Genomic DNA, 227,448 nt, shown 5'->3' with positions numbered 1-227,448 from the left:
GTCCGGCACGATCTCCTCGACCGGCGTCGGATCCGGCTTTCCGCCCGCCCCGGGGCGGTCCGGGGCCGCGTTGGCCTGGTACGCGAAGAAAGCGACCACGGCGAGAGCCAGAACGGTGAGCGCGGCCACGGTGGGCCCTGGCCGGGAGCGTGAGTGACTGCGCGCCACAGTGGTGCTGCCGCCTTTCGCAGGATCCGGTGAAACCTGTGGTGACGCTATCAGCAGCATGGCCGGGCGCGAGAGACCGTACGCTTGCTGACGTGCTGCTGCTTGCCATGGATACCGCCACCCCCGCCGTCACCGTCGCGCTGTACGGGGAGGGCCGGGTGCTCGCCTCCTGGGAACAGATCGACGCCCGACGCCACGGTGAGCTGCTCATGCCCGCCGTGGACCGCGTCCTGTCCACCGCGGGGCGGAAGATCAGCGAGGTCACCGGCCTGGTGGTCGGCAACGGCCCCGGCCCCTACACCGGGCTGCGGGTCGGTCTGGTGACGGCCGCCGCGCTCGGGGCGGCCCGCTCCGTACCAGTCCACGGGCTGTGCACGCTGGACGGTATCGCGCACGCCGCCGTGGCCGCGGGGCTCACCGGCCCGTTCGTGGTGGCCACCGACGCCCGGCGCAAAGAGGTGTACTGGGCGCGGTACGACGCCACCGGCACCCGCGTCGACGGGCCCGCCGTCGACCGCGCCGGAGAACTGCCCGCCGAGGTCACCGTGCTGCCCGCCGTGGGAGCCGGAGCCGTGCTGTACGCCGACGCCTTCGCGGACGTGCGCCGCGAGCTGCCGCAGCACGCCTCGGCCGGCGCTCTGGCCGCGCTCGCCGCCCAGCGGCTGGCCGCCGGCGAGGAGCCGGCGCCGCCGCGTCCGCTGTATCTGCGCCGTCCCGACGCCCAGGTGCCCGCCGGGTACAAGGTCGTCACCCCATGACCGGGAGCGCCGTCACCCTGCGCGCGATGCGCTGGTGGGACATCGAACCGGTGCTGGCCCTGGAACGCGAGGTGTTCCCCGAGGACGCCTGGACCCCGGGGATGTTCTGGTCCGAGCTGGCGCTGACCGCCGGCCCGCGGCGCAGCAGACACTACGTCCTGGCCGAGGACCCGGCGGGCGGCAGCCCGGCCGGGTACGCCGGTCTCGCCGTGGCCGGGGACCAGGCCGATGTGCAGTCCATCGCGGTGGCCCCCAACCGCCAGGGCACCGGGCTCGGCGCCCGGCTGCTCACCGACCTGCTGTCCGCCGCCGGCGCGGCCGGCTGCGGCGAGGTGTTCCTGGAGGTGCGGGTGGACAACGCGCGGGCGCAGCGGCTGTACACCCGGTTCGGCTTCGAGCCGCTGGGCATCCGGCGCGGCTACTACCAGCCGGGCAACCACGACGCGCTGGTGATGCGCCGGTCGGCGCCCGGCGACCACCCTGACGAGAGCTGAGATAGAGAGAGATGGCTGACGAACCGCTCGTGCTGGGCATCGAGACCTCCTGCGACGAGACCGGCGTGGGGATCGTGCGCGGCACCACGCTGCTCGCCGACGCGGTGGCCTCCAGCGTCGATGACCACGCCCGGTTCGGGGGCGTGGTGCCGGAGATCGCCAGCCGGGCGCACCTGGAGGCGATGGTCCCCACCGTCGAGCGGGCCCTGAAGGAGGCCGGGATCGCGGCGAGCGACCTGGACGGCATCGCCGTGACGGCCGGACCCGGCCTGGCCGGGGCGCTGCTGGTGGGGGTCTCGGCGGCGAAGGCGTACGCGTACGCGCTGGGCAAGCCGCTGTACGGCGTCAACCACCTGGCCTCGCACATCTGCGTGGACCAGCTGGAGCACGGTCCGCTGCCCGAGCCGACGATGGCGCTGCTGGTGTCGGGCGGCCACTCCTCACTGCTGCTGGCGCCCGACATCACCTGTGACGTCCGGCCGCTGGGCGCGACGATCGACGACGCGGCGGGGGAGGCCTTCGACAAGGTGGCGCGGGTGCTGGGGCTCGGCTTCCCCGGCGGCCCGGTGATCGACCGGTACGCGCGGGACGGCGACCCGGAGGCGATCCGGTTCCCGCGCGGGCTGACCGGCCCCAGGGACGCGCCGCTGGACTTCTCCTTCTCCGGCCTGAAGACCGCGGTGGCCCGCTGGGTCGAGGCCAGGCGGCGGGCCGGGGAACCGGTGCCGGTGGCGGATGTGGCGGCCTCCTTCCAGGAGGCGGTCACCGATGTGCTGACCCGCAAGGCTGTCCGGGCCTGCAAGGAACAGGGCGTGGACCATCTGATGATCGGCGGCGGGGTGGCGGCCAACTCGCGGCTGCGGGCGCTGGCGCAGGAGCGCTGCGACGCCGCCGGGATCACGCTGCGGGTGCCCCGGCCGAAGCTGTGCACGGACAACGGCGCCATGGTGGCGGCGCTCGGCGCGGAGATGGTGGCCCGTAACCGCCCCGCCTCCGGGCTGGATCTGCCCGCGGACTCCTCGCTGCCCGTCACGGAGACCCACATCCCCGGGCACGCGCACGCCCACCCCCACTCGCACGCCGACGCGCACACGCATGTGCACGAGCTGAGCGCCGCCAACCTGTACGGGGGCCAGGGGTGACCGCGACCACCACTCTCATGTGGGAGGCGCGGGCCGCCGAGGGCCGGGGCGCCGAACTGCTGGCCTGGGTACGGCAGCAGGCGCTCGATCCCGCCCCCGCCCGCCGCGAGACGTTCACGGCCGCCGCCGACCGGGTGCTCGTCATCACCTGGTGGGAGGGCACCGGCCCCGCCGAACTCCCCGACCCGCCGGCCGGTCTGCTGCACCGGCCGGTGCACCGCTGGCGCTTCCAGCAGGTCCCCGAGTGAGCCGCCCCGCCCGGCCCGTGGTCAGCGCGGTGGAGACCTTCCCGCTGGAGTCTGCGCTGCCGGACGGCGGTTACGGCACCGCCAAGGCGCCGGGCGACCGCCGGGTGGCGACGCTGGTCAAGGTCACCACCTCGGACGGGGTCCACGGCTGGGGGGAGTCCTTCGGGCCGCCGCGCCGGGTCGCGCCGTTCCTCGCCGAGTTCGGCGCCGCGCTGCTCGGACAGCCGGTTGCCGTCCGGGAGAACCGGCTGCTGGACACCTTGTCCACCGGCTACCACCACACCACCGGCGGCCCGCACGTCGCGGCGCTCAGCGGCCTGGACATCGCCCTGTGGGACGCCCAGGCCCGTACGTTCGGCGTACCGGTCGGCGACCTGCTCGGTGGGCGGCTGCGGGAGAGCGTGGCCGCGTACGCGTCGAGCGGCTACGTAACCCCCGGCCGTGACCTGGGCGAACTGCGCGCCGTACTGGCCCGGAACGCCGCCGAGGGGTTCCGCGCCGTCAAGATCAAGATCGGTCTCTCCCCGGCCGAGGACCGGGCCCGCACCCAGGTGGCCCGGGAAGTCTTCGGCGACACCGGGCTGGTGATGGTCGACTACAACACCAACGCCACCGCCGCCTCCGCCCGCCGCTCCATCGAGCGGCTGCACGACCTGGACCCGTACTGGGTCGAGGAGCCGGTGCCGCCGCACGACCACGCCGGCTACCGCGAACTGCGCGCCGCCGCCACGGCCCGCGCCCTCCCGCCGCTGGCCGGCGGCGAGGCGCTCTACACCCGCTACGGCTTCCGCGAGCCCATCGCCGGGCGGCAGCTGGACATCGTGCAGCCGGACGTCGCCAAGTGCGGTGGGTTCACCGAGGCCCAGGCGATCCGCGCCATGGCCGCCGCCTGGAACCTCCGGTTGTCCCCGCACTGCTGGGGCACGGGCGTGGCGCAGGCCGCCACCCTCCAGTTGCTGTCGGCGGTGCCCGACGTCCCGTACGGCGCGGGCACCGGTGAACCCCTGATCTTCGAGTTCGACCGGGGGCACAATCCGCTGCGCGAGGGCGTGCTGACCGACCCGATCCGGCCGGCCGCCGGGGGCCGGGCCGAGATCCCGTCCGGCCCGGGGCTCGGGGTGAGCGTGGACGAGGCGTGGGTGCGGGCGCACCGGCTGGAGGAGCACAGCGTGGCGGTGCGGCGGTGAGCGAGCCGGTGGTGCACACGGTCATCGACTCCCCGGTCGGGCCGCTGACGGCGGTGGCCGAGGAGACGGGGGCCCTGACCGGGCTGTACTTCCCCGGCCACCTGCGGATGCCGCCCCTCGCCGCCCTGGGGCCGCGCGTGGCGGGCGGCTTCGAGGCGGTCCGTGAGCAGCTCGGGGCGTACTTCGCCGGCCGGCTCACCCGCTTCGAACTGCCGCTGGCGCCGCGCGGCAACGACTTCCAGCGCCGGGTGTGGCGGCTGCTGGTGGAGATCCCGTACGGCGAGCGGCGTACCTACGGGCAGCTGGCGCGGGAACTGGGCGAGGTGTCGCTGTCGCAGGCGGTCGGTTCGGCCAACGCCCGCAACCCCATCTCGGTGATCGTCCCCTGCCACCGGGTGGTGGGCGCGGACGGCGCTCTGACCGGGTACGCGGGCGGGCTGGAGCGCAAACGCTTCCTGCTGGAGCTGGAGGAGCCGCCCGAGGAGCGGGCGGGCCGGCTGTTCTGAGCCGGCGGAGGGGCACCCCGGCCGTGTCACCATAGGTGGGTCGTTGGTACCCGTTCCGTGACTGCGCCGAGGTGGATGCCGTGTCCGAGCCGGTGGCCCTTCCCCTGACCCCGTCCGGGCTGCGCCCTCAGCCGCAGCGCCGCAACGCGCGCTCCAACCGGGCGCGCATTCTGGCCACGGCCCGTCAGGAGCTGGGGCGCAACCCCGATGTGACGCTGGAGGAACTGGCGAAGGCCGCCGGGGTCGTACGGCGCACCCTGTTCGGGCACTTCCCGGGGCGCGCGGCGCTGCTGGAGGCGCTGGCCGAGGAGGCGGCCGAGGCCATTCGCGGCGCGGTGGCGGCCGGGGCCGAGCGGGTGGCGGGGCCGCCCGAGCAGGCGCTGGCGCACCATGTGTTCGGCATGTGGCCCATCGGGGACCGCTACCGGCTGCTGCTGGCGCTGGCCCGCCGGGACCTGGGCGCCGAGCGGGTGGCCGTGATCCTCGCGCCGGCCAGGGACGCGGTGTGCTCCGTCCTGGAGCGCGGGCGGCGCGAGGGCGTCTTCCACTCCCCGCTGCCGCCGGCGGCGCTGAGCGCCGCGCTCGAGGCGATGACGCTGGCCCTGCTGGAGGCGGTCAACACCGGGGAACTGGTGGACGACGGGACCCAGGTCGCGGTGGCCACGCTGATCTCGGCCGGGGTGCCGCAGCCGCGGGCGTCCGCGGTGGTCGCCGAGGTGGCCCCGGTGGCGCGCCCCGCTGCCGGCTGACGCCCCGGCCCCCCGCGCCCCGAGCAGGCCCGCGGGGCCGGAACCCGGCGTTCACTCCCGGCGGGGCGGCCGTACGACGCACAGGGCCCAGATCACGAACGCGTACAGCGCGATCAGCACCACGGACCACAAGGGGTAGTAGGGGATCGTCAAGAAGGCCGCGAGCATCAGCAGGCCGGCGATCACCACCCCGGCGACCCGGGCCCACAGCGCCGCCCGGAACAGGCCGAGACCGACCAGGACGGCGACGATCCCCAGGATGAGGTTGATCCAGCCCCACCGCGTCAGGCTCATCTGGAACGCGTAGTCCGGGGTGGACACGAAGATCTGGTTCTTCGCCAGCGCCATGGAACCCCGGAGGATGTCCATGATTCCGGCGATGACCAGCATGATGGCGGCGAACAGCACCAGTCCGTCGGCCCACAGTGAGCGCGCTTCGGCGGGGCCGGGCGAGCGGCCCCCGGGGCCGCCCCCGGCCGGCCCGGTGGAATGCGGTGATGGCTCCATGCTCCGAAGGTCTCTCCCGGCACCCGCCCCCGACCACCGCAAGGGGGCCGTCCGGGTGACGGCGCCGGGCGGCAGCCTCACGCCCCGGACAGCACCAGCACGATGAAGAGCACGCAGACGCCGATGTTGATCAGCCAGCTGTGCTGGTTCATCCAGTCCCGCACGGCCGGCATGGCGGTCTCCGCCCGGCGGCGGAAGAGCGAGCGCAGCAGCAGCGGAAGCGCGGCGATCAGCACCGTCAGCACGATGAACGGCAGGGCGGCGGCGAACCCGGAATGCCGTTGCTCCAGATGAACGCCCACGGTCAGCAGGACGATCAGGTCGGACGGCATCAGCGCGATGACCAGCAGGCCCACGGTGAACGCCCGCCTGGCGTCGGCCGACATGAGCGTGCCGAGCCACTTGGGCGGCTCGGCGGTCTCCCGGCCGCGCCAGTTCTTCAGCGCCAGCAGGGCCAGCAGCCCCACCAGCACGTACTTGATGATGTTGCCGACCGAGCCCTTGTCGGACTCGCTTCCCAAGTGCACGGCGTTGCCCAGCAGATGGGCCACCAGGAGCATCACCAGGACGCCGGCCGTCACGGCCAGGGCAACGCCGCACAGGAAGGCCAGCGAGACCCGTGTCGCGCGGGGAACGGTGACGAAGATGATCGCCGAGATGATCTGGGGGCCGGCCATCATGGTGATGGCCAGCGGGAGGATGGGAAGGTCCATGGCGCCCGCGGGGTGTCGTCTGCTGCGTCCGTCCCGGAACCCGCTCCGGGACGGACCCGGAGAACATGGGTAACCCGCCCGGGTACCGGTCAATCTCCGCCGTTCGGGCGGTGCCGCGCGGCCCGCGCGCCCACGATCCGGGCGCGGCGGCCGACGGCCGCTCATGAGCTGTGCCCCCGGCAGGATTCGAACCTGCGACACCGGCTTTAGGAGAGCCGTGCTCTATCCCCTGAGCTACGGAGGCGGGACGGCTGGTCGCCACCGCGGTCAGTGTAGCGGGTGGGCGGGGACGGCTTGGCGGCGGCGGATCTATGCTTCGTCGGATCCGTACCCGCGAGAGTGGAGTAGCGATGACCACGATCGTCAGTGTCGACGTGACAGATGTCCGGTTCCCGACCTCGGCGACCATGGACGGTTCGGACGCCATGAACAAGGACGGGGACTACTCCGCCGCGTACGTCGTCATCAGGACCGATGACCCGGAGCTGTCCGGGTTCGGCTTCACGTTCACCATCGGGCGCGGCAACGACATCTGCGTGCTCGCGGCGCGATTGCGCGGGCGGCCGCTGGTCGGCCGGAGCGTCGAGGAGGTGGTGGCAGACCTCGGCGGCACGTACCGCGAGCTGAAGTCCGACTCCCAACTGCGCTGGCTCGGGCCCGACAAGGGTGTGGAGCACCTGGCGCTGGCCGCCGTGATGAACGCCGTGTGGGACCTCGCCGGGCGGGTCGCCGGCAAGCCGCTGTGGCGGCTGCTCACCGACATGACCCCCGCCGAACTCGTCGACGTCGCCGACCTGAGCTATCTGTCGGATGTCCTGACCCGGGACGAGGCGATCGGCCTGCTCGCCGAACTCGCCCCCACCCGCGAGCGGCGGGTGGCCGAACTGTCCGGCACCGGCTACCCCTGCTACACCACCAGCGCCGGCTGGCTCGGCTACTCCGACGACAAGCTGCGCCGGCTGTGCCAGGAGGCGGTGGACTCCGGGTACCGGCACATCAAGCTCAAGGTGGGCGGCAGCCTGGCGGAGGACGTCCGGCGGCTGCGCATCGCCCGGGAGGTCATCGGGTACGAGGACGCCCAGCTGATGATCGACGCCAACCAGGTGTGGGACGTGCCGCAGGCCATCGAGTGGGTCGGCGCGCTGGCCGAGTTCAAGCCGCTGTGGATCGAGGAGCCCACCAGCCCGGACGACATCCTCGGCCACGCCGCGATCCGCCGCGCCGTCGCGCCGATCGGGGTGGCGACCGGGGAGCACGGCATGAACCGGGTGCTGTTCAAGCAGATGTTCCAGGCGGAGGCGATCGACTTCTGCCAGCTGGACGCGGCCCGGCTCGCCAGTGTCAACGAGATCATCGCGGTGTATCTGATGGCGAAGAAGTTCGGCGTTCCGGTCTGTCCGCACGCGGGCGGCGTCGGGCTGTGCGAGCTGGTCCAGCATCTGTCGGTCTTCGACTATGTGGCGGTGTCCGGATCGCTGGAGGGCCGGGTCACCGAGTACGTCGACCACCTGCACGAGCACTTCACCGACCCGTGCGTGGTGCGCGAGGGGGCGTACGTCCTGCCGTCCGCCCCGGGGTACAGCGCGCGGATGCACGAGGAGAGCGTGGCCGCGTACACCTACCCGACCGGCGCGTACTGGGCCGCCGCCACCGCCTGACCCGCGGCGCGGTGGGCGGGCCGCCCGTGCCGCGCGGTGGGGCATCGGGGAGGATGGCACCGCCCGCGCCGCCGGGACCGAGACATCCACCAGGGAAACGGACGACGATGACCATCATCGACAAGGTCGCATGGCTGCGTCTTGAGGACGGGAAGGTCCTGGGCGCGCGCTCCCGGGGCAAGGACACCTGCTATCTCCCCGGCGGCAAGCGCGAGCCGGGCGAGAGCGACACCGAGACCCTGGTGCGCGAGATCGCCGAGGAGCTGACCGTCTCCATCGACCCGGCCGGCGCGGTGCACGCGGGGACCTTCGAGGCACCGGCGCACGGCAAGGACTCCGGCACCACGGTGCGCATGACCTGCTACACCGCCGAGTACGAGGGGACGCTCGCGCCCAGCAGCGAGATCGAGGAGCTGGTCTGGCTGGGGTACGCGGATCGCGAGCGGGTCTCCGCCGTCACGGGGCTGGTCTTCGACGAGCTGCACCGTTCGGGGCTGCTGCGCTGAGCGTGCCGAGCCCCCACGCGTGACGGGGTCCCGGCGGTTTCCCGCCGGGACCCCGGTCCTCGTCGTCGGTGTGTGCCCGGTGCCGCGATCGGTGGGCGCTGTTACGCGGCGGCGTCGAATCCGGAGTCGCTGGCCATCTTCTTCAGCTCCAGCAGGGCGTGCTTCTCTATCTGCCGGATGCGCTCACGGGTGAGGCCGTGCTGCTTGCCGACCTCCGTCAGCGTCCGTTCACGGCCGTCCTCGATGCCGTAGCGGGCACGGATGATGGCCGCGGTCCGCTGGTCGAGGCGTCCGATCAGGTCCTCCAGGCCCTCGCGGCGCAGCATCACCAGCACGGACTGCTCGGGCGATGCCGCCGAGGTGTCCTCCAGCAGGTCGCCGAACTGGGTCTCGCCCTCGTCGTCCACCGACATGTTCAGCGAGACCGGGTCGCGCGCCCAGTCCAGGACGTCCTGGACCCGCTCGGGTGTGGAGCCAAGCTCGGCCGCCACCTCCGAGGGCTCCGGCTCCCGGCCCTGCTCGCGGTTGAACTCCCGCTGCACGCGCCGGATCCGGCCCAGCTCCTCCACCAGGTGGACGGGCAGCCGGATGGTGCGCGACTGGTCGGCGATCGAGCGGGTGATGGCCTGCCGGATCCACCAGGTCGCGTACGTCGAGAACTTGAAGCCCTTGCTGTAGTCGAACTTCTCCACCGCCCGCACCAGGCCGGCGTTGCCCTCCTGGATCAGGTCGAGCAGCGGCAGGCCGCTGCGCGGGTAGCGCCGTGCGACGGCGACCACCAGGCGGAGGTTGGAGCGGATGAAGACGTCCTTGGCACGTTCGCCGGCTGCCACGATCGCCTCGAGCTCGTCGTGGGTGATGTCGGCGGCGGGCCCCTGGGTCACCGGCGGTTCCTCGCCGTTCAGCAGACGCTCCGCGAACAGCCCCGCCTCGATCGCGAGGGACAGCTCGACCTCTTTCGCCGCGTCCAGCAGCGGGGTGCGGGCGATCTCATCGAGATACATCCCCACGAGATCGCGCTCGGTGGCATCGCCGCCTGCACTGGACCGGACACTGCCCGTCGACTCGGCACCCTCCACGGTGTCCTTACGTCGGGCGACGGCACGGGTTGCCATACGTGCTCCCTTGCGAGTGATCGAATGCTGTTCGATTGACGCACTGGTCAACCCGGACGCCTGGGATGCCCCCTCGCCTCCCGCGTCCGTAACGAATCAACGACGGGAATCCGGACAGAATTCCCAAGCAGCGCATCTTTTTCTGCCGATGCAGTATCCTGCCCGCCCACGACGGGTCTGTGATCTTGTCCGGTATCCCATGTCGCACCTCACCCGTGCTCACCCCCACGTCGGTGAAGACGAACGGCGCCCTCCGATGGTTGCGCGGGTGCCCGCCACCCGGATGCGTCATTCGGCGCGCGGCCCCCCTTTTCGCGGCCGAAGGTGGATTCCCAACCGGCCTCCACCTCCGACCGGACCGCCACCGCCGCCGCCCGCACCCCGGGCGGCCGCCCGGCGGGGAAGGGCGAGAAGCGAGATGCCCCACATACCCAGCCGCCCCCGGCGAGCCTTCATCGCCGTCGGCGGATCCCTTGCCCTGGTCATGGGTTCAACACCGGGCACGGCCTCCGTACTCCCCGCCCACCTGCTGCGCGCCGCCGCCGCGGTGGAGGGCTCCTGCGCGCCCGCCGAGCACGAGGGGCTCAGCGTCGGCATGCCCACCTCACCCGGCTACAGCGCCACCACCGGCGTCGTCACCGCCCTCACCGTCTTCATCGACTTCCCCGGCTCCGAGGCGCGCGGGACGACGGAGGAGCGGTTCGCCGAGTTCTTCCCGGCCACCAGCGAGTACTTCGCCACCAGCTCCTACGGGCGGCTCGACTACCGGGCCGAGCCCGTCCACCGCTGGCTGCGGATGTCCCAGCCCTTCGAGGCGTACGGCATCGACCGCGGCGCCGGCTGGCACCCGGACGATCCGCAGGGCTACAACCGGCTGCTGCGGGAGATCGCCGCCGCACTCGACGGCGAGGGCCTGGACCTGTCCGCGTACGACCTGGTCAACGTGCTGGCCACCGCGAACGCCGGCCCGCCCGCCACCGAGAAGGTGCTCTCCGTGTCCTTCCCCGGCCGCCCGCTGGCCCAGACCTCCTCCGGAACGCTCTCCAACGTCAGCTTCATCTGGAGCCGCCAGCCGGGCGAGAGCCCCTACCGGGTCCTGGTGCACGAGAACGGCCACGCCTTCGGCCTGCCCGACCTGTACTGGACCGGCCAGGACAGCGCCCCGCTGCTGGCCGGCCACTGGGACGTGATGGAACAGGACTGGGGGCCCACCAACGACTTCCTGGCCTGGCACAAGTGGAAGCTGGGCTGGCTGCTGCCCCACGAGGTGGTGTGCGTCCCGGGCGGCGCCGGGGTCAGCGACCATCTGCTGCGGCCGGTCTCCGATCCCGCCACCGGGCTGAAGCTGCTCGCCCTGCGCACCGGGGACAGCGAGGCGATCGCCGTCGAGGTGCGCGCCCGCGGCGAACTCGACCGCGTCGTGTGCCGCCCCGGTGTCCTCATATCCCGGGTGGACGCCGCCGTCCCCACCGGCCAGGGCCCCGTCCGGGTGGAGGACGCCACCCCCGGCTCGCCCGGCTGCCAGGCGCTGCCCGACCCGCAGGTCACCGCGGAGCTGACCGATGCCCCCTTCGTCCCCGGCGAAACCTTCACCGACGAGGATGCCCGGCTCCGTGTCGAGGTCCTCGCCGCCCACCCCGACGGCTCCCACCAGGTACGCGTCACCCGCTGGTGACCTGGGGGCGTCACCCGGGGTAAGTTCGGCGAAAAGGCGAGCAGCCACCACGGCGACCAGGGGCGGGGCGGGACAGGGACATGGGGCGCAAGGGGCGGGGCGCGGACGGCGGCGGGGATCCGCGCGCCGACATCGGACGGTGGATCGCGCACCGCCGCAACACCGAACTGGTGCTGATCCTGTTCGCCGTCCTCATCTGCGCCGCCGGGCACGCCACCGCCGGACTGGCCCTGTACGACGCGGTACCGAGCGGCCTGCCCGCGTACGCCGCGGGTCTGGGCGGCGCCGCGCTCGCCGCCCATCTGGCGGTACGCCGCTTCGCCCGGCACGCCGACCCGCTGATCCTGCCGGTCACCGTCATGCTCTCCGGGCTCGGGCTGATCCTCATGGACCGCCTGGACCACTCCTACGCCCTGCGGTACGGCTCCGAGCCCGTCGCCGCCAACCAGGCCACCTGGACCGTCATCGGCATCGGCCTGCTCGTGGCCACCCTCCTCGTGCTGCGCCACCACCGGCTGCTGGCCCGCTACACCTACGTCGGCATGGCGATCTCGCTGCTGCTGCTGATGGCCCCGGCGTTCTTCGGCGCCGACATGTACGGCGCCAAGCGGTGGATCAACCTCGGCCCGCTCTCCCTGCAGCCGGGCGAGTTCGTCAAGGTCATGATCGTGGTGTTCTTCGCCAGCTATCTGATGGCCAACCGCGACGCGCTGGCCCTGGTCGGCCGCCGCTTCCTCGGGCTGGCCCTGCCGCGCGGCCGCAACGCCGGCCCGGTGCTGCTGGTGTGGGGCGTCTCGCTGGTGGTGCTGTTCTACGAGCGTGACCTGGGCACCTCGCTGATCTTCTTCGGCGTGTTCATCGTGATGCTGTACATCGCCACCGAGCGCACCAGCTGGGTGGTGCTGGGCGGGCTGATGGCGGTGGGCGGCACGGTCCTGGTGGCCGCGACCCAGCCGCACGTCAAGGGCCGCGTCCAGGCGTGGCTGGACCCGATGGCGATCTATCTGCCGCCCGAGCAGCGCCCGCCGGGCCTGATCTCGGACCAGTCGGCGCAGGCGCTGTTCAGCTTCGGCACCGGCGGCCTCACCGGGACGGGCCTGGGGCAGGGGCACCCGGATCTGATCGGGTTCGCGGGGCGCTCCGACTTCATCCTGTCCACGGTCGGCGAGGAGCTGGGCCTGGCCGGGGTCACCGCGGTGATCTTCCTGTACGTGCTGCTGATCGAGCGGGCGCTGCGGACCGCGCTGTCGGTGACCGACCCCTTCGGGAAGCTGCTGGCGGCCGGTCTGGGCACGGTCATCGCTCTCCAGGTCTTCGTGGTGGCGGGCGGCGTCACCGGGCTGATCCCGCTGACCGGCAAGGCCCTGCCGTTCCTGGCACAGGGCGGCTCCTCGACGGTGGCGAACTTCCTGCTGGTCGCGCTGCTGATCAGAATCAGCGACAGCGCCGGGAAGGCGTCCACCGAGCCGGAGGGCAACGCGACCATCCTCACCCCCGTGATCCGGGTCGACGACGACCCCGCTTCTCCCGCACGTCCCGCATCACCTGGCACAGCACCGAAGGAGCCCCGCGAACGATGACCACCACGACGAGCAGTGCCTCCCTGACCGACGACGCCGGCGCGCTGGCCGGTGAGCTGACCCAGTTGCGCCGCACGCTGCACGCCGTCCCCGAGGTCGGCCTCGACCTGCCCCGTACCCAGGAGGCGGTGCTCACGGCGCTGGAGGGCCTGCCGCTGGAGATCACCACCGGGCAGGGGCTCAGCTCGGTGACCGGCGTGCTGCGCGGCGCGCTGCCCGGGCCCACCGTGCTGCTGCGCGGTGACATGGACGCGCTGCCGCTGGCCGAGCGCAGCGGCCTGGACTTCGCCGCCCCGGTGGAGCGGATGCACGCCTGCGGCCACGATCTGCACACCACCATGCTGGCGGGCGCCGCCCAGTTGCTGAGCACGCGGCGGGACCGGCTGGCCGGCAATGTGATCTTCATGTTCCAGCCGGGCGAGGAGGGCTACGACGGCGCCGGGCAGATGCTGGCCGAGGGCGTCCTGGACGCGGCGGGGACCGGGCAGCCCCCGGTGGCCGCGTACGCGCTGCACGTGATGTCGCACAGCTGGCCGGCCGGGGTGTTCACGGCGCGCGGCGGGCCGCAGATGGCTTCCTCGAACGTCCTGTCGGTGACGGTACGGGGCGCGGGCGCGCACGGCAGTTCCCCGCACCGGGGGAAGGACCCGATCCCGCCGGCCGCCGAGATGGTGGGCGCGCTGCAGACCTGGATCACCCGGACCTTCGACGTGTTCGACCCGGTGGTGCTGACCGTGGGCACGTTCCACGCCGGTACGGCCACCAACATCATCCCGGACACCGCCGAGTTCCAGGCGACGATCCGCTGCTTCTCGCCGGAGAACCTGGAGCGGCTGCGGGCCGGCACGGTGGCGGTGTGCCAGGGGATCGCGGCGGCGTACGGGGTGGAGGTGGACGCCGTCTTCTCCGAGCAGTACCCGGTGACGGTGAACGACCGTGCGGAGACCGACTTCGCGGCGCACGCGGTACGGGAGCTGCTGGGGGAGGAGCGGTTCGCGCCGATGGACAACCCGAGCCTGGGGGCCGAGGACTTCTCACGGGTGATCGACGCGGTGCCCGGGGCGATGATCTTCCTGGGGGCGACCCCGCTGGGCGCCGACCCGGAGACGGCGCCCAGCAACCACTCGCCGCTGGCGGTGTTCGACGAGTCCGTCCTGCCGGACGGCGCGGCGCTGTACGCCGATCTGGCGCTGCGGCGGCTCTCTGCGGCGGCGATCTGAGAAATCTGCCCCATATGTAGCGTTATGCCGTATGGGGTGGCATGCTGGAACTGGAGCCAAGGACCACCTCGATGAAGTGGAGAAGGTGCACAGCATCGAGGGCCCGGGAGTAAAACACCGGGTGGGGGCCCTTGGCTTCAGTGATGCCCGGCGCCCTCGCCGGGCATCGGCGCGTTCCGGGGCCGCCGGACCACACGGACGCGCCCGTACCGCTCGGGTACGGGCGCGGGACGCCGGGTACGTGCCGGGGGCGCTCAGGTGTGCGGGACGACCGCCACCGGGCTGTGCGCGTGATGCAGCAGACCGTGCACCACCGGGCCCACCCGGCTGCGGCCCCGCCCCACGACCACCAGCGCCGCGTCGGCCGCCGCCGCCAGCAGTACCGGTGAGGCGCTCCCCGCCACCGCCGTCTCGACCACCACCACCTGTGGATGGGCCGCCCGCAAGCGCGCCACGGCCGCCCCCACCGCCGTGTCGTGCTCCTCGCCCGCGTGCACGACCCGCAGCGGAACCCGGCGCCCGGCCGCCGCGGTGAACGCGAACTCCAGCAGCGCCTCGTCCGGCTGATCCAGATGCTTCAGCCCCACCACCACCTCGGCATCACCGCCGGGGTCGCCGTCCGCCGTCCCGCCGGACGAGCGCACCACGACCACCGGGCACGCGGTGTTCCCCACGATGTGGCCGCTCACCGAGCCCAGCAGGAACCCGGCCAGCGGACTGAGCCCGCGCGAGCCGAGCACCAGCAGCTCCGAGTCGTGCGAGACGTCCAGCAGCGCCGTCCGCGGCCCGTCCGCCAGCGCCTCCAGGGACACGTTCAGCCTCGGGTGCCGCTCCAGCAGCGTCTCCTGCGCCTCGCGCAGCAGCCGCTGCGCCCGCCGCTGCTCGTCGCTCGCCCGGTCCACCACCGGCTCCAGGGGCGAGGCCAGGCCCCAGCCGTGCACCAGCCGCAGCCGCAGCCCGCGCCGTACCGCCTCTTCGGCGGCCCAGTGGGCGGCGGCCGAACCCTCCGCCGAGCCGTCCACCCCGGCCGTAACGGGAAGGAGGGTCATCACACACCTCCAGAGGGTGTTTTATGCACACATCACCTGATGTGGCCCATTATCCCTCGCAGGGGGACGACCATGCCCGCGGCGCTGTGACCCACGGCACAGCGGGAGCTGAAATAACCGGGGAGGGCTTCCCCGTTTTGACTTCCGTATGTCCAAGCGGGGAGCCAGTCCCCACTTACCCGATCACCCCGGCACCAGAAGGCGGCGACCATGACGAGCCAGTGCGCCACGGCGGCACGGACCCGGCCGCCCCGGCTGCGCGCGGACGCCGTGCGCAACCGGGAGCGGATCCTGGCCGCCGCGCGGGACGCCTTCGTCGCCGACGGCAAGGACGCCCCCCTGGACGACATCGCCCGGCAGGCCGGCGTCGGCAACGCCACCCTCTACCGGCACTTCCCCGACCGGGAATCGCTCCTCTACCACGTGGTGCTCTACGTCAACGACCGGATCACCGAGCGCGCACAGCGCGCCCTGGAGGAGGAGAGCGACCCCTTCGAGGCCCTGCGCCGGACCGTCCTCGGCTCCACCGACGAGCGCATCGGCGCGCTCTGTCCCGTCATCGGCGTCAGCATCGACCCCGAAGACCAGCAACTGACCGCCAGCCGTGACCGCCTGCTCGACGTCTGCGGCCGGCTCGTGGAACGGGCCCAGGAGGCGGGCCAGCTGCGCCACGACGTGGGCGCGGGAGACCTGCTGATCGCCATCAGCCGGCTCACCCGCCCTCTGCCCGGCACCCGCTGCTCCGGTGGTGAGGTCCTGGCCCGCCGCCATCTCCAGATCTTCCTGGACGGACTGCGCGCCCCGGCGCGCTCCGAACTCCCGGGAACCGCAGCCCAGGTGGAAGACCTCGAAGACGAGTTCATCTGATCCACCCCGTCACGACACCGCCGGACCCGGTGCGCCCAGCCGAGTCCTCTTTGCCCAGGTTTTACCGAGAATCACAACGTGAGGTAACTGCCCCATGCCACCGGAAGCATCCGTGAGCCCGGCCCCCGGCGCGCTCGATCCGCGCCGCTGGCGCATCCTGACCTTCATCGCCATAGCGCAGCTGATGGTCGTCCTGGACGCCACCATCGTCAACATCGCCCTGCCCTCCGCACAGGAGGACCTCGGCCTGTCCGACGGCAACCGTCAGTGGGTCATCACCGCCTACGCCCTCGCCTTCGGCGGGCTGCTGCTCTTCGGCGGACGCATCGCCGACCTGTGGGGCCGGCGCAACGCCTTCATCACCGGACTGGTCGGCTTCGCCCTGGCCTCCGCCCTCGGCGGCGCGGCACAGAACTCCGGCCTGCTGTTCGCCTCCCGCGCCCTCCAGGGCGTCTTCGCCGCCCTGCTGGCCCCGGCCGCGCTCTCCCTGCTCACGGTGATGTTCACCGAGGCCAAGGAACGCGCCAAGGCGTTCGGCATCTTCGGCGCCATCGCGGGCGCCGGCGGCGCCGTCGGCCTGCTGCTGGGCGGGGTGCTCACCGAGTACCTCGACTGGCGCTGGACCTTCTACGTCAACATCCCCTTCGCCATCGTCGCCATCGTCGGCGCGATCGCGCTGATCAAGGAGCCCGAGGGCTCCCGCAACCGCTCCCCGCTCGACCTGCCCGGTGTCCTTCTGGCCACCGGCGGCCTGGTCGCCCTGGTGTACGGCTTCAGCCGCGCCGAGGAAGCGGGCTGGGGCGACGGCGTCACCATCGGCATGTTCGTGGCCGCCGTCGTGCTGCTGACCTCGTTCGTGGCGGTCGAGGCACGGGTCGCGCACCCGCTGCTGCCGCTGCGCGTGGTGCTCGACCGCAACCGCGGCGGCGCGTACGCGGCCACCGGCATCGCGGTGATCGGGATGTTCGGCCTGTTCCTGTTCCTCACCTTCTACATGCAGCTGATCAAGGGCTACTCGCCGGTGGTCACCGGCGTCGCCTTCCTGCCGATGGTGGCGGGCATGATCACCGGCTCGACGCAGATCGCCACCCGGCTGATGCTGCGGGTGCCGCCGCGCCACCTGATGGTGCCCGGCTACCTCGTCGCCGCCGTCGGCATGCTGCTGCTGACCCAGATCGGGATGGACACCTCCTACCCGCTGCTGATCCTGCCCGCGATGGTGCTGATCGGCCTGGGCCTGGGCACCGCGATGATGCCGGCCATGCAACTGGCCACCGGCGGGGTGCAGCCGGCCGACGCCGGGATCGCCTCCGCCATGGTCAACACCTCGCAGCAGGTCGGCGGTGCCATCGGCACGGCGCTGCTCAACACCATCGCCGCCTCCGCCACCACCTCCTACCTCGCGGCGCGCACCCAGGTGGGCATGAGCGAGCAGGCCCAGGGGCTGCTGGCGCTGGAGGGCCAGGTGCACGGGTTCAGCCGGGGCATCTGGTGGGCGTTCGGCATCCTGCTGCTGTCCGCGACCATCGCCGGTGTGCTCATCAACGGCAAGGGCGCCTCGGCGGCGCGGGGCCAGGACGCTCCCGCCGGTGAGGGCAGGGAGGGTGAGCCGGTTCCGGTGCTGGCGCACTGACCGGCGGACACCACCGCCCGTTCGTACGGACCCCCGTGGCCACGATGGCCACGGGGGTCCGTTCGTTTCCGGATCTGTTTACTTTCCGGCAGTACGGACGTAATCTGACGCCGAAACCACATGTTCGGGCGTAGAACGGACGCAAACACAGATGTACGCACCGGAGAGGCAGCAGGCCATCCTCCACCTCGCCCGCGAACGCGGCCGGGTCGAGGTCCTCGCGCTCGCCGACGAGTTCCAGGTCACCGCCGAAACCATCCGCCGCGACCTCAACGCCCTCGGCCGCGCCGGACTCCTGCGCCGCGTGCACGGCGGCGCCATCCCCGTCGGCCGCCTCGACTTCGAACCCGACCTCAGCGAACGCGAGAGCACCGCCGTCGGCGAGAAGGAACGCATCGCCGCCGCGGCCCTGGACCACCTGCCCCAGGACGGCAGCATCATCCTCGACGCCGGCACCACCACCGCCGCCCTCGCCGCCGCCCTCCCCCCGGACGCCGCCCTCACCGTCGTCACCCACGGCCTGCCGCTCGCCACCCGCCTCGCCGACCACCCCGGCATCGAACTCCACATCGTCGGCGGCCGCGTCCGGCACCGCACTCGCGCCGCCGTCGACGCCTGGGCGCTGCGCGCCTATGGCGAGATCACCGCCGACGTCCTCTTCCTCGCCACCAACGGCTTCGGCACCGACTCCGGACTCACCACCGTCGACCTCGCCGAAGCCGCCGTCAAACGCGCCCAGATCTCCGCCGCCCGCCGCGTCGTCCTCCTCGCCGACTCCCGCAAGTACGGCGAAGACCACTTCGCCCGGTTCGGCACCCTGGAACAGGTCGACCTGCTCATCACCGACACCGGCCTCAGCGACGACGCCGCACGCGCCATCGAGGACAAGGGAACGGAGGTCGTCCGCGCATGATCCTCACCATCACCCCCAACCCCAGCCTGGACCGCACCTACGAGATCCCCGCCCTGGAACGCGGCGCCGTACTGCGCGCCGGCACCGACCGCGTCGACCCCGGCGGCAAAGGCGTCAACGTCTCCCGCGCCGTCGCCGCCGCGGGCGTCCCCACCACCGCCGTCCTGCCACTCGGCGGCGCCGAGGGCGCGCTCCTCGCCGACCTGCTGACCGGACTCGGGGTCGACGTCATCGGCGTCCCCGTGGCCGGCTCCACCCGCGTCAACGTCTCCATCGCCGAACCCGACGGAACCCTCACCAAACTCAACGCCGCCGGCCCCCGGCTGACCGCCGCCGAGACCGAGACCCTGCTGGAAACCGCCCGCCGGCACGCCGGCCGGGCACGCTGGACCGTGTGCTGCGGCAGCCTCCCCGGCGGGGTCGGCAGCCACTGGTACGCCGACCTCGTCGCCCGCACCCACCGGGCGGGCGCCCGCATCGCCCTCGACACCTCGGGACCCGCATTGCTGGCCGCGCTGCGCGAACGCCCCGACGTGATCAAGCCCAACGCCGAGGAACTCGCCGAAGCCGTCGGCCGCCCCCTGAGCACCGTCGGCGACGCCGTCAAGGCCGCCGGCGAACTGCGTGCCGCCGGCGCCCGCGCCGTCCTCGCCAGCCTCGGCGCCACCGGACAACTGCTCGTCGACGACAGCGGCACCCACTTCGGCAGCGCCCACGTCACCGCCGTCCGCAGCGACGTCGGCGCCGGGGACGCCTCACTCGCCGGCTTCCTCACCGCCGGCGGCACCGGCCCCGCCGCACTGGCCGCCGCACTGGCCCACGGCGCCGCCGCCGTACAACTCCCGGGCTCTGTCATGCCCACCCCCGACGACCTGCGACCGGAGACGGTGACCGTCACCACCGACGTACCGCTGGACCGCCCCCTCGATGGAGCCACGAGATGAACACTCCCCTGATCACCGCTGATTTGGTGGACCTCGACCTGACCGCCGGCACCAAGGACGAAGCGGCCCGGGCCCTGGCCCGCCGCATGGTCGCCGCCGGACGCGTCACCGACCTGGACGGCTTCCTCGCCGACGTCGCCGCCCGCGAGGCCCAGATGCCCACCGGGCTCGAGGGCGGCATCGGCATACCCCACTGCCGCAGCGCACACGTCACCCGGCCCACGCTCGCCTTCGGACGCAGCGCGCGGGGCATCGACTTCGGCGCGGCCGACGGCCCCGCGACCCTCGTGTTCCTCATCGCCGCCCCGGCCGGCGCCGACCAGGACCACCTCAGCATCCTGTCCGCGCTGGCCCGCGACCTGATGCGGGCGGAGTTCACCGACGCGCTGCGCGCCGAGACCTCGGCGGCGCGGGCGGCGGCCCTGATCAGGGGAGAGGACCCGCAGGCCGAGGGCGCCGACGCCGAGGACGACACCACGGACGAGGCGCCGGGGGAGCCGCGCGAGACCGGCGTGACGGCGGACGACGCGGCGGACAGCGGCGCGGACAGGGACGGGGCGGAACCGTTCCGGATCGTCGCCGTCACCTCCTGCCCCACCGGCATCGCCCACACCTACATGGCCGCCGAGTCACTCGAACGGGCCGCCCAGGCCGAAGGCGTACGGATTCACGTCGAGACCCAGGGCTCCGCCGGCTTCGAACGCCTGGACCCCGCTGTCATCGCCGCCGCCGACGCCGTGATCTTCGCCCACGACGTGGAGGTACGGGAACGGGACCGGTTCGCCGGCAAACCCACCGTCGACGCCGGGGTCAAGGCAGGCATCAACCGCCCCGCCGAACTCATCGCCGATGCCAGGCGGCGCGCCACCGAGACCCCCGCCGGCGCCCCCACCACGGCTCCCATGGACCGGACCGGCGAATCCGCCGACAACGGCGACGGCTTCGGCACCCGGCTGCGCACGTGGCTGATGACCGGCGTCAGCTACATGGTGCCGTTCGTCGCCGCCGGCGGTCTGATGATCGCCCTCGGCTTCGCGCTCGGCGGCTACGAGATCAGCGACGCCCCCTCCGTCGCCGACCACTTCGTCTGGACCGAGGCCCACAGCTGGGCGGCCCTGCTCTTCCAGATCGGCGGCGCCGCCTTCGGCTTCCTCATCCCCGTACTCGCCGGCTACATCGCCTACGGCATGGCCGACCGGCCAGGACTGGTCCCCGGCTTCGTCGGCGGCGCGATCGCCATCACCATCGACGCCGGATTCCTCGGCGGCCTGGCCGCCGGCCTCGTCGCGGGCGCGGTGGTGAGAGCCATCCAGCGGGTCAACGTACCGGCCCCGTTGCGCGGCATCATGCCCGTGGTCGTCATCCCGCTCATCTCGTCGGCGATCGTCGGCTTCCTGATGTACATCGTCATCGGCAAGCCCATCGCCTCCGCCCAGTCCGGCCTCACCGACTGGCTGGAAGGACTCAGCGGAAGCAACGCCGTCCTGCTGGGCGTGCTGCTCGGCCTGATGATGTGCTTCGACCTCGGCGGCCCGGTCAACAAGGTGGCCTACGCCTTCGCCACCGGCGGCATCGCCGTCGCCGACCCCAGCGACACCAGCCTGAAGATCATGGCCACCGTGATGGCGGCCGGCATGGTCCCGCCGCTGGCCATGGCGCTGGCCACCACCGTGCGCGGCAAGCTCTTCACCAAGACGGAGAAGGAGAACGGCAAGGCCGCCTGGGTGCTGGGCGCCTCGTTCATCTCCGAGGGAGCCATCCCGTTCGCCGCCGCCGACCCGCTGCGGGTCATCCCGTCCGCGATGGCGGGCGGCGCGGTCACCGGCGCGCTCACCATGGCCTTCGACAACACGCTGCGGGCGCCGCACGGCGGGGTGTTCGTCGTCCCGCTGATCGGCAGCCCGTTCCTGTACCTGATCGCGATCGCGGCGGGCACCGCCGTCAGCACCGCCCTGGTCATCCTCCTCAAGAGCCGCCGCGGCACGAAGCCCGCGGCGGCGCCGGAAGCGGCCGGTACGACGGCGCCCGCGGCAGCCGCCGCGGCCCCGGTCTCGGCGTGAGCGACCCGGAGCCGGTCAGCGGCGGATGATCCGCCGCACCAGCTCCGGGACCCACTCGACGTACTCGACCTCCGCCCCGTCCGCGTGCCGCGCGTACAGGAAACGCCCGGTCGGCGAGGGGGCGACGGGCGTGGTGATGGTCGCCCCTGCTCCGGCGAGGGCGGCCATCACCTCATCCAGGTCATCGACGACCACCGTGGCCGAGGCGTGCGCGTACTTCGCCCGCTCGCCCGGCGGACCGGCGATCACCAGCAGGTCGCCGATGGCGGCCAGCTCGACGGACTCGAAGCCGACCCGCAGATCGGGGGCGGCGCCGGTCAGCCGCTCCAGCAGCGGGAGGGCCCGATCGAGGCTGTCGGACCACAGCCGGGCGTACGTCTTCAGAATGGCCATGCGGGTGCTCCCTGACGGGTGAGGTTTCCGAACGTTCCTCGGTAACCGTAGGGAAGTAAGCTCTGACCTGGAAGAACGCACTTTTCCGTGAGAAGGTCACCCGATGGAAACCGCCTCCGGCACGGCCGAGAGCCCCGACCCGGTCCCCGCCCTGGCACGGGAGATCTTCACCGGCGTGGCCGGCAAGTGGGCGCTGCTCATCCTGGAGACGCTCGCCGACCGGACGCTGCGGTTCAGCGAACTCAAGCGTCAGGTTCCCGGCATCAGCCACAAGATGCTCGCCCAGACGCTGCGCGCGCTGGAACGCGACGCGGTGGTGCACCGCACCGTCCACCCCACCGTCCCGCCCAGTGTCGAGTACCGGCTCACCGAGGCGGGGCGCGAACTGCGCGGGACGGTGTTCGGCCTGTGTGCCTGGACCCGCCGCCACTACGCGGAGATCGAGGCCGCGCGCCGCCGCTCCGGGTGAGGCGGTGCGTCAGGCGGCGCCGTTGGCCTCCGCCGCGGCCCGCACCGTGTGCTGGAGCAGCAGCGCGGTGGTCACCGGGCCGACCCCGCCGGGCACCGGGGTGAGCGCCGCGGCCCGCCCGTCGACGGAAGCGGCGTCGATGTCGCCGGTGAGCCCGCCGTCCGGGGTGGGGTTGGTGCCGACATCGACCAGGATCGCGCCGGGGCGGATGTGGTCGGCGGTGATCAGCCCGGGACAGCCGGCCGCCGCCACGACGATGTCGGCGGCGCCGGTGAGCGCGGCCAGGTCCTGGGTACGGGAGTGGGCGACGGTGACCGTCGCGTCCCGGTCCAGGAGCAGCAGGGCAGCCGGCTTGCCGACGACGGTGGAACGGCCGACGACGGCGACACGACGGCCCGCCACCTCGATCCCGTGGGCGTCGAGCACGGCGACGACCGCCTCGGCGGTGGCCGGGGCGAAGGCGGGCAGCCCGGCCGCGAGCCGGCCCAGGGAGAGCGGGTTGGCGCCGTCCACGTCCTTGGCGACCGCGATCTCGGCGGCCAGCTCCTGGGCGCTGGCCCCGGGCGGGAGCGGGGTCTGCAGGATGATGCCGTGGGTGGCGTGGTCGGCGCTGAGCCCGGCCAGCCGGGCGCCGATGTCGGCGGGCGTGGCCCGCGGGCCGAGGTCGGCGATGTCGCAGTGGATGCCGCACTTCTCGGCGGCCCGGGCGATGGACCGGACGTACCAGGCGCTGGACTCGTCGGCGGTCGCCGTGACGACGGCGAGGCGGGGCGGCGTACCGGACGCGGCGAGGCGGGCCGCCTCCGCCGCCGTACGTTCCCGCAGGCGGGCGGCGTACTCGCGGCCGGACAACAGGTCGGTCACGGGGCGATCTCCAGGCGTACGGCGTCGGTGAGCCGGGCGGCGCGGTCGGCGATGTCGTCGACGGTGGCGATGACCGCGGTCAGTTCGGCGCGCAGGGCTTCGTCCTTGATCCCGCCGAGGTTGATCTCGACATTGATCCGGGCGGTGGTGGCGGCGGCCCGGGCCGCCTCGGTGGCGGCGGCGATGTCGGTGATGACGTTGCGGTTGCCGATGGGCAGCAACTCGGTGGCGAGTTCGACGACGGCCCGGGCCAGCCCGACCACCTCGGCCGGCGGCCGGGCGGCACCGGCGAGAGCATGGGCGACGGCCTCGGCCCGCTCGCCCTTGGGCAGCCGGTACGCGTCGATGACGGCGGTGAACGCGGCGGCGTCCTCCTCCCCGACCCGAAGGGCGGCGGAGCGCACCGTATCCGTCCGCGCGATGATCCGCTCGACGGCGTCGCGGTGTTCGGCGTACTTCTCTCCGGTGGTGTAGCGGGCCACCATGCCGAGCAGGGCGGCCCCCTGTGCGGCATGCAAGGCGGCGGCGGCACCCCCGCCGGGCGCGGGCACCCGGTCGGCGAGCTGGGACAGATACTCGGAGATCGTCTGATCACGCACGCTGTGTCCTGAAGTTGAACGCGGAAGCCACATCGGCCAAAGAACCCACCCGAACCCTACGGCGAACCCCGCTCGTGCGTGGTGTCGATGGAGGTACGCAGGCGCGTCGGGCGCTCGGGTCGCGCCGGCCGACTCGCTCCTGCTGGTCCTTCGCGCAGCCACTGGCCGGTAAGAGGCCGGGGTTCGTCCCCGCGCCTGCGGCTCCGTCAGTTCCCGTACAACTCGCGGTAAGCGGGGTAGCGGCCGCCCGGGGTGTCGGTTCCCGTGGCCGCGCGGACGCCCTTGACGATGGCGCGGGTGAGGACGTCGGCGCCGGTGCTGAGGAGTTCGGAGAGGATCAGCGCGCCCTCGATGGGGGTCTCGGGGTCGGGTGGGGTGCCGTCGGGGTGGGTGAGGGGGCGGGTGGCCGTGGCGAGGGTGAAGACGGTGTCGCCGTCGGTCATGAGGTGGACGGGGCGGATGGCCCGGGCCAGTCCGTCGTGCGCGGTGCCGGCGAGTTTCTGGGCCTGGGCGGGGGACAGGCGGGCGTCGGTGGCGATCACGGCGAGGGTGGTGTTCAGCGGGGGCCGGGCGGTGGTGGGGGAGTGGCCGGTGTTGGTGCGGTGGGCCTCGGCGAGCAGGCGGCGGGCCCGCGCGTGCTGGGCCGGGGCCGGCAGCGACTGGCCGGGGTCATCGCCGTAGAACGCGCCGGTGTCGGGGTCGATGGGCGAGCCGGCCGCGTTGACCGCGGCCAGCGCGGCGACGGTGATGCCGTTCGGCAGCACGGCGCTGGCCGTCCCGATCCCTCCCTTGAGCTTGAACCACGCCTCCGGGGGCCCTCCCCCTCCCCCTCCCCCTCCCGCCGCCCCGTTCCCGCTCCGGTGGTGGCTCCGGTGCCCGCGCCGACCGTGCCCATGGCGACGGGCACGCCGGGGCCGGCCTCCTGGGATGCCGCGTGCTCGACGGCGGCGCGGCCCAGGGCCGCGTCCGGTCGGGCGCGCCAGTCGCCGCCCCGGCCCAGGTCGAACAGCACCGCCGCCGGGACGATCGGCACGACCTGACCGGCCTGCGGGCCGATCCGGAAACCCCGGCCGTGCTCCTCCAGCCAGCCGACCACTCCGGACGCGGCGTCCAGTCCGAAGGCGCTGCCGCCCGTCAGCACGACGGCGTCCACCCGTTCCACGAGATTCCGGGGGTCCAGGACATCGGTCTCCCGGGTGCCGGGGCCGCCACCCCGGACATCCACCGCGCCCACCGCGCCGCCCTCCGGGGCCAGCACCACCGTCACACCCGTCAGCCAGCCGTCCCCGACTCGCTGGGCATGACCCACCCGGATGCCGGGTACGTCTGTCAGAGCGTCAGCGGGCCCCGTAGGCCACCTCGGATTACTCATATGAGCAGCATTACCACGCTCCGCAGTGAGCGGGCCAGGCGTACAGCGGTCGTTTAGCCGACGTCAATCGCCTCCCGTCAGGCTGCCGTCATGATGGTGGATCAACATGGCCCGGTCGACGTGCTCAACCACACCCAGCTCCTCGATCAGGGTGAGCGGGCGGCTGTGGCGCTGGCGAAGCTCGGCGTGCGCCCCGGGGACCGGGTCGCCGTCCTGCTCCCCATGTCCCTGGAGTCGGTGGTGGTGACCCTTGCCTGTATCAGACTCGAGGCCCTGCGTCTGACGCTCCCGGTCGGGGACCATCTGGGCTTCATCCGCCATCGCATCCGCACCTCGGGCGCCAGGGTGGTGATAACCGCCGGGAGCTGCTCCGTCGACGGCACCGTCCGGGACGTCAAGTCCGGACTGGACCGCGCCTTATGGGCCTGCCCCGACGTCCACTCCGTCCTGGTGGTGCAGCAACTGGCCAGGCCCGTGCCCTGGACCCCGGGGCGGGATGTGTGGTGGCACGAGGCGCTCGACGCCGGACCGGTCCCGGGCGGACCGTACGCTGGAGTCATGAGCAGCACCCCCGAAAAGCCCGTCGCCCCGTCGACGTCCCGGCCGGTGCCGGCGGCCGCGCCGGCGGCGCTGATCTTCGACGACCCGCTGGAGCGCCGATCCGCCGATGACACCGATCAGGGCTGGGGCGACCGTCCCGCCGAGGACGGCACGCCGGGCGATCTGATCCGGTTCCTGAACGAGAAGCCCCCGCACCACCTGTGAGGCCGTGCGCCCCGGAAGGGGCGTGGGTCAGTCGTCGAGGCGGGCGGTGTCCAGGGCTTCGGTGAGACGGTTCAGCCGCTCCCGCAGCTCGGTCACCTCCGTCAGCGACAGGCCGGTGGCCGTGGCGATCCGCTGCGGGACCCGCAGCGCGGGTTCCCGCAGGGCGGTGCCCTGCTCGGTGAGGCGCACGGTCACCGAGCGCTCGTCCTGCGCGCTGCGCTCGCGGTGTACCAGGCCGGCCGCGTCCAGCCGCTTGAGCAGCGGGGACAGGGTGCCCGATTCCAGGCGCAGCAGTTCGCCGATCCGTTTCACGGGCAGTTCGCCGTGCTCCCACAGCACGAGCATCACCAGATACTGCGGGTAGGTCAGCCCCAGGTCCTTGAGCACCACCCGGTAGACGCTTCCGAACGCGCGCGATGCCGCGTGCAGGGAGAAGCAGATCTGGTGGTGCAGCCGCAGGAAGTCCTCCCCCGGTGGTGGCGGCGGTGGGCCGGGTGAGGGGGTGGTGGGCTCGGTGCTCATGGTGACCACGATACCGGGGGTTCCTTGTCCGCGTTTTAGTTGTGCACAACTTAGTTGTGTGCTTAGGTTGGGAGGTCAGGAGAGCCGGCCATCGGCGAAGTGGATGAGGGAGACCGTCATGGAACCGCTGTACACCGCGATCGCGACCGCCAACGGACGTGAGGGGCGGGCCGTCAGCTCCGACGGTCAGCTCGACCTCACCCTCGCCCCGCCGCCCGCGCTCGGCGGCAGTGGCAAGGGCACCAACCCCGAGCAGCTTTTCGCGGCCGGTTACGCCGCCTGCTTCGCCAGCGCGCTGGGCGCGGTGGGGCGCCAGGAGAAGATCGACACCAGCGAGGTGTCCGTCACCGCCGAGGTCGGTATCGGCAAGGACGGGGTGGGCTTCGGCCTCGCGGTGACGCTGCGCGTCGAACTGCCGGACGCGCTCGCGGGTGAGACCGGGGAGAAGCTGGTGGCCCAGGCGCACCAGGTGTGCCCGTACTCCCGGGCCACCCGGGGCAACATCGACGTGCGGCTCGTCGTCGAGTAGGAGGAGGCGGCCGGGGAGGCCGCCCGCCGTCAGCGGCTGCCGGAACCGCTGCCCGATGCCGGGTCGGTATCCGCGCCGGTGTCCTCCCCGCTCGCGCCGTTCGGGGCGCCGCGCTGGCCGACCAGTGCCGGCGCCCCTTCCGTACCCGCTTCCGTGCCCGCCGCCGCACGCTGGGCGATCAGCTCGTCGCGGATCTCGATGAGGATCTCCAGCTCGGTCTTGGCGACCGGCTCCTCGTGCGGCCCCGCCTTCGCGGCCCGGCGGGCGTTGAAGCGGTTCATCGGCATGATCATCAGGAAGTAGACGACGGCGGCCGTCATCAGGAAGGTCAGCGAGGCGGTCAGCACCGAGCCCCAGCGGATGGCCGCTCCACCCGCCGCGTCGCAGTCCCCCGTCAGGCACAGCTCGTACTTGTCGAGATCCTGCGTCCCGAAGGCGCCGATCAGCGGGTTGATGACGCCCTCGACCACCGACGTCACAATTCCGGTGAACGCGGCGCCGACGACGACCGCCACCGCCAGTTCGATGACATTCCCGCGCATCAGGAATTCTTTGAATCCGCTCAGGATTCCCTTGGTCTCGCTCACTGCACTGTCCTTCTGGAATGTGATCCGCGTCGGACCCCGCACGGTGCACCACAATGGCATTCCGTGTCCAATCGGTTCGAACTACCATCGGGATACCGCCAGTTGTGCTCCGGATGCCGCGCCCGCCAGCTCGGCCGCCGTGGCGGGGGAGACCGAGAGAATCAGCAGCGCGCCACGCTCACCGGGAAAACCCGCCTCACCTGCCGTCTGCTCGGCCGGAACACCGGTGACCTCCGCCCGGTGGGCGACCACTCGGGCCGGGTCCGCCGAACCGGGATCGGCGGCCAGGACATCCACCTCGTCGCCGGGCGCCAGCAGCCGGACCACCTGCGCGTCGGCGATCCGGACCGCCGCCGAGACCCGCTCGGCGGCCGGTGGCGCCTTCGTCGCGGCCGGCGGGCCCTCGCGGGCGTCGGCGACCGTCACCGTCACCGGTTCCCTCCCCGGGGCCGGCGCGTCGCCGGGCAGAGCCATCGCCAGCACGGCAGCCGCCACCGCGAGGCCCGCCGCCCAGCCACGGGCCCGGCCCCGTACCAGCTGCCGCGGCCCGAACCGCCGAACGCGCGGACGCAGCGGTGCGAAGGCCGGCACCACGGAACGGGCCGAGCCGGAGCCGGAGCCGTGGCTGGAGTCGGATCCGGAGAGGGAGACCGGAGAAGGCGGAGCAGCAGAAGTGGAGGGGGCGGGGGAATCGCGTGGGGGTGTTGTGGTCGCTGTCATGCGGCCACTGTGTCCTGCGGCGCGAGACCTCGCCGCAGGCTGGGGAAAACGCCGGGGCTGTGGATAACTCCGTCACCCACACGGGTGGGTCAGGGCAGCTCTATGCCCGGCTCCTGCCCCAGCAGGGCCGTCGCGCACCCGCAATCGCGCTCACCCGTGACGGGCAGCGCGGCCACCGCGTCGAAGAGCACCTCGCGCAGCCGCCCGATGTTCTGGCCGAAGACCTCCAGCACCTCGGCGTGCGAGACGCCCTCGCCGCTCTCCGCCCCCGCGTCCAGATCCGTGACCAGGGTCAGCGAGGTGTAGCAGAGCTCCAGCTCCCGGGCGAGCACCGCCTCCGGGTGGCCGGTCATGCCCACCACGGACCAGCCCTGCGCGGCGTGCCAGCGCGATTCGGCGCGGGTGGAGAAGCGCGGGCCCTCGATCACGCACAGCGTGCCGCTGTCCACCGGCTCCCAGCCCCGCCCGCGGGCGGCGGCCAGCGCCACCCGGCGCCCGGTGGCGCAGTACGGGTCGGAGAACGTCAGGTGCACCACGTTCGGCACCTGGCCGTCCTCGCGCTGCTCGCCGTCGTAGTACGTCTGCGCGCGGCCCTTGGTGCGGTCCACCAGCTGGTCGGGCACCAGCAGCGTGCCGGGCCCGTACTCGGGGCGCAGCCCGCCCACCGCGCACGGGCCGAGTACCTGGCGCACCCCGAGGGAGCGCAGCGCCCACAGGTTCGCCCGGTAGTTGATCCGGTGCGGCGGCAGTCCGTGCTTGCGGCCGTGCCGCGGGAGGAACGCCACCCGGCGGCCGGCGATCTCGCCGAGGAAGAGGGAGTCGCTGGGCGCCCCGTACGGCGTCTCGACCGTGACTTCGGTCACATCGTCCAGGAAGGAGTAGAAACCCGACCCGCCGATGACGCCGATCTCCGCCTCGGCCGCGCTCATGCGGCGGAGGTCGAGCCGGCCGAGGTCGAGGACGACGAGGCCGAGGACGACGAGGACGCGGCGGGCGCCGGGGTGCCGCCGCCCGTCGAGGACCCGGAGGACCCCGCGGAGGGCGCGTCGGAGCCCGACTTCTTCTCGGTCTTGGCGCCGCTGTCCGCCTTCTGGGCCGAGGAGGCCGCCGGGCTGCTGCTCGACGAGCTGTTACGGCTGTCGTTGCGGTAGAAGCCGGAACCCTTGAAGACGATGCCGACCGCCGAGAACACCTTCTTCAGCCGCCCCTGGCAGCTGGGGCACTCGGTGAGCGCGTCATCGGTGAACTTCTGCACCACTTCGAGGCCCTCTTGGCACGCGGTGCACTGATACTGATACGTCGGCACGTGATCCTCCTGGCACTCTTCTCCACCGAGTGCTAACGACGGTCCATCGTGCAACATTCCGGGTACGGAAGTCCACTGCCGACCCCCACCGGTCCCACAACCGCGCTCCTCAGTGCCCGGCGCCGCGCCGTACTCCCGTGCTGCCGCGCCCGCCCAGCCAGCCCACCAGCCGCCCGCCCCGGCTCACCGCGAGCAGCCGCCGTTCCACCTCGTCCCGCACCGGCTCCGTCGCCACCACCAGCAGTTCGTCCCCCTCCCGCAGCACCGCCGACGGGGCCGGTACGAAGCCCGTGCCGCCCCGTACCACCAGCATCACCGCCGCTCCGGCGGGCAGCCGCAGCTCCGCGATCTCCACTCCGGCCATCCGGGACCGCCGCGGCACCGCGCACGTCAGCAGATGCCCGAAGCCACCGAGACGCTCCAGCGGCGTCGACTCGATGTCCAGTTCCACCCCTGCCCCCGCCTCGCCGCCCAGCCGCAGCCGGCGCGCCAGCGCGGGCAGCGTCGGCCCCTGCGCCAGGGTGAAGACCACCACCAGCACGAACACGATGTGGAAGATCCGGTCGCTGTCCGGCACCCCCGCCACCACCGGGATGATCGCCAGCACGATGGGGACGGCACCGCGCAGCCCCGCCCACGACAGCAGCGCCTGTTCCCGCCACCGCTGCCCGAAGGGCGTCGTGCACACCGCCACCGACACCGGCCGCGCCACCAGCGTCAGCACCGCCCCGACCAGCACCGCCGGCCAGAAGTCCCGCAGCAGGTCGGACGGCTCCACCAGCAGCCCCAGCAGCACGAACAGGCCGATCTGCGCCAGCCATGCCAGGGCGTCCGCGAACCCGCGCGTCACCGGCCGGTGCGGCAGCCGCGCGTTGCCCAGCACAAGCCCCGCGACATAGGTGGCCAGGAAGCCGCTGCCGCCCGCCAGCGCGCCCGCCGCGTACGCCAGCACCGTCAGCGCCACCACCGCGATCGGATACAGGCCGGAGGCCGGCAGCGCCACCCGCCGCAGTGCCAGCTCACCCAGCCGCCCCACGGCCAGGCCCACGCCGAGGCCGATCGCCAGCTGAAGCGCCATCAGGGGCACCAGGACGTACCAGGCGTGCCCGCCGCCCGCCCAGCCCCCGCTCCACAGGCCGCCCCCGCCCCCGCCCAGGTCGGAGAAGGCCACCACCAGCAGCACCACCGGCGCGTCGTTGAACCCCGACTCCGCCTCCAGCAGGCCGCTCAGCCGGCGCGGCAGCGGCACCCGGCGCAGGACGGAGAAGACCGCGGCGGCGTCCGTCGAGGACACCACGGCTCCCATCACCAGCGCGGACCGCCACTCCAGGCCCACCAGGTAGTGCGCGCCGACGGCCGTGATGCCCACGCTCAGCGCGACCCCGGCGGTGGCCAGTACGGCGGCGGCCGGGACCGCGGGGCGGATGTCGCGCCAGCGGGTGGACAGGCCGCCCTCCGCCAGGATCACCACCAGCGCCGCGTACCCGAGCACCTGGGTGGTCTCCGGGTCGTGGAAGTCCAGGCCGAGGCCGTCCTGCCCCAGGACGACGCCGATGGCCAGATACAGCAGCAGGGACGGCAGTCCGCTGCGCGAGGTGAGCCGGACGGCGGCGACGGCGACCAGCAGGACCAGGGCGCACAGCAGCAGGAACTCGTTGAGGCGGTCGACCGTCAGCGTCGCGTCCTCTCGTCCTCGTCGCCCCCCGGCCCGGTGCCCGCCCCCGCTCTCGCAGCCGTCGGCGGTTTCCTGGGTCCGCGCGGTTCCCGTGCCTGCCGGGACCCCCGTGACGCCTTGGCCATTTTGCTGATTCGCGCGGATTTCACCCTGCTATGACGCGCGCCCTCGCGGCGGGTGACTCCCCGTAGGCTCACCCCAGTGGCCGTATGTCTATGGTTGCTTCCATCCGCTCACCAGGCCTGTGAAGGACACAGATGCCCGCCAACAAGCCCTCGCGACGCCTCCGTGTGTTCGTGATCGCTGTCGTACTGATCGTCCTCTCCGGATTGGGGTACGGCGCTTTCTGGACCGTGAGCACCGTGCGGGCGTCCTACCCGCAGGTGTCGGGGGAGATAGAAATCGACGGGCTGAACGGCCCGGTCACCGTGCAGCGGGACGGCAACGGCATCCCGCGCCTGTACGCCGACACCGCCGAGGACCTCTTCCGCGCCCAGGGCTATGTGCATGCCCAGGACCGGTTCTGGGAGATGGACGTCCGCCGGCACATGACCTCCGGCCGGCTCTCGGAGATGTTCGGCGAGGGCCAGGTGGAGACGGACGCCTTCCTGCGCACCCTGGGGTGGCGGCAGATCGCGCAGCAGGAGTACGACGAGGAGCTGGCGCCGGAGACCAAGGCGTACCTGGAGGCGTACGCGGAGGGCGTGAACTCGTACCTGGGCACGCGCAGCGGCGCCGAGCTCTCGGTGGAGTACGCGGCGCTCGGTTTCCTCAACGACTACGCGCCCGAACCGTGGGACCCGGTCGATTCGGTGGCCTGGCTGAAGGCCATGGCGTGGGATCTGCGCGGCAACATGGAGGACGAGGTCGACCGCTCGCTGCTCGCCGGGCGGCTGAGCCCCGAGCAGATCGAGGAGCTGTACCCCGGCTACCCGTACGACCGCAACAACCCGATCGTCGAGGCGATCGGCGACCAGGGCGACGGCTCGGGGACCGCCGGCGACGGTACGGCCGATGGTTCGGCCGACGGGTCCTCCGCCGATGACGCGGTGGGCGGAGTGGGGACGCAGCTGGGCGCGCTCGCCGCGACTCTGGACGAGATCCCGGCGCTGCTGGGCCCGGCGGGTCCCGGCATCGGCTCCAACTCGTGGGTGGTGTCCGGTGAGTACACGACGACCGGGCTGCCGCTGCTGGCGAACGACCCGCACCTGGGCCCCTCGCTGCCCTCGGTCTGGTACCAGATGGGCCTGTACTGCAACGAGGTGACGGCCGAGTGCCCGTTCGAGGTGTCCGGGTTCTCCTTCTCCGGGATGCCGGGCGTGGTCATCGGCCACAACGAGGACATCGCCTGGGGCTTCACCAACCTCGGCGCGGACGTGACCGATCTGCGGCTGGAAAAGCTCAACGACGGCAACTATCTGCGCGACGGTGAGCAGAAGCCGTACGAGACCCGCACCGAGCTGATCAAGGTGGCGGGCGGTGAGGACCGCGAGATCACCGTGCGGTCCACCGAGAACGGCCCGATCGTCTCCGACCGGCACGACGACTTCGCCGAGACCGGCCAGACCGCGCCGGTGGACGCCGGCGCCCCGGACCGCGGCAACGGCTACGCCGTCTCGCTGAGCTGGACCGCGCTGGAGCCGGCCAACACCATGGACGCCGTCTTCGGCCTCAACACCGCCACCGACTTCGACGCCTTCCGGGCCGCCGCCGCCGACTTCGCCGTCCCGGCCCAGAACATGATCTACGCCGACACCTCCGGCAACATCGGCTACCAGGCGCCCGGCCGGATCCCGGTGCGCGGCGAGGGCGACGGCCGCTACCCGGCGCCCGGCTGGGACCCGGCGTACGACTGGACCGGCTACGTGCCCTTCGAGGAACTGCCCTGGGAGCTGAACCCGGAGCGCGGCTACATCGTCACCGCCAACCAGGCGGTCATCGACCCGGCGTCCTACGAGCACTTCCTCACCGAGGACTGGAGCTACGGCACGCGCAGCCAGCGGATCGAGGATCTGCTGGTGTCGAAGATCGAGGACGGCGGCAAGATCTCGATGGGCGACATGCAGTCCATCCAGATCGACAACAGCAACGAGATGGCCCGCGTCCTGGTGCCCTACCTGCTGGACATCGAGATCTCCGACCCCTACGTCCGCGAGGCGCAGGAGCTGCTGGAGGGCTGGGACTACAGCCAGGACTCCGACTCGGCCGCCGCCGCGTACTACAACGCGGTGTGGGCCAACACGCTCCAGCTCGCCTTCGGCCACAAGCTCCCCAAGGAGCTGCGGGTGGAGGGCCAGTGCCTGCGGGTGCGCCCGGCGGACGACTCGGCGCCGCTGGAGGACGCCAACGGCCAGGCGCTGTTCGACACGGAGTGCGGCGAGCGCTCCCCGGACTCGGCGTGGCCGGACGGCGGGGACCGCTGGTTCGAGGTGGTGCGCGTCCTGATCGAGGAGCCGGACAGCGACTGGTGGACGACCCCGGCCACCCGCACCGAGCCGGCCGCCACCGACCGCGACGAGCTGCTGGCGCGGGCGATGCGCGATGCCCGCTGGGAGCTGACCGCGAAGCTGGGCAAGGACATCGACACCTGGAGCTGGGGCCGGCTGCACCAGCTGACCCTCACCAATCAGACCCTCGGTGAGGAGGGCCCGGGCCCGCTGCGCTGGATGCTCAACCGCGGCCCGTGGAACCTGTCGGGCGGCGCGGACGCCGTCAACGCCACCGCGTGGAACGCGGCGGGCGGCTACGAGACGACGTGGGTGCCCTCCATGCGGATGATCGTGTCGCTCGCCGACTTCGACGAGTCGCTGTGGATCAACCTGTCGGGCGCCTCGGGGCACGCGTACCACGAGCACTACACCGACCAGACGGGGATGTGGGCGCGGGGCGAGTTCCTGCCCTGGCCCTCCAGCGCCGAGGCGGTCGCGGAACGCACCCGGGACACCCTCACGCTGACCCCGGGCGGCGCCCGCGAGGACACGGGCGAGGACGCCGGGGACGAGTAACGGCGCCAGCGGACGGGGCGGGGCCGGTACGTCGTACGTACCGGCCCCGCCCCGCCGTCGTGTCGGCCCGCTCCACCCCGCTCAGCGAGGGAAGCGGTGCACTCCCTCGGGGGTGACCGCCACCCGTACCGGGCGGTCGTGCGGCTCCACCGGCAGCCGTCCGACCACCTCGTGCCCGTACAGCAGCACCACCGGCGCCGGATCCGCCCCGGCTGCCGCCAGCCGGGCCAGCACCCGGTCGTAGCTGCCGCCGCCGCGCCCCATCCGCACCCCGTGCGCGTCCACCGCGAGCCCCGGCAGCAGCACCACGTCCGCGTCCAGCACCGCCTCGCGGCCCAGCCGCTCCCCGCCCGGCTCCCGCAGCCGCATCCGGCCGCCGCGCTCCGTCTCCACCAGCGCGCCGGGCCCCTCGTACACGCCCCAGTCCAGGTCGTCGTCCGCCAGCAGCACCGGCAGCAGCACCCGCACGCCGCGCTCGCGCAGCGCGTCCAGCAGCGCCCCGGTGCCCGGCTCGTGGCCCACCGACACATACGCGGCGACCGTGCGCGCCGTGGCCAGCTCCGGCAGGCCCAGGGCGCGGTCGGCCAGCGCCACGGCGGCCTGCGCGACCTCCTCGTCGCTCAGCGCGGCCCGTACCGCCAGCAGATCGCGGCGCACCGCCCGTTTGCCGTCGGCCGTGGCCCCTGCGACATGATCCATTTCGTCATCCTCGCGTAAAGGGTCCAAGCACACTAGCTGGATAAAGTGACGGGCATGACATCACCTCGCCCCCGGATCAGCAAGGCTGTCATCGCTGCCGCCGGGCTCGGGACCCGGTTCCTCCCCGCCACCAAGGCCACCCCCAAGGAAATGCTGCCGGTGGTCGACCAGCCGGCCATCCAGTACGTGGTGGAGGAAGCCACCAGCGCGGGCCTCACCGACGTGCTGATGATCACCGGGCGCAACAAACGTCCCCTGGAAGACCACTTCGACCGCAACTACGAGCTGGAGGACGCGCTGCGCCGCAAGGGCGACCTCGACCGGCTCTCCCGGGTCCAGGAGTCCACCGCCCTGGCCACCATGCACTACGTCCGCCAGGGCGACCCCAAGGGCCTGGGGCACGCCGTACTGTGCGCCGCCCCGCACGTCGGCGACCAGCCCTTCGCCGTCCTGCTGGGCGACGACCTCATCGACCCGCGCGACCCGCTGCTCACCCGGATGACCGCCGTCCAGGAGGAGCGCGGCGGCTCCGTCATCGCGCTGATGGAGGTCGACCCCTCCCAGATCCACCTCTACGGCTGCGCCGCCGTCGAATCCACCGGGCAGGACGGCGTGCACCGCGTCACCGACCTGGTGGAAAAGCCCGACCGGGCCGACGCCCCCAGCAACCTCGCCGTCATCGGCCGCTACGTCCTGGACCCCGGCGTCTTCGAGGTGCTGCGCGAGACCCCGCCGGGCCGCGGCGGCGAGATCCAGCTGACCGACGCCCTCCAGACGATGGCCACCTCCGACGTGAGCGGCGGCCCGGTGTACGGGGTGGTCTTCAAGGGCCGCCGCTACGACACGGGCGACCGCGCCGACTATCTGCGCACCATCGTCCGGCTGGCGTGCGAACGTGAGGACCTCGGGCCCGAGTTCCGGGCCTGGCTGAAGACCTATGTCAACGAGGAGATGCGGGCACTTGAGTGACCTGTGGTCGGTCGATGACCACCTTGCCGACATCCTGCGCGCGATCCGCCCGCTGGACCCGATCGCCCTCCCGCTGCTGGAGGCCGACGGCTGCGTCCTGACCGAGGACGTGACCGTACCCACCGCGCTCCCGCCCTTCGACAACAGCTCCATGGACGGGTACGCGGTGCGCTGCGCCGATGTGGCCGCCGCGACGACGGAGCGACCGGTGGCGCTCACCGTGACCGGCGACATCGCGGCCGGCAGCGGCGAACCGCCCACGCTCCGGCCCGGGCAGGCGCTGCGCATCATGACCGGCGCGCCGCTGCCGCCCGGCGCCGAGGCCGTGGTGCCGGTGGAGTGGACGGACGGCGGCCTCGGCGGCGGCCCCGTCCGCGCGATGCCCGCCGGGCAGGTACGCGGTGGGGAGAGAGTTCGCGTGCACCGCCCCGCCGAGCGCGGCGCGCACATCAGGGAGCGCGGCTCGGACGCCGCCGCCGGGGCGCTGGCGCTGCCCGCCGGCACCGTGCTCGGGCCGCCGCAACTGGGCCTGCTGGCCGCGGTCGGCCGGGCCTCCGTGGAAGTACGGCCGCGCCCGCGCGTCGTGGTGCTGTCCACGGGGAGCGAACTCGTCCCGCCCGGCACCGCCCTGCGCCCCGGGCAGATCCACGACTCCAACAGCTTCACGCTGACCGCCGCGGCACGGGCCGCCGGGGCCGCCGCGTACCGGGCCGCCACCGTCGCGGACGACCCCGAGCGGCTGCGCGCCGCCCTGGAGGACCAGCTCTCGCGCGCCGACCTCGTCATCACCAGCGGCGGGGTGAGCGTGGGCGCCTACGACGTGGTGAAGGAAGCGCTGCGCGGCAGCGTGGAGTTCCGGCGCCTCGCGATGCAGCCGGGCAAACCGCAGGGCTTCGGCCTGGTGGGCAAGCAGCGCATCCCGCTGCTGGCGCTGCCGGGCAACCCGGTCAGCTCGTACGTGTCCTTCGAGCTGTTCGTGCGCCCCGCGCTGCGCGCCCTGGCCGGACACCCGCAGGTCGAGCGGGCCCGGGTGCGGGCCCGCCTGGAGTGCGACGAGCCGCTGGTCTCCCCGGCGGGGCGCCGCCAGTACCTGCGCGGCAGCTACACGCCGCCCGCACCCGGCGAACGCCTGGGCACCGTCCGGCCGGTGGGCGGCGCGTCCTCGCACCTGCTGGCGGCGCTGGCCCGCGCGGACGCGCTGATCGAGATCCCGGAGGCGGCCACCGGCGCCGCCTCGGGGGCGGAGCTGACGGTGGTGCCGCTGGGCGGTGGGGCGCAGGAGTACGGTAGCTCCTCATGAGCAGCCCTCACCTGACCCATCTGGACGCCTCGGGCGCGGCCCGGATGGTGGACGTCTCGGCCAAGGACATCACCGCACGGACGGCGCGGGCCGTCGGACGGGTACGGGTGGCGCCCGCCGTGGTGGAGCTGCTGCGCGGCGCGGGGGTGCCCAAGGGCGACGCGCTGGCGGTGGCCCGCGTCGCGGGCATCATGGGCGCCAAGCGCACCCCGGAACTCATCCCGCTGTGCCACCCGCTGGCCCTGTCGGGGGTCAAAGTGGAGCTGACGGTGGCCGACGACGCGGTGGAGATCGCGGCGACAGTGCGCACCACGGACCGTACGGGGGTGGAGATGGAGGCGCTGACGGCGGTGTCGGTGGCGGCGCTGACCGTGGTGGACATGGTCAAGGCCGTGGACCCGGGCGCCGTCATCGACGGGGTACGGGTCGAGGAGAAGACCGGCGGTAAGTCCGGGCGCTGGAGCCGCGCCGAATGAGCGGCGGGCAGGGGGAACCGGGGTACCGGGCGCTGGCGGTGACCGCGTCCAACCGGGCCTCGGCCGGGATCTACCCGGACCGGGGCGGGCCGCTGCTGGTGGCGGCGCTGCGCGAGTGGGGTTTCACGACCGAGGGCCCGCAGGTGGTGCCGGACGGCGAGCCGGTGGCGGCGGCGCTGCGGGCGGCGGTGGCAGCCGGGTACGACGTGGTGCTGACCACGGGCGGCACCGGGCTGACGCCGGGGGACCGTACCCCCGAGGCCACCCGTTCGGTGATCGACTTCGAGGTGCCGGGCATCGCGGAGGCGATCCGGGCGGCGGGGCTGGCGAAGGTGCCCACGGCGGCGCTGTCGCGCGGTGTCGCCGGGGTGGCGGGCCGGACGCTGATCGTCAATCTGCCGGGCTCGACCGGCGGGGTACGGGACGGTCTTGCGGTGCTGGCGCCGCTGGCCCGGCACGCGGTGGACCAGCTGCGCGGCGGCGATCACCAGCCGTGAGCATTCCCTGGCCCGTGGAACTGCGGGACGGCGAGGTGGGGCTGCGGCCCATCCGCCAGCGTGATCAGCGGAGCTGGCGCGAGGTCAACCAGCGCAACCGGGAGTGGCTGCGGCCGTGGGAGGCGACGATCCCGCCCCCGCCGCCGGGGCATCTGCCCGGGCACCGGCCGACGTACCGGCAGATGGTCCGGCACCTGCGGGCCGAGGCGCACGCGGGGCGGATGCTCCCCTTCGTGGTGCTGTACCAGGGGCGGCTGGCCGGGCAGTTGACGGTGGCGGGAATCACCTGGGGGTCGATGTGCTCGGCGCACCTCGGGTACTGGATCGACCAGGACGTGGCCGGGCGCGGGGTGATGCCGGCGGCGGTGGCGATGGCCACGGATCACTGTTTCCGGTCGGTGGGGCTGCACCGGGTGGAGATCTGCATCCGGCCGGAGAACATGCCCTCGCGGCGGGTGGTGGAGAAGCTGGGATTCCGCGAGGAGGGGATGCGGCCGCGCTATCTCCACATCGACGGAGCGTGGCGGGACCATCTGATTTTCGCGTTGACGGCGGACGAGGTGCCGGAAGGGCTGGTCGAGCGCTGGCACCGGCGGGGCAGTCATCGACAGACCAACAATTAGAACGCGTATTCGGATAAGCCTTAACTCATCCATAAAATCCGAAGAAATGCCCGGTATGAGCCCCAGATCGTGCGACACACCGCGCTATTTGGCAGATGGACTCATGCAAACCCCTCTACCGTGTGAGCGTGAGCAGCAGTGGCCTCATCTTCGCAATGATCGTCGGGGCCTGGGCCGCGTACCTCGTGCCCATGTGGCTCCGCAGACAGGACGAGCTGAACGAGGCCCGTCCCACGGAACGCTTCAGCACCGCGATCCGGCTGCTGTCCGGCCGCGCGGCACTGGAGCGGCGCGCCGCCCGGCGTGCTGCGGAGGGGGACGCGACGCCAGGGGACCGCGACGCCGACCTGCGCGCGTACGCCGAACCGGTGACCGCGCTCGCCGCTCCGGAGCCCGCTCCGGCCCTGGAGCAGGTGCCCGAACCGGAGGCCGAACCCGAACCGGAACCCGTGACCGCCGCCCGGGCGAAGGTGTTGGCGCGCCGGCGGCGTACCACGATGGTGTTGTTCGTGGCCTTCGCCGGGAGCGGCATCTTCGCGCTGAGCGCCGGGGGCGGCTCCCTGTGGATCCCGGCGATCCCCGGGATGCTGCTGAGCGTGTACATCATCAACGTGCGGGCGCAGGAGCGCCGCCGGTACGCGGTCGCCATGGACCGCCGCCGCGCCGAGGACGCCGCCAGGCGGCTGCGCGAACGCACCCAGGCGAGCGCGGTTGCCCGCCCCGAGCAGCCCTCGCGGGCCGTGGTGGAGCAGACCGACCACGCCGAATGGGTGGACCAGCAGCGCCGCAGGGGCCCGGCCCCCGACGACGAGCCGACCGGCTGGGAGCCGGCCCCGGTACCGCTGCCCACGTATGTCAGCGCCCCGGTCGCCCCGCGCACCACGCGGGGCGTCGACCTGGATGCCCCCGGCACCTGGAGCGCAGCCCGCTCGACGCCCGCCCAGCAGCCCCCGCAGCAGGGCCAGCAGCCCCCCGTCCCCGGGGCCGCGGGCGGGCAGCCGGGGCCGCAGCGCACCCCGCTGTTCGACCAGTTCGAGGAGGACGACCACCCCCGGGCGGCCGGCGAATGACCACGGATTTCGGGCCGCCCGGGGACGGGTGCTAGAGTTTCTCTCGTTGCAAGGGCCTGTAGCGCAGCCTGGTAGCGCATCTCGTTCGCAACGAGGGGGTCAGGGGTTCAAATCCCCTCAGGTCCACAACAAGGGCCGTTCCCAAGACCAGGTGGAACGGACAGGCGAAAGCCCCCGTCGAGTCAATCGACGGGGGCTTTCGCGTTGCCGTGCGGCAGTGACGTCGGCGGGACGGTCCGCACCCGGAATCCACGTCCGGTTCACCGGGCCCACCGAACCTCTCGCCCGGCAGCGCAGCTGCCCGCTCGCGTCGGTTCCGGCGCGGGCAAACTGTGAGGTGAAGGCCACGGACTTGGGGAGACACCCCTTTCGATCCTCAACTCCGCCCCTGAACTGGTGTGTCAGTCGGCGGGGAGTTGGTAGGCGAGGACGTAGGCGTCGGCGGCCATGACGGTGTCGCAGACCTCTACGGGCCGTGCCGCGGTGTCGAAGGCGGTGCGGATGAGGTGGATGACGGGCACACCCGGGGCGAGTTCCAGGGCCCTGACCTCGTGCGGGCTGGGCATCCGGGCCCGGATCTCCTCGTCGAAGTGATCAAGCGTGTGTCCCGATTCCTCAAGCCGGGCGTAGACGCCGCCGGGGCCCGGGTTGGGTTCGGCGATCGGGGTGCCCTGGGCGATGTCGAGGGGAAGGTAGGAGGTGGTGACCTCCACGGGCCGCCCGTCCAGAAGGTAGCGCCGTCGCCGGGCGAGGACCCGGCGTGGCCCGTCCAGCCTGGCGGAGACATCGGGTGAGGGCCGTTCTTCCCTGAGCTCCAGGCTGTCCATCTCGGGCCGGCTGCCCGCTGCCTCCGCTTCGACGGTGAAGGCGGACTTGCCCGCGTCCCGGTGCCGGCGCGCGAACCGGTCGGAGGCGAGACGCCGTACGGGAGGGCGGGGCCGGACGAAGACACCCTTGCCGTGCTCGGCGCGGACGAGACCTTCGCCCTGCAGGACGCCGAGGGCGTTGCGGACGGTCATCCGGGATACGCCGTAGTGCTCGACGAGTTCGGCTTCGGAGGGCAGCTTGGCTCCCTCGGTGAATCGCCCTGTGGTGATCGCGTCGCGGATCTGGTCGGCGATCTGGCGGAACACCGCCCGGTCGCTGGTGGGGTCCAGGGTGCCCAGCGCGCCGGAGGGGAGGGTGGCCATTGCGGATGTACTCCTTTAGATATCTAGACAAGTTACTGCGTGTGGTTGCTACGGTGAGCGTAGTCACCTGAAGGGGAGTCCGTCACTGTGCCGATCGACCGCCCGCACTCCGTGAGCGTCGCCGGGGTCGTCATCGATGACGCCGGGCGTGCGCTGCTGATCCAGCGCCGGGACAACGGCCATTGGGAGCCGCCGGGCGGTGTGGTGGAGGCGGGGGAGACGATCCCGGACGCCTTGCAGCGCGAAGTGCTGGAGGAGACCGGGGTCAAGATCGCTCTCCCTGCTTCCCTGACCGGCGTCTACAAGAACATGACGCGCCTGATCGTCTCGCTCGTCTTCCGCTGCGAGGCGGCCGACGGCAGCCCGGCCACCGGCCCCGAGACCCGCGCGTGGCGCTGGGCCGCCCGGGACGAGGTCGACGAACTGGCCAGTGAGGCGTATGCGATCCGCGTTCTCGACGCCATGGACACCATGAACCCGCCGGCCGTGCGCGCCCATGACGGCGTGAGGCTCATCTAGCTCACCTGTCCGACACATGGCCGCTCAACCAGCACGAACTGCTCGACCGGTACGAGATCTCGGCCGCCACGAACCATGTGGTCCGCGCCTGCCACGAGATCGCTCGCGAGCACAGCCACTGCGGCTTCTGCAATCCCCGCACCGACCCCGGAGCCGACTCACACATCGACCTCATCGAAGCCGCCCGCCGCGACATCCTGACCAAGCTTCAAGTGCTCGTCACCGCAGCCGAACGCGTCGCCTGCGACATCGAAGTGGACCGCAAATGGCCCGAGGGAGTTACAAGTTTGTCAACGAGTTCAAGGCCGTGAACGGCGCGTGAGCGCGCCGCCTTGTCGGCGAAACCTACGCCCTCGCCGCCAGCGGCGGGCCCGCCCAGTGGTGCGCCGAGAGCTGCGGGCAAGGGCGAGAAATGATCTTCCGCGTATGCGGCGGTTGCGTCATGATGTCCCCATGGGGGCATCCACCGTGCGTGCAGCATTCCGTCTGACGTTCACCGACTATTACCAAGACCCTGAGGACAGCGATGTCCTTCGGCGAGCAGTCACTATCCAAGCCGACCGGATCACGTTCGATGAGGGGCGCCTCAACCTCTGGCTCGTAGGCACCCATGTCGGAGAGTTCCCGCTGGAAATCATCGAGTCTGTCTGTCTTCGGGGGGAGTCCGATAGTAGGCGAGAACCGTTGGAAGAACTCCGTGCTCGCTACCCGCATATGGGCCAGCCTTGGTCATCAGATGATGACGCTCGTCTACTTGCGCTGTACCAGCACGGAGAGCGTGACTTCGACACACTTGGAAAGCGATTCGGCCGGAAGCCCAGTGCTATCCGATCGCGACTGGCCAAACTCGGCCTAGAAAGCCTCACCTGATAGGTTCAAGGAATCGGCCTCTGTGACTGTTGTGACAGGAGGGGTTGTCCTGCACTCGGAGGGCTGAGCTGGGGTCCACAAATTTCACATGCGGGATGATCTTTTAACTGCCGACCAGGAAAATTAACCTGGTTGTTTGCTGTGCGGCGGCTAAATGCAGCGATCTCTGTAATGTGCAACCACCGCATGCGTCGCCCGTCGGTCGCCTCATCAGGTGGGATGCCTCACCGGCCTCTCCGTTTGCGGATCGCAATGCGGGTCAGGGATGGAATCCTCCCAGTTTCACAACGAACGCCGTTGGCGGGAAGGTGAATCAGGAAAACAGAATAGCGGCCGAGCGATTGAGGGGGCGGCATTTTGGCGTTCCTGGGACTCTGCGATGTGCTGCCTGAACGCCACCGGGCTATTTGGGTTGTCTCGCCCGGTAGGCTGGCGCTCGCCCGGCAGCGGGGAGTGGTCCGGATGTTCCGTCGTGCGCGTCCCTCGGCCCGACCATCCCACGCTCGCTGAGCCGGATGCCTGCGTAGTCCAGGAACGGCAGTTCTGGTTGATGAACACACGCTCGGCGAGGTCCAGGCGGAGGCCGTGGTCGGTGCAGAAGGGCGATCAGGTCGTCGCCCCAGCGGGCAACGGCCTGCCGAGGATCTGCTCGAAGGGCTGTGTCTTGCCTGCGTCGTCTTCGAATGGCAGGACGTTCAGCCGGGAGGTCAGTTTGTGCCGCCCGCTCATCCTGGGCAGCTACAACCGATCGTTGTGGCTCTCCGCATGGCGGTTGTCCGATCACGCTTGGGCAGCGGCTCTCCGCGATAGCTGCTCCGCAGTACGGCGCCGGAGGGGCGGTGTCGGGTGGTGGGGAGGACGGGGTGGCTGGGTGTTTCGTGGCTGGCAGGATGCGGGGCACGGGGATCGGGTCGGCGGTTCGGGCAGGTGGTTGGGGTGGCGGGCATGGTGGATCAGGGGACGGAACGGCGGAGTGGGGGGCCGGGGATCGGGCCGCGGGTGGGGGCTGGGCTCGTTTTTGGTTCGTCGGCGGCGGTGTTGGTGGTCGAGTTGGTCGCGTTGCGGTTGTTGGCGCCGCATGTGGGGCTGACCATGGAGATGAACACCATGGTGATCGGTATCGCCCTGGCGGCGATCGCCCTGGGGTCGTGGGCCGGTGGGCGGGCCGCGGATGTGGTGGCGCCGCGGCGGGTGTTGGGGCCGTTGCTCGGGGCGTCCGGGGTTGCCGTCGCGGTCACGCCGGCGCTGGTGCGGTTGGCCGGGAACGCGGATGGGGCGCTGGCGCTCTTGGTGGGTGGGGCCTGTCTGTTCCTGCCCGCCGCGCTGCTCACGGCGGTGACGCCCATGGTGACCAAGCTGCTCCTGACCGATCTGGAGGTCACCGGCACCGTGGTGGGCCGGCTGTCGGGGGTCGGGACGGCCGGGGGAATCGCAGGGACCGTGCTGACCGGGTTCGTGCTGATCTCCGTCGTTCCGGTCAGTGTCATCCTGCTCGTTCTCGGCGTGGTGCTGGTGGTCGCCGGGGTGCTCGTCGATGTGTCGGTGCGGGACTGGCGGCGCGGGCGGCGGGTGCTGGTGACCGGTGCGGCGGTCGGCGGCACCATGGCGGCGGGCGTCACCGGGAGCGTGGCCGTTCCGAGCGGCTGTGACGCGGAGACCCGGTACCACTGCGCGGTGGTCCTGCCGGATCCCGGGCGGGAGAGCGGACGGACGCTGGTGCTCGACGGGCTGCGGCACTCGTACGTCGATCTCGATGACCCCACGCATCTGGAGTTCCCCTACACGCGGGCGATCGCCTCGCTCATCGACACCGCGTTCCCGCAGGGCGAGGCGCTGGACGCCTACCACCTGGGAGCCGGCGGGCTCTCCGTGCCGGTCTATCTGGAGGAGGTGCGGCCCGGTTCGGACAGCGTGGTCTCCGAGATCGACCCGGGTGTGGTCGAAGTGGACCGCCGCTGGCTGGGCGTCGAGACGGGGGAGCGGCTGGACGTGCGGGTGGAGGACGGGCGGCTGGGGCTGCGGCGGATCGAGGACGGGTCGCGGGATCTGGTGGTCGGCGACGCGTTCGGGGGCGTCAGCGTGCCGTGGCATCTGACCACGAGGGAGGCGGTCGCGGACATCGAGCGGGTGCTGCGGCCCGGCGGTGTCTACACCGTCAACATGATCGATTACCGGGAGACGGCGTTCGTCCGTGCGGCGGTCAGGACGTTGCAGGCGGAGTTCGAGCACGTGGCGGTGGCGGCGGGACCGGGCGCGTTCGACGGGGCCGGTGGCGGCAACTTCGTGGCGGCGGCCTCCGGCAGCGCCCTGGACACCGCGGCGTGGGGCGAGCGGATCGCCGAGCGCGGCAGTGGCTGGCGGGTCGTGGAGGGCGATGAGCTGCGCGCGTGGGTCGGCGACGCCCGGGTACTCACCGACGACTTCGCGCCCGTGGACCAGCTGCTCACCCCGCACCCGCCCTCACGGCGGTGACTGGGTGAGCACGAACCAGGCGCCGTACAGCCCGGAGCCCAGCGCGGCGGCCGACAGCGTGGCCACGGTGGCCGGGCGGGGGAGCCGGGCCAGCCAGGCCGCCAGCGGCAGGAGCAGCGGGAAGGCCGGCATCAGCAGCCGGGGGCGGGAGGAGAAGTAGCCCTCGCTGACCAGGGCACTCGCGGCGATCAGCAGGGTGTAGACGAGGAGGGGGAGGGGCTGGCCCTGGCGGACGCACTGGATCAGCAGCACGAGTCCGCAGACCAGGACGGCGAGCACCAGCAGCCCGTGGGCGGGGTCGGCGCGCAGTCGTTCGGTGAGGAAGCGCAGGAATCCGGTGCCGCCGTCGAAGCCGTTGCCCCAGTCCTTCTGGACGTCGAAGTAGCCGGTCGGGCTGCCCATGCGGGCGCCCACGAACGCCACGTAGCCCAGCCAGCCGAGCGGGGCCAGCGCCATCGCGGCCAGCACCCGCGGGCGTGGCCGGCGGGCGCGCCACAGTTCCAGCGCCCCGCCGGTCAGGACGGCGGCGGCCACCGCCAGGCCCGAGGGGCGGGTGAGCCCGGCGGCCACGGCCAGGGCGCCGGCCGTGTACCAGCGGCCGGTGAGGACCGCGTACAGCGTCCAGGCGGCCAGCGCGGTGAACAGCGTCTCGGTGTAGGCCATCGACTGCACGAACGCGGGCGGCAGGGCGGCCCACAGGACGACCAGCACGAGGCCCACGGCGCGCCGCCCGGTCACCTGGACGGCGACGGCGTGGATGCCCCAGGCGGCGGCGAGCCCCGCCGTCCACCCGATGATCAGCCCGGCGTCGTGCGTGGGGACGGGCAGCACCGTGGTGAGGGCGCGTTCGAGGGCGGGGAAGAGCGGGAAGAACGCCAGGTCGTGTTCGGCCCGGCCGCCGATGTACTCGGTGTGGCCGTAGCCGTCCACGGCGATCCGGGCGTACCACAGGGAGTCCCAGCGCTGGGCGAGGACGGTGTGCACGTTCTCGCCCTCGGCGGCCGTCCAGATCGTCAGGACCAGCAGCCCGACGGCGCGCACGGCGGCGTAGACGAGCAGGGCCGGTCCGGCCGCACGCAGCGCGCCGCGGGCCCCGGTGGGCGCGGGGCGCATGGCCGGTGCGGCGGTGCGTTCGGTGGTCATCAGCCGGCGGGGCCGGTGCGGCGCAGCAGCAGCCGCCAGGGCAGCAGCGCCGCCTCCAGCTGGACGGCCGCCGACATCTTGGAGGCCCCGTGGCGGCGTTCCTCGAAGCGGATGGGGATCTCCAGGGCGCGGCAGCCGGCCCGCAGGGCGGCGTGCTTCAACTCGATCTGGAAGCTGTAGCCGGCGCTGCGGGCGTGGTCCAGGCGCAGCGAGGTCAGCGCGGTGGAGCGCCACAGCACGAAGCCGGCGGTGAGGTCGCGCAGCCCGGTGCGCAGCACGGCCCCGGCGTAGCGGTTGGCCCAGCGGGAGAGCAGCCTGCGGTGGACGGGCCAGGCGCCGGTGAGCTGCCCGCCGGGTACGTAGCGGCTGCCGATGACGAGGTCGGCGCCGGTGGCCTGGGCGCTGCCGAGCAGCTGGGGGATGTGGTGCGGCGGGTGGCTGCCGTCGGCGTCCATCTGGAGTACGTAGTGGGTGCCACGGGCGACGGCGGCGGCCATTCCGGCGGCGTACGCCCGGCCCAGCCCGTCCTTGCCCGCGCGGTGCAGCACCTGGATCCGGCCGGGGTGGCGCCGGGTCAGCTCGTCGGCGACCCGGCCGGTGCCGTCGGGGCTGGCGTCGTCGACGATGAGCAGCCGCAGCCCGGGCAGGGCCAGGGCGAGGAGCTCCGCAGCGATGCCGGGGAGCCCTTCGGCCTCGTTGTAGGTGGGCATCACGACGGTGAGGTCGGCGTCCCGGCCGTCCGCTGCTGCCATGCGCTCACTCCCCTGGATCTCCGAGGGCCGACACCGGTCATGGTCTCGCCCCGAAGGCGGGGATGGCTGCTCTTGTGCGGCGATCGGGTGATATGCCCGGTTGGGAGCTAGCGGGCGGCGAAGAAGGCCCGGATGTCCCCGGCCAGGACATCGGGGGCCTCCTGGGAGAGGAAGTGCCCGCCGCGGTCGAGTTCGCGCCAGTGGACCACGTGGTGGTCGCGCTCGGCCCAGCGGCGGATCGTCACATCGTGGGCCGAGACCAGGACACCGGTGGGAACGGTGCCGCGTGCCGGGGCCTCGCCGGACCAGTCGGCGGCGGAGATCTCCTCGTAGTAGATCTGGGCCGCCGAGCCCGCCGTGCCGGTCAGCCAGTACAGGGAGACGTCGGTGAGGATCCGGTCGCGGTCCACGGGCAGGTGGGACAGTTCGTCGAACTTCTCGGTGATCCAGGCGAGCTGGCCCACCGGCGAGTCGTGCAGCGCGTACGCCACGGTCTGCGGGCGCTTGGAGTTGCACTGGAGGTAGCCGTCGTTGAAGTTCTGCATGTGTTCCCAGCGGCGCTGCTCGGCCTCGGTGAGGCCCTCGAACTCGCCCTCCTCGCCGGCCGGGAAGGTCAGCAGTGCGTTGAGGTGGATGCCGATGACCCGGGCGGGAGCCTGCCGGCCGATGGCGGGGGCCACCCAGGCGCCGGTGTCGTACCCGTGGACGCCGAACCGCTCGTACCCCAGGCGGGACATGAGTTCCAGCAGGACGGCGGCCATCTTGGCCGCGTTCATGCCGGGTCCGGCCAGCGGGGTGGAGAAGCCGAAGCCGGGCAGCGAAGGGATGACCAGGTGGAAGCCGGAGAGCGGGCCGATGACGTCCAGGAAGTCGGTGACGTTCCCCGGCCAGCCGTGCAGGAGCAGCAGCGGGGTGGCGCCGGGGTCGGCCGAGGGGAGGTGCAGGAAGTGCAGCCGCTGTCCGTCGACGGTGGTGCGGAACTGCGGGTGCGCGTTCAGCTCCGCCTCCCGGGCGCGCCAGTCGAAGCCGGTGCGCCAGTGCTCGGCCAGCTCCTTCAGACGGTCCAGGGGGACGCCGCGTTCGCTGCCGACGCCGGGCAGTTCGTCCGGCCAGCGGGTGTGCGCCAGCCGGGCGGACAGATCGTCCAGCTGGGCCTGCGGAATGTCGATACGGAAGGGGTCGATCGAGGTCATGAACGGAACGCTAGGGGTACTTCAGGACACTTTCTGGCCGTAAGTCGGGTGAAGAAAGCGCTTCCTACCTGTTGACCCCGTGGAGTGCGCTCGCTTTGACTGTGCCCGGCCAAAGCATGTGAGGGAGTGGTGGAGATGAGATCCCTGTCCGGGTGGATCAGAGCGGGAGCCGGAGGTCTGGCGATCGCGTTGCTGGCCGCCGGCGCGGGCACGGCGGTGGCCGCACCCGCCCCGGAGGCGAACAACGCACAGACGTGGGAGGCCGTCACCTTCGGCCAGTCCACCGACCTCAACTTCGCGACCAACGTGCTGCCGGAGAAGATCGGCACCAACTACGCGGAACCCGAGCACCCCGGCACCATCGACGGGAAGATCGTCATGGAGAGCCGCGGCGGCAAACTCGCCCCCGGTCACGACGGGCTGACCTTCTACCAGACCGGCCTCGACCCCCGGACCGACAACTTCGTGCTCACCGCCGACATGACGGTGGAGCAGTTCGGGCCCGAGACCGGCGCGGCGCCCAACTCGCAGGACAGCGCGGGCATCATGGTCCGCGACGTCAACGGCGCACCCCGCCAGGACCCGATGGTCGCCGGCTTCGAGGAAGTGCCCGCCGCCTCCAACATCTTCGGCGCCGGAATGCTGCGCCAGGGCATCAGCGGCCTGGTCCGCACCGGGGTCACCGAGCCCTGGGGGAACCGGGGCAGCGCCCTGAAGGCCACCCCCTTCACCACCGACTCCCGGTACACGCTGCCGCTCGGCACCCCGGTCAGTCTGCGTCTGGAGCGCACCGACACCGAGTTCGTGATGTCGGCGACCTTCACCCACGCCGGGGAGCCCGCCACCTTCGAGCAGCGGGTGACCGGCGCCGACTGGGTCCAGGACATCGACCCCGACCGCATGTACGTCGGCTTCTACGCCGCCCGCAACGCCAAGGTGACCTTCGAGAACGCCCACCTCGAACTGAGCGGGGCACAGACCCAGCCGCGCCCGCCCACCGAGCCGGTGCCCGTCCAGCCCGCCCTCACCCTGCACTCGGCGCCGGAGACCAGCACCGCCCAGTACACGCTGCGGGCCCGTACGAACACGGCCGGCACGGTCACCGTCACCGACGAGCGCGGCAAGCGGGTGGCCCACAAGCGGCTGGCGGCCGGGGAGTTCTTCTCCCATCCGGTCCGGCTGAAGGACGAGAGCACCGGCTACACCTTCACCTTGGTGACCGGTGAGGGCGAGACCGTCACCCGCACGCTCACCGTCACCCGCACCGCGTACGGGGAGCGCGGCGACGGCGCCGTCATCCACGCCTCGCCCACCGGTACGGCCACCGCGGCCGGTACCGCCGCCCGCCCGGTGGACCTGCAGACCGCGCTGCGCCATGTGGCCCCCGGCGGGCAGGTGCTGCTGCACGGCGGAACGTACGAGCCGGCCGGCACGCTGAACCTGTCCGCCTCCTACAGCGGGCTGCCGAACAAGCCGAAGACGCTCAAGCCGTACCGCGACCAGCAGGTGATCATCGACGGACGCGGCGCGCTGCCGGTGGTGCTGCGGCTGGACGCCGACAACTGGCGGGTCGAGGGCTTCCGCATCACCCGGGCGGCCAGCAACGCGCTGCGGATGAGCGGCAGTCACAACGTCATCAGCGCGATGACGTTCAACTACAACGGGGACACCGGCTTCCAGATCACCGGCAGCGGTGAGGACCCGGCGTACTGGCCCCGGCACAACCTGATCACCGGCTGCGAGTCGCACGACAACCGCGACGCGAGCGACATCAACGCCGACGGGTTCGCGGCCAAGCTCGGCGTGGGCGAGGGCAACGTCTTCCGCGGGAACATCGCGCACCACAACATCGACGACGGCTGGGACCTGTACAACCGCACCAACGAGGGCGCCAACCTGCCCATCACCCTGGAGAACAACGTCTCCTACGCCAACGGCCGGCTCTCCAACGGCTACAACGAGGACAGCAACACCGGAAACGGCTTCAAGCTCGGCGGCGAGGGCCTGCCCGTGGACCACGTGGTGCGCGGCAACATCGCCTATGACAACAACATGGACGGCTTCTCGGACAACTTCAACCCCGGGCGGCTGACCCTCACCAACAACACCGCCTTCGACAACAAGCGGTTCAACTACCTGATCCGGTTCAGCCCTTACTTCTCCCCGGAGGAGCAGGGTGTCTACCGCGACAATCTCTCCTTGCGGACCCCGGGCGGCCGGGGCGGCGACGAGCCGGAGACGGACTTCATCGCCGGCGACGTCGATCGCACCAATGTGCTCTTCGACGGGGAGCGGGCCACGAACGCGGACGGTACGACGGTCGCGACGGCCGCCGACTTCCGCTCGCTCGAACTGCCCGAGCGGTACGCGCGCGGCCGGGACGGCACCCCTGAACACGGTGACTTCCTGCGCCCGGCGCAGCGTTCCCCGCTGAACAAGGCCGGTACGCACCGTTCGGTGATCGGCGCGCTGGACGGCTCGCGGCGCTGAGCACGGCCACGGCGTCCCCCCGGGTCTCTTTGACCCGGGGGGACGCCGTAGGCAACGCTGGTCACTGTGGCAACTTCCTTAACATTAACTCCCGTTGGTGAACAGTGGCCCGAGCGCACGCCGGGGCCGGAACACATCTACCCGCTCCACGGTCCCGACTTCGCGCGCGACCCCTTCTCGTACTACGACAACCTGCGCCGCCACGTCGGTGCGGTGGTGCCGGTATCGCTGGAGGAGACCCACCGCATCCGCGGCTATCTCGTCATCGATCACGCGGCCCAACTGGAGATCCTCCGGGACCAGCAGCAGATCTGGACCCGTGACCCGCGCTGGTACCGCGATCTCGCCGAAGGCGTCCTGCCCGCCGACCACCCGCTGATCGCCCAGCTCGCCTACCGCCGCAGCCGGCTGTGCTCCGAGGGCGCCGAGCACGACACGCTGTCGGGCCCGGGAAACAAGGCGCTGGCCCGGATGGACACGCTGCGCGTCGGCGATCTCGTCGAGGAACTCGCCGACCAGCTCATCGACTCCTTCTTCCAGGACGGGGACCCGGAGGCGGAAACCGTCGAGGTCGACATCCTGCGGCAGTTCGCGCTGCCGCTGCCCCTGCTGGTGCTGACGCGGCTCGCCGGGATGGACGAGCGCGAGGCGCTGGCCTCGGGCACCGCCCTCCACGCGATGCTCTCCGGCTCGGCCGGACCCCAGCACACCAGGGAGGAACTGGCCTCCCTGATGGCCGGCCTCGTGGAGCACAAGCGCAAGGAGCCGGGCCCCGACCTCGTCTCCTGGATGCTGCACCACAACCAGGACGACGCGCTCACCCCCGCCGAGCTGAGCGAGGACGTCTGGCTCCAGATCGCCGTCGGGCGCGGCGCGAGCACCGCCTGGATCTGCAACACGCTGCTGGAACTGATGACGAACGAGCGGCTCAACGAGGATGTCGCGGCGGCCCGCTGCTCGATGGACCAGGCGATGAACCACGTCATGTGGACCGACGCGCCGATCCAGAACCTCATCGGCCGCTGGGCCACCCGGCCGACCTGGCTCGGGGGATTCCGGATCAACGCCGGCGACATGGCGATCGTCAGTCTGGGGGCCGCCGCCGCCGACCCTGCGATGCGCTCGGTCGGCCTGGACACCTCCCGCACCAACAACGCCCATCTGGCCTGGGGCTCGGGAACCCACGGCTGCCCGGCCCCGGCCCGCGAACTGGGCGCGCTCATCGTGCGCACCGGCCTGGAGCGGTTGTGGGACCGTCTGCCGGACATGGAACTCGCCGTGCCCCGGGAAGCCCTGGAATGGTCGCAGCCGCACGTCGCCCGGACACCTCTCGCGCTGCCGGTGCGGTTCCCCCGGCCCTCCGCCGACCTGCCGAACGGCGCGTCGGAGGAGTGGACACTGACATCGGGTCCTTCGGAGACCGCGCCGGCTGCCCGGCCGGAGCAGCAGCACAGCCCCTTCACCACCCCTCCGCCCCGGACGGCCTCCCCGACGGGTAAGGACGGGTCCGCCGCCCAGCGGGGCAAGTTGCCCCTGTGGCGCTCCCCGGCGGCGTGGTGGCCCAAGCGGTGACCTTCCGTGAGGAGGACGCCCCCGTGGGGGGCGGTCATTCCGTGTCCGGCGTCCGGCGCTCCGGCGGCGCGCTGACGACCGTGGCGACCCCCAGGGCCGCGAGGTCCTGGGGGCGCAGCCGCAGTGTGTCCGACAGCTGCGGCACCTGCTCGGGCGGCAGTTTGAGGATGGCGGCGGCCAGTTCGGGCGCGATCACCGAGCAGTAGCTGTCCGGGGTGGCCCAGGTGTTGCCGGCCGCCGCCAGGGCCATCGCCCCGCCCGATCCGCCCTCGCCGATCAGCAGCGAGGTGATGGGCACCGGGGCGGTGGCCACTGTCGTGAACGTCTCCGCGATGGCCGGGCCGGCCCCGGCCCGCTCCGCGCGCGCGTCGTTGGCGGCACCCGGGGTGTCGATGAGGGTGAGCACCGGCAGCCCCAGCCGCCCGGCCAGCCGGATCACCCGGCTCGCGGTGCGGAACCCGGCGGGCGTGGTGGCCGTACCGCGCTGGGCGACGTACACGATGCCGCGCCCTGCGCGCAGGCCGATCCCGCAGCGCAGTCCGGGGTCCTGGCCGCCGGCCCGGTCGCCGCTGAGCGGCAGCGGTCCTGGCCCCGGCTCGAAGTACGCGCCCAGGTAGGCGTCGGCGCGCGGGCGGCGCGGGTCGCGGGCCGCCTGCACCGCCGCCCAGCCGGTCTGCGGCAGCGGGGTGTCGGTGAGCGGGGCGGGAGGCGGCGGGGCGCCCGGGTGCGGGCGGGTCAGTGCCGTGACGTAGCCGGTGAGGGTGGTGCGCAGCCGCTCGGGCGGGACGATGGCGTCGATCTGCCCGGTGGCGAGCTGGCTCTCGGCGGTGTAGGCGGCCGGGTCTGCGTCCGGGGGCCGTACCCGCGACCCGGCGAAGCCGACCTGGGCGCCGGGCAGGGCGATCACCACATCCGCGGCGCCGCCCAGCACGGCCCAGCCGCCGCCGGTGGTCGGGTCGCACAGCACGGCCAGTTGCGGCAGCCCCGCGTCGCGCAGCGCCGCCGAATGCCGGGCCACCCGCTGCAACTGGGTCAGCGCCCGCATGCCCTCCTGCATCCGGCTGCCGCCGGTGGCGATCAGCGACACCAGCGGCACCCGCCGCTCCAGGGCGGTCCGGTACGCCGTCTCCAGGCGGTCGCCGGTGCGTTCGCCCAGCGAGCCGCCGAGATAGCCGAAGACGAAGGAGATCAGCACCACCGGGACGCCGCCGAGTTCGGCCGTGCCGACCAGTACCGACTCGTCCTCGCCGGTGCGTTGGGCGGCGCGGGCCCGGGTCGCGTCGTAGCCGGGCCAGCCGATCGGGCCGTCCGCCGGCTGGGTGCGGGGGGCGACGGTCAGGGGGGTGAAGGTGCCGGGGTCGGTCAGGTGGCGGACGAGGTCACGCATGCGGGGCTCGCTTCATGCTCGTGCCCATGGCGTCGCAGGGCGGGGTGGTCGGGCACAGCGCCTCGGGGGGAAGCGCGGCGCCGGGCATGATCCGTACCCACCCCACCACGGCGGGCACCACCGCGACCAGCACCCGCTGCGCGCACGCCGTCGGCCGCCGGAAGCCACGGCTCACGGCCACGGCTCACGGCCGGGCGAGGACGGCGCGCAGCCGCCGGGCCAGGGCGGCGTTCTCCTCGGCGGAGGGCTCCAGGACACCGTTCTCGGCCATCAGGGACGCGAACTGCTGCCGGTGGTGGGGGACACCGGGCGGCAACCCCGCGATGTGCCAGTGCAGATGGGCGTTGCCCTGCTGACTGCCCAGGGACAGCAGATAGGTGCGCTCGGGCGCCAGGACCTCCTCCACCGCAAGCGCCGCCCGCCGTACGAGCGTCATCATCCGCAGATAGCCGGCCTCGTCCATGTCCCGCACCACGTGTTCGAGGTGGGCCTTGGGGGCGACCAGGAGTTTGCCCGGGAGGGTGGGCCAGCGGTCGAGGAAGACGATGTGGGCGTCGTCCTCGTGGACCCTCTCGTGCGCGTAACCAGGCTCTCCGGCGAGGAAGGAGCAGATGAAGCAGGGGCCGTTCCTGGCCCGTTCGGCATAGCTGCTCGCGTCCCAGGTCATGGCGGGGCCCTTCCTCACGGGGAACGGGCGCGGCCGGGCACCGTGGCCAGGCCGCGCCCGTGGTGTCCCTAGAGAGTAGGGACGTTCCGCAGATCGTCCAGCACGCCGTGGGTGGCGTGGGCGAGTTCGGCGGGGGTGGTGGGGCCGCCGGTGTAGCCGATGACGGGCATCGCGGCGGCGAGGGCCGCGTCCACACCGGCCGGGCTGTCCTCGATCACCAGGCAGTCGGCCGGCGCGGCGCCCATCGTGCGGGCCGCGTGCAGGAACAGGTCGGGGGCGGGCTTGCCGTGCGCCACGTCGTCCGCGCTGAAGATCCGCCCGGCGAAGCGCGGCCACAGCCCGGAGTGGGTGAGCGAGTGCCGGATCCGCCGGTGGTTGCCGCTGGAGGCGACGCAGTACGGCAGGCCGCGCGCGTCCAGGGCGTCCAGCAGTTCCACCACGCCCGGCATGGTGTGCGGCTGGGCGGCGAACGCCTCGCTGACCCGGGCGTGGTACGTCACCAGCCAGTCGGGACCTACGGGGGTGGTGGCGTGGGCGCGGATCTGCTCGTACAGGTACGCCTCGGGCCGGCCCAGGAACCGTTCGCGCACCTCGTCGGGGGTGAGCGGCCAGCCGGCCTCGGTGGCCATCTGCGCGACCACGGCGGGGCCGATGGTCTCGGTGTCGACCAGCACCCCGTCGCAGTCGAAGATCACCAGCCGTACAGAGTCGCCGATCACGCGCGGGCCGCCTCGATGGAGGCGAGCGCGGCGGTGACGACGGCCTGCGGGGTCATGCCCTTGGCCTCCAGCGCGTCGCCCGCCGGGGCGGACAGGCCGAAGTCGTCGATGGTGACCGTGGTGCCGGCCTCGCCGAGCAGGTCGTGCCAGCCGAACGGCGATGCCGCCTCGACGACGACGCGGGCGCGGACCGCCGGGGGCAGCACCCGGTCGCGGTACTCCCGCTCCTGGGCCAGGAACCACTCCTTGGCGGGCACCGAGACCACCCGGGCCGAGACGCCTTGTCCGGCGAGGGTCTCGCGGGCGGTCAGGGCCAGCGCCACCTCGCTGCCGCTGGCCAGCAGCAGCACGTCGGTGCCGTCCGCGACGACGTAGGCGCCGCGCGCCACCCCCTCGCGCACGGCCGGGGCCGGGGTGGGCAGGACCGGCAGGCCCTGGCGGGCGAGCACCAGGCCGACGGGGCCGCGGTGGCCGAGTGCGGCGAGCCAGGCGGCGGCGGTCTCGGTGGCGTCGGCGGGGCGTACCACCGTCAGGCCCGGCATGGCGCGCAGCGCGGCGAGGTGCTCGACGGGCTGGTGGGTGGGGCCGTCCGCGCCGAGGGCGACGGAGTCGTGGGACCAGACGTGGATCACGGGCAGCCGCATCAGGGCGGCCAGCCGCAGCGAGGGGCGCTGGTAGTCGCTGAAGACCAGGAAGGTGCCGGCGAACGGGGCGTCGTAGCCGACGATGGCGATGCCGTTGAGGGCGGCGGCCATGGCGTGTTCGCGCACGCCCCAGTGGATGTTGCGGCCGGAGAGGTCCTCGGGGAGGAAGGAACCGCCGCCCTTGATGGTGGTGCGGTTGGAGTCGCCGAGGTCGGCGGAGCCGCCCCACAGCGCGGGGTGCGCGGCGCACAGCGCCTGGATGACGGTGCCGGAGGCGTCGCGGGGCGCGATCGGCGTACCGGGGGTGAACTCCGGGAGCGCCTCGGCGAGGTCGGCGGTGGCGGGGGCGGTGATGGCGTGGGCGCGGGCGGCGGCCCGCTCGGGGTGCGCGGTCGCCCAGGTGGTGAGGGCCGTGTCCCAGGCGCGGTGCAGTGCGGCGCCGCGGGTCAGGGCGGTACGGGTGTGGGCGAGGACCTCGGCGGGCACGGTGAACGGCTCGGCGGCGACCCCCAGGCGTTCCTTGGTGGCGGCGACCTCGGCGGCGCCGAGCGGGGCGCCGTGCGCGGCGGGGGTGTTGATCGCGTGCGGGGCGGGCCAGGCGATCTGGGACTTCAGGACGATCAGGGCGGGGCGGCCGCGTTCGGCGCGGGAGGCGGTGAGGGCGGCGTCCAGCGCGTCGGTGTCGATGTCGCCGTCCGTGCCGAGGCCGACCTCGCGAACGGCCCAGCCCTGGGCGGCGAACCGGGCGCCGGTGTCCTCGCGGGTGGCGAGGTCGGTGCCGCCCTCGATCTGGATGCTGTTGTCGTCCCAGATGACGACGAGGTTGTCCAGCTCGTGCCGGCCGGCGAGTGCCCCGGCCTCGTAGGAGATGCCCTCCTGGAGGTCGCCGTCGGAGGCGAGGACCCATACGGTGCGGTCGGGGAGGCCGGCCTCGGCGGCGCCCGCCAGGCGCAGCGCGTCGCGCTTGAGGGCCATGGCCATGCCGACGGCGGTGGCGACGCCCTGGCCCAGCGGTCCGGTGGTCATCTCGACCCCTGCGGTGTGGCCGAGTTCGGGGTGTCCGGGGGTGAGCGAGTCCAGCTGACGGAACCGCCGCAGGTCCTCCAGCTCCAGGCCGTAGCCGGTCAGGTGGAGCTGGGTGTACTGCAGGATGCTGGCGTGGCCGCAGGACAGGATGAACCGGTCGCGGCCCTCCCAGGCGGGGTCGGCCGGGTCGTGCCGCACGTGCCGCTGGTAGAGCAGGTGCGCGACCGGGGCCAGGGCCATCGCCGTACCGGGGTGGCCGGAGCCCGCCGCCTCGACGGCGTCCATGGCCAGGGCGCGGGCGACCGCGACCGCCTGGCGGTCGGCGGGGCCGAGTATGGATCCGGTTCCGGTCACGGCAGGGCTCCTCTGTGAGCTACGAGATCATGTCGTCATGATGACTTGAAACAACGTAACGCATCGCTGTTCAGCGATGCTAGAGGGTGTTTTGTCCCTTTTATGCGGAGTAAGTTGCGGGGGATCTGACCGATTCCGGAAGCTTCCGCCGCGCAGTACGGTTACATCGAATTGACCTATTGACGTCCTCTGGGTTTCTAGTCATCATGACGTCTCGACGACACGTTCTCAGTGAGGAGGCGGCGGTGGCCGAGCGCAAATACGCCCAGGTGCGCGACCATCTGCTGAACCGGGTCAGCGATCTCCCGGTCGGCGGACAACTGCCCCCCGAGGCGGCACTCTGCGAGGAGTACGCCGTGAGCCGCATCACACTGCGCCGGGCCGTCGACGATCTGGTCAACGACGGTTACCTGATCCGTCAGCACGGCAAGGGCACCTTCGTCTCCCGGCCCCGCTACGCCCTCAAGCACCGTGAGCGGTTCGTCAGCGAGGTCACCGGCTTCTTCACGCAGATGACCCGGCAGGGCCACGCCGTCACCTCCGAGGTGCTGGCCCAGAAGCGGACGCGGGCCGGCAGCCGGCTGGCGGCAGCCCTGGACATCTCGCCGGCCGCCCCGGTCGTACGGCTGGAGCGGCTGCGCCGGGTGAACGGCGTCACGCACCATCTCGCCGAGTCGTTCGTGGCGGAGGAGCGGTTCCCCGACGTGCTGGGGGCGGACTTCACCGCCACCTCCCTGTACGCCCATCTGCGGGCGCATCACGACGTGGTGCTCACGCGGAACGAGATCGTCGTCGGCCTGCACACCTGTGACGGGCGCGAGGCCCAGCTGCTGGACGTCGCGGACGGCTCACCCCTGCTGCTGGCGACCTCCACGGTCTTCGACCTGGAGCGGCGGCCCGTGGTGCACGGGACGTCCAAATTCCTGCCGGAGAGCGCCGAGCTGTCCTTCGACATCCTCGCCGACGCCGACTAGCACCACGAGCACGAGAGATCACGGAGAAAGTGCCATGCTCAGCGAACTGCTGACCGAGGAGAAGATACGTTTCTCCGCCGACCGCCTCAGCTGGCGGGAAGCGGTGACCCAGGTCGCCGAACCCCTGCTGACCGCCGGTGACATCACCGCCGAGTACGTCGACGCCATGATCGCCTCCATCGAGGCGGGCGGCACCTACATCGACCTCGGCTTCGGCATCGCCCTGGCCCACACCCGCCCCGAGAAGGGCGCGGTGCGCACCTCGATCTCGATGCTGCGTCTCGAGGAGCCGGCCCCGCTGCTCGACCGGCCCGAGCACGCCGTCGATCTCTACTTCTGCTTCGCGGCGGTCGACGCCACCGCGCACACCCAGGCCATGTCCTCCCTGGCCCGCATTCTGTCGGACACCGAGACCCGGGAGGCGCTGCGCGCCGCCCGCTCGGCCGCCGACGTCCACCGGCTCATCACCGCATTCGAGGAGAAGAAATGAAGTTCCTGGCGATGTGCAGCTCGGGCCTCGGCTCCAGCTTCATGGTCCACATGAACATCGACGAGGTCCTGGGCGAACTCGGCGTCAGTGGCGTCGAGGTCGACCACACCGACATCGGCTCGGCGGGCCCCGAGAGCGCGGATGTCTTCTTCGTCGCCAAGGACCTGGCGGACACCGCCGCCGGCCTCGGGGACGTGGTGGTGCTCGAAAGCATCATCGACAAGGAGGAACTGCGCGAGGCGGTCAAGGCGGCCGCCGTGCGCAAGGGCCTGCTGTAACCCTTCCCCGGCTCCACCCGTCCCCCCGCTCGCTCCCCGATCCACAGCAAGGAACGTCTGTCCACTGCTGACGTCACCTGCATCGCGACCGAACCGCTCGTCGTGCCGTAGAAAGGCGCCACCCGTGAACGGCTTCCTCAACACCCTCGTGGACATATTCCGCGAACCATCCGTGATCATCGGCCTGATCGCCCTGCTCGGTCTGGTCCTCCAGCGCAAGTCCGCCTCGGACACCCTCAAGGGAACGATCAAGGCGTTCGTCGGCTTCCTCGTGCTGGCCGCGGGCGCGGGGGTCGTCTCCGGCGCCCTCACCCCGTTCGGCGACATGTTCCAGCACGCCTTCGACGTGCAGGGCGTGGTGCCGAACAACGAGGCCATCGTCGGTACCGTCCTCACCGACTTCGGCACCCAGGCCGCGCTGATCTTCTTCTTCGGCATGGTGGTGAACGTGCTGCTGGCGCGCTTCACCCGGCTCAAGTACATCTACATGTCCGGCCACGTGGCGCTGTACCTGGCCGCGATGACCGCCGTGATCCTGATGGCCAACGGCTTCGAGTCGTGGGAGGCCGTGCTGTGGGGTTCCCTCGCCCAGGGCATCGTCACCACCGTCTCGCCCGCCCTGGTGCAGCCGTTCATGCGCAAGGTCACCAAGCAGGAGAACGTGGCGCTGGGCCACACCGGGAACGTCGGCATCGCCACCTCCGGCTGGGTCGCCAAGCTGACCAAGGGTGACGCCGCCAAGTCCACCGAGGACCTGAAGATCCCCTCCGGTCTGGGCTTCCTGCGCGACACCACGGTCGTCATCGCGCTGTCCATGGGTGTCATCTACCTGCTGGTGACGCTGATCGCCGGGCCCGGCTACGTGGAGAGCGAGCTGAGCGGCGGCCAGTGGTTCGTGATCTGGGCGATCATGCAGGCCGGTATGTTCGCGGCCGGTGTCACGATCATCCTGGCCGGTGTGCGGGTCGTGCTGGCCGAGATCATCCCCGCCTTCAAGGGCATCTCGCAGAAGCTGGTCCCCAACGCCAAGCCCGCCCTGGACGTGCCGATCGTCTTCACCTTCGCGCCCAACGCGGTGCTGATCGGCTTCCTGGCCAGCTTCGCGGCCGGCCTGATCGGCATGGGCGTGCTGGCGGCCGTCGGCGGCACGATCATCATCCCGGGCATCGTGGCGCACTTCATGACCGGTGGCGCCTCCGGCGTCATCGGCAACGCGGTCGGCGGCCGGCGCGGCGCCGTCCTGGGCTCGATCGCCAACGGTCTGCTGATCACCTTCCTGCCGCTGCTGATCCTGCCCCGCCTGGGCGATGTCGGCCTGGCGAACTCCACCTTCTCGGACGCCGACTTCGGTGTCGCCGGGTTCCTGGTGGGCAACGCCGCCAACTGGGGTCACGTCGCGGTGATCGTGCTGGTGCTCGGCTCGCTGGTGGGTGTGCTGGTGGGCAGCGCGCTGGTGGACCGGCGGGAGAAGCGGAACAACCAGAGCGAAGACGCCGGGAACGACGCGGCCCCGGAGCAGGAGACGCAGCCCGTCTCCTGACCCGGCCGGCCCTCGAAGAACGGCCCGGGCCCGTACGGTACGCACCGTACGGGCCCGGGCCGTCGGGCTTGTGGGCGCCGGTCAGGCGTTGCCGGCCACCGCGTCGGAGAGCAGGGGGACCACCAGGTCCAGGGCGTAGGGCAGGGAGAGCACCGTGTTGGTGGCGAACGCCAGGGAGATCTCCGGGTCGTCCAGGACCAGTCCGCGGCCGTCGGCGACCGAGGGGATCGCCTGGTAAAGCGGGTCCTCGCTGATCTCGGTGGGCGGCACGCCGATCGGGGTGACGACGGTGACATCGGCGTCCAGCAGGTCCAGCCGTTCCTTGGAGACCGGGATGGAGAAGTCCTCGCCGGCCAGCTCGTTGACGGCGGGGCTGTTGGTGAAGCCGAGCGCCTCCACGAAGTCCACCCGGCCGCTGCCTTGGACGTAGGCGCCGTATCCGCCGGAGGTGACCGCGGAGACCACGATCGTCCTGCCCTCGAACTCGGGGTGGTCGGCGGCGGCCTGCGCGAAGGCGTCCTCGGTGTCGGCGATCAGCCGCTCGCCGGCCTCGGCGCGGCCCAGCGCGGTGGCGATCATGGAGACCTGCTCGCGCCAGGAGATCTTGTACTGCTGGCCCCCGTCGGGGACGCCCACGGTGGGGGCGATCCGCTCCAGCATGTCGTACCGCTCCTGGGTCCCGCTGGAGTTGAGGTCCAGGATCAGGTCCGGGTCGAGCTCGGCGATGCGCTCCAGCTCGGGCTCCATGGTGCCGATCAGCTCGGGGGCCTCGTCGTACAGGCCCTCGGCCCAGGGGCCGACGCCTTCTCCGCCGAAGGCCAGCCAGTCGCTGGCGCCGACCGGCTGGACGCCGAGCGCCAGGGCGGTCTCGGCGTCGCCCCAGCCGAGGGCGACGACCCGCTGCGGCTCCTCCTCGATGGTGACGTCACCGAAGGCGGTGGCGACGGTGACCGGAAAGGCTCCGCCGTCCGAGGAGGCGTTCTCCTCCTGGCCGGCGGTCCGGTCCGCGGTGCCGGCGTCGGAGCCGCAGGCGGTGAGGGGGAGGACGAGGGCGGCGACGGCGAGCAGGGCCAGCCGCACACGGGGCAGATGTCTCATGCCGTTAGGTTAGCCTACCCTTACTTTGCTGAGTGATGCCGCCCCATCGGTACGATCAGCGGCGTCCCGGAGACCGGGTCGTCCACCAGCGTGCAGCGCAGCCCGAACACGTCCGACACCACCTGCTCGGTGACCACCTCGGCCGGCGGCCCCTCCGCCACGATCCGCCCGTCCCGCATCGCCACCAGGTGATCGGCGTACCGGCAGGCCAGGTTCAGATCGTGCAGCACCACCACCACAGTGGTGCCGGCCGAGGTGTTGAGGTCCGTCAGCAGATCGAGTACCTCCACCTGGTGGGTGATGTCCAGGTACGTGGTCGGTTCGTCCAGCAGCAGCAGATCGGTGCCCTGGGCCAGCGCCATCGCGATCCACACCCGCTGCCGCTGGCCGCCGGAGAGTTCGTCCACCGCCCGGTCCGCCAGCTCCGCCACATCCGTGGCCTCCAGCGCCTCGGCGACCGCCCGCTCGTCCTCCTCGCTCCAGCGCCGGAACCAGCTCTGGTGCGGATAGCGGCCCCGGCCCACCAGATCGGTGACGGTGATGCCCTCGGGCGCCACCGGGGTCTGCGGCAGGATGCCGAGCGTGGTGGCCACCTCGCGGGTGGGGCGGGAGTGGATGGACGCGCCGTCCAGCAGCACCGAACCGGAGGCCGGGGTCAGCAGCCGGGCCAGACCGCGCAGCAAGGTGGACTTCCCGCAGGCGTTCGGCCCCACGATCATGGTGATCCGGCCCGGCGGTATGTCCAGGGACAGGCCCTTGACCACCTCGTGGCGGTCATAGGTGAGCCGCAGCTCCTCGGTGCGCAGTGTGTGCTGAACGGTCATGGGCGGAGGTTCTCCCTTGGACGGGCCCGCGGTACGGGCGCGAATGCCGGCGCCGGTCAGCCGCCGCGGCCGACGCGATTGGCGGTGGCCAGCAGCCACAGCAGATACGGGGCGCCGACCACGCTGGTGACCACGCCGACCGGGATCTGGTGCGGGCCGAGCAGATGCTGGCCGATGTAGTCGGAGAGCAGCACCACCAGCACCCCGGTGAGGGCGGCCGGCAGCAGTGCCGCGTCCTGGCGGCGCAGCAGGCCACGGGCGATGGGCGCGGAGACGAAGGCGACGAAGCCCACCGGTCCCGCGGCGGCGGTGGCGACCCCGGCCAGTGCCACGGCGCACAGCAGCAGGGCGACGCGGGAGGGTTCGGTGCGGGCGCCCAGGCCCCGGGCGGTGTCGTCGCCCAGCTGGAGCGCGGGCAGGGCGCGGGCGGCGAGCGCGGTCAGCGGGATCAGCAGGGCCAGGGCCAGCAGCAGGGGGCGGGCCTGGTCCCAGGACCGGCCGTTGAGGGAGCCGGCGAGCCAGACGAAGGCCTGCTGGGCGACCATCGTCTCCGAACGCGTCATCACGTAGGAGACGGTGCTGGTGAGGGCGGAGGCCACCCCGACGCCGATCAGCACCAGCCGGTAGCCGGTGACGCCGCGCCGCCAGGCGAGCGCGTAGATCAGTACGGCGGCGGTCAGCGCCCCGCCGAGCGCGGCCAGCGAGACGGCCGGGCCGCTCAGGCCCAGGATCACGAGGGAGATCACGGCCGCTGCGCTCGCCCCGGCGCTGATGCCGATCACATCGGGGCTGGCCAGCGGATTGCGCAGCAGGGACTGGAAGATGGCCCCGGCCACCGCGAACGCGGCGCCCACCCCGACGGCGGTGGCGGCGCGCGGCAGCCGCAGCTCCATGATGATGAACGCGTCGCCCCGGCTGCCGCCCCCGGTGAGGGTGGCCAGCACGTCGGGCAGCGGGATCGACTTGTCCCCGGTCGCCAGCGAGAGCAGGAAGACGGCGATCGCCCCGGCCAGCAGTCCGGCGCAGACGACGAGGGTGCGCCGGCGCCGGGTCCGCCGGGCGTGGCGGATGGCGCCGATGGCGCGGGTGTCCGTTGTCGTTCGGGCGTCCGTCGTCACAGCGCGCCCGTCTTCCTGCGGCGGACCAGGGCGATGAACGGGGGGACGCCGATCACGGCCGTGACGATGCCGACCTGGAGTTCGCCGGGGCGGGCGACGAGGCGGCCCACCACGTCGGCGGTCAGCAGCAGCGTGGGGGCCAGCAGCGCCGAGTAGGGCAGGATCCAGCGGTAGTCGGGGCCGGTGAAGGCGCGGGCGATGTGCGGGATGACCAGGCCGACGAAGGCGATGGGCCCGGCGATGGCGGTGGCCGTGCCGCACAGCAGCACCACGGCGCAGGCCGCCAGGGCGCGCACCGCGCCCACCCGCTGGCCCAGTGACCGGGCGGTGTCGTCGCCCATGCTGAGGGTGTTGAGCCAGCGTCCGCTGACCAGCGCGCACAGCGCGCCGGCCACGATGAACGGCGCGGCCTGGGTGAGCAGTCCGTCCTCGGTCCTGGTCAGCGCGCCGACCTGCCAGAAGCGGTACTGGTCGAAGGCGTCGTTGCTGGTGAGGATGATGGCGCTGGTGACCGAGCCGAGCGCGGCGGTGGTGGCGGCGCCGGCCAGGGCCAGCTTGATGGGGGTGGCGCCCTCGCGGCCCAGGGAGCTGACCCCGTAGACGAGTGCGAAGGCGCACAGCGCCCCGGCGAAGCCGAACCACACATAGCCGCTGAGGGTGACGATGCCCAGCGTGTTGATGGCGAGGACGACGAAGAGCGCGGCGCCGGCGTTGACGCCGAGGATGCCGGGGTCGGCCAGCGGATTGCGGGCCACGGCCTGCATCACGGCTCCCGCCAGGCCCAGCGCGACCCCCGCCAGCACACCGATGACGGTGCGCGGGACGCGGACCTCATGGATGATCAGCTGCTGGGTGTCGGAGGGGTCGTAGGCGGTGAGTGCCTGCCACACGGTGTGCGCCGGAATGTGCGCGGTGCCCAGGGCGAGGGAGGCGATGACCGCGAGCAGCAGGGCCGCGGCCGCCGGGATGAGCCCGGCGGCGAGCAAAGGGCGGGAGCGCGAGGACGGCGTGGCCGTCGTGCTGCGTATGCCCATGTGTCTGATCGCGTCTGTCTGTGCGCCGGTCTCCCAGTAAGGGAAGGCTACCCTAACATGTGCGTCAGTAGGTGACCTTCAGCTCCGAGAGGTCCTCGGGCCAGGACTCCGGATCCCACAGACCCGAGCGGCGCAGCGCGTTGGAGCAGTGCAGAAAGACCTCGTCGGTCTCCACGATCAGAGCCAGCGCCGGGCGGCGGCCCTTCAGCGCCATCCGGTCGAAGAACTCGCCGTCCCGTACCAGCGTGGCCCGGCCGTTGATCCGCAGCGTCTCGGCGGCCCCCGGGATCATGAAGATGAGCCCCACCTGCGGGTTGCTCAGGACATTGCGCCAGCTGTCGACCCGGCGGTTGCCGAGCCGGTCGGGTATCGCGATCGTGGAGTCGTCCAGCACCTGCACGAACCCGGGCGGATCGCCCCGCGGCGAGACATCGCAACTGCCGTCCGCGGCCGAGGTGGACAGGACGCAGAACGGGGAGGTGGCCAGCCACTTCCGCTCGAACGCCCCGAGTTCCTTCTTCACCTTGTCGATCACGACAGGGTGCGGGGTGCCGACGATCTCGGGCAGTTCATCGGCGGAGGTGACCGCGTGCTCGTACATCATCCGGCCGATGCTCTCACCCGGCTCCCGGCGGGTGCGCAGGCGGGTGGCGCCGGCTCAGCGCTCCCGGCGCCCGTAGCGCTGCTCGAACTTCTGCACCTGTCCCTCGGAGTCCAGCACCCGGGCCTTGCCCGTGTAGAAGGGATGGCTCTCCGAGGAGATCTCCACATCGATCACCGGATACGTCTCCCCGTCGTCCCACTCGATGGTGCGGTCGCTGGTGGCCGTCGACCGGGTGAGAAAGGCGTACCCGGCGGAACGGTCCCGGAAGACCACCTGCCGGTAAGGGGGATGGATGTCCGATTGCACGGTTCCTCCCGGACTGGGGCGGATGCCTCCCTTCATGCTCGGCGCGCCCGGACGCCCCCGCAACCGGAGCGGGACGGTGCCGCCTACGCCGCGTCGGCGGCACCGGTCCGGGACCCCTCGCCCGCCGCGGTGGAGCGCTCGTACTCCGCGCGGGCCGTCTCCAGCAACTGCCGCCAGGAGGTGACGGTCGGCCGCCGGCGCAGCAGCGCCCGCCGCTCCCGCTCGGTCATCCCGCCCCACACTCCGAACTCGATCCTGTGGTCCAAGCCGTAGGCCAGGCACTCGGTCTTCACCGGGCAGCCGGTGCACACCGCCTTGGCGCGGTTCTGCTCCGCGCCCTGCACGAACAGTTCGTCCGGGTCGGTCTTGCGACAGATCCCGTTCTTGCTCCAGTCGGTTTCCCAACTCATCCCGGTGCCGTCCTCCCACGGTCCCATGACCATTCTCAGCTGAGGACGTTACGGAATGCGACGGCATGGCAACACCCCCAGTCGGTCCCATCTGGCATGGCCCGATGGGACTATGCCAACGGCCAGGTCACTCTCAGGAGTGATCCCAGAGGCAACTGGGACGGAGTGGACAGCTCGGAGATAGGGTGACGGTTGCCCCGCACACCTCAGGGAATCCCGTGTCTGCCTCCGCACCCTCGCCGTTCGCCGCGTTGCGGTGCCCGCTGTGCGGGCAGCCGCTCGCCCACCGCGACACCAGCCTGCGCTGCCCGGGGGGCCACACCTTCGACATCGCCCGGCAGGGGTACGCGAGCCTGCTGACCGGCGGCAAGGTGCCCGCCGGTGCCGATACCCAGGCCATGGTCGCCGCCCGGGACGCCTTCCTGGCCGCCGGCCACTACCGTCCGCTGGCCGAGGCCCTCGCCACGGAGGCGGCCGGGGCACAGGTTCCCCCCGACGGGACCGTTCTGGACGCCGGAACCGGGACCGGCTACTACCTCGCCGCCGTCCTCGACGCGCTCCCCTCAGCGCAAGGAATCGGCCTGGATCTGTCCAAATATGCCCTGCGCCGCGCCACCCGCGCCCACCCACGGCTGGCCGCCGCCGTCTGGGACGTGTGGCGCCCACTGCCGCTGCCCGACCACCACGTCGATCTGCTGATCAACGTCTTCGCCCCGCGCAACGGCCCCGAGTTCCACCGCGTGCTGCGCCCCGGCGGCACCCTGCTGGTGATCACCCCCACCGCCCGCCATCTGTCCGGACTGCCCCGCGAGCGCCTGGGCCTGCTCGCCATCGACCCCGACAAGGAGGCGCGGCTGCGCCGCACCCTGGAGGGCCATTTCGAGCCCGCGGGCAGTCGCGTCGTGGAGTACCGGGCCGAACTGCCACCCGCCGACCTGGCCCGGCTGATCGCCATGGGCCCCTCCGCCCACCACCTGGACACCGACGCCACCCGCGCCTGGCTCGCCGAACACCCGGGCCCGGTGCCGGTCGTGGTCTCCGTCACCCTCTCCCGTTACGCCCCCCGCAAGGACTGATCCATCAGGCCGGGCCCGACGATCAGCCCCCGGTGGTTGGCCCATGCCTCGGCCGCCTCCGCCACGGCCTTGAGCCACGATTCCTCCGGCCGCCACTTGGCGAACGACCAGTACATGCGCGTGGTGGCAGCGGCGAAGGCGTCGATCGCCTCCGGGGCCGCGTCTTCCCACACCTTGCAACCGGCCGCCCACGACTCGGCGGACTCAGGACTGTGCCCGGATGACACGAGCTGCACGACGAGCATGCCCGGGTCGATGAATGCCGCCCCGCGCGTGGGCCATGACCAGTCCACCGCCCACGCGTCGCGTTCCCCAATGAGCAAGTTGCTCGGATTGATGTCCGTGTGCAGCAGGGCATCGCCTCGGAAGAGCGCAGCCTCTGTCTCATCGGCGGTGTAGCTGTCCCAACGCTCCTCGGTCCAGTCATGGGCCACTTCGGGAAGCCTGAGTTCGCCCATACGGTTGAGCAGTTCGATGATGACCGGGAGATCCGGGGAACCCGGCTTGAAGTTCGCTCGCCTGCCGTCCACGAAGTCGAACCCCGAAACGATCCACTCATCGTCCTCCGTCTGCCATCGCAGATCTGGCGAGATGGGCCGCACGAACGAATTGATCACCCGTTCCCGGATCATGGAGTCCTTGCGCCCCCCGGCCGGCTCCGGATCGCCTTGACGAAGAACGGACCGTTCTCACACTCGACCACAACCGTGACATCCGAGCTGTACCCGCGCGAGACGGGAGACCGGAGGCCCGTCAGCTCACCTGTGTACGGGAGAATCAGCGCTTCGAACTCAAGGTCGGAAAGCTCGCGTTTCATGTGTTCGTCAGTTCCTCGGGTCACAGCCGCTGAGCGGTCCCGGGCTGCACTCCTCATTGGGCGTACACCTGGGGCGGCACGCTGTATCGGGCTGGCAGGGCTGTTTGGGGTGGCAGTTGTTCTTGGGAGCGCAATCTTGCTTGGGTTCGCAGTTGCCCCAGTCCGCTCGGCGGGCCCTTGCCGCACCGACAGCGCTGCGAATGGACGCATTCGCCTCGGCCAGGGCGGCGCTGCTGAGGATAGCGTCCAATGGGACCTCCTGGACATTGCCGACGTTCAACCAGCCAGAGAAGACACAGGGGGAGACCTCCCCGTTCGGGCCGATGGAAGCTCTGCCGGTACCGCACTGGCCACAGAGGTTCGCCAGGTCGGATCTCCCCTCCCTCGCACCCCGCCCGAAGGGACGAACGTGATCGGCGCCGATCCTGGTCACCCCCAGGGACTCAAGATCTCGCCGGGCCGCGTCGATGATGTGGCCGCTGTCGCCGACAATGCCGGCACGCAGCTCGATGCCGAGCCCGAGGGCCTTCTCGATGTTCGCCCGGGTCCGGGCGTGGCTGCGTCGGCCGGTCATCGCGCTGTGCTGCTCGGCCCGGTCCGAGTAGTAGGAGGTCGCCACCGATACCCCGTGGCGTTGGAACAGTTCCCACCACTCGTCCGTGACGCGCACGAGATTGCTGTAGATCTCGGTCCGTAGGCCGAGGTCCAGCGCGTGACGGACCAGTTCCTCCGCGTCGGGGTGCATGGTCGGTTCCCCACCGATGAACTGGACGCTGGTCACCCCACTGGCAGCCGCTTGCTCGTGCCCGCTGGGAAACGGTTGAGGCGTGATCATGTCCTGGCTCCGGTGTCGGCCGGCCCCGTGGTGTCCGTCTCACTTCCTGCCTTTCGCAGCGGGAACGGAATGATCCCGCCCCTCTGAAGGTTGCCCTCCCGTACCGAGCCGCAGGAACAGGGAGGACGCCGCCGTGTCGGACGCCATCAGGGGAAGCAGCTTCGGGACGGCTCCCGTACCGCTGTCGGTGCTGGACCTGGCCACCGTGGGCAGCGGACGGACGGCGACCGAGGCGCTGGCCACCTCGGTGGAGCTGGCCAAGCTCACCGAGCGGCGCGGCTACCACCGGTTCTGGGTGGCCGAGCACCACTCGATGCCCGGTGTCGCCAGCTCGGCGCCCGCCGTGATCCTCGCCCACCTCGCCGCCCACACCGACCGCATCCGGCTCGGCTCGGGCGGCGTGATGCTGCCCAACCACGCCCCCCTGGTGATCGCCGAGCAGTTCGGCACGCTGGAGGCGATGGCCCCCGGCCGCGTCGACCTGGGTCTGGGCCGCGCCCCCGGCACCGACCAGGCCACCGCCGCCGCCCTGCGCCGGGGCCGCGCCGACGGCGCCGACGAGTTCCCCGAGCAGCTGGCCGAACTCGTCCGCTTCCTCGACGACGACTTCCCGCAGGGGCACCCCTATGCCCGCATCCACGCCGTCCCCGGCCCCATCCAGGGCCGGGTGCAGGGCGGGGTCCAGTCGGACCGCCGGCCCTCGGTGTGGCTGCTGGGATCCTCCGGGTTCAGCGCACAGCTGGCCGGCCGTCTCGGACTGCCCTTCGCGTTCGCCCACCACTTCTCCTCGGCCCACACCCTGCCCGCCCTGGAGCTGTACCGGCACACCTTCCGCCCCTCCGAGGTGCTCTCCGAGCCGTACGCCCTGATCGGCGTCAACGCCCTGGCCGCCGAGGACCGGCACGAGGCGTACCGGCAGGTCCTCACCGGCGCGCTGTCGATGGTGCGGCTGCGCACCGGCCGGCCGGGCCTGGTGCCCAGCCCCGAGGAGGCCGAGAGCTACCCGTTCAGCGCGATGGAGCAGGACGTGGTGGACGAGTGGCTGAGCAACGTCATCCACGGAACACCGGACGCCGTGCGTGAGGGCCTGGACGCGCTGGCCAAGCGCACCGGGGCCGATGAACTCATGCTCACCTCCATGGGCCACGGCGCCGAGGCCCGGCTGCGGAGCTACGAGCTGATCGCGGACGTCTACCAGCAGGGCTGATCCGGCCCGCCCTCAGTGGGCGGTGTCGGTGTGCCAGAGCAACTCCCCCTCCGCCGAACGGATCTCGACGTCGCCGGTGGTGCGGGCCGTGAGGACCGCCCCCGGGTGACCGGCGGTCGGGGTCGCCCAGATCGCCTCGCCCTCCTCGGAGAGCAGGGCGAGTTCACCGCTGGGCCGAAACTGCGCCAGCACCGCGCCGCTGTCGGTCGTGGAGCGCCAGCGTTCGTGCTCCCCCTCGTCGTGGACGGTGAGGTCACCGCTCTCCTGGAAGCGCAGCCGGGCCTTGCCCGAGCTGATCACCTCCCCGCGCCGCAGCGTGAGCGGCGCGGTGTACCGCTGGTCCTCCAGCGGCCCGCCGCCCACCGGAATCACCCCCTCCGCCAGCCACTTCAGGGCGGAGAGCGAGGGCACGAAGGTGTACAGCGCGCCCTCGGTGCGCACGAACTTCTTGAAGTCCAGCCGGTGGTGCCCCGACTCGCCGACCGGGAAGGACCCGGTGCCCTCGCCGCCGATCACCGGATCCCGGCCGACCGGGCTCTCCCGCTCGGGGAAGTCACCGGCCTCCACCCAGGTGCGCTGGATGAACTCGAACTGGGCGATCAGATCCGACTGGTAGCTGATGAACAGCAGCCCGCGCGCGGCGTCCCGGCCTCCTGCCTCGGCGGTCGGGCCGAACGGGATGCCCCGGCGCATCACCCGGCGGCCATCCAGGATGCCCTCCTGGGCCAGCGCCTCCTTGTCGTCCTCGGTGGCCTTGAGCCCGTCCCTGGGGTTGGTCTTGCGCAGGTGCGAGAACAGTGGGGTGACCCGCCCGTCCAGATCGTCCCCGAACGACACGTCGTTGGTCGGGGACGCGCAGGGCGGGAGCGGGGTGTCCCGGTCGGGTGAGTGCGGCAGCGGGGTGCCCGAGGGCCAGCGGCCCATCATCCGGGCCGCCATCCACTCCTTGGTGGCGCAGGGCGGCGCCGCGCCCACCGCGCGCAGGGCCCGTACATGCTCCTCGGCCTGCTCCCACCAGCCCTCGACATCCTGGGCGAGGCGCCGCACCACCTGGAAGGTGCCGTCCCGCATCCAGCCCGGCAGCCAGGTCACCACCCGGTGGTCCGGGGCGCGGCCGATGAGGAATTCTCCCGCGGCGATCAGCCGGGTGCCCGGCTTGCCCTTCTGATGGACCGGGTCCTGGGGATCGGGGGCGTCGAAACCCCGCACCCCGGGCTGGCTGATGCCGTCCCGGAAGCCGAAGTGCTCCTGTCCGCGCCGCGCGCCCGGCAGGGTGGCGGCGCGCTGCTCGAAGACGAGGAACACCTTGTGCCGTTCGCAGGCGGCCCGTTCCTCCTCCACGGCGGCGCGCAGCTCGCCCGGCCGGTCCGCGGCGAGGGTGAGCACCGCGTGCACCGGCTCCTGGTGGCCGGCGCCGAACAGCCAGTGCGCCGGGTCGCTCTCTCCCGTGTCGCCCAGCAGTTCCTTGCGCCGTGCACAGCCCTGCGCCAGCGCCTCCTGGGTGCTGCCGGCCGGCACGTCGGTGAGCGGATCGCCGCCGATCAGCTCGGCCAGCCCCGGGTAGGTGAGGGACACGCCCCGCCACACCGCCGCGGCGTGTAGCGGGTCGGCCCCCTCGGCGGTGCGCCGGGCCCGGCTGAAGGACTCGTTGAACGCCGTCACCTCGGCCGTCGTGGAGATCCGGTGGCGCAGCCGCCCGAGCCATTCCCTCGCCTGCCGCCGGTCGCCGAAGCGCAGCATCAGGAGCCGGACGTGGTCCTTCTTGAATCCGGCCAGGATGTCGCCCTGGATCTCGGTGCTCTCGCGCAGTGGCAGTTCGCTGTCGTCCGGGCTGTCGTCCCGTGCGGTGACCCGGCCGATGTCAGATTGGATGTTCGCCATCACACGCCCCCCGTGTGTCCATACCAGCCACCTCACGTGGTGACTGTGTGTCTCCCTTGACATGAAGGACGTTACCGAACGTGAGGGCAGTTGGGGTGATTCCCTCCCAGAATCACCCCAACGAGTGGCTACGCTATAGCTGATTGACGGCTGCGTACTCCTCCGCCAGCTCCGCGTCGACCTGATCCCCGCCCTGCGTACGCCAGGTCCGCACCGCCTCGTCCCACTTCTTCATCGAGTCGTGCCCCTGCACCACCGAGATCACCGTGTCCTCGAAGAGTTTGCGCATCCTGGTGTAGGGCCGCAGCGCGTCGCGCACCACGAGCCCACTGGTCAGCGGCGCGATCCCGGTCTCCACGTCCTGTGTCTGGAAGGCGTGCACCCGGCGCACCGCGTCCGGGTTGCCCGGGTAGAAGTGCACCGGCGGCGGCGCGGTGATGTACCTCACCGGCACTGTGCTCGGGTTCTCCGTCTTCGCCAGCTCCGTCAGCTCCAGATCGCCGTCCACCCGCTCGAAGTGCTCGCCCTCCACTCCGTAGTAGGTGCGCTCGTACTCCGTGGTCCCGAACGGCGCCGCCAGGTAGTTCATGATCCGCAGCAGCAGGGTGATCCGCTCCGGCGGCCCGGGCTTGAGCAGCGTGTACCCGTACGTCCCGCCGCTGAAGTGCGAGGTCGCCCCGGTGCCCAGGCCCGTCGGCGGGCGCAGCAGATCCACCGTGAAGGCGTCCCCGACCGCGATGTTCGCCGCCTGGTACCCGGGCAGGTTGTCCAGCTGGGCGCGCACCGTCCCGTTGAAGAACAGCGACTTCATCGTCTCGGTCGGCATCGTCGCCGTGCCCGGGTAGTACACCTTCTCCGTCACGTGCAGCCGCCGCGCGAACTCCACCGCCGCCCGGTACTCCTCGGTCAGCTCCGCCTTGACGAACGCGCCGTCCCGCATCCCGTACAGGTTCGGCGCCCCGTGCCACGACGACAGCAGCGGCACCCCGAACAGCCAGCCGCCCGAGGCCACCCCCAAGCCGTACTTCTTGCCGCCGGTGCCCCGCCTGAGGGTGTCGGTGAACTCCTCCGCCGTCCAGTCGTTGTACGCGCCCTCCGCGAGCCGCGTCATCTCCTCGCGGTTCGACAGGATCGCGGAGCCGGTGCGCGGCCGGGTGATGGGCACCCCCATGATCCGGCCACCCATCAGCCCCATGTCCCGCCAGGCGTAGGTCGGGAGGTTGGCCAGGTTCGGGTAGTCCCGCACGGCGGGGCCGCTCAGGTGCTCGCTCAGATCGGCCGCCACGTTCGCCGCGTAGTCGGCCACCCGCGGGATCCAGTTGCGCACCATCACCAGGTCGGGCATGTCCCCGCTGGCCATCATCGTGGCGAGCTTCGCGCTGAGGTTGCCGCTGGGCACCAGCTGGAGCTTCAGATCGACTCCGAGCGCCTCGTTGAGGGCGGCCCAGTAGCGGTTGGCGCCGGGTCCGCGCGGCGGCGCCTCGTACGTCTCCACCATCGCGGTCACCGTCTGGCCGTCGCCCGGCCGTTCGGGCACCGAGGACACCAGGCGGTCGGGGTAGCGCAGGAAGCCGGCGTCCACCCCGCGCGGGTCGGGCGGCAGATCGGGCCGCGGCCCCTCCACCGGTACGTACTCGGGCCACGGCACCGGTTCGGTGCCGGCGTTGCGGGCGCTGCGCACCTGCGAGGTGGCGCAGCCCACCAGCGCGGGCCCGGCGGCCAGCGCCGCCGAGGCGCCGAGCGAGCCGCGCAGAAAACGTCGCCGGGAGGGAGCGCCGGCACGGGGGTTCACGGTCATGTCCGCTCCTTCGCTCAGCTCTTGATGGCGCCGGTCAGCACGCCCTTGGTGAAGTACTTCTGGATGAAGGGGTAGATGATCAGGATCGGGATCACCGCGACGACGACCGTGGCCATCTGGTACGTCTGCGGCGCCGCGACCGCGCCGGAGTCGGAGAGCGCGTCGGTGGTGTTGCCGCCCAGGTTGGCGCCCTTGGTGACCACCGTCTGGAGCACCGCCTGGAGTGGCCACTTCGAGGAGTCGTTGAGGTAGAGGATCGCGGAGAAGAAGCTGTTCCAGTAGCCGACCGCGTAGAAGAGGCCGATCACCGCGATGACCGCCTTGGACAGCGGCAGCACGATCCGCAGCAGCACGGTGAGTTCGCCGGCCCCGTCGATGCGGGCGGCGTCGTACAGCTCCTGCGGCAGTCCCTGGAAGAAGCCGCGCATGATGACCAGGTTGAAGACGTTGATGGCCACCGGCAGGATCAGCGCCCAGTACGAGTCGAGCAGCCCCAGGCCCTTCACGACCAGGTAGCCGGGGAGCATCCCGGGCGGGAAGAGAAAGGTGAACAGCACCATCAGCAGCAGCGGTTTGCGCAGGCTGAAGTGCTCGCGGGAGAGCACGTAGGCCAGGGTGATGGTCCCGAACAGGCTGACCGCCGTGCCGACCACCGTGATGCCCACGCTCACCGCGAGCGAGCGGGTGATGGTGCCGCCGGAGAGGATGTCCTGGTAGGCCTGGAGCGTCGGTTCGGTGGGGAAGAGGACCCAGCCGCCGTTCTCCGTCACCTCGGCCGGTGAGGCGAGCGAGGTGGAGAACACCACCAGGATCGGCACGAGGATCAGCGCGCAGATGATGACGAGGGAGACCGCCTTGCCCACCTGGGTGAGCGGGTGCGGCTTCTCCATCCAGGAGGGGCGGCGTTCCCTGGGGCCCGCCACGCGGTCCGCGAGCGTGTGCCGGCTGTCTCGGTTCACTTGTATACCCCCTGCTCGCCCAGCCGGTGTGCGATCTTGTTGGCGCTGAAGACGAGCACCGCGCCGACGACGCCCTTGAAGAGACCGGCCGCCGCCGAGTAGCCCCAGTCGGCGCCGAGTACGCCCTGGTAGTAGACGAAGGTGTCCAGCACCTCGCCGGCCTCGGGGCCCACCGCGTCGCGTTGCAGCAGGATCTGTTCGAAGCCGACGGTGAGGATGTCGCCGAGCCGCATGATGAGCAGCAGGATGACGATGGGCCGGATCGCGGGCAGCGTGACGTGCCAGAAGCGGCGGCGCGGGCCCGCCCCGTCGAGGGCGGCCGACTCGTACAGGTCCTGGTTCACCTGGCTGAGCGCGGCCAGGAAGATGATCGTGCCCCAGCCGCAGTCCTTCCAGATGATCTGGACGACCATCAGCGGCTTGAACGCGTCGGGGTTGGCGAGCACATCGGTCACGAAGGCGACGTTGCCGCCGAACATCCCCGTCGGACCGAGCAGTTGCTGGAACAGCGCGACCACGATGACCCAGGACAGGAAGTGCGGCAGGTAGACGACCGACTGGATCAGCTTGCGGACGCCGCCGCGCGCCAGGCTGTGCAGCAGCAGCGCCAGGGCGAGCGGCAGCGGGAAGAAGAACACCAGTTGGAGCACGGCGATGGCCAGGGTGTTCCAGGCGGCCTGCCAGAAGGCGGCGTCCTCGAACATCCGCTGGAAGTTGTCCAGGCCGACCCAGGGGCTCTCCCACAGGCCCTGGAAGGGCACGAAGTCCTTGAAGGCGATGACATTGCCGAACAGCGCGGCGTAGTGGAAGACCAGGAAGTACGCGATGCCGGGGAGCGCGAGCAGTAACAGGGTGCGCTGGCCGCGCAGTTCCCTGCCCCATCGGGTGAGGCGGTCCGTCCGCGCGGGGGAGGCGGGCGGCGGGTCGGGCGGGTCGGCGGACGGGGCGGGGGAACCGCCGGCCCGCTCGATGGTGCTCGTCATCGAACACTCCCTCAGCTCGGTGCATCTACCCAACGGAACCAACGGATTCAAACGGTTCACGGAAGGTAGAGCGATTGCTGAGGGAGGTCAACAGTTCGGACAGAACTGCCTGTTGAGAGGCATAGCAAACGTGTTGCTGCGCTGGCCGGCCGCAGAGGCCCGCGGCCGGTCAGATGTCAGGAACGCACAGAACCGAACGGGCTCAGCCCGGCAGGCCCTCGAAGACCGCCGTCACCGGGGCGTGGTCCGACCAGCGCTCCCCGTGCGTCGCCGCCCGCTCCACGTACGCCTTGACGCACCGCCCGGCCAGGCCCCCGGTGGCCGCCAGCAGATCGATCCGCCAGCCCGCGTCGTTGTCGAACGCCCGGCCCCGGTAGGACCACCAGGAGTAGGGGCCCTCCTGCTCGGGGTGCAGCGCGCGCACCACATCGGTGTAGCCGCCCTCGGCCGCGAACACCCGGGTCAGCCAGGCGCGTTCCTCCGGGAGGAAGCCGGAGTTCTTCCGGTTGGCGCGCCAGTTCTTCAGGTCGGCCTCCTGGTGGGCGATGTTCCAGTCGCCGCACACCAGCACCTCGCGCCCCTGCGCGGCGGCACGCTCGCGCAGCCCGACCAGATACGGCAGGAAGGCCGCCATGAAGCGCTCCTTCTCCGCCTGCCGCTCGGTGCCCACCTCGCCGGAGGGCAGGTAGAGGCTGGCGACGGTCAGGCCCGGCAGGTCGGCCTCCAGATAGCGCCCCGAGTCCTGGAACTCCGCGACCCCGAACCCGGTGCGCACGGCGTCCGGCTCGCGCCGGGTGAGCAGGGCCACGCCCGCCCGGCCCTTGGCGGCGGCCGGTGCCCAGTACGCGTGCCAGCCGGCCGGCTCCCGTACCTCCTGGGGCAGCTGCTTCTCCTCGGCGCGCACCTCCTGGAGGCACACCACGTCCGCCTCGGTGGCGGCCAGCCACTCCCGGTAGCCCTTGGTGGCGGCGGCCCGCAGGCCGTTGACGTTGACCGTGGTGACGGTGTGCACAGTGAGTGCCCTCCCGGATGTTGCCCTGATGCGCGGGGTGCCGCGGATTCCGCGCGCGACCCTACGCCACCGACTCAGCCCCGGGACAACCCGGCCAGATGGTGATCAATCGCCGCAGGTGCCCGTACCGTCACGACCCTCCGGGTTTGTACGATGACCTGCATGAAGCTCGTCACCGCCCGCTTTGATCACCCCGACGCCCGGAAGCTCAACGACCGGGTGCAGGCGGAGTACGCGGAACGCTACGAGGACGAGGGTGACCTCACCCCGCTCGCCCCCGAGATGTTCGACCCGCCCGCCGGCCTGTACGTCCTGGCGTACGACGACGGCGGGGTCCCCATCGGCACCGGCGGCTGGCGCTCCCACGACGAGACCTCGCTCGGCGAGGGGTACGCGCTGGGCGACGCGGAGATCAAGCGGATGTACATCGTCCCCGAGGCCCGCGGGCACGGCTTCTCCCGGCTGATCCTGGCCCATCTGGAGGAGACCGCCCGCGCCGCCGGCCGGCGGCGGATGGTGCTGGAGACCGGCACCAAGCAGCCCGAGGCGATCCAGCTGTACGAGTCCAGCGGCTACGCCCTGGTGCCGGAGGGCGGCAAGTTCGGCTACTACCGCTTCCACACCAGCAGCCGCTGCTACACCAAGCCGCTCGCCTGACCGGGCGGCCCGGCCGGGCGAGCGGCTGATCGCAAGGGTGGATCAGCGCGCCATCGCCGGGGCCGGGGAGACGGGCGGAGCCTCCGCCACCGGGCCGCCCCGCCGGCGGCGGTGGTGCACCACGGCCACCGCGGCCAGCCCGGCCACCGTCCAGGTCATGAGCACCGCCAGTGGGTACGCCGCCCCCGCGCCGTCGAAGAACGCGACGTCGCGCAGCAGGGTCGCCCCCGAGCCGGTGGGCAGCAGCTGACCCAGCGTCCCGACCGGGCTCGGCAGCATCTCCGGCGCCGAGGTGGCACCCGACCACGGGTTGCCCAGCATCATCAGCAGCACCGCGCCGGCCCCGATGCCGCGCGGCCCCAGCAGCGCCGCCAGCCCGGCCACCGTCGCCCCGCCCGCCAGCGCCATCAGCCCCAGCGAGGCGGCCACCGTCCACCAGTTCCCGGCCATCGCGCCCAGCCAGCTGTGGCCGATCAGTGCGCCGGCCACCCCCACCAGGGCCGCCGTGCCGATCAGCGCCGCGATCGCGTACCGGCCGCGCAGCCGCAGCAGGGTGACCAGCGCGCCCAGGGCGATGCCCGCCATCGCCATCGGCAGCACGCTCACCCCGAAAACGGCGCCGCGCGGATCGCCGGCCGGGGTCGGTACGACATCGGTCACGGTGAGCTCGGTGCCCTCGGGCAGCCCCTGGGCGGCGACCTGCTCCAGCAGCTGGGCGACGGAAGGGCTCGCGGCGGACGCGGTCAGCAGTTCGGCGCCCCGCGGGCCGAGCACCAGCGCGCCGTAGACGTCGCGGTTCCCGATCGCGGCGGTGGCGGCCTCCGCATCCGGATAGGTGTGCACCTCGAACGCGCCGCCGCGCGCGTCGAGCCCGGCCACCACGGGGGCCGTCGCCTCGGCGGGGCCGGCCACGCCCAGCGGCAGGTCGTGAGGGGCGGTCCTGGCCACCGGCCAGGCGAAGGCCCACAGGATGAAGGTGATGGCGAGCGGCAGCGCCACCAGGACGGTGATCAGCTTCCGGGTCTGGGATGGCATGGCGGTGCTCCGGGATCAAAGAGAATGAGCATTCGTTTTACGACCGGGGCGCGACGCTTGTCAAGAAGGAACGTTCGTTTTAGGCTCGCCGGCGTGGCCCGTGTCTCGCAGGAACATCTCGATGCCCGCCGCCGGCAGATCGTGGAGGGCGCCGCGCGCTGCTTCGCGCGCGACGGCTTCCACGCCACGTCCATGCAGGACGTGCTCAAGGAGACCGGCCTGTCCGCCGGAGCGGTCTACCGCTACTTCCCCTCCAAGGACGCCATCATCGTCGCCCTCGCCCTGGAGGTTCTGGAACGGGTCGGCGGCTCCTTCTCCCGCGCCGCGGCCGCCGAGCCGCCCGTCCAGCCCGGGGACGTGCTGGCCGACACCCTGGAGGAGGTGCTCCAGACCCTCGACGTACCCCCCTCGCTGATCATCCAGGTGTGGGCGGAGACCCTGCGCAACCCCGAACTCGCCGCCGTCCTGCACCGGGGCATCAACGCGGTGATCGCCTCCTGGACCGCCATCGCCCAGAACTACCAGCGCCAGGGGCTCATGCGCGACGACGTCCCCGCCGAGCACGTCGCCCGTACCGTCGCCGCCTGTGTGCAGGGGTTCTTGATCCAGCGCGCGCTGCTCGCGCCCGATCTGCGGCCGGACGTACTGCGCGACGGTCTTCGGGGCCTGACCTCATTGACCCTAGACTGAGGCATTCGGAGGCGTTCCGATGGCGGAAGGTTCGTGGTGGGCACAACGGCGGGGCCGGCGGGCGGGCGTGACGGCGACCCGTCACCCGAACTGCTGACGGAAGCCGCCGCCGCCTTCGGGCTGCTGGCCTCCACCGCCCGGCTGCACATCGTGTGGGCGCTCGCCGAGGGCGAGAGCGATGTCAGCGGTCTCGCCGAACGCGTCGGCGGCACCCTGCCGGCCGTCAGCCAGCACCTCGCCAAGCTCAAACTCGCCGGTCTGGTCAGATCCCGGCGCGAGGGCCGCCGCGTCGTCTACCTCGTGGACGACCCCGATGTGGTCACCGTCGTACGGCTGATGGTCGGCCAGCTCGCCGACCGCACCGCGGGCCGCTCCGCGGTGCCCCCGGCGCCCCGGCGCGCGCATGGCCTGGGGATCTGAGGCGTCCGCGCGCCCCGCCGCGCCCCCGCAGCTCACCGCCGCCCGCCCGGACACCACCGATCCGGCCGTACTGAGCCGGCTGACCACCCTGGAAGTGCTGCGCGCGCTGGAGACCTCACCGCGCGGCCTGGACGAGCCCCGGGCCCAGCGGCTCCTGGAACGCTACGGCGAGAACACGCCTCCCACCGCCCACCCGCCCGGCCGGCTCCGCCGCTTCGCCCGCAGCCTGCGCGACCCGTTCAGCGCCGTCCTGCTCGTCCTGGGCGTGGTGTCCGCGGCCGTCTCCGCCTGGGCCACCGCCGCCGTCATCACCGTGCTGGTGGTCATCAGCTGCGTCCTGCGCTCCGCCGGCGAACACCGGGCCGAACGCGCCGCCGCCGGGCTGCGCGAACTGGTCGCCGCCACCGCGACCGTACGGCGCCGCCCCGCCCCCGGCGCGGAGCCGCGGGTGCGCGAGCTGCCGGTCGACCAGCTGGTGCCGGGCGATGTGGTGCTGCTGGGGCCCGGGGACGTGGTGCCCGCCGATGTCCGGCTGCTGCGCGCCACCGGGCTGACCGTGCACCAGCCCGCGCTCACCGGCGAGTCCGCCCCCGTCACCAGGAACGCGCGGGACACCCCCGACGCCCCGCCCTCCGGGGACCTCCCCGGGCAGCGGCACCTGTGCCTGCAGGGCGGCAGCGTGGCCACCGGCAGCGGTACGGGGGTGGTGGTCGCCACCGGCGCGGGCACGTTCTGGGCCCGGCAGTCCCGCCCGGTCCCGCGCCGGACCACCGGCGGCACCGTCTTCCACCAGGCTCTGGGCGGCGTCTCGTGGACCCTGATCCGGCTGATGCTGTGCGCCGCCGCGCTGGTGCTGGCCGCGCACACCGTGCTGCGCGGCCCGGCCCTGGACACCGTGCCGCTCGCGGTGGCCGTCGCCGTGGCCCTCACCCCCGAGATGCTGCCGGTGGTGGTGAACGTGTCGCTGGCCAGGGGCGCGGTGCGGCTCGCCCGGGAGCACGCGGTGATGGTCCGCCGGCTGCCCGCCCTGCACGACCTGGGCGCCATGGAGGTGCTGTGCACCGACAAGACCGGCACCCTCACCCGGGACCGGCCCGTGCTGCACAGCGCGCTCGACCCCTGGGGCCGGCCCGACCCCGAGGTGCTGGGCTGGGCGGCCGTCAACGCCCACTGGACGCTGCACCTGGCGGAGTTGCCCGCCCCCGACCCGCTGGACGAGGCCATCCTGCGGGCGGGCGGCCCCGGTGACCCCGACCCCGGCGATCCGTGCGGCCGGCTGACCGGCCTCGCCGCGCTGCCGTTCGACCCGGTACGCCGCCGGGCCACCGCCGTCGTCCGCGAGCCCGACCACCCCGGTACGCACACGGTGGTGGTGAAGGGCGCCGTGGAGGAGGTGCTGCCCTGCTGCACGCGCCTGCGTACGGAAGCGGGTGGGGAGCGCGCGCTGGACGAGGCGCGCCGGCTGGAGGTGCTGGCGCTCGCCGAGCGGCAGGCATCCGCCGGGCTGCGGCTGCTGGCCGTCGCCATGGCCCGCCGCCCCGGCCGGACCGTACCCGCCGGCCTCACCCCCGACTCCGCCGAACGCGAGCTGACCCTGCTGGGCTTCGTCGCCCTGCGCGACGAACTCGCGCCCGGAGCCGCCGAGGCGCTGTCCGCCCTCGCCCGCCAGGGGATAGCCGTCAAGGTGCTCACCGGCGACCACCCGGCCACCGCCGCCCGCGCCTGCCGTGACCTGGGCCTGGACCCGGGGCCGCCCGGCACGGTGGTCACCGGGGCGCACACCGAGACCCTCGACGACGCCGAGCTGGCCGAGCTGGCCGCCACCCGTACCGTTTTCGCCCGCTGCACGCCCGCCCACAAGGCCCGGGTCGTGGAGGTGCTGCGCGCGGCGGGGCGCCCCACCGGGTTCCTGGGCGACGGCGTCAACGACCTGCCCGCGCTGCACGCCGCCGATGTCGGCATCTGCCCGCTGGGCGCCGCCGACGTCACCCGGGCCGGGGCGGACGTGGTGCTGGCCGGCAAGGACCTCACCGCGATCGGTCGCGCGGTGACCTGCGGCCGGGACACCACCCGCAACATCACCACCTATCTGCGGGTGGTGCTCTCCTCCAATCTCGGCAACGTCATCGCGATGATGGTCGCCGGACTGCTGCTGCCCTTCCTGCCGATGCTGCCGCTCCAGGTACTGGTCCAGAACCTGTGCTTCGACGCCGCCCAGCTCGCGTTCGCCTTCGACCGGGCCGAGCCCCGGGCCGGGGCCCGCGATGGCCCCACCGTCCTGCGCCCGCGCGCCTTCACCGCGTTCGTGCTGCGCTTCGGCGCCCTCAACGCCGCCGCCGACCTGGGGACCTTCGCCGCGCTCGGCTGGCTGCTGAGTCTGCCCTCGGCGGCCGGCCTGGACACGCACGCGGTCTTCCACGCCGGCTGGTTCACCGAGAACCTGCTCACCCAGGCGCTGGTGATCTGGCTGCTGCGGCCGGGCTCCGCGCGCCGGATGCCGCCGCCCCTCGTGGCGGCGGTGGCGGGGCTCACCGCGATCGGGCTGCTGCTGCCGCTGTCGCCGCTCGCGCCCGCCCTGGGGCTGACCGCCACCCTGCCCGGCGCGTACTATCCGCTGCTGGGGGTGGTGCTCGTGGTGTACGCCGGAGCGCTGGGCTTCATCAGGGCGCGTTACCGGGGCGCCATTTCCATACTTTAGAGTTTGCGCAATCGGGGAACTGGTGTCCGTCCCAGGGCGTCGGATCGAACGACTCATGACGCGCGGAAATTCGTAACGGGGGAGCAGCGTGGCCGGCTCACATCGCTCGAAGAACGCGCCGACGCGACGCAAGCGCGGCACGGACGGCTCGGCGGGCGGGGGCAAGCGCGGCAAACGCGTGCTGCTGTGGACCGCGGGGGTCCTGGCCTTCCTCATCCTGGCCGGCGCCGGCGGCGTGTACTGGATATATCAGAAGCTCAACGGCAACATCACCTCCGCGACCATCGACGACAAGCTCGGCGAGGACCGCCCCGAGGACCTCAGCCCCGGCGCCAAGACCATCCTGGTGGCCGGCTCGGACACCCGTGAGGGCATGGACGAGTACGGCGCGGTCGAGGGGATGCGCTCGGACACCCTGATGATTCTGCACATCGCGGAGAACCGGGAGTGGGCCACCGTGGTGTCCATCCCGCGCGACTCCTGGGTGGAGATCCCCTCCTGCGACATGGGCGACGGGGTGATGACCGAGCCGCACCACGCCAAGATCAACGAGTCGTACGCGCTCGGCGGCATCAACGGCGACGCGGGCGGCGCGGCGGCCTGCACCATCCGCACCCTGGAGCAGAACACCGGGCTGCGCATCGAGAACTTCGTCTCCCTCGACTTCCTCGGCTTCAAGGACATGGTGGACGCCCTGGGCGGCGTGGACATGTGCCTGGACGAGCCGATCGACGACGTGAAGGCGCACGTCACCCTGGAGGCCGGCTGCCAGACGCTGAACGGCGAGGACGCGCTCGGCTTCGTCCGGGTCCGCTACAGCGTCGGCGACGGCAGCGACATCGGCCGCATCGAGCGCCAGCAGGACTTCATGAACGCGCTGGCCGAGAAGGCGCAGTCCAAGCTCACCAGCCCCACCTCGCTGTACGGGTTCATGGACGCGGTCACCAAGTCGCTGACCACCGACCCCGAGCTGGCCAGCCTGGACGCGCTGTACAACCTGGCCACTGAGCTCCAGGGCGTGCCGGCCGACAAGCTGACCTTCATCACGGTCCCCAACTACCCGCGTGAGCTGGACGTCCCCACCGACAAGGCCAATGTGGTGTGGGACTACCCGGCCACCGAGATGCTGTTCACCTCGCTCGCCAAGGACGAGGAGATCACCAAGGAGCAGCTGGAGCAGGCCGCCGAGTCCGCGCCGTCCCCGTCCGAGGTACGGGTGCGGGTGCTGAACGGCACCGGCACCACGGGACAGGCCGCCGAGGTCGCCGACCGGCTGCGGAACCTGGGCTTCCAGGTGGTCTCCACCGGCAACGCCGACCCGGCCGAGACCACCACCATCAGCTACCCGGAGGGCCTGGAGGGCCACGCGGACGTCCTGGGCTCGCGGGTGCCGGGGGCCGAGACCCGGCAGACCACCGACGATCTGCCCGGCGTGCTCACCCTGACCATCGGCGCCGACTTCGACGGCGTCCGGGGCTGACGGGGCCGGGGCGACGACGGTGAACCGCCGCAGGGCGAAGAAGCTGAGTGCCGCGCTGGTGGGCGCGGCCCGCTTCGGCACCGCCGCGGACGCGGCCCGGCCGCTGCGGCGCACGGTTCAAAAGCGCCAGCGGGTCTGACCGTAGACGCCCTTGCGGAAGCCGAAGGCGGTGGCCGGGCGCACCTCGAACGCCGCCGCCCGCGGCCCCTCCCCGGCCTCCGTCCCGGAGGCGCCCCCGCCCGGCAGCACCAGGAACCCGTCCCGCACGGTGAGGTGCCAGTCCGGACCGTACTTGGCGAGGAAGGCGTCCGCGACGGCCTGGAGCAGGGCATCGCCGGTGATCCGTTCGGCCCGTCCCTCGACCACCAGATCGGTGCCCCCGGTCAGGGAGTTGCACCCGGTGGTCAGCACGCAGGCGGGGTTGGCGGCGAGGTTGCGGCCCTTGCGCTCCTGCTCCCCGGTGGTGAAGTACAGCGCCCCGGCGTGGGTGACGGCCAGCACCGGGGTGACGTGCGGGGCGTGGTCCGGCCGTACGGTCGAGAGCCAGTAGAGCTCGGCGCGCTCCAGCATGGTCCAGGCCTCGGCCCAGGGCATGGCGCGCGCCCCCGGGCTGCTGTAGCGGACATCGAGCGAGGTCAGCGGCTCTTTGCGGGTGCTGGTCATGGTTCCACGGTGGACCGGGCCCGGCCGCCGCGCCACCGCGCGGCGGGAGCGCGCGCCCGCACACCGCTCGTGCCCCCCACCCGGAGGTGGAGGGCACGGCGCACGGAAGGGCCGCTGCGGTCAGGTGCCGCCCTGATCGTCCCGGTACCCCTGGTCCTGGTCGGAGCTGTTCTGCTGCCTGCCACGCTCGGGGTTCTGGTCCTGGTTCTGGTTCCGGTCCTGCTCATCCTTGTCCTTGTTCATGGCGTCCTTGGCACGCTGCTGAAGCTCGTGCGCCTTGTCCTTGAACTGGTCTCCGATGCCCATGAGGGCTCCTTCGCGCAATCGGCAGAAAGAAATGTCCGTTACATCCCTTTCGTTCACCGTCCCACGAACGGCCTCATCACGCATCCGGAGCAGCGGTACGGGGCGGCAGCACGGGGCGCCGCCGGTCCGGAACCTCCCGGTAGTCCGGCGGCGACACCGGCGGATGCCGCTCCAGCAGGTCCAGCGCCGTGCGCACCGCCGTGTCCAGCACCCCGTACCGGCCCTCCGCCCAGTCCAGCGGGGTCCGCCCGGAGGGAATGTCCGGCGCCACGCCCCAGTTCTCCACCCCCCAGCCGTAGCCCTCGAACCACGCCGCGTTCATCGGCACCGTGATCATCGTCCCGTCCCCGAGCCGGTGCCGCCCCGTGATGCCGACCACCCCGCCCCAGGTGCGGCTGCCGACCACCGGGCCCACCCCCTGCAACCGGAACACCGCCGTGATCATGTCCCCGTCGGAGGAGGTCGCCTCGTCCGCCAGCGCCACCACCGGACCGCGCGGCGCGTCCGAGGCGTACGAGACGGGCTGCGCGTTGCGGGTCAGGTCCCAGCCCACGATGGTGCGGGTCAGCTTCTCCACCACCAGCTCGCTGATGTGGCCGCCCGCGTTGCCCCGGACGTCCACGATCAGCGCCGGATACGCGAACTCGCGCCGCAGATCCCGGTTGAACTGCGCCCACCCCGAACCCCCCATGTCGGGGATGTGCACATAGCCGCACTTCCCGCCGGACAGCTGCCGCACCACCGCACGGCGCCGCGCCACCCAGTCCTGGTACCGCAGCGGCTGGTCGTGGATCAGCGGCACCACCGCCACCCGGCGGGTGCCCGCGCCGCCCTCCTCCGCGAACGTCAGCTCCACCGACGTGCCGCCGGTCGCCGCCAGCAGCGGATACGGGCCCGCCACCGGATCCACCGGGCGTCCGTCCACGTGCGTGAGCGCCGCGCCCTCGCGCACCCCGGTGCCCGCCAGCGGCGAACGCGCCTTGGGATCGGAGGACTCGCCCGGCAGGATCCGCGCCAGCAGCCACGCGCTGGCCTCCTTGGACCGGGTGAAATCCGCCCCCAGCAGCCCCTGCGCCCGCTGGTAGTGCCGCGGCCCCTCACTGCGCCGCGCCCCGGTCACATAGGCGTGCGAGGTGCCCAGTTCGCCCATCACCTCGCGCAGCAGATCGGCGAACTCGTCCGGCGTCGCCACCCGCTCCACCAGTGGCCGGTACTGCTCCAGCACCGCGTCCCAGTCGATGCCGCACATGTCCGGCTCCCAGAAGTAGGCCCGGACGATCCGGCCCGCCTCCGCGTACGCCTGCCGCCACTCCGCCGCCGGGTCCGCCTCGTGCACGATCCGGCGCAGATCCAGGAGCACCGTCGAGTCACCGTCGCCCAGCTCGGTGGCCGGCACCGCGCGCAGCTCGTCGTCCTCGCACACCACCATCCGCGTGCCGTCCGCGCTCAGCGCGAACCAGTCCACGTCCTCGGTCAGCTCGGTGCGCTTGGCCCGCACCGGATCGAAGTGCTCCAGTGTGGGCTTGCCCGAGGTGTCGTCCGGATTCAGGAACGTCTGGCCCAGCGCGCCCGAGATCGGCCAGCGCAGCCACACGAGGCCGCCGCCGCTGACCGGGCACAGCGCCGAGTACTTCGAGGCGGACACCGGGAAGGGCACCACCCGGCTGGCGAGGCCCTCCGCCTCCACCCGCACCGAGCCGTCGGCGCCGGTCGCGCTGCTCGTCTCGTCCGGGTCCAGGCCGCCGGCCGCCGGGCGCCCCTCGGGGGTGATCGCGAACGGGGAACGGGTCGCCGAGGACAGCGGGACCAGATAGGGGCGCGACCCCAGCGGGAAGGACAGATCGCCGCTGTGCACGTCGTACACCGGGTCGAAGCCGCGCCAGGACAGGAAGGCGAGGAAACGGCCGTCGCTGGTGAAGACCGGCTCCTCGTCCTCGAAACGGCCGTCGGTGACGTCCAGGACGGTGCGCTCGGACTCCGCCCACCGCGCGATCTTGATCTGGGAGAGCGAGCGGCCGATGCCGGGGTGCGCCCACGCCAGCCAGCGCGAGTCGGGGGAGAAGGCCAGATCGCGCACGGGGCCGTTGATGGAGCGGATCAGCTCCTGCGGCGTGGTCTCGTCCGGCTCCTCCTCCGCCTCCGGCACCGTCACGACCAGCAGCCGCCCGTCGTGCGAGGAGACCGCCAGCGTCCGGCCGTCGGGGGAGGCCACCAGCTCCAGTACCCGGCCCAGGTCCCCGGTGCGCAGCCGGCGCGGGTCCCGGCCGCCGCTGGCGCGCGGCAGATAGGCGATCTCGATGGCGTCGGCGCCGTCCGCGTCGGTGATGTACGCGATGCGGCCGGTGTCGCCCAGCATCTCCGGCAGCCTGACCCGTACCCCGGGGGTGGCGGCGATGACCCGGGCCGGGCCGTCGCGGTGGGTGAGCCAGTACAGGCTGCCGCGCACGCACACTGCGGAGGCCCGGCCGGTGGTGTCCACGGCGAGCGAGTCGACGTGGCTGGCGGTGGGCACCTGGTAGCGGCGGCGCCCGGCGCGCGGGCCGCCGAGCCGGATGTCCAGGCGGCGCGGTACGGCGGCCGGGTCGCCCAGGTCCGCGGCCAGCCACAGCTGGCCGGCGCAGCTGTAGATGACGCGCTCGCCGTCGGTGGCGGCCTGCCGGGCGTAGAACGCGTCGTGGTCGGTGTGCCGCCGCAGCCCGCTGCCGTCGGGGCGGCAGGAGTAGAGATTTCCGACCCCTTCGTGATCGGAGAGAAAGGCGATCCGGTCACCGACGAACATCGGGCACTCGATGTGGCCCGCGAGGTCCGGGAGGAGGCGCTCGCCGTGCAGCCACAGCTGCCCGGTCGCCCCGCCCCGGTAGCGCTTCCAGGCCGCCGGCTCGTGCGGTGCCTTGGCGGTCAGCAGCAGGGTGCGCCGCTCGCCGCCGCAGCCGCTGACCGCGATGTCGGCCACCGGGCCCCAGGGCAGCCGGTCGCCGGGCGCGCCGTCGAGCGGCACCTGGTAGGCCCAGGTGAAGTGGGAGAACGGCTGGTCGTGCGAGCCCACCGCCAGGATGCGCGGCTCCTGCGCCGGCGCGCCGCCCGGGTCCGCGGGGCTCTCGGGGGTCCAGCCGCACACCCGGGTGTCGGCCGAGCCCCAGTACGTCAGCCGGCGGGCCGGGCCGCCCGCGACCGGGGCGAGATGGATCTCCGGGTCCAGGGAACGCCAGGTGGTGAAGGCGATGTGCCGGCCGTCGGGGGAGAAGCGCGGAGGGCCGAGGCGGGTCCGGTCCACGGTCAGCCGCCAGGCGCGTTCGGTGCGGTGCCCCGGCGCGGGCAGCGGCGCGAGCCACAGATCGTCCTCGGCGGTGAAGCAGACCAGTTCACCGTTCAGATGCGGGAACCGCAGATAGCTGTCTACGTGCTCGGCTTCGTCGCTCACGTGTCCATGCTTCGGTGCAGCATGCCCCAGGGCAACTCGTGAAGGATCAGTTCATGTGATCTAGGCCACATTATGGCAACTTCTCTCATCCTGCCCGCCGGGGTCGGCGTCTCGTGGCATGAACTGACACTTCTCTTTCCTGCACACGCCCTGATACCCGGACAGGAGAACCTGCCCCGTGGCTACGTTTCTATACAAGCTCGGCCGCCTGAGTTTTCGGCGGCGCCGGTGGGTGGTCGCGATCTGGCTCGCGCTGCTGGTCGGCGTCGGCGCCGCGGCGGCCACCGCCGGCGACCCCGCCGAGGAAGAGTTCTCGCTGCCCGGGACCGAGGCACAGCAGGCGTTCGACCTGTTGGCGGAGGAATTCCCCCAGGCCAACGCCGAGGCCCTCACCACCAAGGTCGTCTTCCAGGCGCCCGAGGGCGAGACCCTCAACGACCCCGCCAACCAGGCGGCCGTCCGCGCCGTCACCGACCAGCTGGCCACCGGTGACAAGGTCATATCCGTCACCGACTTCTACGAGGGCGGCCAGCTCAGCCCCGACGAGACCATCGGCTACGTCGACGTCACCTACGACGGCTCCTGGGCCGATGTCGACAACGACATGCGCGACCAGTTCGCGTCCGCCGTCGAGGCCGGCACCGACGCGGGCCTGACCGTCCAGTCCAGTGGCGAGCTCGTCACCGCCGAGATGAACATGGGCAGCGGCGAGATCATCGGCGTCGTCGTCGCCGCCATCGTGCTGGTCATCACCTTCGGCTCGCTGGTCGCCGCCGGCCTGCCGCTGGTCACCGCGCTCATCGGCCTCGGCCTCGGCGTCGCCGGCATCGGCGCGCTCTCCGCCACCCTCGGCCTGACCGAGATGACCGGCATCCTCGCCACCATGATCGGCCTCGCGGTCGGCATCGACTACGCCCTGTTCATCGCCTCCCGCTACCGCGCCGAGCTGATGGCGGGACACAGCCGCGAGGAAGCGGTCGGCCGGGCCGCCGGCACCGCCGGATCCGCCGTCGTCTTCGCCGGCCTGACCGTGGTCATCGCGCTCTCCGGCCTGGCCGTGGTCGGCATCCCGATCCTCACCAAGATGGGTCTGGCCGCCGCCGCCACCGTCGTCGTGGCCGTCCTCGTCGCCCTCACCCTGGTGCCCGCCGCGCTCGGCATCATCGGCAAGCGGATCTTCGGCAGGAAGCACCGCGCGCAGAACCCCGAGACCGGAGTGCCCACCACCCTCGGCCGCACGGGCGAGGAGGGCAAGGAGAACTTCGGCACCCGCTGGGCCAAGGGCGTGCTGCGCCGCCCCGTCCTGGTGCTGGTCGCCTCGGTCGCCGGTCTCGGCCTCATGGCCGCCCCGGTCGCCAGCCTGGAACTGGGCCTGCCCGACAACGGGACCGCCGCCACGGACACCACCCAGCGTCAGGCGTACGAGCTGCTCTCCGAGGGCTTCGGCCCCGGCTTCAACGGTCCGCTGATGATCGTCCTGGAGGCGCCGGACGGCGGCGACGTGATGGGGTCCGCCGACACCATCGCCGAGGCCATCAGCGGCCTGGACGACGTGGTCGCCACCGCGCCCGCGTTCCCGAACGAGGCCGGCAACGTCGCGATGATGTCGGTCTTCCCCGGCAGCGGTCCCTCCAGCGCGGAGACCACCGACCTGGTCTCCGAGATCCGCAGCGACCTCGCCCCGCAGCTGGAGGCCGAGACCGGCGTGAACATCCTGGTCTCGGGCCAGACCGCCGCGCAGAGCGACTTCTCGCAGGTGCTTTCGGACGCGCTGGTCCCGTACCTGGCGCTGGTCGTCGGCCTCGCGTTCATCCTGCTGATGCTGGTCTTCCGCTCCGTGCTGGTGCCGCTGAAGGCAGCCCTGGGCTTCCTGCTCTCGGTGCTCGCCTCCCTGGGCGCCGTGGTCGCGGTCTACCAGTGGGGCTGGCTGGGCGCGTTCGGCGCCGAACCGCAGCCGATCATGTCCATGATGCCGATCTTCATGATCGGTGTGGTCTTCGGTCTCGCCATGGACTACGAGGTCTTCCTCGTGACCCGGATGCGCGAGGCCCACGTCCACGGCGAATCCCCGCACCAGGCGATCGTCACCGGCTTCAACCTCAACGCCCGGGTGGTCACCGCCGCCGGCATCATCATGATCTCGGTCTTCGCCGGCTTCATGACGATGGGCGAGTCCATGGTCATGATGATGGGCTTCGGCCTCGCGATGGCGATCCTGCTGGACGCCTTCGTGGTCCGGATGACGATCGTGCCCGCCGTGATGGGCCTGCTGGGCGAGCGCGCCTGGTGGATGCCCAAGTGGCTGGACCGCATCCTGCCCAACGTCGACGTCGAGGGCGAGACGCTGGAGAAGTACCTGGAGTCCACCGGCAAGGGGCGTCAGGCCGCCACCGCCAAGGAGCCCGAGCCGGCCGGCGTCAGCTGACCGTCCCGGAGATCCGGACCCCGGGAGACCGGAGCGAACGGAGCCCGGCCGTCCGTACCCGCGTGGTACGGGTGGCCGGGCTCCGGCCGTTCGCGGCTGGTTTTCCCTGGTACGTCCCGGGCCCCTGGGCTAGCATCGGCAGCCGGCGACCCCGGGAGGGACCAGGATGCGACGCATCGTCACCACGGCCGCCCTCGTCCTGGCCCTGGCCGCCGCCACGGCCGGCCAGGGGCACGCGGACCCCGCCCCGGGCAGCGGAGCCTGTGTCCCCGAAGCAGACCTGGACACGGCGACCGGGCCGGGCACCGACCACGTGCTCGCCCTGGTGGACACCCTGCGCGCGGACGGCGCGGACGACCTCGCGGTCGACGCCGAACTGGCCGCCCGCGCCTGCCTGGTACGCGCCACCGCCGCCGGAGCCCCGATCCCCGACGCCGACCTGATCGACCTCGCCGCACCCGACGTGTACGTCATCACCACCGTGGGCGGCGTCGACCGCTGGGTGGCGATCAGCGCCTGGCAGTGGCAGGAGACCCCGGGCTATCCGATGCGCGGCGAACAGGGCGTCGCCACCTGGTTCGACGGCGAGATCCGGCCCATCCTCCAGGTGATCCACCACGGCGGCACCACCCCCGCCTTCCCCAGCGTCAGCCGTGAGGACGCCGCCGTCGTCAACGGCCACGGCGTGGGCTTCCTGCTGACGCCGCGGCAGAACGCGACCGACACGGATGTCGCCACCGGCCGCACCGCCCTGGTCTTCGAAGGCACCGGCGGCTGCCGGGACATCACCGTCCGCTCCGCCTTCGCCCACACCTGGAACGACACCGGAATCAGCGGTCTGACCGTCGACGCCGAGGGCCCGGCCTTCGGCTGGACCTCCACCGAAGACCGGGCCCTCGCCCTCAGCCCGCCCACCACCGTGGGCGTCGACTGCTGAACATCGCGCCCCCACGGGGGCGCGCCGCCTTCCGTACCCGTCCCGCCGTCCGGCGCGACGGGCCCATGCCGCTACGGCGCGGCGCTCAGGACCTGGGCCACGACCGGGCCCGCGTTGCTGCCGCCGTGCCCGGAGTCCGGCACCACCGCCGCCACCGCCAGATCGTTGCGGTACCCGGTGAACCAGGCGTTCGGCTTGTCCTGCCCGTCCACCTCGGCCGAGCCGGTCTTGGCGCCGATGTCCCCGCTCAGCCCGGCCATCGCCTCGGCGGCGGTGCCGTTCACAGCGGTGCGGTTCATCAGCGACCGCAGCTCCGCGGCGGTCGCCGCGGAGGGTCCTGCCGCCGTCGCCAGCTCCCGGCCGCCGATCTCGGCGGGCACCAGGTAGGGCTGCTTGAACGTGCCGGACTTCACGGTCGCGGACACCGACGCCATCGTCATCGGGTTCATCCGCACCCCGCCCTGGCCGATCAGGGAGGCCGCCATCTGCGCCAGCGACTGGGTGGGCACCGCCCCGTCCAGTGTGGACACCCCCACGCTCCAGGTCAGTCCGAGCCCGAACGCGTCGCGCGCGTGGTCCCCCAGGGCATCGTCCGACAGCTCGCCCGCCTGGCTGATGAAGGCCGTGTTGCAGGACGCCGCGAAGGAGTCCGCGAACGTGCCGTCCTTGATCTCGAACTTGTCGAGGTTCTGGAACTTCCAGCCGCCGTGCTCGAAGTACTTCGGGCACGGGTGCTTCGCCCCGGCCGAGGCCAGCCCCTCGTCTATGAGCAGCGACGCCGTCACGATCTTGAAGGTGGAGCCGGGCGCGTAACTGCCCTGCAGTGCGATGTCGAAGCTGTCCGCCGGGGCGTTGGCCACGCCCTGGATGGCGCCGGTGCTCGGCTGTATCGCCACCACCGCCGCCCGGTCCTTGCCCGCCACCGCCGCCTCGGCCGCCGCCTGGATCGCCGGCACGATCGTGGTCGGCACCTCGCCGGCCACCGGCTCCGCCAGCTCGATCAGCTCCTCGACCGTCCCGCCCTCGGCGTCCGTGATCCGGGTGACGACCGCCGGGCTGGCGCCCGAGTGGTCCGCGAACCGCTCGCCGATGTCCTCCAGCACGCCCTTGAGCGTCGGATGCGCCTGCGCGGTCAGTTCACCGCCCTCGGCGTCCAGCACCGTCACCGGCGGCAGTTCACCGCTGGGCCCGGTCTCGATGCGCTGCCCCTCCGCCAGCCCCGGGTACAGCACCGACGGCTCCCAGTCGACGACGATCTCACCCGAGTCGGCGTCCCGCACCACCGTCAGCTCGGAGTCGTAGCTCCACTCCCGCTCCGGCAGCTCCTCGTACGCGATGTTCGCCACCACGCCGAACGGCACCGAGCCGCCCTCGGGGGCGCCCGCGCTCAGCGTGAACCCGCTCACCGACGCGTCCTCGGCCAGCGCCTCCAGCGCCTGCGCCGCGGACCCCGCGTCGTCCGTCAGCGCCGCCGCACCGTCCGTGTCCCCGGCCGCCCAGGCGTCGAGGAACTCCCCGGAGACCTCCAGCACTTCGGCCGCCGACGGCGGCGCGCTCTCCTCCGGCTCCGCGTCCGAGGTGGACGACGCGTTCTGCTGCCCTCCGTCGTCGCCGTCACCGCCCAGCATGCTGTAGGCACCGAATCCGGCGCCCGTCGCCACCACCACGAAAACCCCAGCGATGACGGCGACCTTCTGCCCGTTCCGCATCCCGTCCCTGCCCCTCGATCCACCCCGCGTGCGCAGCCTACAAGCAGCCGCTGACCCTCCGTGTTCAGACCCAGGTGCCCAGCCACATGCGGGCCCGCCAGCCGTCGAGCGGAATCTCCTGGCCCGCGTAGATCGGGTAGAAGTAGATGAAGTTCCACACGATCAGCAGCACCAGCACCCCCGCCGCGACCACGCCCAGCGCGCGCCGCCGCTCGGGGCAGCCGGGCGGCCCCAGCAGCGCCCCGATCAGCATCGCGACCGCCAGGCACAGGAACGGCACCAGCACCACGGCGTAGAACGAGAAGATCGTGCGCTCCTGGTACAGCAGCCACGGCAGATATCCCGCCGCCACCGCGCACAGCACGGCGCCCGCCCGCCAGTCGCGGCGCAGCAGCCAGCGCCACAGCGCGTACACCAGCGCCGCGCAGGCCGTCCACCACAGCAGCGGGGTGCCCAGCGCCAGCACCTCGCGCACACAGCCCCCGGCCCGGTCGCAGCCGTCCTCGCCCGGGTCGCGCGACTCGTAGAAGTACAGCACCGGGCGGCCCATCACCAGCCAGCTGAACGGGTTCGACTCGTAGGAGTGCTCCGAGGTCAGCCCCAGATGGAAGCTGTAGACCTCACTCGTGTAGTGCCACAGGCTGCGCAGCGGCCCCGGCACCCACTCCCAGGCGCTGGGCCCGGCGCCCTCGCGCTCCGCCCAGGTGCGGTAGTAGCCGCCCGAGGTCGCGAACCATCCGGTCCACGACACCAGGTAGACGGCGAGCGAGACCGGCACCAGCGCGAGGAAGGCGGGCGGGGCGTCCTTGCGCAGGGCGACCAGCGGGCCGTGCGGGGCGCCGGCGGTCCGGCGGGCGGCGGCGTCCCACAGCACGGTGAGGATGCCGAAGGCGGCCAGCACGTACAGGCCGTTCCACTTGGTGGCGCAGGCCAGGCCCAGGCAGACCCCGGCGGTGATGCGCCACGGCCGCAGGCCGAGCCCGAGCCGTTCGGCGGTGGGCCGGTGCGGGCGCAGGACGGGTTCGCCCGCGGTGGGCAGCGCGGCGGCGAGCCGTTCCCTGGCCCGGTCGCGGTCCACCAGCAGCGCGCCGAAGGCCGCCAGCAGCCAGAACATCAGCACCAGGTCGACCAGTGCGGTGCGGCTCATCACGAAGTGCAGGCCGTCCACCGCCATCAGCAGCCCGGCCAGGCAGCCCAGCGCGGTGGAGCGGAACAGCCGGCGGCCGATGCGGCAGAGCATGAACACCGACAGGGTGCCGAGCAGGGCCACCATGAAGCGCCAGCCGAAGGGGTTCATGCCGAACGCCCACTCGCCGAGCGCGATCATCCACTTGCCGACCGGTGGATGCACGATGTACGCGGCGGCGTCGGTGGCCGGGACGTCGCCGTCGATGATGCGCTGGTTCGCGTCGTCCGGCCACACCGTCTCGTAGCCGTGCTGGAGCAGCGACCAGGCGTCCTTGGCGTAGTACGTCTCGTCGAATATGACGGCGTCCGGCTCGCCGAGCCGGGTGAAGCGCAACGCCCCGGCGAGGGTGGCGACCAGCAGCGGGCCCAGCCACCCCATGGCGCGGGCCAGGGCGGCGGCCGGTCCCGGCGCGATCCCGAGGTAGCGCCACAGGCGCCCGGCCGGGACGGGGTGGGAGGGCACCAGCCGCTCGCGCACCCCGCGCGGGCCGGGCGGGGGCCGGTAGCCGAAGGACCGCAGCCGCTCCGTCCAGCCGCCGCCGCCCGCGCCGCCGCCCGGCTCGGGGCGGGGCGGTGCGTCGGTCAGCGTCCGGCCGCTCTCGCTACTGCTCACGCGGGCCATCTTGACATCCGGGCCTGGGAGGATGGGGCGTATGACGGAGGAGACGCAGTACACGGCGTACGAGGGGGAGCTGGGCACTCTTGTACTGGCGGGCACCCCGATCGGTGATCCGGCGGACGCCCCGCCCCGGCTGGGCGGCGAGCTGGAGGCCGCGGACATCGTCGCCGCCGAGGACACCCGCAGGCTGCGCCGGCTGACCCAGGCGCTGGGGGTGCAGACCGGCGGCCGGGTGGTGTCGTACTTCGAGGGGAACGAGACGGTCCGCACCGCCGAGCTGATCAAGGAGCTGGTGCGCGGCGCCCGCGTGCTGCTGGTCACCGACGCCGGCATGCCCTCCGTCTCCGACCCCGGCTACCGGCTCGTCGCCGCCGCCGTCGAGCGCGGGGTACGGGTGACCGCGGTGCCGGGGCCCTCCGCCGTGCTGACCGCGCTGGCGCTGTCCGGGCTGCCGGTGGACCGGTTCTGCTTCGAGGGGTTCCCGCCGCGCAAGCCGGGGGAGCGCTCCGCGCGGCTGCGCGAGGTCGCGGAGGAGCCGCGCACGCTCGTCTACTTCGAGTCGCCGCACCGGCTGGCCGCCACCCTGACCGCGATGGCCGAGGTCTTCGGCACCGAGCGGCGGGCGGCGGTGTGCCGGGAGCTGACCAAGACGTACGAGGAGGTGCGGCGCGGACCGCTGGCCGAGCTGGCCCGCTGGGCGGCACAGGGGGTACGGGGCGAGATCACCGTCGTCGTCGAGGGCGCTCCGGCCGCCGGGACGGCCGAGGTGGACGCGCAGGAGCTGGCGCGCCGGGTGGCCGCCCGCGAGGAGGCCGGACAGCGCCGCAAGGAGGCCATCGCCGAGGTCGCCAAGGAGGCCGGGCTGCCCAAGCGGAACGTCTTCGACGCGGTGGTGGCGGCCAAAACGGACTAAAATGGGGTGAAGGTCTCCAAGGAGCCGCACCATGAATGTTCCGAATCCGAATCTCCCGCCGGAAATGGGCGGCGCGGAGGGGTACACGACCCACGCCGCGTATTCCTTCGCCTGCCTGAGCTGCGGCTACGGCTGGGAACAGAAATTCAGCGTCGAGCACCTGCGTGATCCGCACGGCCGCCCCATGGTCGAGTATTACGTCGGGGGAAAACAGGTCCGCTCGCCGCTCACCTATCCGACCTGCCCCAACTGTGACGGGCACCGGGTGCGGGTGATGCGGCCCGGGCGGGTGGCGGCCGTCCGGCGGGCCCGGGGCTGAGCACGGGGGCGCCGCACGGCGCCGTAGGATCGACCCCATGCCCAAGTCCGCCAAGGCGAAGGCGGAGCAGTCCGTGCCGCCTCCGCCGCCCGAGCCGCTGGCCGTACCCGTCGCCGACGCGCACACCCACCTCGACATGCAGGACACCACCGTCGAGGAGGCGCTGGCCGCTGCCGCAGCCGTGGGAGTCACCCGGGTCGTGCAGATCGGCTGCGACGTCGCCCGCGCCCACTGGGCCGCCGAGACCGCCGCCCGGTACCCCGACCGGATCTGGGCGGCCGTCGCCCTGCACCCGAACGAGGCGCCGCGGCTGGGGGACGGGCTGGACGCCGCCCTGGAGGAGATCGCCTCGCTGGCCGGCCTTCCGCAGGTGCGGGCCATCGGCGAGACCGGGCTCGACTATTTCCGCACCGGTGACGAGGGAAAGGCCGCCCAGCACCATTCCTTCCGCCGTCACATCGCCCTCGCGAAAGAGCACGGGAAAGCCCTGGTCATTCACGACCGCGACGCCCACGAAGATGTGTTGCGCATTCTCAAGGAGGAAGGCGCTCCCGAACGCACCGTGTTCCACTGCTTTTCCGGTGACGCGGCGATGGCGGAGATCTGCGCGGCCGAGGGCTATTACCTGTCCTTCGCGGGCAACGTGACCTTCGCCAGCGCCCAGCCGCTGCGCGACGCCCTGCTGGCTGCCCCGCCGGAACTGCTCCTGGTGGAGACGGACGCCCCGTTCCTCACCCCCGCCCCCTTCCGGGGCCGCCCCAACGCCCCGTACCTCATCCCCGTCACCCTGCGCGCCATAGCGAAGATCAAGGGCCTGCCGGAGGACGACCTCGCCGCGCACATCGCGGCCAACACGGTGCGGGTGTTCGGCGATGACTGACGCACTCGACGGGGACCTGCTCAGCGCGGCCGACATCCGCGAACTCGCCGCGGCCCTGGGGGTCCGCCCCACCAAGCAGCGCGGCCAGAACTTCGTCATCGACGCCAACACGGTGCGCCGCATCGTGCGCGCCGCCGGTGTCGACGAGAACGATGTCGTGGTCGAGATCGGCCCCGGGCTCGGCTCCCTCACCCTGGCTCTGCTGCGCACCGCCGGACATGTCACGGCGGTCGAGATCGACGACACCCTGGCCGCCGCGCTCCCCGCCACCGTCGCCGCCCGGCTCCCGGAGCGCGCCGACCGGTTCTCCCTGGTGCACCGGGACGCGCTGCGCGTCACCGAACTGCCCGGCCCCGCCCCCACCGCGCTGGTCGCCAACCTGCCCTACAACGTGGCCGTCCCGGTGCTGCTGCACATGCTGGCGCTCTTCCCCGGCATCCGGCACGGCCTGGTGATGGTCCAGTCCGAGGTCGCCGACCGGCTGGCCGCGCCCCCCGGCTCGAAGGTGTACGGGGTGCCGTCGGTCAAGGCCGCCTGGTACGCGGACGTGCGCCGGGCCGGGGCGATCGGCCGCACCGTCTTCTGGCCGGCCCCCAACGTCGACTCGGGCCTGGTCGCCCTCACCCGCCGCGAACCGCCGGTGACGACCGCGTCCCGCGAAGAGGTCTTCGCGGTGATCGACGCGGCGTTCGCGCAGCGCCGCAAGACCCTGCGCTCGGCCCTGTCCGGCTGGGCCGGTTCCCCGGCGGCGGCGGAGGCGGCGTGCACGGCGGCCGGGGTCAGCCCGGGCGCGCGCGGCGAGGCGCTGTCGGTGGAGGACTTCGCCCGGATCGCGGAACACCGCCCCGCCTGACAGCGGGCGGACCGCGGGGCGTCGGGCGGGCCGGACGAAGCGGAACGGGGTGCCGGCCGGATCGGGGACGACCGGGAAGGCGCCGCGGGTCGCCGACCACAGGCGTGCGCGCACGGGCGTCGGCGGAGAACCCGGCCCGGTGGGCCGGTCACGGTGCCCGCTCTGGTTCCGGAACCCGGAACGCGCCCCGAGCCGATCCCCGGACACATTTCGCCGGGCCGGGCGGGGCAACCGGTTCCCCGGCCGGTTCTCTCCCGCCATCACCTGGGCGGGGCCCCGCCGGCACGCCCTAGGCTGTGGGGCATGTCCCATCCCGCCGCCTCCGTGCCGGCCGTCACGATCCGCGTTCCCGCGAAGGTCAATGTGCAACTGGCCGTCGGTCCGCCGCGCGCGGACGGCTACCACGACCTCGCCAACGTCTTCCTCGCGGTCGGCCTCCAGGACCGTGTCACCGCCCGCCCCGCGCCCCGGCTGTCCATCACCTGCGCAGGACCCGGCAGCGCCCTCGTCCCCCTCGACGGCACCAACCTCGCCGCCCGCGCCGCCGAACTGCTCGCGGCGCACACCGGCCGGGAACGGGCCGACGTCCACCTCCACATCGACAAGGACATCCCGGTGGCCGGCGGCATGGCCGGCGGCAGCGCGGACGGCGCCGCCGCCCTCCTCGCCTGCGCCGAACTGTGGGGCACGGGTACCCCCCGTGAGGAACTGCTCGAACTGGCCGGCCGGCTCGGCTCGGACGTGCCCTTCGCCATCGTCGGGGGCGCCGCCCTCGGCCTGGGCCGCGGCGAGCTGCTGACCCCGCTCCCGGTCGGCGGCACCTTCCACTGGGTGTTCGCGCTGGCCGACGGCGGCCTGTCCACCCCTGAGGTCTACCGCGAGTGCGACCGGCTGCGCGGCGAGGACCCCGCCCCCGCCCCGGAGGCGTCCCCCGCCCTGCTCGCCGCCCTGCGCGACGGCGACGCCTACGCCCTGGCCGGCGCGCTGAGCAACGACCTCCAGCCGGCCGCCATCTCTCTGCGACCCTCCCTGGAGGACGTCCTGGAGGCCGGCAGTGCCGCCGGCGCGCTCGCCGGACTGGTCTCCGGCTCCGGGCCCACCTGCGCCTTCCTGGCCCCCGACGCCCCCACCGCCGCCCGGATCGCCACCGTCCTGGAGGGCTCGGGCACCTGCCGCGCCGCCCGCGCCACCACCTCCCCGGCCCCCGGCGCCGGCGTTCTCACCATCTCAGGAGCCTGACCTTGTCCACCCCCTCTTCCTCCTCCCGCAACCTCGCCAACGTGGAGTCCGTCAGCAAGGTGTACGGCACCCGTACGCTCCTGGACGGCATCTCCCTGGGCGTCGGGGAGGGCGACCGGATCGGCGTGGTGGGGCGCAACGGCGACGGCAAGACCACCCTCATCCGCGTCCTCGCCAAGCAGGAGGAGCCGGACAGCGGACGGGTCACCCACGTGGGCGGGCTGCGGCTTGGCCTGCTCACCCAGCACGACTCCCTCGACCCGGCCGCCACCATCCGGCACGAGGTCATCGGCGACCTGCCCGACCACGCGTGGGCCGGCGACGCCCGGGTGCGGGACGTGCTGACCGGCCTGTTCGGCGGGCTCGACCTGCCCGGCTTCCCGCAGGGCCTGGACACCGTCATCGGCCCGCTGTCCGGTGGTGAGCGGCGCCGCATCGCGCTGGCCAAGCTGCTGATCGCCGAGCAGGACCTGGTCGTGCTTGACGAGCCCACCAACCACCTGGACGTGGAGGGCATCTCCTGGCTGGCCGGCCATCTGCGCACCCGCCGTTCCGCGCTGGTGGTCGTCACGCACGACCGCTGGTTCCTGGACCAGGTCTGCACCCGGATGTGGGACGTGCAGCGCGGCGCGGTGCACGCCTACGAAGGCGGCTACAGCGACTACGTGTTCGCGCGCGCCGAGCGGGAGCGCATCGCCGCCACCGAGGAGGTCAAGCGGCAGAACCTGATGCGCAAGGAGCTGGCCTGGCTGCGGCGCGGCGCCCCGGCCCGTACCAGCAAGCCGCGCTTCCGGATGGAGGCCGCCAACGCGCTGATCGCGGACGTGCCGCCGCCGCGCGACACCGCCGAGCTGATGAAGTTCGCCAACGCCCGCCTGGGCCGCACCGTCTTCGACCTGGAGGACGTGACGGTACGGGTCGGCGGGGAGGACGGCGCGGGCCGCGACCTGCTGCGCCACCTCACCTGGCAGCTCGGCCCCGGCGACCGGATCGGCCTGGTCGGCGTCAACGGCGCGGGCAAGACCTCGCTGCTGCGCGCCATGGCGGAGTCCGCCGCCGACCCCGAGGGCGACCGCGGCGGCTCGCCGCTGGTGACCGCGGGCCGGATCAGGACCGGCAAGACCGTACGGCTGGCGTATCTCTCCCAGGAGGTACGGGAGGTGGACCCGTCGTGGCGGGTGCTCCAGGCGGTGCAGTCCGTGCGGTCGCGCGTCGAGCTCGGCAAGGGGCGGGAGATGACCGCCTCGCAGCTGTGCGAGCGGTTCGGCTTCACCAAGGAGCGGCAGTGGACGCCGGTCGGCGATCTGTCCGGCGGTGAGCGGCGGCGGCTGCAGATCCTGCGGCTGCTGATGGACGAGCCCAACGTGCTGTTCCTGGACGAGCCGACGAACGACCTGGACATCGAGACGCTCACCCAGCTGGAGGATCTGCTCGACGGCTGGCCCGGATCGCTGGTGGTGATCAGCCACGACCGGTACTTCGTCGAGCGGACCACCGACCGGGTCTACGCGCTGCTGGGCGACCGGACGCTGCGGATGCTGCCGCGCGGCATCGACGAGTACCTGGAGCGCAGGTCGGCGCGGAAGGCACCGCAGGCGGCGCAGCCGGCGCCGGCCGCGGGAGGGACCGGGTCCGCCCCGGCCGCCGCGTCCCCGGCCCAGCTGTCCCGGGCCGCGCAGAAGGAGATCCAGAAGATCGAGCGGCAACTGGAGCGGCTCGACGGCGAGGAGGCCGACCTGCACAAGGAAATGGCCGAACACGCCACGGACTTCGCGCGGGTGGCCGGTCTCGACAGCAGGTTGCGGGAGCTGTCGGCCCGCCGGGACGAGCTGGAGACCCGCTGGCTGGAGCTGTCCGAGGGCGCATAAGGGGCGGTGGGAAGGACTGGGGCCGGGGACGGCCGTCCGTCGTGCCGGGGCGCGGTGGTAGAAAGAACGGGCGTGCCGCCGCCCAGGGGGAGTCCATGTCTCAGCCGCCACCGCCGTCCCAGCCGCCGTCCACACCACCGCCGTCCCCCTACGGTCCGGCGACCCCGCCACCGGCCGGGCCCCCGAGCGGAAGCTTCGGCCCGGCCACCCCACCGCCCCCGCCGTCCTCCGCGTGGGGGTATGGGGCGGACTCCGGGCAGGGCCCGCCGGCCGGACCGCCGACCGGCGGTTTCGGCCCGCCGACCTCGCCCGGCGCGCACCCGGCGCCCGGCACCCCGCTGCCCGCGCCGTCCCCGTACGGCCCGGGCTCGATCGAGGTCAGGAAGCCCCGGCGGCCCGGCTGGCAGTGGGCGCTGATGGGCGTGGCCGGGCTGCTCGCCCTCGCGCTGATCGGCGGCGGCACGGTGTGGCTGCTCACCGGCGACAGCGCGGGTGAGGGCGAGGACGGCGGGAACGGCGCGCAGACCGCGCCCGGCGAACAGGAGCCGCTGCCCACCGAACCGGTCGACGCCTCGCTGGCCTGGCAGGAGCCCATCCCCGAGGTCGGCGACGGGCTGATCCAGGCCTCCGGCACCTGGATCTCCGGCGACCACCTGGTGCGGCTGATGCCGCAGGGCCTGGTCGCGTACGCCCTGACGGACGGCACCGAGGTGTGGACCGTGCCGCTGGAGCACCACGAGGGCGGCTGCAACGCGTCCGTCACCGCCTCCCAGGACCGGGTGGCGGTGCTCCAGGGCCTGGAGTGCGAGTTCCTGACGGTCGTGGACATCGCGGCGGGGGAGGAACTGTTCACCCTGCGGCACGAGGCGAGCCGGAACTCGCTGGGCGGCGGCTGGGACTTCCCGGCGATCGTCGGCGACATCGTGGCGATCGGCACCGCCAACGGCGGCTCCGGCTACAGCATCACCGACGCCAAGAAGATCTGGGAGCCGCGCTCGGACGACAACTGCCGCGAGCGCAACTACGCCAACATCGACGAGACCCTGGTCGCCGTGATGACCTGCGGCGGGATGCTGGACTTCGACCGGGGCAGCGTCCGCGCGACCGCGCCGAGCGGCGAGGACCTGTGGGAGTGGGAATTCGGCGCCGAACACGAGGGGGAGCCGTTCACCGTCGAGTCCGTCCTGTCCATCGCCCCGCTGGTGGTCGCCACCCGGGTCGGTGAGATGACCGAGAGCCCGGTGCAGCAGATCTGGGTGATCGACGACGCGTACGAGGAGATCGCGCACGTCATCGACTTCGACCCGGAGCGGCAGGTGCGGCCCTGCCGGGTCAACATCCTGGACGACTGCCGCGGCGCGGAGGTCACCGACGGATTCCTCTACCTCACCGGGCAGCCCTCGGTGGGGGGAGACGGCAACTCGGTGGTCGCCTTCGACCTCAGCACCGGGACGGCACTGTACGAGGTGAAGCCCATCAGCGGCGGCTATATCAAGCCGTTCGCGGTCGTGCACGGCCAAGTGCTCGCGTATCAGCTCGCCGACTCGCAGACTGAGGGCATGGTGGTCGCCATTGATCCCGAAACCGAGGAAGCCACCCCGCTGATGACGCTGGACCGCACGCAAAGGGATGTGGAATGGGCGATGATGAGTAGTGTCATCGACGACGACACGATGCTGCTGTGGCACAACGGCGCCTTCGTCATGGTCAATGAGCGGTACTACACGCACGACGAGCCCGACACACCCGCCGCGCTGGTCTATCGATGAGCGTACGGGTCGTGGTCGTCGACGACCGGCGGCTGGTGGCGGAGGCGCTGGCCTCCGCGCTGCGGGTCCGCGGGCACCGGGTGCTGGGCGCGGGCGCGCCGGCCGGACGCGCGGCGGACCTGGTGCTGGGCAAGCAGCCCGAGGTGTGCCTGCTGGGTTCGGCCGCGCCGGAGGCGCCGGGGGCGCTGGATCTGGTGCAGCGGCTGCGCCGTGAGGCACCGCGGGTGGGGGTGCTGGTGCTGGGCCCGGTGCCCAGCCCGCGCGGGGTCGCGGTGGCCTTCGCGACCGGGGCGCGCGGGTATGTGCGCCACGACGAGCGCATCGAGGGTGTCGAACGCGCCATGGCCAAGGTACGGGCCGGCGAGGCGGCGGTGGCGCCCGCGCTGCTGCGGGAGGCGTTCACCGAACTGCTCAGCCCCAGCAGCGGCCCGGACGCGGAGGGCGCGCGGCTGGCGTCCCTGCTGACGGAGCGCGAGATCGATGTGCTGCTGCGGATCGTGGAGGGCGAGGACACCCGGCTCATAGCGGCCGGCCTGGGGGTGGCCCCGAGCACCGCGCGTACCCATGTGCAGCGGCTGCTGACGAAACTGGGCACGGCCTCCCGCCTGGAGGCGGCGGCCCTGGCCGTGCGCACCGGCCTGCTGAACCACCTCCCGCCGCGCACCGCCCCGCTGCCCCCGGGCTGAGCGCCGGCCCGCGGCGGCGGCCTCCGAACGCGCGGGCGGAGTGTCGGGGCGGGCCCACACCACGCACCGGTGGACGGCCCGGCCCCACCCGCGAGTCCCGGGCGCCCGCCCGGGTCCTCCCGTGCCGCGATCGTGGCCGGGCGGCAGGTCATCGGCTGACCGCTTCGCCGGGCGCACGGCCCGTTTCCGCCCGGGGCGCGGCGCCCGCCGCCCGTCCGCCCCGCGAGCGTGTTCCGGTGCGGGCGCCCCGTGCGCGTGCCGTCGTCCGGCGCGCACGCCCCGCACCCTTCCCCCGTTCGCGCGCCCGCGCTGCGCCGCCGGGTCTGCCGGGGCGCGGGGGGACGGTGGGGAGTTCTGTTCTTCCTGAGCGTGTGGTGGTTCCTGCTGTCCGGTTCCGGGGAGTGATGTGCCGTGCGGTGGTGCGGTCGGTGGGGGACTCCCGCCCTTCCCGCGCCGTCGCCGGTGGGCGGCCTGCCGTGATCGTGCCGCGTTCCGCCGTCACTCCGGGGCACGACGGATGTGGTTGACGCCCGCTGCAGGGGTATGCTTCATTATGTTTGATTCTGTTGGAGTGGGTGCTGGCAAGTGAGGACGGCATGAAGAGGACCACGGTCAAGCTGGCCGATGGGCGAGAGCTGATCTATTTCGACTCCCGCGACGACGCCGACCGCACCGCGCTCGACCGGAGGCCGCTGGAGCTCGCCGCCCCCGCCTCCGAGATCCGGCGCGACCGGCTGCGGGGCGAGTCCGTCGGATACGCGGCGCACCGCCAGAGCCGTACGTACCACCCGCCCGCCGACCAGTGCCCGCTGTGCCCCTCGCAGGGCGAGCGGCTGAGCGAGATACCGGCCGCCGACTACGACGTCGTCGTCTTCGAGAACCGCTTCCCGTCCTTCTCCGGCGACCTCGGCCGCTGCGAGGTCGTCTGCTTCTCGCCGCGCCACGACGGCTCCTTCGCCGATCTCACCCCGGAACAGGCCGCCCTCGTCCTGCACGCCTGGACGGATCGCACCGCCGAGTTCGCCGAGAACCCGGCCGTCACCCAGATCTACGCCTTCGAGAACCGCGGCGCCGAGATCGGCGTCACCCTCGCGCACCCGCACGGGCAGATCTACGGCTACCCGTTCCTCACCCCGCACACCGAGCGCGCCCTGACGGCCGTCGCCGAGCACAAGCGCGCCACCGGCGGCGCCAACCTCTACGACGACCTGCTCGCCGAGGAGCGCGCCGACGGCTCCCGCGTCGTGCTCGCCACGGAGCACTGGACGGCCTTCGTCCCGTACGCCGCCCGCTGGCCGTACGAGGTGCACCTCTACCCCAATCGCCGCGTCCCCGACCTGCGGACCCTCGACGACGCGGCCCGCGCGGAGTTCCCCGCCGTCTACCTGGAAATCCTGCGCCGCTTCGACCGTGTCTTCGGCCCCGGCATGCCGCCCACCCCGTACATCTCCGGCTGGCACCAGGCTCCCTTCCGCGGCATCACCGACGAGGCACGCGCCGATTTCGCCCTGCACCTGGAGCTGTTCACCATCCGCCGCGGACCCGACAAGCTGAAGTACCAGGCGGGTTCCGAGTCCGGTATGAATGTGTTCGTCAGTGATTCCCTGCCGGAGGCCGCCGCCGCCCGGCTGCGAGAGGTGGCAACCGCATGAGCAACCGTTACCTGGTCACCGGCGGTGCCGGCTACGTCGGCAGCGTGGTCACCGCCCACCTGCTGGCCGCGGGCCACCGCGTCACCGTCCTGGACGACCTGTCCACCGGCTTCCGCGAAGGCGTCCCGGCCGGTGCCGAGTTCATCGAGGGCCGGGTCCAGGACGCCGCCCGCTGGCTGGACGGCGGCTACGACGGCGTCCTGCACTTCGCCGCCAGCTCGCAGGTCGGCGAGTCCGTGACCGACCCCGCGAAGTACTGGCGCAACAACGTCGGCGGCGCCATCGAACTCCTCGCCGCCATGCGCGCGGCGGGCGTGCGCACCCTCGTCTTCTCCTCCACGGCGGCGGTGTACGGCGAGCCCGCCACCACCCCCATCACCGAGGACGCGGCCACCGCGCCCACCAACCCGTACGGTGCCACCAAGCTCGCCGTCGACCACATGATCACCAGCGAGGCCGCCGCCCACGGCCTGGCCGCCGTCTCGCTGCGCTACTTCAACGTGGCGGGCGCGCACGGCGCGTACGGCGAGCGGCACGACCCCGAGAGCCACCTCATCCCGCTGGTACTGCGCACCGCGCAGGGCCGCCGCGACAGCATCTCCGTCTTCGGCACCGACTACCCGACTCCCGACGGCACCTGCGTGCGCGACTACATCCACGTCGACGACCTCGCCGAGGCGCACCTGCTCGCCCTCACCGCCGCCAGGCCCTCCGAGCACCTGATCTGCAACCTCGGCAACGGCAACGGCTTCTCGGTCCGCGAGGTCGTCGAGACCGCCCGCAAGGTCACCGGCCACGAGATCCCCGAGACCGAGGCCCCGCGCCGGGCCGGCGACCCCGCCGTCCTGGTGGCCTCCGCCGACCGCGCCCGCGAGGTGCTCGGCTGGCGGCCCACCCGTACCGATCTGTCCGGGATCATCGAGGACGCGTGGACGTTCGCGCGCCGGCAGGAGAGCGAGAGCACCCAGTGACGCACGAGCAGCTGTACGGGGTCGCCCCCGAAGGCACCTGGACCGCCCCGGGGCGGGTCAACCTCATCGGGGAGCACACCGACTACAACGACGGCTTCGTCATGCCGCTCGCCCTGCCGCACAGCACCACCGCCACCGTCTCGCGGCGCGCGGACGGCCTCGTGCGCGTGCACTCCCGCGAGATAGCGGGCCCGCCGGTGGACATCGACACCGCGACCCTCGCCCCCGGCTCGGTCGGCGGCTGGGCCGTCTACCCGGCCGGAGTGCTGTGGGCGCTGCGCGAGGCCGGGCACGAGGTCGGCGGCGCGGACATCCACTACACTTCCGACGTCCCGGTCGGCGCCGGGCTCTCCTCCTCCGCCGCGCTGGAGGTGGTCACGGCGCTGGCGCTGAGCGACCTGTACGACCTGGGGCTGAGCCGCGAGGAGATCTCCCGGATCGGGCAGCGCGCCGAGAACGGCTACGTCGGCGCCCCGACCGGCATCCTGGACCAGATGGCCTCCGCCTGCTGCACGGAGGGCCACGCCCTGCACCTGGACACCCGGGACATGGCGCAGCGCCAGATCCCCTTCGACCTGGCCGCAGAGGGGCTGCGGCTGCTGGTGGTGGACACCCAGGTCAAGCACGCGCACGCGGACGGCGCGTACGGCAAGCGGCGCGCCTCCTGTGAGGCGGGCGCGGCGGCACTGGGCGTACCGGCGCTGCGCGACGTCCCGTTCGGTGAGCTGGAGGCGGCCCTGGCCCGGTTGTCCGACGAGGAGATCCGGCGCCGGGTGAAGCACGTCGTCACCGAGAACCACCGGGTGGAGCGGGTGACCGCGCTGCTGGACGCGGGCCGGGTCCGCGAGATCGGCCCGCTGCTGTTCGAGGGCCACGCCTCGCTGCGCGACGACTTCGAGGTCTCCTGCCCCGAACTGGACCTGGTGGTCGAGGCGTCGGCCGCCGCCGGTGCGCTCGGTGCCCGGATGACGGGCGGCGGGTTCGGCGGCTCGGCCGTCGTCCTGGTGGAGGAGGACGCGGCGGAGGTGACCGGAAAGGCCGTGTCCGATGCTTTCGCGGCGGCCGGTCACACCGCCCCGAGGATCTTTACCGCCATCCCGTCGCCGGGTGCCCGGAGGCTGCCCGTACGCTGATCGCCGTCCAACTCGCTTACGGGACGGGAGAGTTAGTGATCCGCGATCTCTACAACGTGCGTGCGGCGGCCGACGGAGGGGCGACGGACGAGGTGATCCTCACCCCGATGTCCCCACAGGAGGAGCAGCGGGCCCGGGTGGCGTTCATGGAACTCATCGCTCGGGAGCTGGAGGAGAAGAGCTGGGCGCGCTTCCCGGCGTACTCCCCCGAGGAGCGCACCCGCCTGACCGAGGTGGCACGGGCCCTGTGCGTCCGGCTCGGCCGGCCGGTGCGGGTCGACGTCCAGGACCCGTGCTCCATGCTGTTCTCCTTCGAGCGCGGCGCCGGTGAACCCGGTCAGCTCGATGTGGGCCGCCTGTCCCTCTGACGGGCCTGCCGGAACGGGTGCAGCATGCTGGCGACCACCGCGTCGGTCGGGGGGAACGACGCGGGGTCGTGCAGCCCGACCCGCTCGGGGCGGCGTCCCGGATACCAGGTGAAACTGCCGAAGAGGCTGTCCCAGATGGACAGATCGCTTCCGTAGTGGCCGGCCTCGGACAGCTCCGTGCTGTGGTGCAGCCGGTGCTGTTCGGGGCTGGCGAGGACATAGCCGACCCAGCCGGTGCGGACGTCGATGTTCGCGTGCACGAAGAAGCCCTGCGCGACCACGAACAGGCCCACCGCGAAGACCGCCTGGGCCGAGAACCCGGCCAGCGCCAGGGCGAGTTGCACGATGCCCTGGGAGATCATGATGTCAAGGACGTGATTGACGCCGTTGTTGGCGACGTTCACCTTCTCCGGAGCGTGGTGCACGCCGTGCAGCCGCCACAGGTACTTGTTGGTGTGTCCCCAGCGGTGGATGAGATAGCTGGCGAGTGAGCCGACCAGCAGCGCCAGCGGGATCTCGACGGCGAGCCCGAACCGGGGCACGTCGGGGGACAGCCGCTCCACACCGGCGAGCACGGCGAGTTCGGCGATCACGCTGCCGACGGTGGTGAAGGCGTAGTAGATCCCGTACCGGCCCCACTCGCGGCGGCTGGGGTGCCAGTCCGGGTTGTGCGGGATCAGCCGCTCCAGAATGGCGAGGTACGCGATGGTGCCGACGAGGAAGGGCATGCTGGCGGTGCTCAGATCCCAGCCGAAGGCGAGCGTGGACGCGACGGTGGCGACGAGAGCGAACAGAAGGAGCGGATAAGCGGTTTTGCGGAGTAGTGAATTCGACCGGATGGGTACGTATTCTGTCTCGGGCAGAGTGTCCACGGCGGATGTTACCCAGAGGGTTGATATACCACCCCTCCATCGGATAAGACCGCCTATAGGATGAATAGCGCTCGCGTGTGGCGTGCACCGCGCACGGCGCGGCGCCCCGCCGGGCGCGCGGTTCCGTCTTCGTACTCCTTTCCGGGATGGCCGACTTCCGCCAAACCCCTTCACCCAGACGTTTCCGCCCGTACATTGGAGGGACAGCATCGGTGGGGGCCGACAGCTGTTTTTCAGGGGGCGAGAGCGGTGGGTGCTACGGGACGGCGGCGGCCGTACCCGAATGCGCCCACCAGGCCCGCCCGTTCGCGTCAGGGGGCGGAATCCAATGGATCGCATACGCGTATTGGTGGTGGACGAGCACCGCATCTTCGCCGAGTCGCTGGCCACCGCCCTCACGGCGGAGACCGACGTGGAGGCGGCGGCCGTCGGCACGGTTCCGGCAGCCGTGCACCAACTGGAACGGGCCGGCTACGACGTCCTGCTGCTGGACGTCGACATGGCCGAGTCACAGACCCTGCTCACCCTCGTCCGCGAGCGCCACGGCGAGCTGCGCCCCGTGATGCTCGCGACCTACGACGACCCGCGGCGCGCCGCGCAGTCACTCACCGCGGGAGCCAACGCCTGGGTGGCCAAAGACAGTTCACTCGCCAGGCTGCTGGTGGTGGTTCGCGGCGTACTGCGCGAGGAGACCCACGTCCCGCCCGCCCTGCTCACCGGCGTCTTACGCGAGCTGACCCACGACCGCCGCAACCGCACCGAGCACCAGCGGCTGGTCGCCTCACTGACCCCCAGGGAACTGGAGGTGCTGCGTTGCATGCTGTCGGGCCTGGGCCGCAAGGCGGTCGCCGAGCGCCTCTATCTCTCCCCGCACACCGTGCGCACCCACATGCAGAACGTCCTGGGCAAGCTGGGCGTCCACTCCACCCTGGCCGCCGTGGCCCTGGCCCGCCGCGCGGGCGTCCCGCCGGCCGACTGACCGGGTCGCCCGGCCCTCGCCGGCACGCCTGCCTCAACAGGCAACAGGCGTGCCCCCACAGCTCTCGGCAGCGGTCGCGCCGCACCGTAACGTCCTCTCCTGGAGCAGAGCATCGTCAGCACAGTCCCGGGAGTGATCGGTGTACGCGCGCGAGGAATCAGGCAAGCATCGGGGAAGGCCGCCGGTGGCGAGCCCTTCGCGGGACGGCGCGGTGAACTCCGCGGTGTCCTCGATGCTGAACATCCAGCGGACCGCGGGCAACGCGCGGGCCTCGCGCAGTCTGTCCGGCCAGGGGCGGCAGCCGGCGCTGCCCGTGCAGCGGGCGGGCTACGACGACGAGGGATACAGCACCTACGGCGAACGTGACAAGGAACGCCGTCGCCTGGAGCGGCGGTACGGGAAGAAGATCGACGGCCATTCGACGCACCAGGCCGAGCACCCGATTCCCTACTCCGCCGCCGCCCCCCGCAGCGTCACCGGCGGCGCACGCGGCGCCGGCGCGCTGCCGAAGTACGTCGAGAAGAATCTCCCGGCCTACTACGAGGACCACGACTCCCACCGCGCCCACCCGGGCACGGGCACGCGGAAGCAGTACGGGGACACCCCGATGACGCAGGACGAGTACCGCGAGGCCCACCGGACCGCCCTGAAGCGGAACAACCCCGCGGCGGCGCTGCACACCACCGCCGTGGAGTACGCCGGCATCAACAGCCTGCGGGACGACCGGGACGCCGACTACAAGAAGCGGCACGGGAAGAGCAATCCCTTCCGCGATCAGCCGTCCGGTCCCGCTTACGACCAGGCCGAGAGCAGCTACCAGTCGATGATCAACAACTTGGGCAAAGTCCCCTATCTCGACGACCAGGGACAGCTGCAGCACACCCGGAGCCTGGTGGGTTCCGAGCGGGCGGAGCTGATAGCGGGGCGAGACACGTCCCGCACCGGAAAGTATCCCGACCTGGCGGAACAGGACCGCTACCTGCGCAGGCAGGGCACCCACCGGCACGAGACCCGCTCGACGCGGGACGTCGATCTGCGGGAGCTGAGCCCCGGGCCACAGCCGCTGGACACCTCGTACTACCGGGAGCGCAGCAGCTCCCGCTCGGGCGAGAGCCAGCGCGATGCTCTGCGGCGACTGGCCAAGACCCCCTACCGCCCCGATCCGGGCGCGGCCAACGCCTACGACAGCGACGGGTACCTTCCCGGCCCGAGTCCCCTGCGCCGCTCCAGCAGCGTGTCCGGCCGCAGCCACGCACCCAGCGACCGTTCCAGCCGGCCGTCCTCCTACTACCCGCCCGTCAGCACGTCCGGCCGCTACCCGCCCAGCAGCTCCCGCAGCCGGGACATCGACCCCTACGCGTCCGGCAGTGGGACGGGTGGCCTCAGCCGCAGCTCCCTGCGCCGCTCCAACAGCGTCAGTGCCTCGCGGCCCAGCAGCAGCCAGGTGAGCTACGTCAGCGACTACGAGGACGAGCCCGTCTTCAGCCAGAGCAGCAGTTTCCGTGCTCCGAGCCTGTCCCGCAGCAGCTCACGGCGCGACCGCGACCGCGACACGCGCTACTACTGATCAGCGACCAGCGAGGTACAGGCTCAGGCATGCGAGCGCAGAAGCAACCGGAGCAGTCGGGCCGCGCGGGCGCGGCCCGGCCCGCACGGACCGTACGGCGCCCGGCCGCGCCGGCCGGCCCCCAGGCGGTGCTGGCCCTCCAGCGGCTGGCGGGCAACGGCGCCGTCTCCCGGACGCTGCGGGTGCAGCGGGAACGGGCGGCGGCCGAGCAGGACCAGCACGAGCACGGCGCCGGCTGCGGCCACGATCAGCCGGTGCAGCGGGAGGCGGCGCAGGTCCAGGCCGTCACCCGGAAGCCGGGCAGTCCGGTGGAGCCGAAGATCCGCGGCAAGGCGGAGAAGGCGCTGGGCACCAACTTCGGGCGGGTGGAGGTGCACAGAGGCCCGGACGCCCAGGCGTCGGCCGCCGCGATGGGGGCCCGTGCCTACACCACCACCGACCGTGGCCGGCAGCACATCGTGCTGGGAGCGGGCGCCGACAATCCGCACACCCTGTACCACGAGCTGACCCACGCCGATCAGCAGGCGAAGGGGCCGGTGGAGGGCACGGACACGGGCGGGGGGATCAGCCTCTCCAGCCCGGGGGACAAGGACGAGCGGGCGGCGGAGGCCAAGGCCGACGAGATCGAGCGGATGCCCGACGAGCCGGAGCACGGCCAGGACCACGCGCAGGGGTGACCCGGCCCGCTGCGCCGGTCACCAGCTGCCGATCTCCTTCACCAGGCGCCCGGCCTTGCGGTACTCCCGCCGGGCGCCGGTCAGCAGGTCCTCGGAGGTGACCGCGGAATCGCGCGCCGCCGCCGCGTAGGCGGCGGTCATGACGGCGCTGCGGATCGCGCCGCCCGCCAGCTCGAAGTCCTTGGCGCACGGCGCCGGATCGATGTCCTCGGCGCACGGCACATGGGTCAGGCTGTGCCGCCACAGGGCGAGCCGCTGCTCCTTGTCGGGAAAGGGGAAGTCGACCACCAGGTCGAGCCGGCGGGTGAAGGCCTCGTCGATGTTGGCGCGCAGGTTGGTGGTGAGCAGCGCGATGCCGCTGAACGCCTCCAGGCGTTGCAGCAGATAGGCGCTTTCCAGGTTGGCGTACCTGTCGTGCGAGTCCTTGACCTCCGAGCGCTTGCCGAAGACCGCGTCGGCCTCGTCGAAGAGCAGCACCGCGTCGGTGCGGTCGGCCTCGGTGAAGATCCGCTCCAGGTTCTTCTCGGTCTCGCCGACGTACTTGTCCACGACCGAGGAGAGCTGCACGACGTACAGGTCCAGGCCCAGATCGGCGGCGACCACCTCGGCGGACAGGGTCTTGCCGGTGCCGGACTCCCCGGCGAACAGCGCGAGGACGCCGCGCCCCCGGCCGCCGCCGGCACTCAGCCGCCAATCCCCCAGGACGCGTTCGCGGTGCCGGGCGCGCTGGGCGAGTTCGTGCAGCTGCTCCCGGGTGGTCTCGGGCAGCACCAGATCGTTCCAGCCGACATCCGGCATGATCCGGCGGGCGTGCTGTTCGAGGCCGGACGCGGACTGCTGCCGGGCGGCCAGCCGTACGTGCGCCGCGGTCAGCGCGGTGCCGTCCAGGGCGGCCAGGCCGCGCGCGGAGTGGGCGGCCCGGCGGATGCGGTCGCCGCCGAGCCGGTAGGCGGCGACGGTCGCGGCGAGGTCGAAGCCGGGGTCCTCGGCCGGTTCGAGGCCGAGCGCCTCCGCCCACAGGCCGGCGGGGTCCGAGCGCGGTCCCGGGGCGTCCAGGACCAGCGGGTCGGGGTCGCACCACTGCGGGTCGTACGCGGCCGGGCCGGTGAGGATCACCGGGACGCCGCCCACGTCGAGCGCCTTGATCAGCTCGGCGGGCTGTGCCGGCAGCGGCGACACCACGATCGCGCAGTCCCGCAGCCTGGCCTCCAGGAGGAGCTGGGGCAGTGGGGTCGCGTCCGCGGAGTCCGGGGAGGACGGTGTCTTCGCCGCCGTGGTGAGGTGCAGCGCGGGGCGGCCGGCGGCGGCGAGCGCGGCGACGGCGCAGGCCAGGCCGTCCCCCTCGCGCCGCTCCCGCAGATAGACCAGCGGCGGGCTGTCCTCGGCGAGGAGTTCCGCGAGCCGGTGGGTGAGGGAGGCCTCGGCGCCGGGCGGAGCGGTACCGGCCGGAGCGGCGGCGGAGTCCGGGGCGCCCGGGGGAACCTGAGGGACCGGCAGCGGACGGATCTGTCCGTCCAGGACTGCGTCGGGAGTGTCGTTGCCCAGCAGATGGGCGGCCAGCCGGTCGGGTACGCGCAGCGGCCGGCTCAGGAACGGCGCGTCGGGTTCCCCGACCCGCACCAGGCCGAGCCAGGACAGCGGCGCGGTGGGGTGGAACCGGTCACGCGCCCCGGCATCCAGGAGGGACAGGCCGCACACGTCAAGGGCCAGGCCGATGGTCGCCCGCCGGCGGCTGACGTCGTCGTTGAGGTAGGCGTACAGCGTCTCGAAGTCCCGGTCGAGATCCGGGGCGAGGGCGATGAGCAGGAGCGCGGCGTCCAGTTCGGACAGCCCCATCCGTACGGTCAGCGAGGCGATCCGGTCGGCGGGCCCGACCGGTTGCGAGCTGAGCAGCGGGGCGTCGGTGTCCGCCCCGTCCCGCTCCCGCCCGGGCCCGCGCAGCACATGCCCGACCGCTTCCTCCGGCAGGTGCAGGCCGCGCAGCGGGTCGCCCGCCGTGGGGTCGTCGGCGGAGCGCAGGTCCACGAGGGCGGCCACCCGCTCGCGCAGCGCGGCGAGCCGGGTGAGCAGCGGCAGGGCCGGATCGGGGCGGGACGGTGGGCCCTCGGGCGCGTTCGGTGCCGGGTCGCTCGTCGTGCTTCCGGGCGGGTCCGTGCGGACCTCATCCACCTTGCGGTTCACCGTCGTACTTTCCTCTGTGGCCGGTCGGCGGCGCGTTCGGTGCCGACGGTGCCCATTGTGCGAAGGGGGCGCGCGGGCCCACAAGGGCGGCGGGGGACGGCTGGGGGGAGGGCGGTGTTGCCCTCGCGGTCAGCCCGGCTGCCCGTTCCGGCCGGGGGAGGCCGCGGGCAGCAGCCGGGGTACCGCCCGGACGTAGATCACCATGCCCACCACCTCCACCAGCGTCTGGGTGACCACCACCACGGCGGCGATGGCCAGGGCGTCGGGCAGCGCCAGGGCGAGGGGCAGCACGACCAGGGAGTTACGGGTGGCGCCGGTGAAGACGACGGCGCGGCCGTCCGCCGTGCCCAGGCGGAAGAGACGGCTGACGCCCAGGCCGGCGAAGGCCATCACGACCAGGAAGAGGACGTAGAACGGGACCACCCGCGCCACGTCGCCCAGGCTGTCGCCGAGTTTCGGCACCTGCGAGGCGACCACGGTCAGCAAGGTGGCGGCCATCAGCGGCACCATCGCCGTCCCCATCGCGCCGGCGACCCGCGCTCCCGCGCGCCGCCGCGCCGCCCACGCCTGGGTGAGCCAGGCCAGGGTCAGCGGGATGACGATCAGCACGGTGAACGCCTCGACGAACGGGCCGGCCTCCACGACACCGCCCAGGTCCGGGCCCATGAAGAGGAACAGCAGGCCGGGCAGCAGCACCATCTGCGCGAGCAGCAGCAACGGGGTGGCGGCGAGCAGCCGTTCGGCGCTGCCGCCCGCCAGACCGCTGAAGACGATCACGTAGTCCACACACGGGGCGAGCAGCACCAGCAGCACGCCCAGCCGCACGGCCCGGTCCTCGGGCAGGAACGGGAACATCGCGGCGACCACCAGCGGCACCACCGCGAAGTTCACCACCAGCGCGGCGGCCAGGAAACGCCCCGCGCGCAGCGAACGCAGCAGTTCGGCGGCGGGCACCTGGAGGAAGGTGACGTAGAGCAGGGCGGCCAGGACGGGGTTGATCGCGTGTTCCAGGCCCGGGCCGGCACCGGGCGCCAGCCGTCCCACCAGGGCACCGGCGGCCAGCGCGCCCAGATAGACGGGGACCTGGTGCCGTTCCATGGCCGCGACCGGGCCGGATGACGGTGACAACGTGCGCGCTCCTGGGGAAGAGAGAGGGGAGATCGGGACACCCGGGAGCGGGGACCGCCCGGCCGCCGGGTGGCGCTCCCTCCCCGCCGTACGCCGGACCCCCGGCGAGCCGGGTCGGCCGCGTGAGGCCCTGACCGTCATCCTTCGGACCGGTCCGGAGGATGAGCCACCGGCCGGTCGGCGGAAGGATACGCCAAACCGGTGTATGGACCACCCTGGGTACATGTCGATGAAGCGGACCTATGTCTACGCCGATCCCGAGGATCTGGCGATCATCAAGGAGGCCGCCCGGCGGCGGGGCGTCAGCGAGGCCGAGATCATCCGGCAGGGGATCCATCTCGCGGCCATGGCCAACCGGGTCTGGGACGAGCCCTTGTTCTCCCGCGAGTACGAGGGGCCGGGACACACCCTGGCCAAGGAAGAGGCCCGGGACGCGGTCAGCGACGCGTCCCGGACCGCCGCCGGGGCGCGGGTCGGCGACCGGTCCGAGAGGCCGGGGGCGGGGAGGCCGTCAGCGGGGTGGTGATGTCCGGGTCGTGCTCCGCCCGGCGCAGGAGGAGTTCACGTACCCGCCGCCGTTCTTCCGTCGTCGTCCGCATGGTGCGACGGTAGTGCGGCCCGCCGGTGTGCCGCCCGGTGTGCCGCCCGCTCCCGTCAGGCGAACGCGTCCTGTCCGGTGAGTTCGGCCGACAGCGTCCACAGCCGGGCGGCCTGCTCCGGGTCGGTGGCCCACTCCCGTACGGACTCGGGCCCGGCGATGTCGCAGTCCACGCAGTACACCCCGCCCTCGCCCGCCAGCTGCGGGGAGGTGGCGGCCCAGGTCTGGGTGGCGGCGCCCTGGGCCGGGGTCTTGAAGTCGGCGCGTACGGTGCCGTGTGCGTCGGTCCAGCCCAGCTCGGCCATCTCCTGCGCGGCGAGATGGCGCTGGAGGGTGGTCATGATGGGCCCGGGGTGCAGGGAGAAGGCGCGCACACCCGCGCCCCGGCCGAGGGTGTCCAGGTGCCGGGCGAACAGCGCGTTGGCGGTCTTGGCCTGCCCGTACGCCAGCCACTTGTCGTAGCCGCGGGTGAACTGCACGTCCTCCCAGCGGATGCCCGAGCGCATGTGGCCGGCCGAGGAGACGGCGATGACCCGGGCGCCGCCGTCCCGGGCGAGGGCCGGCCACAGCCGGTTGGCGAGCGCGTGGTGCCCGAGGTGGTTGACGGCGAACTGGGCCTCCCATCCCGGGCCCACCCGGGTCTCGGGGCAGGCCATGACGCCGGCGTTGTTGATCAGGATGTCGAGGGAGCGGCCGGTGTCCAGGAAGGCGTCGGCGAAGCGCCGTACGCTCTCCAGGTCGGCGAGGTCGAGCTCGGCGACCTCCGCGAGCCCGTCGAGGGCCTCGCGCGCCGCCGCCGGCCGCCGCCCCGGGACGACGACGTGGGCCCCGGCCCCGGCCAGGGCGCGGGTGGTCTCCAGGCCGAGCCCGGCGTATCCGCCGGTGACGATCGCGAGCCGTCCCGACAGGTCGATCCCGGTCACGACCTCCCGCGCCGTGCTGTGCGCGCCGAACCCGGAACCGATGCTGTGCTGTGCGGTGGTGGTCATCCCCCCACCGTACGAACGCGAGTGCGCTCCAGGGCAAGTGCGCGGCGCGGGCTCAGGCGGGGGTGTTGTCGAACGGCGCGGTGAGGGTGCGCAGCAGGGTGGCCAGGTTCTGGCGCTCGGGGGCGCTGAGGCCGTTCAGGATGGCGCGCTCCTGGTCCAGCAGACCGGCCAGGGCGGCGTCCGCGTGGTGGCGGCCCGAGGGGGTGAGGCGGACGAGGACGCCGCGCCGGTCGCTGGGGTCCGGGAGCCGTTCGACCAGGCCCTTCTTGGCGAGCCGGTCGATGCGGTTGGTCATGGTGCCCGAGGTGACCAGCGTCTGGGTGAGGAGGGCGCCGGGGGAGAGCTGGTACGGGGTCCCGGCCCGGCGCAGTGCGGTGAGGACGTCGAACTCCCACGACTCCAGCTCGTGTTCGGCGAACACCTGGCGCCGTGCGCGGTCGAGGTGGCGGGCCAGCCTGCTGACGCGGCTCAGTACCTCCAGCGGCTCCACGTCGAGATCGGGGCGCTCCCGGCGCCAGGCCGCGACCAGTCGATCGACCTCGTCCTTCATGGGGAGCAGTGTAGTAGTTCTGTCGACGTGAAGTCTCTTGAAGCCGTTTATCTTGACATCGAGATAAAGCCGGGGGAGGGTCGGACCATGAACGATCTGTGGGATCCCGGTCAGTACCAGCGGCACAGCGGCCACCGCACCCGGCCGCTGCTCGATCTGCTCGCCCGGGTGCCCGGGCTGCCCGGGCACCCGCCCGGGCCCCGGATCGCCGACCTCGGCTGCGGACCCGGCGCGCCGACCCGGCTGCTCGCCCGGCGCTGGCCGGACGCCGCCATCACCGGGTACGACAACTCCCCCGCGATGCTCGCCGAGGCCGCCGCCCACGCCGGCCCCACCGACGGCGGCGGCTCGGTGGACTTCGCCCCCGCCGACCTCGCGCGGTGGACCCCGCCGCCCGCCTCCCACGAGCTGATCGTCTCCAACGCCGCCCTCCAGTGGGTGCCGGGACACCCGGAGCGCTTCGCCGCGTGGATCGCCGGCCTCACCCCCGGAGGGGTCCTCGCCTTCCAGGTGCCGGGGAACTTCGACGCCCCCAGCCACACCCTCATGCGCGACCTGGCCGCGAGCCCGCGCTGGCGCGACCGGCTCGCCGGGGTGCTGCGGGACCCGCACCCGGTCCTCAGCCCGGCCGGATACGCCGAGGCGCTGACCGGTCCCGGCGGGGCGGCGGACGTCGACATCTGGGAGACCACCTACCTCCAGCGGCTGACCGGCGAGGACCCGGTGCTCGACTGGATGCTGGGCACCGGACTGCGGCCCGTGCTCGCCGCCCTGGAGGACGACCCGCAGGCCCGGGTGGACTTCCTCTTCGCGTACCGCGACGCGCTGCGCACCGCCTATCCGGCGGGGCCGGGCGGCGTCACGCCGTACCCGTTCCGGCGGATCTTCGCCGTGGCGGTGGCGCCGTGATCACCGGGCTCGCCGCGCGGCCGGCCGCGCACGGACCCGCTGTCGTCCCGGACCACGAGCTGCCCGGGTACCGGCGCTTCCACACCGAGGACCCGGTCGGCAACCGGCTGGAATTCCTCGAACCGCAGTGAGCGGTCCGGCAACCTTCTGGTGGGTTGTGGCGACTTCCTTTCGCTTGAGTCGCCTCCCACTTCCCGAGGAGAGAACGTGGCAGCTCCACGCCATCCCCGTCGCCGCCGCACCTGGGTGCTGATGGGCGCCGCCGTACTCGCCGGGGTGCTCGCCGCCCCGACCGCGCCCGCCGCCGCGGACGATCCGGCCGGCGCCCCGGCGGCCGCCGATGTTTCGGTGGCCGCCTCCCAGCTGGAGAACCTCGACCGCGGTCTGGTCAGCGTCCACTCCGGCGGCAACAACCTGGTCAGCTGGCGCTACCTGGCCACCGACCCGGACAACGTCGCCTTCAACGTCTACCGGGGCAGCGTCAAGGTCAACGACCAGCCCATCACCGGCACCACCAACTTCCTGCACCGCGATGTCCCCAACAGCGCCGACTACCGGGTGCGGGCCGTGGTGGGCGGGGCCGAGCAGGACTGGTCCCCGCACGCCATTCAGTTCCGCGCCGGGTACTACGACATCCCGATCCAGCAGCCGCCCGGCGGCTCCGGCTACACCTACAACGCGAACGACGCCTCCGTCGGCGACCTCAACGGCGACGGCCAGCTGGACATCGTCCTCAAGTGGGACCCGTCCAACTCCCAGGACAACGCCAACGACGGGGTCACCGGCACCACGATCATCGACGGCTACACCCTGGCCGGTCAGCGGCTGTGGCGGATCGACCTGGGCCGCAACATCCGCTCCGGCGCCCACTACACCCAGTTCCAGGTGTACGACTACGACGGCGACGGCAGCGCCGAGGTGGTCATGAAGACCGCCGACGGCACCGTCGACGGCACGGGCCGGGTCATCGGCAACGCCTCCGCCGATTACCGCAACAGCGCGGGCCGGGTCCTGGACGGTCCCGAGTTCCTCACCGTCTTCAACGGCCGGACCGGCGCCGCCATGGCCACCGTCGACTACGTCCCGGCCCGCGGCAGCGTCAGCTCCTGGGGCGACAACTACGGCAACCGGGTGGACCGCTTCCTGGCCGGCACCGCCTACCTCGACGGCTCCCGCCCCTCCATCATCATGGCGCGCGGCTACTACACCCGGACCGTCATCGCAGCCTGGGACTGGCGGGATGGCCGGCTGACCCGGCGCTGGACGTTCGACACCAACAGCTCCACCAACGTCGGCCAGGGCTACGACGGACAGGGCAGCCACAGCCTGTCCATCGGCGACGTCGACGGGGACGGCCGCGACGAGATCGTGTACGGGGCGATGGCCGTCGACGACAACGGCTCACGGCTGTGGACCACCCGCACCGGCCACGGCGACGCGCAGCACCTGGGCAACTTCAACCCCAATACCTCGGGCCTGGACTACTTCAAGGTCTCCGAGTCCAGCGGCCAGCCCTCCTCCCTGTACATCAACCCCGCCAACGGCCAGATCCGCTGGCAGACCGCCGCAGGCGGCGACAACGGGCGCGGGGTGGCCGGCAACATCTGGTCCGGCTCGGTCGGCGCCCAGATGTGGTCCTCGCGCGACGGTCAGCTGCGCAACGTGGGTGGCCAGGAGATCGGCCGCAAGCCCTCCAGCACCAACTTCCTGGTGTGGTGGGACGGCGACCCGGTGCGCGAGCTGCTGGACGACACCCGCATCGACAAGTACGGGCCCAGCGGGGACACCCGGCTGCTGACCGGCTCCGGGGTGGCCTCCAACAACGGGACCAAGGCCACCCCCGTGCTCTCCGGCGACATCCTCGGCGACTGGCGCGAGGAGGTCATCTGGCGCACCAGCAACAACGGCGCGCTGCGGATCTACTCCACCCCCGTCGAGACCGACCGCAAGATCACCACGCTGCTCCACGACCGGATGTACCGCACCGGCCTCGCCTGGCAGAACACCGCGTACAACCAGCCGCCGCACACCAGCTTCTACCTGGGGCAGGGGATGGGTACCCCGCCCCGGCCCACCGCCCTCGCCGCCACCGGAGGGTGAAGAGGTAATGGTTGAAGCCTGCATTTCCCCTGAAAGGGGCACGTAATAGGTCCGACCGAGTGAACAATGACAACCGATCCTGCTCAGCCGTGTTGTTCAGGATGCTCCCGCAGCGGGGCATCCACACACGGAAGGAACATCTCGTGAAGAAGACCCTTGCCACGGTCGCCGTCGCCGCCTCGGCTGTTGGTATGGCGGGCGCGGCCGCTGCTCCGGCGATGGCCACCGACAACCAGCTGGGCCCGATCTCGTCCAACGGCAACGCCTCGGACCAGATCTACGGCAACACCACCACCAGCGGCAAGTTCTCCCCGAACTTCGCGCTGATCAACGGTTCGCTGAACAAGCCGTGCATCGCCGTTCCGCTGAACAGCGTCGACGTCCAGAACGTCGTTGGCCTGGTCAACGTCGGCATCCAGGACCTGCTCACCCAGAAGCAGAACCAGACCTGCGCCGAGAACTCCAGCTCCGTCCAGGGCGACGCGCCTCTGTCGCACGTCCTCACCGGCCTGGGGATCCTCTCCAACAACGGTGTCGGCAACGGCTGATCCAGCTCCGGCTGACCTATCGCCGGGACATCCGGCGGCGGGGCCGCACGACCTCCGGTGCGGCCCCGGCGTCCCCGGCGTTGCCCCGCATCAGAACCGCCCCCCGGCTGCACGGTCAGCCGGGGGGCGGTTCTCTGTGTTCCGGGACCGTGCGGTCCGGGGGCCGTGCCCCAGGGGAGTCCGGGCGGCTCACACCCGGCGGTGGCCCACCAGACGGGGGGAGTGCTCCAGGCCCTGCAGGCCGTTCCACGCAAGATTCACCAGGTGCGCCGCGACCTCGGACTTCTCCGGCCGCCGGACGTTCAGCCACCACTGTCCGGTCAGCGCCACCATCCCCACCAGCGCCTGGGCGTACATCGGCGCCAGCTTCGGATCGAAGCCGCGCGCCTTGAACTCCAGGCCGAGGATGTCCTCGACCTGGGTGGCGATGTCCCCGATGAGAGAGGCGAAGGTCCCGGTGGACTGGGCGACGGGGGAGTCGCGCACCAGGATGTGGAACCCGTCCGTGTACTGCTCGATGTAGTCCAGCAGCGCGAAGGCCGCCTGCTCGCACAGCTCGCGCGGATGCCCGGCGGTGAGCGCCCCCTGCACCATGTCCAGCAGCCGGGTCATCTCGCGGTCCACGATCACCGCGTACAGACCCTCCTTGCCGCTGAAGTGCTCGTAGACCACCGGCTTGGAGACGCCGGCCTTGGCCGCGATCTCCTCCACCGAGGTGCCCTCGAAGCCGCGCTCGGCGAACAGGGTGCGACCGATGTCGAGCAACTGCTCACGGCGCTCGGTGCCGGTCATCCGCCGGCGCGGACGCCGGGGCGGACGCTCCTTGCGTGCGCCGCCCCGGACCGCTCGCTGATTGCCGTTGCTGCTGCTCTCGTCGGTCGCCACCCCACCATCATGCCGTCTTCGGAGGCGCGCCTTCCCCGGGGTTTCGCTCGGTGGACGCGCCGGCGGCCGTCGTGGGGGCCGGATCCGGGTCCTCCCGCGCGGCCTCGTCCCCCGCGTCCGCGCCCTGGGCCCGCCGCGCCGCCAGCCGTTCCGGCTTCGGCCAGCGCACGTCGTACACCCAGCCCGCCTTCTCGAACCAGCGGATCAGCCGCGCGCTGGAGTCCACCTGATGACGGTCCACGCCGTGCCGCGCGCAGGTCGGGTCGGCGTGGTGCAGGTTGTGCCAGGACTCCCCGCAGGACAGCACCGCCAGCCACCACACGTTGCCCGAACGGTCCCGCGAGCGGAACGGCTGCTTGCCGGTGGCGTGGCAGATCGAGTTGATGGACCAGGTGACGTGGTGCAGCAGGGCCACCCGCACGAGTGAGCCCCAGAAGAACGCGGTCAGTGCCCCCTGCCAGGACCAGGTGGCCAGGCCGCCGATGAGCGCGGGCAGCGTCAGCGAGACGGTGGCCCACAGCACGAACTGCCGCGAGACCCGCCGGACGTCCGGGTCCTTGATCAGGTCGGGCGCGTACTTGTGCTGCGGGGTCTGCTCCACGTTGAACAGCCAGCCGGTGTGTGCCCACCACAGGCCCCTGAGCAGCGCGGGCACGGTCTCCCCGTACCGCCAGGGGGAGTGCGGGTCGCCCTCGGCGTCCGAGTGCTGGTGGTGCTTGCGGTGGTCGGCGACCCAGCGCACCACCGGGCCCTCCAGTGCCAGCGAGCCGGCGATGGCCAGCGCGATGCGCAGCGGACGCCTGGCCTTGAAGGCGCTGTGCGTGAAGTGCCGGTGGAAGCCGACGGTGATGCCGTGGCAGCCGACGAAGTAGAAGGCGACGAGCAGCCCGAGGTCGAGCCAGCTCACCCCCCGGCCCCAGGCGAGCGGGACGGCCGCGAGCAGGGCCAGGAAAGGGAGCACGATAAAGGCGGTGAGGGCCACCTGCTCCACCGAGCCGCGGCGCTCGCCGCCCAGGGTGCCGGACGGCGCGGGGGAGGACGGTGGGGCGGGGTCGGGGGGCGCGGCCTGGGAAGGTACGAGGTCGGGGCTGGTCGTCATGAGGCAGCGTTCCTCGGGTGAGGGAAATGGGGATAGGGGGGTACGTAGAGGCTGATGTCCTCCTCCACGGCTTACCTACGGGACCGTAACCTACGGCGACGTTTGTATCGCAATCCGTGAGGTCATCTCACGCCCTGAAGCGCCCCCGCCCAGGCGGGGCGGCCTCATTACCATGGGGGTCCGTCGGACAACGCGGTCCGTGACCAGCCAGATCCCTGTCCATTCAGCTTCATTCAGCTGCGAGGAGCCGCAACTGTGAGCAGTGCCGACAGCAAGCCGGAGAGAGCGGAAAGCCCCGAAAGTGGTAGTGCCCTGCGTGCGGATATCCGCCGTCTGGGGGACCTTCTCGGGGAGACGCTGGTCCGGCAGGACGGTCCTGAGCTGCTCGATCTCGTCGAGCGGGTCCGTTCCCTCACCCGTACGGACGGCGAGGCCGCCGCCGCCCTGCTCGGGGACACGGATCTCCAGACGGCGGCCAAGCTCGTACGGGCATTCTCCACGTACTTCCATCTCGCGAACGTGACCGAACAGGTGCACCGCGGGCGCGAACTCGCCGCGCGGCGGGCCACCGAGGGCGGGCCGCTCTCGCGCACCGCCGACATGCTCAAGGAAGCCGACCCGGCGCACCTGCGGCAGACCGTGGCGAACCTCGGGGTGCGCCCGGTGTTCACCGCGCACCCCACCGAGGCCGCCCGGCGCTCGGTCCTCACCAAGCTGCGCAAGATCGCCGAACTGCTGGAACGGCCCGAGACCGAGCACGGCGGCGACCGGCGCCGCACCGAACTGCGCCTGGCCGAGAACATCGACCTCATCTGGCAGACGGACGAACTGCGCGTCACCCGCCCCGAACCCACCGACGAGGCCCGCAACGCCGTCTACTACCTGGACGAGCTGCACCACGGCGCGGTCGGCGACCTCCTGGAGGACCTGGCGGCCGAGCTGGAGCGCGCCGGTGCCCCGCTGCCGGCCGGCACCCGCCCGCTGACCTTCGGCACCTGGATCGGCGGCGACCGCGACGGCAACCCCAACGTCACCCCGTCGGTGACCTGGGACGTGCTGCTGCTCCAGCACGAGCACGGCATCACCATGGCGCTGGAGCACATCGACCAGCTGCGCAGCGCGCTGTCCAACTCCATCCGCAACAGCGGCGCCACCCAGGAGCTGCTGGACTCACTCGCCGCCGACCTGGAGGCGCTGCCGGAGATCACCCCGCGCTACAAGCGGCTCAACGCCGAGGAGCCCTACCGGCTGAAGGTGACCTGCGTCCGGCAGAAGCTGCTGAACACCCGCACCCGGCTGGCGGCCGGCGCCACCCACGTACCCGGGCACGACTACCTGGGCACCGGGGAGCTGCTGGCGGACCTGTCCGTCGTCCAGCGCTCGCTGCGCGAGCACCGCGGCGCCCTGATCGCCGACGGCCGCCTCGAGCGGCTGATGCGGACGGTGGCGGCGTTCGGCCTCCAGCTGGCCACCATGGACGTGCGCGAGCACGCGGACGCCCACCACCACGCGCTCGGCCAGCTCTTCGACCGGCTGGGCGAGGAGTCCTGGCGGTACGCGGACATGCCGCGCGAGTACCGCACCAAGCTCCTCGCCAAGGAACTGCGCTCACGCCGCCCCCTGGCACCCTCCCCGGCACCGCTGGACGCCGCGGGGGCCAAGACCCTCGGGGTCTTCGGGACGATCGGCAAGGCGCTGGAGGCGTTCGGCCCGGAGATCATCGAGTCGTACATCATCTCGATGTGCCAGGGCGCGGACGACGTCTTCGCCGCGGCCATCCTGGCGCGCGAGGCAGGGCTGCTGGACCTGCACGCGGGCTGGGCCAAGATCGGCATCGTGCCGCTGCTGGAGACCACGGACGAGCTGCGGATCGCGGACGAACTGCTGGACGCGATGCTGTCCGACCCCTCCTACCGCCGCCTGGTGGCGCTGCGCGACGACGTGCAGGAGGTCATGCTCGGCTACAGCGACTCCTCGAAGTTCGGCGGGATCACCACCTCCCAGTGGGAGATCCACCGCGCGCAGCGGCGGCTGCGCGACGTGGCGCACCGGCACGGGGTACGGCTGCGGCTGTTCCACGGCCGCGGCGGCACCGTGGGGCGCGGCGGCGGCCCGACGCAGGACGCGATCCTGGCGCAGCCGTGGGGCACGCTGGAGGGCGAGATCAAGGTGACCGAGCAGGGTGAGGTCATCTCGGACAAGTACCTGGTGCCCTCCCTCGCCCGGGAGAACCTGGAACTGACCGTGGCGGCCACCTTGCAGGCCTCGGCCCTGCACACCGCGCCGCGCCAGTCGGACGAGGACCTGGCGCGCTGGGACGCGGCGATGGACACCGTCTCGGAGGCGGCGCACGGCGCGTACCGCAAGCTGGTGGAGGACCCGGACCTGCCGGCGTACTTCTTCGCGGCCACCCCGGTGGACCAGCTCGCCGAGCTGCACCTGGGCTCGCGCCCCTCGCGCCGGCCCGACTCGGGGGCGGGTCTGGACGGACTGCGGGCGATCCCGTGGGTGTTCGGCTGGACGCAGTCGCGGCAGATCGTGCCGGGCTGGTTCGGGGCGGGCACCGGTCTGCGGGCGGCCCGCGAGGCGGGACTGGAAGACGCGCTGACCGAGGCGTTCGGCCGCTGGCACTTCTTCCGGAACTTCCTGTCCAACGTGGAGATGACGCTGGCGAAGACGGATCTGCGGATCGCCCGGCACTACGTGGACACGCTGGTGCCGCAGGAACTCCAGCACATCTTCGACGTCATCGAGGCGGAGCACGCGCTGACGGTGTCCGAGGTGCTGCGCATCACCGGGGAGTCGCAGCTGCTGGACGCCAACCCGGCGCTCCAGCGCACCCTGCGCATCCGTGACGCGTACCTGGACCCGATCTCCTACCTCCAGGTGTCGCTGCTGCACCGCCAGCGGGAGGCGGCCGAGCGGGGCGAGGACCCCGATCCGCTGCTGACCAGGGCGCTGCTGCTGACGGTGAACGGGGTGGCGGCGGGGCTGCGCAACACCGGCTGACGCCCGTACCCGCCCCGAAGGCCCCGCCCGGCCGCCGCGCCGGGCGGGGCCTTCGGGCTGAGCGCACGGCATCCGGAACGGGGCCGTCGCCCGGGGGCGGCGACCCGGTGGAGGTCGAGATCCAGCCGGGGCGCGACGGCGTCTACCGCGACGACAGCGACCTGCGCTGGGACCTGGGCTCGGCCGCGTAACCGTAGTAGGCGATGACCTCGGCCCGGTCCAGGGTGAGCCGCACCGGATGGCCGGGCGGCAGGGCCGGGCCGGGGAGCTCCGGCAGGTCGGCGGGGAGCAGCCCGCCGGGGAGCTGGACGGTGTGCGGCTTGTCCGCGGGGGTGTGGACGGTGAGGGCCAGGTCCGCGGCGCCGAGCAGCGATCGCGCGGCCCAGCGCAGTTCGTGGGGGTCCGGCGTGATGAGGCGGGCGGTGCCGCCCTCGGGCGGGGTGCCGTCGAGCCGGTAGTAGCTGTAGGTGTCGTCACTGGTGAGCGCGGTGGCCGGGCGGCGCAGCACCTCGAGTCCGGCGCGGGCGGTGGGGTGGTCGGGGTCGGTGCGCAGCACGGCCCGGTACAGGTGCAGGGCCTCGCCCTGCCGGCGGGCGATGGCGGAGTCGGGGTCGCCCAGCACGTACCGCAGTTCGATCTGCTGGGCGAGTACCCCGGCCAGCAGGACGGCGGCGGACGTGTCGTCGGGGCGGGCGGTCAGCGCCGCCCGCAGCCAGGGCTCGCCGGGCCAGTGGGGTAAGGGCCATGCCTCGCCGTCCGGTTCGTCCGGGAGGAGGCAGAGCAGCCGCCCCAACTCCCGGGCGGCCTCCGGATTTCCGGTCACGGCCTCGTTGTGCAGCGCGGCCAGCCGGTTCTCATCGATCACCACGATCCCGCACCCTACCGAGCGCCGGGCAGGACGCCGTACGCGTCGGTTCAGTCGGTGGCCTTCGGATGGCCCGTCCCCGCGTACGTGATCCACGCCGTCCGGAGGCTGTCGTCCACCAGGTACCAGAGGTGGCCACCACCCGTCACTTCGTACTGCCAGCGTTCCAGGTCCTGTCCTTTGAAGGACGCGCTGCCGAGAGCCCCCTTGAGGCGGTGCTGACGGGCAGGGTGGCCTGTGTCGCGCGGCGTGGCGCGAATCTGGTCGTAGGCCCGTCGGAGATTCGCCCCGGCCGTCCGGGCCAGTTCCTCCCAGCCGTTCGCCGCAGCGGTGTTGGCGAACCGCAGGTCGTCCTCGTCCTCGACCGGTGGGGGTGCGGCCCGGTCGCCTCGCTTCGGGGTCACGCGGTGGTCTCCGGCGCCGGGACGGGGCCCAGGTCGCCTTCGGGTTCTCGGGTGAGGGCCGCGTGCAGGGTCGGATCGGCGTAGATCTCCGCGCTGTGGCGCCACTGGGTGAGCAGAAGAGCCAGCGGGGTCAGATTGTCCAGGGCCGCCGCACCCTGGGCCGTCGAGACCAGTTCGCCGACAAAGCTGTCGAGGTCGTCCTTCGGGAGGAAGGTGCTCCAGGGCAGCGCGTCCGGCAGAACCTCGCGGAGGATCGCCACGTTGCCGCCGCGCACCAGGCCGGCGAGGAGACGGGAAGTGAAGTCGACCACCGTGGTGTTCTGTTCCAGCTGATCGACGCGGATCAGGGCAAGGTCCTCGTCGTCCCTGCGACGCAGCCGGAGGGCGCGGACGGCTTCGAGTCTTCGCGCCGTGGCGGCGGGATGGTGGAGCAGTTCGCTGAAGGGCACGCTCTCATAGGCGGCAGTCATGATGTCCACACTACCTTGGATGTCTGCTTCTGTGCGGTGTGTCGCGTGACCCTGGGTCGGTTGCCCACCGCGCGGGTGTGACGTCGGCTCGGGGTAAGCCGTCCAGGTATCACCGGCGGATCTCGCCGGACTCCGCTGATCCGTGTGCGTGCGTTGAGTGCGTGGCCCGATGCGGCTACTGTCAGCAGCATGAGCAGCGATGCACCTGACAGTGGGCGTGAGAAGTGGCTGGCGCCGGTCGCGGCGGGGGTCACCGTCGTGTTGTGGGCCTCGGCCTTCGTCTCCATCCGCAGCGCCGGGGAGGCCTATTCACCCGGCGCGCTGACCCTGGGCCGGCTGCTCTTCGCCGTGCTGGCGCTGGGGGCGGTGTGCCTGGTGCGCCGGGTGGGATGGCCCCCGCGGGCCGCCTGGCCGTGGATCGCGGCCTCCGGCTTCCTGTGGTTCGGCGTCTACAACGTCGCCCTCAACTGGGGCGAGCAGCAGGTGGACGCGGGCACCGCCGCCATGCTGGTCAACATCGCGCCGCTGCTGGTCGCGCTCATCGGCGGCCGGATGCTGGGGGAAGGGCTGCCGCGCACGCTGCTGCTCGGCATGGGCATCTCCTTCGCCGGGGCCGTGGTCGTGGGCCTGGGCATGTCCGGCCAGGGCGACGCGTCCACCACCGGGGTGCTGCTGTGCCTGCTGGCCGCGGTGACGTACGCGGCCGGGGTGGTGCTGCAGAAGCCCGCGCTCGGGCACGCGGGGCCGCTCCAGGTGGTCACCTTCAGCGCCCTGGTCGGCATGGTCGCCGCGCTGCCCTTCAGCGGCGCTCTGGTGTCCGAACTGGCCGACGCGCCCGTCTCCGCGACCCTCAACATGGTCTACCTGGGCCTGTTCCCCACCGCCCTGGCCTTCACCACCTGGGCGTACGCACTGGCCCGCACCACCGCCGGGCGGATGAGCGCCACCACCTACGTGGTGCCCGCCCTGGTGCTGCTGATGTCCTGGGCGCTGCTGGGTGAGGTGCCCGGCGTGGTCGGCCTCGCGGGCGGCGCGCTGTGCCTGGCCGGGGTCGCCGTCTCCCGGTACCGGCCCCGGGCGCGTACCGTTCCGGCCGTACCGGAGCCGGCCGTGGTACGCGAACCCGCCGGCTGACCCGCCCCGTTCACCACAGGGCGAACGCCGTCGCCAGCAGCGCGATGCCCGCCCCCGCCGTGGCCCACGCGGTGCGGTACATCCGCAGACCGCCGCCGATCACGATCCCGGCCAGCAGCAGCGAACCGGCCAGTGGCAGGCAGGCGTACAGCACCCCCGGCGCCCCGGTGCGGACCACCTCGGCGGTGCCGGGGCGCAGCGCCACCTCCAGTGTTTCGCCCGGCTCCCGGCCGATCCGCTGGTACAGGGCGACGGTCTCACCCGAGGGGCCGAACGTTCCCGTGCAGCGTTCCCGGTCGCACGCTGCGAGCGTCAGCGGGCCCGCCGCGCCCTGCGGTGGCCGCAGCGCGTCCCGCGCGGTGTCCCAGGAGCTCCAGGCGCCACCGGTGACCATCAGCAGGGCCAGCAGCGTCATCAGGATCATCCGGGTGAGCAGGAGCGCGCCGAACGCGCTCTCCCCTGCTCGCCGCAGTCGGTCGCGTCGGACGGGCATGGCGCAGATCCTTGGCCAACGCCCTGCGCCGGGTCAACCCCCGGTCAGCCGTTGTACGCGCCCTGCGCCCGCTCCAGACCGTCCGTGATCAGGGATTCCACGGCGTCGGCTGCCCGGTCCACGAAGTAGTCCAGTTCCTTGCGTTCGGTACTGGAGAAGTCCTTGAGCACGAACGCCGCCACATCCATCCGCCCCGGCGGGCGGCCCACCCCGAAGCGCACCCGGTAGTAGTCGCGGCCCAGGGTCGCGGTCAGCGACTTCAGCCCGTTGTGGCCGTTGTCGCCGCCGCCCCGCTTGAGGCGCAGCACCCCGTAGTCGATGTCGAGTTCGTCGTGGATGGCGATGACGTGCTCGGCGGGGATCTTGTAGAAGGCGCTCAGCGCGCCGGTGGGGCCGCCGGAGACATTCATGTACGTCATCGGCTTGGCCAGCACCACCCGGTGGCCGGCGAGACGCCCCTCCGCCACCATCGCCCGGGACTTGTGCGCCTTGAAGCGGGCGCCGATCCGGTCGGCCAGCAGGTCGGCCACCATGAAGCCGACGTTGTGGCGGTTGCCCGCGTACTGCGGACCGGGGTTGCCCAGGCCGGCGATCAGCCAGGGGGACGGAGCGGGAGAGGTGCTTTCACTCATGCCCCGCATCCTTCCATCCCCGCCGTCACCGGCCCGGGCTCACTCCGTGTTCCTACGGTGTCAGGCGGCGGACTCTTCGCCCTCGGCACCCGCGGCCGGCTCCTCGGCCTGCGGCTGCACGACCTGCACCACGATGTCGTCGCCGTCGATCGCCAGGGTGGTGCCCTTGGGCAGCTCGATGTCCTTGGCGAGCACCGAGTCGCCCACGGTCAGGCCCTGCACCGAGACGGTGATGGAACCGGGGATGTCGGTGGCCTCGGCCTCGACGGGCAGCGCGGACAGCACGTGCTCCAGCAGACCGCCGCCCGGCGCCAGGTCGCCCTCGACGACCAGCGGAACCTCGACGGTGACCTTCTCGCCCTTCTTCACGACCAGCAGGTCGAGGTGGACGAGGAAGCCCTTGAGCGCGTCACGCTGGACGGCCTTGGGGATGACCAGCTCTTCGCGGCCGGCGATGTCCAGGGTGATCAGGACGTTGGAGTTCTTCAGCGCCAGCATGGTGGCGTGGCCCGGCAGGGTGACGTGCACGGGGTCGCCGCCGTGTCCGTAGATGACGGCCGGGACCTTGTCCTCGCGGCGGATACGGCGCGACGCGCCCTTGCCGAACTCCTCGCGGACCTCGGCGGCGATCTTCACATCAGCCATGGTGGTTCTCCCTCAGGCTCGGGTGGTGATGGATACGGCACATGTCACCCGGCCCTGGTGGGACCTGCTGCGTGGAACACGAGCGCGTCGATAACGGACGCCCCCCGCTGGGGGACCTCCCTCGCCGAGCAACCCGGGCAGTGTACCCGGCGAGGAAGGCCCTGCCCGAATCCGGTTACGCGTCGCCCTCGAAGAGGCTGGTCACCGAGCCGTCCTCGAAGACCTCGCGCACCGCGCGGGCGATGGTCGGGGCCATCGACAGCACGGTGATCTTGTCGAGTTCCACCTCGCTGGGGGTGGGCAGCGAGTTGGTGAAGATGAACTCCGAGACCTTGGAGTTCTTCAGCCGGTCGGCCGCCGGGCCCGACAGCACACCGTGGGTGGCCGCCACGATGACGTCCTCCGCGCCGTTGGCGAACAGCGCGTCCGCCGCCGCGCAGATGGTGCCGCCGGTGTCGATCATGTCGTCGACCAGGACACACACCCGGCCGTTCACATCACCCACGACCTCGTGCACGGTCACCTGGTTCGCCACGTCCGGGTCGCGCCGCTTGTGCACGATCGCCAGCGGGGCGCCCAGCTTGTCCGCCCACCGGTCCGCGACCCGGACCCGCCCGGCGTCCGGGGAGACCACGGTCAGCTTGGCGCGGTCGACCCGGCCCCCGATGTAGCTGGTGAGCACCGGCAGCGCGAAGAGGTGGTCGACGGGGCCGTCGAAATAGCCCTGCACCTGGTCGGCGTGCAGGTCCATGGTGATGATCCGGTTGGCGCCGGCCGTCTTGAGCAGGTCCGCCATCAGCCGGGCCGAGATGGGCTCACGGCCGCGGTGCTTCTTGTCCTGCCGGGCGTAGCCGTAGAACGGAATGATCACGGAGATACTGCGCGCGGAAGCACGTTTGAGCGCATCGATCATGATCAGCTGTTCCATGATCCAGGTATTGATCGGCGCCGTGTGGCTCTGGATCAAAAAACAGTCGGCGCCGCGCACCGACTCCTGAAAACGTACATAGATCTCGCCGTTCGCGAATTCCCGGGCCGTCGTCGGAACCAGCCCCACGCCCAATTCGGCGGCGACCTCCTTCGCCAGCTCGGGGTGGGCGCGGCCGGTGAAGAGCATCATTTTCTTCTCGCCGGTCGTCTTGATCCCGGTCACAGTGTGTCTCCTTGGAGTCCGCTTCTGCGCGTATCGGCCCGTTCGGGGCACCTCTACGGTACTTCCCGCCCATCGCCGCCGCTTGGCGCGGTTCGCCCTTCGGACAGCGGGGGGAGGGACCCGACCTGCGGATCAGTTCTCGGAGGGCTTGTGCTCCCGCGCCGCGGAGGCCGCCTCGGCCGCCCGCGCCGCCGGGGAATCCGGGCGCTTACGGGCCACCCAGCCCTCCACATTCCTCTGCTGACCACGCGCCACCGCCAGTGAACCCGGCGGCACATCCTTGGTGATGACGGAACCCGCCGCCGTATAAGAACCGTCCCCGACCGTGACGGGCGCCACAAACATATTGTCCGAGCCGGTCTTGCAGTAAGAGCCGATCGTGGTGTGGTGCTTCGACTCCCCGTCGTAGTTCACAAAGACGCTCGCCGCACCGATGTTGGTGAAGTCACCGATCGTGGCGTCACCGACATACGACAGATGCGGCACCTTCGTCGACTCCCCGACCGTGGAGTTCTTCATCTCCACGAACGTGCCCGCCTTCGCCGCGCGGCCCAGCACCGTACCCGGGCGCAGATAGGCGTACGGGCCCACGCTCGCCCCGTCGCCGATCCGCGCGCTGTCCGCCACCGTGTTGCTCACCGTGGCGCCCTCGCCCACCGAGGTGTGCGTGAGCCGCGTGTTCGGGCCGATCTGCGCACCGCCCCCGATGTGCGTGGTGCCCAGCAGCTGGGTGCCCGGGTGGATCACCGCGTCCGGCTCGAAGGTCACCGTCGCGTCGATGAACGTCGTGGCCGGGTCCACCACCGTCACCCCGTCGAGCATCGCCCGCTCCAGCAGCCGGTCGTTCAGCAGCCGCCGGGCCGCGGCCAGCTGCACCCGGTTGTTGATCCCGGCGATCTCCGTGTGCTCGGCCGCCCGCGACGCGCCCGCCCGGTGGCCGGCGGCGCGCAGGATGCCCAGCACATCGGTCAGATACTCCTCGCCCTGGCTGTTGTCCGTGGAGACCTGGGCCAGGGCCTCGCCCAGCAGCCGCGCGTCGAACGCGAAGACCCCCGAGTTGATCTCCCGGATCGCCCGCTGCGCCTCGTCCGCGTCGCGCTGCTCCACGATGGCCGTCACCGCGCCACCGGCCGCCGCGTCCCGCACGATCCGGCCGTAACCGGTGGGGTCGGGCACCTCGGCGGTCAGCACCGTGACCGCGTTGCCCTCCGCCTCGTGCGTACGGGCCAGCTCCGCCAGCGTGTCAGCCGTCAGCAGCGGGGTGTCGCCGCAGGTCACCAGCACGGTGCCGGACAGCTCACCGGCCCCGCCCAGTTCGGCGAGCGCGGCGCGGACCGCGTGCCCGGTGCCGTTCGGGTTCTCCTGCACCGCCGTCTGCGCGGCCGGCGCGACCTCCGTCAGATGCGCCGCGACCTGCTCCCGCGCGTGGCCCACCACCACGACCAGCCGCTCGGGCTCCAGCTCCGCGGCGGCGGTCACCACATGGCCCACCAGCGACCGGCCGCAGATCTCGTGCAGCATCTTGGGGGTGGCGGATTTCATGCGGGTCCCCGCACCCGCTGCGAGAACGATGACGGCTGCCGGGCGAACGGAGCTCACGTGACTGTGCCCTTCGATGGAGATGGCCGGTTCCCGCAGGATAACCGCAAGGTCACCGCGGGGCCCCCGAGCGGGGCGCCCGCTCCGTCCGGACGGGGGGACACGGGCACCGGGCCGGGCGCCCACGCCCCTACAGCAGTCCGTCCCACATCTGCTCCAGCAGCACCGACCACCAGTTCTCCGGGTCGGCCACCGCCTGCGGGTCGAGCGAAGCCAGCTGCGCCTGGAAGTCGGTCGTCCAGTGCCCGGCCTGCTCCGGGTTCAGCCCGTACCGCAGCCGCCACATCCGCCCCAGCAGCGCCAGACAGCGCACGAACTGCGGCAGCGAGGCGTTCACGAACTGCGGCGTCACCGGCGTCCCGCCCGGTCCCGCCTCCAGCGGCACCGCCACGATGTGGGCCGTGCCGTACTGGACACACAGCTGCTTGCCGAAGTCCGTCCCCATGACGAGGTACGAACCGGCGTCCGGGGCCGGCTGGATGCCGCGCTCCGCCGCCACCTCGGCGAGGGTGGGCACGAGCCGGCCCGGCTGCGCGTACGCCCAGAAGATCGGCGCTATCTCCAGCGGCAGCCCCGACCACAGCAGGGTGTGCGCCACGATCTCGGGCACCCCCTGCCGGGAGACCGACTGCTGGTCGTAGCGGAAGATCGCGTGCGGACCGAACGCGTCCGCCAGTTCCTGGCCGATCACGTCCAGGCCCACCGCCGGGGCCGGCTGCTGCTGCGGCAGCGGGGCCCGTACGGGGGCGGAGCGCGGCGGCCCGTCGGCGAACTGCTGGAGCTCGTCCTGGTGCTCCACCAGATGCCGGACGCCCGCCTGCCGCGAGGTGTGGTCGTGGCCGTACGCGGCGGTGTGGGTGATGCGCACCTGCGGCCAGTTCTCGCGGATCATCCGGGCGCAGTAGCCGCCGGGCAGCTCGCACGACTGCAGCTCGGTGTGGAGTTCGAGGACCTGCTGCGGCGGCACGTTCATGGCGTGCAGCTCGTGCAGCAGCTGCCACTCCGGGTGCGGCATGCCCGGCGCGGAGCGGCGGATCAGCTGCTGCTCGGAGCCGTCGGGCGCGCGGTAGCGCAGCACCGCCATGTACCCGGAGCCCACCGTGGGCATGCCGGGCGGCGGATAGCCGTACCCCTGGCCCTGGGACGGCGGCGCGTGCTGCCCCAGGGGCGGCGGGGTGCCGGGGCCGCCCGGCGCCTGGATCGCGGGGCCGGGCGGCGGGGGCGGCGGGGTGCCGTGGCCCGGGCCGGCCGGGGCCGGCGGCGGGAACGGGACGCCGCCGGTGTCACCGGCACCGGGAGTGCCGGGGGCGGGGGAGAGCATCGTGGCGGCGGCGTGCACATTGCCGCCGGGACCGCCGGGGACCCCCGGGCCGCTCGGCGGGCCGGGAGGCGCCTGGGAGGGGCTGGGCGCGGTGGGCCGGGAGGCCGCCGCCTTCAGCGCGGCGATCTCCTCCGGGCTGACCTGCTGGGTGGGGACGTAGGCGTCGTCGCCGCCACTGCTCGCCGCACCGGGCACGGCCGGCGCGGGGGGCGGCGGCGGGGGCACGGAGGCACCCGGCCGGGAGGGGGCCGGCGGCGGGCCGCCCTGCGGTGCGGTGGGCGCCATGGCCGCCTTGGCGGTGTCGGCGGACGCCAGATCGGCGGCGCCACCGCCGCCCGTACCGCCCGGCAGCGCGGGCGCCGGCGGTACCGGCGGCAGCTGGGGCGGCTGGGCCGGATCCGCCGGGGGCAGGGCGTCGTGCAGCTGGGTCTTGGGCAGCGCGCTGCCCTGCGGCAGCACGGAGGTACGGGCCTCGGAGGCCGGCGCGGACCCGGGGGCACTCCGGTCGTCCTTGCCGAGTCCGGCGGGCGGCTCGCGGTCCAGCACGACCGGCGGCGAGAAGACGGTGGCGGGCGGAGCCACGGACGGGATGTCCGTGCCGCTGCCCGAGGTGTCGGTGGCGTCCCACACCGAGCCGCCGGCCGAGGGCGGCCCCGCGGTGTCGGTACCGGCCCACGGATCGGCCTGCGGCTCCGGTCCTGACGCCGCGCCCGCGCCCGCGGCCGGGGGCTCCCCGGCCGTGTCGGTGCCCGCCCACGGGTCGGGGTCGGCCGCGGGTGCCGGCGCGGTGCCGTCCGCCTCGGAGCCGTGCTGCCCCGTGGCGTCGGCCCCCGCCGCCCACGCGCCGGAGCCGGAAGCGGCCCCCGCCGTGTCGGTGCCGGCCCACGGGTCGGGGTCGGCCGCGGGTCGCGCGTCCGGTGCGGACGGGGAGAGCGAGCCGGTGTCCGCCCCCGCGTCCTCGGCGGCGTCCGCCCCGTCGGCGGCCGAGGACGCGGCCCGGTCCGCCGCCTCCTGGAGCCAGTCCGGCGGCGTCAGCAGGAACGACGTCGCCTCCAGGTCCATCCGGCCCTGCGGCTCGGCGGCCGGGGCGGCGGCGAGGGCCGCACCGTACGTCTCCTCGTACCGCCGTATCACCTCGCTCACCGGCAGCGCGGGCCACAGCGTCGACTCGCCGCTGTCCCGGGCGATCACCAGCTTCCCGCCGCAGTCCTCGGCCCAGGCCACGAAACCCAGATCGAACTCGCGCACCCGCACCTCACGGCTGCGTTCCCCGGTGGCGGAGCCGTTCACCCAGCGGTCGGCGCGCTCCTGCGCCTGTGCGAAGGTCACCATCGCCGCCTCACCCCTCCACCGGGACGGCGCGGGCGAAGCCGCCGTCCACCATCAGATCGGCCACCGTCTCCAGCTCGGGCGGGCTGCCCGCCAGCCGCAGCAAGAACGCGTCGAAGTCGGCCCCGCACGGCAGCAGCAGGGTGTCCACCCGCTCCTGGACGGTCAGCCCGTCACGGTCGCGGGCGTCGTCGTAGGCGCACAGCCACACCGAACCGATGTCCTCGCCCTTGACCTTCACGGCGATGATCCCGCCGTGCACGAAGGCGACCCCGAGATAATCCTTCGTCAGATGATCACGCAGACATTTGTTGATGTAGACGAGATCGTTGACCGCCGCCTCCTCCCTGAGGGTGAAGAACGGCTGGTCGATCAGCAGCCCCAGCTCGGCGTCGAGCGCCAGGCCCACCGGGGCGCAGCCACCGGCCGCCTTGAGGAAGGAGCGGTAGGCGCCCGGCAGCGGGTACCCCAGCTTTTCCTCGGCCGCGCGCAGCCGGTCCTCCTCCACCGCCACCGAGTACGGGGCGGCGAAATGCACCGGCTTCGGGTCCTGGAGCGGGCGGGTGCCGCGCTTGTCCTGGTCCACCGCGGTGGTCGCCAGACCGGCGTGGTGCCGCAGCAGCGCCTTGACCTCGACGGGTATGAGTTCGAGGCGGCGGGAGCGGGCCACGTGGTGCCAGGTCCAGCCGTGCGGCGTTGCCACCGGCGGCAGATCGGCCCACAGTTCGTGACCGGCGGCGTGCAGCGCGGCGTTGGCCGACACGTAGTCGGTCAGCCGCAGCTCGTCGATGCCGAAACCCTCGGGGGGCTCGGCGATCTCTGCCGCCGCTCTCGCGAACGGGGAGAAATCCGGGAATCCCTCCGCGTCCACCCGGACGCCCTGCGGGAAACGGGCCGCCCGTACCGGGTCGGGGAACTGCACCAGCTGTCCCGCATAGGCCCCGTTCGGTGGCGCGGCATGCTGCCCGAGCCGACCTGTCGTCATGGCGTTTGGCCCCCTGCTGCTCCTGCGCGGTCACGCTGTTGCCCGACAGCCTACGAGGTCCATGTGTCATGGGCACCGTCCCAGGGCTGCTTAACCGGTCGTGACAACGGCTTGTGGCAAGCTGATCGGCATTGTGGGGAGGCCCGGGGGAGAAAGCACGAGGATGCCGGTGACGCTGGATCTTGAGGGTCAGGACGGCCAGGCGGACGCCGGGCCGGTCGTCCCCGTGCTGCGGCACCGGCGCGACGGCATCCTGCCCACCACCGCCGCCGCGCTGTCCCTGCCGGGACGCGAACACCCGCTCAAGGGCGCGGCCGTGCTCCGCTCGGCCCAGGACGCCCCGCGGCTGCACCCGCTGGTGCGGGAGTTACTGAACGCACTGGGCCCGGCCGACCGTGAACGGCACGCCGGACGCTGCCCCGAGGCGGCGCTCATCTCCCGGCACCTGAGCGAGGGCGGCGACGCCCGGCTGCTGCGCGGCGCGGTGATCACCACCCGGCACATCAGGGAGGACGGCGACCCGCAGCACGGCACGTACGCGCCGCACTGCCGCTCGTGCGCGGCGCTGCTGGCGCACTTCGGGGTGGAGAGCGTCAGCGAGGGAGCGCCGGGTGCAGACCTCACCGGCCCCACCCTGACCCTGCGGATGCCGGAGGAGACACGCGCCGGCGGCGGTCCCGGCCTCGGCTTCGACCTGGACCAGGCGCTGGGCTACGCGGGATGGCAGCCGGGCCGCCGCATGATCGAGCAGGCGGAACGCTGGGCCGACACGCTCAGCGGGCACCGCTCGCCGCTGGGGCACCCGCACGCGCTGTTTCCCGCGGCGTTCGAGACCTGGGCGGAGTTCGGCGGCCTGCGGCTGCACCCGATGGGACCGGGGCGCCGGTACGCGCCCGGGTCGGTCGTCATCGACCCGCTGCGCGGGCTGCACTGGGCCCGCACCCTGAACGATCTGGGGCAGGCGCTGGATACCGAACTGTGCCCGCTGGGCGCGGAGGGCGGCGGAACGGCGCTGCTGGCGATGGACCGGGAGGCGCGGATGTACGCCCTGGACCACACCGGCGACTGGTACCTGGGTCCCGATCTGCGGACCGCGCTCACCACGTTGCTGAGCGGGACGGAGCCGGGCCGGCTGATCAACCCCCGCTGATCAACCCTTCGCTGATCAACCCCGGGCCCGGCGGCGCTGCGCCGGGGTGGGCGTCAGGACGTGGGGGTCTCCGCCGCGCGGATCGTGTCGCGGTAGGCGCGGGCGGTCGTGCGCAGCGCGGTTTCCGGGTCCACCCCGGCCGCCTCCGCCTCAGCGGCCAGGGCCAGCAGCCGGGCGCCGAAGTCCTCGGGGCCGGTGGGCGCGGGGAGTTCGGCCGCCAGGCCGGCCGTGCGGGCGCGGCCCGCCAGCTTCGCGGCCAGCGCCAGTCCTGGCTGGCTCAGCGGGATGCCCTCGGTCACCGATTCCCGCCGCTTCTCCTCGGCCTTGGTGCGCAGCCACAGCTTCCGTACGTCCTCGGGCGTCTCGGCGTGCTCGTCGCCGAAGATGTGCGGGTGCCGGTGGACCAGCTTGGCGACCAGGCCGCCCGCCACGTCGTCCACGTCGAACGGCTCCTCCGCGTCCTCCTGCGCGATCCGCGCGTGGAAGACGACCTGGAGCAGGACGTCGCCGAGCTCCTCGCGCAGCTCGGTGCGGTCGCCCGCCTCGATCGCCTCGACCAGCTCGTACATCTCCTCAAGACCGTGCTTCGCCAGGTCCCGGTGGCCGCGGGTGGAGGACCAGGGGCACTCGCCGCGGATGCGGTCCATCACCTGCACCAGGTCGAGCAGCCGGGCACCGGGCAGGTCGTACGCGCCGGGCAGCAGTTCGAGCGCGGGCATCGTGTGCCGTCCGGAGCCGGCCAGGGCGGCCAGCTCGTCGGTGAGCCGGCCTTCGCCGTCCGCGCCCGCCAGCACCACGACCGTACGGCCGCCCGCGCACTCCTCCAGCAGCCCGGCGCCGCCCGGGGCGGCGCCCGCCACGGTGACCCCGGCCTCCTTGAGGTACGGCAGCAGCGGGTGGCCGCCGTCCCGCGCGTACACGCGGTCGGCGGTGCGCAGCAGTTGCCAGGCGGGCCAGGACAGCAGCCCGGGTGCCACCCGGTGGCTGGTGGTGAGCAGGACGATACGGCCGGGGCCGGCCGGGGCGGAGTCGGTCACCCGTCGAGGGTAACCGCCTGCTGATCACGGTCGGCGGTCCGCAGCCAGGGCTCCTGGAGGTCCACCAGGGAGACGGTCTGGGCGTCCCAGGTGCCGTACCGGGGGTTGATGTCCACCCCGACCTCCTGCGCCGTCTCCGCGAGCAGCGCGCCGACCTTCTCGCCGCCCAGCGGGTCCGTCAGGACGCCGAGCTGCTCGGCGATGCCCTGGATCTGGAGGTTGCTGCGCAGCACGTCGTCGATCTGGCCGGAGGTCAGCGGCAGGCCGCCCTGCCCGCTGAGGGCGCTCTGCGCCAGGGCCTCGGGGCCGCCCGCGTTGGCCTCGGCGTCCGCGCGTGCCTCCTGCACCTGGCGGCGGGTGACCTCCACGCCCTGGGACGCGGCGGCGCGGTCCACGACCTGGAGGTACACGAGGAAGTTGACGGTCTCGCGGGTGAGCGTGCTGCTGGTGGAGATCAGCTCGTCGGCGTCGGGCTGCTGGCGCTGGGCGGCGCGCACCGCCTCGACGTGGCCCTGGACCTGGGAGATGGAGATCCGTTCCCCGCCGACGACGGCTGCCGCTCCCGGATGGGCGCCGGTGGAGCACCCGGTCAGCAGGGGCGCGGCCACCAGCAGGGCGGCGGCGGTGACGGACAGGGCAGTGGTGCGGCGCTTCATTGCTGCTCCCCGCGGGGTGGCGTGGTGTCCGGTTCGGGTCGGATCGATCTTAAGCAGGCCGCACGGTGGTGACTACCCTGCGCAGCGCGGCTTTCCACCCGGTCCCGGACCGGCCGTCGGCGGTTCAGCCCTTGGCGAGCCGCCGGATCACCGGGGCGACGCGCTTGCGGCCGACCTGGTAGAGGCCGCCGGCGCCGCGCCGGATGAGGCGGCGCACGGCGGTGGGGGCGCGGTCGTGGCTGGGCGGCAGTGCCTTGCCGTCCAGGCCGAGTCCGCGCCGGGACAGCAGCGTCTCCAGGTAGTCGGCGGCGCTCTGCGGCGTGTAGTAGGGGTGGGTGGGCGCCCGGGTGCCCGGGGCGGCGGCGCGCAGTTCGGCGATGCGGGCGCGGGCGGCGGCGTACGGGTCCTGGTGGCCGACGCCGCGGCTGGCGGCCCACCCGGGGTCGACGGCGGGGATGAGGCCCTTGTCGAGTTCGGCCCAGGAGGCGAGCAGTCCGGAGTGGATGAAGTAGTGGTTGCCGTGGGCCTCGCGCACCCCGTAGTCGGTGAGGATGGCGGTGGGGATGCCGCGGTGGATGGACTCCATGGCGGCGGTGGAGGAGACCGTGACCAGCAGATCCGTTCGGTCCAGGACCTCTCCCATGTCGCCGTAGACGAGGGTGAGGTTGGCCGGCGGGTTCGGCAGTTCCTCGTACAGCGACTGGTACGAGTGGCGTTCGGTGTGGGTGACGGCCTCGCCGGGGCGGTTGCGCAGCTTGATGAGGACCTCGCGGTCCGGGTGCAGGCGCGCGTGCCGGGCCAGTTTCTCCAGCATCCCGGACCGGGCGGCGCGGGTGCCGGGTACGGAGGGCTGGACGGCGAAGGTGACGGTGAACGGCCGGGCGCCGGTGGGCTGCCGGTCGCGTCCGTGGGTGCCGAAGACGGCGGGCGGGTCGTACGGGTCGCCGCCCAGGAAGGGCAGGCCCGCCTCCACGATGTCCTCGGGGTCGGCGCCGATGCTGCGGTAGACGGAGCGGAAGCGTTCCGCGTCGTGGGCGCAGTTGGCGAGTATCAGGTCGGAGCCGACCCGCAGCAGCAGCCCGTCGACCAGGTTCTCGTAGACGACGCCCACATAGCCGGTGACGAGCAGCGGGCGGTGCGGGCTGCCCTCCCAGGCCACGCCGAGGGAGTGGATGAGGGAGAGCACCGTGCCGCCGGTGGTGCCCAGCACCACCAGGTCGGCGGTGTGCACGGCCGGATCGTCGAGCAGTTCGACGCAGCTGACGACGGCGGTGGTGTCGGGCACGATGCCCACCTCGGCGATCTGCCGTTCGGTGGGGGTGGTGGCGACGGCCAGGAAACGGGCGTCGATCGCGTGCTCGGGGGCGATCCGGCGGGCGACCGACGCCGCCCATTTCCAGCGGCTGTCGGAGTCGGCGAGGACGACGACGCGTGGGGTTCCGCTTCCCATCTCTTTTCTACGTTTCCCTTCGATGGGACGCGAGGTCCTCGGTCGTGCTGGGCGCCGTTCCTGTCTACACCGGCCGCGCGACGTCGAGTTGGCGTTCAGGTGAACCGGAGGTGGCGCCCTTGTCGGCGCCGGGCCCCGGGTCGCGCGGCGCGGGGGCCGTCCCGGTCCTGAACAGCCACCCGATCCGGGGCTGCACGAGGGGCCGCAGCAACCACCGTACGGGCGGGGTGGCCAGCGCGGTCGCCAGCGCGAGGGCGAACAGCAGCAGCGCTGCCTGCTCGGGCCAGGGGCCGACCCAGTCGACGCCGTAGCGCTCCAGCAGCGGGCGCAGCATCAGGGGGTGCAGCAGGTACATGTACAGGCCGCCGGCGCCGAGGTAGCTGATGACGGGGAGGTGGCGGCGCGGGACGAGACGGATGAAGGCGAGCGCGACGACGAAGCCGACGGCGAGGGCACCGGCCCGGGTGACCCAGGCGAAGGGGGCGTCCAGCAGGTGGCCCTGGCCGTACGGGCCCTTCATGAACAGCCAGCCGAGTTGCACCTCGTGCCGCACCACCCAGGCGATGACGAGGGTGGCGGCGATGACGCCGAGTGCCGCGTACCGGCTCCAGAGGGCCACCATGGCGTCGCGGAACCAGCCCTGCCGCAGCCGCCAGCCGAGGAGGAAGAACGGCAGGAAGGTGAAGGTGCGGGAGAGCGAGAGGTAGGCGCCGATGTCGGCGATGTAGCCCACCAGCAGCGCCACGAACACCGAGGTGGCGAGCGGGTACCGCAGCTGGGCGAGGTAGGGCAGGGCGGCGCGCCAGCACAGCAGGGAGAGCAGGAACCACAGCCCCCAGCCGGGTTCGGCCGTGTAGAAGGTCCACTCGCCGCCGTCGTAGTGGTGGCGCTGGAGGCTGTGGAGGAGGCCGATGGCCAGGTAGGGCACGAGGACGGACTCGATGAGGCGGCGGGCCTCGCGGGGGGTGAGCGTGTCGGCGCGCGAGAAGTAGCCGGCGACCATGACGAACACGGGGACCCGCATCGCCCAGGAGGCGATGTAGAGCCAGCGCAGTCCGTCGCGGTCCGCGACGGAGTCCATCACGTGCCCGAAGACCACGAGGACACCCGAGAAGTACCGGATGTTGTCCCAGTGCGGGTCGCGGCTGGCTCGGCGGGCGCGGGGCCGCTGCCGGGGGATGGGCAGGCGCATGGGGTGACCTCGGGTGACGGGGCGGCGGGAAGGGGCCGGGGGAGGCTAGCGGGGCGGGGGCGTCGTTGGATGCACGGCGGGGAACGGGGGGATGAACGGGACGCACCGGTCGGGGGAAGCCCTTAGGGGCGGCCCGGCGACGGTCGTTCCGCAGGGCGATGACGCGGGCGGCGGCCGTCCTTAGCCTGAGTGCGCGGCAGGGGACAACGGGTGAGGACGGGGGAGGGCGGCGACATGACGGTGCTCAGGACATCGGTGCGCAACTTCATGGCCCACAAGGGCCGGATGGCGCTGTCGGGGACGGCGGTGCTGCTGTCGGTGGCGTTCGTGTGCGGGACGCTGGTGTTCACCGGGACCATGACGACCACCTTCGACAAGCTGTTCGCCCGCACCGCCTCCGATGTGATGGTCGGTCCGGTGGAACGGCCGGGGGGTGGGGGTTTCGACGTTCCCTCGGCGGTCGGCAAGCCGGACACGGTGCCCGCCGCGCTGGCGGAGGAGGTGGCGGCCGTTCCGGGGGTGGAGCGGGTAACCGGCACGGTCTCCTCGCCGCTGGTGGTCGTCGTGGACGCGGCGAACGAGAACATCGGGCCGACGACGGGCGCGCCGACCATCGCGAGCGCCTGGTCCGAGGTGGAACTGCGCTCGATGGAGGTGCGGGAGGGGGCGCCGCCGCGCGGGCCGGACGAGATCATGGTGGACGCCGACACGGCGGGCAACAAGGGCCTGGCGGTGGGCGATCCGCTGCGGGTGCTGACCGCCTTCGGCGACTTCCCGGTGCGGATCAGCGGCATCGCGGCGTTCACGGTCACCAACCCGGGCGCGACGGTCCTGTACTTCGAGGGGCCGGTGGCGCAGCAGGTGCTGCTGGGCGGCGAGGACGCGTACACCGAGCTGTACGTCGACGGGGACGGGTCCCGTACGGACGAGGAGCTGCGGGACGCGGTCGCGGCGGCGGTCGGCGCGGAGGACTACCGTCTGCGCACGGCACAGGAGTACGCGGACGACAGCAAGGACGCCATCGGCGAGGTGATGTCGGTCCTCCGGTACGTGCTGCTGGGCTTCGCCGGGATCGCGCTGCTGGTCGGGGTCTTCCTCATCGTCAACACGTTCTCGATGCTGGTGGCGCAGCGCACCCGGGAGATCGGGCTGCTGCGGGCGATCGGCTCGGGGCGGGGGCAGGTCAACCGCTCGGTGCTGATCGAGGCGCTGCTGCTGGGGCTGATCGGTTCGGTGCTGGGGTTCGGGGCGGGCATCGGCCTGGCGGTGGGGCTGATGGTGGTGCTGCGGGAGTTCGGCATGAACCTCAGCACCGACGATCTGACCATCGGATGGTCGGTGCCGGTGATCGGGGTGGTGCTGGGCACGGTGGTGACGCTGCTGGCCGCGTACATCCCCGCCCGCCGGGCCGGGAAGATCACGCCGATGGCGGCGCTGCGGGAGGCCGGCACCCCGGGGGACGTCCGGGCCGGCCGGGTGCGGGCCGCGGTGGGCGGCGTGCTGGCGGTGGGCGGGCTCGGGCTGCTGGCCGCCACCGCCACGGTGGACGCCGCCTCGCAGGGCTGGGGCTATCTGGCGCTGGGCATCGTGCTGAGCCTGCTGGGCCTGATCCTGGTGGCCCCGGCGCTGGTCGGCCTGGTGGTACGGGTGCTGGGCGTGCTGCTGCTGCGGGTCTTCGGCCCGGTGGGACGGCTGGCGGAGCGGAACGCGCTGCGCAACCCCCGCCGTACCGGGGCCACCGCCTCCGCGCTGATGATCGGATTGGCGCTGGTGTCGGCGCTGTCCGTGGTGGGCGCCTCGATGGTGTCCTCGGCGACGGACGAGATCGACCGGTCGGTGGGCGCCGACTTCATGATCAGCCCGGTCGACTTCGGCCCGGTGCTGCCGGACGTGGGCGCCGCCGTGGCGGGTGTGCGCGAGAGCGACGGCGGCCCGCTCGCCTCCGTCACCGAGTACCGGATGCTGTCCGCCGAGATCACCACGGCCGGCGGGCGGGTGACGGAGCGGCAGCTGTCCGCCGCGCAGCCCAGCATGCTGACGGACCTGACGGTGGGCACGGTCACCGGCGACCTGGAACGGGCGTACGAGCGCGACGGCATCGCCGTCGACGCGGACGCGGCTGCCGAGCTCGGGATCGGCGTCGGTGACGAACTGACGGTGTCCTTCGAGCGGGGCGCGAGCGCCGTGCTCACCGTGCGCGCGATCACCGAGAAGTCCACCCTGGAGGGCGGCACCTGGGCCCTCTCGCTGGAGACCGCGCGGGCCCATGTGCCGGACGAGGCGCTGCCGCTGCCGCTGATGCTGTTCGTCACGGCACAGGACGGGCGGGCGGACGAGGCCCGCACGGCGCTGGAGACGGCGCTGGAGCCGTACCCGCAGATGGAACTGCTCGACCAGTACGAGCTGAAGGAGCAGATCCGCGCGCAGATCGGGCAGTTGCTGAACATGGTGTACGGGCTGCTGGCGCTCGCCGTCATCGTGGCGGTGCTGGGCGTGGTGAACACCCTGGCGCTCGCGGTGGTGGAGCGCACCCGGGAGATCGGGCTCATGCGGGCGATCGGGCTCTCACGGCGGCAGCTGCGGCGGATGATCCGGCTGGAGTCGGTGGTGATCGCGCTGTTCGGCGCGCTGCTGGGGACCGGGCTCGGGCTGGCGTGGGGCGCCGCGGCACAGCGGCTGATGGCGCTGGAGGGGATGCCGGTGCTGGAGATCCCGTGGCCGGTGATCACGGCGGTGTTCGCGGGCGCGGCGCTGGTCGGCCTGGTGGCGGCGCTGGCCCCGGCGTTCCGGGCCGGGCGGATGAACATCCTGACCGCCATCGCCACCGAGTAGCCGGCCGGGGTACGGGGTCGGGGTGCGTCGGGGCAGGTCGTGAGCGTATGGTGTACGCTTTTCGGCCGTGCCCCGTCCCCGCTCCCTGACCCCGCACCAGCTCGCCACCGCGGCCCTCACCGTCATCGACCGCGACGGCCTCCCCGGCCTGTCCATGCGCGCGGTGGCCACCGAACTGGGCATCGCCACCATGTCCCTGTACCGCTACGTCCCGGACCGCCAGGCCCTGGAACGGCAGGTGGTGGACCTGGTGCTCGGCACCGTCCACACCGCGCCCCCGCCCGGCGAACCCTGGCAGCGGCAGCTCGCCCAACTCCTGGACCGGGTACGCGCGGCGGTCGCCGCGCACCCCGGGGTGGTCCCGCTGACGGTCAGCCACCGGCACACCTCCGCCGCCGTCCAGCTGTGGTCGGAGGCTGTCCTGCGTGTCCTCACCGCCGCCGGCTTCACCCCGCGCCGCCGCGCCCTGGCCCTGCGCGCCCTGCTCGCCTACCTGACCGGCGCTCTGCAGAACGAACACCTGGCCCCGCTCTCCGGCGAGGCCACCACGGCCCTGGCCGACCTGCCGCCCGAGGCGTACCCCCTGCTGTCCCGCACCGCGAGCGAGGCGGCCCGGGTCCCGGCGGCGGAGGAATTCCACGCCGGCCTCGACCTCCTCCTGACGGGTCTGAGCGCCGCGCCGCGTTGACGTGTCCCGCGTAGCAGAATCGATTCGGGTCGCACAGGCCATCGGGCTCTGGCTGCCCACCGGCCGGGAGGGCCACGCGGCTCCCGACCCGGCCGTGGTGGACGACGACTACCAGGACCACCTCGTCGGCCACAACTGCTACCGGCCGTCCGTCTTCCGGATGGTCGTCGAGATCACCTCCTCCGACTGGCGCGACGACCTGGAGCGAGAGCGCGCGGCGTACACCGAGGCCCAGGTGCCCGTGTACGTGATCGGCGACCGCAAGCACGGCAGGGTCCTCGTGCTCACCGACCCGGTGGGTGGAGTACCGCACCCAGTCCGTGTACCGGCCGGGGGAGTCGCTCGTGCTCCCCGAGTCCATCGGGGCGAAGATCGAGATCGAAGCGGATCTGCTCCTCAAGCGCTGAACAGCCAGCGCACCCGCGTGTCGCCCTCCGGGGTGCCGTAGGCCGTCACGCTCAGGCCCGACTGCGAACGGGTCAGCGCCGGGGCGTGGTCGGGCGGGGACCACTGAAGGGTGTGGTCCGCCGAGCTCTCCGGCGCGGTCGGCGGGTGGTGCAGGGCCGCCGTGTCCAGGCCGTGCTGCTCATTCAGCCAGTCCTCGAAATCCGGGCCCCGCACCGTGAAGACCGCCGCGAAGTCCGCCGCCCGGCGCGCGCAGCGGGCGTCCGCGACCTCCTGCGGCGGCTCGAAGCCGGCCGCCGTGTACGCCTCCTCGCAGGAGCTCTCCCGCCAGCCGCCCGCCACATGGTTCACCGCGCGGTCCAGGTACCACTGGCCGGCGAACGCGGTCAGCGTGATGCCCAGGGCGATCGCCGCCAGGGTGCCGAAGGCGGGCGGGCGTCCCGGTCTGCGGCGGCGCGTGCGCGCATACGTGCCCGGCTGCCTGTACACACGACCACCCCGTAGTTCCGAACGTGAAACGACCCACAGGGTTCGTTCCCCGTCCCCGCCTCCCTCTACCGCCGGTCACCAGGTGTATCCATCCGCTTGCACGATGCACCCATTTGGGTGGAGGTGTGGAGGCGTAGGCTGGGGGAAACCCGGTGCGCTGCGCGTACCGGGCTGTTGTGCGTGCCTGCCCGCCCCGTGACCGGACCGGATGGACCTCCATGAGCCTGCACGGCCTGCTCGATGCCGTCGTCGAAGATCCCGCCCTCGCCGAGGCGGTCACCGCCGCGCGCGCCGGCACGCGCCGGCAGGTGGATCTCGTCGGGCCACCCGCCGCCCGGGCGCTGTCCGTCGCCGCCCTGGCGCGCGGTGCCGGACGTACCGTGCTGGCCGTCACCGCCACCGGGCGGGAGGCCGAGGACCTGGCCGCCGCGCTGCGCTCGCTGCTGCCCCCGGACGGCGTCGTCGAGTACCCGTCCTGGGAGACGCTGCCGCACGAGCGGCTCTCGCCGCGCGCCGACACCGTCGGCCGCCGGCTCGCCGTCCTGCGCCGCCTGGCTCACCCGAGCGCGGACGACCCGGGCGCCGGTCCCGTCTCCGTCGTGGTCGCGCCGATCCGCTCCGTGCTCCAGCCGCAGGTGGCCGGGCTCGGTGACCTGGAGCCGGTCAGCCTGCGGGGCGGGCAGAGCGTCCAGCTGGAGCGGGTGACCGCCGCGCTCGCCGCCGCCGCGTACCAGCGGGTGGAGCTGGTCGAGAAGCGCGGCGAGTTCGCCGTGCGCGGCGGCATCCTCGATGTCTTCCCGCCCACCGAGGAGCACCCGCTGCGGGTGGAGCTGTGGGGCGACGAGATCGAGGAGATCCGCTACTTCAAGGTCGCCGACCAGCGGTCCCTGGAGATCGCCGAGCACGGCCTGTGGGCGCCGCCGTGCCGTGAGCTGCTGCTGACCGACGCCGTACGGGAGCGGGCCGCCGTGCTCGCCGAGGAGCATCCGGAGCTGGGTGAACTGCTCGGCAAGATCGCCGAGGGCATCGCGGTGGAGGGTATGGAGTCCCTCGCCCCGGTCCTGGTCGATGACATGGAGCTGCTGCTGGACGTCCTGCCCGCCGGGGCGATGGCCGTGGTGTGCGACCCGGAGCGGGTCCGCACCCGGGCGGCCGACCTGGTCGCCACCAGCCAGGAGTTCCTGATGGCCTCCTGGGCGGCGAGCGCCGGCGGCGGGGACGCGCCCATCGATGTCGGCGCCGCCTCGCTGCGCGGCATCGCCGAGGTGCGCGAGCACGCCGCCGAGCTGGGCATGCCGTGGTGGACGGTCAGCCCGTTCAGCGCGGACGCCACCGCCGAGGACGACAGCGTCCGGCTGGGGCTGCGGGCCGCCGAGTCCTACCGGGGCGACACCGCGCGGGCGCTCGCCGACACCAAGGGCTGGCTGGCGGACGGCTGGCGCGTCGTCTACCTCACCGAGGGCCAGGGCCCGGCCTCCCGCACCGCCGAGGTGCTGTCGGGCGAGGGCATCGCGGCCCGGCTGGCGGCCAGGGGCCTGCCGGGCGAGATCGCGCCCGCGCTGGTCCATGTGGCCTGCGGCGCGATCGAGCACGGCTTCACCGATCCGGCGCTGCGCCTGGCGGTTCTCACCGAGACCGACCTCACCGGGCAGAAGGCGGCCGGCCGCGACGGCGCCCGGATGCCGGCCCGCCGCCGCAAGACGCTGGACCCGCTGACCCTGGAGGCCGGCGACTACATCGTCCACGAGCAGCACGGGGTGGGCCGCTACATCGAGATGGTGCAGCGCACCGTGCAGGGCGCGACCCGCGAGTACCTGCTGGTGGAGTACGCCCCGGCCAAGCGCGGCCAGCCCGGCGACCGGCTGTTCGTCCCCACCGACCAGCTGGAGCAGGTCACCAAGTACGTGGGCGGTGAGGCGCCGACCCTGCACCGGCTGGGCGGCGCGGACTGGACCAAGACCAAGGCGCGGGCGAAGAAGGCGGTCAAGGAGATCGCCGCCGACCTGATCAAGCTGTACTCGGCGCGGATGGCGGCCCCCGGGCACGCCTTCGGCCCGGACACCCCCTGGCAGCGGGAGCTGGAGGACGCCTTCCCCTACGCCGAGACTCCCGATCAGCTCACCACGATCGGGGAGGTCAAGGAGGACATGGAGAAGTCGGTCCCGATGGACCGGCTGATCTGCGGCGACGTCGGGTACGGCAAGACCGAGATCGCGGTGCGCGCCGCGTTCAAGGCGGTGCAGGAGGGCAAGCAGGTGGCGGTGCTGGTGCCCACCACCCTCCTCGTGCAGCAGCACTTCGGCACGTTCTCCGAGCGGTACGCGCAGTTCCCGGTGGCGGTGCGGGCGCTCTCCCGCTTCCAGTCGGAGTCCGACTCCAAGGCGGTGCTCGAAGGGCTGCGCGAGGGGTCGGTGGACGTGGTGATCGGCACCCACCGGCTGTTCTCCTCGGAGGTGAAGTTCAAGGACCTCGGTCTGGTGATCGTGGACGAGGAGCAGCGGTTCGGCGTCGAGCACAAGGAGCAGCTGAAGAAGCTGCGGGCCAACGTGGACGTGCTGACGATGTCGGCGACGCCGATCCCGCGCACTCTGGAGATGGCGGTGACCGGCATCCGGGAGATGTCGACGATCACCACGCCGCCGGAGGAGCGGCACCCGGTGCTGACGTTCGTCGGCCCGTACGAGGAGAAGCAGATCGGGGCGGCGCTGCGGCGTGAGCTGCTGCGCGAGGGCCAGGTCTTCTACATCCACAACCGGGTGGAGTCCATCGACCGGGCGGCGGCGCGGCTGCGCGCGATCGTGCCGGAGGCGCGGATCGCCACGGCGCACGGGCAGATGAGCGAGTCGGCGCTGGAGCAGGTGGTGGTGGACTTCTGGGAGAAGAAGTTCGACGTGCTGGTCTCGACGACGATCGTGGAGTCCGGCATCGACATCTCCAACGCCAACACCCTGATCGTGGAGCGCGGCGACACCTTCGGGCTCTCGCAGCTGCACCAGCTGCGCGGCCGGGTGGGCCGGGGCCGCGAGCGCGGCTACGCGTACTTCCTCTACCCGCCGGAGCGTCCGCTGACGGAGACCGCGCACGAGCGGCTGGCGACGATCGCCCAGCACACCGAGATGGGCGCGGGCATGTACGTGGCGATGAAGGACCTGGAGATCCGGGGCGCGGGCAATCTGCTGGGCGGGGAGCAGTCCGGGCACATCGCCGGGGTGGGCTTCGATCTGTATGTGCGGATGGTCGGCGAGGCGGTGGCGGACTACCGGGCGACGCTGGAGGCCGGTGGCGGCGAGCCGGAGGAGGCGCCGCTGGAGGTGAAGATCGAGCTGCCGGTGGACGCCCATGTGCCGCACGACTACGCGCCGGGTGAGCGGCTGCGGCTCCAGGCGTACCGCTCGATCGCGGCGGCGACGACGGAGGAGGACATCGCGGCGGTGCGCGAGGAGCTGACCGACCGCTACGGTCCGCTGCCCGAGCCGGTGGAGAACCTGCTGCTGGTGGCGGGGCTGCGGATGCTGGCGCGGTCCTGCGGGGTGGGGGACATCACGCTCCAGGGCAACAAGATCCGCTTCTCGCCGGTGGAGCTGCGCGAGTCGCAGGAGCTGCGGCTGACCCGGGTGTACCCGGGGTCCGTGGTGAAGCGGGCGGCGGGGCAGGTGCTGGTGCCGCGCCCCGCGACGGCGAGGGTCGGCGGGAAGCCGCTGACGGGGCGGCAGCTGCTGGCGTGGACGGGCGAGTTCCTGACGACGATCCCGGGGTCCTGACCCAGGAGCGCACGAGCACGCGGGAGGGGCCCGGGGTACGTACGCGCCGTACGTACCCCGGGCCCCTCGGCGTCCGCCCGCCGCTCCCTCCGTTCAGCGCCGGGCGGACGCCGAGGGGGCGGCGCCTCAGAGCTCGAACTTCCAGACCGCTTCCTCGTCGAGGAGGTCGGAGATCTCGACGGTGAAGGACGTGCTGCCGGGGGGAAGCGCGAAACCGTACTCGGCGGTGACGGTGACACCCGGGTCGACCTTGCTCTGGAAGCCCATGCCGATGTCGCCGTCGAAGATGTCCTCGACCTCGATGCCGTTCTCGTCGTAGGCGAACGGCATGATGAAGGCGGTTTCCAGCCGCTCGGTGCCCGTGTTCGTCAGGGTGAACTCGACCTTGTAGGCGTCGTACTCCTCGGCCTCGACGAACGCGTACTCGCCCGGGGTGAAGGCCTCGGGGGCCTCCGCGCTGATCTCGATCCCGCTCTCCTCCCACACCGCCATGTCGTCGACGGTGAAGTAGTCCGAGCCGCTCCCGGCCGCCGCGTCGTCCGCCGCGTCATCCTCCGCGGTGTCCTCGTCCGGGGTCTCCTCCTGCGTCGTGTCGCTGTCCGCCGGGCTCGCCGCCCCCTCGTTCTTGGTCGGCTTGTCCTCGCCGCAGGCGGTCAGCGCGCCCAGGGCCAGGGTGACGGCCGCGAGTCCGGCCAGGGCCTGGATCCGACGGCGGCGGAAGGAGGTACGGGGCTGCGGCGTGGCGGTGGCGGTCATGACGGGTCCCCTCCCAGGGTGTTGTCCCGGCTCTTCGTGAACCGATGGCGTAACTACAGCACAGCCTGTGAACCGCGTCAACACGAGAAATGAGTGCCCGATTTGGGCTGCCCGTGTATCGAGAGGGCAGCCCGGGGTAGGTAAGGTCCGTTACACACACGAACCGGGGATGGCGGGGATGGGAGTGATGCAGGTGCCGGACCACACCACCGAGGTCACCGCGGCCGGGATCGCCCGCCTCGCCGGCGTCGGCCGCGCCGCCGTCAGCAACTGGCGCCGCCGCTACGAGCACTTCCCCCGGCCCGTCGGCGGCACCGAGACCAGCCCCACGTTCTCCCTCGCCGAGATCGAACGATGGCTGCGCGACCAGGGCAAACTCGCCGAGGTGCCGCCGCGCGAACGGCTGTGGCAGCTGATCGAGTCCGACCCTGCGGGCCAGAGCGCCGCCCTGACCGCGCTCGGCGAGCAGTACCTGGGCCACGGCGCCGGGACCCCGGGAGGCGGTGGCCCGCCCGACACCCCCCTCGCCCGCGCCGCCGCCCGCGCCGCCGCCGGGAGCGACCCGGCCGAGGCGTACGAGTTCGCGCTCGGCCGCTACACCGACGGCGCCGCCGCCCGGCTCACCCTCACCCCGCCCGAGACCGCCGACCTGATGGCCGCCCTGGCCGGACCGGCCCACTCCGTCCTCGACCCGGCCTGCGGCGCGGGCGGCCTGCTCGCCGCCGCCCGGCGCGGACCCGCCGCGCCGCCCACCGAGCTGTACGGCCAGGACGCCGACCCGGTGCTCGCCCGGCTCGGCGCCCTGCGCCTGGCCCTGCGCGGCTCCGCCACCGTCCAGGTCCGCGACGGCGACTCCCTGCTCGCCGACGCCTTCCCGCACCTCACCGTCGACGCCGTGCTGTGCCACCCACCGTTCAACGAACGCCACTGGGGCCACGGCGAGCTGACCTACGACGCCCGCTGGGAGTACGGCCTGCCCGCCCGCGCCGAATCCGAACTCGCCTGGGTCCAGCACGCCCTGGCCCGGCTGCGCCCCGGCGGCACCGCCGTCCTGCTGATGCCCCCCGCCGCCGCCTCCCGCCGCACCGGACGCCGGGTCCGCGCCGCCCTGCTGCGCCGCGGGGCGCTGCGCGCCGTCATCGCGCTGCCCGCCGGCGCAGCCCCGCCGCACAGCCTCCCGCTCCATCTGTGGGTGCTGCGCAAGCCCGACGGCACCACCGCCCCCGACCCCCGGCTGCTGGTCGTCGACACCGCCACCACGCACCGTCCGGCCGGCGGCCGCGCGGGCCTGGACTGGCCCGGGCTGCGCCGCACGATCCTCGACGCCTGGCAGGAGTTCCGGCGCGCGGGCGACATCGGCCCCGTCCCCGGCACCCGCCGGGCGCTGCCGGTCATCGACCTCCTGGACGACGAGGTCGACCTGGCCCCCGCCCGCCACCTCCCGCCGCCCACCGAGGCCACCGGGACCGCCGCCCTGGCCGCCGTGCAGGAAGAACTGCGCGGCACCCTGCGCCGTACCGCGTCCCTGGCCGCCGCCGTCCACCCGGACGAGGGAAGCGGCACCGCGCCCGGCGCGCACTGGTCCACCGTCACCATCGGCGAACTCATCCGCGCCGGCGCCCTCGAACTGCACACGCACTCCGCCGCCGGAGAGCCGCCGCCCGCCACCCGCGCCGGGGACGTCCTCGTCCCGCTGCTGCTGGACGGCTCCGCCACCCATGTCGTCACCGACGCCGGCGCGGGCGAACCGCCGGACCGCCGGCTGTCCCTGCTGCGCCCGGACACCGCGGCCCTGGACCCCTGGTTCCTCGCCGGGTTCCTGCGGGGCACCGCCAACACCCGGCAGGCCAGCAGCTACGCCTCCAGCGCGACCCGCGTGGACGTCCGGCGGCTGAAGGTCCCCCGGCTGCCGCTGGAGACGCAGCGCCGGTACGGGCGCGGCTTCCGTGATCTCGCCGCGTTCGAGGACGCCCTCCAGCACGCGGCCGATCTCGGACGGCAACTGGTCCAGGGCACCGTCGACGGCCTCACCGAGGGAACCCTGCCACCCGGAGACTGAGCACCCCCGCCCCGGATATCATCCTTCCCCGCGGAAAGCGGGAGCCGAACGGGCGACGGGGAGAGCACATGTACGGGTATGGTCCGTCTTCGCCCGCGGGCCCGCCGCCGGTTCCGGGGCCGGCCCCGGCCGCCGCACCGCGCCGCGGCCCCGGCGCGCGGGCGCTCATCATGCGCACCCTGTTCGCCTGCTTCCCCGCGCTGTCGCTGGGCCTGCTCTCCTGGGTGCCCATGCTGCGCTTCGCGCTGCAGCGCAGGCGCACCCTGGACTGGGCGGTGCTGGGCCTGTACGTCCTGCTGACCGTGGGCCTGCTGGTGTGGCTCGACCTCCTGCCCACCACCGAGACCGAGGAGGGCGAGGTCGCCGAGGTGTCCGCGCTGGTCGGCTTCTTCTGGCTCGCCCTCATCGTCGCCGCCACCGTCCACGCGGTCCGCGGTGACCGCTTCGAGCGGCCGGGGCGGGCGCCCGCCGTGGCGCACACGGTCGCGTACCCCGCTCCGTACTACGGGCCCCCCGCCCCGTACGGTCCGCCGCCGGCCGCCGCCCCCGCGCCGCCCTCCTCCGCCTCGCCCCGGATGCGGCAGGTCGCCGACGAACTCGACGAGCTGGGCGCCTACCTCAGGAAAGAGGAAGAGGGCGGGCACCGGTGACCCCCCGCGTGCTGGCCGGCCGCTACCGGCTGACCGAGCCACTGGGCAAGGGCGGCATGGGGGAGGTCTGGGCGGCCCAGGACTCCGCGCTCGGCGGGCGAAAGGTCGCCGTCAAGCTGCTGCACGCCCACCAGCTGTCCTCCCTGTCCGGCACCACCGACCCCGAGGAACTGCGCCGCCGCTTCCTGCGCGAGGCCCGCGCCACCGCCCGCGTCGACCACCCGGGCCTGGTGGGGGTGCACGACGCCGGCAGCGAGGGCGACGAGCTGTACCTCGTCATGCAGCTCATCGACGGCAGCGACCTCTCCGACCACCTGGCCGAGCACGACCCGTACCCCTGGCCCTGGGCGGTCGCCGCCCTCGCCCAGCTGTGCTCGGCGCTCGCCGCCGTGCACGCCGTGGAGATCGTGCACCGCGACCTCAAGCCCGGCAATGTGATGATCCGGATGGACGGCCGGGTCACCCTCCTCGACCTGGGCATCGCCGCCGTCCGCGGCGAGCACGAGGAAACCCGGCTCACCCGCACCGGTGCCCTGCTCGGCACCCCCGTCTACATGGCTCCCGAACAGGCCGTCGGCGGCCCGCCGGTCGGCCCGGCCGCCGACCTGTACGCGCTCGGCGCCATCGGGTACGAACTCCTGACCGGGCAGGCACCCTTCCGTGCCCCGAACGCGGCCGGTCTGCTCTACAAGAAGCTGCACGAGGAACCACCGCCGCTCCAGCGACTGCGTCCCGACATCCCGCCCGGGCTCGCCGTGCTCGTCCACCGGCTGCTCGCCAAGGACCCGTCCGGCCGCCCCGCCGACGCGCACGAGGTGTTCGCCGCGCTCACCCCGCTGCTGCCCGCCCCGGGCGCGGCCGGGGCACCGCCCGCCGTCCCCATGGACCCCACCCGCCCCTTCTGGCACCCGATGGCCCCCTGGCCCGCCACCCGCCCGCGCGCCCGCGAACAGGACCTGTCGGCCGTGGTGGAGGAGGTGCGGCGGCTGCTGGACCGGCACCAGTACGCGCAGGCGGCCGAGCTGCTCAGCCACACCGTGCCCCGGGCCGCCGCCCGCTACGGTCAGCATTCCCCGGTGGTGCGCACGCTGCGCAAGCAGTACGCCGCCACCTTGATGGCCACCGCCCAGTACGGCCGCGCGCTGCCGGAGATCCAGCGGCTGCTCCAGGACTTCACCGCCGAGCGGGGCCCGTACGACCAGACGGTGATCCAGCTGCGTTCCGACGAGGCGGAGTGCCTGTCCCGGCTGGGGCACCGGTAGCCGGGAGCGGCGCCGGCGCGGACCGCGGTGGAGGGGTGGTGGGGCGAAGGGCCCGGCCGCCTGCCGGACCCCCGCCTCCGATGGGCTCCGCCGGCTGGACTCGAACCAGCACTACAAGGATTCAAAGTCCTGCGGGCTACCGATTACCCCACGGCGGATCGCCGGGACAGACCCTACCCGAGCCGACCCCGCCGACCGGAATCCGAGGCCGTGAAAGGCACTTCGGCCCACCGCCGCACACCCCCTCCCGGGGCGGGACTCCGGCGATCCGCGCCGATGCCCTCCCCTCCCGGCACCGATCCCTCCCGGCGCCTGAAAAGGTGTGGACCGCGCCCTTAGGGTGGGTGGTATGAGCGAGTCGGGGGCGGAGAGTACCGGGGAGGCGGGGCCGGGGGGCGCCGTGCTGTGGTGGGAGCGGCGGCGCGGCGTCCTGCTGGACGGGGCGCTGGCCCTGGCCTCGGCGATCGAGTGCGTCGTCCAGAGCGCCGTCTTCGCCGGCCGTACGGGGCTGCCGGTGGTGCCCACCGCGCTGTTCGGAGGGCTGGCCGGGTCCGTGCTGCTGGTCAGGCGGCGCTGGCCGCTGGCGGTGATCCTGGTGGCCATCGCGGTGCTGCCGGCCCAGATGGGCATGGGCATGGCGGCGGTGGGCCTGTACACGCTGGCCACCACCGAGGTGCCGCGCCGGATCATCGGGGTCATGGCGTCGATGGTGTGCGCGGGCACCGCCCTGGTGACCTTCCTGCTCATCGAACAGGACGCCGGGCTGCGCGAGCAGCCGATACCGATGTGGTTCAAGCCGTTCGTGGCGGCGCTCTTCGCGGTGGCGATCACGCTGCCGCCGGTGCTGCTGGGGATGTACGTCCGCGCCAGGCGCCGGCTGGTGGAGTCGCTGCGCGACCGCGCGGACGGTCTGGAGCGGGAGCTGGGGCTGCTGGCCGAGCGCGCCGAGGAGCGCGCCGAGTGGGCGCGCGGCGAGGAGCGGCGCCGGATCGCCCGCGAGATGCACGACGTGGTGGCGCACCGGGTGTCCCTCATGGTGGTGCACGCGGCGGCGCTCCAGGCGGTGGCGCCCAAGGATCCGGACAAGGCGGCGAAGAACGCGGGCCTGGTCGCGGACATGGGGCGGCAGGCGCTGACCGAGCTGCGGACGATGCTGGGCGTGCTGCGGACCGAGGAGAAGCCGCGCGAGGCGGCGGGTGCGGCGGGCGGCGAGCAGGAGAGCGCGGCCGACGCGGCGGCCCGGCTCGCGGAGATCGCGGCGGCCGGGCGGCGCGGCGCGCGGGGCCCGCGGCTGAGCGAGGTGGCCTCGCTGGTGGACCAGTCCCGGGCGGCCGGGATGGCCGTGGAACTGTCGGTGGAGGGGGATCCGCGCGGGTACGCGGCGCAGGTGGAGTCGACCGCGTACCGGGTGGTGCAGGAGGCGCTGACCAATGTGCACAAGCACGCGGCCGGCGCCGCCGCGCGGGTGCGGCTGGCGCACCGCGACGGCGAGGTGGCGGTGCAGGTGCTGAACGAGGCCCCGCTGGGCGGCGGCCAGCCCGGCGCGCCTGCGGCGCTGCCCTCCGGCGGCAACGGGCTGCTGGGCATGCGGGAGCGGGTCACCGCGCTGGGCGGGGGCTTCGTGTCGGGGCCGCTGGACGGGGGCGGTTTCCGGGTCTCGGCGGTCATCCCGGACCGGGACAGGTCCCCGGCCGCACCCGGTGTCGGACTCGCGTCGTAGCGTCGTACGGGTGCAGACGACTCCCTCCCCTCCCCTCTTCAGCCGGGAATTCGGCGCCGACCCGTACCCCGCGTACGCCTGGCTGCGGGAGAACGCCCCGGTGTACAAGGCGGAGCTGCCCAGCGGGGTGGCGGCCTGGCTGGTCACCCGGTACGCGGACGCCCGCGCCGCGCTGGCCGACCCGCGGCTGAGCAAGAACCCCGACCGGCACAGCGCGCAGGCGCACCACAGCGGCCGGGTGGGCATCCCGGGGGAGCGCGGCGCCAATGTCATGACGCACCTGCTGAACATCGATCCGCCCGATCACACCAGGCTGCGCCGGCTGGTGGCGAAGGCGTTCACCCCGCGCCGGGTGGCGGCCTTCGAGCCGCGGGTGCGGGAGCTGACCGGCTCGCTGATCGCCTCCTTCGCGGGGCGGGGCGAGGCGGACCTGATCCATGAGTTCGCCTTCCCGCTGCCGATCTACGCCATCTGCGACATGCTCGGCGTCCCCCGGGAGGACCAGGACGACTTCCGCGACTGGGCCGGGATGATGCTGCATCCGTCGGGAAAGCGGGGCGGAGTCGGGCGCTCGGTGAAGCGGATGCGGGCCTATCTCGGCGATCTGATCCACCGTAAGCGCGCCGATCTGGGGGACGACCTGATCTCCGACCTGATCCGCGCCTCCGACCACGGCGAACATCTGACGGAGGACGAGGCGGCCGCGATGTCGTTCATCCTCCTGTTCGCCGGGTTCGAGACGACGGTCAATCTCATCGGCAATGGCCTGTACACGCTGCTGCGCCACCCGGCGGAACTGGCCGATCTGCGCCGGTCGCTGGCGGCGGGCGAGGAGGCGCTGCTGGAGAGCGCGGTGGAGGAGCTGCTGCGGTACGACGGCCCGGTGGAGCTGGCGACGTGGCGGTTCGCGCGGGAGCCGCTCGTACTGGGCGGGCAGCGCGTGGAACGGGGCGATCCGGTGCTGGTGGTGCTGGCCGGCGCGGACCGCGATCCGCGCCGGTTCGAGCGGCCCGATGTGCTGGATCTGGCCCGGCGCGACAACCAGCATCTGGGGTACGGGCACGGCATCCACTACTGCCTGGGGGCGCCACTGGCGCGGCTGGAGGGGCGGGCGGCGATCGGGATGCTGCTGAGTGAACTGCCGGATATCCGGCTTGCGGTGGATTCTGACGATCTGCGGTGGCGCGGTGGTCTGATCATGCGAGGACTCCGCTCACTGCCGGTAGAGTTCACATCCAGCCATGTGACGGAGAGTCAGTAGTGTGATCTGTATGTGATCTCGGTGGGATCAGCTTGTGATCGCACGGGAGGGCGGGCTAGGTTCTGCGCTCAACTGCACCACCGCGCCACAGCGGCCGGACAGTACGCAGCACACCGCAGCACACCGCAGTACCGCACCAGCGCAGTACCGCACCACCGTTTCCATGTCGTTCGCACGAGAGGCAGTCACATGCGCTCCGGCACAGGTCGTCATCGTCGTCCCAAGCAGGCCCCCGCTTTCGTGGTGGCCGCGGGAGTCACCGGAGCGGGCATCGCCCTGCCACTGCTGGGCGCCACGTCCGCCAACGCCGTGACCCCCGAGACCTGGGACGCCGCCGCCGCGTGCGAGAGCGACGGCGTGTGGACCGCCAACACCGGCAACGGCTACTACGGCGGGTTCCAGATCCCGCTGGCGCAGTGGGAGGCCCACGGCGGCACCGACTTCGCCAAGCGGCCCGACCTCGCCTCGCGGGCGCAGCAGATCACGGTCGCCGAGCGGATGCTGGCGGCGCAGGGCAAGGCCGCGTTCCCCGGCTGCGCCGTGACCACCGGCCTGTGGCAGGAGTACCGCGCCGGCGGCCAGGAGGAGACGGACGCCACCGCCGAGGTGCCCGGCGCCACCGAGAGCGGCATCGGCGAGATCCTCCCCGGGGAGACGGCGGACACCGAGGACGGCACGGCCGCCGGCTCCGGCACGGACGCGACGGATGACGCGGCGGCCGGCGGGGCCACCGACAAGAGCACCGGGAAGCCCGCGGACAAGACCGCGGACGCGGCGGCCGACGCGGCCGGCGACGAGCGGGAGGACAGCTCCGCCGCCGACACCGCGACGGACGGCGGCTCCGGCTCCGGCCGCCACCGGGGTGAGGCCGCGCCCGAGCCGGACGCCCAGCCGGGTGAGAACACCGACGGCACCGGACGGCACGCCGAACGCCCCGCCGACCGCGACGGGGAGCGCACCGCCCCGGCCACCGGCGAAGCCGCCGAGGAGGACGCCGAGGAGACCGCGGCGGACGACGCCACGTCCGGCGCGTACGAGGTGCTCACCGGCGACACGCTCTCGGAGATCGCCGACGCGCTCACGGTGGACGGTGGTTGGCCGGCGCTCTACCAGGCGAACGAATCGGTCATTGGGGACAACCCTGACCATATAGTCCCCGGTTTGCAGCTTGAGTTGGGCGGGAAGGGCGCATAAAGGACCGATGCGGGCGGCGACTTCCGTACCGGGTTAAGTGTGACCATCGTCTCGTTATGCGGCAATGCCGCCCGACTGGTCCGCACTGTCCGATTCCCCGTTGACCTGCGGAGACATCCCCCGTTCGGAGTCAAGCCCAGGCCGCGCCGCGATCTTCATCGTTCTTGAATCGTTAGTCGGCCTGTGTTTAGTGTCCAGCGCTCGGATTTACACACCGGGCGCCCTGGCCGTACGCCGAATCCTGCCGCCGGCCGGGGGACCACCACTGCGCCACAACCGCTTGGCAGGAGCGGGGGACCCAGTCCGTCACCCGGCGGCCGTCAGGCGGCCGGGCGGCGGAACGCCGTACCGAGACCGATCCGTTCCCCCGGAACGGGCCGGACCCGGGGCGGCTTGGGGTGAAGCCGGGACGGATCCGTCCGCCCCGGCCGGGCAACTCACTGACCCGAACCCGACAGCTCACCTCGCAGGCGTCCGGTGAGAAGGATCGTCATGCTGTTCTCCGGTAAGGGCCGTCACCGCCGCCCCTCCAAGCCCACCCGTCTCGCGGCCGCCGCCGGCGTCACCGGTGCCGCCGTCGCCATCCCCCTGATCGGTGCCACCGGCGCCCAGGCCGCCTCCGTGGACACCTGGGACGCCGTCGCCCAGTGCGAGTCGGGCGGCGACTGGTCCATCAACACCGGCAACGGTTACTACGGTGGCCTGCAGTTCTCGAACTCCTCGTGGGCGGCGGCCGGGGGTACTCAGTACGCCCCGCAGGCCGACCAGGCCACCAAGGAGCAGCAGATCGCCACCGCCGAGCAGCTGCTGTCCATGCAGGGCCCCGGCGCCTGGCCGGTGTGCGGTGCCCGTGCGGGCCTGTCCGCCGGCGGCCCGGCCGCCGAGGTGAACCCGGACGCCGGCGCCACCACCGAGGCTCCCGCCCCGGCGCAGGAGGCCCCGGTCGAGGAGACCCCGGCCCCGGTCGAGGAAGCCCCGGCCCCGGCCCCGCAGTCCACCGAGAACACCGACGAGAGCGCCCCCGTGGCGTCCGGCGACACCTACACGGTGGTCTCCGGCGACTCGCTGTCGAAGATCGCCGCCGCCCACGGCGTCAGCTGGCAGCAGCTGTACCAGCAGAACAAGGCGGTCGTCGGGGACGACCCCAACCTGATCTTCCCCGGCCAGCAGCTCGCCCTGTGAGCTGACCCGACGGTCCGGCGAAACGATCCTCCCGCCCGGCGCGGGGTGGCGAGCGGCAGCGCAACCTGCCGTTCAGCCGCCCCGCGCCGGGTTTTCTTCCGCTCGTAAACAAAAAGATGCCTGGCCGGAAAACCGTATCTGACCAGCGACAACACCCCCGGCGGCACACTTTGTGGCGAGCTTGTGAGCGGTGGCACGACGGGAGCCGGTTAGGCTCAGAGGGTTTCAAGACGCCATAAGACAGACGTCCATCCAGACGAAGGAGAACCTTGTGCCGTCCATCGACGTCGTCGTAGCCCGCGAGATCCTCGACTCGCGAGGCAACCCCACGGTCGAGGTCGAGGTTGGCCTCGACGACAGCAGTACCGGCCGCGCCGCCGTCCCCTCGGGCGCCTCCACCGGAGCCTTCGAGGCGCTGGAGCTGCGCGACGGAGACGCCGGCCGCTACCAGGGCAAGGGCGTGGAGAAGGCCGTGCTGGCCGTCATCGAGCAGATCGGCCCCGAGCTGGTCGGCTATGACGCCACCGAGCAGCGCCTCATCGACCAGGCGATGTTCGACCTCGACGCCACCGCCGACAAGTCCTCGCTCGGCGCCAACGCCATCCTCGGCGTCTCGCTGGCCGTGGCGCACGCCGCGTCCGAGTCCCGCGACCTGCCGCTCTTCCGCTACCTGGGCGGCCCCAACGCGCACCTGCTGCCGGTGCCGATGATGAACATCCTCAACGGCGGTTCGCACGCGGACTCCAACGTCGACATCCAGGAGTTCATGATCGCCCCGATCGGCGCCGAGTCCTTCTCGGAGGCCGTGCGCTGGGGCGCCGAGACCTACCACACCCTCAAGTCCGTGCTCAAGGAGCGCGGGCTGTCCACCGGCCTGGGCGACGAGGGCGGCTTCGCCCCGAACCTCGACTCCAACCGCGAGGCCCTCGACCTGATCATCGAGGCCATCCAGAAGGCCGGCTACACCCCCGGCCAGGACATCGCGCTCGCCCTGGACGTGGCCGCCAGCGAGTTCTACAGCGACGGCGTCTACACCTTCGAGGGCAAGACCCGCACCGCCGAGGAGATGACCGCGTACTACGCCGAGCTGGTCGAGGCGTACCCGCTGGTCTCCATCGAGGACCCGCTGCACGAGGACGACTGGGAGGGCTGGCACACCCTCACCGTCCAGCTGGGCGACAAGGTGCAGATCGTCGGCGACGACCTGTTCGTCACCAATCCCGAGCGCCTCCAGCGCGGCATCGACTCCGGCACCGCCAACGCGCTGCTGGTGAAGGTCAACCAGATCGGTTCGCTGACCGAGACCCTGGACGCCGTCGAGCTGGCCCAGCGCAACGGCTACCGCTGCATGATGTCGCACCGCTCCGGCGAGACCGAGGACGTCACCATCGCCGACCTGGCCGTCGCCACCAACTGCGGCCAGATCAAGACCGGTGCCCCGGCGCGCTCCGAGCGGGTCGCCAAGTACAACCAGCTGATGCGGATCGAGGAGATCCTGGACGACGCGGCCGTGTACGCGGGCCGCAGCGCCTTCCCGCGCTTCCAGGGCTGACAACCCCGGCCGCCGGTGCCACCGTCCCCGCCACCCGTCCCGTACGGTGGCGGGGACAGCTGTTGGTGCGGGACGGCGTGACGGGGAGGCTGATGTGGCGGCGGACCGGGACCGGTTCTCCACCGCGACCCGGATCAGGGCGCTGGGCGAACAGGCCGCGGCCCGGGTCTACCGGGCACAGAACCGGCGGCTGCGCCGCCCGGTGCGCCGCAGCCGGCTCACCGGCCGGGCGGCGCTGCTGGCGCTGGTCATCGGCGCCCTGATCGTGGCGCTCGCCTATCCGCTGCGCGAGTACGTCTCGCAGCGCTCGGAGATCGGCGACGAGCGGCGCAAGGCGCAGGACGCCGAGGAACGCGTGGAGGAGCTGCGGGACGAGAAGGCCCGCTGGCAGGACCCGGCGTTCGTGGAGCAGCAGGCGCGCCGTCATCTGCACTACGTACGCCCGGGCGAGACCGGCTACATCCTCCCCGCCCCGCCCGGCGCCCAGGAGGACGGCGAGGCGGAGCGGCTCCGCAACCGGAGCGCGCCCGCCAACCGCCCTTGGTACGACAATCTGTGGGACGGCATCGACAAGGCCGACCGAGCGGCCCCCGTCCCCTGACCCGATGAGAGCGATGACGAACAACACCGAGAGCGACACCGCGACCGACCGCGACACCGCGGCGGTGGCGGCCCAGCTGGGCCGGCTCCCGCGCGGACTGCGCGGGGTCGCGCACCGCTGCCCGTGCGGCAACCCCGATGTGGTGGAGACCGCGCCGCGGCTTGAGGACGGCAGCCCGTTCCCCACCACGTACTACCTGACCTGCCCCCGCGCCGCCTCCGCGATCGGCACCCTGGAGGCGAACGGGGTGATGAAGGAGATGACGGCGCGGCTGGCGACCGACCCGGAGCTGGCGGACGCCTACCGGGCCGCGCACGAGGACTACCTCGCGCGCCGGGACGCCATCGAGGTGCTGGAGGGCTTCCCGAGCGCCGGCGGGATGCCGGACCGGGTGAAGTGCCTGCACGTGCTGGTGGCGCACTCCCTGGCGGCGGGCCCCGGGGTCAACCCGCTGGGCGACGAGGCACTCGACATGCTTCCCGAGTGGTGGAAGAAGGGGCCGTGCGTGAGCGCGGACGGTACGGAGTGCGCGGCGACGGCGGCGGAGGGGACGGGCGCGTGAAGGCGGCGGCGATCGACTGCGGCACCAACTCCATCCGGCTGCTGATCGCGGACGCCGATCCGGCCACCGGGGAGCTGAAGGACCTGGACCGCCGGATGGAGATCGTCCGGCTGGGCCAGGGCGTGGACCGTACCGGGCGGCTGGCGCCCGAGGCGCTGGAGCGCACCCTGGAGGCGTGCCGGCGGTACGCGGCGGCGATCGAGGGGCACGGCATCGAGGCCGGGCGGATCCGCTTCGCGGCGACCTCGGCGACCCGGGACGCGCAGAACCGCGCGGACTTCGTGGACGGCGTCCGGGAGATCCTGGGCATCGAGCCGGAAGTCATCACGGGCATGGAAGAGGCCGCCCTGTCGTACACCGGCGCCACCCGCGAGCTGGCCGGCGCCGGCACCGCCCTCGTGGTGGACATCGGCGGCGGTTCCACCGAATTCGTACTGGGGAACCGCGAGGTAACGGCGGCCCGCAGCGTGAACATCGGCTGCGTGCGGCTGACCGAGCGGCACGCGCTGAGCGACCCGCCGACGGCCGCTCAGATCGCCGCCCTGACCGCCGACATCGACGCGGCCCTGGACGAGGCCCAGGAAGCCGTCCCGCTGACCGGGGCGGACACGCTGGTGGGCCTGGCGGGCTCGGTGACCACGGTGGCCGCGATCGCCCTGGAGCTGCCCGCCTACGACCCCGCGGCGATCCACCACTCCCGCGTCCCGGCCGCCACGGTCGGGGCGATCTCCGACCGCCTGCTGGCGTCCACCCACGCCGAACGCGCGGCGATCCCGGTGATGCACCCCGGCCGCACCGACGTGATCGGCGCGGGCGCGCTGATCCTGTCGCGGATCATGGCGCGCAGCGGGGCGGCGGAGGTGGTGGTCTCCGAGAGCGACATCCTCGACGGCCTGCTGTGGAGCACCGTGGAGCGGCGGCCCGGGAGGGCTTAGCGCCACACGGTGCAGGAGGCCAGCGCCAGGAGCGGCGCCCCGATCACCAGCAGACAGCCCGCGCCCACCAGCAGGCGGTCGATCGGGGCGGCGAACCGGTGCGGCTGGGCCGGGGGACGGACGGAGAACTCGGGCACGGTGAACGGTCCTTCCGGGGATCGGGGAGGTTTTCACCGTAGGGCAGAGAACTTCGTGAAGTTTTTCACATGGGCGTGCCGCGGGGAACGGGTGACAACGGCCGAATCGTGATCCACAGGACCCCGCGGCGCACCTCAGGGCACCCGTGTCACATCCCCTCGCGGGACAACCCCGCAGGTCGCGGCGGTAAGGGGTGGAAAGGGGCGCGCAGTATATCAGAGGGGTCCGGAATCCTTGTGAAGGGCCTCACGAGGTCCCCCTCGGGGATGGGTGGATACTCGATGGCATGAGCACCACGGAGCGTCCCCGAATCCTCGTCGTGGGTGGCGGGTACGTCGGTCTGTACGCCGCGCGCCGCATTCTGAAGAAGATGCGATACGGCGAGGCGACTGTCACCGTCGTCGACCCGCGCTCGTACATGACGTACCAGCCCTTCCTCCCGGAGGCTGCCGCAGGCAGCATCTCCCCGCGGCACGTCGTGGTGCCGCTCCGTCGCGTTCTGCCCAAGGCCGAGGTCCTCACCGGCCGGGTCACCTCCATCGACCAGGACCGCAAGGTCGCCTCGGTGTCGCCGACCGTCGGTGCCCCGTACGAGTTGCCCTTCGACTACCTGGTGGTGGCGCTGGGCGCCGTCTCCCGCACCTTCCCGATCCCCGGGCTCGCCGAGCAGGGCATCGGCATGAAGGGCGTCGAGGAGGCCATCGGCCTGCGCAACCACGTCCTGGAGCAGCTCGACAAGGCCGACTCCACCACCGACGAGGAGATCCGCCGCAAGGCGCTCACCTTCGTCTTCGTGGGCGGCGGCTTCGCCGGCGCGGAGACCATCGGCGAGGTCGAGGACATGGCCCGCGACGCCACGAAGTACTACCCGACCATCAAGCGCGAGGACATGCGCTTCGTGCTGGTCGACGTGGCCGACAAGATCCTCCCCGAGGTCGGGCCCAAGCTCGGCGAGTGGGGCCTGGAGCACCTGAAGAAGCGCGACATCGAGGTCCACCTGAAGACCTCCGTCAACTCCTGCGTGGACGGCCACGTGGAGCTGTCCAACGGGGTGATCGCCGACTCCAACACCATCGTGTGGACGGCCGGCGTCAAGCCCAACCCGGCGCTGGCCCGCTACGGCATCGCGCTCGGCCCGCGCGGCCACGTGGACGTCGACGGCAACCTCCAGGTCCGCGGCACCGACTACGTGTGGGCCGCCGGCGACAACGCCCAGGTCCCGGACCTGGTGCTGCGCGCCCAGGGCGTGGAGAACGCCTGGTGCCCGCCGAACGCCCAGCACGCGCTGCGCCAGGCCAAGGTCCTGGGCGACAACGTGATCTCCGGGATGCGCGGCTTCCCGCAGGGCGAGTACAAGCACGCCTCCAAGGGCGCGGTGGCCGGCCTGGGCCTGCACAAGGGCGTGGCGGCGCTGAAGTTCGGCAAGATGACGCTGCGCTTCAAGGGCCGCATCGGCTGGTACCTGCACCGCGGCTACCACGGCATGGCGGTCCCGACCTGGAACCGCAAGATCCGCGTCTTCGCCGACTGGACCCTGGGGATGTTCCTCAAGCGCGAGGTCGTCTCCCTGGGCGCCATGGAGAACCCCCGCGAGGAGTTCTACGAGGCGGCGGCCCCGGTCACGGCGGCTGCCGAGGCCAAGAAGGCCGCCGAGAAGCCCAAGGCGACCGCGAGCTGACGCGACGGCACCTGTGAGGAAGGGCCCCACCGAACGGTGGGGCCCTTCTCATGTCCACGCGTCGAGCCGCAGCAGCACCTGGTGGTTGTGGTCCGTGTGCCAGTACACCTCCCCGGCCACCCGCTCCCCGGGGCCGGCAGCACCATCCCGTGCGGCATCCGCGACACCTTGGCCAGGCCGAGCGCCTCGGGCCACCCGTCCAGTTCCACGAAGGACCCGAAGGGCCGGGTCTCGATCACCACCCCGGTCACCCGGGTCCCGATGGGCAGCCCCGCAACGGTCTCCCCCCAGGCGGCCTCGATCCGCCGGGCCCGCTCCTGATACCAGTCCACTGCGCATCCCACTCCTCCCGCACGACGGCCGGCGCCGCACCCTCTCAGCGGGGCATCTGCCAGCCGCTGTCCGTCATCCCCGTGAAGTCGAAGAACGCCTTGCGCTGCTCGGCGTAGGTCGCCACCGCCTCGTACGGAGCGGGGTCGAAGATGTCCACCAGCTCGTCGGTGATCTTCTTGGCCACCGGGTCGACGAGGTACAGGTGCCTGCCCCCGGAGGCGTGCAGCAGGCTGGAGGACATGGTGTCAGGGCGGGCTCCCTGGCAGCAGAGCTGGAGCCCTTCGTCCTCCATGTCCAGCTGAAGCTTGGCAAGACAGATGCCGTACGTGTTCCCCTCGTACGTCGTGCGGGCCCCCGACTCCCGCGTCACCTCGACGCGGAACGGCGGCCCGTGGTCCGAGAGCGTGAGCTGCAACTCCTCGCCCCGCCCGCACCCGTCGGAAGCCAGGAGCGACACCGTCTCGGGTGACCGCCTCACCTCAGCCCGCTGCCGCGGGAGGTCGGCCACGCTCAGTTCCGCCACGGCGCCCTGAGCCGTCTCCGGGTCCGCCAGATAGGGCGGCAGGCCCGGATGGACCCCGCAGAAGGTGACGTGGGCGGTGAGCGGTCTCTCCTCGGTCGCTGCCCGGGACAGCGACACATGGGCCCGCATCCCCCGCAGTCCCTGATCCTCGGCCGCGGCGAGACCCGAGAGCGCGAAGGCGAACGCCCTGCGCAGCAGAGGCCGCCGCCGATGACGATCCTTCAGGGGGAGATCGAAGTCCGTCACCGCTCTTCCGTTCACCGCCGTCTCCAGGGCGACGACATCCTGGAACGCGTCCAGGTCCCCCACGTACCCGTCGAGGAAGCCGCGGAGCAGGTACGCCCCGTCGCCTGTGGCGGTCCACCCCCGCTCAAGCACCGACCGCAGTCCGCCGGGCACATCGTCGATCCCCAGCTCTCGGACATCGACATCACCGAGCAGCCGGCGCATCGCGTCATTGGTCCTCATCGCGGGTGAACTCCTGCCTCCGCGGTGACCGTTGTACGAAGCAGCAGTTCTTCGTCTTCTGGATCCATCCGTAGTTTCGTGAGACAGATCTGGCAGAAGCCCTCCTCGATCATCCTGGAATCCTTCCCAATTCCCGCGGTGATGCTGCGGGCATCGTCGCCGTACGCCGATTCAGGGAATTTTCCGCAACAGTGGCGAGAAGGAATAATTCCGATTGCACTTCTCGCGCTCAGCGGCGAGCGAATGAGACGATGGGGCCGTCTTCTGTCGCGATCACCACAACCGAGAAATCGATGTTCGGATATTTCTCTCTCAAGGCTGCGGCCCAACAGTTGCGCAGGGAATCGGCGATGCTGTCGAGCGCAGCATTATCAGCTGGAGAGTCCTCGCAATCAATGATGTCCCACATTCTCAGCCGGTTAATGGTCGCCTCAAGGGACTGGGGGTCCCCGTTCAACTCGCGATGCCACATCTGGAAGTTATCCGGATTGTAGAAACCCTCCCACAGGACGCATCCCTGAACTTCCTTGAAGTGTGGCCAGAAGAGACGCGATAGTGACAGCCACACCCCGATGGTGGTGTTGTGCGTCAAAAAATTAATATAGCGAGGGTTGCCCGTGAGACTGTTCAGCCATGATGAAACTTCGGGGTGCTCTTCGGGTGTCACTTGTCTCGCTCTCTCAGGGAATCTCATCAGGGCGGGCCGGGCGGGTGTTATCGGTGTCCCAGTTGGGGAATTCCCGACCTGTCTCGGGATTTTTGTGAAACTTCATCTCCACCACGTGTGGCGGCGGAACGGGGCCGTTGGGGGTCATATGTACCGCGGAATCCGGGTCGAGATCCACTCGCTTCACGGGGATTCCATCGCTGTTGTAGACAGCGTATGCCGTATAGTCCCCGTTGTCTCGTTGTCGGTACAGCGTTTCATTTGGTCCGGCTTTTTTGGGGAATCTTCCCTGGACTCTCCGACCATTGGTGAGATCAATCTTCTCCGGTGGATGCGGAGCCAGCCCGAGCGGGTCCGACCAGGTGCAGGGATTGACGATGTAGGAGTAACTATTGGGGGAAGGCGTCAACCCCAAGGGATCGGGGGAGGAATAGCGCGCAAGGCTCGGATCATAGTGTCGATGCAGGTTGTAATGCCATCCAGTTTCCTGATCGAAGTACTGCCCGGGGAATCTCAGTGGCATCCGCAATCCCCGAAATTTGCCTTGTCCCCGTTCCTTGCTCACCCCCCACAGGGTGCTCCGCGATGTCCAGACCTTCTCCCCATGTTCATCGAGGAGATCCGTTGGGGTGCCGACCAGATCTGTCATTACGGTGTAGAAAGAATGTTCTCCCTCGTGTTGATGTACTTGCGTCAGGGGATGGAGTCCGTTGTAGTCCCACGTCATTGTGCCCAGGAGGCTGCTCGACTCCTCGACCAGAGTGGTGCCGTGCCAGGTGAAATGAATTTGCTCGACAATAACGTCGCCGTCACCGAGTCTCTGTTTGGCGATGCGCCGTCCGAGCGGGTCATAGACGTATCGCCATCGGGTCCCATCGGGCGTAGTGGTGGAGAGGAGTTGATTCTCCGGGCCCCAGGTGTAGTGCCAGTTGTCCGGCTGCCTTGAGAGGCGAACCTCCTGGCGAAAAATTGTTCTTCCGGCAGCGTCGTACCGGTATCGAAGCCGGCCGGCCTTTTTGACGAGCGTTCCTTCGTAGGTGCGTCGTCCCAGTGCTGGGTATTCCCCCTCCGAGAATCGTGCCTCCACCAGATTTCCGGAGAGGTCGTACGAGTAATCCTCGTTCCACTGGGGACGGGCGAGTGAGGTAACCCGTCCATTGGCGTCGAGAGAGAATTCTGTGGAACCGGTGGGAGTGATCATCGACGTCAGGTACCCATCCGCGCGGTACTTGTACTGTCGCTGAACAGGAGCCCGATATCCGGCCTTATCCGGCCCGGTCACGGTCTGCCTAACAAGGCGGCCCGCGAGATCCCAGTCCTGGTACACCACAAGAGAGTCATCGACAATGCGTTGGACTTCGTTCCCCATCGCGTCACGGTTGAATGCGATCGAGTGATTGCCGGTGTGCAGATCTGTGCGATCGCCCGACGCGTTGTAGGCCCAGGTACTGAGGTGTCCAGAGGGCGTTTTCCGACTTTTGATTTGCCCGAGCGAGGTGTAGCCGAGTGACAGCGTTCTTCCATTGATCGTCTCGGTCTGCAGTCGTCCCAAGCGATCATATGTGCGCGCCAACCCGATACCGTCTGAAACGGCGTTCAGTAGCCGGCCCATGGCATCGTACGCATAGGAAGTTGAGCTGCCATCGGAACCCCTCTTGCGAGTGATCTGGCCGAGCGAGTTATAAGAGTACTCGACCGACTGGCCGACTTGGTTGACATGTCCGATAGCACGTCCGGCTTCGTCCCACTCGTACCCGGTGGAGCGATCGTCGTAATCGGATTCTTTGATCAGTCGGCCAGCCGCATCATACGTGTATTCCCAGACGCGGCCATCAGGGTCTTTGACACCGATGAGATTCAGCTCCGTATCCCGGGTGAACTCATAAATGGCGCCGTTCGGGTGAGTGATTGAGGAAGGGAGGTCGAATGTTCCGTACTCGAATTGGGTCACGGTACCCGTGGCTGAAATGTGGGCGATACAGTTTCCTTCAGGATCCCATTCCCATGATTGTTCAGATCCCATGGAATCCCGGAAGCTCAGAAGCTTCCCATTCGGGGACCAGCGGGCATGCATGACAGCCCCACTGGGTTCTGTGATCCGTATGGTCCGCCCGAAGGCATCGTAGTGGTAGCGGGTCACCTCGCCGAGTGGATTCCGGACCTCTTGCGGCAGACCAGTGTCTGTCACTGAAAATTCAGTTCGCCCGCCCTCGGGGTCGGTGAATCCTGTGAGGGCTCCGTGGTCGTCATATTCGTAGAGACTCGTCATGCCCAGTGGGTCGACGCCGGTGATCCTGTTTCCGGCGTCGTCGAACTCCTGGGACCAGACAGCCCCGTCCGGTTCTTCCACGCGTAGGAGCAGCCCCAGATCGTTGTGGCGCGCTGTGATCTCGGAGCCGTCCGGGCGCGTCACCACCTTGAGATTGCCGGCCTCGTCGTAGGTGTAGCGAGTCGTGTGGCCGAGCGGATCCATCACGGAGAGCGGCCGGTCGTAGCGGTCCCAGGTGCGGTGGGTGGTGTTGCCGAGGGGGTCGGTTTCGGCGATCAGCTGGAGGCTGTCGTTGAACTGGTAGAGCGTGGCGTGGCCAAGAGAGTTGGTCGCCGTGGTGCGGTGGTGTTCCGGCTCGTAGGTGTAGCGGTATTCCAGGGCCCGCTCGGTACCGGTGGAGAAGACGACGCGGCCCTCGGCGTCGTACTCGTACCGGTACCAGGTGTGGTTGCGGTCCTCCCAGCGGGTCAGGCGGGCCCGGTCGTCGTAGGAGAAGCGCAGCGGGAGACCGGAGGAGTTGTAGATCTCGCTCAGGTTGCCGTCCGCGTCGTATCCGTACGACATCAACAGCGGGCGTTCCGGGTCGCTCGCCAGGTGCAGCGCGGTGATCCTGCCCTCATAGGCGGCGATGTGGATCCGGTAGCCCCCGGTGTGCTCCAGCTCGGCCGGGACTCCGTGCTCGTCGTAGTGGACCGTGATGCGGTTGCTGTTGCGGTCCGTGATCGCCGAGAGCCGCAGGTCGGGCCCGGGCCGGGTTGGGTGGGGCGCGAAGTGCAGGGTGCGGCCGGTCTCCCGCTGGTGGACCCGCATCCCGGTCTCCGGGTTGCCGTCCCAGAGCAGTCCCCAGCGCGGGCCCTCGGTCGGCAGTACAGGATGGTCGGGGTCGGCCAGCGGGATCGGGTAGTTGAGGATCATGCCGTCCGCGCTGTAGAAGCGGACGCCGTAGTCGTCCAGCCGCAGCCGCTGGTCCAGCGTGGACGCCCAGGAACGGCCGAACCATCGCCCCGACCGGTAGGTGGAGATGTGATGGCGTTCCAGCACGAGCGGCAGCACGCCCGGGAGGGTGATGTCGGTCGCCGACATCACGAGTTCGCCGGTCGCCACGTCCACCGGGTCGCCGCACTCGTTGCGGCTGTCCATCCGGCGGCCGTCCTGGCGGATCTGGGGGCGCTCGCCCCGGACGGTGGTGGCCGTGTCCCGCAGGCCGGTGCGGGCGGTGCGGGCGCCCGCTCCCACCAGGCGGCCGCCCGGGAGGACGTCCAGGACGGCGAAGCCGACATCCCACAAGGAGGCTTCGCCTTTTGAGTATTTGACCAAGGTGTCCGCCAGGGCGACCAGCGCCACCGCCAGCAGGATGCCGGCGATCAGCGGGCCGCCGATGAACAGGGCCGCGATGCCGACGATGGTGCCGATGATCTGGGCGACCTGCACGATCGTGTCCCAGTTGTCGGCGACCCAGTCGACGACCTTCTCCCACCACTTCTTGTTCTTGATGCCCGCGTCGGAGGCCGTGCGCAGATCCGACACGCACAGCGAAGCGGCCTCCTGGCGGGCCTCCTTCGCCTGCTGGGCCAGCAGCTTCGCCGCGTCGAGCCGGCCCTGCGCGCCGGTGACCGCGGACTGGGCGTCCTCGTGGTCGCTCTCGGCGTCGGTCAGCGCGCGCCGCACCTCGGCGCGGACCTCGCCCTCGTCCGGCGGTTCGGCCTCCTCCTGCGCGGTTTCCAGCGAGGAGGCCGCCGTCTCCAGCCAGGACTCGGCGGAGGCGAGGTCCGACTGCGCCTCGACCGCGTCGTCCAGCGCGCGATCCGCGTCCGCCTGGGCCTGGCGCAGCTTGGGCCAGTACGTGGCCAGCGCCTGGCCGGCGAGTTCATGCGACTCGTGCAGCTTGGCCAGGTTGGGCGGCACCTTCTCCATCTGCTCGCCGAACGCGTCCGCCGTCTCGCCGGTGAAGGCGTCGAGCAGACTGTCCCCCATCAGGTTCCGCAGCTTGTCCTGCGCGTCGGCCACGTCGTCGGCGAAGGCGAGGAGTTTGTCCGCCAGTTCCTCGACCCGGTCCGGATCCCCCGGAGTCGGGTCCGAGGTCATCCCGACCGGTGACCAGTCCGATGCCCGTCCCATGCTTGTGCTCCCCCCCGTTGGTTCAGACGGCTTGTTGCTGTCCGCCGCCGCCTGACCCGTCCTCACTCAGTTCTGCCGCGTACTCGCCGTCCACGTCCGAGAAGAACGTGATGATGTTCTGCGTGATCTCCTTGATCGAGGTCAGCTGCTCGTCGATCTCACCCCGGCCATCACGCCAGTTGTCGACGAAGCTGTCCAGCGCCTCGACCACGCCGCTGTCGCCCAGATCGTCCTCGTAGCCGTCGAACGTTCTCCCCAGACCGTTCATGCGGGACTTGATCGAATCGACCTCGCCGCCGAAGGACTCCAGTGCCTCGAACGGAATGCCCAGGTTCTCGCCGGACATGATCCCTCCCCCGGGAAACTCTGCGTCAGATGAACCGGAACGTCGACGTCACCGCGTCGAACACGTCGAAGAAGGAATCGGTCAGCTCCAGATTCCTCGTGGTGCCCGAGATCAGGGCGATCTGGTGACCCGCGCCCGGCACCGGCACGAAGGTCTGCATCATGGCCACCCGCATCACCCGCCGGTCCCCGGCGGGCGCGACATCCTCCACCCCCCGGGTTCTGGCGACCTGCCCCACCCCCGCGATCTCCGTGACGGACACCGCACGCCACGGATCGCCCGCCTTGCGGGCCCGGATCTCCTTCAGCTGGCCGGCCACCGAGCCCGGATCCGTGGGCAGCGGCGCGCCGTCCTCGGTGCGCGGGCTCAGCAGGGTGACGGTCAGGGTGGCCGTCACCAGCGCGTCCTCGTCGCCGAAGGCCTGGGCCATGCACCCGATGTACGCGGCCCCGGCGTCCCAGGCGTTCGCCGCCTCGCGGCGCAGGAACCGCTCCATCACCTCGCGGTGTCCCGCCACGTCCGGACGCAGCCGGACCCGCTCGTCCATCAGCCGGCGGATCGCCTGGTCCCGCAGCTCGGGGCGGATCTCGAACTCCCACCAGCCGTCGGGCACGGTGATCGAGAACCCGGACCGCTCGACCTGGACCGCTTCCACCCTCTTGCTCATGGCCGCGCTCTCCCCCTGTTGATCGTCCGTCGCCCACGGTACCCGGGTTCGTGGCGTCGCGCCGCCCCCACAAGCGGCGGAATCGCGGGGCGGTGCGGGGTGTCCCTGCCATGGTGGGCGGGATTGTCCCGATCCCCGTGACGGAGGTGTGTCCGCATGGCCGTTGCCCCTCGACTAGTCGCTCTCGCCGAGCAGATGCTCGGCGCCACTGTGCCGGTACGGATCCGGGCCTGGGACGGCAGCGAGGCGGGGCCGCCGGACGCGGGCGGGCCCGTCATCGTCGTCCGGCACCGGCGTGCGCTGCGCCGGCTGCTGTACAAGCCGGGCGAGATCGGCCTGGCCCGCGCCTGGGTGGCCGGGGACATCGACGTGGAGGGCGACCTCTACGCGGTGCTCGACACCCTCGCCCCCCTCATCTGGGAGCGGGCGGACGCCGGGCTCGCCGCGCCCGGCGGGCGGCGCCGGATCGCCGCGGTGCGCGAGTTCGCCGCGCTGGCCGGCCCCGGACTGCCGCCGGCCCCGCCCCGCGAGGAGGTGCGGCACCGGCGCGGCGGCCCGCTGCACTCGCTGCGCCGCGACCGGCGCGCCATCTCGCACCACTACGACGTGGGCAACGACTTCTACCGCCTGGTCCTGGGCCCGTCCATGGTCTATTCGTGTGCCGTGTGGGACGACAAGACCCCCTCCCTGGAGGAGGCCCAGAGCGCCAAGCTGGATCTGATCTGCCGCAAGCTCGATCTGCGCGAGGGCCAGCGTCTGCTGGACGTCGGCTGCGGCTGGGGCGCGCTGGTGCTGCACGCCGCCCGGCACTACGGGGTGCGCGCCACCGGCATCACGCTCTCCGGCGAGCAGGCGGCCCACGCCCGTCACCGGATCGCCGAGGAGGGCCTGGAGGAGCGGGTGGAGATCCGGGTCCAGGACTACCGCGAGACGGGGGACGGCCCGTACGACGCGATCTCCTCGGTCGGTATGGCCGAGCACGTCGGCTCCGACCGCTATCGCGAGTACGCCGCCCGGCTGCACGATCTGCTGCGCCCCGGCGGTCGGCTGCTGAACCATCAGATCGCACGACGCCCCGCTCCCGGTGGGGAGCGGGGCGAGAAGGCGTACCGCGTGGACGCCTTCATCGACGCCTACGTCTTCCCCGACGGGGAGCTGGCGCCGGTCGGGCGCACCGTGTCCCTCCTGGAGGAGGCCGGTTTCGAGGCCCGCGACGTGGAGGCGCTGCGCGAGCACTACGCCCTCACGCTGCGCGAGTGGGTGCGCAATCTGGAGAGCCGCTGGGCCGAGGCGACCCGGCTGACCTCCCCGGGCCGGGCCCGGGTGTGGCGCCTGTACATGGCCGCCTCGGCCCTGGCGTTCGAGCGGGCGCGCATCGGTGTGAACCAGATCCTCGCGGTGCGGATGACCCCCGACGGGGTGTCCGGCCTGCCGCTGCGCACCCGCGACTGGATCACTCCGTCTTGATCGCCTGGAGCATGTTGAGCTTGGCGGCGCGCCTGGCCGGCCACAGGGCGGCCAGGACGCCGACCAGCGCGGCCAGGGCGAGGAAGACGCCCATCCGCTCCCAGGGCAGCACCAGTTCGTAGGTGTCCATGCTGGTGGCGATCATCTCGCCGACGGCCCAGCCGAAGAAGACGCCCAGGCCGACTCCGAGCACCCCGCCGAACAGGGCGATGACCACCGACTCCAGGCGGACCATCCGCTTGGTGCCGCGCCGGTCCAGGCCGATCGCGCGCAGCATGCCGATCTCCTGCTGGCGTTCGAAGACGGACATGGCCAGGGTGTTGATGACGCCCAGGATGGCGACGATGACGGCCATGGCGAGCAGCCCGTACAGGATGTTCAGCAGCAGCGTGAACGCGAAGGCGATGTCCTCGGAGATGTCCTGCTTGTCCTGGACGAGGATGGCCGGGTTGCTGCCGAGCGCCTCCTCCAGCGTGGACTTCGTGGCGTCGGAGACGCCGGCGGTGGTGCTGAGCATCACCTGGAGGTCCTGGACGCGCTGCATGTGCGGGGTGATGGTGGCGTTGTCGAGCATGATGCCGCGGATCATCTCGTTGGCCTCGTACACGCCCGAGACGGTCAGCTCGCCGGCGGTGCCGTCCTCGTAGGTGACGCCGAAGCTGTCCCCGACCTGCCAGCCGTGCTTCTCCGCCGTGTCGGTGTCGACCACCGCGTTGTCACCGGTCAGCCCGTCGAAGGAGCCGGCCGCGAAGGGCAGGTTGACCAGGTCGGCGATGGAGTCGCCGTCGACGCCGGTCAGGTACTCGTCCTTGCTGCCGCTGTTCAGGTAGACGGGGGCCATGCGCAGCGGGGAGACGGCGGTGATGTCGGAGCGGTCGGCGAGCGTGTCGGCGATCTCCGGGGCGAGCGGGGCGAAGTTGGCGGTGGAGACGACGTAGTCGGCGGTGATCGCCTCGGCGGCCAGCTTGTCGATGGCCTTCTGGGTGCTGCCCGCGATGACCGTCATCCCGGTGATCAGGGTCAGTCCGATCATCAGGGCGGAGGCGGTGGCGGCGGTACGGCGCGGGTTGCGCACCGCGTTCAGCCGCGCCAGCTTGCCGGAGACCCCGCCCAGCCGCAGCAGCGGGGAGGCGGCGGCGATCACCGGGCGGGACAGCAGCGGGGTCAGCACGAACACGCCGATCACCAGCACGGCCGCGCCCAGGCCCATGGTGAGGCCGTTGTCGTCCCGGCCGATGCCGGCCAGCACCAGGGCGCCACCGCCGGCGGCCAGGATCGAACCGATGGTGTTCCGCACCAGCAGACCGCGCGCGGTGGCGGTGGCGTGCACGCTGCTCATCGCGGCGACCGGCGGGATCTTCGCGGCGCGGCGGGCCGGGAGGTAGGCGGCCAGCATGGTGACGCCGACGCCGACCACGACCGAGGCGATCACGGTGGAGCCGGAGACGATCAGCGGGCCGTCCGGGACGGTCAGGCCGATGGCGTTCATCAGCCCGCGCAGCCCGGCGGCGATGCCGATGCCGGCCAGCAGCCCGGAGACCGCGGCGACCACGCCGACGACGAGCGCCTCGATGAGGACGGATCGGGTGACCTGGCGGCGGCTGGCGCCGACCGCGCGCAGCAGGGCGAGTTCCTTGGTGCGCTGGGCCACCAGCATGGTGAAGGTGTTGGCGATGATGAAGACGCCGACGAACAGTGAGATGCCCGCGAAGGCCAGCAGCCCGGTCTGCATGGCGCTCATCTGGCTCTTGATGATCTCGGCCTGGTCGTCCGCCAGCTGCTGGCCGGTGATGGCCTCGGCGTCGGCGGGCAGCAGTGCGGTGACCTCGTCCTTGAGCTGCTGCTGCGAGGTGCCCTCGGCGGCCTCGACCGTGATCTGGCTGTACGCGCCGGGGGCGGTGTACAGGCTCTGCGCGGTGTCGTTGTCGAACAGCACCAGGGTGCCGCCGGCGGCCACGTTGCCGTCGTCGGTGGTGAAGACGCCGGTGACGGTCTCCTCCCGGACCGGGCCGTTCACCGAGAGCCGGACGGTGTCGCCGACCTCGTAGCCGGTGCGCTCGGCGGTCCTGGCGTCCAGGGCGATCTCACCGGCTGCCTCGGGGGCGCGGCCGGCGGACATCGGGTACCGAGCGTCCTCGCCCCCGTCACCCGGGTAGTAGTTGGCGCCCCGGGAGGCGAAGCCGCTGCCGACGAGCTTGCCGTCCTTGTCGGCGAGCGCGGCGAACCCGGAGGCCTCGCCTATGGCGTTGCCGGTGCCCGGGAGCGCGGTGACCCCGGTCAGCAGGTCCTGGCCGAGGTAGGCGGCGGCGCCCGGACCGGAGGCGTCCGCGTCGTTGTCGGGCCGTACGGCCACATCGACGTGGGTCAGGCCCTCTTCGGCGCTCTTCTGGTAGGCGGTGGAGATGGTCGAGGTGAACACCAGGGTGCCGGAGACGAACGCCACGCCGAGCAGGACGGCGAGGGTGGTCATCAGCAGCCTGGCTTTGTGCGCGAGCACATTGCGCAGGGCGGTACGGAGCATGGAGCGGTCCCGGGAGGTGGTGGGTGAAGTCTGCGGAGGGGTGGGCGGGCTGAAGCGGTGCGGGCCGGGCGGATCAGCTGGTACGGCCCCGGGCGTCGTACTGCTTCATGTGCTCCAGCACCCGCTCGGCGGTCGGGTCGGCCATGTCGTGCACGATGCGGCCGTCGGCGAGGAAGACCACCCGGTCCGCGTACGCGGCGGCGACCGGGTCGTGGGTCACGATCACCACGGTCTGGCCCAGCTCGCGCACGGAGTTGCGCAGGAAGCCGAGCACCTCGGCCCCGGCCCGCGAGTCGAGGTTTCCGGTCGGCTCGTCACCGAAGATGATGTCCGGCTTGCCGGCCAGGGCGCGGGCCACGGCGACGCGCTGCTGCTGACCGCCGGAGAGCTGCGCGGGGCGGTGCTTGAGCCGCCCGGACAGGCCGACCGTCTCGATGACGCGGTCCAGCCACTCCTGGTCGGGCTTGCGGCCCGCGATGTCCATGGGGAGGCGGATGTTCTCCAGGGCGTTCAGGGTCGGCAGGAGGTTGAACGCCTGGAAGATGAAGCCGATCCGGTCCCGGCGCAGCTGGGTGAGCTTCTTGTCCTTGAGCCCGGTCAGCTCGGTGTCCCCGATGCGGGCGGACCCGGCGGAGATGGAGTCGAGCCCGGCCATGCAGTGCATCAGGGTCGACTTGCCCGAGCCGGAGGGGCCCATGATCGCGGTGAACTCGGCCGCCCGGAACTCCACCGACACGTGATCGAGGGCGACCACCTTGGTCTCGCCCTCTCCGTAGATCTTGGTGAGGTCCGTGGCCCGGGCCGCCGCGGAGCCGGTCGGCGTGGTCGGGGTCTCGGTGGCGATGGTGGACACGGTGGTCTCCTGTCGAACGGTGCGGTGGGCCGGCGGGTCGGCGGTTCGGTGAACCCCCGTGCCGATGAGCCGGTGATCCGGTGCTGCGATGGATGTCGAACGGGCGCGGACGGCGTGCCCACGAAATCCCACGCCCTATCCTTCCGGCCGCACGCCCCCCTGGGATCCGTCGCACTGGTGGTTGTGGGGCCTTCTTGAGGGGTACGGGCCAAGGCCGTCTGTCATCCCTGGGGATGACGTCACCCCTGGTGCTCCCGAGGGTTGATTTGCGTCATTCCTTGGGGGTGGAGGGTGCGCGGAGGGGCCGGTGAGGGGCCGGTCCAGAGCTGATGACCCATCAGGGGCTCATAAAATCAGACAACAACGGTGCCAGGCACCGGTGTTAGCAGCTCGTGACCCCGATAAGCTCGGACACGCCCTGTTGCGCACACGCGCTTGGTACGGCTTGGGGATTCTGTGCCCGGATGGTGGAAAGCAGACACGGTGAGCTTAAAACTCGCTGACCTTCGGGTCGTGCCGGTTCAAGTCCGGCTCCGGGCACACCACCACCCAAGCCTCTGACCTGCGGGGACGGCCACATTTCGGCGCCTTTGGCGCCGTAGATTCGGACACCGGTCCGAGGCCGGCTCCCGGACGGTGAACAATTTCCGTCCCTGGCGCCGCTGCCCGCCGTGGAAGGACTCATCACCGTTCCCTCCGGTTGCGCCGGGGGTACCGTCCGAATGTCCCGTTCCGATGGGAGAGTTCATCCTGTCCGAGAGATCCGAGAGCGGCGACCACCGGTACGACGCGGCGAAGGGGCTCGCCCAGCGGGCCCACATCTCGTACAGCACCATCACCAAGGTCAATCCGGCCACCGCACGGCCACTCGGACCCTGACGGCGGCCTGCGCACGGGCGCTGCGGGCCCCGGGTCACGGGCCTCACCGGGCAGCCGTACTTCGACGCACTCATACAGGACCAGCTGGAGGCGCTGATCCAGCCCATCCGCCATGCCATCGCCGACCCCGTGCTGCCGGGGGAAGGCCATCCTGCCGGCCGTGCTGGTGGTCGCCGTCCGGCGTGCCGTCTGACCTGGAAGGACCGGGGGCGCTACCACCGCGCACCCACCCGTCTTGTGCCAGCGGGCAGCAAGTGCCGTTCAGCGGCATAAAAGGGGCTCCACGTGCGTAGACTCTCGGCGTGACCGACACCGGACTGACCCTCCGCGAACGCAAAAAGCTCAGGACCCGGCGTGCCCTCGTGGACGAGGCGCTGCGGCTGTTCAGCGAGAAGGGGTTCGCCGAGGCGACGCTCGACGAGTTGGTGGACGCGGTGGACGTGTCCCAGCGCACCTTCTTCCGCAACTTCAGCTCGAAGGAGGACGTGGCCCTCGCCCCGGAACGGGAGTTGTGGGCGGCGTATCTCTCCGAGATCGACCGGCGGGCGGGCGGCGGGGTTCCCACCCTCGGCGAGTTCCAGGAGATGCTCTTCGGCGCCGTCGCGGGAATGGCCGAGGGCTGGGAGCAGCGCTTCGTGGTCAGCCGGGCGCTGTGCGACCGGACCCCGGCCCTGGTCGCGCAGAGCCTGGAGCACTGCGCCCAGGTGACCGATCAGGTGCTCGACAGAACCACGGAAGAGGGACGGCGGGCGGCGTTGCCGCAGCGCCTTCTCTTCGAACTGATGCTCTCCGCGTGGCGGCACGCGCTCAGGGAGTGGTCCGCCGCCCACCGCGCCGGCGACACGGGCCCCGGCCGGGACGCGCTGTATGAGCGGATGCGCTCCGCCTTCGCCGCCATTCCCGAGGTGGCCGCCTTGACACGTCGGTAACGACCTGCGAGGGAGGGAACCTTCTCACCTCTTTTCAGCGTTATCACGGGTGCACTACCGTGCGGTCTTTGCGAACGCATTACTCTGATACGCAAGGCCGTGCCGTGCGGCCATGGAGGAGTGAGATGAGGAGCAGCAACCCGGTCTTCACGCGTCGGGGGTTCAGTCGGGACGGCGGCTACGCCGGCTTCAACGCCGGACCGCAGCCGCAGACCGGGACTCCGTACGCGGGCAGCCCGAGCAACCCCTACGCGCAGCCAGGCAACCCCTATGCGCAGCCCCAGGTAGGCCCCGACGGCAGTGTGATGGCGCCGGGCGCGCCCGGCACCCGTCCGGGTGTGATGACGATCGACTCGGTCGTCTCGCGTACCGCCCTGACCCTCGGCTCGGTCGTCGTCGCGGCGGCCTTCGCCTGGATCATGGACCTTCCCATCGGTGTGGGCATCCTCTTCGCCCTCGTCGGCATGGGTCTCGGCCTGTGGCAGTCCTTCAAGCGTGAGGCCTCGCCCGCGCTGATCCTTTCGTACGCGGTGGCCGAGGGCCTGTTCCTCGGTGTCATCAGCAACTACATCAACCAGTGGGCGCCCGGCGCCGCGATGCAGGCCGTGCTCGGCACGATGGCGGTCTTCGCCGGTGTGCTGTTCATGTACAAGCAGCGCATCATCAAGGTGAACGCCCGCTTCACCAAGTTCGTGATGGCGGCTGCCATCGGCTTCACGCTGCTGATGGCGGTGAACCTGATCGTCGCCCTCATCGGCGGCGGTGACGGTCTGGGGCTGCGCTCCGGTGGCCTGGGCATCCTGTTCGGTGTCGTCGGCATCGTGCTCGGCGCCTGCTTCCTGGCGCTGGACTTCAAGATGGTCGAGGACGGCATCGCCTACGGTGCCCCCGAGAAGGAGTCCTGGCTGGCCGCCTTCGGTCTGACCATGACCCTGGTCTGGATCTACCTGGAGTTCCTGCGGCTGATCGCCATCCTCCAGGGTGACTGAGCCACAGCCGGACGGCAGCGGTCGTACGGCTTGAGGGCCCCACGGGATGTCTCCCGTGGGGCCCTCCGTCGTTTTCTCTCAGCCGCGTGCGGTCTCCCCGCGCAGCACGTCCCGGGCGGCGGCCGGCGCGCCCGGGTCGGGATGCTCGCGCAGGGCCCGCACCAGGTCGTGCCCGGCGACGGCGAGCTGGTCGCCGACCGCGAACACCCCGTGGTCGGGCATGACGCGCGGCTCGGCACCGGGGCGTTCGATCAGCTGGGCGCGGCGGGACAGCTCGCGTGCCCGCGCGAGGCCGTCGGCCGCGGCTCCCTGTCGCAGCCGGCTCTCGGCCAGCCCCCGCAGCCGTCCGGCGGCCTGCTCCACGGCCTCCTCCAGGGCGGTCAGCTCCTGGCGGTAGGCGCCGGAGCCGGTGTCGGTCCCGGGGTTGGCGTCGGTGTCGGTGTCCGCGTTGTTCACGGGCCCGACTGTACCGACCCGGCCGTATCGGTCAGCCGAACTGGCCGGGGGTGTAGTCGCCGGCCGGCTGGCGGACGAGGACGTTGAGCCGGTTGTAGGTGTTGATGATGGCGATGAGCGACACCAGGGCGGCGAGCTGGTCCTCGTCGTAGTGCTTGGCGGCGGCCGCCCACGCCTCGTCCGTGACACCGCCGGCCGCGTCCGCGATCCGGGTGCCCTGCTCCGTCAGCTCCAGGGCGGCGCGCTCGGCCTCCGTGAAGACCGTGGCCTCCCGCCAGGCGGCGACCAGGTGAAGCCGTACGGCGCTCTCCCCGGCCGCCGCGGCGTCCTTGCTGTGCATGTCGGTGCAGAAGCCGCAGCCGTTGATCTGGCTGGCGCGGAGCTTCACCAGCTCCTGGGTCGCCGGAGGGAGGGACGAGCCGGTGATGACCTGGCCGGCCGCGTTGATGTGCCGCAGGGCCTTGGCGGAGACCTGGTTGGCGAAGAGGTTGAGACGGGCGTCCATGGTGCGCTCCTGTGGTCCGTTCCGTTTTCGGTGGGTGCTTGCACCTGAGTGACACCGCGGGCGGCGGGAGTGTGACCGTCACGGATGTGTCCCGCGTCACACGGGCCGGTTCGTGTGCCGGCCCTCAGGTCTGGCCCGTCTCGAAACGGGAGATCCGTCCGTTCTCCGCCACCTCGAACCGCCAGGCGGTCCGCATCTCGCCCCAGGTGTCGTTGCGGAACCGGACGATCAGTGAGCGGCCGTCCTCGGACTCCGACTCGATGTCCATGTGTCCGCCGGCACCGAAGATCTCCCGGTCGGTCCACTGCTGGAGATCGCGGTCCGAGCCGTCGTCGGACATGGTGGCGTCCGGGGTCAGGACGCCGTGGAAGGCTTCGCGGTCGCCCGCGTTCACCGCCGCCACGAGGGCGCGCACGGCAGGGTCGGTCAGCATGCCCCCACTGAACACCGGGAACGGGGGCGCCGCAGCCCGGCGCGGACCGGTCAGGTGGGGCGCGGGAGAGCTCAGGTGGAGACGATGCGGTCGGCCAGCAGGTAGACGCTGTCCTGTCCGCAGGCGAAGGTCAGGGCGTACGCGCCGGAGATGCCCGAGCCGCCCATCAGGACGGGGGCCTCGCCGTCCCGTACCGCTGCGGCCAGCCGCTCGGCGGTCTCCTGCTGGCTGGGAGACAGGCACAGGGTGGTGCCGTCCTCGAAGAGGTACACGTCCAGGGTGCCCAGCGGCCCGGGGCGGACGTCCGCCAGCGGGGTGCGGGCCTCGGCCAGCTGGCTCAGCTGGTCGGTGGTGCGGCGCTGCTGCTCCTCGATCCCGGGGCGCGGGCCGGCGGCCTCCACGGGGTCCCCGGACAGGGTGTAGCCGGGGTGCGAGGGGTGCCGGCGGCGGGCGGCGGCCAGCTCGGCGGACTCGCCGTCCTCCCCGGCGGCCTCGCGGTTGCGGTCACGCTCACGCTCGCGCTCGGCGGCCGACTGCTGGTGCTGCTCGGCCGCGCTGCACAGGTCCTGCTGCCGGGGGACGAACACCGTTCCGTCGCCGGCCTCCTGCCCCGAGTCGCTGAGCAGGTACCGCTCCAGCAGGGCGTCCAGCAGATCCTCGTCCGCCTCGGCCACCTCGTACTCCAGGCCGCGCCCCGCGAGCAGCGCGCCCGGCCCCTCGCTCTCCCGTGCGTCCTGCTCGGCCCAGAAGGCGCGGGCCTCCGCCAGCTCCCGCTCCCGCTCGTCGGCCAGTGCCTCGGCGACGGCGGCGCGGATCTCCTCGGCCGGTACGGGCCTGCGGGCGGCCGGGAGCTGCGCGCGGCGCAGGCCCGAGACCTCGGTACGCAGGCCACGGATGGTGTGCAGGGCAGCCGCGCTCAAAGCCACGGAGGTGCCTGCGGTCACCAGCAGGATGACGGATATGGCGCTCACGGACTGTCTCCCAGTGCTCTCGGTCCCTGACTTCCTATCTCAGGTTTCCGGGACGCGGCCACGCCGGGCAGGGTGAAACGTCACGAAATGGACAGGACCTCAGTCCCGACACCCACCCCGCCCGCCCCGCTGACCTGCACATTCGCCCGGGATGGCGGCGTGCATCACATCCCGGGCACACTTCGGTATCGCCCCCGCGACCCTGGCGTGATCACTCGCGGATCGCGGGGGTCGCGGAAGCGGAACCTCTCTTTTATCACCTCAGCTGAGTCGCTCCAGCACCATGGCCATGCCCTGACCGCCGCCCACGCACATCGTCTCCAGGCCGAACTGCTTGTCGTGCCACTGGAGCGAGTTGACGAGGGTGGTGGTGATACGGGCGCCGGTCATCCCGAACGGGTGACCCACGGCGATGGCGCCGCCGTTGACGTTCAGCCGGTCGATGTCGATGCCCAGATCCCGGTAGGAGGGGATGACCTGCGCGGCGAACGCCTCGTTGATCTCCACCAGGTCGATGTCCCCGATGGTCAGCCCGGCCCGCTCCAGCGCCCGCCGGGACGCCTCGACCGGCCCGTACCCCATGATCTCGGGGGAGAGCGCGGACAGGCCGGTGGACACGATCCGGGCCAGCGGGGTCAGTCCCAGCTCCCGCGCCTTGGTGTCGGACATGATCACCAGCGCGGCGGCGCCGTCGTTCAGCGGACAGCAGTTGCCGGCCGTGACCAGACCGTCGGGGCGGAAGACCGGCTTCAGGCCCTGCACCCCCTCCAGCGTGACACCGGGGCGCGGGCCGTCGTCCTTGCTGACCACCGTGCCGTCCGGGAGCGTGACCGGGGTGATCTCGCGCTGCCAGAAACCGTCCGCGATGGCCTTCTCGGCGAGGTTCTGCGAGCGGACCCCGAACTCGTCCATCTCCTGGCGCGTGACGCCCTTGTGGCGGGCGAGATTCTCGGCGGTCTGGCCCATGGCGATGTAGATGTCGGGCAGCGCGCCGTCCTCGCGCGGGTCGTGCCAGCCCACGCCGCCCTGCTCGGCGCGCTCCGCCGAACGGGCCCGGGCCGGGTCGAACAGCGGGTTGCGGGTGCCGGGCTGGCCGTCGCTGCTGCCGTTGGCGAAGCGCGAGACGGTCTCCACCCCCGCCGAGATGAAGACGTCGCCCTCGCCGGCCTTGATGGCGTGCAGGGCCATCCGCGTGGTCTGGAGCGAGGAGGAGCAGTAGCGGGTGACGGTGGCGCCCGGCAGGGTGTCGTGGCCCAGCTGTACGGCGACCACGCGGGCCAGATTGTGGCCCTGCTCGCCGCCGGGCATGCCGCAGCCCAGCAGCAGGTCGTCGATGTCGGCGGGGTCCAGCTCGGGCACCTTGGCGAGCGCGGCACGCACGATTCCGGCGGTCAGATCATCAGGGCGGACATCTTTCAGCGAGCCCTTGACGGCCCGCCCGATCGGGGTGCGGGCGGCGGAGACGATCACTGCTTCTGGCATGGAGTTCCTCCGGAGTGCTGTGCATCGTGCGGATGCGGTGAACGCGCCCTCATAAGCTACCGGCAGGTAACCCGGCGGCGTCCAGACCTAGGGAGACAGCCGTTCCGACGGCCCCGGTCGCTCGGAGCGCTCCGCGGGTTCCGGATCCTCCGGGATCTCCGGCCGCTCCGAGGTCTCCGACTCCTCGGGCCGCGGCAACTGCCGGCGCCGCCGCCGCTTCAGCAACGCCCACGGCGTACGCCGCGCCGCGCTCTCCTCCCCGGCCGCGCTCACCTCCGTGCCGCTCTCCGCCGCCGCCCTGGCCGCGGCACGCTCCACCGGCAGATAGCCCTCCCGGCGCCGCGTCTCCACCCGCTCCTCCTCCGGCCACACCCCGAGCGAGGCGCACAGCGTCGGCAGCACCGCCATCGCCGCCGTGGCGTACCCGGCCGCCGAGGGGTGGTACCGGTCCGGGCCGAACAGCTCCCCGGGATGCGCCGCGAACTCGGGGCCCAGCAGATCCCCCAGTGACACCGTGCGCCCGCCCAGCTCCACCACCGCGATCGTCTGCGCCGCCGCCAGCTGCCGGCACACCCGGCGCGCGATCCAGCGCAGCGGCTGCGCCACCGGCTCCACCGAGCCCAGATCGGGGCAGGTGCCCACGATCACCTGGCAGCCCGCCGTCCGCAGCCGCGCCACCGCCTGGGACAGATGCTTCACCGACTCGGCCGGGGACATCCGCCCGGTGATGTCGTTGGCGCCGATCATCAGCACGCACACGTCCGGGGCCGGGGCCCGCCCCGGCTCGGTGAGCAGCATCGACACCTGCCGCTCCAGATCGTCCGACTTGGCACCGGACAGCGCCACGTTGTGCAGTTCCACCGGCCGCTCGGAGACCGCCGCGAGACCCGAGGCCAGCAGCGCGCCCGGCGTCTGGGTGGGCCGGTGCACGCCCATCCCGGCCGCCGTCGAGTCGCCCAGCATCGCCAGCCGCCACGGCACCGCCGCCCGCGGCCCGGCAGTGGGCCCCGACGCGTACTCCGCCCCGTATACGCCGTCCGCCAGCGGCGGGGGCTCCTCCCGGCCATTGCGCAGCAGTTGCCGCCGCGCCAGCTGTACCTCCGTCAACACCAGACCGACCGCGGCACCGCCCAGCAGGCTGATGCCACCACCGCCGTACGCCGCCGCCGTCGCGATCCGCCGCGCCACGCGCTCTCTGCTGGACATGGGGCCGCTGCGCCTCCCGTCTCGTCCGCCGTCCGCCGGCTTCCGCTCCCTGCGGTTCCCCGCTGCCGTCTCTGCTCTGTGTGTCTGCCCAGGGTGCTGGGCCGCGCAACGCGCGTCCACGTCCACGCGCGGGGCAATAGGGTGCACTCAGTGGGTGGACGAACCCGCCCCGGGATGTGCGGAGACCACAGTGCAGTATCACGAGTCGATGATCGACCTTGTCGGCAACACCCCGCTGCTCAAGCTCACCAGCGTGACGGAGGGGATCCAGGCCACGGTCCTGGCCAAGGTCGAGTACTTCAACCCTGGTGGTTCGGTCAAGGACCGGATCGCCCTGCGGATGATCGAGGCGGCCGAGGAGTCGGGTGAACTGCTCCCCGGCGGTGTGATCGTCGAGCCCACCTCCGGGAACACCGGGGTGGGCCTGGCCATCGTCGCCCAGCGCAAGGGCTACCGCTGCGTCTTCGTGTGCCCCGACAAGGTCTCCACCGACAAGATCAACGTGCTGCGCGCGTACGGGGCCGAGGTCGTCGTCTGCCCGACCGCCGTCGATCCCGAGCACCCCGACTCGTACTACAACGTCTCCGACCGCCTGGTACGCGAGACGCCCGGCGCCTGGAAGCCCGACCAGTACTCCAACCCGAACAACCCGCGCTCGCACTACGAGACCACCGGGCCCGAGCTGTGGGAGCAGACCGCGGGCCGGATCACCCACTTCGTGGCGGGGGTCGGCACCGGCGGCACCATCAGCGGCACCGGCCGCTACCTGAAGGACGTCAGCGACGGCCGGGTGCGGGTGATCGGCGCCGACCCGGAGGGCTCGGTGTACTCGGGCGGCTCGGGGCGCCCGTACCTGGTGGAGGGCGTCGGCGAGGACTTCTGGCCGACCGCGTACGACCGCACGGTGGCCGACGGCATCGTGGCGGTCTCCGACAAGGACTCCTTCCGGATGACCCGGCGCCTGGCGCGCGAGGAGGGGCTGCTGGTCGGCGGCTCCTGCGGGATGGCGGTCGTCGCCGCGCTGGAGACGGCGCGCGGGCTCGGCCCGGACGACGTGGTCGTGGTGCTCCTGCCGGACAGCGGGCGCGGCTACCTCAGCAAGATCTTCAACGACGAGTGGATGGCCGACTACGGCTTCCTGGAGGGCGGCGAGCCGCAGACCCGGGTCTCCGACGTGCTGCGCCGCAAGGAGGGCGGGGCGCTGCCCTCGCTGGTGCACATGCACCCCGAGGAGACGGTCGGCGAGGCGATCGACGTGCTGCGCGAGTACGGGGTCTCGCAGATGCCGGTGGTCAAACCGGGCGCCGGGCACCCCGATGTGATGGCGGCGGAGATCGTCGGCTCGGTGGTGGAGCGGGAGCTGCTGGACGCGCTGTTCACGGGGCGCGCCGCGCTGGAGGACCCGCTGGAGAAGCATCTGAGCGCGCCGCTGCCGCACGTCGGCTCCGGGGAGCCGGTGGCCGATCTGATGGCGGTGCTGGAGTCGGCGGACGCGGCGGTCGTCCTGGTGGAGGGCAAGCCCACCGGGGTGGTCAGCCGGCAGGACCTGCTGGCGTTCCTGGCGGCCGGCCGGCGGTCCGAGAAGTAACGCGCGGACAGGCTCCCGGGACACGGGTGGCGACACCGGTACGGGCAATCGATCCCGAAGTGTCACGGCCGGGCAACGCGTCGTTAACACCGGTCCGGCACTGTTGTGGATGTCGGCACCAAGGACCTCCGGAGCGGCTCCCGGACCTCCCTGGTCGCCCGGACGCGCGGCCCCGACCCGGCCCGTGTCCTCGCGGGGACCGCCGTCGTCCCGCCCCTGGTGATCTCACCGGGGTGCGGCGGTCCCCGCCCACCTCTTCCTCCTTCTCCCGGTGCGCCGCACCACGCGGGCCGAGCCCCGTCCGTGGGTCAGCCGTCGCCGTTGTCCGGCCGGCGCAGGGAGCCGCCGATGGTGAAGCAGGCGTTGATGCCCACGATGCCGCCCCAGCAGACGACGAGTCCGGCCAGGCCCAGGTTGGCGGCGGCGATGGCCGACAGCGGGACGGCCAGCACCAGAGAGACCACGGCGAGCGCGAACGCCCCGCCCGGGCCCTCCAGGGCGGAACCGGGGCGCCGTATCCCCTCGGGCCGCCCGCCCCTGGCCACCACCATCTGCTGTTCGGCGACCTGGCGGCGGACCCGCTTGTCCACGGCGGTGTCGATGCGCTGCTCGACCTTCTCCAGGAAGGACTCGATCAGCTCGGACTCGTAGGTCGCGCCGAGTTCCTTGCGTGTTTGTACGGCCGCGTCGAGATCATGGGCCAGCTCGGGGTCGGTCATGAGCGGTACCGTACGCGCGCGGCGGTGCGCCGGGCACTGGGGCTAACCCCACTTCCGCCGCGGCCGCGCCGCCGGGACGGGGCGCTGCATAGACTTATGCAGATGAGTGAGACGGCGAGCGCGCGGGCGGGCGCACGGCTGCGGACGCTGTTCGAGGGGCACCGGCTGACCCCGGCCCAGCGGCGGATCGCGCACTGCATGGTGCGGCAGCCGCAGGAGGCGGCGTATCTGTCCAGTGTGGAGCTGGCGCGGCTGGCGGGGGTGAGCCAGCCGTCGGTGACGCGGTTCGCGGTGGCGCTGGGCTTCGACGGCTACCCGGCGCTGCGGCGGGCGCTGCGCGCGCCGGTGGCGGAGGACGGCGGGGAGCCCGGGGGAGCCGAGGGGCCCGGGGCGAATGTCTATCAGCGGGCGGTGGCGTCCGAGATCGAGAATCTGCGGCAGCTGGCGGCGTCGCTGGCCGATCCGGGTCCGGTGGCGGAAGCGGGCCGGCTGCTGGCCGCCTCCCGGCCGCTGCCGGTGCTGGGGCTGCGGGCGGCGGCGGCTCAGGCGCGCGGCTTCGCGTACTTCGCCGCGAAGGTGCACCCGGAGGTGCGGCTGCTGGACGAGGGCGGCTCGATGCTGGCCGACCGGATCGACGCGGCGGTGGCGGCCGGGGCGAGCGCGCTGCTGTGTTTCGCGCTGCCCCGCCACCCGCGCGAGACGGCGCGGGCGCTGGAGCTGGCGCGGGCGGCGGGGCTGCGGGTGGTGACGGTGGCCGACAGCGCCTTCGCCCCGGTGGTGCACCCGGACGATCTGCTGCTGCCGGCCCCGGTGAGCACCACGCTGGCGTTCGACACGGTGTGCGCGCCGATGCTGCTGGGGCGGGTGCTGCTGGAGGCGATGTGCGACGCGCTGCCGGACGCGCCGGCCCGGCTGGAGTCCTTCGACGCGAGGGCGGCGGAGCGGGCGCTGTTCCTGGAGTGAACGGGCCGGGGCGCCGGGCGGGTACGGTCCGGCGCGGCCCTGCCACGGATCGTCCTGTCACAGGTCGCCGCCGGATTCGGCGACCACCTCCGCCAGGGTCTGGGCGCGGCGCAGCATGGTGAAGGCGAGGGTCCCGTCCGGCTCGTACGCGTAGCCGTAGACGGCGGGGCGGGGGAGCGAGTTGTAGGCGAACGGGGTGGAGAAGTAGTAGGCGCCGGTGTCCAGCAGCGCGGTCAGGTCGCCGGGGGCCAGCGGGGGCAGGGCGCGGTCGCGGGCCACCAGGTCGCCCGCGAAGCAGCACGGGCCGGCCACGTCCTGGCGCAGCGGGACGCCGGTCTTGGGGCGGCCCTTGGCGTCGTACGCGGCCACCCGGATCGGCCAGGCGTCCGGGGCGAACACGGTGCGGGTGGCGACCTGGGCCCCGGCGTGGGTGACGGCGATGGGGCGTCCGCCGGCGGTCTTGGTGTACTCCACCCGGGTGAGGATCAGCCCGGATTTGGCGAGCAGGGACCGGCCGAACTCGGTGACCAGGCCGTACCGCCCGTCGAAGAGCCCCGGCACCTCGCGGCGCAGCAGGGCGGCGTACGCGGCGAAGGTGGGGTCGGTCTCCTCGCCGTCGAAGTTGACGGGGAGGCCGCCGCCGATGTCGAGGGTATCGACCTGCCGGCGGCCGAGGGCGGTGTTGATCTCCTCGGCCAGTTCGTGGGTGGCGCGCACCCCGGCGGCCATCCGTTCCAGGGGGATGCCCTGGGAGCCGACGTGGCAGTGCAGCCGGGTGAGCCAGGGGTGTTCGGCGAAGGCGCGCAGCACCCGGGCGCGGGCTCCCTCGTCGCGGAGCGCGACACCGAACTTGGAGGTGGCGGTGGCGGTGCTCATGGCGTCGATGCTGCCGCCGCCCAACTGGGGGTTGACGCGCAGCCCGATCGGGCCGTGGCCGCCGGTGGTGCCGGGGCCCGCGTCGATCAGTTCGGCGATCCGGTCGAGTTCCTGGGGGTTGTCGGCGTTGAGGGCGATGCCCTGGGCGAGGGCTTCGCGCAGTTCGGCGCGGGTTTTGGCGGGGGAGTCCAGCACGACGCGGTCCGGGGGGAATCCGGCGGCGGTGGCCAGGGCCAGCTCGCCGGGGCCGGCGACCTCGGCACCCATGCCCAGGCCGCCCAGCCGGCGCAGTACGGGGGCGAGTGAGGCGGCCTTGACGGCGAAGGTGTGCAGGACGTGTTGACCGGGCGCGGTCACCTCATCGAAGGCAGCATGGAGAGCGGAGACGGTGTCCCGCATGTCCTGGAGGTCGAGGAGGCCGATGAGCGGGCTGTGGTCGTCGAGGAGGTCGTGGGTCACGGCCGCGGCGACGGCCAGATCCCGGCGTTCTGTGCGGTCGGCAGGCGGAACGGCAGGGACAGCAGACATACGACCACATAAGCATGATCGGGGCCGCGATGGGCAGAAGGGTTGTTGACTGAAACTATTCAGCGCCATAGGTGTCTGAATATCTATCCTCAGCAGGGAGGCAGGGGCGATGTCAGGACCGCGACCCGTGCGCGCGCCGCGCGGCAGCGAGCTGAGTGCCCGGGGGTGGCAGCAGGAAGCCGCTCTGCGCATGCTGCACAACAACCTCGACCCCGAGGTCGCCGAGCACCCCGACGAACTGGTGGTCTACGGCGGCACCGGCAAGGCCGCCCGCGACTGGGCCTCCTTCGACGCCCTCACCCGCACCCTGCGCACGCTGCGCGGCGACGAGACGCTGCTGGTCCAGTCCGGCCGCCCGGTGGGCGTGCTCACCACCCACGAGTGGGCGCCCCGGGTGCTGCTGGCCAACTCCAACCTGGTGGGCGACTGGGCCAACTGGGAGGAGTTCCGCCGCCTGGAGCAACTGGGCCTGACCATGTACGGGCAGATGACCGCCGGCTCGTGGATCTACATCGGCACCCAGGGCATCCTCCAGGGCACCTACGAGACCTTCGCCGCCGTCGCCGCCAAGCGGTTCGGCGGCACCCTGGCCGGCACCATCACCCTCACCGCCGGCCTGGGCGGCATGGGCGGCGCCCAGCCGCTGGCCGTCACCATGAACGACGGCGTCGTCATCTGCGTGGACTGCGACCCGCGCGCCATCGCCCGGCGCATCGAACACGGCTACCTGGACGTCCGCGCCGACTCCCTGGAGGACGCGGTGCGGCGCGCGGAGGAGGCCCGCGACGCACGCCGCCCGCTGTCCATCGGAGTGCTGGGCAACGCGGCGCAGGCCGTACCGCGGCTGCTGGAGCTGGGCGCGCCCATCGACATCGTCACCGACCAGACCAGCGCCCACGACCCGCTGGCCTATCTGCCGGTGGACACCGCCTTCGAGGACATGGCGGACGAGGCGCGACGCGACCCGGCCGGCTTCACCCGGCGGGCCCGTGAGTCGATGGCCCGCCACGTCGCCGCGATGGTCGGCTTCCAGGACGCGGGCGCGGAGGTCTTCGACTACGGGAACTCGATCCGCGGCGAGGCCCAGCTGGCCGGGTACGAGCGGGCGTTCGCCTTCCCCGGCTTCGTCCCCGCCTACATCCGGCCGCTGTTCTGCGAGGGCAAGGGGCCCTTCCGCTGGGCGGCCCTGAGCGGGGACCCGCACGACATCGCCGCCACCGACCGGGCCGTCCTGGACCTCTTCCCCGAGAACGAGTCGCTGGCCCGCTGGATCAAGCTGGCCGGCGAACGCGTCCGCTTCCAGGGCCTGCCCGCGCGGATCTGCTGGCTCGGCTACGGCGAACGCGACCGGGCGGGCGAACGCTTCAACGACATGGTCGCCTCCGGTGAACTCGCCGCCCCGGTCGTCATCGGCCGCGACCACCTGGACTGCGGCTCCGTCGCCTCCCCCTACCGCGAGACCGAGGCCATGCGGGACGGCTCCGACGCCATCGCCGACTGGCCGCTGCTCAACGCCATGGTCAACGTCGCCTCCGGCGCCTCCTGGGTCTCCCTGCACCACGGCGGCGGCGTCGGCATGGGCCGTTCCCTGCACGCCGGACAGGTCACCGTCGCGGACGGCACCCGGCTGGCCGGCGAGAAGATCCAGCGCGTGCTGACCAACGACCCGGGCATGGGCGTCATCCGGCACGTCGACGCCGGCTACGACAGCGCCGAGACCGTCGCCGCCGAGCGGGGCGTCCGCGTCCCCATGCGCGAGGGGGAGGCGTGATGGCGGACGGCTTCCCCGCCATGTGGCGGGACCTGGCGCCCCTCGGGCGCGACTCCGGCACCGGCGGCTACCGGCGGTACGCCTGGGGCGGCGCCGACGGCGACTGCCGCGACTGGTTCCGCGACCAGGCCCAGGTACGCGGACTGCGCTACGAGGTGGACCGCAACGGCAACCAGTGGGCCTGGCGCGGCGACCCCGCCGCGGGGGACGCCGTGGTCACCGGCTCCCACCTGGACTCGGTGCCCGACGGCGGCGCCTTCGACGGGCCGCTCGGGGTGGTGTCCGCGTTCGCCGCCGTGGACCGGGTGCCGACCGGCGGACGGCCGCTGGGCATCGTCAACTTCACCGACGAGGAGGGCGCCAGGTTCGGCGTCGCCTGCGTCGGCTCCCGGCTGGCCACCGGCACCCTCACCCCGGAACGCGCCCACACCCTGCGCGACGCCCACGGCATCACCCTGCCGCAGGCCATGGAACGCGCCGGGCAGGACCCGGACGCCATCGGCGCCGACCCCGAACGGCTCGCCCGCATCGGCGCGTTCGTCGAACTGCACATCGAACAGGGCCGGGCCCTGGACCACACCCCGCACCCCGTCGGCGTCGCCTCCGCGATCTGGCCGCACGGCCGCTGGCGGTTCGACTTCCACGGCGCCGCCAACCACGCGGGCACCACCCGCCTCGAAGACCGCCGCGACCCGATGCTGACCTACGCCACCACCGTGCTCGGCGCCCGAAAGAAGGCCCGGCTGGCCGGGGCGCTCGCCACCTTCGGCAAGGTCGCCGTCGAACCCAACGGCGTCAACGCCATCCCCTCCCTGGTACGCGGCTGGCTGGACGCCCGCGCCGCCGACCGGCCCACGCTGGACGCCATGGTCGCCGAGATCGAGCGGGCCGCCGCCGAACGCGGCGACCGCGACGGGGTCGGCGTCACCGTCACCGAGGAATCCCGCACCGGCCTCGTCGAGTTCGACACCGCGCTGCGCGACCGGCTGGCCGCCCTGCTCACCGAGCGGCTCGGCGGCGCGCCGCTGCTGCCGACCGGCGCCGGGCACGACGCCGGGATCCTGTCCGCCACCGTGCCCACGGCCATGCTCTACGTGCGCAACCCCACCGGCATCTCCCACGCACCCACCGAGCACGCAACCGAGGACGACTGCGAGGCCGGCGTCACCGCCCTCGCCGAGGTACTGGAGGAACTGGTGTGTCGCTGAGCGCACAGACGTACTGGGCCGCCCATGCCTGGCTCAACGGCACGGTCGAGGCCGGCACGGTCATCTCCACCGGTGCGGACGGCCGGATCACCGCCGTCCGCACCGGCGTCCCCGAGCCGCCCGTCGGCGCCGTCCCGCTCGGCGGTCTCACCGTCCCCGGACTGGCCAACGCCCACAGCCACTTCTTCCACCGCGCGCTGCGCGGCACCACCCAGATCGGCGGCGGCACCTTCTGGACCTGGCGCGAGGCCATGTACCTGGTCGCCTCCCAGCTCACCCCCGAATCCGCCCACGAACTCGCCCGCGCCGTCTACGCCGAGATGGCGCTGGCCGGCATCACCTGCGTCGGTGAGTTCCACTACGTGCACCACGCCCCCGGCGGCACCCCGTACCAGAACCCCAACGCCATGGGCGAGGCCCTGATCGCCGCCGCCGGCGAGGCCGGCATCCGCCTCACCCTCCTCGACACCTGCTATCTCACCTCCGGATTCGGCACCCCGCCCACCCCGCAGCAACGCCGCTTCAGCGACGGCACCGCCGACGCCTGGGCGACCCGCGCCGCGGCCCTGACCGACACCGGCCACGCCCGGATCGGCGCCGCCATCCACTCGGTACGCGCCGTACCGGCCACCGCCTTCGCCACCGTCGCCGACTGGGCGCGCGAACGCGGCGCCCCCCTGCACCTCCATCTGTCCGAGCAGCCCGCCGAGAACGACGCCTGCCACCGCGCCCACGCCCGCACCCCCACCCGGCTGCTCGCCGACCACGGCATCCTGGGCCCCGGCACCACCGCCGTGCACGCCACTCACCTCACCGACGACGACATCACCCTGCTCGGCGCCACCGGCACCGGCGTGTGCGTGTGCCCCACCACCGAACGCGACCTCGCCGACGGCATCGGCCCCGCCGCCGCCCTCGAACGCGCCGGCAGCCCGCTGAGCCTGGGCAGCGACAGCCACGCCGTCATCGACCTTCTCGAAGAGGCCCGCGCCCTGGAACTCAACGAACGGCTGCGCACCCGCGCCCGCGGCCACTGGACCGCCGCCCAACTGCTGCGCACCGCCTCCGAGGAGGGCCACGCGGCGCTCGGCTGGCCCGACGCCGGCCGCCTGGAACCCGGCTCGCTCGCCGACTTCACCACCGTGGCGCTGGACACCGTCCGTACGGCGGGCCCCGCCCCCGGACTCGCCACCGAAGCGGTGATCTACGCCGCCACCGCCGCCGATGTCCGGCACACCGTGGTCGGCGGCCGGCACATCGTGCGCGACGGCGTGCACCAGACCGTCCACGACACGGCCGGCACCCTGGCCCGTACCATCCGCGCCCTGAACCACCCCCGCTGAGGACGACGACGATGGCCAGCACGGCAATCACCCGCATCGGCACGCTCATCACCAACAACCCCTCCCTGGGCCACGGCCCGCTCGGACAACTCCACGACGCGGCCGTCGTCATCGACGGCGACCGCATCGCCTGGATCGGTACGACCAGTGAAACACCCACCACTGACAGTCACCACGACGCGGCCGGCCGGGCCGTCATCCCGGGCTTCGTCGACTCCCACTCACACCTGCTGTTCGCCGGCGACCGCACCGAGGAATTCACCGCCCGCATGTCCGGCCGCCCCTACACCGCCGGCGGCATCCGCTCCACCGTCACCGCCACCCGCCGCGCGAGCGACCAGCAGCTCGACGCCAACCTGGCCGCCCACCTCACCGAGATGCGGCGCCAGGGCACCACCACCGTGGAGACCAAGTCCGGCTACGGCCTCACCACCGAGGACGAGGCCCGCGCCCTGCGCGTCGCCCGCGCCCACACCCCCGAGACCACCTATCTCGGCGCGCACATCACCGCACCCGAGTACGCCGAGGACCCGGACGCCTACGTCGCCCTCGTCACCGGCCCGATGCTCGACGCCTGCGCCCCGTACGCCCGCTGGATCGATGTCTTCTGCGAGCGCGGCGCGTTCGGCGCGGACGCCGCCCGCACCATCCTGGCCGCCGGCCGCGCCAGGGGCCTGGCCCCCCGGGTGCACGCCAACCAGCTCGGTCCGGGCCCCGGCGTCCAACTCGCCGTCGAGGCCGGCGCCGTCTCGGCCGACCACTGCACCCACCTCACCGACGCGGACGTCACCGCGCTCGCCGACGGCGACACCGTCGCCACCCTGCTCCCCGGCTGCGAGTTCTCCACCCGCGCCCCGTACCCCGACGCCCGCCGCCTTATCACCGCGGGCGTCACCGTCGCGCTGGCCACCGACTGCAACCCGGGTTCCTCCTACACCTCCTCCATGCCCTTCTGTATCGCCGTGGCCGTCCGCGAGATGGGCATGACCCCCGAGGAGGCCCTGTGGTCCGCCACGGCCGGCGGCGCCGCAGCCCTGGCCCGCGACGACATCGGCCACCTCACCCCGGGCGCCCGCGCCGATCTCGCCCTGCTCGCGGCGCCCTCCCCGGTGCATCTCGCGTACCGCCCCGGCGTCCCGCTGATCGAGGCGGTCTGGCAGAACGGCGCCCGCGTCCCGTAAGGCCCCGGGCAGGGCGACTTCCCCATGGCCACCGCCACAACCCCCGTGCCAGGGTGGGCCGGTGACCGACAGCCTCAGTACGCCCGCCCCCGCGCGGGACCCCTCGGCGGACGGCCGGCCCACCCCGCCCGGCCGCGGCTTCCCGCGCCTGTGGGCGGCCTCCACCGCCTCCAACCTGGGCGACGGCATCACCATGATCGCCTTCCCCTGGCTGGCCACCACCCTCACCGGTGACGCCTTCGCGATCGCCGCCATGGGCGTCGCCCTGCGGCTGCCGTGGCTGCTGTTCTCGCTGCCCGCCGGAGTGCTCGCCGACCGCCTCGACCGGCGGTGGGTCATGGTCACCATGAACGCCGCCCGCGCGCTCGTCATCTGCGTGCTGGCGGTGCTCGTCGCCCTCGACGCCCACTCGCTGCCGGTGCTCTACGCGTGCGCGCTCGCCCTGGGTTTCGCCGAGGTGATGGTCGACAACACCGCGCAGGTCATCCTGCCCGCCGTCGTCGGCAGGGACGGACTGGAAACGGCCAACGGCCGGCTGATGAGCACCCAGATCGTCACCGACGACTTCGTGGGCCGCCCGCTCGGCGGCCTGCTGCTCGGCGTCTCCCTCGCCCTCCCCTTCGCCTTCGGCGCGGGGGCCGCCGCCCTCGCCGCCGTCCTCCTGCTCACCCTGCGCGGTACGTACCGGGCCGCCGCGCCCGCCGCCCCGGCCGGTGGCGCCTCCCGCCGCTCGATGCGCGCCGAGATCGCCGAGGGCGTGCGCTGGTTGTGGGCCCACCCCCTGCTGCGCCCCCTCGCGCTCTCCCTCGCCCTGATGAACATGACCAGCGCCGCCGTCATGGCGATCTACGTCCTGTACGCCCGTGAGGTGCTGGGTGTCGGCGCGCTCGGGTTCGCGCTGCTCACCGCCGTCACCGGGGCCGGCGGCCTGCTGGGCGGATTGCTGGCGTACCGGGTCAGCAGGCGGATGGGGCGGGCCCGTTCACTGATGCTGCTGCTGATGATCGAGGTGGTGGCCTACGGGGTGGGGGCCCTGTCCTCCAGCGCCCACCTGGTGGGCGCGGCCGTGTCGATCACCGGCTTCGGCGCGGTGCTGTGGAACGTGATCACCGTCTCGCTGCGGCAGAGCCTCATCCCCGATCACCTGCTGGGCCGGGTCAACAGCGTGTACCGGCTGCTGGGCTGGGGGGCGATGCCGCTGGGGATGGCGCTCAGCGGCGGGCTGGTCAGTGTGGTGGAGCACCTGATCGGGCGGGAGGCGGGGCTGCGGACGCCGTTCGTGCTGGCCGTCGTCGTCATCCTCGGCGTCATGGTCTACGTACGGCGGCACTTCACGCCCCGCACGCTGCCGGGTTAGCGCGCCTTCGCGGCCGCCGCCGCCCACTTCACCGCGCGGGTGTGCTCCTCCCGCGACAGGGCCTCGCCCGCCGCGATGACCCGCGGGCGCAGCTCGGGGGCCGTCGTCCTGGCGCGGAAGAGGAACGCCACCGTCACCTCGTGGTCGGGCCGGTGCAGCACCCGTACGGGATCGCCGGCCCGTACCGTGCCGGGCCGCAGGACCCGGAAGTAGGCGCCGGGCGCCGCGTCCTGGGTGAAGCGCTTGACCCAGCCGTGCTCGCCCAGCCATTCGGCGAACGTGCGGCACGGGATGCGCGGTGCGGTGGCCTCCAGGACGACCTCGTCGCCGATCTGCCACCGCTCCCCGATGAGGGCGCCGTTGACGTCGACGCCGAGCGTCGTGAGGTTCTCGCCGAAGACCCCGGGCGCCAGCTCGCGCCCCAGCACGGTCTCCCAGCGGTCCAGGTCCTCGCGGGCGAAGGCGTACACCGCCTGGTCGGCCCCGCCGTGGTTGCGCGGGTCGCTCACCGTGTCGCCGGCCAGCCCGCTGCCGCCCTCACCACCCGGGCCGGGGGAGGCCACCGCGACGGGACCGGCCACGGGGCGTTTGTCGATGCCGGTGTACCCGCCCGCCGTGTCGGTGTACGAAACGACGCGGGCCCGGCCGATGTTGACGGACAGCAGCTCCATGGCTGCCACCCTACGGCCCGGCCGGGCCCATGTGTCCGGTAACGCCGCCACGGAGTTCCTGCCCCGGACGGCGGTCGCGCGGTCAGTCCTCGACCATCAGACCTTGTCGCAGCTTGCGCAGCGTTCTCGCGAGCAGCCGCGAGACGTGCATCTGGGAGATGCCCAGCTCTTCCCCGATCTCCGACTGCGTCATGTTGGCCACGAACCGCAGGGAGAGGATCTTGCGGTCGCGCGGCGACAGTTCGGCGATGAGCGGCTTGAGGGACTCGACGTATTCGATGCCCTCCAGGCCGTGGTCCTCGTAGCCGATCCGGTCGGCCAGCGCGCCCTCCGCGTCGTCCTCCTCGGGCTGCGCGTCCAGCGAACTGGCGGTGTACGCGTTGGAGGCGGCCATGCCCTCCACGATCTCGTCGTGGCTGAGGTTGAGCCGCTCGGCGAGCTCGGCCACGGTCGGGGAGCGGTCCAGCTGCTGCGCGAGTTCGTCGCCGGCCTTGGCCAGGTCCAGGCGCAGTTCCTGGAGTCGTCGCGGCACCCGTACCGACCAGGAGGTGTCGCGGAAGAAACGCTTGATCTCCCCGATGATCGTGGGCATCGCGAAGGTGGGGAATTCCACCCCGCGATCGGCCTCGAACCGGTCGATCGCCTTGATAAGTCCAATGGTGCCGACCTGGACGATGTCCTCCATCGGCTCACTGCGGGAGCGGAATCGCGAGGCGGCGAACTTCACCAGCGCCAGATTCAGCTCAACCAGGGTGTTGCGGACATACGCGTACTCGTGGGTGCCCTCTTCGAGATTCCGCAGCCTGACGAACAGGCTCTTGGACAGCGCACGCGCGTCCATCGGGGCGATCTCGTCGAATCGCTGGTCCTCGGGGATCTCGGGCAGCAGCTCGTGAATGCTCTCGGGCGCCGACGGGGCGGCGGCCCCGGCGATCTCGTGCATCGTGGGCTGCTCGGTCACGCTCTGCGGTTCTTCTGTCCGGGGGGCGGGTGACATGTGTGTCCTCCGTAGTCTCTCGGCATATGGCTGCCGAAGCCATGACGTGCACTGCGAAGTGCGGCGCCTCCAAAGCCGGCGTGGTCTGCTGTTGCCTTACTAGCCCTACCCGTCTTCCGCCGGGAATAGCAAGTCTGCTATGTCTGAATTGATTGCTATGTCTGTCCTGTTCGGGTGTTGAGCCACGGCGCAACGGGCTAAGGTTCGGTGCTAGCCAGGAAGCCCATTCCAATTGAAGGGGGCTGCATGGACCGCGCGATGCCGGGCAGCGGAAACCGGCGCCAGTTGACGGTCGATGTGCGGCGTATCGACGCCGGAGCGGTTGTCTCGCCAGCCGGGGAACTCGATCACCATTCCGCCGGAATGTTGCGTGAGTCACTCGACGATTGCGTCGCCGGCGGATGTTCCCGAATCGTTATCGACTGCTCGGGGCTGGAGTTCTGCGACTCCACCGGACTCAATGTGCTCCTGTCCACCCGCGTGGACGCCGAGGCCGCCGGTGGCGGAGTCCACCTCGCCGCGATGCGGCCCATGGTGGCCCGGGTCTTCGAGATCACCGGAGCGGGTGCGGTCTTCTCCGTGCACCCGAGCCTGGACGACGCTCTCGCGGCGCTCCCCAGCAGCTGATCCTTCCCCTGTTTGCGCAGGTCGGCCCCGCTGTACGGGAGGGGGTCGGCCGGGTCACACTATTCCCCGGATCGGGCGGGTGTTCTCCTCGCTCTTCCGGGCAGGAGCCCAGGCACGCCGGACCGGGATGGAGCCGGCGGCCGGCCCGGGAACCGGTCGGCAGGTCAGGGCGACCTATCAGAGCGATAGGTCGGTGCGGCTCAGGTGCGGCGGCACGTGGTGATACGGCGAGGGAGGCGTGCAGTGAGTACGACCCATCCGTATCCGGCGGGAGAGCACGGTGGGGACGACGCGGCGTTGGAGGCCGCCGGCCCCGGAGGCGCGGCTCGGCCCGACGGGGCCGAGGCGGTGCGCCAGATCCGTCGGCTGCGCCTGGTCGGTACCTCCGGCGCGGTCTCGCGCTCCCGTGAGTTCGCCCGCGCCGCCCTGCACGACTGGGGATGGCTGCCGGCCGCCACCGACGAGGCCAGGGCCGCCGCCGAGGACGCCCTGCTGGTCGTCTCCGAGCTGGTGACCAACGCCTGCCTGCACGCGAACGGCCCCGACGAGCTGCGCCTGGGATGCGGCCCCAAGGTGCTGCGCGTGGAGGTCTCCGACCGCGGCAGCGGAATGCCCGCCCCCGACCTCGCCCGCCGCGCCGGGCGCCCCGGCGGCCACGGCATGTTCATCGTGCAGCGCCTGTGCCTGGACTGGGGCGTGGCCCGTGAGGCCGGCCCGCAGGACGGCTCCGGCGCCCCCGGCAAAACGGTCTGGGCCGAACTGGCGGCACCCACCGCCCCATGAGTGCCCCCGGGGCACGACCTGCCGTCTCCCACCGGGACGAGCGGTCCGGGCCGTCTACCATCGGCCCCATGACCCGAGTTTTGCTCGCCGAGGACGACGCATCCATCTCAGAGCCGCTGGCCCGCGCCCTGCGCCGCGAGGGCTACGAGGTGGAGGTGCGCGAGGACGGCCCCGGCGCGCTGCGTGCCGGGCTGCGCGGCGACGTGGACCTGGTCGTGCTCGACCTCGGCCTGCCGGGCATGGACGGTCTGGAGGTGTGCCGGCGGCTGCGTACCGAGGGCCTGGGCCTGCCGGTCCTGGTGCTGACCGCCCGCGCGGACGAGGTGGACACCGTCGTCGGTCTGGACGCCGGTGCCGATGACTACGTCACCAAGCCCTTCCGGCTGGCCGAGCTGCTGGCCCGGGTCCGGGCCCTGCTGCGGCGCGGCACCACCGAGCCCGCCGTCGCCCCCGCCGTGCACGGCATCCGCATCGACGTGGAGTCGCACCGGGCCTGGATGGGCGAGAACGAGCTGCATCTGACCGCCAAGGAGTTCGACCTGCTGCGGGTCCTGGTACGGGACGCCGGGCGGGTGGTCACCCGCGAGCAACTCATGCGCGAGGTGTGGGACACCACCTGGTGGTCCTCCACCAAGACGCTCGACATGCACATCTCCTGGCTGCGCAAGAAGCTCGGCGACGACGCCGCCAACCCGCGCTACATCGCCACCGTACGGGGCGTCGGCTTCCGCTTCGAGAAGAGTTGATCACCGCCCCGTGCGCCGCCGTCTGATCAATTCCACCCTCGCCGTCGTCCTGGTCGTCATCGCGGTCTTCGGCGTCTCGCTGTTCTTCGTCGAGGCCCGCTCCATCGAGTCCACCGCCCGCGACCGGCTCCAGTCGGAGGCGGCCCGGCTGGTCGCGGTCGTGGAGAGCCGGATCGCGGCGGGCGAGCAGGTCACCGCGGCGAAGATGGCGTCCTTCGTGCCGGAGGACCGCCATGTGCTCATCGAGCAGCCGGAGCACCCGCCCATCTCGCTGGGTGTCCCGGCCGGCGCGAACGCTCTGACCGCCACCGAACGCGGGGTAAACGGCGAGACCGTCACCGTCCAGCAGCCGCGCAGCGTCGTCGACGACGAGATCACCCGCATTCTGATGATCATCCTGGTGGTGTCGCTGGGGGCCGTCGCCGCCGCCGCGCTGCTGGCCGTACGGCAGGCCGCCCGGGTCTCCGCCCCGCTCACCGACCTCGCCGAGACCGCCGAGCGCCTGGGCTCGGGCGATCCGCGCCCGCGCCACCGCCGCTACGGGGTCGCCGAGCTGGACCGGGTGGCGGATGTGCTGGACGGCAGCGCCGAGCGGATCGCCCGGATGCTCACCGCCGAGCGCCGGCTGGCCGCCGACGCCTCCCACCAGCTGCGCACGCCGCTGACCGCGCTGTCCATGCGCCTGGAGGAGATCATCGCCACCGCCGACGACCGCGACACGGTGCAGGAGGAGGCGGCGATCGCGCTCACCCAGGTGGAGCGGCTCACGGATGTGGTGCAGCGGCTGCTGACGAACTCGCGCGACGCCCGTTCCAGCTCGGCGGTCGGCTTCGACATCGACGAGGTCGTCCTCCAGCAGCTGGAGGAGTGGAAGCCCGCCTACCGGGGCACGGGACGGGCCCTGGTGCACTCGGGCAAGGCGGGGCTGCGCGCGGTGGGCACCCCCGGGGCGGTGGCGCAGGTACTGGCCACCCTGATCGAGAACTCACTCATGCACGGCGCGGGCACGGTGGCGCTGCGCACCCGCACCACCGGCAACCAGGTGGTCGTCGAGGTCACGGACGAGGGCCGCGGGGTGCCGGTGGAGCTGGGCGCGCGGGTCTTCGAGCGGACGGTGTCCGGCCGCAACTCCACCGGGCTGGGGCTCGCGGTGGCCCGTGACCTCGCGGAGGCGGACGGCGGGCGTCTGGAGCTGCTCCAGCAGCGTCCCCCGGTGTTCGCGCTGTTCCTGAGCCGGGAGGCCGATCAGACGGCGTCGGCGGGGGAGTGAGCGGGGTGGTCGTCGCGGGGCGCGCGCTCCGTGAAGACCCAGGTGCGGTAGGACCAGAAGCGGAACGCGGACGCGATGCCCAGCCCGATCACGTTCTTGGCGAGGTTGTCCGCGAGCACCGAGGTGAAGCCGAGGCCGTAGTGCGAGATGGCGAGCGCCGCGTTCTCCAGCAGCAGGCCGGCGCACGAGAACAGCACGAACAGCCCGGCCTCGCGGCGCTGCCTGCCCTTGTCGCGGTCACGGTAGGTCCAGTGCCGGTTGCCGAAGTAGTTCGCCGTGATGGCGGCGCAGGTGGCCAGCAGCCCGGACAGCAGCGGCTCGACCCCCAGCGCCTGGGCGCAGAGGTTGAAGACCACGACGTTGACGAGGAAGCCGAAGGCGCCGACCGTGCCGAACTTCGCCGCCTCGCGGGCAAGCGGGGGAGGCAGCGGGAGCCTGCGGCGCATCGGACCCCTTCCGTGTCACGTCGGCGTCACACCAAAGTCGTACAGAACATCACATAAGCCTGCGATCATGCTACCCAGCTCCCCCGGCAGGGCGCCCGGTGAACGACCGGACCCACCGCGCGGAGGCCGCCGGGAGACCGCGGGCGGAGCACTCCCGGCCACGGGCGGGCCGTACCCGGAGCCGACGCGAGCACGGGCCCGGCCGGTTCCGTACGGGCTCCCGGACGTCTCCCGGCTCCTTCCCCACCGCCGCTCACAGCAGCCCCGCACCCGGCCGATACCCTGGGGACCGTGACATTTCCGGTAGTCGGCATGGTGGGTGGCGGGCAGCTCGCCCGGATGACCCACGAAGCGGGCATCCCGCTCGGCATCAATTTCAAGGTTCTCAGCGATACGCCGCAGGACTCGGCGGCCAAGGTCGTGGGGGAGGTCGTCATCGGCGACTACCGCGATCTCGACACCCTGCGTGCCTTCGCACAGGGCTGCGATGTGATCACCTTCGATCACGAGCACGTCCCGACCGAACATCTGCGCGCACTGGAGGCGGACGGCATCCCCGTGCGCCCCGGCCCCGACGCCCTGGTGCACGCCCAGGACAAGGGCGTCATGCGGGCACGCCTGACCGAGCTCGGCATCCCCTGCCCCCGGCACCGGATCGTCGCCGACCCGGCCGATGTGGCGCGGTTCGCCGCCGAGGAGGCCGGGGGCTTCCCCGTCGTCCTGAAGACCGTGCGCGGCGGCTACGACGGCAAGGGCGTATGGGTGGTGGACTCCGCCGAGGACGCGGCCATCGCCCAGCCGTTCCTGGCCGGCGTGCCGGTGCTCGCCGAGGAGAAGGTCGACTACACGCGCGAGCTGGCCGCCAACGTGGTCCGCTCCCCGCACGGCCAGGCCGTGGCGTACCCCGTCGTGGAGTCCGTCCAGGTGCGCGGCGTGTGCGACACCGTCATCGCGCCCGCCCCCGGCCTGCCCGACGAGCTGGGCGCCGCCGCTCAGCAGCTGGCCCTGCGGATCGCCGCCGAGCTGAACGTCACCGGCCACCTCGCCGTCGAGCTGTTCGAGACCACCGACGGCCGGGTGCTGGTCAACGAGCTGGCGATGCGCCCGCACAACTCCGGTCACTGGACCCAGGACGGCGCCGTCACCTCCCAGTTCGCCAACCACCTGCGGGCCGTCCTCGACCTCCCGCTGGGCGACCCACGCCCGCGCGCCCCGTGGACCGTCATGGTCAACGTCCTGGGCGGCGACTACCCCGACATGTACCCGGCGTATCTGCACTGCATGGCACGCGACCCCGGGCTGAAGATCCATATGTACGGCAAGGACGTGAAGCCCGGCCGCAAGGTCGGCCATGTCACCACCTACGGCGACGACCTGTCCGAGGTCCGCGAACGCGCCCGGCACGCCGCCGACTACCTGCGGGGAACGATCGACGAATGAGCATCCGTAACGCGCCGGCCGCACCCCCCGTGGTCGGCCTGGTCATGGGCTCCGACTCCGACTGGCCGGTGATGCAGGCCGCCGCCCAGGCCCTCGACGAGTTCGAGGTGCCCTACGAGGCCGACGTGGTCTCCGCGCACCGCATGCCGCGCGAGATGGTCACCTACGGCGAACGGGCCGCCGAGCGCGGGCTGAAGACCATCATCGCCGGCGCCGGCGGCGCCGCCCACCTGCCCGGCATGCTCGCCGCCCTCACCCCGCTGCCCGTCATCGGCGTCCCGGTGCCGCTCAAGCACCTGGACGGCATGGACTCGCTGCTGTCCATCGTGCAGATGCCGGCCGGGGTGCCGGTCGCCACCGTCTCGGTGGGCGGCGCCCGCAACGCCGGACTGCTGGCGGTACGCATCCTCGCCGCGCACGACCCGAAGCTGCGCGACCGGATGCGGGACTTCCAGACCGTGCTCAACGCGCAGGCCACCGAGAAGGGCCGCAAGCTGCGGGCCTCGCTGGGCAAGGACGGGGAGGCCCCCCGGTGAGCGACCTGAGCGCACACCTGGGGCGGGCCCGCGCGCTGCTCGCCGAGCACCCCGTGGTGGACGGCCACAACGATCTGCCGTGGGCGCTGCGCGAGCAGGTCCGCTACGACCTGGACCGGCGCGACATCGCCACCGACCAGAGCGCCCACCTGCACACCGACCTGCCGCGGCTGCGGGCGGGCGGGGTCGGCGCGCAGTTCTGGTCGGTGTACACCCGCTCCGACTACGCCGGCGACGCGGCGGTCAGCTCCACCCTGGAGCAGATCGACGTCGTACGGCAGCTGCTCGCCCGCCACCCCGGCGAACTCGCCCCGGCGGCCTCGGCGGACGAGATGGAGAAGGCACGCGCCGAGGGCCGGATCGCCTCCCTGATGGGCGCCGAGGGCGGGCACTCCATCAACAACTCGCTGGCCACGCTGCGCGCCCTGTACGCGCTGGGCGTGCGCTACATGACGCTCACCCACAACGACACCATCGACTGGGCGGACTCGGCGACCGACGAGCCCCGGCACGGCGGCCTCAGCGCGTTCGGCGAGGAGGTCGTGCGCGAGATGAACCGGATCGGCATGCTCGTCGATCTCTCCCACGTCTCCGCCGACACCATGCGCGACGCGCTGCGGGTCAGCGAGGCGCCGGTGATCTTCTCGCACTCCTCGGCGCGCGCCGTGTGCGACCACCCGCGCAACATCCCCGATGACGTGCTGGCCGCGCTGCCGGGCAACGGCGGGGTGGCGATGGCGACCTTCGTGCCGAAGTTCGTGCTGCCGGCCGCGGTGGAGTGGACGCGCCGCGCGGACGAGAACATGCGGGCGCACGGGCTGCACCACCTGGACACCACGGAAGCCGGCATGCGCGTCCAGCGGGCCTTCGAGGAGGCTCACCCGCGTCCGGTGGCAACCCCGGCGACGGTGGCCGATCACCTGGACCACATGCGCGAGGTGGCGGGCGTCGATCACCTCGGTATCGGCGGTGACTTCGACGGCACGGCGTTCCTGCCCCAGGGTCTTGACTCGGTGGCGGGCTACCCCAACCTCATCGCGGAGCTGCTGCGGCGCGGCTGGTCGGACGCCGATCTGGCCAAGCTGACCTGGCAGAACGCGGTCCGGGTGCTGCGTGACGCGGAGACGGTGGCCGCCGGTCCCGGCGCCCGGCGCGGTCCCTCGAACGCCACCATCGAGCAGTTGGACGGCCCCGCCGCCGATTCCGGACATTGAGAACATTGGGTGGGATAGCGCCTCTTGGGGAGTGCGTGGTGACTGACCTCACTTTCTGCCCCTGAAGGGGTTCCGGCGAGGCGCGGGGCGCCGCTCCGCAAGGTCGGCAAGTCGGACATTCACACCTGAAGTTGGCGCGGAACGGGAATGATCGCCCGAAGGTGATCATTCCCGTTTCCGTTGCGTGATCAAGCCCGCGCCCGCCGCCGCTTGTTGTCTTGTCCGAATTAACGGGATTACGGTGCTCCCGCGTCGCACCCGCGACGATCCGCGACCGGACGCCCAATCCTGTCACCGGCCACGGAAACGCAGTCCTTCCCCATGACAGGAGCGGGGGAACCACTTCCCGCCGGCCCGTACGCAGCACGGACCGGCTCGGGGTGAAGCCACCGCCGCGCGGCTCGTCCGACGGCAGTGGCCGGGCTCCTTCTCGGCCCGAACCCGACAGCTCACCTCGCAGGCGATGAGAGGAGCCCCGTATGTCCGGACGCGGTCGTCACCGCGCCTCGCGCGCCCATCGCTTCACCCGCCTCACCCGTGCCTCCGTGCTGCTGGCCATAGGCGGCGCCGGCATCGCCGTGCCGCTGGCCACCGCCGGTGCCGCACACGCCGCCGACCAGCCGGCCGTCACCGCCACGTACACGGTCAAGGCCGGTGACACCCTCAGCAAGATCGCCCGCGACCTGGGCCTGGAGGGCGGCTGGAAGGGTCTGTACGCCGACAACAAGGCCGCCATCGGCGCCGACGCCGGTCTCATCAAGCCCGGCCTGAAGCTGGAGCTGTCCACCTACGCGGGCACCAAGACGGCCACCGCCGAGGTGGAGACCCCCGCGGCGGAGCCCGCCCCGGCGACCGGCGGCTGGGTCTCCCCGATCGCCGACGGCGCCCTGGCGACCGGCTACAAGGTGGCCGGCTCCATGTGGGCCAGCGGCTACCACACCGGTATCGACTTCCCGGCCGCCACCGGCACCCCGGTGCTGGCCGTGGGCGACGGCGAGGTCATCTCGGCCGGCGACGGCGGCAGCTACGGCAACCAGGTCGTCATCAAGCACGCGGACGGCCACTACAGCCAGTACGCCCACCTGTCCTCGCTCTCGGTGAGCGCCGGCCAGTCGGTGTCCGCCGGTGACCAGATCGGCGGCGTCGGCAGCACCGGCAACAGCACCGGGCCGCACCTGCACTTCGAGATCAGGACCGGCGCCGACTACGGCTCGGACATCGATCCGCTGGCCTTCCTGCGGGCCCAGGGCGTCACTCTCTGACGCCTCCCCGACGGCCGCCCGCACCGGCCCCGCCCGCCCCGCCGCCCCCCGTGGACGGCGGGGCGGGCGTTCTCCTGCCGGCCCGGGCCCCGGCTCAGCGGCTGAGGTTCTGGTAGCGGCGCACCGCCAGCGGCGCGAACACCGCGACCAGGAGCACCGGCCACGCGACGGCGAGCGCCAGCGCGTGCTCCGTCGGCCAACTGGCGCCCGCCGTGTGCGGACCCGGGTTGCCGAACAGCTCCCGGATCGCCGCCACCGTCGCCGACAGCGGGTTCCACGCCGAGATCGTGCCGAGCCAGCCCGGCATCAGCTCGGGCGCCACGAACACGTTGGAGACCGCGGTCAGCGGGAAGGCCAGCGGGAAGACGATGACGCCGACCGTGTCCGGGTTGGGCACCAGCAGCCCCACGAAGATCCCGACCCAGGTCATCGCGATCCGCAGCGCCAGCACCAGCGCCACCGCCAGCAGCGCGTACCCGATGCCGCGGTGCCAGGTCCAGCCCACCAGCAGCCCGCAGACCACCAGGACGGTCATCTCCAGCAGCGCCCGGAACAGATCGGCGACGCTGCGCCCGGTCAGCAGCGCCGAGCGAGCGATCGGCAGCGAACGGAACCGGTCCACCACCCCGCGCTGGGCGTCGTGCGCGACCGAGGTGGCGGTGGCCCCCATCCCGTACAGCATGGTCATCGCGAACACGCCCGGCAGCAGGAACTCCCGGTAGTTGCCGCCGTCCGGCAGCTGCATGCCGCTGCCGAAGACGTAGCCGAAGACCAGCACGAACATGATCGGCAGCGTGAAGTAGATGCCGATCTCTTCGGGCGAGCGCACCACGTGCGCCATGTTGCGGCCCGTCATCACCCAGCTGTCGGCCGCCGCCGGACGGAGCTTCCTCATGCCGTCACCTCCGTCTTCCCCGTACGGCCCGCCGTGAGGTGCAGGAACGCCTCGTCGAGGGTCGGCCGCCGGGTGCCGATGTCCTCCACCGTCAGTCCGGCGTCGTGCAGACCCCGTACGACCTCGGTCAGCGCCGCCACCCGGTCGGTGACCGGGACGCCCACCCGCCGGGTGTCCGGGTCGGTGGTGGCGGGCGCGCCCGCTATCCGCTCCAGCAGGGCGGCCACCCTCACCAGGTCCCCGGCCCGCCGGGTGACGATCTCCACCCGGTCGCCCCCGATACGGGCCTTCAGCTCGTCGGCGGTGCCCTCGGCGATGACCCGGCCCGCGTCGACCACCGAGATGCGGTCGGCGAGCTGGTCGGCCTCCTCCAGGTACTGCGTGGTCAGCAGCACGGTGGTGCCCGCGGCGAGCAGGTCGCGCACCGCGTCCCACACCTCGTTGCGGCTGCGCGGGTCGAGTCCGGTGGTGGGCTCGTCCAGGAACAGCACCCGGGGGGTGCGGATGATGCTGGCGGCCAGGTCCAGCCGGCGCCGCATGCCGCCGGAGTACTGTCCGGCCGATTTGGCGGCGGCACCGGTGAGGCCGAACCGCTCCAGCAGTTCGTCGGCGCGCCGTCCGGCCGCCGCCTTGGACATCCGGTGCAGCCGCCCGAACATCACCAGGTTCTGCCGGCCGCTGAGCGTTTCGTCCACGGCGGCGTACTGGCCGGTGAGCCCGATGACGCCGCGCACCCGCTGCGGCTCGCGCGCCACGTCCAGGCCGCAGACGGTGGCCCGGCCCGCGTCGTACCGCAGCAGGGTGGCCAGCGCCCGCACGGCGGTGGTCTTGCCGGCGCCGTTGGGGCCGAGCACACCGTGCAGGGTGCCCGTCTCGACGGTGAGATCGAATCCGTTGAGGGCGTAGGTGCCCCCGTACCGCTTGCGCAGCCCCTCGGCCACGATGGCGTGTTCTGCCATGGGTGGTGCCTTTCCCGTCCCCGAAACTGTGTATCAAGTACACTACCGTTTACAAGATACACAGTTTTAAGATGGCGTCAATCGTGAACGGGAGCGGAGGAGAACGGCATGGCGGCGCGGCGCGACCCCGAGCACACGGCCGACCTGCTGTGGCGGAGACAGCGGCCGGGCAGCCGCGGACCACGCGGCTCACTGACGGTGGATCAGATCGTGGACACCGCGGTGGAGCTCGCCGACGCGGAGGGCATGGCCGGGGTGACCATGGGCAAGGTCGCCAAGCGCCTGGGTGTCACCACCATGTCGCTGTACCGGTACATCCCCGGCAAGGACGACCTCGTCGACCTGATGTTCGAACAGGCGACCGGGCGGCCGGAGACCACCGACTGGCCCACCGAGTGGCGCGCCCGGGTCCGGGCCTTCTCGCACGCCCAGTACCAGGTGCTCATGGCTCGGCCCTGGCTGCTCGACGTCCCCATCGGCACCCCGCCCATGGGGCCCAACAACGTCGCCTGGATGGAAGCGGGCCTGTCCGCCATGGAGCCCACCCCGCTCACCCCCGAGGACCGGATGGGCGTACTCAGCGTGATCTCCGGCTACGCGCTGACCGAGGCGCGCCAGGCCGAGGTGGTCCGCCGCGCGGCTCCCTCCACCGGCCTGACCTACACCGAATGGGGCGCCGCGTACCACCAGGTGCTGGCCAGGGTGGTGGAGGAGGGGCGCTACCCGGCGCTCAGCGCGATCGTGGAGGCCGGCGTCTTCGCGGATGACCGCACCACGCCGGAGGAGGAGTTCTTCTACGGCCTCGACTTCATCCTGGACGGGGTCGAGGCCCTCATGGAAAAACGGCGGGCCGCCCAGGGCTCCGCGCCCTGACCGCCCGCCGTTCCCCCGGCCCGTTCAAGGGGTCTGAGACCGGTAGGGCCGCATGGTGAGGTGTCGCGTGTTCCTCGGTGCTGACAGGTGCCTTGTCACCGTGTGTGGTCTCCGGGGGCGTATCGGCTCCAGGTTCCGCCGGCCGCGAAGTACGGGGCGGCCCCGACCCGCGCGGAGCAACCTCACCGCTGCTTCACCAATGACGACAGAGGGTGTCGGGTTTACGGCCGACGATGGACGTATGCGCGAGACCCCAGAAGAACTCGACAAGCTCCAGTCCCTCCTCGACTCCTCCCTCTCCGGCTCGACCGCACACCTCCGCTCGATCGTCGAGGGCCGCACCATCACGGCGGCGCAGCTCACCGGGGTCATCACCGGCATGTGCACGCTCGCCCTCTCCACGGTGACCGCAAAGGGCGAACCGCGGATCAGCGGCGCCGACGGGCACTTCCTGCACGGCCGGTGGCACTTCGGCACGGCGCGCAACGCCGCCAAGGCCCGTCATCTCGCGGCCCGTCCGGCTGCCAGCGTCGCGCACATGCGCGGCGAGGACCTCGGCGTGTTCACCCACGGCACGGTGGAGGAGCTGAACCCCGAGGACGCCGAGACCACGGCCGACTGGCAGGAACTCCTCGCCTACTTGAAGGACTTCTACGGCGACGACGACGCCTTCGACTGGAACCGCGAGGCCGTCTACTACCGGCTGAACCCGCACTGGATGACCGTCTACGCCCCCGACCTCGGCAAGCTCACCGGCACGTGACACCGGGCCCGTCGACGAGGGCCTGCACCTGCGCGTACGTGGGTGCGGGGCCGGTCGACGGCGCGCCGCCGCGTACCGCCGGCGCCGTGGCGACGGCCTCGCCCGGCGCCCGCCGGTACAGCAGCGACCCGAGGCTGCCCACCCCCGAGTTCTCCACCCGGCTTCGCTGCGTTCGAGCAGGGGGCCGCTCGGCGTCTTGCCGGCCCGGGGAACCAGGAACGGCAAGGTCGCGAGGTGGCCCCGAACCCACGGAAGCAACTCCGCAGAGCGGGTGCCGGGGCCCGGAGGACAAGGTGGCGGATGGCGGAGGTTCGGGCTCGTTGGGTTAGGGACACCGAGGTCGCCCCGGCCGCGGGCCGCGTCCTGGAAGGCGCCCCAACCGGTCCGGAGAACCCTGGCGCACGATGTGACACCGATGGTCCTCAGACCCCGTTCAGGGCAGGTTGCGCGCCATCACGATGCGCTGGATCTGGTTGGTGCCCTCGTAGATCTGGGTGATCTTGGCGTCCCGCATCATCCGCTCCACCGGGTAGTCCCGGGTGTAGCCGTAGCCGCCCAGCAACTGCACCGCGTCCGTGGTGATCTCCATCGCCGCGTCCGAGGCGTAGCACTTCGCCGCCGCGCCGAAGAACGTCAGGTCCGAGTCGCCGCGCTCCGAGCGGGCCGCCGCCGCGTACGTCAGCTGGCGGGCCGCCTCCAGCTTCATCGCCATGTCGGCCAGCATGAACTGCACGCCCTGGAAGTCACCGACCGGACGCCCGAACTGCTTGCGCTCGGCGACGTACCCCTTGGCGTAGTCCAGCGCGCCCTGCGCGATACCCAGCGCTTGCGCCGCGATGGTGATCCGGGTGTGGTCCAGGGTCCGCATCGCGGTGGCGAAGCCGGTGCCCTCCTCGCCGATCAGCCGGTCGGCCGGGATGCGGACGTTGTCCAGGTAGACCTCGCGGGTCGGCGAGCCCTTGATGCCGAGCTTCTTCTCCGGGGCGCCGAAGGACACGCCCTCGTCGCCCTTCTCCACCACGAATGCCGAGATCCCGCCCCGGGTGCGCTTGTCCGCGTCGGTGACCGCCATCACCGTGTAGTACTCGGAGACCCCGGCGTTGGTGATCCAGCGCTTCACACCGTTGAGGACGTAGGTGTCGCCGTCCCGCACCGCCCGGGTGCGCATGCCGCCGGCGTCCGAGCCCGCGTCCGGCTCCGACAGCGCGTACGAGAACATCGCCTCGCCCCGCGCCAGCGGCGCCAGGTAGCGCGCCTTCAGCTCCTCCGAGCCCGAGAGCAGCACCGGCATCGAACCCAGCTTGTTGACCGCCGGGATGAGGGAGGAGGAGGCGCACACCCGCGCCACCTCCTCGATCACGATCACCGTGGCCAGGGCGTCCGCGCCACCGCCCCCGTAGCTCTCGGGCACGTGCACCGCGTGCAGATCACTGGCCACCAGGGCGTCCAGCGCCTCCTGCGGGAAGCGGCCCTGCTCGTCCACCTCCGCCGCGTGCGGGGCGATCTTCGCCTCGGCGAGGGCGCGGACGGATTCCCGGAGCAGTTCGTGCTCCTCGGCCGGCCGGTAGAGATCGAAGTCCGCTGCTCCTGCCACCGCTCTCACTCCTGTGTGACGCGCCACCATGCTAATGACTGTTAAGTAACTTAACCCTAGATCCTGGGACCCTCCCCTCGCCAGACGGGGACTATGCTCGCTTCATGCCCCCGCTCAAGATCACCGTCATCGGCACCGGCTATCTCGGCGCGACCCATGCCGCCGCCATGGCCGAACTGGGCTTCGAGGTGCTGGGCCTCGACATCGCCGAGGAGAAGATCGACCTGCTCAGAGCAGGCCGTGCCCCGATGTACGAGCCGGGCCTCGAAGAGCTGCTGCGCCGTCATGTGGCCGGCATCGAGGGCTCGACGGGGCGGCTGCGCTTCACCACCTCCTACCCGGAGGCCGGGGAGTTCGGCGATGTGCACTTCATCTGCGTCACCACCCCGCAGAAGGCGGGCGAGTACGCCTGCGACATGAGCTACGTGGACGCGGCCGTCACCTCGCTCGCCCCGCATCTGAACCGCCCGGCGCTGGTGGTCGGCAAGTCCACCGTCCCGGTCGGCTCCGCCGCCCGGCTCGCCGCGCTCATCTCCTCACTCGCCCCGGCGGCGGCCGACATCGACCTGGCCTGGAACCCCGAGTTCCTGCGCGAGGGCTACGCGGTCCAGGACACGCTGCACCCCGACCGGATCGTCGCCGGCGTCACCGGAGAGCGCGCCGAGACGCTGCTGCGCCAGGTGTACGCGACCCCGATCGCCGAGGGCTCCCCGTTCCTGGCCACCGACCTGCCCACGGCCGAGCTGGTCAAGACGGCGGCCAACGCCTTCCTGTCCACCAAGATCTCCTTCATCAACGCGATGGCCGAGATCTGCGAGGCGGCCGACGGCGACGTGGTGCGGCTGGCCGAGGCGCTCGGGTACGACGACCGGATCGGCCACAAGTTCCTGCGGGCCGGCATCGGCTTCGGCGGCGGCTGCCTGCCCAAGGACATCCGCGCCTTCATGGCCCGGGCCGGTGAGCTCGGCGTGGACCAGGCGCTCACCTTCCTGCGCGAGGTCGACTCCATCAACATGCGGCGCCGCGCCCACATGATCGAGCTGACCCAGGAGGCCCTGGGCGGCTCGGTGCTCGGCCGGCGGATCGCCATCCTCGGCGCCACCTTCAAGCCGGACTCCGACGACGTACGGGACTCCCCGGCGCTCAACGTCGCGGGCCAGCTCCACCTCCAGGGCGCCCAGGTGACGGTGTACGACCCCAAGGGCACCGAGAACGCCCGCGCCGTCTTCCCCACCCTGCGCTACGCGGACACCGCGCTGACCGCGGCCCGGGGCGCGGACGCCGTGCTGCACCTGACGGAGTGGCGCGAGTTCGGCGAGCTGGACCCGGCCGCGCTGAGCGAGGTGGTCACCGAGCGCCGCATCCTGGACGGGCGCAACACCCTGGACCCGGCGGTGTGGCGCAAGGCCGGCTGGACGTACCGGGCGATGGGCCGCCCCACCGCGTGAGCTGAGGGGCGAGGACAGGAGAGGGGCGGGACGGCCGACCGGCCGTCCCGCCCCTCTTTCCGTTCCGTCCGCCCCCGGCGGCTTGTGGTCCGCTCAGTCCTTCACGCCGACGGTGACCTTCTCGTCGTTGATGATCTGGCTCATCAGCAGTTCGGTCTGATCCATGTCCCACAGCACCGCCGAGCCCTTGTCGGTGGCGTAACCCGGGTTGGCGACCGGGATGTTCATCTGCTCGGCGCCGCGCATCGCCAGGAACATCCGGCCCAGCTGCCACAGGCTCATGTCCTTGTCGACGATCAGCGCGTCCGTGGTGGCGCTCAGCGTCGGGTACAGCTTGAACGGGTTCAGCACGGTGGCCGGGGAGCCGGTCTGGCCGGCCAGCGCGCCCAGGAACTTCTGCTGGTTCTTGGTACGGCCCAGGTCGCCCTCGGCCTCCTGGTACCGCTGCCGGTTGAACGCCAGCGACTCGGCGCCGTTCAGCGTCTGGCAGCCCTCGGCGAAGTCGGCGCCGCTGTTCTTGTCCTGGATGGCCTTGTCGAAGCACATCTCGACCCCGCCCAGCGCGTCCACCACATTGGCGAAACCGCCGAAGCCGACCTCCACGTAGTGGTCGATGCGCACCCCGGTGTTGTACTCCACTGTCCGCACCAGCAGCTCGGGGCCCTCGATGGAGAAGGCGGCGTTGAGCTTCTGCTGCTGGGCCGGGATGCGGTTGCCGGACACCGAGCCGGTGAACTCCGGGATCGTCACCCACGAGTCACGCGGCAGCGAGATCATCGTGGAGCCGTTGTCGCCGACGTGCAGCAGGATCATGGTGTCCGTGCGCTTGCCCTCGGCCGAGCCGGTGGACAGATCGTTCTTCTGCTCGTCGCTCAGCCCCTCGCGGCTGTCCGAGCCCACGATCAGATAGTTGGTGCCCTTGCCGCTGTCCGGCCGGTCCTCGACGGAGGCGAGGTCCACCTCACGGTTGAGCTTGCTGTTCGCCCAGAAGTAGGTGCCGGTCGCGATCACCAGCAGCACCAGCACCAGCGCGAGCGCCGAGTACCCTATCCGCCGTCCCCAGCGGACGGGCCGCCGCGGCGGCCCGTCGCCGTCGTACGGGCCCCGCGCGGCCGGCGGCGGACCGGGATGGCGCGGGCCGCCCTGCCCCGAGCCCCGGTAGACCTGCCCCTCGCTGTAGCCGTCGTCGTACGCGTCATGGCCGCCGCCTCTCGGCTGCGGGGGCCCCTGGGGTGTGCCGCCGGGCGCGGGCCGCCGTACGTGCGGCATCACCCGGGCGCCCTCGGGGCCGCCGCCGCTGCCCCGCCCGTAGCGGTCCGCGCGCGGCTGATCGTCGTCCGTCCATCCCTGGGGCCAGTCGCTCATAACTCAGCAGTGTCCCCCGAGGCCAGGGCCGCTGGGGAGTGGCCCCGGTCACTTGTGGCAGAGCTGATGCACAAGGATTCCCCGCCTTACGCTGGTCTTATGACAGATCCCGTCATTTCCCGCCCGGAGAACGATCTTCCCGGCAAGCCCACCGGTGCCTCGCGCACCACCCTGTCGCACATCATGACCCAGAACGACACCAATCTGATGGGAACCGTGCACGGGGGAGTCATCATGAAGCTCGTCGACGACGCCGCGGGCGCCGTCGCGGGACGGCACTCCGGCGGCCCCGCCGTCACCGCCTCGATGGACGAGATGGTGTTTCTGGAGCCCGTGAAGGTCGGCGACTTGGTGCATGTACACGCCCAGTGCAACTGGACGGGCCGCTCCTCCATGGAGATCGGTGTCAAGGTCATGGCCGAGCGCTGGAACGAGTCCACCCCCGCCACCCGGGTCGGCACCGCCTACCTCGTCTTCGCCGCCGTCGACGACAACGGAAAGCCCCGCCCCGTCCCCCCGGTCGTGCCCGAGAACGACGAGGACCGCCGCCGTCACCAGGAGGCGCAGATCCGCCGCAGCCACCGGCTGGCCAGGCGGCGGGCCATCAAGGAGTCGCGCGGCGCGTGAACCGGACGGTGACGTTTGTCACCGCTCTCCGCTCGTCATCGCGGAGGCGCCGCAGCGGTCGCCGGCTCACAGCCGGGCGATCCGCGCGTGCCGCTGGCGCGGGGCGCGCCGGGCCGGGGCGACCCCCGACAGCAGGATCAGCCGGGCCGCCCGGTGGCGCTGCCCGGCGTACGGCTCCAGCAACTCCAGCATCCGGGCGTCGTCCGCGCCCCGCTCCCCGGTGAGCGCGTAGCCGATCAGGCCGGGCAGATGCAGATCCCCGACCGTCACCGCGTCCGGCGCGCCGTTGCTGCGCTGCAGCGTCTCGGCCGCCGTCCAGGGGCCGATGCCGTCGATCGCGCACAGCCGGGCGACGGCCGCCGGCAGGTCCATCGCCGCCGCCTCCTCCATCCGGCGCGCCACGCGGGCCGCCCGGACGATCGCCGCCGACCGCTTGCCGTCCACCCCCGCCCGGTGCCACTCCCACGACGGGACGCGGACCAGGGTGCGCGCGTCCGGCGGCACGTACAGCTGCGGCGCCCCCGGGGCCGGTTCGCCGAACCGGCGCAGCAGCAGCCGCCACGAACGGTGCGCGTCCTCGGTGGTGACCCGCTGCTCCAGCACGCAGGGCACCAGGACCTCCATGACCTGGCCGGTACGGATCAGCCGCAGACCCTGGTTGCGGCGCCAGGACTCGGCCACCACCCGGTGCCGGGGGACGAAGCCGGACGGGTCGTCCTCGCCGCCCAGCAGGGCCGGCAGCCGTTCCAGCACCCAGGCGGCGCCCGGCCCCCAGGCGGCGGCGCGCACGGTGCGGTCCGGCGCGTGGTCCTGGCGCAGCCGCAGCGTGGCCGGTCCCCGCGGGGTGCGGGTCGCCCGCCACAGCGTGCCGTCGGGGTCGCTGCCGAACGCGGGGTCGTACGGCCCGCGCCGCAGCACTCCGATGCTGCGGCGCAGGTCGTACGGCTGGGACCCGGGTGGGGTCCAGTGTTCTTCGAGAGGGCGTTCGGTCATGTTCCGGCCAGGCTAGCCGGTGGCCGGCCCGGTGCCCGAGGCGGTCAGCGGCCCTGGAACCCGGCCGCGGTGGAACGGATGGCGGGCAGCTGCGCGTACAGCTGCTCACCGGGGCACTCGGTGGCGAAGCCGTCGCGGTGGCCCGAGATGTTGGCCATCTTCACCGTGACGCCCTTCGCGTAGAGGCCGCCGCCCATCGAGGTGCGGTTGCGGGAGCTCTTGGGGTTGATGCCGGACAGGCCCAGCTTCCAGGCCGACAGCTGGGAGACCGCGTTCAGGGCCTCCTTGGTGGGGGCGCTGGAGCCGTGGCTGCCCAGCAGGGCCACGCCCATGCTGTTGTGGTTGAACCCGGCGGTGTGCGCGCCCTGCACGGCCCGGTCCACGCCGCCGGCCCGGCCCTCGTAGATGGTGCCGCACTTGTCCACGAAGAAGTTGTAGCCGACGTCCCGCCAGCCCTGGGACTGCACGTGGTACCGGTAGATGCCGCGGATGATGGCGGGGGCCTCCGCACAGGAGTAGTTGTTGCCGCCCGCGGTGTGGTGCACGAAGACCGTCTTCACCATGTCGGTGTAGGCGAAGGCGCTCTCGCGCAGGCTCTCGTCGGCGCCCCAGCCGGCCCGGGTGGTGATCGGCGGGCGCGGCCCCGGGTACGCGGCGGGGGCGGACTGTGCTCCGTCGCCCGAGACGCCCGAGACACCCGTGGCGGGTGTGGCGCCCCGGTCGGCGGTGGCCACGCTGGTGCCGGCGGCGTCGACGGCGACCGCGGCGTCCACGCCGGTGTCCGGGTCGATGAGTTCCAGGCTCAGTCCCTCGGGGAGCCCGGTCACCGGCGCCGTGCCGTCCTCGGGCCACACCCGCACCTCGACGGCGTCCGAGGCGCCCACCCACAGCGGCGCCGTGCCGCCGCGCAGCGCGCCGGCCGCCGCCTCCGCGGTGTTCCGGTCCGGGGCGTGGTCGGTGTGGGTCTCCAGCGGCTGCCATCCGGACCACTCGCCGTCCAGGGCGCGGGTGCGCACCTCGGCCTCGCCGTGCAACTCCTCGGCTGCGTCCGCCCACACGACGCCGAGCAGCGAGAACGGTTCGGTCTCCCGGGCCGGCAGCCCCACCTCCCCGCCGCCGTCCGCCGAACGGGCCGCGGGAGCGAGCGGTTCGAGCGGCAGCGACTGAATGCCGCTCGCCTCCGTGGTGGTGGCGGCCGTACGCGGGGCGGACGCGGCGACGGCACTCCCGGTGCCCAGGGGCACAACGAGCGGGACGGCGAGTGCGGCAGCACAGGTGACACCGATGGTGGAAGCAATGAATGCACGCATGACAAAGATCGTGGACATAGTGGTTCAAAACTGTCCATTCGTAATCTGACGCTCCGTAAGCAAGGAGCCGCGCCGCCCCTCGCCCGGGCCCCCTGCGGCGGCAACCCGCCCGGCGTACTGTGGCGGTGATGAACTCTTCCGAACACACCCCCGCCGACCTGCTGCGTTCCGCCCTGGCCGCGGACGCGGGACGTCCCCTGGTGACGTACTACGACGACACCCTCGGTGCCCGCGTGGAACTCTCCGCGACCACCCTCGCCAATTGGGTGGCGAAGATGGCCAACGCCCTCCAGGACGACCTCGTCGTCGAGCGCGGGCAGCGCCTCGCCCTGCTGCTGCCCGCACACTGGCAGACCGCCGCCTGGCTGCTGGCGTGCGCCGCCACCGGAGTCGTCGCCGACATCGACGGCGACCCCGAGGACGCCGATGCCGTCGTCGCCGGCCCCGACCGGATCGAGGAGGCCCGTGCCTGTCGCGGTGAGCGCATCGCGGTCAGCCTGCACCCGCTCGGTGCCCGCTTCCCCGCCGGTCCGCCGGACGGCTTCCAGGACCACGCGTTGCTCATCCCCGGGCAGGGCGACGCCTTCACCTCCTTCGACCCGCCGGGGCCCGAGGACCCGGTGCTGGTGGTCGAGGGCCAGGAGATGACCGGCGCCGAAGTGCTGGCCGCCGCCCGCGAGGACGCCGGCGACCTCGGCCTGTCCGCCGGTGCCCGGCTGCTGTCCCTGCGCGGCTACGACACCTGGGAGGGGCTGTCCGCGGGGCTGTTCGCACCGCTGGCGGCCGGCGCCTCGGTGGTGCTGGCTCCCGGCGCGGACCGGCTGGAGGAGGCGGCGCTCGCCGCCCGCCGGACGAGCGAGGGCGTCACCCACTTCGCCGACTGACAGTGGCCGCCCGGGCGGCGGGCCCGCAGGATCAGCACCATGAGGTTGCCCCGACAGGCCACGCGCCACCGGCCGTACGAGGAAAGCACCCCGGCCCCCGCCCGCACCCACCCCGGCGCCACCCGCTGGGCGCGGCGGCTGGCGGTGACCGTGGCGGCCGTCGTCCTGGCGGTCGCCGGCACCGGATACGCCCTGCACCACGGCTTGATCTACGCGTCCTCGCTGCCGACGAAGGACCAGAAAAACGGAAGTATCTAAATATTCTCCTCGCCGGGCCCGGGTGGAATACGTCACCGCCGTGCGGACCCGCGGAACCGTGCGGCTAATGTGTGCCGTCTGACTTCTCAGTCGGCACACGGAGGGCGCACGGTTACGTGGACGCGCAGGGACGTGGGGGCGCGGGCGATATCGATCCCGCAGACCAGTGGGTGTTGAACCCGGACACCGGTAACTACGAACTCAGGCTGCCCGGGGACACCACCGGGCGGCCCGGCAGACCGCGCTCCGGGGCACACTCCCCGGCTTCCGGTGACAGACCTACCCCCCGTAACGCTCCGCCACACCAGCGTCGCGCGCCGTCTTCCCCCCGGGAGGACACCAGCCGGGGCACCGGCAGCGGTCCGGGCGCGGGTTCGGGCCCGGGCGCGGCCTCCGGTTCGGGCACGGGCGCCGGTTCGGCCGAGCGCGCCGTACCCGCCCAGCGCTCCGGCGGCCGCCGCAAGGAGAGCGCCACCACGCGCTCCGGGTCCGCCGCCGGCCCCACCGGCAGCCGCGCCGACCGCCGCAAGGCCCAGGCCAAGAAGAAGGGCAAGGGCAAGAAAGCCCTGATGTGGATAGGCGGCGGGCTGGCACTGCTGCTCGTCGTCGGCTGCGCCACCGCCTTCTACGCCTACCAACGGCTCAACGGCAACATCGACAAGGTCGACGTCGTCGGCGCGGACAACCCGTTCCAGAAGGACGCGCCGGTCAACGTCCTGTTCATCGGCACCGACAAGCGCACCGGGGCCGGCAACGAGGACTACGGCAACTCGGGCGACGAAGGCCGCGCCGACACCGTCATACTCCTGCACTTCTCCCAGGACCGCACCCACGCCACCGGGCTGAGCATCCCCCGGGACCTCATCACCGACATCCCGGACTGCGAGGTCAAGCGGGACGGCGAGACCGTGACCATCCCGGGCACCGCGCAGACCCGCTTCAACTACAGCCTCGGCGTGGACGGCCGCGACCCGGGCTGTGTGTGGCGCACGGTCGAGGAGATCACCGGCGTCGAGATCAACCACTTCATGATGGCCGACTTCAACGCCGTGAAGGACCTGTCCACGGCGGTCGGCGGCGTCGAGGTCTCCTCGCCAAGGACATCAGCGACGACAAGTCGCACTTCCACATGGAGGCCGGCACCCACCGCCTCCAGGGTGAGGACGCGCTGGGCTTCGTCCGTACCCGTTACGGCGTGGGCCAGAGCAGCGACCTGAGCCGGATCAAGCTCCAGCAGCAGTTCCTCGGCTCGCTGGCCCGCGAGATGGTCGGCACCCTCAAGGAGCCCACCAAGCTGTGGGGCCTGGCCGACACCGCCACCAAGGCGCTGACCGTGGACACCGGCATCGGCAGCATCGACAAGCTGAACGACATCGCCCAGGAACTGGGCAAGGTCCCGGTCAAGGACATCTCCTTCGTCACCCTCCCGGTCGTGGACAACCCCGACGAGCCGGAGGACGCCAAGGCGACCGTCGTGCTCGACAGCGGCAAGGCCGAGCCGCTGTTCCGGATGCTCCAGGAGGACCTGTCGCTGACCGACAGCGGCGACGAGGAGAAGAACGGCGACAAGGAGGACGAGGAGAAGGCCGAACCGGCCCCCGCCTCCGAGGTCCGCGTGGATGTCTACAACGGCGGCAACGTGATCGGCGCCGCCCAGGACACCGTCAACTGGCTGCAGAACACCCACGGGGTGCTGCTGTCCACCAACGCCTCCAACGCCGACTCGCAGGAGACCACCACCCTGGAGTACGGCCCCGACCAGGCGGGACAGGCCGTGACCCTCGCGGATCTGATGGGGCTGCCCAAGAAGGCGCTCAAGGAGGGCTCGGCGGACGCCGGGGACACCCCGATGGTCCTCACCCTCGGCGACGACTTCCAGGGTGTGGGGATCCCGATCGAGGTCAAGGCCGAGAAGCCGGCCGATGTCGACACCATCACCGCTGACGACGAGAGCATCTGTGCCTCATAAATCCGATACACCCGACGCACCCGACGCGGCGGCGGCAACCGAGGACAGCGCGACGGCCGGCGGGGACGAGGAACCGGGAGAGATACCCGGCCCGTCCCGCCCGCCGGGGCGCCGCCGCTGGGTGCGCGTGCTGCGCTGGACGGCCGGCGGCCTGGCGGTCGCCGTCCTGGGCACCGCGGGCGCCGGCTACCTCTACCTCCGGCACCTCAACAGCAACCTCACCAAGGAGGAGCTGAACCTGGGCAGCAAACCCCCGCTGCCCCGCGCCACCCCCAACGCCGAGGGCCAGACCCCGATCAACATCCTGCTGCTCGGCTCCGACAGCCGCGGCTCGCAGGCCAACGCCGAACTGGGGGGCGCCCGCGACAACGCGGACCGCCCCGGCCTGGCCGACACCCAGATGCTCATCCACGTCTCGGCCGACCGCGGCCACATCTCGGCGCTCAGCATCCCGCGCGACACCCGCGTCACCATCCCCGAGTGCACCGACCCCAAGGACGGCACGGTCTACCCGGAGACCGAACGCACCATCAACACCTCCATCCAGCACGGCGGCCCCGGCTGCACCGTGGCCACCTGGGAGGAGCTGACCGGCATCCCCATCGACCACTTCATGATGGTCGAGTTCGCCGGGGCGGTCTCCCTGGCCGACGCGGTGGGCGGCGTACCGGTGTGCGTGGCCGACAACGTGCACGACGAGGACTCGGGCCTGCACCTGGAGGCCGGCACCACCGAGGTCAAGGGCGAGCAGGCGCTCCAGTGGCTGCGCACCCGGCACGGCTTCGAGGACGGCAGCGACATCGGCCGCACCAAGGCCCAGCAGATGTACTTCACGGCGATGGCCACCGAGTTGCAGCAGGGCACGAAGCTGACGGACCCCGTACAGCTGATGGACCTGGCCGAGGCCGCCACCGACGCGCTCACCGTGGACCCGGGCCTGGGCAGCGTCGAGGCGCTGTACGACCTGGGCGAGGACGTGAAGAACGTGCCGAGCGACGCGATGACGATGGTGACCATGCCGTGGCTGCCCGACCCGCAGCGCCCCGCCGCCCATGTCATCCCGGACGCCGAGCGCGCCGAGCGGATCTTCTCGGCGATCCGCAACGATGTGGCCCTGGACGACGCCGAGGGGCTGCGCGCGGCCGAGGAGGCGGAGGCGGAGCGGCTGGCCGCCGAGGCGCCGGACCCGGCCCCCGCGGAGGAGATCGCGGTGGCCGTGCGCAACGGCACGGGCACCGCCGCCATCGGCCCGGTCCCCGGGCGCGCCTCACAGGTCGCGGGCGCGCTGTACGGGGAGGGCTACACCCAGGCGTACGCGGACGACACCTGGGTCACCCAGGACGCGACGACGCTCGGCTACCCGGCCGGGGACCCGCAGCGGCTGGCGGACGCGCGGGCGGTGGCGGAGGCCCTGGGCCTGCCGGCGAGCGCCGTGCGCGAGAGCGAGGGCACGACGGTGCTGGTCCTGACGATCGGCGCGGACTGGCGCGAGGGCACGCTGTACGCGGCACCGCAGGAGGAGCCCGACGCGGACGCTGAGGAGGCCGGGGCCGGGGACGCCGGGGACCGTGAACGGGACGACGTCCCCGAGGAGATCCTGCGGGAGGACGAGGCGGTGACCGGCAAGGACGAGAACGCCTGCATGACGGTCAACCCGCTTCACATCTGGTGAGCGCCGGCCTGCCGCTCGACGCTGCTGGCCTTGACCCGGCGGGCCAGCTTGCGAGGGCTGGTGAGGAAGCCCCAGCCCCACGACATGTGCATGGTCGCCAGCGCCACCGGGATCCGTAGCCGCACCCCGGCCGAGGTGCCCTTGCCGGCCGGGATCGAGCCGAGGGTGATCGCGGCCAGGTAGCCGGCCGGCACCACGAAGGCCCAAGGGGTGAGCACCGCGCCGACGACGATCCCGGCCGCGATGGCGACCAGGGCGGTGGGCGGGGCGAGGTAGCGCGGGTTGATCGACCCGGCGTGGTAGCGGGCGACCACGTGCCGCCAGCGGCCGTAGTGCAGATACTGCTTGGCGAGCGCCCGGACGCTGGGCCGGGGCCGGTAGGAGACCAGCAGCTCGGGGGAGAACCAGATCATCCCGCCGGCCTGCCGGATGCGGAAGTTCAGCTCCCAGTCCTGGGCCCGGATGAACTCCTCGTTGTAGCCGCCCTGGGCCTCCAGCACCTCGCGTCGGAAGACGCCCAGGTACACGGTCTCGGCCTCGCCGGCCTGCCCGCCGGTGTGGAAGGCGGCGTTGCCGACGCCGATCTTCGAGGTCATGGCGCAGGCGACGGCCCGCTCCCAGTCGTTCTCGCCCTCGGCGTGCATGATGCCGCCGACGTTGGCCGCGCCGGTCTCCTCCAGGAGGCGCACAGCGGTGGCGATGTAGTCGGGGGAGAGCATCCCGTGCCCGTCGACCCGCACGACGACCGGGTGCCGGGACGCCCTGATGGCGGCGTTCAGCCCGGCCGGGGTCCGCCCGGTGGGGTTGGCGACGGTCTTGACCCGCGCGTCCTCGGCGACGAGTTCCTGGGCGATCCGGTCGGTGTCGTCGGCGCTGGGGCCGAGGGCGATGACGACCTCGAGCTCACCGGCATACTCCTGGGCCAGGATGTGCTGGACGGAACTGCGCAGATGCCGTTCCTCGTTGAGCACCGGCATGATGACGGACACGGCGGGGGGCGGGGTGCTGGTCACCCGGCTCACGTTACCGCGAACGGGGGACGCGGCAGCGCGCCGCCCCAGTATGTAGATCATCTGGAAATACCTTTGGCTGCCATGTCTGTGAGGTTCCGGATCGCCGCCACCCTCGCCGCCCTGCTGCTGACCATCAGCGGGGTCGGTCACGCCGTGGTCAGCAAGGTGGAGAACGGCGTCGAACGCGTCGACCCCTTCGCCGGCCTCCGCGACCAGGACCGCCCGGACGGCGACCCCGGGCTGAACCTCCTGGTCATCGGCACCGACACCCGCGACGGCCTGACCGACGAGGAACGGCGCGCCTACCACCTGGGCGGCGAGGGCTGCCACTGCGCGGACAGCATCATGCTGGTCCACCTCTCCGCCACGGGGGACCGCGCCTCCATCGTCAGCCTCCCGCGCGACACCCTGACCGCCCTCCCCGAACCCGCCAAGCTGAACGCCGCCCTCTCCCAAGGCGGTCCGGAACTCATGGTGAGCGCCGTCGAGAACCTCACCGACCTGCGGATCGACCACTACCTCGAAGTGAACTTCGTCAGCTTCATGCGCGCGGTCGACGCGGTCGGCGGCGTCGAGGTCTGCACCCCGCGCCCCCTCCAGGACGAGAAATCCGGCCTCGACCTCCCCGCCGGCACCTCCACCCTCACCGGCGGCGAGGCCCTCCAGTACGCCCGCGCCCGCACCGTCGACCCCACGGCCGACTTCGGCCGCATGCAACGCCAGCAGCGCCTGCTGGCCGCACTGGCCACCAAGGCCCTGGCCACCCCCGCCCGCATCCCGGCCACCGCCGAGGCCCTGCTGACCTCCGTCCGCGCGGACTCCGGCTTCGGCGCCCAGGAGATGCTCGACCTGGCCGAGATCCTCGCCGGCCCGAACCGCACGACGATCGACTACGCCTCGGTCCCCGTCGCCGACCGCGACCACACCCACCCCGACCTGGGCTCCACGGTCCTGTGGAACGAACGCGAGGCGGCAGCCCTGTTCACCACCCTGAAGAAGGACCTCCCCCTCCCCATCCCGAAAACCCCCACGGCGGCGACAACCCACCCGACTCAGCCGGCGAACGACACACTCTGCGAATGAAACCGCTCAGCGGCGGGCAACGACCGCATCCACACCGTCACCCACGACCCGTCCCCGAACCCGATCTCCACGCGGCGCCCGCGCCGCCGGCGCACCGAGCATGCGAGCGGCACGGCGTCGGACACGACCTGGTCCGGCCGGCGCCACCGCACCCCGCCGGCCACCGGTGTCAGCACCGCCCGCCGGGACGATTCCCGGACCGCGACGACGAAACGGCCCGCCTCGCTCTCCCAGCCACCGCTCCACACCTGCCCCCGCACGGGCCGCCAGGCCGCCACGGCGAGGCGCTTCAGGCCCTCGACGAGCAGTTCGAGGATCAGCTCCAGCCCGTCGATGATCACCAGTACAGCGAACAACGGCCTCCATCCCAGGCCCCGCCGCTTACCCCGCGGCGGCAGGGGAGCCGGCGGCCTGGGGACGAAGAAGTCGACCCAGCAGAAGAACTCACCTCCGCCGGTCACTGCCGCCCCCGATGATCTCCACCAGCGCCCAGACACCGGTGGACGGATTCACCGCGTACTCCTGACCGGATGTCGCAAGCCCCCGTGCACGCTCCACCGCCCTCGCCCAGCTAGGCCCGAAGTCGCGGGGGAAGTTGATCCTGGCTTTGTCGTAGGCCGGGACGTGCTTGGTGAGCAGAGGGACAAGCTGCCGGTACCCCATGATGTGGGCGGTGTGCGGGGTGTGGTGCAGCAGCAGCCACAACTCGAAGCAGGGGTTGGAGACGGCCAGCTTGATCCCCAGGTCACCGGCCTTCTTCACGGCCTGGTGGATGTCGCTGTAATCGTCGACATCGAAGACGCACCAAACCTGGTCGAAGTCCTCCGGGGCCTTGTCCCGGAAGCTGGCGGCATGGGCAACTAACTGAGAGGGCGAGCAGGGCTTGTTCCTGATCCTGACCGTGACAGCGGGGTTCGCGACATGCCCCACCAGCGCCCGCAGGTAGTCCCGTTCCGTGACATCGGAGTCGCAGAACACCAGGATGCGTTCTCTGGGTTCCCGCCCACGGCCGGACCTGCGCAGGTCGGACTCGAAGCGAGGCCCGCGTCGGGGGCTACTCCCCGGCTTCCTCGCCATCCACCCTCCCCCTGGCGGCCACCGCCGCTTCGAACCGCTCGTCACTGAGGAACGGCACGGCGCCGTAGCTGCCGCCAAGGTAGCGCCGCTCACGGTTCTCGTCCTGGCGCGGCCTGAAGTCCGACAGCGGGAAGAGGCTGGTCTCGCCGTACTCGTTCTTCTCGACGAACCAGACCTGATCCCGCTTGAGGATCTCCTCCCCTCCACTACGGCCGAGAAGGCTGGCGTCGTGGGTGGTGAGGATGAGCTGCGCGCCGTGCGGGTTGGTCTGCGGGTCCTGGAACAGCTTGACGAGGTGAGCCGTCAGCTTGGGGTGGAGGCTGGCATCGACCTCGTCGATGACCAGGAGACCACCGTGATCCAGGGTGTCCAGGACTGGGCCGGAGTACGCGAGGAGCATCTGCGTCCCCTCGGACTGCTCACCGATGTCGAGACGTGTCCTGCCGTGACGGCCCCGCTGGGCCACCCACAGCTTTCTGCCGCGGATGCCCCAGAGCTGATTCTCCCCGTCGTCCACGAACTCCGCCTCGTCCAGCCCCGCGTCCTCGATGCCAAGATCGGCCGCGCGCAACAGCGCGACGACCCGCGGTGCCCGATCCGGCGGCGAGAAGGGGTTGCGCGTACGGAGAATGCGTGGGGCTTGTCCAGGTGTCATGAACCTCAGGGTCTGCGCGAACCACCGGTACACGGGCAACAGGGCCTCCTGCCGCGACCGGGCGGCGACCGACATGAAGAGGGTGTTGGGTTCCGTGATCCTGCTGACCAGGTGCAGCTCCCGCTCGGGCACGGAGTCCCCGAAGGAGAAGCCGATCCCGTCGCGCTGGAAGATTTTGCGCTTCCGTCCGTGCGGGAAACTGTAGAGCCATTCGTCCCGCACCCGGTCGCCGTCGATACTGAAGCCGTACGTGTGGCGCACGCCGTCCAGCAGCAGGTCAACCACGTACCACGAAGCGGTGTCGGCGCCTTCCGGATCCAGGGCGAATGGTGTCCGGTTGATTCCCCCGCCCGGTTCCGCGTCCTGATGTGACCTGGCCACCATCCGTCGCATGAAGCGGAGAGCGTCCACCATGTTCGACTTGCCCGCCGCGTTCGCGCCGAAGATCGCCGCCACCGGTACGGCCTCCCAGGCCGTGCCCTCCGGGCGGTCCGCTTCGTAGACCGGGGTGAGGTTCAGTTGCTGCTCCTCCCAGAGTGAGCGGTGGTTCCCCACCCTGAAGCTCAGCAGCATCCTGATCCCTCCTTCAGTGGATTATGGACCCCTTCTCTGCGAGTAAACGGCACAGCAAGCCTTCAAGCAACGCTTTGAAGCGGATATCACCCTCAGCGGGTGACGATGAAGTCGTCCGCCTCGCGGGGCGGACGGGGCCTGGCCTCGCCCGCCGGGTGGCCGACCGCCACCGCGCCCATGGGGGACCAGTCCGCGGGGAGGTCCAGGGCGGCCCGGGTGGTGTCG

207 protein-coding genes, 4 tRNA genes, 5 pseudogenes and 2 riboswitches (2 of these 218 running past the window's edge) are annotated in these 227,448 nt (G+C 72.2%); of the genes and pseudogenes, 114 read left to right on the top strand and 102 right to left on the bottom strand.

Going from position 1 to position 227,448, the window contains the following annotated elements:
- Window positions 1-129 carry the 5' end (the start) of a L,D-transpeptidase gene (locus SXIM_RS10040; protein WP_046723696.1) on the bottom strand. It extends 435 nt beyond the left edge of the window, so the window shows 129 of its 564 coding nt (coding positions 1-129); it begins with the start codon at window positions 127-129; its stop codon lies beyond the left edge, outside the window.
- 131 nt (window positions 130-260) lie between these two features.
- On the opposite strand from SXIM_RS10040, the gene tsaB reads away from it, so the two are divergent.
- From tsaB to SXIM_RS10010, 7 genes are all read left to right on the top strand, one after another.
- Window positions 261-926 (top strand): tRNA (adenosine(37)-N6)-threonylcarbamoyltransferase complex dimerization subunit type 1 TsaB, encoded by a 666-nt coding sequence (tsaB, locus tag SXIM_RS10035; RefSeq protein WP_046723695.1) that lies wholly within the window; start codon window positions 261-263, stop codon window positions 924-926.
- Entirely contained in the window at window positions 923-1,420 is a 498-nt protein-coding gene (gene rimI / locus SXIM_RS10030) for a ribosomal protein S18-alanine N-acetyltransferase (RefSeq protein WP_030736190.1), read from the top strand. The genes tsaB and rimI overlap by 4 nt, the downstream gene beginning before the upstream one ends.
- Before the next feature lie 11 nt (window positions 1,421-1,431).
- Window positions 1,432-2,562: a tRNA (adenosine(37)-N6)-threonylcarbamoyltransferase complex transferase subunit TsaD gene (tsaD, locus tag SXIM_RS10025; protein WP_030736188.1), complete on the top strand. Its 1,131-nt coding sequence runs from the start codon at window positions 1,432-1,434 to the stop codon at window positions 2,560-2,562.
- Between the two features lie 17 nt (window positions 2,563-2,579).
- A complete protein-coding gene (locus tag SXIM_RS27355) occupies window positions 2,580-2,810 on the top strand; it encodes a hypothetical protein (protein WP_030736181.1) in 231 nt (76 codons plus the stop codon).
- The gene (locus SXIM_RS10020) at window positions 2,807-3,997 is read left to right on the top strand and encodes a mandelate racemase/muconate lactonizing enzyme family protein (protein WP_158708070.1); all 1,191 of its coding nucleotides are present in this window, start codon (window positions 2,807-2,809) and stop codon (window positions 3,995-3,997) included. The genes SXIM_RS27355 and SXIM_RS10020 overlap by 4 nt, the downstream gene beginning before the upstream one ends.
- Window positions 3,994-4,503: a methylated-DNA--[protein]-cysteine S-methyltransferase gene (locus tag SXIM_RS10015; protein ID WP_281289043.1), complete on the top strand. Its 510-nt coding sequence runs from the start codon at window positions 3,994-3,996 to the stop codon at window positions 4,501-4,503. The genes SXIM_RS10020 and SXIM_RS10015 overlap by 4 nt, the downstream gene beginning before the upstream one ends.
- Window positions 4,504-4,583: 80 nt before the next feature.
- The gene (locus tag SXIM_RS10010) at window positions 4,584-5,252 is read left to right on the top strand and encodes a TetR/AcrR family transcriptional regulator (RefSeq protein WP_246156865.1); all 669 of its coding nucleotides are present in this window, start codon (window positions 4,584-4,586) and stop codon (window positions 5,250-5,252) included.
- Between the two features lie 51 nt (window positions 5,253-5,303).
- Here SXIM_RS10010 and SXIM_RS10005 read toward each other — a convergent pair whose 3' ends face one another.
- From SXIM_RS10005 to SXIM_RS09995, 3 genes are all read right to left on the bottom strand, one after another.
- Complete coding sequence (locus SXIM_RS10005; protein ID WP_030736172.1) at window positions 5,304-5,759, bottom strand: DUF7144 family membrane protein; 456 nt, start codon at window positions 5,757-5,759, stop codon at window positions 5,304-5,306.
- A 77-nt stretch (window positions 5,760-5,836) separates the two neighbouring features.
- Entirely contained in the window at window positions 5,837-6,472 is a 636-nt protein-coding gene (locus tag SXIM_RS10000; RefSeq protein ID WP_030736169.1) for a GAP family protein, read from the bottom strand.
- Window positions 6,473-6,643: 171 nt separating this feature from the next.
- Window positions 6,644-6,716: transfer RNA gene (locus tag SXIM_RS09995), tRNA-Arg, on the bottom strand.
- A gap of 106 nt (window positions 6,717-6,822) precedes the next feature.
- Between SXIM_RS09995 and SXIM_RS09990 the strand changes: the two genes are divergently transcribed.
- Window positions 6,823-8,130 (top strand): L-fuconate dehydratase, encoded by a 1,308-nt coding sequence (locus SXIM_RS09990; protein WP_030736166.1) that lies wholly within the window; start codon window positions 6,823-6,825, stop codon window positions 8,128-8,130.
- Between the two features lie 107 nt (window positions 8,131-8,237).
- Entirely contained in the window at window positions 8,238-8,636 is a 399-nt protein-coding gene (locus SXIM_RS09985; RefSeq protein ID WP_030736163.1) for an NUDIX hydrolase, read from the top strand.
- A gap of 101 nt (window positions 8,637-8,737) precedes the next feature.
- On the opposite strand, the gene SXIM_RS09980 is transcribed toward SXIM_RS09985, so the two are convergent.
- A complete protein-coding gene (locus SXIM_RS09980; RefSeq protein ID WP_030736161.1) occupies window positions 8,738-9,751 on the bottom strand; it encodes a sigma-70 family RNA polymerase sigma factor in 1,014 nt (337 codons plus the stop codon).
- A 418-nt stretch (window positions 9,752-10,169) separates the two neighbouring features.
- Between SXIM_RS09980 and SXIM_RS09975 the strand changes: the two genes are divergently transcribed.
- The 3 genes from SXIM_RS09975 to SXIM_RS09965 all read left to right on the top strand — a co-directional run bounded on the left by SXIM_RS09975 (window position 10,170) and on the right by SXIM_RS09965 (window position 14,226).
- Entirely contained in the window at window positions 10,170-11,426 is a 1,257-nt protein-coding gene (locus tag SXIM_RS09975; protein ID WP_046723690.1) for a M6 family metalloprotease domain-containing protein, read from the top strand.
- An 80-nt stretch (window positions 11,427-11,506) separates the two neighbouring features.
- Entirely contained in the window at window positions 11,507-13,006 is a 1,500-nt protein-coding gene (locus tag SXIM_RS09970; protein WP_030736157.1) for an FtsW/RodA/SpoVE family cell cycle protein, read from the top strand.
- Window positions 13,003-14,226: a M20 metallopeptidase family protein gene (locus tag SXIM_RS09965; RefSeq protein ID WP_030736154.1), complete on the top strand. Its 1,224-nt coding sequence runs from the start codon at window positions 13,003-13,005 to the stop codon at window positions 14,224-14,226. The genes SXIM_RS09970 and SXIM_RS09965 overlap by 4 nt, the downstream gene beginning before the upstream one ends.
- Window positions 14,227-14,480: 254 nt before the next feature.
- On the opposite strand, the gene SXIM_RS09960 is transcribed toward SXIM_RS09965, so the two are convergent.
- Entirely contained in the window at window positions 14,481-15,275 is a 795-nt protein-coding gene (locus tag SXIM_RS09960; protein ID WP_030736151.1) for a universal stress protein, read from the bottom strand.
- A gap of 210 nt (window positions 15,276-15,485) precedes the next feature.
- Here SXIM_RS09960 and SXIM_RS09955 point away from each other — a divergent pair, with 210 nt between their 5' ends.
- From SXIM_RS09955 to SXIM_RS09935, 5 genes are all read left to right on the top strand, one after another.
- Window positions 15,486-16,142 carry a TetR/AcrR family transcriptional regulator gene (locus tag SXIM_RS09955; RefSeq protein ID WP_030736148.1) on the top strand — a complete coding sequence of 219 codons (657 nt, stop codon included), beginning with the start codon at window positions 15,486-15,488 and terminating at the stop codon, window positions 16,140-16,142.
- 94 nt (window positions 16,143-16,236) lie between these two features.
- The gene (locus tag SXIM_RS09950; protein ID WP_046723689.1) at window positions 16,237-17,775 is read left to right on the top strand and encodes an MFS transporter; all 1,539 of its coding nucleotides are present in this window, start codon (window positions 16,237-16,239) and stop codon (window positions 17,773-17,775) included.
- A gap of 151 nt (window positions 17,776-17,926) precedes the next feature.
- On the top strand, window positions 17,927-18,688 hold the full coding sequence (locus tag SXIM_RS09945; protein WP_046723688.1) for a DeoR/GlpR family DNA-binding transcription regulator: 762 nt from the start codon (window positions 17,927-17,929) through the stop codon (window positions 18,686-18,688).
- Window positions 18,685-19,632 carry a 1-phosphofructokinase gene (pfkB, locus tag SXIM_RS09940; protein WP_030736138.1) on the top strand — a complete coding sequence of 316 codons (948 nt, stop codon included), beginning with the start codon at window positions 18,685-18,687 and terminating at the stop codon, window positions 19,630-19,632. The genes SXIM_RS09945 and pfkB overlap by 4 nt, the downstream gene beginning before the upstream one ends.
- The gene (locus SXIM_RS09935; RefSeq protein WP_046723687.1) at window positions 19,629-21,692 is read left to right on the top strand and encodes a PTS fructose transporter subunit IIABC; all 2,064 of its coding nucleotides are present in this window, start codon (window positions 19,629-19,631) and stop codon (window positions 21,690-21,692) included. The genes pfkB and SXIM_RS09935 overlap by 4 nt, the downstream gene beginning before the upstream one ends.
- 15 nt (window positions 21,693-21,707) lie before the next feature.
- On the opposite strand, the gene SXIM_RS09930 is transcribed toward SXIM_RS09935, so the two are convergent.
- Entirely contained in the window at window positions 21,708-22,085 is a 378-nt protein-coding gene (locus SXIM_RS09930; protein WP_030736132.1) for a VOC family protein, read from the bottom strand.
- A gap of 103 nt (window positions 22,086-22,188) precedes the next feature.
- Here SXIM_RS09930 and SXIM_RS09925 point away from each other — a divergent pair, with 103 nt between their 5' ends.
- Window positions 22,189-22,554, top strand: a complete 366-nt coding sequence (locus SXIM_RS09925) for a winged helix-turn-helix transcriptional regulator (RefSeq protein ID WP_030736129.1) — start codon at window positions 22,189-22,191, stop codon at window positions 22,552-22,554.
- A gap of 9 nt (window positions 22,555-22,563) precedes the next feature.
- Here SXIM_RS09925 and SXIM_RS09920 read toward each other — a convergent pair whose 3' ends face one another.
- The 3 genes and pseudogenes from SXIM_RS09920 to SXIM_RS09910 all read right to left on the bottom strand — a co-directional run bounded on the left by SXIM_RS09920 (window position 22,564) and on the right by SXIM_RS09910 (window position 25,389).
- A complete protein-coding gene (locus SXIM_RS09920) occupies window positions 22,564-23,418 on the bottom strand; it encodes a bifunctional 5,10-methylenetetrahydrofolate dehydrogenase/5,10-methenyltetrahydrofolate cyclohydrolase (RefSeq protein WP_030736127.1) in 855 nt (284 codons plus the stop codon).
- On the bottom strand, window positions 23,415-24,017 hold the full coding sequence (locus SXIM_RS09915; protein WP_030736125.1) for a cyclodeaminase/cyclohydrolase family protein: 603 nt from the start codon (window positions 24,015-24,017) through the stop codon (window positions 23,415-23,417). The genes SXIM_RS09920 and SXIM_RS09915 overlap by 4 nt, the downstream gene beginning before the upstream one ends.
- A gap of 206 nt (window positions 24,018-24,223) precedes the next feature.
- Window positions 24,224-25,389 (bottom strand): annotated as a pseudogene (locus SXIM_RS09910) (P1 family peptidase).
- Between the two features lie 90 nt (window positions 25,390-25,479).
- Between SXIM_RS09910 and SXIM_RS28030 the strand changes: the two are divergent.
- Window positions 25,480-26,154: an AMP-binding protein gene (locus SXIM_RS28030; protein WP_234306947.1), complete on the top strand. Its 675-nt coding sequence runs from the start codon at window positions 25,480-25,482 to the stop codon at window positions 26,152-26,154.
- A gap of 27 nt (window positions 26,155-26,181) precedes the next feature.
- Here the strand turns inward: SXIM_RS28030 and SXIM_RS09900 are convergent, their stop codons facing one another.
- Window positions 26,182-26,676: a MarR family winged helix-turn-helix transcriptional regulator gene (locus SXIM_RS09900; RefSeq protein ID WP_030736115.1), complete on the bottom strand. Its 495-nt coding sequence runs from the start codon at window positions 26,674-26,676 to the stop codon at window positions 26,182-26,184.
- 118 nt (window positions 26,677-26,794) lie between these two features.
- On the opposite strand from SXIM_RS09900, the gene SXIM_RS09895 reads away from it, so the two are divergent.
- Window positions 26,795-27,205 carry an organic hydroperoxide resistance protein gene (locus SXIM_RS09895; protein WP_030736113.1) on the top strand — a complete coding sequence of 137 codons (411 nt, stop codon included), beginning with the start codon at window positions 26,795-26,797 and terminating at the stop codon, window positions 27,203-27,205.
- A gap of 29 nt (window positions 27,206-27,234) precedes the next feature.
- Here SXIM_RS09895 and mscL read toward each other — a convergent pair whose 3' ends face one another.
- The 5 genes from mscL to SXIM_RS09870 form a co-directional block, all read right to left on the bottom strand.
- The gene (mscL, locus tag SXIM_RS09890; protein ID WP_046723686.1) at window positions 27,235-27,792 is read right to left on the bottom strand and encodes a large conductance mechanosensitive channel protein MscL; all 558 of its coding nucleotides are present in this window, start codon (window positions 27,790-27,792) and stop codon (window positions 27,235-27,237) included.
- A gap of 81 nt (window positions 27,793-27,873) precedes the next feature.
- Window positions 27,874-28,512: a hypothetical protein gene (locus SXIM_RS09885; protein WP_246156864.1), complete on the bottom strand. Its 639-nt coding sequence runs from the start codon at window positions 28,510-28,512 to the stop codon at window positions 27,874-27,876.
- Window positions 28,513-28,601: 89 nt separating this feature from the next.
- Complete coding sequence (locus tag SXIM_RS09880; RefSeq protein WP_030736103.1) at window positions 28,602-29,441, bottom strand: S-methyl-5'-thioadenosine phosphorylase; 840 nt, start codon at window positions 29,439-29,441, stop codon at window positions 28,602-28,604.
- Entirely contained in the window at window positions 29,438-29,818 is a 381-nt protein-coding gene (locus tag SXIM_RS09875; protein WP_030736099.1) for an FmdB family zinc ribbon protein, read from the bottom strand. Before SXIM_RS09875 ends, SXIM_RS09880 begins: the two co-directional genes overlap by 4 nt.
- A gap of 109 nt (window positions 29,819-29,927) precedes the next feature.
- Complete coding sequence (locus tag SXIM_RS09870; RefSeq protein WP_046723685.1) at window positions 29,928-31,493, bottom strand: potassium/proton antiporter; 1,566 nt, start codon at window positions 31,491-31,493, stop codon at window positions 29,928-29,930.
- A 257-nt stretch (window positions 31,494-31,750) separates the two neighbouring features.
- On the opposite strand from SXIM_RS09870, the gene SXIM_RS09865 reads away from it, so the two are divergent.
- Window positions 31,751-34,498: a penicillin acylase family protein gene (locus SXIM_RS09865; protein WP_046723684.1), complete on the top strand. Its 2,748-nt coding sequence runs from the start codon at window positions 31,751-31,753 to the stop codon at window positions 34,496-34,498.
- An 81-nt stretch (window positions 34,499-34,579) separates the two neighbouring features.
- Here SXIM_RS09865 and SXIM_RS09860 read toward each other — a convergent pair whose 3' ends face one another.
- Window positions 34,580-35,197, bottom strand: coding sequence for a 5-formyltetrahydrofolate cyclo-ligase (locus SXIM_RS09860; protein WP_030736087.1), 618 nt, complete (start codon window positions 35,195-35,197; stop codon window positions 34,580-34,582).
- A gap of 54 nt (window positions 35,198-35,251) precedes the next feature.
- Here SXIM_RS09860 and galU point away from each other — a divergent pair, with 54 nt between their 5' ends.
- The 7 genes from galU (at window position 35,252) to SXIM_RS09825 (ending at window position 40,258) form a co-directional block, all read left to right on the top strand.
- A complete protein-coding gene (gene galU, locus SXIM_RS09855; protein WP_030736084.1) occupies window positions 35,252-36,166 on the top strand; it encodes a UTP--glucose-1-phosphate uridylyltransferase GalU in 915 nt (304 codons plus the stop codon).
- Window positions 36,159-37,466, top strand: coding sequence for a molybdotransferase-like divisome protein Glp (gene glp / locus SXIM_RS09850; RefSeq protein WP_046723680.1), 1,308 nt, complete (start codon window positions 36,159-36,161; stop codon window positions 37,464-37,466). Before galU ends, glp begins: the two co-directional genes overlap by 8 nt.
- Window positions 37,463-37,942 (top strand): cyclic pyranopterin monophosphate synthase MoaC, encoded by a 480-nt coding sequence (gene moaC, locus SXIM_RS09845; RefSeq protein ID WP_046723677.1) that lies wholly within the window; start codon window positions 37,463-37,465, stop codon window positions 37,940-37,942. The genes glp and moaC overlap by 4 nt, the downstream gene beginning before the upstream one ends.
- Window positions 37,939-38,439: a MogA/MoaB family molybdenum cofactor biosynthesis protein gene (locus tag SXIM_RS09840; RefSeq protein ID WP_030736076.1), complete on the top strand. Its 501-nt coding sequence runs from the start codon at window positions 37,939-37,941 to the stop codon at window positions 38,437-38,439. Before moaC ends, SXIM_RS09840 begins: the two co-directional genes overlap by 4 nt.
- A complete protein-coding gene (locus tag SXIM_RS09835; RefSeq protein ID WP_078846881.1) occupies window positions 38,436-39,062 on the top strand; it encodes a GNAT family N-acetyltransferase in 627 nt (208 codons plus the stop codon). The genes SXIM_RS09840 and SXIM_RS09835 overlap by 4 nt, the downstream gene beginning before the upstream one ends.
- Window positions 39,063-39,190: 128 nt before the next feature.
- Entirely contained in the window at window positions 39,191-40,132 is a 942-nt protein-coding gene (gene sepX, locus SXIM_RS09830) for a divisome protein SepX/GlpR (RefSeq protein WP_030736070.1), read from the top strand.
- Between the two features lie 52 nt (window positions 40,133-40,184).
- Window positions 40,185-40,258: transfer RNA gene (locus tag SXIM_RS09825), tRNA-Ala, on the top strand.
- Between the two features lie 275 nt (window positions 40,259-40,533).
- Here the strand turns inward: SXIM_RS09825 and SXIM_RS09820 are convergent.
- Window positions 40,534-41,322 (bottom strand): GntR family transcriptional regulator, encoded by a 789-nt coding sequence (locus SXIM_RS09820; protein WP_046723675.1) that lies wholly within the window; start codon window positions 41,320-41,322, stop codon window positions 40,534-40,536.
- Between the two features lie 111 nt (window positions 41,323-41,433).
- Between SXIM_RS09820 and SXIM_RS09815 the strand changes: the two genes are divergently transcribed.
- Complete coding sequence (locus tag SXIM_RS09815; RefSeq protein ID WP_046725558.1) at window positions 41,434-41,841, top strand: NUDIX hydrolase; 408 nt, start codon at window positions 41,434-41,436, stop codon at window positions 41,839-41,841.
- Window positions 41,842-43,192: 1,351 nt separating this feature from the next.
- On the opposite strand, the pseudogene SXIM_RS28025 reads toward SXIM_RS09815, so the two are convergent.
- A pseudogene (locus SXIM_RS28025) lies at window positions 43,193-43,440 on the bottom strand (LbetaH domain-containing protein); the annotation flags it as partial.
- 216 nt (window positions 43,441-43,656) lie between these two features.
- Here SXIM_RS28025 and SXIM_RS09805 point away from each other — a divergent pair.
- Window positions 43,657-45,183 (top strand): fused MFS/spermidine synthase, encoded by a 1,527-nt coding sequence (locus tag SXIM_RS09805; protein ID WP_046725557.1) that lies wholly within the window; start codon window positions 43,657-43,659, stop codon window positions 45,181-45,183.
- On the opposite strand, the gene SXIM_RS09800 is transcribed toward SXIM_RS09805, so the two are convergent.
- The 3 genes from SXIM_RS09800 to SXIM_RS09790 all read right to left on the bottom strand — a co-directional run bounded on the left by SXIM_RS09800 (window position 45,172) and on the right by SXIM_RS09790 (window position 48,271).
- Window positions 45,172-46,326: a membrane protein gene (locus SXIM_RS09800; RefSeq protein ID WP_046723670.1), complete on the bottom strand. Its 1,155-nt coding sequence runs from the start codon at window positions 46,324-46,326 to the stop codon at window positions 45,172-45,174. The two genes, SXIM_RS09805 and SXIM_RS09800, sit on opposite strands and share 12 nt — an antisense overlap.
- Window positions 46,326-47,078 carry a glycosyltransferase gene (locus SXIM_RS09795; RefSeq protein WP_046723668.1) on the bottom strand — a complete coding sequence of 251 codons (753 nt, stop codon included), beginning with the start codon at window positions 47,076-47,078 and terminating at the stop codon, window positions 46,326-46,328. Before SXIM_RS09795 ends, SXIM_RS09800 begins: the two co-directional genes overlap by 1 nt.
- Window positions 47,079-47,185: 107 nt before the next feature.
- Window positions 47,186-48,271 carry an epoxide hydrolase family protein gene (locus tag SXIM_RS09790; protein WP_046723667.1) on the bottom strand — a complete coding sequence of 362 codons (1,086 nt, stop codon included), beginning with the start codon at window positions 48,269-48,271 and terminating at the stop codon, window positions 47,186-47,188.
- A 135-nt stretch (window positions 48,272-48,406) separates the two neighbouring features.
- Here SXIM_RS09790 and SXIM_RS09785 point away from each other — a divergent pair, with 135 nt between their 5' ends.
- Entirely contained in the window at window positions 48,407-50,761 is a 2,355-nt protein-coding gene (locus SXIM_RS09785) for a right-handed parallel beta-helix repeat-containing protein (protein WP_246156863.1), read from the top strand.
- A gap of 66 nt (window positions 50,762-50,827) precedes the next feature.
- A complete protein-coding gene (locus SXIM_RS09780) occupies window positions 50,828-52,333 on the top strand; it encodes a cytochrome P450 family protein (RefSeq protein WP_246156862.1) in 1,506 nt (501 codons plus the stop codon).
- Between the two features lie 34 nt (window positions 52,334-52,367).
- On the opposite strand, the gene SXIM_RS09775 is transcribed toward SXIM_RS09780, so the two are convergent.
- The 5 genes from SXIM_RS09775 to SXIM_RS09755 form a co-directional block, all read right to left on the bottom strand.
- Entirely contained in the window at window positions 52,368-53,720 is a 1,353-nt protein-coding gene (locus SXIM_RS09775; RefSeq protein WP_046723662.1) for a carboxyl transferase domain-containing protein, read from the bottom strand.
- Entirely contained in the window at window positions 53,713-53,895 is a 183-nt protein-coding gene (locus SXIM_RS09770) for a hypothetical protein (protein WP_148236090.1), read from the bottom strand. Before SXIM_RS09770 ends, SXIM_RS09775 begins: the two co-directional genes overlap by 8 nt.
- A gap of 9 nt (window positions 53,896-53,904) precedes the next feature.
- Window positions 53,905-54,387 (bottom strand): HIT family protein, encoded by a 483-nt coding sequence (locus tag SXIM_RS09765; RefSeq protein ID WP_030736039.1) that lies wholly within the window; start codon window positions 54,385-54,387, stop codon window positions 53,905-53,907.
- Window positions 54,388-54,455: 68 nt separating this feature from the next.
- Entirely contained in the window at window positions 54,456-55,106 is a 651-nt protein-coding gene (locus SXIM_RS09760; RefSeq protein WP_046723660.1) for an HAD family hydrolase, read from the bottom strand.
- Window positions 55,103-57,130 (bottom strand): transketolase family protein, encoded by a 2,028-nt coding sequence (locus SXIM_RS09755; protein WP_046723658.1) that lies wholly within the window; start codon window positions 57,128-57,130, stop codon window positions 55,103-55,105. The genes SXIM_RS09760 and SXIM_RS09755 overlap by 4 nt, the downstream gene beginning before the upstream one ends.
- Window positions 57,131-57,375: 245 nt before the next feature.
- Here SXIM_RS09755 and SXIM_RS09750 point away from each other — a divergent pair, with 245 nt between their 5' ends.
- The 4 genes from SXIM_RS09750 (at window position 57,376) to SXIM_RS09735 (ending at window position 60,412) form a co-directional block, all read left to right on the top strand.
- Complete coding sequence (locus tag SXIM_RS09750; RefSeq protein ID WP_043178269.1) at window positions 57,376-58,104, top strand: GntR family transcriptional regulator; 729 nt, start codon at window positions 57,376-57,378, stop codon at window positions 58,102-58,104.
- A 34-nt stretch (window positions 58,105-58,138) separates the two neighbouring features.
- Window positions 58,139-58,594 carry a PTS sugar transporter subunit IIA gene (locus tag SXIM_RS09745; RefSeq protein ID WP_030736026.1) on the top strand — a complete coding sequence of 152 codons (456 nt, stop codon included), beginning with the start codon at window positions 58,139-58,141 and terminating at the stop codon, window positions 58,592-58,594.
- Window positions 58,591-58,872, top strand: a complete 282-nt coding sequence (locus SXIM_RS09740) for a PTS sugar transporter subunit IIB (protein WP_019433515.1) — start codon at window positions 58,591-58,593, stop codon at window positions 58,870-58,872. Before SXIM_RS09745 ends, SXIM_RS09740 begins: the two co-directional genes overlap by 4 nt.
- Before the next feature lie 124 nt (window positions 58,873-58,996).
- Window positions 58,997-60,412, top strand: a complete 1,416-nt coding sequence (locus tag SXIM_RS09735) for a PTS ascorbate transporter subunit IIC (protein WP_030736023.1) — start codon at window positions 58,997-58,999, stop codon at window positions 60,410-60,412.
- Between the two features lie 81 nt (window positions 60,413-60,493).
- Here SXIM_RS09735 and SXIM_RS09730 read toward each other — a convergent pair whose 3' ends face one another.
- The 7 genes from SXIM_RS09730 to SXIM_RS09700 form a co-directional block, all read right to left on the bottom strand.
- On the bottom strand, window positions 60,494-61,510 hold the full coding sequence (locus SXIM_RS09730) for an iron-siderophore ABC transporter substrate-binding protein (RefSeq protein WP_046723656.1): 1,017 nt from the start codon (window positions 61,508-61,510) through the stop codon (window positions 60,494-60,496).
- 20 nt (window positions 61,511-61,530) lie between these two features.
- Window positions 61,531-62,334: an ABC transporter ATP-binding protein gene (locus tag SXIM_RS09725; RefSeq protein WP_046723654.1), complete on the bottom strand. Its 804-nt coding sequence runs from the start codon at window positions 62,332-62,334 to the stop codon at window positions 61,531-61,533.
- A gap of 56 nt (window positions 62,335-62,390) precedes the next feature.
- Window positions 62,391-63,452, bottom strand: a complete 1,062-nt coding sequence (locus SXIM_RS09720) for a FecCD family ABC transporter permease (protein WP_030736013.1) — start codon at window positions 63,450-63,452, stop codon at window positions 62,391-62,393.
- Complete coding sequence (locus tag SXIM_RS09715; RefSeq protein WP_043178267.1) at window positions 63,449-64,486, bottom strand: FecCD family ABC transporter permease; 1,038 nt, start codon at window positions 64,484-64,486, stop codon at window positions 63,449-63,451. The genes SXIM_RS09720 and SXIM_RS09715 overlap by 4 nt, the downstream gene beginning before the upstream one ends.
- Window positions 64,487-64,550: 64 nt before the next feature.
- On the bottom strand, window positions 64,551-65,090 hold the full coding sequence (locus tag SXIM_RS09710; protein WP_030736009.1) for an MSMEG_1061 family FMN-dependent PPOX-type flavoprotein: 540 nt from the start codon (window positions 65,088-65,090) through the stop codon (window positions 64,551-64,553).
- Between the two features lie 54 nt (window positions 65,091-65,144).
- A complete protein-coding gene (locus tag SXIM_RS09705; protein WP_030736007.1) occupies window positions 65,145-65,396 on the bottom strand; it encodes a type B 50S ribosomal protein L31 in 252 nt (83 codons plus the stop codon).
- 83 nt (window positions 65,397-65,479) lie between these two features.
- The gene (locus SXIM_RS09700) at window positions 65,480-65,806 is read right to left on the bottom strand and encodes a WhiB family transcriptional regulator (RefSeq protein ID WP_158708068.1); all 327 of its coding nucleotides are present in this window, start codon (window positions 65,804-65,806) and stop codon (window positions 65,480-65,482) included.
- A 218-nt stretch (window positions 65,807-66,024) separates the two neighbouring features.
- Here SXIM_RS09700 and SXIM_RS09695 point away from each other — a divergent pair, with 218 nt between their 5' ends.
- Window positions 66,025-66,882 carry a putative RNA methyltransferase gene (locus tag SXIM_RS09695; RefSeq protein ID WP_053116152.1) on the top strand — a complete coding sequence of 286 codons (858 nt, stop codon included), beginning with the start codon at window positions 66,025-66,027 and terminating at the stop codon, window positions 66,880-66,882.
- Here the strand turns inward: SXIM_RS09695 and SXIM_RS09690 are convergent.
- Window positions 66,861-67,514, bottom strand: a complete 654-nt coding sequence (locus tag SXIM_RS09690) for a protein kinase (RefSeq protein ID WP_078846880.1) — start codon at window positions 67,512-67,514, stop codon at window positions 66,861-66,863. The genes SXIM_RS09695 and SXIM_RS09690 overlap by 22 nt on opposite strands.
- Window positions 67,515-67,706: 192 nt before the next feature.
- Entirely contained in the window at window positions 67,707-68,534 is an 828-nt protein-coding gene (locus SXIM_RS09685) for a radical SAM/SPASM domain-containing protein (RefSeq protein ID WP_046723650.1), read from the bottom strand.
- Window positions 68,535-68,667: 133 nt separating this feature from the next.
- Between SXIM_RS09685 and SXIM_RS09680 the strand changes: the two genes are divergently transcribed.
- Entirely contained in the window at window positions 68,668-69,741 is a 1,074-nt protein-coding gene (locus SXIM_RS09680; RefSeq protein ID WP_043178264.1) for an LLM class flavin-dependent oxidoreductase, read from the top strand.
- Window positions 69,742-69,753: 12 nt separating this feature from the next.
- On the opposite strand, the gene SXIM_RS09675 is transcribed toward SXIM_RS09680, so the two are convergent.
- The 5 genes from SXIM_RS09675 to SXIM_RS09655 form a co-directional block, all read right to left on the bottom strand.
- Window positions 69,754-71,622: a Dyp-type peroxidase gene (locus SXIM_RS09675; protein WP_052385400.1), complete on the bottom strand. Its 1,869-nt coding sequence runs from the start codon at window positions 71,620-71,622 to the stop codon at window positions 69,754-69,756.
- Window positions 71,623-71,755: 133 nt separating this feature from the next.
- Window positions 71,756-73,420 (bottom strand): extracellular solute-binding protein, encoded by a 1,665-nt coding sequence (locus SXIM_RS09670; RefSeq protein ID WP_053116151.1) that lies wholly within the window; start codon window positions 73,418-73,420, stop codon window positions 71,756-71,758.
- A gap of 14 nt (window positions 73,421-73,434) precedes the next feature.
- Window positions 73,435-74,310: a carbohydrate ABC transporter permease gene (locus SXIM_RS09665; protein WP_030735987.1), complete on the bottom strand. Its 876-nt coding sequence runs from the start codon at window positions 74,308-74,310 to the stop codon at window positions 73,435-73,437.
- A 65-nt stretch (window positions 74,311-74,375) separates the two neighbouring features.
- Window positions 74,376-75,362, bottom strand: a complete 987-nt coding sequence (locus SXIM_RS09660) for an ABC transporter permease (protein ID WP_078635725.1) — start codon at window positions 75,360-75,362, stop codon at window positions 74,376-74,378.
- A 202-nt stretch (window positions 75,363-75,564) separates the two neighbouring features.
- Window positions 75,565-76,374, bottom strand: a complete 810-nt coding sequence (locus SXIM_RS09655; protein WP_030735981.1) for an exodeoxyribonuclease III — start codon at window positions 76,372-76,374, stop codon at window positions 75,565-75,567.
- Window positions 76,375-76,536: 162 nt separating this feature from the next.
- Between SXIM_RS09655 and SXIM_RS09650 the strand changes: the two genes are divergently transcribed.
- A complete protein-coding gene (locus SXIM_RS09650) occupies window positions 76,537-77,031 on the top strand; it encodes a GNAT family N-acetyltransferase (protein ID WP_030735977.1) in 495 nt (164 codons plus the stop codon).
- Between the two features lie 42 nt (window positions 77,032-77,073).
- On the opposite strand, the gene SXIM_RS09645 is transcribed toward SXIM_RS09650, so the two are convergent.
- Window positions 77,074-78,066 carry an ABC transporter permease gene (locus SXIM_RS09645; RefSeq protein WP_030735973.1) on the bottom strand — a complete coding sequence of 331 codons (993 nt, stop codon included), beginning with the start codon at window positions 78,064-78,066 and terminating at the stop codon, window positions 77,074-77,076.
- A gap of 93 nt (window positions 78,067-78,159) precedes the next feature.
- Here SXIM_RS09645 and SXIM_RS09640 point away from each other — a divergent pair, with 93 nt between their 5' ends.
- The 4 genes from SXIM_RS09640 to SXIM_RS09625 all read left to right on the top strand — a co-directional run bounded on the left by SXIM_RS09640 (window position 78,160) and on the right by SXIM_RS09625 (window position 83,354).
- The gene (locus SXIM_RS09640; RefSeq protein ID WP_030735971.1) at window positions 78,160-78,756 is read left to right on the top strand and encodes a TetR/AcrR family transcriptional regulator; all 597 of its coding nucleotides are present in this window, start codon (window positions 78,160-78,162) and stop codon (window positions 78,754-78,756) included.
- A gap of 33 nt (window positions 78,757-78,789) precedes the next feature.
- Window positions 78,790-79,176 (top strand): ArsR/SmtB family transcription factor, encoded by a 387-nt coding sequence (locus SXIM_RS09635; RefSeq protein ID WP_375878572.1) that lies wholly within the window; start codon window positions 78,790-78,792, stop codon window positions 79,174-79,176.
- Window positions 79,160-81,874 carry a magnesium-translocating P-type ATPase gene (gene mgtA / locus SXIM_RS09630; protein ID WP_030735964.1) on the top strand — a complete coding sequence of 905 codons (2,715 nt, stop codon included), beginning with the start codon at window positions 79,160-79,162 and terminating at the stop codon, window positions 81,872-81,874. Before SXIM_RS09635 ends, mgtA begins: the two co-directional genes overlap by 17 nt.
- Window positions 81,875-81,962: 88 nt before the next feature.
- The gene (locus tag SXIM_RS09625; protein WP_174864311.1) at window positions 81,963-83,354 is read left to right on the top strand and encodes an LCP family protein; all 1,392 of its coding nucleotides are present in this window, start codon (window positions 81,963-81,965) and stop codon (window positions 83,352-83,354) included.
- Window positions 83,355-83,471: 117 nt separating this feature from the next.
- On the opposite strand, the gene SXIM_RS09620 is transcribed toward SXIM_RS09625, so the two are convergent.
- From SXIM_RS09620 to SXIM_RS09610, 3 genes are all read right to left on the bottom strand, one after another.
- Window positions 83,472-84,017 (bottom strand): pyridoxamine 5'-phosphate oxidase family protein, encoded by a 546-nt coding sequence (locus SXIM_RS09620; RefSeq protein WP_030735958.1) that lies wholly within the window; start codon window positions 84,015-84,017, stop codon window positions 83,472-83,474.
- A 120-nt stretch (window positions 84,018-84,137) separates the two neighbouring features.
- A complete protein-coding gene (locus SXIM_RS09615) occupies window positions 84,138-84,323 on the bottom strand; it encodes a hypothetical protein (RefSeq protein WP_030735953.1) in 186 nt (61 codons plus the stop codon).
- Between the two features lie 76 nt (window positions 84,324-84,399).
- Entirely contained in the window at window positions 84,400-87,744 is a 3,345-nt protein-coding gene (locus SXIM_RS09610; protein WP_046723648.1) for a S41 family peptidase, read from the bottom strand.
- 178 nt (window positions 87,745-87,922) lie between these two features.
- On the opposite strand from SXIM_RS09610, the gene SXIM_RS09605 reads away from it, so the two are divergent.
- Together SXIM_RS09605 and SXIM_RS09600 are read left to right on the top strand one after the other, a co-directional pair.
- Complete coding sequence (locus SXIM_RS09605; protein ID WP_030735947.1) at window positions 87,923-90,169, top strand: MMPL family transporter; 2,247 nt, start codon at window positions 87,923-87,925, stop codon at window positions 90,167-90,169.
- Window positions 90,170-90,335: 166 nt separating this feature from the next.
- Entirely contained in the window at window positions 90,336-91,106 is a 771-nt protein-coding gene (locus SXIM_RS09600) for a hypothetical protein (protein WP_030735944.1), read from the top strand.
- A 71-nt stretch (window positions 91,107-91,177) separates the two neighbouring features.
- Here the strand turns inward: SXIM_RS09600 and SXIM_RS09595 are convergent, their stop codons facing one another.
- Both SXIM_RS09595 and SXIM_RS09590 read right to left on the bottom strand, forming a co-directional pair.
- Window positions 91,178-92,815 (bottom strand): penicillin-binding transpeptidase domain-containing protein, encoded by a 1,638-nt coding sequence (locus tag SXIM_RS09595; protein WP_030735942.1) that lies wholly within the window; start codon window positions 92,813-92,815, stop codon window positions 91,178-91,180.
- A gap of 64 nt (window positions 92,816-92,879) precedes the next feature.
- Complete coding sequence (locus tag SXIM_RS09590; protein ID WP_030735939.1) at window positions 92,880-94,625, bottom strand: dolichyl-phosphate-mannose--protein mannosyltransferase; 1,746 nt, start codon at window positions 94,623-94,625, stop codon at window positions 92,880-92,882.
- 31 nt (window positions 94,626-94,656) lie between these two features.
- Between SXIM_RS09590 and rsmI the strand changes: the two genes are divergently transcribed.
- From rsmI to SXIM_RS09530, 12 genes are all read left to right on the top strand, one after another.
- On the top strand, window positions 94,657-95,535 hold the full coding sequence (gene rsmI, locus SXIM_RS09585; protein ID WP_046723647.1) for a 16S rRNA (cytidine(1402)-2'-O)-methyltransferase: 879 nt from the start codon (window positions 94,657-94,659) through the stop codon (window positions 95,533-95,535).
- A 31-nt stretch (window positions 95,536-95,566) separates the two neighbouring features.
- Entirely contained in the window at window positions 95,567-95,854 is a 288-nt protein-coding gene (locus tag SXIM_RS09580) for a hypothetical protein (protein ID WP_046723646.1), read from the top strand.
- Window positions 95,855-95,891: 37 nt separating this feature from the next.
- A complete protein-coding gene (locus tag SXIM_RS09575) occupies window positions 95,892-96,734 on the top strand; it encodes a TatD family hydrolase (RefSeq protein WP_046723645.1) in 843 nt (280 codons plus the stop codon).
- Entirely contained in the window at window positions 96,727-97,587 is an 861-nt protein-coding gene (rsmA, locus tag SXIM_RS09570) for a 16S rRNA (adenine(1518)-N(6)/adenine(1519)-N(6))-dimethyltransferase RsmA (protein ID WP_030735926.1), read from the top strand. Before SXIM_RS09575 ends, rsmA begins: the two co-directional genes overlap by 8 nt.
- Window positions 97,588-97,890: 303 nt before the next feature.
- Window positions 97,891-98,826 carry a 4-(cytidine 5'-diphospho)-2-C-methyl-D-erythritol kinase gene (locus tag SXIM_RS09565; RefSeq protein WP_046723644.1) on the top strand — a complete coding sequence of 312 codons (936 nt, stop codon included), beginning with the start codon at window positions 97,891-97,893 and terminating at the stop codon, window positions 98,824-98,826.
- Window positions 98,827-98,828: 2 nt separating this feature from the next.
- A complete protein-coding gene (locus SXIM_RS09560) occupies window positions 98,829-100,694 on the top strand; it encodes an ABC-F family ATP-binding cassette domain-containing protein (protein ID WP_046723643.1) in 1,866 nt (621 codons plus the stop codon).
- A gap of 95 nt (window positions 100,695-100,789) precedes the next feature.
- Entirely contained in the window at window positions 100,790-102,463 is a 1,674-nt protein-coding gene (locus tag SXIM_RS09555) for an outer membrane protein assembly factor BamB family protein (protein WP_148236089.1), read from the top strand.
- The gene (locus SXIM_RS09550; RefSeq protein ID WP_030735914.1) at window positions 102,460-103,149 is read left to right on the top strand and encodes a LuxR C-terminal-related transcriptional regulator; all 690 of its coding nucleotides are present in this window, start codon (window positions 102,460-102,462) and stop codon (window positions 103,147-103,149) included. The genes SXIM_RS09555 and SXIM_RS09550 overlap by 4 nt, the downstream gene beginning before the upstream one ends.
- 596 nt (window positions 103,150-103,745) lie before the next feature.
- Window positions 103,746-104,801: a galactose-1-phosphate uridylyltransferase gene (gene galT / locus SXIM_RS09545; RefSeq protein ID WP_046723639.1), complete on the top strand. Its 1,056-nt coding sequence runs from the start codon at window positions 103,746-103,748 to the stop codon at window positions 104,799-104,801.
- Window positions 104,798-105,772: a UDP-glucose 4-epimerase GalE gene (gene galE, locus SXIM_RS09540; protein WP_030735908.1), complete on the top strand. Its 975-nt coding sequence runs from the start codon at window positions 104,798-104,800 to the stop codon at window positions 105,770-105,772. Before galT ends, galE begins: the two co-directional genes overlap by 4 nt.
- On the top strand, window positions 105,769-106,905 hold the full coding sequence (galK, locus tag SXIM_RS09535; RefSeq protein WP_046723638.1) for a galactokinase: 1,137 nt from the start codon (window positions 105,769-105,771) through the stop codon (window positions 106,903-106,905). Before galE ends, galK begins: the two co-directional genes overlap by 4 nt.
- A gap of 35 nt (window positions 106,906-106,940) precedes the next feature.
- Window positions 106,941-107,273, top strand: a complete 333-nt coding sequence (locus tag SXIM_RS09530; RefSeq protein ID WP_052385398.1) for a hypothetical protein — start codon at window positions 106,941-106,943, stop codon at window positions 107,271-107,273.
- Here the strand turns inward: SXIM_RS09530 and SXIM_RS09525 are convergent.
- Window positions 107,243-108,145, bottom strand: a complete 903-nt coding sequence (locus SXIM_RS09525) for a sterol desaturase family protein (RefSeq protein ID WP_030735900.1) — start codon at window positions 108,143-108,145, stop codon at window positions 107,243-107,245. The two genes, SXIM_RS09530 and SXIM_RS09525, sit on opposite strands and share 31 nt — an antisense overlap.
- A gap of 328 nt (window positions 108,146-108,473) precedes the next feature.
- On the opposite strand from SXIM_RS09525, the gene SXIM_RS09520 reads away from it, so the two are divergent.
- From SXIM_RS09520 to SXIM_RS09510, 3 genes are all read left to right on the top strand, one after another.
- Entirely contained in the window at window positions 108,474-109,124 is a 651-nt protein-coding gene (locus tag SXIM_RS09520) for a LuxR C-terminal-related transcriptional regulator (protein WP_030735897.1), read from the top strand.
- 184 nt (window positions 109,125-109,308) lie between these two features.
- Window positions 109,309-110,691: a hypothetical protein gene (locus SXIM_RS09515; RefSeq protein ID WP_046723636.1), complete on the top strand. Its 1,383-nt coding sequence runs from the start codon at window positions 109,309-109,311 to the stop codon at window positions 110,689-110,691.
- A 29-nt stretch (window positions 110,692-110,720) separates the two neighbouring features.
- Window positions 110,721-111,368: an eCIS core domain-containing protein gene (locus SXIM_RS09510; RefSeq protein WP_046723635.1), complete on the top strand. Its 648-nt coding sequence runs from the start codon at window positions 110,721-110,723 to the stop codon at window positions 111,366-111,368.
- A gap of 18 nt (window positions 111,369-111,386) precedes the next feature.
- On the opposite strand, the gene SXIM_RS09505 is transcribed toward SXIM_RS09510, so the two are convergent.
- Window positions 111,387-113,549, bottom strand: a complete 2,163-nt coding sequence (locus SXIM_RS09505; RefSeq protein WP_425473458.1) for an ATP-binding protein — start codon at window positions 113,547-113,549, stop codon at window positions 111,387-111,389.
- A 129-nt stretch (window positions 113,550-113,678) separates the two neighbouring features.
- Window positions 113,679-114,647 carry an arsenic resistance protein gene (locus tag SXIM_RS09500; protein WP_107047059.1) on the bottom strand — a complete coding sequence of 323 codons (969 nt, stop codon included), beginning with the start codon at window positions 114,645-114,647 and terminating at the stop codon, window positions 113,679-113,681.
- 253 nt (window positions 114,648-114,900) lie between these two features.
- Between SXIM_RS09500 and SXIM_RS09495 the strand changes: the two genes are divergently transcribed.
- The gene (locus tag SXIM_RS09495) at window positions 114,901-115,203 is read left to right on the top strand and encodes a ribbon-helix-helix domain-containing protein (protein ID WP_046725551.1); all 303 of its coding nucleotides are present in this window, start codon (window positions 114,901-114,903) and stop codon (window positions 115,201-115,203) included.
- 128 nt (window positions 115,204-115,331) lie between these two features.
- On the opposite strand, the gene SXIM_RS09490 is transcribed toward SXIM_RS09495, so the two are convergent.
- A complete protein-coding gene (locus SXIM_RS09490; protein WP_046723631.1) occupies window positions 115,332-116,264 on the bottom strand; it encodes an SDR family NAD(P)-dependent oxidoreductase in 933 nt (310 codons plus the stop codon).
- Window positions 116,265-116,316: 52 nt separating this feature from the next.
- Window positions 116,317-116,814 carry a MarR family winged helix-turn-helix transcriptional regulator gene (locus SXIM_RS09485; protein ID WP_030735877.1) on the bottom strand — a complete coding sequence of 166 codons (498 nt, stop codon included), beginning with the start codon at window positions 116,812-116,814 and terminating at the stop codon, window positions 116,317-116,319.
- Window positions 116,815-116,901: 87 nt separating this feature from the next.
- Between SXIM_RS09485 and SXIM_RS09480 the strand changes: the two genes are divergently transcribed.
- From SXIM_RS09480 to SXIM_RS09470, 4 genes are all read left to right on the top strand, one after another.
- On the top strand, window positions 116,902-117,723 hold the full coding sequence (locus SXIM_RS09480) for a trans-aconitate 2-methyltransferase (protein WP_046723629.1): 822 nt from the start codon (window positions 116,902-116,904) through the stop codon (window positions 117,721-117,723).
- On the top strand, window positions 117,720-117,854 hold the full coding sequence (locus SXIM_RS28530; protein ID WP_267881001.1) for a VOC family protein: 135 nt from the start codon (window positions 117,720-117,722) through the stop codon (window positions 117,852-117,854). The genes SXIM_RS09480 and SXIM_RS28530 overlap by 4 nt, the downstream gene beginning before the upstream one ends.
- Window positions 117,855-117,975: 121 nt before the next feature.
- Window positions 117,976-119,823 carry a rhamnogalacturonan lyase gene (locus SXIM_RS09475; RefSeq protein ID WP_107047058.1) on the top strand — a complete coding sequence of 616 codons (1,848 nt, stop codon included), beginning with the start codon at window positions 117,976-117,978 and terminating at the stop codon, window positions 119,821-119,823.
- A 143-nt stretch (window positions 119,824-119,966) separates the two neighbouring features.
- Entirely contained in the window at window positions 119,967-120,371 is a 405-nt protein-coding gene (locus SXIM_RS09470) for a rodlin (RefSeq protein ID WP_030735870.1), read from the top strand.
- A gap of 189 nt (window positions 120,372-120,560) precedes the next feature.
- Here the strand turns inward: SXIM_RS09470 and SXIM_RS09465 are convergent, their stop codons facing one another.
- Complete coding sequence (locus SXIM_RS09465) at window positions 120,561-121,256, bottom strand: TetR/AcrR family transcriptional regulator (RefSeq protein ID WP_030735868.1); 696 nt, start codon at window positions 121,254-121,256, stop codon at window positions 120,561-120,563.
- A 7-nt stretch (window positions 121,257-121,263) separates the two neighbouring features.
- Window positions 121,264-122,355: an acyl-CoA desaturase gene (locus tag SXIM_RS09460; protein ID WP_046723627.1), complete on the bottom strand. Its 1,092-nt coding sequence runs from the start codon at window positions 122,353-122,355 to the stop codon at window positions 121,264-121,266.
- Window positions 122,356-122,610: 255 nt separating this feature from the next.
- On the opposite strand from SXIM_RS09460, the gene ppc reads away from it, so the two are divergent.
- Entirely contained in the window at window positions 122,611-125,364 is a 2,754-nt protein-coding gene (ppc, locus tag SXIM_RS09455; protein WP_046723625.1) for a phosphoenolpyruvate carboxylase, read from the top strand.
- A gap of 142 nt (window positions 125,365-125,506) precedes the next feature.
- On the opposite strand, the gene SXIM_RS09450 is transcribed toward ppc, so the two are convergent.
- The 3 genes from SXIM_RS09450 to SXIM_RS09440 are packed head-to-tail and all read right to left on the bottom strand — an operon-like array spanning window position 125,507 to window position 127,103.
- A complete protein-coding gene (locus tag SXIM_RS09450; protein ID WP_148236088.1) occupies window positions 125,507-126,232 on the bottom strand; it encodes a hypothetical protein in 726 nt (241 codons plus the stop codon).
- A 47-nt stretch (window positions 126,233-126,279) separates the two neighbouring features.
- Window positions 126,280-126,633 (bottom strand): hypothetical protein, encoded by a 354-nt coding sequence (locus tag SXIM_RS09445; protein WP_030735849.1) that lies wholly within the window; start codon window positions 126,631-126,633, stop codon window positions 126,280-126,282.
- A complete protein-coding gene (locus SXIM_RS09440; RefSeq protein ID WP_043178364.1) occupies window positions 126,630-127,103 on the bottom strand; it encodes a hypothetical protein in 474 nt (157 codons plus the stop codon). The genes SXIM_RS09445 and SXIM_RS09440 overlap by 4 nt, the downstream gene beginning before the upstream one ends.
- 189 nt (window positions 127,104-127,292) lie before the next feature.
- Here SXIM_RS09440 and SXIM_RS09435 point away from each other — a divergent pair, with 189 nt between their 5' ends.
- A complete protein-coding gene (locus SXIM_RS09435; RefSeq protein ID WP_043178258.1) occupies window positions 127,293-128,237 on the top strand; it encodes a DMT family transporter in 945 nt (314 codons plus the stop codon).
- Between the two features lie 10 nt (window positions 128,238-128,247).
- Here SXIM_RS09435 and SXIM_RS09430 read toward each other — a convergent pair whose 3' ends face one another.
- The 7 genes from SXIM_RS09430 to SXIM_RS09400 form a co-directional block, all read right to left on the bottom strand.
- On the bottom strand, window positions 128,248-128,730 hold the full coding sequence (locus tag SXIM_RS09430; protein WP_046723622.1) for a hypothetical protein: 483 nt from the start codon (window positions 128,728-128,730) through the stop codon (window positions 128,248-128,250).
- Window positions 128,731-128,774: 44 nt separating this feature from the next.
- Window positions 128,775-129,362 (bottom strand): aminoacyl-tRNA hydrolase, encoded by a 588-nt coding sequence (gene pth / locus SXIM_RS09425; protein WP_030735837.1) that lies wholly within the window; start codon window positions 129,360-129,362, stop codon window positions 128,775-128,777.
- Window positions 129,363-129,422: 60 nt separating this feature from the next.
- Window positions 129,423-130,007 carry a 50S ribosomal protein L25/general stress protein Ctc gene (locus tag SXIM_RS09420; protein ID WP_030735835.1) on the bottom strand — a complete coding sequence of 195 codons (585 nt, stop codon included), beginning with the start codon at window positions 130,005-130,007 and terminating at the stop codon, window positions 129,423-129,425.
- 175 nt (window positions 130,008-130,182) lie between these two features.
- Window positions 130,183-131,160 carry a ribose-phosphate diphosphokinase gene (locus tag SXIM_RS09415; RefSeq protein WP_030735832.1) on the bottom strand — a complete coding sequence of 326 codons (978 nt, stop codon included), beginning with the start codon at window positions 131,158-131,160 and terminating at the stop codon, window positions 130,183-130,185.
- A gap of 132 nt (window positions 131,161-131,292) precedes the next feature.
- Window positions 131,293-132,759, bottom strand: coding sequence for a bifunctional UDP-N-acetylglucosamine diphosphorylase/glucosamine-1-phosphate N-acetyltransferase GlmU (gene glmU, locus SXIM_RS09410; RefSeq protein ID WP_030735829.1), 1,467 nt, complete (start codon window positions 132,757-132,759; stop codon window positions 131,293-131,295).
- Between the two features lie 130 nt (window positions 132,760-132,889).
- Window positions 132,890-135,412 (bottom strand): SUKH-4 family immunity protein, encoded by a 2,523-nt coding sequence (locus tag SXIM_RS09405; RefSeq protein WP_046723621.1) that lies wholly within the window; start codon window positions 135,410-135,412, stop codon window positions 132,890-132,892.
- A 7-nt stretch (window positions 135,413-135,419) separates the two neighbouring features.
- A complete protein-coding gene (locus SXIM_RS09400) occupies window positions 135,420-136,394 on the bottom strand; it encodes an HNH endonuclease (protein WP_030735825.1) in 975 nt (324 codons plus the stop codon).
- Between the two features lie 163 nt (window positions 136,395-136,557).
- On the opposite strand from SXIM_RS09400, the pseudogene SXIM_RS28020 reads away from it, so the two are divergent.
- Window positions 136,558-136,965: pseudogene (locus SXIM_RS28020) on the top strand (YwqJ-related putative deaminase); the annotation flags it as partial.
- A 75-nt stretch (window positions 136,966-137,040) separates the two neighbouring features.
- Window positions 137,041-137,544, top strand: coding sequence for an SUKH-3 domain-containing protein (locus SXIM_RS28015; protein WP_046725550.1), 504 nt, complete (start codon window positions 137,041-137,043; stop codon window positions 137,542-137,544).
- A 53-nt stretch (window positions 137,545-137,597) separates the two neighbouring features.
- On the opposite strand, the gene SXIM_RS09390 is transcribed toward SXIM_RS28015, so the two are convergent.
- From SXIM_RS09390 to SXIM_RS09375, 4 genes are all read right to left on the bottom strand, one after another.
- Window positions 137,598-138,581: a nucleoside triphosphate pyrophosphohydrolase gene (locus tag SXIM_RS09390; protein WP_046723605.1), complete on the bottom strand. Its 984-nt coding sequence runs from the start codon at window positions 138,579-138,581 to the stop codon at window positions 137,598-137,600.
- Window positions 138,578-139,237, bottom strand: coding sequence for a SurA N-terminal domain-containing protein (locus tag SXIM_RS09385; RefSeq protein ID WP_030735819.1), 660 nt, complete (start codon window positions 139,235-139,237; stop codon window positions 138,578-138,580). The genes SXIM_RS09390 and SXIM_RS09385 overlap by 4 nt, the downstream gene beginning before the upstream one ends.
- Window positions 139,238-139,361: 124 nt before the next feature.
- Window positions 139,362-140,687 (bottom strand): DUF6716 putative glycosyltransferase, encoded by a 1,326-nt coding sequence (locus SXIM_RS09380; RefSeq protein WP_030735818.1) that lies wholly within the window; start codon window positions 140,685-140,687, stop codon window positions 139,362-139,364.
- A 64-nt stretch (window positions 140,688-140,751) separates the two neighbouring features.
- Entirely contained in the window at window positions 140,752-141,879 is a 1,128-nt protein-coding gene (locus SXIM_RS09375) for an acyltransferase family protein (RefSeq protein ID WP_046723603.1), read from the bottom strand.
- A gap of 234 nt (window positions 141,880-142,113) precedes the next feature.
- Between SXIM_RS09375 and SXIM_RS09370 the strand changes: the two genes are divergently transcribed.
- The 3 genes and pseudogenes from SXIM_RS09370 to SXIM_RS28705 form a co-directional block, all read left to right on the top strand.
- Window positions 142,114-144,711, top strand: coding sequence for an ABC transporter permease (locus SXIM_RS09370; protein WP_046723601.1), 2,598 nt, complete (start codon window positions 142,114-142,116; stop codon window positions 144,709-144,711).
- Between the two features lie 67 nt (window positions 144,712-144,778).
- The gene (locus SXIM_RS09365; RefSeq protein ID WP_030735815.1) at window positions 144,779-145,399 is read left to right on the top strand and encodes a TetR/AcrR family transcriptional regulator C-terminal domain-containing protein; all 621 of its coding nucleotides are present in this window, start codon (window positions 144,779-144,781) and stop codon (window positions 145,397-145,399) included.
- 1 nt (window position 145,400) lies between these two features.
- Window positions 145,401-145,664, top strand: a pseudogene (locus tag SXIM_RS28705) (Uma2 family endonuclease); the annotation flags it as partial.
- A gap of 131 nt (window positions 145,665-145,795) precedes the next feature.
- Here the strand turns inward: SXIM_RS28705 and SXIM_RS09355 are convergent.
- Entirely contained in the window at window positions 145,796-146,293 is a 498-nt protein-coding gene (locus SXIM_RS09355) for a hypothetical protein (RefSeq protein ID WP_030735811.1), read from the bottom strand.
- Between the two features lie 218 nt (window positions 146,294-146,511).
- On the opposite strand from SXIM_RS09355, the gene mfd reads away from it, so the two are divergent.
- Window positions 146,512-150,054, top strand: coding sequence for a transcription-repair coupling factor (gene mfd / locus SXIM_RS09350; RefSeq protein ID WP_046723599.1), 3,543 nt, complete (start codon window positions 146,512-146,514; stop codon window positions 150,052-150,054).
- Window positions 150,055-150,180: 126 nt separating this feature from the next.
- Here mfd and SXIM_RS09345 read toward each other — a convergent pair whose 3' ends face one another.
- Window positions 150,181-150,810, bottom strand: coding sequence for a DUF4352 domain-containing protein (locus SXIM_RS09345; protein ID WP_030735805.1), 630 nt, complete (start codon window positions 150,808-150,810; stop codon window positions 150,181-150,183).
- A 169-nt stretch (window positions 150,811-150,979) separates the two neighbouring features.
- Here SXIM_RS09345 and SXIM_RS09340 point away from each other — a divergent pair, with 169 nt between their 5' ends.
- The 3 genes from SXIM_RS09340 to SXIM_RS09330 all read left to right on the top strand — a co-directional run bounded on the left by SXIM_RS09340 (window position 150,980) and on the right by SXIM_RS09330 (window position 154,781).
- The gene (locus tag SXIM_RS09340; RefSeq protein ID WP_246156861.1) at window positions 150,980-152,869 is read left to right on the top strand and encodes an N-6 DNA methylase; all 1,890 of its coding nucleotides are present in this window, start codon (window positions 150,980-150,982) and stop codon (window positions 152,867-152,869) included.
- A gap of 170 nt (window positions 152,870-153,039) precedes the next feature.
- Window positions 153,040-153,519 carry a hypothetical protein gene (locus SXIM_RS09335; RefSeq protein ID WP_148236087.1) on the top strand — a complete coding sequence of 160 codons (480 nt, stop codon included), beginning with the start codon at window positions 153,040-153,042 and terminating at the stop codon, window positions 153,517-153,519.
- Window positions 153,516-154,781 (top strand): serine/threonine-protein kinase, encoded by a 1,266-nt coding sequence (locus SXIM_RS09330; protein WP_030735796.1) that lies wholly within the window; start codon window positions 153,516-153,518, stop codon window positions 154,779-154,781. Before SXIM_RS09335 ends, SXIM_RS09330 begins: the two co-directional genes overlap by 4 nt.
- A gap of 85 nt (window positions 154,782-154,866) precedes the next feature.
- Here SXIM_RS09330 and SXIM_RS09325 read toward each other — a convergent pair.
- Window positions 154,867-154,939: transfer RNA gene (locus tag SXIM_RS09325), tRNA-Gln, on the bottom strand.
- A gap of 191 nt (window positions 154,940-155,130) precedes the next feature.
- Between SXIM_RS09325 and SXIM_RS09320 the strand changes: the two genes are divergently transcribed.
- The 8 genes from SXIM_RS09320 to SXIM_RS09285 all read left to right on the top strand — a co-directional run bounded on the left by SXIM_RS09320 (window position 155,131) and on the right by SXIM_RS09285 (window position 163,788).
- Complete coding sequence (locus SXIM_RS09320) at window positions 155,131-156,501, top strand: sensor histidine kinase (protein WP_046723598.1); 1,371 nt, start codon at window positions 155,131-155,133, stop codon at window positions 156,499-156,501.
- Window positions 156,482-157,762 carry a cytochrome P450 family protein gene (locus tag SXIM_RS09315; protein WP_046723597.1) on the top strand — a complete coding sequence of 427 codons (1,281 nt, stop codon included), beginning with the start codon at window positions 156,482-156,484 and terminating at the stop codon, window positions 157,760-157,762. The genes SXIM_RS09320 and SXIM_RS09315 overlap by 20 nt, the downstream gene beginning before the upstream one ends.
- Before the next feature lie 240 nt (window positions 157,763-158,002).
- Window positions 158,003-158,956 carry a LysM peptidoglycan-binding domain-containing protein gene (locus tag SXIM_RS09310; protein ID WP_053116147.1) on the top strand — a complete coding sequence of 318 codons (954 nt, stop codon included), beginning with the start codon at window positions 158,003-158,005 and terminating at the stop codon, window positions 158,954-158,956.
- A gap of 342 nt (window positions 158,957-159,298) precedes the next feature.
- Window positions 159,299-159,445: riboswitch (cyclic di-AMP (ydaO/yuaA leader) on the top strand.
- A gap of 3 nt (window positions 159,446-159,448) precedes the next feature.
- Window positions 159,449-160,138, top strand: coding sequence for a LysM peptidoglycan-binding domain-containing protein (locus SXIM_RS09305; RefSeq protein WP_030735774.1), 690 nt, complete (start codon window positions 159,449-159,451; stop codon window positions 160,136-160,138).
- 271 nt (window positions 160,139-160,409) lie between these two features.
- A complete protein-coding gene (eno, locus tag SXIM_RS09300) occupies window positions 160,410-161,690 on the top strand; it encodes a phosphopyruvate hydratase (protein WP_030735770.1) in 1,281 nt (426 codons plus the stop codon).
- Between the two features lie 94 nt (window positions 161,691-161,784).
- A complete protein-coding gene (locus SXIM_RS09295) occupies window positions 161,785-162,291 on the top strand; it encodes an FtsB family cell division protein (RefSeq protein ID WP_046723593.1) in 507 nt (168 codons plus the stop codon).
- 4 nt (window positions 162,292-162,295) lie between these two features.
- On the top strand, window positions 162,296-162,853 hold the full coding sequence (locus SXIM_RS09290) for a DUF501 domain-containing protein (RefSeq protein ID WP_046723591.1): 558 nt from the start codon (window positions 162,296-162,298) through the stop codon (window positions 162,851-162,853).
- Window positions 162,793-163,788 (top strand): Ppx/GppA phosphatase family protein, encoded by a 996-nt coding sequence (locus SXIM_RS09285; protein WP_446459160.1) that lies wholly within the window; start codon window positions 162,793-162,795, stop codon window positions 163,786-163,788. The genes SXIM_RS09290 and SXIM_RS09285 overlap by 61 nt, the downstream gene beginning before the upstream one ends.
- On the opposite strand, the gene SXIM_RS27325 is transcribed toward SXIM_RS09285, so the two are convergent.
- On the bottom strand, window positions 163,785-163,925 hold the full coding sequence (locus SXIM_RS27325; RefSeq protein ID WP_158708063.1) for a hypothetical protein: 141 nt from the start codon (window positions 163,923-163,925) through the stop codon (window positions 163,785-163,787). The two genes, SXIM_RS09285 and SXIM_RS27325, sit on opposite strands and share 4 nt — an antisense overlap.
- A gap of 287 nt (window positions 163,926-164,212) precedes the next feature.
- Here SXIM_RS27325 and SXIM_RS09280 point away from each other — a divergent pair, with 287 nt between their 5' ends.
- The gene (locus tag SXIM_RS09280; protein WP_030735761.1) at window positions 164,213-165,604 is read left to right on the top strand and encodes an NAD(P)/FAD-dependent oxidoreductase; all 1,392 of its coding nucleotides are present in this window, start codon (window positions 164,213-164,215) and stop codon (window positions 165,602-165,604) included.
- A gap of 376 nt (window positions 165,605-165,980) precedes the next feature.
- Here the strand turns inward: SXIM_RS09280 and SXIM_RS09275 are convergent, their stop codons facing one another.
- From SXIM_RS09275 to SXIM_RS09255, 5 genes are all read right to left on the bottom strand, one after another.
- Window positions 165,981-166,928, bottom strand: coding sequence for a hypothetical protein (locus SXIM_RS09275; RefSeq protein ID WP_053116146.1), 948 nt, complete (start codon window positions 166,926-166,928; stop codon window positions 165,981-165,983).
- A 229-nt stretch (window positions 166,929-167,157) separates the two neighbouring features.
- Window positions 167,158-167,595 (bottom strand): hypothetical protein, encoded by a 438-nt coding sequence (locus tag SXIM_RS09270; RefSeq protein ID WP_148236086.1) that lies wholly within the window; start codon window positions 167,593-167,595, stop codon window positions 167,158-167,160.
- Between the two features lie 13 nt (window positions 167,596-167,608).
- A complete protein-coding gene (locus tag SXIM_RS09265) occupies window positions 167,609-171,982 on the bottom strand; it encodes a DUF6531 domain-containing protein (RefSeq protein WP_148236085.1) in 4,374 nt (1,457 codons plus the stop codon).
- Between the two features lie 22 nt (window positions 171,983-172,004).
- On the bottom strand, window positions 172,005-172,328 hold the full coding sequence (locus SXIM_RS09260; RefSeq protein ID WP_030735753.1) for a hypothetical protein: 324 nt from the start codon (window positions 172,326-172,328) through the stop codon (window positions 172,005-172,007).
- A gap of 25 nt (window positions 172,329-172,353) precedes the next feature.
- Window positions 172,354-172,995 (bottom strand): hypothetical protein, encoded by a 642-nt coding sequence (locus SXIM_RS09255; RefSeq protein WP_046723590.1) that lies wholly within the window; start codon window positions 172,993-172,995, stop codon window positions 172,354-172,356.
- Window positions 172,996-173,151: 156 nt separating this feature from the next.
- Here SXIM_RS09255 and SXIM_RS09250 point away from each other — a divergent pair, with 156 nt between their 5' ends.
- Window positions 173,152-174,462 (top strand): SAM-dependent methyltransferase, encoded by a 1,311-nt coding sequence (locus SXIM_RS09250; protein WP_030735746.1) that lies wholly within the window; start codon window positions 173,152-173,154, stop codon window positions 174,460-174,462.
- Here the strand turns inward: SXIM_RS09250 and SXIM_RS09245 are convergent.
- Window positions 174,449-176,983 carry an ABC transporter permease gene (locus tag SXIM_RS09245; RefSeq protein WP_046723585.1) on the bottom strand — a complete coding sequence of 845 codons (2,535 nt, stop codon included), beginning with the start codon at window positions 176,981-176,983 and terminating at the stop codon, window positions 174,449-174,451. The genes SXIM_RS09250 and SXIM_RS09245 overlap by 14 nt on opposite strands.
- A gap of 73 nt (window positions 176,984-177,056) precedes the next feature.
- Window positions 177,057-177,836: an ABC transporter ATP-binding protein gene (locus SXIM_RS09240; protein ID WP_046723584.1), complete on the bottom strand. Its 780-nt coding sequence runs from the start codon at window positions 177,834-177,836 to the stop codon at window positions 177,057-177,059.
- Between the two features lie 458 nt (window positions 177,837-178,294).
- Between SXIM_RS09240 and SXIM_RS09235 the strand changes: the two genes are divergently transcribed.
- From SXIM_RS09235 to SXIM_RS09225, 4 genes are all read left to right on the top strand, one after another.
- Window positions 178,295-178,376 (top strand) — tRNA-Leu (locus tag SXIM_RS09235).
- 195 nt (window positions 178,377-178,571) lie between these two features.
- A complete protein-coding gene (locus SXIM_RS27320; protein WP_158708059.1) occupies window positions 178,572-178,715 on the top strand; it encodes a hypothetical protein in 144 nt (47 codons plus the stop codon).
- 302 nt (window positions 178,716-179,017) lie between these two features.
- Window positions 179,018-179,644, top strand: a complete 627-nt coding sequence (locus SXIM_RS09230; protein ID WP_046723583.1) for a TetR/AcrR family transcriptional regulator — start codon at window positions 179,018-179,020, stop codon at window positions 179,642-179,644.
- Window positions 179,645-179,769: 125 nt separating this feature from the next.
- Window positions 179,770-180,633 (top strand): Bax inhibitor-1/YccA family protein, encoded by an 864-nt coding sequence (locus tag SXIM_RS09225; RefSeq protein WP_030735734.1) that lies wholly within the window; start codon window positions 179,770-179,772, stop codon window positions 180,631-180,633.
- Window positions 180,634-180,711: 78 nt separating this feature from the next.
- Here the strand turns inward: SXIM_RS09225 and SXIM_RS09220 are convergent, their stop codons facing one another.
- From SXIM_RS09220 to SXIM_RS09195, 6 genes are all read right to left on the bottom strand, one after another.
- On the bottom strand, window positions 180,712-181,017 hold the full coding sequence (locus SXIM_RS09220) for a hypothetical protein (RefSeq protein ID WP_043178357.1): 306 nt from the start codon (window positions 181,015-181,017) through the stop codon (window positions 180,712-180,714).
- Between the two features lie 103 nt (window positions 181,018-181,120).
- On the bottom strand, window positions 181,121-181,594 hold the full coding sequence (locus SXIM_RS09215) for a carboxymuconolactone decarboxylase family protein (protein ID WP_030735732.1): 474 nt from the start codon (window positions 181,592-181,594) through the stop codon (window positions 181,121-181,123).
- Window positions 181,595-181,718: 124 nt separating this feature from the next.
- Window positions 181,719-182,027, bottom strand: a complete 309-nt coding sequence (locus SXIM_RS09210) for a nuclear transport factor 2-like protein (RefSeq protein WP_030735731.1) — start codon at window positions 182,025-182,027, stop codon at window positions 181,719-181,721.
- Between the two features lie 71 nt (window positions 182,028-182,098).
- Window positions 182,099-182,998 carry a hypothetical protein gene (locus SXIM_RS09205; RefSeq protein WP_030735730.1) on the bottom strand — a complete coding sequence of 300 codons (900 nt, stop codon included), beginning with the start codon at window positions 182,996-182,998 and terminating at the stop codon, window positions 182,099-182,101.
- Window positions 182,999-183,259: 261 nt separating this feature from the next.
- Window positions 183,260-184,480 carry an acetyl-CoA C-acetyltransferase gene (locus SXIM_RS09200; protein WP_030735729.1) on the bottom strand — a complete coding sequence of 407 codons (1,221 nt, stop codon included), beginning with the start codon at window positions 184,478-184,480 and terminating at the stop codon, window positions 183,260-183,262.
- A gap of 87 nt (window positions 184,481-184,567) precedes the next feature.
- Window positions 184,568-185,686, bottom strand: coding sequence for an SGNH/GDSL hydrolase family protein (locus SXIM_RS09195; protein ID WP_179956273.1), 1,119 nt, complete (start codon window positions 185,684-185,686; stop codon window positions 184,568-184,570).
- Between the two features lie 190 nt (window positions 185,687-185,876).
- On the opposite strand from SXIM_RS09195, the gene SXIM_RS09190 reads away from it, so the two are divergent.
- Window positions 185,877-187,274, top strand: a complete 1,398-nt coding sequence (locus SXIM_RS09190; protein WP_030735727.1) for a cystathionine beta-synthase — start codon at window positions 185,877-185,879, stop codon at window positions 187,272-187,274.
- Window positions 187,275-187,582: 308 nt separating this feature from the next.
- Here SXIM_RS09190 and SXIM_RS09185 read toward each other — a convergent pair whose 3' ends face one another.
- Window positions 187,583-187,993, bottom strand: a complete 411-nt coding sequence (locus SXIM_RS09185; protein WP_043178245.1) for a hypothetical protein — start codon at window positions 187,991-187,993, stop codon at window positions 187,583-187,585.
- Window positions 187,994-188,095: 102 nt separating this feature from the next.
- On the opposite strand from SXIM_RS09185, the gene SXIM_RS09180 reads away from it, so the two are divergent.
- Window positions 188,096-188,956: a MurR/RpiR family transcriptional regulator gene (locus tag SXIM_RS09180; protein ID WP_046725546.1), complete on the top strand. Its 861-nt coding sequence runs from the start codon at window positions 188,096-188,098 to the stop codon at window positions 188,954-188,956.
- Window positions 188,957-189,013: 57 nt separating this feature from the next.
- On the opposite strand, the gene SXIM_RS09175 is transcribed toward SXIM_RS09180, so the two are convergent.
- The gene (locus tag SXIM_RS09175) at window positions 189,014-190,360 is read right to left on the bottom strand and encodes a type III PLP-dependent enzyme domain-containing protein (RefSeq protein WP_046723581.1); all 1,347 of its coding nucleotides are present in this window, start codon (window positions 190,358-190,360) and stop codon (window positions 189,014-189,016) included.
- A gap of 109 nt (window positions 190,361-190,469) precedes the next feature.
- On the opposite strand from SXIM_RS09175, the gene hutU reads away from it, so the two are divergent.
- From hutU to SXIM_RS09150, 5 genes are all read left to right on the top strand, one after another.
- Window positions 190,470-192,131 carry a urocanate hydratase gene (gene hutU / locus SXIM_RS09170; RefSeq protein WP_046723579.1) on the top strand — a complete coding sequence of 554 codons (1,662 nt, stop codon included), beginning with the start codon at window positions 190,470-190,472 and terminating at the stop codon, window positions 192,129-192,131.
- Between the two features lie 20 nt (window positions 192,132-192,151).
- Entirely contained in the window at window positions 192,152-193,339 is a 1,188-nt protein-coding gene (locus SXIM_RS09165; protein ID WP_107073979.1) for an allantoate amidohydrolase, read from the top strand.
- Complete coding sequence (locus SXIM_RS09160) at window positions 193,330-194,682, top strand: formimidoylglutamate deiminase (RefSeq protein ID WP_030735712.1); 1,353 nt, start codon at window positions 193,330-193,332, stop codon at window positions 194,680-194,682. The genes SXIM_RS09165 and SXIM_RS09160 overlap by 10 nt, the downstream gene beginning before the upstream one ends.
- Before the next feature lie 11 nt (window positions 194,683-194,693).
- On the top strand, window positions 194,694-195,863 hold the full coding sequence (gene hutI / locus SXIM_RS09155) for an imidazolonepropionase (RefSeq protein WP_046723576.1): 1,170 nt from the start codon (window positions 194,694-194,696) through the stop codon (window positions 195,861-195,863).
- A gap of 61 nt (window positions 195,864-195,924) precedes the next feature.
- A complete protein-coding gene (locus SXIM_RS09150; RefSeq protein WP_053116144.1) occupies window positions 195,925-197,220 on the top strand; it encodes an MFS transporter in 1,296 nt (431 codons plus the stop codon).
- Here the strand turns inward: SXIM_RS09150 and SXIM_RS09145 are convergent.
- Window positions 197,217-197,891 carry an MOSC domain-containing protein gene (locus SXIM_RS09145; RefSeq protein WP_030735706.1) on the bottom strand — a complete coding sequence of 225 codons (675 nt, stop codon included), beginning with the start codon at window positions 197,889-197,891 and terminating at the stop codon, window positions 197,217-197,219. The two genes, SXIM_RS09150 and SXIM_RS09145, sit on opposite strands and share 4 nt — an antisense overlap.
- Before the next feature lie 82 nt (window positions 197,892-197,973).
- Window positions 197,974-198,834, bottom strand: coding sequence for an RNA polymerase sigma factor SigF (locus SXIM_RS09140; protein ID WP_234390310.1), 861 nt, complete (start codon window positions 198,832-198,834; stop codon window positions 197,974-197,976).
- 300 nt (window positions 198,835-199,134) lie between these two features.
- Between SXIM_RS09140 and SXIM_RS09135 the strand changes: the two genes are divergently transcribed.
- From SXIM_RS09135 to SXIM_RS09120, 4 genes are all read left to right on the top strand, one after another.
- Window positions 199,135-199,515, top strand: a complete 381-nt coding sequence (locus tag SXIM_RS09135) for an STAS domain-containing protein (protein ID WP_030735702.1) — start codon at window positions 199,135-199,137, stop codon at window positions 199,513-199,515.
- Window positions 199,516-199,758: 243 nt separating this feature from the next.
- Entirely contained in the window at window positions 199,759-200,298 is a 540-nt protein-coding gene (locus SXIM_RS09130) for an ATP-binding protein (protein ID WP_046723574.1), read from the top strand.
- 68 nt (window positions 200,299-200,366) lie between these two features.
- Window positions 200,367-201,044, top strand: a complete 678-nt coding sequence (locus SXIM_RS09125) for a response regulator transcription factor (protein ID WP_030735694.1) — start codon at window positions 200,367-200,369, stop codon at window positions 201,042-201,044.
- A gap of 10 nt (window positions 201,045-201,054) precedes the next feature.
- On the top strand, window positions 201,055-202,314 hold the full coding sequence (locus SXIM_RS09120) for an ATP-binding protein (RefSeq protein ID WP_030735691.1): 1,260 nt from the start codon (window positions 201,055-201,057) through the stop codon (window positions 202,312-202,314).
- On the opposite strand, the gene SXIM_RS09115 is transcribed toward SXIM_RS09120, so the two are convergent.
- Complete coding sequence (locus SXIM_RS09115; protein ID WP_046723573.1) at window positions 202,290-202,760, bottom strand: GtrA family protein; 471 nt, start codon at window positions 202,758-202,760, stop codon at window positions 202,290-202,292. The two genes, SXIM_RS09120 and SXIM_RS09115, sit on opposite strands and share 25 nt — an antisense overlap.
- A gap of 291 nt (window positions 202,761-203,051) precedes the next feature.
- Between SXIM_RS09115 and SXIM_RS09110 the strand changes: the two genes are divergently transcribed.
- From SXIM_RS09110 to SXIM_RS09095, 4 genes are all read left to right on the top strand, one after another.
- On the top strand, window positions 203,052-204,200 hold the full coding sequence (locus SXIM_RS09110) for a 5-(carboxyamino)imidazole ribonucleotide synthase (protein ID WP_078635709.1): 1,149 nt from the start codon (window positions 203,052-203,054) through the stop codon (window positions 204,198-204,200).
- A complete protein-coding gene (gene purE / locus SXIM_RS09105) occupies window positions 204,197-204,736 on the top strand; it encodes a 5-(carboxyamino)imidazole ribonucleotide mutase (protein ID WP_030735682.1) in 540 nt (179 codons plus the stop codon). Before SXIM_RS09110 ends, purE begins: the two co-directional genes overlap by 4 nt.
- A 5-nt stretch (window positions 204,737-204,741) precedes the next feature.
- A complete protein-coding gene (locus tag SXIM_RS09100; RefSeq protein ID WP_030735679.1) occupies window positions 204,742-205,950 on the top strand; it encodes a dipeptidase in 1,209 nt (402 codons plus the stop codon).
- A gap of 303 nt (window positions 205,951-206,253) precedes the next feature.
- Window positions 206,254-206,425, top strand: a riboswitch (cyclic di-AMP (ydaO/yuaA leader).
- A 4-nt stretch (window positions 206,426-206,429) separates the two neighbouring features.
- Window positions 206,430-207,212: a M23 family metallopeptidase gene (locus SXIM_RS09095; RefSeq protein ID WP_030735676.1), complete on the top strand. Its 783-nt coding sequence runs from the start codon at window positions 206,430-206,432 to the stop codon at window positions 207,210-207,212.
- Between the two features lie 94 nt (window positions 207,213-207,306).
- Here SXIM_RS09095 and SXIM_RS09085 read toward each other — a convergent pair whose 3' ends face one another.
- Together SXIM_RS09085 and SXIM_RS09080 are read right to left on the bottom strand one after the other, a co-directional pair.
- Window positions 207,307-208,107, bottom strand: a complete 801-nt coding sequence (locus SXIM_RS09085; RefSeq protein ID WP_030735674.1) for an ABC transporter permease — start codon at window positions 208,105-208,107, stop codon at window positions 207,307-207,309.
- Window positions 208,104-209,066 (bottom strand): daunorubicin resistance protein DrrA family ABC transporter ATP-binding protein, encoded by a 963-nt coding sequence (locus tag SXIM_RS09080; RefSeq protein ID WP_030735672.1) that lies wholly within the window; start codon window positions 209,064-209,066, stop codon window positions 208,104-208,106. Before SXIM_RS09080 ends, SXIM_RS09085 begins: the two co-directional genes overlap by 4 nt.
- Window positions 209,067-209,174: 108 nt before the next feature.
- On the opposite strand from SXIM_RS09080, the gene SXIM_RS09075 reads away from it, so the two are divergent.
- Together SXIM_RS09075 and SXIM_RS09070 are read left to right on the top strand one after the other, a co-directional pair.
- Window positions 209,175-209,939: a TetR/AcrR family transcriptional regulator gene (locus SXIM_RS09075; RefSeq protein WP_046723570.1), complete on the top strand. Its 765-nt coding sequence runs from the start codon at window positions 209,175-209,177 to the stop codon at window positions 209,937-209,939.
- A 241-nt stretch (window positions 209,940-210,180) separates the two neighbouring features.
- Entirely contained in the window at window positions 210,181-210,702 is a 522-nt protein-coding gene (locus SXIM_RS09070) for a pyridoxamine 5'-phosphate oxidase family protein (protein WP_030735667.1), read from the top strand.
- Here SXIM_RS09070 and SXIM_RS09065 read toward each other — a convergent pair.
- Together SXIM_RS09065 and SXIM_RS09060 are read right to left on the bottom strand one after the other, a co-directional pair.
- Entirely contained in the window at window positions 210,689-210,844 is a 156-nt protein-coding gene (locus SXIM_RS09065; protein WP_234306940.1) for a hypothetical protein, read from the bottom strand. The two genes, SXIM_RS09070 and SXIM_RS09065, sit on opposite strands and share 14 nt — an antisense overlap.
- A gap of 291 nt (window positions 210,845-211,135) precedes the next feature.
- Complete coding sequence (locus tag SXIM_RS09060) at window positions 211,136-212,296, bottom strand: acyl-CoA dehydrogenase family protein (protein WP_030735650.1); 1,161 nt, start codon at window positions 212,294-212,296, stop codon at window positions 211,136-211,138.
- Between the two features lie 104 nt (window positions 212,297-212,400).
- Between SXIM_RS09060 and SXIM_RS09055 the strand changes: the two genes are divergently transcribed.
- Complete coding sequence (locus tag SXIM_RS09055) at window positions 212,401-213,744, top strand: UDP-glucose dehydrogenase family protein (protein WP_046723569.1); 1,344 nt, start codon at window positions 212,401-212,403, stop codon at window positions 213,742-213,744.
- A 93-nt stretch (window positions 213,745-213,837) separates the two neighbouring features.
- On the opposite strand, the gene SXIM_RS09050 is transcribed toward SXIM_RS09055, so the two are convergent.
- Window positions 213,838-215,109 carry an LCP family protein gene (locus SXIM_RS09050; protein WP_030735646.1) on the bottom strand — a complete coding sequence of 424 codons (1,272 nt, stop codon included), beginning with the start codon at window positions 215,107-215,109 and terminating at the stop codon, window positions 213,838-213,840.
- Between the two features lie 99 nt (window positions 215,110-215,208).
- Here SXIM_RS09050 and SXIM_RS09045 point away from each other — a divergent pair, with 99 nt between their 5' ends.
- Entirely contained in the window at window positions 215,209-215,736 is a 528-nt protein-coding gene (locus SXIM_RS09045) for an acyl-CoA thioesterase (protein ID WP_030735644.1), read from the top strand.
- 66 nt (window positions 215,737-215,802) lie between these two features.
- Here the strand turns inward: SXIM_RS09045 and SXIM_RS09040 are convergent, their stop codons facing one another.
- Window positions 215,803-216,729 carry a DNA-3-methyladenine glycosylase family protein gene (locus tag SXIM_RS09040; RefSeq protein ID WP_046723567.1) on the bottom strand — a complete coding sequence of 309 codons (927 nt, stop codon included), beginning with the start codon at window positions 216,727-216,729 and terminating at the stop codon, window positions 215,803-215,805.
- Between the two features lie 44 nt (window positions 216,730-216,773).
- On the bottom strand, window positions 216,774-218,039 hold the full coding sequence (locus SXIM_RS09035; RefSeq protein ID WP_046725544.1) for a peptidoglycan recognition protein family protein: 1,266 nt from the start codon (window positions 218,037-218,039) through the stop codon (window positions 216,774-216,776).
- Between the two features lie 128 nt (window positions 218,040-218,167).
- Between SXIM_RS09035 and SXIM_RS09030 the strand changes: the two genes are divergently transcribed.
- The 4 genes and pseudogenes from SXIM_RS09030 (at window position 218,168) to SXIM_RS09015 (ending at window position 222,822) form a co-directional block, all read left to right on the top strand.
- Complete coding sequence (locus tag SXIM_RS09030) at window positions 218,168-218,923, top strand: TIGR03089 family protein (RefSeq protein ID WP_030735636.1); 756 nt, start codon at window positions 218,168-218,170, stop codon at window positions 218,921-218,923.
- A 39-nt stretch (window positions 218,924-218,962) separates the two neighbouring features.
- A complete protein-coding gene (locus SXIM_RS09025; RefSeq protein WP_030735633.1) occupies window positions 218,963-219,181 on the top strand; it encodes a hypothetical protein in 219 nt (72 codons plus the stop codon).
- Between the two features lie 116 nt (window positions 219,182-219,297).
- Window positions 219,298-221,150 (top strand): annotated as a pseudogene (locus SXIM_RS09020) (LCP family protein).
- Window positions 221,140-222,822: an LCP family protein gene (locus tag SXIM_RS09015; protein WP_246156860.1), complete on the top strand. Its 1,683-nt coding sequence runs from the start codon at window positions 221,140-221,142 to the stop codon at window positions 222,820-222,822. Before SXIM_RS09020 ends, SXIM_RS09015 begins: the two are co-directional and overlap by 11 nt.
- Here SXIM_RS09015 and SXIM_RS09010 read toward each other — a convergent pair.
- A complete protein-coding gene (locus SXIM_RS09010) occupies window positions 222,810-223,835 on the bottom strand; it encodes a glycosyltransferase family 2 protein (RefSeq protein WP_267881000.1) in 1,026 nt (341 codons plus the stop codon). The two genes, SXIM_RS09015 and SXIM_RS09010, sit on opposite strands and share 13 nt — an antisense overlap.
- An 81-nt stretch (window positions 223,836-223,916) precedes the next feature.
- On the opposite strand from SXIM_RS09010, the gene SXIM_RS09005 reads away from it, so the two are divergent.
- Window positions 223,917-224,918, top strand: a complete 1,002-nt coding sequence (locus tag SXIM_RS09005) for an LCP family protein (RefSeq protein ID WP_158708058.1) — start codon at window positions 223,917-223,919, stop codon at window positions 224,916-224,918.
- Here SXIM_RS09005 and SXIM_RS09000 read toward each other — a convergent pair.
- From SXIM_RS09000 to SXIM_RS08985, 4 genes are all read right to left on the bottom strand, one after another.
- Entirely contained in the window at window positions 224,888-225,274 is a 387-nt protein-coding gene (locus SXIM_RS09000) for a hypothetical protein (protein WP_030735604.1), read from the bottom strand. The genes SXIM_RS09005 and SXIM_RS09000 overlap by 31 nt on opposite strands.
- 88 nt (window positions 225,275-225,362) lie before the next feature.
- The gene (locus SXIM_RS08995) at window positions 225,363-225,896 is read right to left on the bottom strand and encodes an RloB family protein (RefSeq protein ID WP_030735601.1); all 534 of its coding nucleotides are present in this window, start codon (window positions 225,894-225,896) and stop codon (window positions 225,363-225,365) included.
- Between the two features lie 76 nt (window positions 225,897-225,972).
- Window positions 225,973-227,223, bottom strand: coding sequence for an AAA family ATPase (locus SXIM_RS08990; protein ID WP_030735598.1), 1,251 nt, complete (start codon window positions 227,221-227,223; stop codon window positions 225,973-225,975).
- A gap of 92 nt (window positions 227,224-227,315) precedes the next feature.
- A protein-coding gene (locus tag SXIM_RS08985; RefSeq protein ID WP_046723565.1) for a coenzyme F420-0:L-glutamate ligase crosses the window boundary here: on the bottom strand, window positions 227,316-227,448 show its 3' end. The gene runs 1,178 nt beyond the window's last position; 133 of the gene's 1,311 nt are visible here — the last part of the coding sequence; its start codon lies off the right edge, out of view; its stop codon occupies window positions 227,316-227,318.

Origin of the sequence: Streptomyces xiamenensis (genome assembly GCF_000993785.3) — a bacterium.
Lineage (GTDB): Bacteria > Actinomycetota > Actinomycetes > Streptomycetales > Streptomycetaceae > Streptomyces > Streptomyces xiamenensis.
The sequence above is the reverse complement of the archived record's forward strand: the minus strand, read 5'-3'. Positions and strand labels throughout refer to the sequence as shown.

Excerpts from the sequence above, each read along its gene's own strand:
- SXIM_RS09985 (WP_030736163.1), top strand. The coding sequence starts at position 8,238 with ATGACCATCATCGACAAGGTCGCATGGCTGCGTCTTGAGGACGGGAAG.
- SXIM_RS09945 (WP_046723688.1), top strand. The coding sequence starts at position 17,927 with ATGTACGCACCGGAGAGGCAGCAGGCCATCCTCCACCTCGCCCGCGAA.
- purE (WP_030735682.1), top strand. The coding sequence starts at position 204,197 with ATGAGCATCCGTAACGCGCCGGCCGCACCCCCCGTGGTCGGCCTGGTC.
- SXIM_RS09485 (WP_030735877.1), bottom strand. The coding sequence starts at position 116,814 with ATGAAGGACGAGGTCGATCGACTGGTCGCGGCCTGGCGCCGGGAGCGC.
- SXIM_RS09950 (WP_046723689.1), top strand. The coding sequence starts at position 16,237 with ATGCCACCGGAAGCATCCGTGAGCCCGGCCCCCGGCGCGCTCGATCCG.
- mfd (WP_046723599.1), top strand. The coding sequence starts at position 146,512 with ATGAGCCTGCACGGCCTGCTCGATGCCGTCGTCGAAGATCCCGCCCTC.
- SXIM_RS08990 (WP_030735598.1), bottom strand. The coding sequence starts at position 227,223 with ATGCTGCTGAGCTTCAGGGTGGGGAACCACCGCTCACTCTGGGAGGAG.
- hutI (WP_046723576.1), top strand. The coding sequence starts at position 194,694 with ATGGCCAGCACGGCAATCACCCGCATCGGCACGCTCATCACCAACAAC.
- SXIM_RS09925 (WP_030736129.1), top strand. The coding sequence starts at position 22,189 with ATGGAAACCGCCTCCGGCACGGCCGAGAGCCCCGACCCGGTCCCCGCC.
- rsmI (WP_046723647.1), top strand. The coding sequence starts at position 94,657 with ATGACGGAGGAGACGCAGTACACGGCGTACGAGGGGGAGCTGGGCACT.
- SXIM_RS09195 (WP_179956273.1), bottom strand. The coding sequence starts at position 185,686 with ATGTCCAGCAGAGAGCGCGTGGCGCGGCGGATCGCGACGGCGGCGGCG.
- SXIM_RS09935 (WP_046723687.1), top strand. The coding sequence starts at position 19,629 with ATGAACACTCCCCTGATCACCGCTGATTTGGTGGACCTCGACCTGACC.
- SXIM_RS09520 (WP_030735897.1), top strand. The coding sequence starts at position 108,474 with ATGGATCGCATACGCGTATTGGTGGTGGACGAGCACCGCATCTTCGCC.
- mgtA (WP_030735964.1), top strand. The coding sequence starts at position 79,160 with ATGGCCTGGGGATCTGAGGCGTCCGCGCGCCCCGCCGCGCCCCCGCAG.
- SXIM_RS09900 (WP_030736115.1), bottom strand. The coding sequence starts at position 26,676 with ATGAGCACCGAGCCCACCACCCCCTCACCCGGCCCACCGCCGCCACCA.
- SXIM_RS09710 (WP_030736009.1), bottom strand. The coding sequence starts at position 65,090 with ATGATGTACGAGCACGCGGTCACCTCCGCCGATGAACTGCCCGAGATC.
- SXIM_RS09210 (WP_030735731.1), bottom strand. The coding sequence starts at position 182,027 with ATGCTGACCGACCCTGCCGTGCGCGCCCTCGTGGCGGCGGTGAACGCG.
- SXIM_RS09725 (WP_046723654.1), bottom strand. The coding sequence starts at position 62,334 with ATGACCGTTCAGCACACACTGCGCACCGAGGAGCTGCGGCTCACCTAT.
- SXIM_RS09600 (WP_030735944.1), top strand. The coding sequence starts at position 90,336 with ATGCGACGCATCGTCACCACGGCCGCCCTCGTCCTGGCCCTGGCCGCC.
- SXIM_RS09565 (WP_046723644.1), top strand. The coding sequence starts at position 97,891 with ATGTCCCATCCCGCCGCCTCCGTGCCGGCCGTCACGATCCGCGTTCCC.
- SXIM_RS09590 (WP_030735939.1), bottom strand. The coding sequence starts at position 94,625 with ATGGCCCGCGTGAGCAGTAGCGAGAGCGGCCGGACGCTGACCGACGCA.
- SXIM_RS09175 (WP_046723581.1), bottom strand. The coding sequence starts at position 190,360 with ATGTCTGCTGTCCCTGCCGTTCCGCCTGCCGACCGCACAGAACGCCGG.
- SXIM_RS09045 (WP_030735644.1), top strand. The coding sequence starts at position 215,209 with ATGACAGATCCCGTCATTTCCCGCCCGGAGAACGATCTTCCCGGCAAG.
- SXIM_RS09050 (WP_030735646.1), bottom strand. The coding sequence starts at position 215,109 with ATGAGCGACTGGCCCCAGGGATGGACGGACGACGATCAGCCGCGCGCG.
- SXIM_RS09800 (WP_046723670.1), bottom strand. The coding sequence starts at position 46,326 with ATGACCACCGAACGCACCGCCGCACCGGCCATGCGCCCCGCGCCCACC.
- SXIM_RS09965 (WP_030736154.1), top strand. The coding sequence starts at position 13,003 with ATGACCACCACGACGAGCAGTGCCTCCCTGACCGACGACGCCGGCGCG.
- SXIM_RS09140 (WP_234390310.1), bottom strand. The coding sequence starts at position 198,834 with ATGCACGAGATCGCCGGGGCCGCCGCCCCGTCGGCGCCCGAGAGCATT.
- SXIM_RS09555 (WP_148236089.1), top strand. The coding sequence starts at position 100,790 with ATGTCTCAGCCGCCACCGCCGTCCCAGCCGCCGTCCACACCACCGCCG.
- SXIM_RS09765 (WP_030736039.1), bottom strand. The coding sequence starts at position 54,387 with ATGACCTGGGACGCGAGCAGCTATGCCGAACGGGCCAGGAACGGCCCC.
- SXIM_RS09745 (WP_030736026.1), top strand. The coding sequence starts at position 58,139 with ATGCTCAGCGAACTGCTGACCGAGGAGAAGATACGTTTCTCCGCCGAC.
- SXIM_RS09495 (WP_046725551.1), top strand. The coding sequence starts at position 114,901 with ATGTCGATGAAGCGGACCTATGTCTACGCCGATCCCGAGGATCTGGCG.
- SXIM_RS09385 (WP_030735819.1), bottom strand. The coding sequence starts at position 139,237 with ATGAAGCGCCGCACCACTGCCCTGTCCGTCACCGCCGCCGCCCTGCTG.
- SXIM_RS09660 (WP_078635725.1), bottom strand. The coding sequence starts at position 75,362 with ATGACGAGCACCATCGAGCGGGCCGGCGGTTCCCCCGCCCCGTCCGCC.
- SXIM_RS09970 (WP_030736157.1), top strand. The coding sequence starts at position 11,507 with ATGGGGCGCAAGGGGCGGGGCGCGGACGGCGGCGGGGATCCGCGCGCC.
- SXIM_RS09250 (WP_030735746.1), top strand. The coding sequence starts at position 173,152 with ATGGCCGTTGCCCCTCGACTAGTCGCTCTCGCCGAGCAGATGCTCGGC.
- SXIM_RS09730 (WP_046723656.1), bottom strand. The coding sequence starts at position 61,510 with ATGAGACATCTGCCCCGTGTGCGGCTGGCCCTGCTCGCCGTCGCCGCC.
- hutU (WP_046723579.1), top strand. The coding sequence starts at position 190,470 with ATGTCAGGACCGCGACCCGTGCGCGCGCCGCGCGGCAGCGAGCTGAGT.
- SXIM_RS09930 (WP_030736132.1), bottom strand. The coding sequence starts at position 22,085 with ATGGCCATTCTGAAGACGTACGCCCGGCTGTGGTCCGACAGCCTCGAT.
- SXIM_RS09125 (WP_030735694.1), top strand. The coding sequence starts at position 200,367 with ATGACCCGAGTTTTGCTCGCCGAGGACGACGCATCCATCTCAGAGCCG.
- SXIM_RS27320 (WP_158708059.1), top strand. The coding sequence starts at position 178,572 with ATGGGAGAGTTCATCCTGTCCGAGAGATCCGAGAGCGGCGACCACCGG.
- galE (WP_030735908.1), top strand. The coding sequence starts at position 104,798 with ATGAGCAACCGTTACCTGGTCACCGGCGGTGCCGGCTACGTCGGCAGC.
- pfkB (WP_030736138.1), top strand. The coding sequence starts at position 18,685 with ATGATCCTCACCATCACCCCCAACCCCAGCCTGGACCGCACCTACGAG.
- galT (WP_046723639.1), top strand. The coding sequence starts at position 103,746 with ATGAAGAGGACCACGGTCAAGCTGGCCGATGGGCGAGAGCTGATCTAT.
- SXIM_RS09580 (WP_046723646.1), top strand. The coding sequence starts at position 95,567 with ATGAATGTTCCGAATCCGAATCTCCCGCCGGAAATGGGCGGCGCGGAG.
- SXIM_RS09320 (WP_046723598.1), top strand. The coding sequence starts at position 155,131 with ATGAGCGAGTCGGGGGCGGAGAGTACCGGGGAGGCGGGGCCGGGGGGC.
- SXIM_RS09980 (WP_030736161.1), bottom strand. The coding sequence starts at position 9,751 with ATGGCAACCCGTGCCGTCGCCCGACGTAAGGACACCGTGGAGGGTGCC.
- SXIM_RS09040 (WP_046723567.1), bottom strand. The coding sequence starts at position 216,729 with ATGACCGAACGCCCTCTCGAAGAACACTGGACCCCACCCGGGTCCCAG.
- SXIM_RS09620 (WP_030735958.1), bottom strand. The coding sequence starts at position 84,017 with ATGACCAGCACCCGCAAAGAGCCGCTGACCTCGCTCGATGTCCGCTAC.
- SXIM_RS09400 (WP_030735825.1), bottom strand. The coding sequence starts at position 136,394 with ATGACGACAGGTCGGCTCGGGCAGCATGCCGCGCCACCGAACGGGGCC.
- SXIM_RS09200 (WP_030735729.1), bottom strand. The coding sequence starts at position 184,480 with ATGCCAGAAGCAGTGATCGTCTCCGCCGCCCGCACCCCGATCGGGCGG.
- SXIM_RS09165 (WP_107073979.1), top strand. The coding sequence starts at position 192,152 with ATGTGGCGGGACCTGGCGCCCCTCGGGCGCGACTCCGGCACCGGCGGC.
- SXIM_RS09025 (WP_030735633.1), top strand. The coding sequence starts at position 218,963 with ATGAGGTTGCCCCGACAGGCCACGCGCCACCGGCCGTACGAGGAAAGC.
- tsaD (WP_030736188.1), top strand. The coding sequence starts at position 1,432 with ATGGCTGACGAACCGCTCGTGCTGGGCATCGAGACCTCCTGCGACGAG.
- SXIM_RS09860 (WP_030736087.1), bottom strand. The coding sequence starts at position 35,197 with ATGGATCATGTCGCAGGGGCCACGGCCGACGGCAAACGGGCGGTGCGC.
- SXIM_RS09960 (WP_030736151.1), bottom strand. The coding sequence starts at position 15,275 with ATGACCCTCCTTCCCGTTACGGCCGGGGTGGACGGCTCGGCGGAGGGT.
- SXIM_RS09805 (WP_046725557.1), top strand. The coding sequence starts at position 43,657 with ATGGTGGATCAGGGGACGGAACGGCGGAGTGGGGGGCCGGGGATCGGG.
- SXIM_RS09460 (WP_046723627.1), bottom strand. The coding sequence starts at position 122,355 with ATGACGACCAGCCCCGACCTCGTACCTTCCCAGGCCGCGCCCCCCGAC.
- SXIM_RS09435 (WP_043178258.1), top strand. The coding sequence starts at position 127,293 with ATGAGCAGCGATGCACCTGACAGTGGGCGTGAGAAGTGGCTGGCGCCG.
- SXIM_RS09675 (WP_052385400.1), bottom strand. The coding sequence starts at position 71,622 with ATGGCGAACATCCAATCTGACATCGGCCGGGTCACCGCACGGGACGAC.
- SXIM_RS09135 (WP_030735702.1), top strand. The coding sequence starts at position 199,135 with ATGGACCGCGCGATGCCGGGCAGCGGAAACCGGCGCCAGTTGACGGTC.
- SXIM_RS09615 (WP_030735953.1), bottom strand. The coding sequence starts at position 84,323 with ATGGGCATCGGAGACCAGTTCAAGGACAAGGCGCACGAGCTTCAGCAG.
- SXIM_RS09740 (WP_019433515.1), top strand. The coding sequence starts at position 58,591 with ATGAAGTTCCTGGCGATGTGCAGCTCGGGCCTCGGCTCCAGCTTCATG.
- SXIM_RS09115 (WP_046723573.1), bottom strand. The coding sequence starts at position 202,760 with ATGCGCCGCAGGCTCCCGCTGCCTCCCCCGCTTGCCCGCGAGGCGGCG.
- SXIM_RS09340 (WP_246156861.1), top strand. The coding sequence starts at position 150,980 with ATGGCGGGGATGGGAGTGATGCAGGTGCCGGACCACACCACCGAGGTC.
- SXIM_RS09885 (WP_246156864.1), bottom strand. The coding sequence starts at position 28,512 with ATGACAGCGACCACAACACCCCCACGCGATTCCCCCGCCCCCTCCACT.
- SXIM_RS09055 (WP_046723569.1), top strand. The coding sequence starts at position 212,401 with ATGCCCCCGCTCAAGATCACCGTCATCGGCACCGGCTATCTCGGCGCG.
- rimI (WP_030736190.1), top strand. The coding sequence starts at position 923 with ATGACCGGGAGCGCCGTCACCCTGCGCGCGATGCGCTGGTGGGACATC.
- SXIM_RS09080 (WP_030735672.1), bottom strand. The coding sequence starts at position 209,066 with ATGGCAGAACACGCCATCGTGGCCGAGGGGCTGCGCAAGCGGTACGGG.
- SXIM_RS09215 (WP_030735732.1), bottom strand. The coding sequence starts at position 181,594 with ATGGACGCCCGTCTCAACCTCTTCGCCAACCAGGTCTCCGCCAAGGCC.
- moaC (WP_046723677.1), top strand. The coding sequence starts at position 37,463 with ATGAGCAGCCCTCACCTGACCCATCTGGACGCCTCGGGCGCGGCCCGG.
- SXIM_RS09275 (WP_053116146.1), bottom strand. The coding sequence starts at position 166,928 with ATGAGGACCAATGACGCGATGCGCCGGCTGCTCGGTGATGTCGATGTC.
- SXIM_RS09030 (WP_030735636.1), top strand. The coding sequence starts at position 218,168 with ATGAACTCTTCCGAACACACCCCCGCCGACCTGCTGCGTTCCGCCCTG.
- SXIM_RS09880 (WP_030736103.1), bottom strand. The coding sequence starts at position 29,441 with ATGAGCGCGGCCGAGGCGGAGATCGGCGTCATCGGCGGGTCGGGTTTC.
- SXIM_RS09685 (WP_046723650.1), bottom strand. The coding sequence starts at position 68,534 with ATGATCACGCCTCAACCGTTTCCCAGCGGGCACGAGCAAGCGGCTGCC.
- SXIM_RS09975 (WP_046723690.1), top strand. The coding sequence starts at position 10,170 with ATGCCCCACATACCCAGCCGCCCCCGGCGAGCCTTCATCGCCGTCGGC.
- SXIM_RS09840 (WP_030736076.1), top strand. The coding sequence starts at position 37,939 with ATGAGCGGCGGGCAGGGGGAACCGGGGTACCGGGCGCTGGCGGTGACC.
- SXIM_RS09700 (WP_158708068.1), bottom strand. The coding sequence starts at position 65,806 with ATGAGTTGGGAAACCGACTGGAGCAAGAACGGGATCTGTCGCAAGACC.
- SXIM_RS09475 (WP_107047058.1), top strand. The coding sequence starts at position 117,976 with ATGGGCGCCGCCGTACTCGCCGGGGTGCTCGCCGCCCCGACCGCGCCC.
- SXIM_RS09095 (WP_030735676.1), top strand. The coding sequence starts at position 206,430 with ATGTCCGGACGCGGTCGTCACCGCGCCTCGCGCGCCCATCGCTTCACC.
- SXIM_RS09955 (WP_030736148.1), top strand. The coding sequence starts at position 15,486 with ATGACGAGCCAGTGCGCCACGGCGGCACGGACCCGGCCGCCCCGGCTG.
- SXIM_RS09375 (WP_046723603.1), bottom strand. The coding sequence starts at position 141,879 with ATGCGCCTGCCCATCCCCCGGCAGCGGCCCCGCGCCCGCCGAGCCAGC.
- SXIM_RS09305 (WP_030735774.1), top strand. The coding sequence starts at position 159,449 with ATGCTGTTCTCCGGTAAGGGCCGTCACCGCCGCCCCTCCAAGCCCACC.
- SXIM_RS09070 (WP_030735667.1), top strand. The coding sequence starts at position 210,181 with ATGCGCGAGACCCCAGAAGAACTCGACAAGCTCCAGTCCCTCCTCGAC.
- SXIM_RS09690 (WP_078846880.1), bottom strand. The coding sequence starts at position 67,514 with ATGATCCGGGAACGGGTGATCAATTCGTTCGTGCGGCCCATCTCGCCA.
- SXIM_RS09865 (WP_046723684.1), top strand. The coding sequence starts at position 31,751 with ATGCCCGCCAACAAGCCCTCGCGACGCCTCCGTGTGTTCGTGATCGCT.
- SXIM_RS28015 (WP_046725550.1), top strand. The coding sequence starts at position 137,041 with ATGCCGGAGGAGACACGCGCCGGCGGCGGTCCCGGCCTCGGCTTCGAC.
- SXIM_RS09440 (WP_043178364.1), bottom strand. The coding sequence starts at position 127,103 with ATGACTGCCGCCTATGAGAGCGTGCCCTTCAGCGAACTGCTCCACCAT.
- SXIM_RS09370 (WP_046723601.1), top strand. The coding sequence starts at position 142,114 with ATGACGGTGCTCAGGACATCGGTGCGCAACTTCATGGCCCACAAGGGC.
- SXIM_RS09785 (WP_246156863.1), top strand. The coding sequence starts at position 48,407 with ATGAGATCCCTGTCCGGGTGGATCAGAGCGGGAGCCGGAGGTCTGGCG.
- SXIM_RS09775 (WP_046723662.1), bottom strand. The coding sequence starts at position 53,720 with ATGCGTGACCTCGTCCGCCACCTGACCGACCCCGGCACCTTCACCCCC.
- SXIM_RS09990 (WP_030736166.1), top strand. The coding sequence starts at position 6,823 with ATGACCACGATCGTCAGTGTCGACGTGACAGATGTCCGGTTCCCGACC.
- SXIM_RS09430 (WP_046723622.1), bottom strand. The coding sequence starts at position 128,730 with ATGCCCGTCCGACGCGACCGACTGCGGCGAGCAGGGGAGAGCGCGTTC.
- SXIM_RS09665 (WP_030735987.1), bottom strand. The coding sequence starts at position 74,310 with ATGGAGAAGCCGCACCCGCTCACCCAGGTGGGCAAGGCGGTCTCCCTC.
- SXIM_RS09895 (WP_030736113.1), top strand. The coding sequence starts at position 26,795 with ATGGAACCGCTGTACACCGCGATCGCGACCGCCAACGGACGTGAGGGG.
- SXIM_RS09180 (WP_046725546.1), top strand. The coding sequence starts at position 188,096 with ATGAGTGAGACGGCGAGCGCGCGGGCGGGCGCACGGCTGCGGACGCTG.
- SXIM_RS09290 (WP_046723591.1), top strand. The coding sequence starts at position 162,296 with ATGAGAGCGATGACGAACAACACCGAGAGCGACACCGCGACCGACCGC.
- SXIM_RS09185 (WP_043178245.1), bottom strand. The coding sequence starts at position 187,993 with ATGACCGACCCCGAGCTGGCCCATGATCTCGACGCGGCCGTACAAACA.
- galU (WP_030736084.1), top strand. The coding sequence starts at position 35,252 with ATGACATCACCTCGCCCCCGGATCAGCAAGGCTGTCATCGCTGCCGCC.
- SXIM_RS09405 (WP_046723621.1), bottom strand. The coding sequence starts at position 135,412 with ATGGTGACCTTCGCACAGGCGCAGGAGCGCGCCGACCGCTGGGTGAAC.
- SXIM_RS09225 (WP_030735734.1), top strand. The coding sequence starts at position 179,770 with ATGAGGAGCAGCAACCCGGTCTTCACGCGTCGGGGGTTCAGTCGGGAC.
- SXIM_RS10005 (WP_030736172.1), bottom strand. The coding sequence starts at position 5,759 with ATGGAGCCATCACCGCATTCCACCGGGCCGGCCGGGGGCGGCCCCGGG.
- rsmA (WP_030735926.1), top strand. The coding sequence starts at position 96,727 with ATGACTGACGCACTCGACGGGGACCTGCTCAGCGCGGCCGACATCCGC.
- SXIM_RS09480 (WP_046723629.1), top strand. The coding sequence starts at position 116,902 with ATGAACGATCTGTGGGATCCCGGTCAGTACCAGCGGCACAGCGGCCAC.
- SXIM_RS09820 (WP_046723675.1), bottom strand. The coding sequence starts at position 41,322 with ATGGCCACCCTCCCCTCCGGCGCGCTGGGCACCCTGGACCCCACCAGC.
- SXIM_RS09260 (WP_030735753.1), bottom strand. The coding sequence starts at position 172,328 with ATGTCCGGCGAGAACCTGGGCATTCCGTTCGAGGCACTGGAGTCCTTC.
- SXIM_RS09245 (WP_046723585.1), bottom strand. The coding sequence starts at position 176,983 with ATGCTCCGTACCGCCCTGCGCAATGTGCTCGCGCACAAAGCCAGGCTG.
- SXIM_RS09280 (WP_030735761.1), top strand. The coding sequence starts at position 164,213 with ATGAGCACCACGGAGCGTCCCCGAATCCTCGTCGTGGGTGGCGGGTAC.
- SXIM_RS09795 (WP_046723668.1), bottom strand. The coding sequence starts at position 47,078 with ATGGCAGCAGCGGACGGCCGGGACGCCGACCTCACCGTCGTGATGCCC.
- SXIM_RS09085 (WP_030735674.1), bottom strand. The coding sequence starts at position 208,107 with ATGAGGAAGCTCCGTCCGGCGGCGGCCGACAGCTGGGTGATGACGGGC.
- SXIM_RS09255 (WP_046723590.1), bottom strand. The coding sequence starts at position 172,995 with ATGAGCAAGAGGGTGGAAGCGGTCCAGGTCGAGCGGTCCGGGTTCTCG.
- SXIM_RS09715 (WP_043178267.1), bottom strand. The coding sequence starts at position 64,486 with ATGGGCATACGCAGCACGACGGCCACGCCGTCCTCGCGCTCCCGCCCT.
- SXIM_RS09345 (WP_030735805.1), bottom strand. The coding sequence starts at position 150,810 with ATGACCGCCACCGCCACGCCGCAGCCCCGTACCTCCTTCCGCCGCCGT.
- SXIM_RS09595 (WP_030735942.1), bottom strand. The coding sequence starts at position 92,815 with ATGCGGAACGGGCAGAAGGTCGCCGTCATCGCTGGGGTTTTCGTGGTG.
- SXIM_RS10000 (WP_030736169.1), bottom strand. The coding sequence starts at position 6,472 with ATGGACCTTCCCATCCTCCCGCTGGCCATCACCATGATGGCCGGCCCC.
- SXIM_RS09005 (WP_158708058.1), top strand. The coding sequence starts at position 223,917 with ATGTCTGTGAGGTTCCGGATCGCCGCCACCCTCGCCGCCCTGCTGCTG.
- SXIM_RS09790 (WP_046723667.1), bottom strand. The coding sequence starts at position 48,271 with ATGACCTCGATCGACCCCTTCCGTATCGACATTCCGCAGGCCCAGCTG.
- SXIM_RS09420 (WP_030735835.1), bottom strand. The coding sequence starts at position 130,007 with ATGGCTGATGTGAAGATCGCCGCCGAGGTCCGCGAGGAGTTCGGCAAG.
- SXIM_RS09335 (WP_148236087.1), top strand. The coding sequence starts at position 153,040 with ATGCGCACCCTGTTCGCCTGCTTCCCCGCGCTGTCGCTGGGCCTGCTC.
- SXIM_RS09145 (WP_030735706.1), bottom strand. The coding sequence starts at position 197,891 with ATGGAGCTGCTGTCCGTCAACATCGGCCGGGCCCGCGTCGTTTCGTAC.
- SXIM_RS09650 (WP_030735977.1), top strand. The coding sequence starts at position 76,537 with ATGAAGCTCGTCACCGCCCGCTTTGATCACCCCGACGCCCGGAAGCTC.
- SXIM_RS09550 (WP_030735914.1), top strand. The coding sequence starts at position 102,460 with ATGAGCGTACGGGTCGTGGTCGTCGACGACCGGCGGCTGGTGGCGGAG.
- SXIM_RS09510 (WP_046723635.1), top strand. The coding sequence starts at position 110,721 with ATGCGAGCGCAGAAGCAACCGGAGCAGTCGGGCCGCGCGGGCGCGGCC.
- SXIM_RS28030 (WP_234306947.1), top strand. The coding sequence starts at position 25,480 with ATGATGGTGGATCAACATGGCCCGGTCGACGTGCTCAACCACACCCAG.
- pth (WP_030735837.1), bottom strand. The coding sequence starts at position 129,362 with ATGAGTGAAAGCACCTCTCCCGCTCCGTCCCCCTGGCTGATCGCCGGC.
- SXIM_RS27355 (WP_030736181.1), top strand. The coding sequence starts at position 2,580 with ATGTGGGAGGCGCGGGCCGCCGAGGGCCGGGGCGCCGAACTGCTGGCC.
- SXIM_RS09075 (WP_046723570.1), top strand. The coding sequence starts at position 209,175 with ATGGCGGCGCGGCGCGACCCCGAGCACACGGCCGACCTGCTGTGGCGG.
- SXIM_RS09380 (WP_030735818.1), bottom strand. The coding sequence starts at position 140,687 with ATGGGAAGCGGAACCCCACGCGTCGTCGTCCTCGCCGACTCCGACAGC.
- SXIM_RS09500 (WP_107047059.1), bottom strand. The coding sequence starts at position 114,647 with ATGGAACGGCACCAGGTCCCCGTCTATCTGGGCGCGCTGGCCGCCGGT.
- SXIM_RS09575 (WP_046723645.1), top strand. The coding sequence starts at position 95,892 with ATGCCCAAGTCCGCCAAGGCGAAGGCGGAGCAGTCCGTGCCGCCTCCG.
- SXIM_RS09035 (WP_046725544.1), bottom strand. The coding sequence starts at position 218,039 with ATGCGTGCATTCATTGCTTCCACCATCGGTGTCACCTGTGCTGCCGCA.
- SXIM_RS09265 (WP_148236085.1), bottom strand. The coding sequence starts at position 171,982 with ATGGGACGGGCATCGGACTGGTCACCGGTCGGGATGACCTCGGACCCG.
- SXIM_RS09645 (WP_030735973.1), bottom strand. The coding sequence starts at position 78,066 with ATGCCATCCCAGACCCGGAAGCTGATCACCGTCCTGGTGGCGCTGCCG.
- SXIM_RS09490 (WP_046723631.1), bottom strand. The coding sequence starts at position 116,264 with ATGACCACCACCGCACAGCACAGCATCGGTTCCGGGTTCGGCGCGCAC.
- SXIM_RS09670 (WP_053116151.1), bottom strand. The coding sequence starts at position 73,420 with ATGACCGTGAACCCCCGTGCCGGCGCTCCCTCCCGGCGACGTTTTCTG.